Annotated in this window: 204 protein-coding genes, 3 tRNA genes and 19 pseudogenes (2 of these 226 running past the window's edge); 107 read left to right on the top strand and 119 right to left on the bottom strand. The window is 37.9% G+C overall.

What is annotated here, in order from left to right:
- The 3 genes from CS889_RS02610 to CS889_RS02595 all read left to right on the top strand — a co-directional run.
- Window positions 1–123, top strand: the final stretch of a protein-coding gene (locus CS889_RS02610) for an HpaA family protein (RefSeq protein WP_089086759.1). 717 nt of this gene lie to the left of the window's left edge; the window shows 123 of its 840 coding nt (coding positions 718–840); the start codon falls outside the window, past its left edge; its stop codon occupies window positions 121–123.
- Window positions 124–215: 92 nt separating this feature from the next.
- Window positions 216–404: a 50S ribosomal protein L28 gene (gene rpmB, locus CS889_RS02605; RefSeq protein WP_001118998.1), complete on the top strand. Its 189-nt coding sequence runs from the start codon at window positions 216–218 to the stop codon at window positions 402–404.
- A 186-nt stretch (window positions 405–590) separates the two neighbouring features.
- Complete coding sequence (locus tag CS889_RS02595; RefSeq protein ID WP_000461999.1) at window positions 591–1,727, top strand: potassium channel family protein; 1,137 nt, start codon at window positions 591–593, stop codon at window positions 1,725–1,727.
- Window positions 1,728–1,966: 239 nt separating this feature from the next.
- Here the strand turns inward: CS889_RS02595 and CS889_RS02590 are convergent.
- The 5 genes and pseudogenes from CS889_RS02590 to hofC all read right to left on the bottom strand — a co-directional run bounded on the left by CS889_RS02590 (window position 1,967) and on the right by hofC (window position 8,774).
- Window positions 1,967–2,514: pseudogene (locus CS889_RS02590) on the bottom strand (hypothetical protein).
- Window positions 2,511–2,932, bottom strand: a pseudogene (locus tag CS889_RS02585) (RipA family octameric membrane protein). Before CS889_RS02585 ends, CS889_RS02590 begins: the two co-directional pseudogenes overlap by 4 nt.
- Before the next feature lie 9 nt (window positions 2,933–2,941).
- The gene (locus CS889_RS02580; protein ID WP_462674952.1) at window positions 2,942–5,503 is read right to left on the bottom strand and encodes a DUF3519 domain-containing protein; all 2,562 of its coding nucleotides are present in this window, start codon (window positions 5,501–5,503) and stop codon (window positions 2,942–2,944) included.
- A gap of 215 nt (window positions 5,504–5,718) precedes the next feature.
- Window positions 5,719–7,116, bottom strand: a complete 1,398-nt coding sequence (gene hofD / locus CS889_RS02565; RefSeq protein WP_089086753.1) for an outer membrane beta-barrel protein HofD — start codon at window positions 7,114–7,116, stop codon at window positions 5,719–5,721.
- A 71-nt stretch (window positions 7,117–7,187) separates the two neighbouring features.
- Entirely contained in the window at window positions 7,188–8,774 is a 1,587-nt protein-coding gene (hofC, locus tag CS889_RS02560) for an outer membrane beta-barrel protein HofC (RefSeq protein ID WP_089086752.1), read from the bottom strand.
- Between the two features lie 286 nt (window positions 8,775–9,060).
- Between hofC and CS889_RS02555 the strand changes: the two genes are divergently transcribed.
- Window positions 9,061–10,005, top strand: coding sequence for a catalase family peroxidase (locus CS889_RS02555; RefSeq protein WP_089086751.1), 945 nt, complete (start codon window positions 9,061–9,063; stop codon window positions 10,003–10,005).
- Between the two features lie 159 nt (window positions 10,006–10,164).
- Here the strand turns inward: CS889_RS02555 and CS889_RS02550 are convergent.
- From CS889_RS02550 to CS889_RS02540, 3 genes and pseudogenes are all read right to left on the bottom strand, one after another.
- Window positions 10,165–10,527: pseudogene (locus tag CS889_RS02550) on the bottom strand (DNA cytosine methyltransferase); the annotation flags it as partial.
- A 147-nt stretch (window positions 10,528–10,674) separates the two neighbouring features.
- Window positions 10,675–11,298 (bottom strand): GIY-YIG nuclease family protein, encoded by a 624-nt coding sequence (locus CS889_RS02545; RefSeq protein ID WP_089086749.1) that lies wholly within the window; start codon window positions 11,296–11,298, stop codon window positions 10,675–10,677.
- Between the two features lie 2 nt (window positions 11,299–11,300).
- Window positions 11,301–11,837: pseudogene (locus CS889_RS02540) on the bottom strand (DNA adenine methylase); the annotation flags it as partial.
- A gap of 54 nt (window positions 11,838–11,891) precedes the next feature.
- On the opposite strand from CS889_RS02540, the gene CS889_RS02535 reads away from it, so the two are divergent.
- The 20 genes and pseudogenes from CS889_RS02535 to CS889_RS02435 all read left to right on the top strand — a co-directional run bounded on the left by CS889_RS02535 (window position 11,892) and on the right by CS889_RS02435 (window position 31,048).
- On the top strand, window positions 11,892–12,692 hold the full coding sequence (locus CS889_RS02535) for an integrase (protein WP_089086748.1): 801 nt from the start codon (window positions 11,892–11,894) through the stop codon (window positions 12,690–12,692).
- Window positions 12,693–12,694: 2 nt separating this feature from the next.
- Window positions 12,695–12,853 (top strand): hypothetical protein, encoded by a 159-nt coding sequence (locus tag CS889_RS02530; protein WP_231899360.1) that lies wholly within the window; start codon window positions 12,695–12,697, stop codon window positions 12,851–12,853.
- A gap of 63 nt (window positions 12,854–12,916) precedes the next feature.
- Window positions 12,917–13,405 carry a hypothetical protein gene (locus CS889_RS02525; protein WP_089086747.1) on the top strand — a complete coding sequence of 163 codons (489 nt, stop codon included), beginning with the start codon at window positions 12,917–12,919 and terminating at the stop codon, window positions 13,403–13,405.
- Window positions 13,393–13,677: a TrbC/VirB2 family protein gene (locus CS889_RS02520; protein WP_000413637.1), complete on the top strand. Its 285-nt coding sequence runs from the start codon at window positions 13,393–13,395 to the stop codon at window positions 13,675–13,677. The genes CS889_RS02525 and CS889_RS02520 overlap by 13 nt, the downstream gene beginning before the upstream one ends.
- 11 nt (window positions 13,678–13,688) lie before the next feature.
- On the top strand, window positions 13,689–13,952 hold the full coding sequence (locus CS889_RS02515) for a hypothetical protein (protein ID WP_001177718.1): 264 nt from the start codon (window positions 13,689–13,691) through the stop codon (window positions 13,950–13,952).
- A gap of 11 nt (window positions 13,953–13,963) precedes the next feature.
- Window positions 13,964–14,200 carry a hypothetical protein gene (locus CS889_RS02510; protein ID WP_001168537.1) on the top strand — a complete coding sequence of 79 codons (237 nt, stop codon included), beginning with the start codon at window positions 13,964–13,966 and terminating at the stop codon, window positions 14,198–14,200.
- A pseudogene (locus CS889_RS02505) lies at window positions 14,200–16,750 on the top strand (VirB4 family type IV secretion/conjugal transfer ATPase). Before CS889_RS02510 ends, CS889_RS02505 begins: the two are co-directional and overlap by 1 nt.
- Window positions 16,747–16,887: a hypothetical protein gene (locus CS889_RS08420; protein WP_000789928.1), complete on the top strand. Its 141-nt coding sequence runs from the start codon at window positions 16,747–16,749 to the stop codon at window positions 16,885–16,887. The pseudogene CS889_RS02505 and the gene CS889_RS08420 overlap by 4 nt, the downstream one beginning before the upstream one ends.
- The gene (locus CS889_RS02495; protein WP_089086746.1) at window positions 16,880–18,016 is read left to right on the top strand and encodes a VirB8/TrbF family protein; all 1,137 of its coding nucleotides are present in this window, start codon (window positions 16,880–16,882) and stop codon (window positions 18,014–18,016) included. Before CS889_RS08420 ends, CS889_RS02495 begins: the two co-directional genes overlap by 8 nt.
- A complete protein-coding gene (locus CS889_RS02490; RefSeq protein WP_000617227.1) occupies window positions 18,013–19,668 on the top strand; it encodes a TrbG/VirB9 family P-type conjugative transfer protein in 1,656 nt (551 codons plus the stop codon). Before CS889_RS02495 ends, CS889_RS02490 begins: the two co-directional genes overlap by 4 nt.
- The gene (locus CS889_RS02485; protein WP_089086745.1) at window positions 19,665–20,870 is read left to right on the top strand and encodes a DNA type IV secretion system protein ComB10; all 1,206 of its coding nucleotides are present in this window, start codon (window positions 19,665–19,667) and stop codon (window positions 20,868–20,870) included. The genes CS889_RS02490 and CS889_RS02485 overlap by 4 nt, the downstream gene beginning before the upstream one ends.
- On the top strand, window positions 20,854–23,076 hold the full coding sequence (locus CS889_RS02480; RefSeq protein WP_089086744.1) for an RGS domain-containing GTPase-activating protein: 2,223 nt from the start codon (window positions 20,854–20,856) through the stop codon (window positions 23,074–23,076). The genes CS889_RS02485 and CS889_RS02480 overlap by 17 nt, the downstream gene beginning before the upstream one ends.
- A gap of 12 nt (window positions 23,077–23,088) precedes the next feature.
- Entirely contained in the window at window positions 23,089–24,051 is a 963-nt protein-coding gene (locus tag CS889_RS02475; RefSeq protein ID WP_089086743.1) for a hypothetical protein, read from the top strand.
- Between the two features lie 16 nt (window positions 24,052–24,067).
- The gene (locus CS889_RS02470; protein ID WP_089086742.1) at window positions 24,068–24,343 is read left to right on the top strand and encodes a hypothetical protein; all 276 of its coding nucleotides are present in this window, start codon (window positions 24,068–24,070) and stop codon (window positions 24,341–24,343) included.
- A 4-nt stretch (window positions 24,344–24,347) separates the two neighbouring features.
- Window positions 24,348–25,232: an ATPase, T2SS/T4P/T4SS family gene (locus tag CS889_RS02465; RefSeq protein WP_089086741.1), complete on the top strand. Its 885-nt coding sequence runs from the start codon at window positions 24,348–24,350 to the stop codon at window positions 25,230–25,232.
- A pseudogene (locus tag CS889_RS02460) lies at window positions 25,202–25,429 on the top strand (replication regulatory RepB family protein); the annotation flags it as partial. The gene CS889_RS02465 and the pseudogene CS889_RS02460, both read left to right, overlap by 31 nt.
- Window positions 25,426–27,669: pseudogene (locus tag CS889_RS02455) on the top strand (type IV secretory system conjugative DNA transfer family protein). The pseudogenes CS889_RS02460 and CS889_RS02455, both read left to right, overlap by 4 nt.
- A gap of 20 nt (window positions 27,670–27,689) precedes the next feature.
- Window positions 27,690–29,750 carry a type IA DNA topoisomerase gene (locus tag CS889_RS02445; protein ID WP_001942503.1) on the top strand — a complete coding sequence of 687 codons (2,061 nt, stop codon included), beginning with the start codon at window positions 27,690–27,692 and terminating at the stop codon, window positions 29,748–29,750.
- A gap of 54 nt (window positions 29,751–29,804) precedes the next feature.
- The gene (locus tag CS889_RS02440) at window positions 29,805–30,275 is read left to right on the top strand and encodes a hypothetical protein (protein WP_000965788.1); all 471 of its coding nucleotides are present in this window, start codon (window positions 29,805–29,807) and stop codon (window positions 30,273–30,275) included.
- Entirely contained in the window at window positions 30,245–31,048 is an 804-nt protein-coding gene (locus tag CS889_RS02435; protein ID WP_089086739.1) for a nucleotidyl transferase AbiEii/AbiGii toxin family protein, read from the top strand. Before CS889_RS02440 ends, CS889_RS02435 begins: the two co-directional genes overlap by 31 nt.
- A gap of 73 nt (window positions 31,049–31,121) precedes the next feature.
- Here CS889_RS02435 and CS889_RS02430 read toward each other — a convergent pair whose 3' ends face one another.
- The 3 genes from CS889_RS02430 to CS889_RS02420 are packed head-to-tail and all read right to left on the bottom strand — an operon-like array spanning window position 31,122 to window position 32,857.
- Window positions 31,122–31,787 (bottom strand): hypothetical protein, encoded by a 666-nt coding sequence (locus CS889_RS02430; protein WP_089086738.1) that lies wholly within the window; start codon window positions 31,785–31,787, stop codon window positions 31,122–31,124.
- Window positions 31,765–32,142: a hypothetical protein gene (locus tag CS889_RS02425; RefSeq protein ID WP_000365707.1), complete on the bottom strand. Its 378-nt coding sequence runs from the start codon at window positions 32,140–32,142 to the stop codon at window positions 31,765–31,767. Before CS889_RS02425 ends, CS889_RS02430 begins: the two co-directional genes overlap by 23 nt.
- Before the next feature lie 46 nt (window positions 32,143–32,188).
- Window positions 32,189–32,857 (bottom strand): ParA family protein, encoded by a 669-nt coding sequence (locus CS889_RS02420; protein ID WP_089086737.1) that lies wholly within the window; start codon window positions 32,855–32,857, stop codon window positions 32,189–32,191.
- Window positions 32,858–33,494: 637 nt separating this feature from the next.
- Between CS889_RS02420 and CS889_RS08290 the strand changes: the two genes are divergently transcribed.
- The 6 genes and pseudogenes from CS889_RS08290 to CS889_RS02390 all read left to right on the top strand — a co-directional run bounded on the left by CS889_RS08290 (window position 33,495) and on the right by CS889_RS02390 (window position 40,733).
- Window positions 33,495–33,659 carry a hypothetical protein gene (locus CS889_RS08290; protein ID WP_000189763.1) on the top strand — a complete coding sequence of 55 codons (165 nt, stop codon included), beginning with the start codon at window positions 33,495–33,497 and terminating at the stop codon, window positions 33,657–33,659.
- Window positions 33,660–34,712, top strand: a complete 1,053-nt coding sequence (locus tag CS889_RS02410) for an ArdC family protein (RefSeq protein ID WP_089086736.1) — start codon at window positions 33,660–33,662, stop codon at window positions 34,710–34,712.
- A pseudogene (locus CS889_RS02405) lies at window positions 34,712–36,758 on the top strand (hypothetical protein). Before CS889_RS02410 ends, CS889_RS02405 begins: the two are co-directional and overlap by 1 nt.
- 9 nt (window positions 36,759–36,767) lie before the next feature.
- Window positions 36,768–38,201, top strand: a complete 1,434-nt coding sequence (locus tag CS889_RS02400) for a hypothetical protein (protein WP_089086735.1) — start codon at window positions 36,768–36,770, stop codon at window positions 38,199–38,201.
- Window positions 38,198–39,460 carry a type IV secretion system protein gene (locus CS889_RS02395; protein ID WP_089086734.1) on the top strand — a complete coding sequence of 421 codons (1,263 nt, stop codon included), beginning with the start codon at window positions 38,198–38,200 and terminating at the stop codon, window positions 39,458–39,460. Before CS889_RS02400 ends, CS889_RS02395 begins: the two co-directional genes overlap by 4 nt.
- Window positions 39,457–40,733: pseudogene (locus tag CS889_RS02390) on the top strand (hypothetical protein). The gene CS889_RS02395 and the pseudogene CS889_RS02390 overlap by 4 nt, the downstream one beginning before the upstream one ends.
- 4 nt (window positions 40,734–40,737) lie before the next feature.
- On the opposite strand, the gene CS889_RS02385 reads toward CS889_RS02390, so the two are convergent.
- A complete protein-coding gene (locus CS889_RS02385) occupies window positions 40,738–41,751 on the bottom strand; it encodes a hypothetical protein (protein ID WP_089086733.1) in 1,014 nt (337 codons plus the stop codon).
- Between the two features lie 220 nt (window positions 41,752–41,971).
- On the opposite strand from CS889_RS02385, the gene CS889_RS02380 reads away from it, so the two are divergent.
- From CS889_RS02380 to CS889_RS02370, 3 genes are all read left to right on the top strand, one after another.
- Window positions 41,972–42,652 (top strand): hypothetical protein, encoded by a 681-nt coding sequence (locus CS889_RS02380; RefSeq protein WP_001153463.1) that lies wholly within the window; start codon window positions 41,972–41,974, stop codon window positions 42,650–42,652.
- A gap of 131 nt (window positions 42,653–42,783) precedes the next feature.
- Complete coding sequence (locus CS889_RS02375; RefSeq protein ID WP_000006537.1) at window positions 42,784–43,035, top strand: hypothetical protein; 252 nt, start codon at window positions 42,784–42,786, stop codon at window positions 43,033–43,035.
- Window positions 43,007–43,810, top strand: a complete 804-nt coding sequence (locus tag CS889_RS02370; RefSeq protein WP_089086732.1) for a nucleotidyl transferase AbiEii/AbiGii toxin family protein — start codon at window positions 43,007–43,009, stop codon at window positions 43,808–43,810. The genes CS889_RS02375 and CS889_RS02370 overlap by 29 nt, the downstream gene beginning before the upstream one ends.
- A gap of 316 nt (window positions 43,811–44,126) precedes the next feature.
- Here the strand turns inward: CS889_RS02370 and CS889_RS02365 are convergent.
- The 7 genes and pseudogenes from CS889_RS02365 to hopJ form a co-directional block, all read right to left on the bottom strand.
- Window positions 44,127–45,194: pseudogene (locus tag CS889_RS02365) on the bottom strand (tyrosine-type recombinase/integrase).
- Window positions 45,195–46,346: 1,152 nt separating this feature from the next.
- Window positions 46,347–48,380, bottom strand: coding sequence for a relaxase/mobilization nuclease domain-containing protein (locus tag CS889_RS02360; RefSeq protein WP_089086730.1), 2,034 nt, complete (start codon window positions 48,378–48,380; stop codon window positions 46,347–46,349).
- 757 nt (window positions 48,381–49,137) lie between these two features.
- A pseudogene (locus tag CS889_RS02355) lies at window positions 49,138–49,535 on the bottom strand (DNA adenine methylase); the annotation flags it as partial.
- Between the two features lie 15 nt (window positions 49,536–49,550).
- The gene (gene typA, locus CS889_RS02350) at window positions 49,551–51,350 is read right to left on the bottom strand and encodes a translational GTPase TypA (RefSeq protein ID WP_000790195.1); all 1,800 of its coding nucleotides are present in this window, start codon (window positions 51,348–51,350) and stop codon (window positions 49,551–49,553) included.
- Window positions 51,351–51,395: 45 nt separating this feature from the next.
- Window positions 51,396–52,244, bottom strand: coding sequence for a glycosyltransferase family 9 protein (locus CS889_RS02345; RefSeq protein WP_089086729.1), 849 nt, complete (start codon window positions 52,242–52,244; stop codon window positions 51,396–51,398).
- Window positions 52,210–53,847, bottom strand: a pseudogene (locus CS889_RS02340) (class I SAM-dependent methyltransferase). The gene CS889_RS02345 and the pseudogene CS889_RS02340 overlap by 35 nt, the downstream one beginning before the upstream one ends.
- An 8-nt stretch (window positions 53,848–53,855) precedes the next feature.
- Window positions 53,856–54,968 carry a Hop family outer membrane protein HopJ/HopK gene (gene hopJ, locus CS889_RS02335; RefSeq protein ID WP_089086728.1) on the bottom strand — a complete coding sequence of 371 codons (1,113 nt, stop codon included), beginning with the start codon at window positions 54,966–54,968 and terminating at the stop codon, window positions 53,856–53,858.
- 117 nt (window positions 54,969–55,085) lie between these two features.
- On the opposite strand from hopJ, the gene gltX reads away from it, so the two are divergent.
- On the top strand, window positions 55,086–56,477 hold the full coding sequence (gltX, locus tag CS889_RS02330) for a glutamate--tRNA ligase (RefSeq protein WP_089086727.1): 1,392 nt from the start codon (window positions 55,086–55,088) through the stop codon (window positions 56,475–56,477).
- A gap of 117 nt (window positions 56,478–56,594) precedes the next feature.
- Here gltX and CS889_RS02325 read toward each other — a convergent pair whose 3' ends face one another.
- The 3 genes from CS889_RS02325 to modA are packed head-to-tail and all read right to left on the bottom strand — an operon-like array spanning window position 56,595 to window position 58,826.
- Complete coding sequence (locus CS889_RS02325) at window positions 56,595–57,392, bottom strand: ATP-binding cassette domain-containing protein (RefSeq protein WP_089086726.1); 798 nt, start codon at window positions 57,390–57,392, stop codon at window positions 56,595–56,597.
- A complete protein-coding gene (modB, locus tag CS889_RS02320; protein WP_000349430.1) occupies window positions 57,389–58,063 on the bottom strand; it encodes a molybdate ABC transporter permease subunit in 675 nt (224 codons plus the stop codon). Before modB ends, CS889_RS02325 begins: the two co-directional genes overlap by 4 nt.
- Window positions 58,064–58,085: 22 nt before the next feature.
- Window positions 58,086–58,826: a molybdate ABC transporter substrate-binding protein gene (modA, locus tag CS889_RS02315; RefSeq protein ID WP_089086725.1), complete on the bottom strand. Its 741-nt coding sequence runs from the start codon at window positions 58,824–58,826 to the stop codon at window positions 58,086–58,088.
- A gap of 225 nt (window positions 58,827–59,051) precedes the next feature.
- Between modA and CS889_RS02310 the strand changes: the two genes are divergently transcribed.
- From CS889_RS02310 to CS889_RS02180, 25 genes and pseudogenes are all read left to right on the top strand, one after another.
- Window positions 59,052–59,612, top strand: a complete 561-nt coding sequence (locus CS889_RS02310) for an outer membrane beta-barrel protein (protein ID WP_000595776.1) — start codon at window positions 59,052–59,054, stop codon at window positions 59,610–59,612.
- A pseudogene (locus tag CS889_RS08415) lies at window positions 59,596–59,778 on the top strand (hypothetical protein). Before CS889_RS02310 ends, CS889_RS08415 begins: the two are co-directional and overlap by 17 nt.
- A 153-nt stretch (window positions 59,779–59,931) precedes the next feature.
- Entirely contained in the window at window positions 59,932–61,182 is a 1,251-nt protein-coding gene (locus CS889_RS02300) for a cation:proton antiporter (protein WP_000431942.1), read from the top strand.
- A gap of 96 nt (window positions 61,183–61,278) precedes the next feature.
- A complete protein-coding gene (locus CS889_RS02295) occupies window positions 61,279–63,015 on the top strand; it encodes a M3 family oligoendopeptidase (RefSeq protein ID WP_089086724.1) in 1,737 nt (578 codons plus the stop codon).
- On the top strand, window positions 63,000–63,488 hold the full coding sequence (locus CS889_RS02290) for a hypothetical protein (protein WP_089086723.1): 489 nt from the start codon (window positions 63,000–63,002) through the stop codon (window positions 63,486–63,488). Before CS889_RS02295 ends, CS889_RS02290 begins: the two co-directional genes overlap by 16 nt.
- An 11-nt stretch (window positions 63,489–63,499) precedes the next feature.
- Window positions 63,500–64,987, top strand: coding sequence for a DUF5644 domain-containing protein (locus tag CS889_RS02285; RefSeq protein ID WP_089086722.1), 1,488 nt, complete (start codon window positions 63,500–63,502; stop codon window positions 64,985–64,987).
- Window position 64,988: 1 nt separating this feature from the next.
- A complete protein-coding gene (locus CS889_RS02280; protein ID WP_001878784.1) occupies window positions 64,989–65,303 on the top strand; it encodes a hypothetical protein in 315 nt (104 codons plus the stop codon).
- Between the two features lie 9 nt (window positions 65,304–65,312).
- A complete protein-coding gene (locus tag CS889_RS02275; protein WP_089086721.1) occupies window positions 65,313–66,080 on the top strand; it encodes a TerB family tellurite resistance protein in 768 nt (255 codons plus the stop codon).
- 24 nt (window positions 66,081–66,104) lie between these two features.
- Window positions 66,105–68,000, top strand: coding sequence for a motility associated factor glycosyltransferase family protein (locus CS889_RS02270; RefSeq protein ID WP_089086720.1), 1,896 nt, complete (start codon window positions 66,105–66,107; stop codon window positions 67,998–68,000).
- Between the two features lie 47 nt (window positions 68,001–68,047).
- Window positions 68,048–71,191 carry a type I restriction endonuclease gene (locus tag CS889_RS02265; protein WP_089086719.1) on the top strand — a complete coding sequence of 1,048 codons (3,144 nt, stop codon included), beginning with the start codon at window positions 68,048–68,050 and terminating at the stop codon, window positions 71,189–71,191.
- Window positions 71,184–72,827: an N-6 DNA methylase gene (locus CS889_RS02260; protein WP_089086718.1), complete on the top strand. Its 1,644-nt coding sequence runs from the start codon at window positions 71,184–71,186 to the stop codon at window positions 72,825–72,827. The genes CS889_RS02265 and CS889_RS02260 overlap by 8 nt, the downstream gene beginning before the upstream one ends.
- The gene (locus CS889_RS02255) at window positions 72,820–73,992 is read left to right on the top strand and encodes a restriction endonuclease subunit S (protein WP_089086717.1); all 1,173 of its coding nucleotides are present in this window, start codon (window positions 72,820–72,822) and stop codon (window positions 73,990–73,992) included. The genes CS889_RS02260 and CS889_RS02255 overlap by 8 nt, the downstream gene beginning before the upstream one ends.
- Window positions 73,993–74,487: 495 nt before the next feature.
- Window positions 74,488–74,565: transfer RNA gene (locus CS889_RS02245), tRNA-Pro, on the top strand.
- A 93-nt stretch (window positions 74,566–74,658) separates the two neighbouring features.
- Window positions 74,659–76,686 carry an RNA degradosome polyphosphate kinase gene (locus CS889_RS02240; protein ID WP_089086716.1) on the top strand — a complete coding sequence of 676 codons (2,028 nt, stop codon included), beginning with the start codon at window positions 74,659–74,661 and terminating at the stop codon, window positions 76,684–76,686.
- Window positions 76,687–76,723: 37 nt separating this feature from the next.
- Window positions 76,724–77,779, top strand: coding sequence for a quinone-dependent dihydroorotate dehydrogenase (locus CS889_RS02235; RefSeq protein WP_089086715.1), 1,056 nt, complete (start codon window positions 76,724–76,726; stop codon window positions 77,777–77,779).
- Window positions 77,776–79,110, top strand: a complete 1,335-nt coding sequence (pqqE, locus tag CS889_RS02230) for a zinc protease PqqE (RefSeq protein WP_089086714.1) — start codon at window positions 77,776–77,778, stop codon at window positions 79,108–79,110. The genes CS889_RS02235 and pqqE overlap by 4 nt, the downstream gene beginning before the upstream one ends.
- A 14-nt stretch (window positions 79,111–79,124) precedes the next feature.
- Window positions 79,125–80,027 (top strand): 4-hydroxy-tetrahydrodipicolinate synthase, encoded by a 903-nt coding sequence (gene dapA / locus CS889_RS02225; protein ID WP_089086713.1) that lies wholly within the window; start codon window positions 79,125–79,127, stop codon window positions 80,025–80,027.
- A complete protein-coding gene (locus CS889_RS02220; protein WP_089086712.1) occupies window positions 80,024–80,812 on the top strand; it encodes an enoyl-ACP reductase in 789 nt (262 codons plus the stop codon). Before dapA ends, CS889_RS02220 begins: the two co-directional genes overlap by 4 nt.
- A gap of 8 nt (window positions 80,813–80,820) precedes the next feature.
- Window positions 80,821–81,429 carry a hypothetical protein gene (locus CS889_RS02215; protein ID WP_099167460.1) on the top strand — a complete coding sequence of 203 codons (609 nt, stop codon included), beginning with the start codon at window positions 80,821–80,823 and terminating at the stop codon, window positions 81,427–81,429.
- Window positions 81,426–81,965 (top strand): CDP-diacylglycerol--glycerol-3-phosphate 3-phosphatidyltransferase, encoded by a 540-nt coding sequence (pgsA, locus tag CS889_RS02210; protein ID WP_000866190.1) that lies wholly within the window; start codon window positions 81,426–81,428, stop codon window positions 81,963–81,965. Before CS889_RS02215 ends, pgsA begins: the two co-directional genes overlap by 4 nt.
- 254 nt (window positions 81,966–82,219) lie before the next feature.
- Window positions 82,220–83,647: an amino acid permease gene (locus CS889_RS02205; RefSeq protein WP_089086710.1), complete on the top strand. Its 1,428-nt coding sequence runs from the start codon at window positions 82,220–82,222 to the stop codon at window positions 83,645–83,647.
- A gap of 44 nt (window positions 83,648–83,691) precedes the next feature.
- The gene (locus tag CS889_RS02200) at window positions 83,692–85,122 is read left to right on the top strand and encodes a Do family serine endopeptidase (RefSeq protein WP_089086709.1); all 1,431 of its coding nucleotides are present in this window, start codon (window positions 83,692–83,694) and stop codon (window positions 85,120–85,122) included.
- A gap of 21 nt (window positions 85,123–85,143) precedes the next feature.
- Window positions 85,144–86,364, top strand: a complete 1,221-nt coding sequence (locus CS889_RS02195) for a bifunctional 2-C-methyl-D-erythritol 4-phosphate cytidylyltransferase/2-C-methyl-D-erythritol 2,4-cyclodiphosphate synthase (protein WP_089086708.1) — start codon at window positions 85,144–85,146, stop codon at window positions 86,362–86,364.
- A gap of 31 nt (window positions 86,365–86,395) precedes the next feature.
- A complete protein-coding gene (locus CS889_RS02190; protein ID WP_089086707.1) occupies window positions 86,396–87,292 on the top strand; it encodes an OriC activity response regulator in 897 nt (298 codons plus the stop codon).
- A 230-nt stretch (window positions 87,293–87,522) separates the two neighbouring features.
- Window positions 87,523–88,389 carry a 5'-3' exonuclease gene (locus tag CS889_RS02180; RefSeq protein ID WP_080387853.1) on the top strand — a complete coding sequence of 289 codons (867 nt, stop codon included), beginning with the start codon at window positions 87,523–87,525 and terminating at the stop codon, window positions 88,387–88,389.
- A gap of 245 nt (window positions 88,390–88,634) precedes the next feature.
- Here CS889_RS02180 and CS889_RS02175 read toward each other — a convergent pair whose 3' ends face one another.
- Window positions 88,635–89,885, bottom strand: coding sequence for a hypothetical protein (locus CS889_RS02175; RefSeq protein ID WP_089086705.1), 1,251 nt, complete (start codon window positions 89,883–89,885; stop codon window positions 88,635–88,637).
- A 167-nt stretch (window positions 89,886–90,052) separates the two neighbouring features.
- On the opposite strand from CS889_RS02175, the gene CS889_RS02170 reads away from it, so the two are divergent.
- The 4 genes from CS889_RS02170 to fur all read left to right on the top strand — a co-directional run bounded on the left by CS889_RS02170 (window position 90,053) and on the right by fur (window position 93,084).
- The gene (locus tag CS889_RS02170; RefSeq protein WP_089086704.1) at window positions 90,053–90,919 is read left to right on the top strand and encodes a DnaJ C-terminal domain-containing protein; all 867 of its coding nucleotides are present in this window, start codon (window positions 90,053–90,055) and stop codon (window positions 90,917–90,919) included.
- Window positions 90,920–90,928: 9 nt separating this feature from the next.
- Complete coding sequence (locus CS889_RS02165) at window positions 90,929–91,300, top strand: heat shock protein transcriptional repressor HspR (protein WP_000272469.1); 372 nt, start codon at window positions 90,929–90,931, stop codon at window positions 91,298–91,300.
- Complete coding sequence (locus tag CS889_RS02160) at window positions 91,297–92,472, top strand: replication-associated recombination protein A (RefSeq protein WP_089086703.1); 1,176 nt, start codon at window positions 91,297–91,299, stop codon at window positions 92,470–92,472. The genes CS889_RS02165 and CS889_RS02160 overlap by 4 nt, the downstream gene beginning before the upstream one ends.
- 159 nt (window positions 92,473–92,631) lie before the next feature.
- A complete protein-coding gene (gene fur / locus CS889_RS02155) occupies window positions 92,632–93,084 on the top strand; it encodes a ferric iron uptake transcriptional regulator (RefSeq protein WP_001253271.1) in 453 nt (150 codons plus the stop codon).
- Window positions 93,085–93,102: 18 nt separating this feature from the next.
- On the opposite strand, the gene CS889_RS02150 is transcribed toward fur, so the two are convergent.
- The 13 genes from CS889_RS02150 to rpsO form a co-directional block, all read right to left on the bottom strand.
- Window positions 93,103–93,606 (bottom strand): DUF2147 domain-containing protein, encoded by a 504-nt coding sequence (locus CS889_RS02150; protein WP_089086702.1) that lies wholly within the window; start codon window positions 93,604–93,606, stop codon window positions 93,103–93,105.
- A complete protein-coding gene (locus tag CS889_RS02145; protein WP_089086701.1) occupies window positions 93,603–94,139 on the bottom strand; it encodes a NanQ anomerase/TabA/YiaL family protein in 537 nt (178 codons plus the stop codon). The genes CS889_RS02150 and CS889_RS02145 overlap by 4 nt, the downstream gene beginning before the upstream one ends.
- Window positions 94,140–94,168: 29 nt before the next feature.
- On the bottom strand, window positions 94,169–95,026 hold the full coding sequence (gene fliY, locus CS889_RS02140; RefSeq protein ID WP_089086700.1) for a flagellar motor switch protein FliY: 858 nt from the start codon (window positions 95,024–95,026) through the stop codon (window positions 94,169–94,171).
- A 3-nt stretch (window positions 95,027–95,029) separates the two neighbouring features.
- On the bottom strand, window positions 95,030–96,094 hold the full coding sequence (gene fliM / locus CS889_RS02135; protein ID WP_000763587.1) for a flagellar motor switch protein FliM: 1,065 nt from the start codon (window positions 96,092–96,094) through the stop codon (window positions 95,030–95,032).
- Entirely contained in the window at window positions 96,087–96,854 is a 768-nt protein-coding gene (locus CS889_RS02130) for an RNA polymerase sigma factor FliA (protein WP_089086699.1), read from the bottom strand. Before CS889_RS02130 ends, fliM begins: the two co-directional genes overlap by 8 nt.
- Window positions 96,832–97,146: a hypothetical protein gene (locus tag CS889_RS02125; RefSeq protein ID WP_000868001.1), complete on the bottom strand. Its 315-nt coding sequence runs from the start codon at window positions 97,144–97,146 to the stop codon at window positions 96,832–96,834. Before CS889_RS02125 ends, CS889_RS02130 begins: the two co-directional genes overlap by 23 nt.
- A 4-nt stretch (window positions 97,147–97,150) precedes the next feature.
- On the bottom strand, window positions 97,151–98,035 hold the full coding sequence (ylxH, locus tag CS889_RS02120; protein ID WP_001064431.1) for a flagellum site-determining protein YlxH: 885 nt from the start codon (window positions 98,033–98,035) through the stop codon (window positions 97,151–97,153).
- Complete coding sequence (gene flhF / locus CS889_RS02115) at window positions 98,032–99,402, bottom strand: flagellar biosynthesis protein FlhF (protein ID WP_172825098.1); 1,371 nt, start codon at window positions 99,400–99,402, stop codon at window positions 98,032–98,034. The genes ylxH and flhF overlap by 4 nt, the downstream gene beginning before the upstream one ends.
- A complete protein-coding gene (gene folK / locus CS889_RS02110; RefSeq protein ID WP_172825097.1) occupies window positions 99,399–99,887 on the bottom strand; it encodes a 2-amino-4-hydroxy-6-hydroxymethyldihydropteridine diphosphokinase in 489 nt (162 codons plus the stop codon). Before folK ends, flhF begins: the two co-directional genes overlap by 4 nt.
- Window positions 99,887–100,960 (bottom strand): aminopeptidase, encoded by a 1,074-nt coding sequence (locus CS889_RS02105; RefSeq protein WP_089086696.1) that lies wholly within the window; start codon window positions 100,958–100,960, stop codon window positions 99,887–99,889. Before CS889_RS02105 ends, folK begins: the two co-directional genes overlap by 1 nt.
- A 13-nt stretch (window positions 100,961–100,973) precedes the next feature.
- Entirely contained in the window at window positions 100,974–101,477 is a 504-nt protein-coding gene (aroQ, locus tag CS889_RS02100; protein ID WP_000699284.1) for a type II 3-dehydroquinate dehydratase, read from the bottom strand.
- 125 nt (window positions 101,478–101,602) lie between these two features.
- A complete protein-coding gene (locus CS889_RS02095; protein ID WP_089086695.1) occupies window positions 101,603–102,892 on the bottom strand; it encodes an O-antigen ligase family protein in 1,290 nt (429 codons plus the stop codon).
- 40 nt (window positions 102,893–102,932) lie between these two features.
- Window positions 102,933–103,205, bottom strand: a complete 273-nt coding sequence (gene rpsO / locus CS889_RS02090; RefSeq protein ID WP_001197108.1) for a 30S ribosomal protein S15 — start codon at window positions 103,203–103,205, stop codon at window positions 102,933–102,935.
- A gap of 135 nt (window positions 103,206–103,340) precedes the next feature.
- Between rpsO and flhA the strand changes: the two genes are divergently transcribed.
- The 3 genes from flhA (at window position 103,341) to CS889_RS08635 (ending at window position 107,229) form a co-directional block, all read left to right on the top strand.
- Window positions 103,341–105,542 carry a flagellar biosynthesis protein FlhA gene (flhA, locus tag CS889_RS02085; protein ID WP_089086694.1) on the top strand — a complete coding sequence of 734 codons (2,202 nt, stop codon included), beginning with the start codon at window positions 103,341–103,343 and terminating at the stop codon, window positions 105,540–105,542.
- Window positions 105,543–105,575: 33 nt separating this feature from the next.
- Window positions 105,576–106,619 carry a 3',5'-cyclic-nucleotide phosphodiesterase gene (locus CS889_RS02080; RefSeq protein WP_172825096.1) on the top strand — a complete coding sequence of 348 codons (1,044 nt, stop codon included), beginning with the start codon at window positions 105,576–105,578 and terminating at the stop codon, window positions 106,617–106,619.
- A 346-nt stretch (window positions 106,620–106,965) separates the two neighbouring features.
- Window positions 106,966–107,229, top strand: coding sequence for a hypothetical protein (locus CS889_RS08635; protein WP_089086692.1), 264 nt, complete (start codon window positions 106,966–106,968; stop codon window positions 107,227–107,229).
- Between the two features lie 191 nt (window positions 107,230–107,420).
- Here CS889_RS08635 and hsrA read toward each other — a convergent pair whose 3' ends face one another.
- The 14 genes from hsrA to CS889_RS02000 form a co-directional block, all read right to left on the bottom strand.
- On the bottom strand, window positions 107,421–108,092 hold the full coding sequence (hsrA, locus tag CS889_RS02065; protein ID WP_001264984.1) for a response regulator-like transcription factor HsrA: 672 nt from the start codon (window positions 108,090–108,092) through the stop codon (window positions 107,421–107,423).
- A gap of 352 nt (window positions 108,093–108,444) precedes the next feature.
- A complete protein-coding gene (locus CS889_RS02060; protein ID WP_089086691.1) occupies window positions 108,445–109,557 on the bottom strand; it encodes a metallophosphoesterase in 1,113 nt (370 codons plus the stop codon).
- A gap of 155 nt (window positions 109,558–109,712) precedes the next feature.
- A complete protein-coding gene (locus CS889_RS02055; RefSeq protein ID WP_000166673.1) occupies window positions 109,713–110,153 on the bottom strand; it encodes a ribosome maturation factor RimP in 441 nt (146 codons plus the stop codon).
- Entirely contained in the window at window positions 110,146–110,481 is a 336-nt protein-coding gene (rbfA, locus tag CS889_RS02050) for a 30S ribosome-binding factor RbfA (protein ID WP_000991163.1), read from the bottom strand. Before rbfA ends, CS889_RS02055 begins: the two co-directional genes overlap by 8 nt.
- Window positions 110,481–113,330, bottom strand: a complete 2,850-nt coding sequence (infB, locus tag CS889_RS02045) for a translation initiation factor IF-2 (protein WP_089086690.1) — start codon at window positions 113,328–113,330, stop codon at window positions 110,481–110,483. The genes rbfA and infB overlap by 1 nt, the downstream gene beginning before the upstream one ends.
- The gene (locus CS889_RS02040; protein ID WP_172825095.1) at window positions 113,327–113,581 is read right to left on the bottom strand and encodes a DUF448 domain-containing protein; all 255 of its coding nucleotides are present in this window, start codon (window positions 113,579–113,581) and stop codon (window positions 113,327–113,329) included. The genes infB and CS889_RS02040 overlap by 4 nt, the downstream gene beginning before the upstream one ends.
- Window positions 113,568–114,449, bottom strand: coding sequence for a homoserine kinase (thrB, locus tag CS889_RS02035; protein ID WP_089086688.1), 882 nt, complete (start codon window positions 114,447–114,449; stop codon window positions 113,568–113,570). The genes CS889_RS02040 and thrB overlap by 14 nt, the downstream gene beginning before the upstream one ends.
- A 53-nt stretch (window positions 114,450–114,502) precedes the next feature.
- The gene (locus tag CS889_RS02030) at window positions 114,503–115,000 is read right to left on the bottom strand and encodes a tRNA threonylcarbamoyladenosine biosynthesis protein TsaB (RefSeq protein ID WP_172825094.1); all 498 of its coding nucleotides are present in this window, start codon (window positions 114,998–115,000) and stop codon (window positions 114,503–114,505) included.
- Window positions 115,001–115,021: 21 nt separating this feature from the next.
- On the bottom strand, window positions 115,022–115,909 hold the full coding sequence (gene lpxC / locus CS889_RS02025) for a UDP-3-O-acyl-N-acetylglucosamine deacetylase (protein WP_089086687.1): 888 nt from the start codon (window positions 115,907–115,909) through the stop codon (window positions 115,022–115,024).
- Window positions 115,906–116,490, bottom strand: coding sequence for a septum site-determining protein MinC (gene minC, locus CS889_RS02020; RefSeq protein WP_001980012.1), 585 nt, complete (start codon window positions 116,488–116,490; stop codon window positions 115,906–115,908). Before minC ends, lpxC begins: the two co-directional genes overlap by 4 nt.
- A gap of 2 nt (window positions 116,491–116,492) precedes the next feature.
- A complete protein-coding gene (locus CS889_RS02015; protein WP_172825093.1) occupies window positions 116,493–117,815 on the bottom strand; it encodes a M23 family metallopeptidase in 1,323 nt (440 codons plus the stop codon).
- Between the two features lie 9 nt (window positions 117,816–117,824).
- Window positions 117,825–118,766: an outer membrane protein gene (locus tag CS889_RS02010; protein WP_089086685.1), complete on the bottom strand. Its 942-nt coding sequence runs from the start codon at window positions 118,764–118,766 to the stop codon at window positions 117,825–117,827.
- An 11-nt stretch (window positions 118,767–118,777) separates the two neighbouring features.
- Window positions 118,778–119,635, bottom strand: coding sequence for an outer membrane beta-barrel protein (locus tag CS889_RS02005; protein ID WP_099167458.1), 858 nt, complete (start codon window positions 119,633–119,635; stop codon window positions 118,778–118,780).
- Entirely contained in the window at window positions 119,625–120,347 is a 723-nt protein-coding gene (locus tag CS889_RS02000) for a hypothetical protein (RefSeq protein WP_000523326.1), read from the bottom strand. Before CS889_RS02000 ends, CS889_RS02005 begins: the two co-directional genes overlap by 11 nt.
- A gap of 148 nt (window positions 120,348–120,495) precedes the next feature.
- Between CS889_RS02000 and panB the strand changes: the two genes are divergently transcribed.
- The 9 genes and pseudogenes from panB to CS889_RS01955 all read left to right on the top strand — a co-directional run bounded on the left by panB (window position 120,496) and on the right by CS889_RS01955 (window position 125,927).
- Complete coding sequence (panB, locus tag CS889_RS01995) at window positions 120,496–121,308, top strand: 3-methyl-2-oxobutanoate hydroxymethyltransferase (RefSeq protein WP_089086683.1); 813 nt, start codon at window positions 120,496–120,498, stop codon at window positions 121,306–121,308.
- Entirely contained in the window at window positions 121,309–122,319 is a 1,011-nt protein-coding gene (gene ruvB, locus CS889_RS01990) for a Holliday junction branch migration DNA helicase RuvB (RefSeq protein ID WP_089086682.1), read from the top strand.
- 67 nt (window positions 122,320–122,386) lie between these two features.
- On the top strand, window positions 122,387–122,839 hold the full coding sequence (tatB, locus tag CS889_RS01985; protein WP_089086681.1) for a Sec-independent protein translocase protein TatB: 453 nt from the start codon (window positions 122,387–122,389) through the stop codon (window positions 122,837–122,839).
- Window positions 122,832–123,581 carry a twin-arginine translocase subunit TatC gene (gene tatC / locus CS889_RS01980; protein ID WP_000461189.1) on the top strand — a complete coding sequence of 250 codons (750 nt, stop codon included), beginning with the start codon at window positions 122,832–122,834 and terminating at the stop codon, window positions 123,579–123,581. Before tatB ends, tatC begins: the two co-directional genes overlap by 8 nt.
- Window positions 123,582–124,619, top strand: a complete 1,038-nt coding sequence (gene queA / locus CS889_RS01975) for a tRNA preQ1(34) S-adenosylmethionine ribosyltransferase-isomerase QueA (RefSeq protein WP_089086680.1) — start codon at window positions 123,582–123,584, stop codon at window positions 124,617–124,619. It abuts the gene before it with no gap.
- A complete protein-coding gene (gene rsmG, locus CS889_RS01970) occupies window positions 124,616–125,152 on the top strand; it encodes a 16S rRNA (guanine(527)-N(7))-methyltransferase RsmG (RefSeq protein WP_089086679.1) in 537 nt (178 codons plus the stop codon). Before queA ends, rsmG begins: the two co-directional genes overlap by 4 nt.
- Window positions 125,146–125,387 (top strand): annotated as a pseudogene (locus CS889_RS01965) (PP0621 family protein). The gene rsmG and the pseudogene CS889_RS01965 overlap by 7 nt, the downstream one beginning before the upstream one ends.
- 2 nt (window positions 125,388–125,389) lie before the next feature.
- Window positions 125,390–125,797, top strand: coding sequence for a hypothetical protein (locus CS889_RS01960; RefSeq protein WP_089086677.1), 408 nt, complete (start codon window positions 125,390–125,392; stop codon window positions 125,795–125,797).
- Window positions 125,798–125,839: 42 nt separating this feature from the next.
- Window positions 125,840–125,927 (top strand) — tRNA-Ser (locus CS889_RS01955).
- A gap of 15 nt (window positions 125,928–125,942) precedes the next feature.
- Here CS889_RS01955 and CS889_RS01950 read toward each other — a convergent pair.
- Window positions 125,943–126,587: an outer membrane protein gene (locus CS889_RS01950; protein WP_000348862.1), complete on the bottom strand. Its 645-nt coding sequence runs from the start codon at window positions 126,585–126,587 to the stop codon at window positions 125,943–125,945.
- 253 nt (window positions 126,588–126,840) lie between these two features.
- On the opposite strand from CS889_RS01950, the gene CS889_RS01945 reads away from it, so the two are divergent.
- From CS889_RS01945 to CS889_RS01910, 8 genes are all read left to right on the top strand, one after another.
- The gene (locus tag CS889_RS01945) at window positions 126,841–127,215 is read left to right on the top strand and encodes a chemotaxis response regulator CheY (RefSeq protein WP_000772146.1); all 375 of its coding nucleotides are present in this window, start codon (window positions 126,841–126,843) and stop codon (window positions 127,213–127,215) included.
- A gap of 12 nt (window positions 127,216–127,227) precedes the next feature.
- Complete coding sequence (gene prmA, locus CS889_RS01940) at window positions 127,228–128,217, top strand: 50S ribosomal protein L11 methyltransferase (protein ID WP_172825148.1); 990 nt, start codon at window positions 127,228–127,230, stop codon at window positions 128,215–128,217.
- An 8-nt stretch (window positions 128,218–128,225) separates the two neighbouring features.
- Entirely contained in the window at window positions 128,226–130,124 is a 1,899-nt protein-coding gene (gene ftsH, locus CS889_RS01935; RefSeq protein WP_000805310.1) for an ATP-dependent zinc metalloprotease FtsH, read from the top strand.
- 2 nt (window positions 130,125–130,126) lie between these two features.
- Entirely contained in the window at window positions 130,127–130,387 is a 261-nt protein-coding gene (locus CS889_RS01930; RefSeq protein ID WP_089086675.1) for a hypothetical protein, read from the top strand.
- Window positions 130,377–131,090: a CDP-diacylglycerol--serine O-phosphatidyltransferase gene (gene pssA / locus CS889_RS01925; protein ID WP_001122212.1), complete on the top strand. Its 714-nt coding sequence runs from the start codon at window positions 130,377–130,379 to the stop codon at window positions 131,088–131,090. The genes CS889_RS01930 and pssA overlap by 11 nt, the downstream gene beginning before the upstream one ends.
- Window positions 131,087–133,312, top strand: a complete 2,226-nt coding sequence (gene copA, locus CS889_RS01920) for a copper-translocating P-type ATPase CopA (RefSeq protein WP_089086674.1) — start codon at window positions 131,087–131,089, stop codon at window positions 133,310–133,312. Before pssA ends, copA begins: the two co-directional genes overlap by 4 nt.
- Entirely contained in the window at window positions 133,313–133,513 is a 201-nt protein-coding gene (copP, locus tag CS889_RS01915) for a copper-binding metallochaperone CopP (protein ID WP_000869069.1), read from the top strand.
- 246 nt (window positions 133,514–133,759) lie between these two features.
- Window positions 133,760–134,578, top strand: coding sequence for a hypothetical protein (locus CS889_RS01910; RefSeq protein ID WP_089086673.1), 819 nt, complete (start codon window positions 133,760–133,762; stop codon window positions 134,576–134,578).
- Window positions 134,579–134,599: 21 nt separating this feature from the next.
- On the opposite strand, the gene csd4 is transcribed toward CS889_RS01910, so the two are convergent.
- Complete coding sequence (gene csd4, locus CS889_RS01905) at window positions 134,600–135,916, bottom strand: DL-carboxypeptidase Csd4 (protein ID WP_089086672.1); 1,317 nt, start codon at window positions 135,914–135,916, stop codon at window positions 134,600–134,602.
- A 135-nt stretch (window positions 135,917–136,051) separates the two neighbouring features.
- Here csd4 and CS889_RS01900 point away from each other — a divergent pair, with 135 nt between their 5' ends.
- The gene (locus CS889_RS01900) at window positions 136,052–136,567 is read left to right on the top strand and encodes a flagellar FLiS export co-chaperone (RefSeq protein ID WP_089086671.1); all 516 of its coding nucleotides are present in this window, start codon (window positions 136,052–136,054) and stop codon (window positions 136,565–136,567) included.
- Between the two features lie 3 nt (window positions 136,568–136,570).
- Here CS889_RS01900 and CS889_RS01895 read toward each other — a convergent pair whose 3' ends face one another.
- The 9 genes and pseudogenes from CS889_RS01895 to pyrB all read right to left on the bottom strand — a co-directional run bounded on the left by CS889_RS01895 (window position 136,571) and on the right by pyrB (window position 145,326).
- The gene (locus CS889_RS01895) at window positions 136,571–137,566 is read right to left on the bottom strand and encodes a HoxN/HupN/NixA family nickel/cobalt transporter (RefSeq protein WP_089086670.1); all 996 of its coding nucleotides are present in this window, start codon (window positions 137,564–137,566) and stop codon (window positions 136,571–136,573) included.
- Window positions 137,567–137,622: 56 nt separating this feature from the next.
- A pseudogene (locus tag CS889_RS01890) lies at window positions 137,623–138,174 on the bottom strand (DUF3226 domain-containing protein); the annotation flags it as partial.
- Window positions 138,175–138,316: 142 nt separating this feature from the next.
- Window positions 138,317–138,430: pseudogene (locus CS889_RS08765) on the bottom strand (DUF3226 domain-containing protein); the annotation flags it as partial.
- Window positions 138,431–138,458: 28 nt separating this feature from the next.
- Window positions 138,459–139,611, bottom strand: a pseudogene (locus CS889_RS08410) (AAA family ATPase).
- A gap of 132 nt (window positions 139,612–139,743) precedes the next feature.
- Entirely contained in the window at window positions 139,744–140,313 is a 570-nt protein-coding gene (locus tag CS889_RS01875) for a restriction endonuclease (protein ID WP_089086669.1), read from the bottom strand.
- Between the two features lie 3 nt (window positions 140,314–140,316).
- Window positions 140,317–140,940, bottom strand: coding sequence for a neuraminyllactose-binding hemagglutinin family protein (locus tag CS889_RS01870; RefSeq protein ID WP_089086668.1), 624 nt, complete (start codon window positions 140,938–140,940; stop codon window positions 140,317–140,319).
- Complete coding sequence (locus CS889_RS01865; protein WP_089086667.1) at window positions 140,934–142,589, bottom strand: ABC transporter ATP-binding protein; 1,656 nt, start codon at window positions 142,587–142,589, stop codon at window positions 140,934–140,936. The genes CS889_RS01870 and CS889_RS01865 overlap by 7 nt, the downstream gene beginning before the upstream one ends.
- 90 nt (window positions 142,590–142,679) lie before the next feature.
- Entirely contained in the window at window positions 142,680–144,119 is a 1,440-nt protein-coding gene (gene hofB / locus CS889_RS01860; protein WP_089086666.1) for an outer membrane beta-barrel protein HofB, read from the bottom strand.
- A gap of 283 nt (window positions 144,120–144,402) precedes the next feature.
- Entirely contained in the window at window positions 144,403–145,326 is a 924-nt protein-coding gene (gene pyrB / locus CS889_RS01855) for an aspartate carbamoyltransferase (RefSeq protein WP_089086665.1), read from the bottom strand.
- Window positions 145,327–145,392: 66 nt separating this feature from the next.
- Between pyrB and CS889_RS01850 the strand changes: the two genes are divergently transcribed.
- The 6 genes and pseudogenes from CS889_RS01850 to CS889_RS01825 all read left to right on the top strand — a co-directional run bounded on the left by CS889_RS01850 (window position 145,393) and on the right by CS889_RS01825 (window position 154,258).
- Entirely contained in the window at window positions 145,393–145,908 is a 516-nt protein-coding gene (locus tag CS889_RS01850; protein ID WP_000523510.1) for a hypothetical protein, read from the top strand.
- Window positions 145,908–146,615, top strand: coding sequence for a 23S rRNA (cytidine-2'-O)-methyltransferase TlyA (gene tlyA, locus CS889_RS01845; protein ID WP_089086664.1), 708 nt, complete (start codon window positions 145,908–145,910; stop codon window positions 146,613–146,615). The genes CS889_RS01850 and tlyA overlap by 1 nt, the downstream gene beginning before the upstream one ends.
- Window positions 146,581–147,423 carry a bifunctional riboflavin kinase/FAD synthetase gene (locus CS889_RS01840; protein WP_089086663.1) on the top strand — a complete coding sequence of 281 codons (843 nt, stop codon included), beginning with the start codon at window positions 146,581–146,583 and terminating at the stop codon, window positions 147,421–147,423. Before tlyA ends, CS889_RS01840 begins: the two co-directional genes overlap by 35 nt.
- A 46-nt stretch (window positions 147,424–147,469) precedes the next feature.
- Entirely contained in the window at window positions 147,470–149,395 is a 1,926-nt protein-coding gene (gene tkt / locus CS889_RS01835) for a transketolase (protein WP_089086662.1), read from the top strand.
- Entirely contained in the window at window positions 149,392–151,728 is a 2,337-nt protein-coding gene (gene addB / locus CS889_RS01830; protein ID WP_089086661.1) for an ATP-dependent deoxyribonuclease AddB, read from the top strand. The genes tkt and addB overlap by 4 nt, the downstream gene beginning before the upstream one ends.
- A pseudogene (locus CS889_RS01825) lies at window positions 151,725–154,258 on the top strand (DNA translocase FtsK). Before addB ends, CS889_RS01825 begins: the two are co-directional and overlap by 4 nt.
- Window positions 154,259–154,627: 369 nt before the next feature.
- Here CS889_RS01825 and CS889_RS01820 read toward each other — a convergent pair.
- Genes CS889_RS01820 through CS889_RS01805 form a run of 4 tightly spaced genes read right to left on the bottom strand, consistent with a single transcriptional unit; the run spans window position 154,628 to window position 156,878 of the window.
- Window positions 154,628–155,857: an RNA-guided endonuclease InsQ/TnpB family protein gene (locus CS889_RS01820; protein WP_024117745.1), complete on the bottom strand. Its 1,230-nt coding sequence runs from the start codon at window positions 155,855–155,857 to the stop codon at window positions 154,628–154,630.
- The gene (locus CS889_RS01815) at window positions 155,844–156,476 is read right to left on the bottom strand and encodes an IS607 family transposase (protein WP_089086659.1); all 633 of its coding nucleotides are present in this window, start codon (window positions 156,474–156,476) and stop codon (window positions 155,844–155,846) included. The genes CS889_RS01820 and CS889_RS01815 overlap by 14 nt, the downstream gene beginning before the upstream one ends.
- Window positions 156,473–156,667 (bottom strand): type II toxin-antitoxin system HicA family toxin, encoded by a 195-nt coding sequence (locus CS889_RS01810; RefSeq protein ID WP_001114660.1) that lies wholly within the window; start codon window positions 156,665–156,667, stop codon window positions 156,473–156,475. The genes CS889_RS01815 and CS889_RS01810 overlap by 4 nt, the downstream gene beginning before the upstream one ends.
- Window positions 156,660–156,878: a type II toxin-antitoxin system HicB family antitoxin gene (locus tag CS889_RS01805; protein ID WP_000906664.1), complete on the bottom strand. Its 219-nt coding sequence runs from the start codon at window positions 156,876–156,878 to the stop codon at window positions 156,660–156,662. Before CS889_RS01805 ends, CS889_RS01810 begins: the two co-directional genes overlap by 8 nt.
- 165 nt (window positions 156,879–157,043) lie before the next feature.
- Here CS889_RS01805 and CS889_RS01800 point away from each other — a divergent pair, with 165 nt between their 5' ends.
- Entirely contained in the window at window positions 157,044–158,324 is a 1,281-nt protein-coding gene (locus CS889_RS01800) for an MFS transporter (RefSeq protein ID WP_089086658.1), read from the top strand.
- A gap of 55 nt (window positions 158,325–158,379) precedes the next feature.
- Complete coding sequence (locus CS889_RS01795; protein WP_001179241.1) at window positions 158,380–159,189, top strand: flagellar hook-basal body protein; 810 nt, start codon at window positions 158,380–158,382, stop codon at window positions 159,187–159,189.
- A gap of 38 nt (window positions 159,190–159,227) precedes the next feature.
- On the opposite strand, the gene CS889_RS08235 is transcribed toward CS889_RS01795, so the two are convergent.
- The 10 genes from CS889_RS08235 to CS889_RS01750 all read right to left on the bottom strand — a co-directional run bounded on the left by CS889_RS08235 (window position 159,228) and on the right by CS889_RS01750 (window position 168,605).
- Entirely contained in the window at window positions 159,228–159,455 is a 228-nt protein-coding gene (locus tag CS889_RS08235; protein WP_157694392.1) for a hypothetical protein, read from the bottom strand.
- Window positions 159,452–159,631 (bottom strand): hypothetical protein, encoded by a 180-nt coding sequence (locus CS889_RS01790; RefSeq protein WP_089086657.1) that lies wholly within the window; start codon window positions 159,629–159,631, stop codon window positions 159,452–159,454. Before CS889_RS01790 ends, CS889_RS08235 begins: the two co-directional genes overlap by 4 nt.
- 82 nt (window positions 159,632–159,713) lie before the next feature.
- Window positions 159,714–159,950 carry a hypothetical protein gene (locus tag CS889_RS01785; RefSeq protein WP_001011849.1) on the bottom strand — a complete coding sequence of 79 codons (237 nt, stop codon included), beginning with the start codon at window positions 159,948–159,950 and terminating at the stop codon, window positions 159,714–159,716.
- A 2-nt stretch (window positions 159,951–159,952) separates the two neighbouring features.
- Entirely contained in the window at window positions 159,953–160,711 is a 759-nt protein-coding gene (locus CS889_RS01780) for a protein NO VEIN domain-containing protein (RefSeq protein ID WP_001052094.1), read from the bottom strand.
- A 14-nt stretch (window positions 160,712–160,725) separates the two neighbouring features.
- On the bottom strand, window positions 160,726–162,516 hold the full coding sequence (lepA, locus tag CS889_RS01775) for a translation elongation factor 4 (protein ID WP_172825146.1): 1,791 nt from the start codon (window positions 162,514–162,516) through the stop codon (window positions 160,726–160,728).
- 14 nt (window positions 162,517–162,530) lie between these two features.
- A complete protein-coding gene (gene dxs, locus CS889_RS01770; RefSeq protein ID WP_172825090.1) occupies window positions 162,531–164,381 on the bottom strand; it encodes a 1-deoxy-D-xylulose-5-phosphate synthase in 1,851 nt (616 codons plus the stop codon).
- 2 nt (window positions 164,382–164,383) lie between these two features.
- On the bottom strand, window positions 164,384–165,160 hold the full coding sequence (fliH, locus tag CS889_RS01765; RefSeq protein ID WP_089086654.1) for a flagellar assembly protein FliH: 777 nt from the start codon (window positions 165,158–165,160) through the stop codon (window positions 164,384–164,386).
- Complete coding sequence (fliG, locus tag CS889_RS01760) at window positions 165,147–166,178, bottom strand: flagellar motor switch protein FliG (RefSeq protein WP_000201859.1); 1,032 nt, start codon at window positions 166,176–166,178, stop codon at window positions 165,147–165,149. The genes fliH and fliG overlap by 14 nt, the downstream gene beginning before the upstream one ends.
- Before the next feature lie 17 nt (window positions 166,179–166,195).
- Window positions 166,196–167,899, bottom strand: coding sequence for a flagellar basal-body MS-ring/collar protein FliF (gene fliF / locus CS889_RS01755; RefSeq protein WP_089086653.1), 1,704 nt, complete (start codon window positions 167,897–167,899; stop codon window positions 166,196–166,198).
- Between the two features lie 43 nt (window positions 167,900–167,942).
- On the bottom strand, window positions 167,943–168,605 hold the full coding sequence (locus CS889_RS01750) for a phosphatase PAP2 family protein (RefSeq protein ID WP_089086652.1): 663 nt from the start codon (window positions 168,603–168,605) through the stop codon (window positions 167,943–167,945).
- A 258-nt stretch (window positions 168,606–168,863) separates the two neighbouring features.
- Between CS889_RS01750 and pyrG the strand changes: the two genes are divergently transcribed.
- The 3 genes from pyrG to CS889_RS01735 are packed head-to-tail and all read left to right on the top strand — an operon-like array spanning window position 168,864 to window position 172,921.
- On the top strand, window positions 168,864–170,480 hold the full coding sequence (gene pyrG / locus CS889_RS01745; RefSeq protein ID WP_000373185.1) for a glutamine hydrolyzing CTP synthase: 1,617 nt from the start codon (window positions 168,864–168,866) through the stop codon (window positions 170,478–170,480).
- A gap of 9 nt (window positions 170,481–170,489) precedes the next feature.
- Window positions 170,490–172,040, top strand: a complete 1,551-nt coding sequence (gene recJ, locus CS889_RS01740; RefSeq protein WP_089086651.1) for a single-stranded-DNA-specific exonuclease RecJ — start codon at window positions 170,490–170,492, stop codon at window positions 172,038–172,040.
- Window positions 172,040–172,921 carry an RluA family pseudouridine synthase gene (locus CS889_RS01735; protein ID WP_089086650.1) on the top strand — a complete coding sequence of 294 codons (882 nt, stop codon included), beginning with the start codon at window positions 172,040–172,042 and terminating at the stop codon, window positions 172,919–172,921. The genes recJ and CS889_RS01735 overlap by 1 nt, the downstream gene beginning before the upstream one ends.
- Before the next feature lie 101 nt (window positions 172,922–173,022).
- Here the strand turns inward: CS889_RS01735 and CS889_RS01730 are convergent, their stop codons facing one another.
- From CS889_RS01730 to CS889_RS01690, 9 genes are all read right to left on the bottom strand, one after another.
- A complete protein-coding gene (locus tag CS889_RS01730) occupies window positions 173,023–173,583 on the bottom strand; it encodes a hypothetical protein (RefSeq protein ID WP_089086649.1) in 561 nt (186 codons plus the stop codon).
- Window positions 173,567–173,905 carry a hypothetical protein gene (locus CS889_RS01725; protein WP_000699880.1) on the bottom strand — a complete coding sequence of 113 codons (339 nt, stop codon included), beginning with the start codon at window positions 173,903–173,905 and terminating at the stop codon, window positions 173,567–173,569. Before CS889_RS01725 ends, CS889_RS01730 begins: the two co-directional genes overlap by 17 nt.
- A gap of 262 nt (window positions 173,906–174,167) precedes the next feature.
- Window positions 174,168–174,341 (bottom strand): sel1 repeat family protein, encoded by a 174-nt coding sequence (locus CS889_RS01720; protein ID WP_231899391.1) that lies wholly within the window; start codon window positions 174,339–174,341, stop codon window positions 174,168–174,170.
- 287 nt (window positions 174,342–174,628) lie between these two features.
- Window positions 174,629–175,033, bottom strand: a complete 405-nt coding sequence (gene ruvX / locus CS889_RS01715; protein WP_089086648.1) for a Holliday junction resolvase RuvX — start codon at window positions 175,031–175,033, stop codon at window positions 174,629–174,631.
- Window positions 175,030–175,830, bottom strand: a complete 801-nt coding sequence (gene dprA / locus CS889_RS01710; protein WP_089086647.1) for a DNA-processing protein DprA — start codon at window positions 175,828–175,830, stop codon at window positions 175,030–175,032. Before dprA ends, ruvX begins: the two co-directional genes overlap by 4 nt.
- A gap of 6 nt (window positions 175,831–175,836) precedes the next feature.
- Window positions 175,837–176,070: a cell division topological specificity factor MinE gene (gene minE, locus CS889_RS01705; RefSeq protein WP_033592300.1), complete on the bottom strand. Its 234-nt coding sequence runs from the start codon at window positions 176,068–176,070 to the stop codon at window positions 175,837–175,839.
- Window positions 176,067–176,873 carry a septum site-determining protein MinD gene (gene minD / locus CS889_RS01700; RefSeq protein ID WP_001019079.1) on the bottom strand — a complete coding sequence of 269 codons (807 nt, stop codon included), beginning with the start codon at window positions 176,871–176,873 and terminating at the stop codon, window positions 176,067–176,069. The genes minE and minD overlap by 4 nt, the downstream gene beginning before the upstream one ends.
- 24 nt (window positions 176,874–176,897) lie before the next feature.
- Window positions 176,898–177,890, bottom strand: a complete 993-nt coding sequence (gene ilvC / locus CS889_RS01695) for a ketol-acid reductoisomerase (protein ID WP_089086646.1) — start codon at window positions 177,888–177,890, stop codon at window positions 176,898–176,900.
- 87 nt (window positions 177,891–177,977) lie between these two features.
- A tRNA-Arg gene (locus CS889_RS01690) sits at window positions 177,978–178,054 on the bottom strand.
- An 84-nt stretch (window positions 178,055–178,138) separates the two neighbouring features.
- On the opposite strand from CS889_RS01690, the pseudogene CS889_RS01685 reads away from it, so the two are divergent.
- Window positions 178,139–178,920: pseudogene (locus CS889_RS01685) on the top strand (NAD+ synthase).
- Window positions 178,917–179,855, top strand: a complete 939-nt coding sequence (locus tag CS889_RS01680) for a tetraacyldisaccharide 4'-kinase (RefSeq protein ID WP_089086644.1) — start codon at window positions 178,917–178,919, stop codon at window positions 179,853–179,855. The pseudogene CS889_RS01685 and the gene CS889_RS01680 overlap by 4 nt, the downstream one beginning before the upstream one ends.
- Here the strand turns inward: CS889_RS01680 and pseH are convergent.
- Genes pseH through flgH form a run of 4 tightly spaced genes read right to left on the bottom strand, consistent with a single transcriptional unit; the run spans window position 179,788 to window position 182,616 of the window.
- Entirely contained in the window at window positions 179,788–180,330 is a 543-nt protein-coding gene (gene pseH / locus CS889_RS01675; protein WP_079341521.1) for a UDP-4-amino-4,6-dideoxy-N-acetyl-beta-L-altrosamine N-acetyltransferase, read from the bottom strand. The two genes, CS889_RS01680 and pseH, sit on opposite strands and share 68 nt — an antisense overlap.
- Window positions 180,327–181,199, bottom strand: coding sequence for a CMP-N-acetylneuraminic acid synthetase (locus CS889_RS08610; RefSeq protein WP_269456830.1), 873 nt, complete (start codon window positions 181,197–181,199; stop codon window positions 180,327–180,329). The genes pseH and CS889_RS08610 overlap by 4 nt, the downstream gene beginning before the upstream one ends.
- Window positions 181,190–181,879 (bottom strand): pseudaminic acid cytidylyltransferase, encoded by a 690-nt coding sequence (gene pseF / locus CS889_RS08605; RefSeq protein ID WP_157694390.1) that lies wholly within the window; start codon window positions 181,877–181,879, stop codon window positions 181,190–181,192. The genes CS889_RS08610 and pseF overlap by 10 nt, the downstream gene beginning before the upstream one ends.
- 23 nt (window positions 181,880–181,902) lie before the next feature.
- Window positions 181,903–182,616 carry a flagellar basal body L-ring protein FlgH gene (gene flgH / locus CS889_RS01665; protein WP_000709973.1) on the bottom strand — a complete coding sequence of 238 codons (714 nt, stop codon included), beginning with the start codon at window positions 182,614–182,616 and terminating at the stop codon, window positions 181,903–181,905.
- Window positions 182,617–182,752: 136 nt separating this feature from the next.
- Here flgH and CS889_RS01660 point away from each other — a divergent pair, with 136 nt between their 5' ends.
- Window positions 182,753–183,490 (top strand): outer membrane protein, encoded by a 738-nt coding sequence (locus tag CS889_RS01660; RefSeq protein WP_001259609.1) that lies wholly within the window; start codon window positions 182,753–182,755, stop codon window positions 183,488–183,490.
- A gap of 7 nt (window positions 183,491–183,497) precedes the next feature.
- On the opposite strand, the gene CS889_RS01655 is transcribed toward CS889_RS01660, so the two are convergent.
- Window positions 183,498–184,040: a phospholipase D-like domain-containing protein gene (locus tag CS889_RS01655; RefSeq protein ID WP_000932507.1), complete on the bottom strand. Its 543-nt coding sequence runs from the start codon at window positions 184,038–184,040 to the stop codon at window positions 183,498–183,500.
- Window positions 184,041–184,184: 144 nt separating this feature from the next.
- Between CS889_RS01655 and chePep the strand changes: the two genes are divergently transcribed.
- The 8 genes from chePep to CS889_RS01610 all read left to right on the top strand — a co-directional run bounded on the left by chePep (window position 184,185) and on the right by CS889_RS01610 (window position 192,711).
- Window positions 184,185–185,741 carry a chemotaxis regulatory protein ChePep gene (chePep, locus tag CS889_RS01650; protein WP_089086643.1) on the top strand — a complete coding sequence of 519 codons (1,557 nt, stop codon included), beginning with the start codon at window positions 184,185–184,187 and terminating at the stop codon, window positions 185,739–185,741.
- Window positions 185,734–186,354: a guanylate kinase gene (gene gmk / locus CS889_RS01645; RefSeq protein WP_001058030.1), complete on the top strand. Its 621-nt coding sequence runs from the start codon at window positions 185,734–185,736 to the stop codon at window positions 186,352–186,354. Before chePep ends, gmk begins: the two co-directional genes overlap by 8 nt.
- A 71-nt stretch (window positions 186,355–186,425) precedes the next feature.
- On the top strand, window positions 186,426–186,671 hold the full coding sequence (gene tatA, locus CS889_RS01640; protein ID WP_000508579.1) for a twin-arginine translocase TatA/TatE family subunit: 246 nt from the start codon (window positions 186,426–186,428) through the stop codon (window positions 186,669–186,671).
- Window positions 186,672–186,673: 2 nt separating this feature from the next.
- Window positions 186,674–188,299 carry an arginine--tRNA ligase gene (gene argS / locus CS889_RS01635; RefSeq protein WP_089086642.1) on the top strand — a complete coding sequence of 542 codons (1,626 nt, stop codon included), beginning with the start codon at window positions 186,674–186,676 and terminating at the stop codon, window positions 188,297–188,299.
- Window positions 188,300–188,575: 276 nt separating this feature from the next.
- A complete protein-coding gene (locus CS889_RS01630; protein WP_089086641.1) occupies window positions 188,576–189,331 on the top strand; it encodes a HugZ family heme oxygenase in 756 nt (251 codons plus the stop codon).
- 574 nt (window positions 189,332–189,905) lie between these two features.
- A complete protein-coding gene (locus CS889_RS01620) occupies window positions 189,906–190,607 on the top strand; it encodes an ATP-binding cassette domain-containing protein (protein ID WP_089086640.1) in 702 nt (233 codons plus the stop codon).
- Entirely contained in the window at window positions 190,607–191,362 is a 756-nt protein-coding gene (locus CS889_RS01615) for an ABC transporter permease (protein WP_089086639.1), read from the top strand. The genes CS889_RS01620 and CS889_RS01615 overlap by 1 nt, the downstream gene beginning before the upstream one ends.
- Window positions 191,363–191,565: 203 nt before the next feature.
- Window positions 191,566–192,711 (top strand): YbfB/YjiJ family MFS transporter, encoded by a 1,146-nt coding sequence (locus CS889_RS01610; RefSeq protein ID WP_001263609.1) that lies wholly within the window; start codon window positions 191,566–191,568, stop codon window positions 192,709–192,711.
- A gap of 5 nt (window positions 192,712–192,716) precedes the next feature.
- Here CS889_RS01610 and CS889_RS01605 read toward each other — a convergent pair whose 3' ends face one another.
- The 17 genes from CS889_RS01605 to rplU all read right to left on the bottom strand — a co-directional run bounded on the left by CS889_RS01605 (window position 192,717) and on the right by rplU (window position 206,955).
- Entirely contained in the window at window positions 192,717–193,682 is a 966-nt protein-coding gene (locus CS889_RS01605) for a CobW family GTP-binding protein (protein ID WP_089086638.1), read from the bottom strand.
- On the bottom strand, window positions 193,682–194,044 hold the full coding sequence (locus CS889_RS01600) for a hypothetical protein (protein ID WP_000337905.1): 363 nt from the start codon (window positions 194,042–194,044) through the stop codon (window positions 193,682–193,684). Before CS889_RS01600 ends, CS889_RS01605 begins: the two co-directional genes overlap by 1 nt.
- 45 nt (window positions 194,045–194,089) lie before the next feature.
- Window positions 194,090–194,971 carry a polysaccharide deacetylase family protein gene (locus CS889_RS01595; RefSeq protein ID WP_001040398.1) on the bottom strand — a complete coding sequence of 294 codons (882 nt, stop codon included), beginning with the start codon at window positions 194,969–194,971 and terminating at the stop codon, window positions 194,090–194,092.
- A 12-nt stretch (window positions 194,972–194,983) separates the two neighbouring features.
- The gene (locus CS889_RS01590; RefSeq protein WP_089086637.1) at window positions 194,984–195,868 is read right to left on the bottom strand and encodes a carbon-nitrogen hydrolase family protein; all 885 of its coding nucleotides are present in this window, start codon (window positions 195,866–195,868) and stop codon (window positions 194,984–194,986) included.
- Window positions 195,869–195,951: 83 nt separating this feature from the next.
- Complete coding sequence (locus CS889_RS01585; RefSeq protein ID WP_089086636.1) at window positions 195,952–196,353, bottom strand: hypothetical protein; 402 nt, start codon at window positions 196,351–196,353, stop codon at window positions 195,952–195,954.
- Window positions 196,354–196,364: 11 nt separating this feature from the next.
- A complete protein-coding gene (locus tag CS889_RS01580) occupies window positions 196,365–196,625 on the bottom strand; it encodes an AtpZ/AtpI family protein (RefSeq protein ID WP_089086635.1) in 261 nt (86 codons plus the stop codon).
- Window positions 196,626–196,629: 4 nt separating this feature from the next.
- Window positions 196,630–197,922: a glutamate-1-semialdehyde 2,1-aminomutase gene (gene hemL / locus CS889_RS01575; protein ID WP_089086634.1), complete on the bottom strand. Its 1,293-nt coding sequence runs from the start codon at window positions 197,920–197,922 to the stop codon at window positions 196,630–196,632.
- A gap of 9 nt (window positions 197,923–197,931) precedes the next feature.
- Window positions 197,932–198,486 carry a YceI family protein gene (locus CS889_RS01570; protein ID WP_000738980.1) on the bottom strand — a complete coding sequence of 185 codons (555 nt, stop codon included), beginning with the start codon at window positions 198,484–198,486 and terminating at the stop codon, window positions 197,932–197,934.
- A gap of 265 nt (window positions 198,487–198,751) precedes the next feature.
- Window positions 198,752–199,747 carry an alginate lyase family protein gene (locus CS889_RS01565; protein WP_033743282.1) on the bottom strand — a complete coding sequence of 332 codons (996 nt, stop codon included), beginning with the start codon at window positions 199,745–199,747 and terminating at the stop codon, window positions 198,752–198,754.
- 195 nt (window positions 199,748–199,942) lie between these two features.
- Window positions 199,943–201,025 (bottom strand): GTPase ObgE, encoded by a 1,083-nt coding sequence (gene obgE / locus CS889_RS01560; protein ID WP_089086633.1) that lies wholly within the window; start codon window positions 201,023–201,025, stop codon window positions 199,943–199,945.
- 19 nt (window positions 201,026–201,044) lie between these two features.
- Window positions 201,045–201,851 carry an ABC transporter ATP-binding protein gene (locus CS889_RS01555; protein ID WP_089086632.1) on the bottom strand — a complete coding sequence of 269 codons (807 nt, stop codon included), beginning with the start codon at window positions 201,849–201,851 and terminating at the stop codon, window positions 201,045–201,047.
- Complete coding sequence (locus CS889_RS01550; protein WP_000599865.1) at window positions 201,848–202,711, bottom strand: ABC transporter ATP-binding protein; 864 nt, start codon at window positions 202,709–202,711, stop codon at window positions 201,848–201,850. Before CS889_RS01550 ends, CS889_RS01555 begins: the two co-directional genes overlap by 4 nt.
- An 11-nt stretch (window positions 202,712–202,722) precedes the next feature.
- Complete coding sequence (locus CS889_RS01545; RefSeq protein ID WP_000443403.1) at window positions 202,723–203,580, bottom strand: ABC transporter permease; 858 nt, start codon at window positions 203,578–203,580, stop codon at window positions 202,723–202,725.
- The gene (locus tag CS889_RS01540) at window positions 203,580–204,584 is read right to left on the bottom strand and encodes an ABC transporter permease (protein ID WP_001931708.1); all 1,005 of its coding nucleotides are present in this window, start codon (window positions 204,582–204,584) and stop codon (window positions 203,580–203,582) included. The genes CS889_RS01545 and CS889_RS01540 overlap by 1 nt, the downstream gene beginning before the upstream one ends.
- Window positions 204,585–204,594: 10 nt before the next feature.
- Window positions 204,595–206,241 carry an ABC transporter substrate-binding protein gene (locus tag CS889_RS01535; RefSeq protein ID WP_089086631.1) on the bottom strand — a complete coding sequence of 549 codons (1,647 nt, stop codon included), beginning with the start codon at window positions 206,239–206,241 and terminating at the stop codon, window positions 204,595–204,597.
- A gap of 118 nt (window positions 206,242–206,359) precedes the next feature.
- Complete coding sequence (rpmA, locus tag CS889_RS01530) at window positions 206,360–206,626, bottom strand: 50S ribosomal protein L27 (protein WP_089086630.1); 267 nt, start codon at window positions 206,624–206,626, stop codon at window positions 206,360–206,362.
- 14 nt (window positions 206,627–206,640) lie between these two features.
- Entirely contained in the window at window positions 206,641–206,955 is a 315-nt protein-coding gene (gene rplU / locus CS889_RS01525; protein ID WP_000119326.1) for a 50S ribosomal protein L21, read from the bottom strand.
- Window positions 206,956–207,197: 242 nt separating this feature from the next.
- Here rplU and flgL point away from each other — a divergent pair, with 242 nt between their 5' ends.
- A complete protein-coding gene (gene flgL, locus CS889_RS01520; RefSeq protein ID WP_089086629.1) occupies window positions 207,198–209,684 on the top strand; it encodes a flagellar hook-associated protein FlgL in 2,487 nt (828 codons plus the stop codon).
- Window positions 209,685–210,008: 324 nt separating this feature from the next.
- Here flgL and CS889_RS01515 read toward each other — a convergent pair whose 3' ends face one another.
- The 13 genes from CS889_RS01515 to CS889_RS01455 all read right to left on the bottom strand — a co-directional run.
- The gene (locus CS889_RS01515) at window positions 210,009–211,028 is read right to left on the bottom strand and encodes an aliphatic amidase (protein ID WP_089086628.1); all 1,020 of its coding nucleotides are present in this window, start codon (window positions 211,026–211,028) and stop codon (window positions 210,009–210,011) included.
- Between the two features lie 126 nt (window positions 211,029–211,154).
- The gene (locus tag CS889_RS01510) at window positions 211,155–212,858 is read right to left on the bottom strand and encodes a bifunctional chorismate-binding protein/class IV aminotransferase (RefSeq protein ID WP_089086627.1); all 1,704 of its coding nucleotides are present in this window, start codon (window positions 212,856–212,858) and stop codon (window positions 211,155–211,157) included.
- Window positions 212,859–213,731: a DUF2156 domain-containing protein gene (locus CS889_RS01505; RefSeq protein ID WP_089086626.1), complete on the bottom strand. Its 873-nt coding sequence runs from the start codon at window positions 213,729–213,731 to the stop codon at window positions 212,859–212,861.
- 12 nt (window positions 213,732–213,743) lie between these two features.
- Complete coding sequence (locus CS889_RS01500) at window positions 213,744–214,034, bottom strand: chorismate mutase (protein ID WP_089086625.1); 291 nt, start codon at window positions 214,032–214,034, stop codon at window positions 213,744–213,746.
- A 4-nt stretch (window positions 214,035–214,038) separates the two neighbouring features.
- On the bottom strand, window positions 214,039–215,256 hold the full coding sequence (lysA, locus tag CS889_RS01495; protein WP_001947466.1) for a diaminopimelate decarboxylase: 1,218 nt from the start codon (window positions 215,254–215,256) through the stop codon (window positions 214,039–214,041).
- Window positions 215,257–215,303: 47 nt separating this feature from the next.
- Window positions 215,304–224,027 carry an immunomodulatory autotransporter protein ImaA gene (imaA, locus tag CS889_RS01490; RefSeq protein ID WP_089086624.1) on the bottom strand — a complete coding sequence of 2,908 codons (8,724 nt, stop codon included), beginning with the start codon at window positions 224,025–224,027 and terminating at the stop codon, window positions 215,304–215,306.
- A gap of 67 nt (window positions 224,028–224,094) precedes the next feature.
- Window positions 224,095–224,568: a DUF4149 domain-containing protein gene (locus tag CS889_RS01485; RefSeq protein WP_089086623.1), complete on the bottom strand. Its 474-nt coding sequence runs from the start codon at window positions 224,566–224,568 to the stop codon at window positions 224,095–224,097.
- Window positions 224,569–224,580: 12 nt separating this feature from the next.
- A complete protein-coding gene (bioV, locus tag CS889_RS01480; protein ID WP_089086622.1) occupies window positions 224,581–225,099 on the bottom strand; it encodes a pimelyl-ACP methyl ester esterase BioV in 519 nt (172 codons plus the stop codon).
- Between the two features lie 2 nt (window positions 225,100–225,101).
- The gene (locus CS889_RS01475; protein ID WP_089086621.1) at window positions 225,102–226,754 is read right to left on the bottom strand and encodes an AAA family ATPase; all 1,653 of its coding nucleotides are present in this window, start codon (window positions 226,752–226,754) and stop codon (window positions 225,102–225,104) included.
- Window positions 226,741–227,997 carry a tRNA (N(6)-L-threonylcarbamoyladenosine(37)-C(2))-methylthiotransferase MtaB gene (mtaB, locus tag CS889_RS01470; protein ID WP_089086620.1) on the bottom strand — a complete coding sequence of 419 codons (1,257 nt, stop codon included), beginning with the start codon at window positions 227,995–227,997 and terminating at the stop codon, window positions 226,741–226,743. The genes CS889_RS01475 and mtaB overlap by 14 nt, the downstream gene beginning before the upstream one ends.
- Complete coding sequence (locus CS889_RS01465) at window positions 227,994–229,565, bottom strand: mechanosensitive ion channel family protein (protein ID WP_001218226.1); 1,572 nt, start codon at window positions 229,563–229,565, stop codon at window positions 227,994–227,996. The genes mtaB and CS889_RS01465 overlap by 4 nt, the downstream gene beginning before the upstream one ends.
- Window positions 229,556–230,587, bottom strand: a complete 1,032-nt coding sequence (gene aroB / locus CS889_RS01460) for a 3-dehydroquinate synthase (protein ID WP_089086619.1) — start codon at window positions 230,585–230,587, stop codon at window positions 229,556–229,558. The genes CS889_RS01465 and aroB overlap by 10 nt, the downstream gene beginning before the upstream one ends.
- 4 nt (window positions 230,588–230,591) lie before the next feature.
- Window positions 230,592–230,686: the final stretch of a COG3400 family protein gene (locus CS889_RS01455; protein WP_025453910.1), read on the bottom strand. The gene runs 1,342 nt beyond the window's last position; only the last 95 of its 1,437 coding nucleotides appear in the window; the start codon falls outside the window, past its right edge; its stop codon occupies window positions 230,592–230,594.

Genomic DNA, 230,686 nt, shown 5'->3' with positions numbered 1-230,686 from the left:
TACGCTTCAATCATGAAAAAAGCCGTAACGGAATTGACGGAAAAAAATATTTCTCAATACAAAGAAGCGATTGATAAAATGAAAGGGTTTAAAACCCCTGTCTCTCAAAAAAAGGGCTTTTAAACAAATAATTTAAAAATTTGTTTTAAAATCAGTCTTTTTAAAGGTTATTTTAAGTATAATGCAAATTTTATTTCAATATTTAAGGATACACAATGGCAAAAAGATGCGCTTTAACTTTCAAAGGGCCTATGATAGGCAATCATGTCAGTCATGCGAACAACAAAAACAAGCGCCGCTTGCTCCCTAACTTGCGATCGATTAAGATCCAATTAGACGACGGCACGACCAAACGCATTAAAGTGGCTGCTTCCACTTTAAGAACCATGCGTAAAGGGGCTTAGTTTTTAGAATTTCTATCCATTTTGATTGTAGGGGTGGTTTTGGTGTTTTTGATAACCTTTTTAAAACTCCCCTTAAATCTAAACTTCTTTTTGAGATTAAAACACAGCCTAAATTAGGTTTAGCGTTTTGATCAAACTTAGAAGCAAATGCTTTCAAAAGAATTTATTTTGATCTAGGAATTGGTTTTGTTTGAAAAGTTGAAATTTTTTAAAATCAAAAAAGACGATGAAAATCAACCAGAAGTCAATTTAAATTCTGAAATCTATGAGCAATTTAAGGTCTTTAGACTCCCGCTTATTTTAATCCAATTGCTCGTGCTTTTAGGCACTCTAGGATACTTCGCCCTAGAAAATTATAGCCTTATGCAAGCTTTCTTTCAAACGACTTACACCATGACAGCTACAGGGTTTGGCGCTTTAAATGAAAGCCAGTTTGGGCCTATAAGTATTTTTTTAACTTCCATTTTAATGTTTTGTGGGACGGGAATTATTGCTTTTAGCGTGGCTATTTTAGTTAGCGTGGTCAATAAAGGCACGCTTACCAGATTGATTAAGGAGAAAGGTATGATTTATAAAATCGCGCGCCTTAAGGATCATTATGTGATTTGTTACCACAATGAATACACCATTGAATTGAGCAAGCAGTTCCGCTCCGCTCAAATCCCCTTTGTGGTCGTGGATAATGACCCTAGTTTTGAAGAAGAAGCCATTAAGCACAAATACCCCTACTATATCATAGGCGATCCGCACACCAATTTAGCCATGCTAAAAACCCACTTGAGCAGCGCTAGGGGCGTTGTGGCGTTGTCTAAGATTTTACCGGTGAATGTGGCGTTAATGGTGAGCGTGCGCTTGTTTGAAAAGGAATTAAAACGCAAACCTTACTACATCATTGCGAGCGCGCACAGCGATGAAGGCTTAGAAAAATTAAAAAAATTGGGGGCTGATATGGTGGTTTCCCCTACAAAGCTTATGGCTCAAAGGGTGAGCGCGATGGCGGTGCGTCCGGATATGGAAAATATCTTAGAGCGTTTTATCAATAAAAAAGACACGCTTTTAGACTTAGAAGAAGTGATTGTCCCTAAAACCAGCTGGCTTGTGTTAAGGAAATTAAAAGAAGCCCATTTTAGAGAGATCGCTAAAGCCTTTGTGATTGGTATCACTCAAAAAGATGGCAAATACATCCCCATGCCCGATGGGGAAACGATTATTGCAAGCGAATCCAAGCTATTGATGGTTGGCACTTCAGAAGGCGTTGCGACCTGTAAGCAACTCATTACTAGCCACCAAAAACCAAAAGAAGTGGATTACATTTCATTGTGATCTCACACAGCCCTTTTTATAAAATAAAAAAGGCTTGGATCTCATCAAATATGGATAATAAAATCTAAAAAATGCTAAAAACATTTTTTACAATCAATAGTAAAGGGCTTGAATTTAGTCAAAAAGGTTTTAATTATCCATGCTTGATGAGAACAGAGCCAAAATTTGAATGGATTTGACGCTTATTTTCTAACGCCCATAAGCCAATAAAAGTTGGTATTTTAACCCATTCAAATCTTTTAGCCCTCTTTACTCAAAGGATTATTGAAATTTTTCAAACCATGTTTTAAGCTATTCTGTGGCTGGTGTCCCATCGTTGCATTTGTAAGCCTTAACGCTTTTTTTGAGTTTCTTGTTCTAAAAGCATTCTCGCCTCTTCTATCAATTGATTTTCTAGCTTTTTAATTTCGCTTTTGATGTTCTCGGTGTTAGCGTTTAAGGTGTTGGTTACTTCTTGCTCGTTAGCGTGCATGCTTGTATTGAAATCATTGAAAAAGCGCTCGTATTCTTTCATTTTTAATTTCAAGCTCTCGCCGGCGTTAGTCAGCCACTCAATGGAATTTCTCAAACTGCTATCAATCTCGTTCGCATTCTTGAAAAAATCCAAACTCAAAAGCACTTCTAAAATCCTAACGATCCCTTTAAGGCTCAGTTCCACTTGCTCAGTGAAAAGATGATTACCTTTTAAAGCGTTCTGTAATTGCTTTAAAAGCTCGTTAGTGATTTCTTTCACTCCAGGCTGCTCGGTTATTTCTAGCGCGCTATTAGGCAAATTAGGGTAATTCATTTTAACACTCCATGATTATCTATAAGAGAGAGAGTAACGCGCACCCCCACAATGAGATAACTCATTAATAAAAAAACATAAAAAGCATACATTAAAAAACATTTTTAACTTTTTATTAAGTTTTTTAATGGTATCCCATTCATCATTAGTTACTTCCATGTTCAAATCCTTTTCTAATTCGCTAACGCTGTCAAATTTCAAACTTTTAGCTTTTTGAAAATCTTTCTGTTTCTTTTGCCACTCATAAACTAAATAACAACCTACCACTAAAAACCAAAGCCACAAATGAGGCTTATTGGTAAAACTCACGCCCAAACACACCATATTAAGACCAGAAAAAAAGTAAAAGCGTTTTGATGCGTTTATCAAGTATCCTTCTCGCTTCTAAGATAATGTCAAATGGTTTCATTTCTTTCATTTTTTTAATTTACTCCTTGACTTTTTCAAGTTTTTGTTTTTTTATCCCTTTCTCGCTTTCTTTTTGCATGTCTTTAACGGCTTGAACTAAGCGGTTTAATACGGGATTGTTTTCATTCGGCTCTCTATTGACCATTAAAAGGTAATGCGTGAAGTCGTAAATGTCAATGTCCTTAAATTCCTTACTATCAGGGTTAAACATGTCTTTGGTAATATCTGCTATTTTAAACTCTTTCAAGCCTTTTTTAATGTTATCACTCTTTAACGCTTCAAATAACGCCTTAGAAGGATCATCAAACCTCGCAAATCGCGCGATCGCACCTCCTAAAATCTCGCTGATATCGCTCGCGCTTTGATCGCTCTTTTCAAACATGTCTAAAGAACTCGTTTTATAGAATTTCTCGCTCAAGTCTTTCAAGCTCTCGCTCGTGCTTGGGTAATTCTTTAAATTGGCAAAACTGCGATCCATAATATCGCTTAAATAAGCGTTTAAACTCACGTTAGGGAAGTTCATGTCGTGGATGAGATTGTGAAAGCTTCCGGCGTTATCTACAAACATTTTTTTAACCTTTTCATAGCTTTTAATGTCGTTAGAAAACTCTTTTTGCCAGCGGTTGAGTAATTCTATCCCTTGCGTTTTAGTCCTTGGCATGTTGAACATTAAAAGCGCTAAATTACTATCGCCCACATTAGGGTGGGTGGCTTTGTCAAAATTAAGGTTTTTAGCGACGATGTTTTTTAAGGAGTAGATGCTATCAGCGTCTAATTTCTTTTCTAATTCTTTCAATTTCGCTTCGTAATGGCTTAAAACCGCTATTGCATGATCGCTCTCGCTGTTAAAGCGTCCTTGATTGCTTGAAGCCGCTAAATTGTTGATCTCGGTGTTGTCTAGGCGCTTGTTTGGCACTCTTACTAACAATTCGTCCGGCGCTAAGTCTATATGATAGTATTCCTTGATCGCTTTGTTGTAAATGTATCTGCTTTTTGGCGTGAAGTTTAGCATGCCTTGGATGCGGTGGTTCCCTGCGATCACTTGCCCATCATGTAGAATGATTGGTAAATCCTCAAAACCTCCGCTCCCAAATATCTTTTTAGGATCAAAATCCTCCGCTATGCTTTTAATCTGTTCTTCGTTCATGTCCGTTCTCTTTTGTGCCCCGCCTGTGGTAAAGCTTGGTTTTAGATCTTTAGCTTTCACGATCGCATAATCCAGATCGTAAATCTCTCGTTCGTTCAACCTCACTCGGCTTTTGGGGATCTGCGCTTGGATTGATGCGGGTATATCTTCTCCTACTTCTATTTTAGTCTGGCTTTCAATATTGCCCGCATTCCCTCGCTCGTGTTCTAATTTCTTTTTTAACGCTTCTTTACGCTTTAATTCTTGCTCTTTAGCTTTTAAAAATTCCTGTTCGCTTTCTTTGGCTTCGCTTTCTAACTTCGCTAACTTTTCGGCGTTGGCTTGCTCTAGTGGGGATAAATTTGTAGGTTTTGGTGTGGTTTCGTTTGAATTTTCTGTTCTTTTTAATAAATCCTCTTGACTATTTAGCGGTTTTGGTGTAGGATTATCTGTAGCACCACCATGGGAACTCAACCCATGGGGCACCTTCGCATTAGCGTTGAGTGAGGTGCTTGAAAATTCTTTATAAACATCATTATTTTTATAACTCCCATTGTTCTTATACATCGTTTTTAAAACTAATTCATTTTTCTTATTGACCGCTTGCTCTACCACTACCGTATAGCCGTTAATTTGTTTAAACGCCGTGATAGCTTCTTGATTGTATTTGTCTATAGTCCTAAGAATGGCATCAGCGTTATTAACGATATATCTATAATTCGCTATATCCTCGTAAGTGATAGGGCTTTCTCCATTTTTAACATTGACAGAATTAACGCCATGCCTTTTGAGTATGTGAGCGATAGCATCATGATCTAAACTCGATCTTATGTTTTCAGGGTGTTTAAAGTTAGCGTCTTTTAAAAGTTCTAATTCTTTGTTAGAGGCTTTTTCTATAATCATTTTTTTGTTGTTTTTGTGCAGGAATTCAACCATTTCAGGGTTTAGGTTATTCACTCCAAAAGTGATAGCGTCTCTCCCGCTTGTAGGGATTTCTGCGTTATTTAATAGCTCTTTGATTTGCTCGTTAGTGAGTTTTTTATTAGAAAAATCAAACGCTTTTTCTTTGATTTCTTCGCTGGCTTGCTTGATTCCGTTAGTAAGCTCTTCAATGATTTTAAGCGTGTTGTTGCTAAATTTAGCGTTTTTGGCGCTCAATTCTAAATTCTTACTAAAATCGCTTATAGAGTGGCTTCTTTCTAACGCTCTTTTTAGGTGATACTTTAAGGCCGCGCCTGCGGTGGCTTCATTCAAGGCTTTGGGGAGTTTAATCCCTAAAATGCGATCGGGCGCGTTGCGGTATAAAGTCCCTAGCGTGAATTTAGTCCACTGGTATTTTAACGCTCCGCTCAAAGTGGTCGCTAACCCTTGGCTCAAGTTTTTCGTAATAGCGGGTTTTAGGCTTTCAGCGATCTTAGCGTCGTTTTTAAAAAGCTTATGAAATCCGCTCGCTATGTCAATGTATTCTTTAGCTTTGGGTGTAGTAAAAACATCGTTTTTAAACTCGTTCAATTTGTTTAAAAACTGCGTAGGTGTGGTGTTTTGTTCTAGTGTATTAAATATTGAATAATAAAATTAAATAAGGCTTTTTGAGTATTGATATTTGATTGGAGTGAAGCCTTTTAATATTTTAAAAAGACTAATCAAAAATATCCATTAAGGATAAAAGGCTAGTACATCCTAAAACCATAAGTGATGTTAAACATGATATGGCTTCGGTCAGAATACACATTGTGCGTTAAAGGTTGCGTGCCAGGCCCATTAGGATCGACTGGAACATACATGCCACAATACCCAATACAATAGCCTTTTTTGGTGATATTGCCATAATATTCTAGTTTTAAATCCATTCTAATATTATACTTATTAGAAAAATAACTCAAAAAGAGCGCGAGACTCCTTTCATCAGCCCTTGGGCTATCCGTCCAACGGCCTAAAATTTTCCAACTAAACCCTCTATATTGTGAGCCTACATATAAAAACCCGTTAATAACATCAGCGCCAACAATATTGTTAATTTCTGCGTCATAAATACTATTCGTCCAAATGTTATACCCCAAAGGGTCCCCATAAATACCTATATCACCATTAGCGTTACCGATATTTTTATAGACGCTACCCCCAAATTGCCACTTGTTATAATAAAAACGGGTGCGGAAAAAATAAGTTTGCCCGCTCTTTCCTAACGGCACTTGTTGGAAGAGGATAATATCGTTTTGATTAGCCGGAGTAGCAAAAATGGGGAAAAACCCCACGAAAGTGCCTACAAAACGAAAGCCCTTATTGTTGAAATTAGGGTTGGTGTCGTAAGTGATATTAATGCCTGGCGCATACATTCTTTGAAAGATCGCATAAAAATAAGGGTTGATTTTTAGATTGTCTTTTTCGTATTTTAAATCAGCCACCATTAGAGCCTTACCGCTTGTATAGTAACGCCCGAAATACCAAAACCAGTCGCTTGACGCTGAAGCCCTAGCGTCTGAATACATCACCCTTAACCTGGTGTCTTTGTATTTGACAAAGCCTTCAACCCCTTGAGTGTAAGAAGTGAACCAATCATACTCTTCAGCATCATAGCGCCCCCCTTTCACGCCAAAACTGAATTTGTCTTTCTTGTAGTTGTAGCTCAAAAAAGCGTTATGCACCATAGCCAAACGAGGTTTTTGCACGTTTAAACCGCTATGCCCTGCATACCAGCCAATGTATTGCCAAAAGATACCCGCACCAAAAGGATCGGTCCTAGAGCCGGGCTGACCATTAGGGATATTATTGCCTTGATAGGCGGTAGAGTCATAGGGAAGTGCTGCCATCATCGCCCCCACTTCCGCCCTCAAGCCCTTGTATAACCCCATGCTCAAATTCAATTCGCCGAGTAAAGAAGTGTAACTACCTGTAGGATAAATGTCTTTGGAGGGCTGGTATCTTTGGTTGTTAAAGCCAAACTTAGTATAGCTGCTCACCTTTCCAACAATACTCATGTTAAATTTATAAGCTTGAAGTTTGGATAAAAAAAGACCAGAAAAAAGCAAAAAAAATAGAGCGTAAAGAAAATATTTCTTAATTTCCAAAACCCTAACTCCCAAAGATATTAAAATAAAAATACAAAAAAAGGCATATCTAAGAGAATAGGGGAACTCCCTTAGAAACTATAACTGATGTGTGTCATCAAATGGCTTCTGTCTTGAGTAATGCTTTTTGCGATACCACCCATGTTTTGAGGGCCTTGCGCGAACGCCGAAGATTCAAACAAACCATTATTCAAGTTGAGCGGCTGACCGTTTGGCCCAAGGAAACCGGTTCCAGGGTTGTAACCCGCACGAATTTGGAACTCTAACCACACGAGTTTGAGACCCGCTTTAACATGCTTGCTGAACTGATAGTCTAGATACATACCAATACCATATTCCAATGCCCTTGGAGCGGTGGTGAAGCGCTGATAAACGCTCCAACTGAACTTACCGTGCTTGCCTCCACCTTTAACATACTCGGTGAACGCGTCAGCGTCGGTAATGTTGTCAATCCCCGCAAACCCTAAGCTATAGATGCCACCGACCCATTGTTCGATACCATCAAGAGCCACAGGGTTACCCCAAGTACCTAAGTTCATGTTAGGGTTACCGATGTTGAGGTAAGCACCACCAACCACAAAGTAGTTGTTAATGTCTATGTGGTGGTGCAAATAGAGCGTCGCACCACCAGGACCTTGCAAGCCACGCCACTTACCATTATCCAAGAACGGATCCCAAGTGTTATAACGAGCGGGCGCGTAACGACCGTATTCAGCGTTATTCCAACGATAGTCATACAACACATAGAAAGTCGTTTTATTCCTAATACCTCTACCGCTAAACTCAGGATTGGTATCATACTCTATTTTAGCACCGGGCAATGTACCTACCATTGGGATGAGATACACATAAGGGTGGATCATCAAATTCTTTGTAGGGCGATAAATAATACCGGCTTTATGAATACCCCAAGGCTTTTCACGATAAATGGGGAACAACCATTGACCATCAGCGATACCACGACCCCAAGAGCTAAAGAGCAAGAATTTCATCTTGTTCGTAAGCTTGAAAGTCCCATAAAAACCTTGGAACAATTGGTAAATCCAATCCATTTGCTCCTGCTCGGTAACGTCAAAGCGCCCCATGACCATATGGACTCTGCTACTATCATAAGTAAGATTCGCTTTATAAACTTCATAGCGCCTTGAACCACCAGGCAAATAGGCGTTAGCCGGATAGTAGTTAGGGAACAAGCCGTTCCACTCACCCATATATTCCCAACCAATACCTCTAGGGTCAATGACACCGCCTGGCCCTTGCTGTTGCCACATTTTAGTCGCATTCATACAAAGACTCAAAGAATCCGTGCCGCAAGAAGTCTTATCCCAATAGCTTGGGGGGGTAAAATCCTTTGCCCACCTATCATACTTAGTGCTATCATAAACTTGTCCGCCCAAAACACCGCCTAAATTCACGGTCCATCCCCTACCTAAATGCACAGACCCCTCTAGCTTACCCGTAAGGTTAACAAAAGTTTCTGTGGGATAGATACCTTTAACAGGGTTAATGGGCGAATGGTTAAAACCCACTTTGGAGAAGTTGATAAAATCCCCATGCACTTCATAAGTAACCGCCCCTAATGAACCCGTAGTGAACAATAGTGGCAAGGTAAAACGCTTTAGCAATGTAGTCGCAACTTTTCGTTTCTTTAATTTCATTCCTCTTCCTTACTTTACCTGAGAATAGATAAATTACTATGTAAAAGTAATTCTAGCATAAAAGAATATAGATTTAGTTTAAAATCAAGCTAGTTTTTCTCAAAATTTACAAAATTTAAATTTTCAAACGCCAGTTTGCTAGTGAAAAAGCTTCTATTTTACATAGTTTTACATAGTCGCTTTAAAAACTATCTGCATTGATAGTATATAATATGATAATATCTTAAAGCTAAAAATGGTTTTTACATCAATACATAGATTAAAAAAATGACAATAAGGAGCAAAAATGAAAAAAATTGGTTTGAGCTTGTGTTTGGTTTTGAGTTTGGGTTTTTTAAAAGCCCATGAAGTGAGCGCTGAAGAGATTGCGGATATTTTCTATAAACTCAACGCCAAAGAGCCTAAAATGAAAATCAACCACACTAAGGGGTTTTGCGCTAAAGGCGTGTTCCTCCCTAATTTGCAAGCAAGAGAGGATTTAGAGGTGCCACTACTCAATGAAAAAGAAATCCCTGCGTCTGTAAGGTATTCTTTAGGGGGTGCGATGATGGACGATAAAAGCAAAGTTAGGGGAATGGCGTTAAAATTGGAAAATCAAAACGCTAGTTGGACAATGGTGATGCTCAACACAGAAATCAATTTTGCCAAAAACCCTGAAGAATTCGCCCAATTTTTTGAGATGAGGATTCCTAAAAATGGCAAGGTAGATGAAGCAAGAATCAAAAAGCTTTATGAAGAAGTCCCCTCTTATAGGAATTTTGCCGCCTATATGAAAACGATAGGGATTAGCTCAAGCGTGGCTAACACGCCTTATTATAGCGTGCATGCGTTCAAGTTTAAAGATAAGGAAGAGAAATTATTGCCTGCGAGGTGGAAATTTGTGCCTAAAGACGGCGTTAAGTATCTTAACCCCCAAGAATTAAAGCAAAAAGATTCAAATTATTTGCTCTCTTCATTCCAACAACACCTTAAAACTAAGCCCATAGAATACCAAATGTATCTGGTGTTTGCGAATCAAAATGATGCCACCAACGACACGACTGCGCTTTGGAAAGGCAAGCATAAGGAATTATTAGTGGGGACTTTGAAAGTTGAAAAATACGAAGGAACGGGTTGCAATAAAGATGTGTATTTCCCAGCTGATCTCCCTAAAGGCGTAGAAGCCCCTACTGATCCCTTGTTTCAAATCAGGAATGAAGTTTATGGGATCACTTTTAGCAGAAGGCAATAAAAAAGATAGGGTGGATCAATATAAGTTGGTTGCAAAAATGCGTTTTTATGGGTTTAGGGAAGTGGAATTTTTGTTTAAAACTTTTAAGCGCACCCACTAAAACACTTCCTCTCTTATTTGAGGCACACCATAATCTAGGGCGTTTAAAATGGCATGCTCTAAAATATAACCTCTCTCTTTAAAAGCGTTACAAATTCGTTGGAACAATTGCCCTTTTTGCATAGACATCAAACCCACCACATTTTCAAAAACAAATATTTTTGGTTTCACTAAATCTAAGAGCCGCAAATATTCTTTAAACAGATTCGCTTTTTCATCCATTTTTCTTTTGCCAAGGGTAGAATAGCTCTGGCATGGTGGTCCGCCTAGCAGAATGTCAATTGGAACGCATGGCAAGTTGTGGCAATGAAGTTGCGCAATATCGCATAAAATGGTTTGCGTCTCTTTATGGTTGGCTTGATAGCTTAAAATGGCGTCTTTGTCTATATCGTTAGCCCATATTAATTCAAAATGGGGATGCACAGAAAAGCCATAGCTCAACCCTCCAGCACCACAAAAAATATCGGCTACTTTATACAAGTTTTATTTCTTCCTTTCATCTAAACCCACACTTTTTTAAATGGAGTAAAACTTAAAACCCTTTTTTGAAATTGGGTTAAGATCATTTATTCAATCTTTTAAAGTTCTGCCAGGTTTGTCAATCGCCTTTCTATGGATGGCCTTTTCTCTGTTTTGAGCTTTTTGAGTGATATTAGCATGCTCATCTTTAATATCGTTTGGCCAATCTTTACCTTGCTCTCGCGCATTCCATTCGGGTAATGCGTCATTATTATTGTTTCTATAATCCATTAGGCAAGCTTGCTCTAAAAGTTTATAGCTGATGCTTGCGTCTTTGATTGCATAAAAACCAAACAAGCCTTTCACTTGAGTTTCAAAATTAGGTTGATAAATCATGTAAAATTCTATTTTAGCCCCTGTGAGTATCGTATGGTAAAGAAAATACCACACGCCAAAACTTCTAATGCTAGGCCTCCCTTTGACTCCTCCATCTTTATAAATATTGAGCGTGCTTTTAATCCCATCATCCGCTTGAGAGCCACCAATTTTTTTAATCTCACCATCCACTACAATTAAATACACTCTAGCCACATTTTGAGTCAAAATATTTTGAGATAAAGATTGATTGTTTTCATCTTTTAAATCCTTAAGATAGTTGAAATTCAACTTTGTGCTGTCTTTCACATATTCTACATCAGCGATTTTAAAGGCAGTTTTGACTCCGCTAATATGCATTTTTACTCCTTGATGATCAATAGCTCATGAGATTGTTTGACATGGTTATTATCGCCTCTTTCTAAGCGGTTTTTACCCATTCTGGTTTCGCCTTGTCCCATAGTGTATTGCCAAGAGGGCTCTAAAATTTTAAAATCCTTATAAGCATTCCTTACCAATTCGCAGTCATTATAGCTTAAAATAAATGGTCCTTTATGCCTTTTTAGCATGTGAGCCAATACTTCATGTTTAAAACCATTATGGTGGATAGGAAAATTACGCATAGGATAAATCCCCTTAAACATTTTAGAATTTTCTAACACATAAGGGGGGTCAAGATAGAAAAAATCATTAGGATAAGCGATCAATACTTCTTCAAAACTAGAGCATTCCACCTTTAAACTAGGGGCGTTAAAATCTTTAATTTTTAAAAGAGCGTTTAGATAGCGTTGTTTATCGGTATAAATTTTACTCATCCACCCCAAAAATCCCGGCCCATAGCTTAAATTAAAGTTAAAGTAATAATCTCTAGCCAAAACTAAAGAGTCTAAAACGCATTCTTACTAGAATGTTAGTTTCTGTCTCTAAGTCTCATAGAAAGGGACTTGAAAACTATGGCAAAGACATTAAAACCTAATTTAGATAAAGATGAGTTAAACACACTTTATAAGGCAAATCTTGCTTATGCTAAAAACACGCATGAGCATTATTTCAAATTTAAAAAAGATTTAGACTACAAACTCTTTAATCCTAGCATTATGCATGGGCAAGGTTCTATAAGCTTTGTAGGCGGACAAGGAGCTAAAAGATTATTAGACATACTCTACAAGCTCGCATTTAATGCTAAGTCTAATAAGATTGCCCTAGATAGACATTACGCCAAAATGTTTTTGCAAGTTGTAGCAAGAACTCTAAGAAAGAATGTCAATATATTAGAAGAGCAAGGTTTTATTGAAGTCATTAAAGGAAAACAAAGATACTTGTATGTGTATCTTAAAGATTACAGAGAATTAGAGAGCTATAACTACATAGGAGCTAATCAAAAGAACAATATCCCATCGCCTTTTTTCTTACAGATTATGCGTTTCTTAGAAAAGTTTGCCAAAGAAATTGAGAGAGTAAAAATTAACAACAAAGAATGTGTTATGCATATTCCTAGCCAAGAGCTTATGCAAAGAGTTAATAATGTTGTTTTAAAATTCACGCCTATTTCTAATCCTAATACCACTTACACTTTATCCTACAAGGATTTAACAAACAAAGACATTCCTTCTAATCTTTGTTTCTATCAAACAGCCATTGTGAAGAAAAATCTCTTAAAGGCTTTAAAAGACAAAGAATGTGTAGGCGAACCTATTAACAACTCACCCAAAGTTTCAAACTACTTTTCAAACTACTTTCAAGAGAGTGTTTAAGAATGACACCAAGCACAACTTTAAGTATTTGTTTCAATAAGAAAAACAGCAAACTGATTTTACAAATTGATTTTTCGCAAATGGATACCGAAACACAAGAAAAGTTTTTAGCGGATTTGTTTAAAAAAGCTTTACAAAAAATCTACAAGCTTATTGGATAACAACAACTGAAACTAAGAATGAATTAACAAGAGAAGAGTTTTCAAATTTACTAAAGGAAAACAATGATTGAACTAATCTTACACAAGAAGTCCATACAAATTGATGAAACATTGCTGAATGTAAAAGAGCATTTAGAAAAGTTTTATTCAAACAAAGAACAAGAGACAATCGCAAAAACCTTAGAGAGCCAAACAGAGCTTACTTGCAGTTATTTATGGGATAAAGATTTTTCATTGCTAGAAAAGCATTTAGAAAATAGATTAGGGCATTTTACTTTTGAGAGTGAGTTTGCCCTACTAAAAGACAAAGAGCCTTTGAATTTAGCTCAAATCAAACAAATCGGTGTTTTAAAGGTTATTACCTATGAAATGACACAAGCCTTAAAAAATCAAATCATTCATTTAACGCAAGTTATCAATGAAGAAAATTTAGAGTTTGATGAAGAACTTGTTATTTATCACTTAGATTTTAAGCTCAATCAAAATACTTACAAAGTGTTAGCGAAATTTTGCGTGATTAAAAAAGAAAGGAACATTGCATGGAAAAATTAAGGCATTTTAGAAAGCTTATCGCCTTTTTAGGTTTTTCACCTCTTTTATTACAAGCGGATATGACTACCTTTTTTAATTCCATTGAACAACAGCTCACTAGCCCTACGGCTAAAGGCATTTTAATGGTTATTTTTTTAGGACTTGCTATTTTTATATGGAAAAACTTAGATAGATGGAAAGAAATTTTAATGACCGTGCTTGCTATTGCAATTGGTGCTGCAATCTTTTTTAAAGCCCCAGCCTTAGCTAACTGGTTTATGAGTATTTTTTAAAAGAAGTCCCCATGCAATTAGTTGGTATTTCAGTTTCTAATCTCAAAGAAATCAGCTCCAAAGAAAAATTTCTTTGGCTCAATGCTAAGAGTTTTTTACTCTCAGGATTTGTGCCTTTTATTATGATGCCTTGGCTAGATATATTGAACTCTTTTGTGCTTTATGTGTGCTTTCTCTTAATTTTTAGCATAGCGGAGTTCTTTGATGAAGATATAAGTGACATTTTAATCGCTCATTCCAAAATTAAAACCAAAGCTAATTCATTTTATGCTTAAAAGGAAAAAATATGCAAAAAGAAGTCTTAGTAGAAAAACCTAATCCATTAACCATTTCTTACAACTTAAAACAAGCTATCTCTAGCTTAAAATCAAGTGTGAATGCGTTAATGAAAAAAGAAGCTCATTTAGATGCCTATATTCTTGTTACTAATATTAGAAATATTGTAGATGAGTTGCATAAAGAAGTTGTTTTAGCTAATCAAAGCAATAAAAACACCCCTAAAAGAAAAAGAAAGTCTTCTTAATGTTAGAAAGTGCCCTTAAATATTGCAAGGAAAAAGCCATAGACCTTTTAGCAGGGTTTGTGCCAAAAACCTATTCTATGGCACAGGAGTGCAATATTTTAGGCTTGTATGATGATACTTTCATTATTACCAAACAAGAAAATCTAGTAGGCATTATATCCTTACAAGGACTAAGCTATTCTAATTTAATGCAAAAAGACTTAGAGGGCTATTTTGATACTAGACAAAATGTTCTCAACACCATTAGTAAAGACATTCAATTAAGAATTGTGGCTAAAAGGCGTAAGGAATTTATCAATCAAAGTCCAAATATTGACAATATTTATGCCAAAGCTATTATCACACAATTTGAAAGCAAGGAAATCTATAAAACAGAGTATTTTTTAGTGTTTGAAACTATCACTTCTAATGTCAAGTCTTTCTTTGAAAAAAAGAAATTGGAAATGACTACTTCAATTAATGAAGAGTTAGAAGAAAGCTCTAAAGAAGATAAACAAGAGAATGAAAATAGCTCCAATGAAACTCATTCAAACACAAGCTCTAAAAAAGACAAGAAAAACAAGTTCAAAAAAAAGATAACCTTTAGCGCCACAAGTAAAAGAGCCTTACTCATTCAAACCATAGAAAGAGTAAAAAACGCTCTTAAAGAATTTAAACCTACTTTACTAAATTCTAAAGAAGTATTAAATTTCTACGCAGAATACATCAATGGCAAATACATCGCCTTTAATCCTAAATTAAAGCGATTAAGCGATAGCTATATTGCATCTAATGTGCATTTTAAGAAAGATTACTTTGTCATTGAATTTCAAAATCAAAACACCTTTTGTGCGTGTGTGGGGATTAAGGCTTATGAGAGCGAAGAAATTTCTTCGCTCCCTATATCTACTCTTTTACACACCCAAATTGAACTAGATTTAATCTTTCATATCCGCTCTTTAGGGCAATTTGAAAGCCTGAATTTTTTAAAAACTAAGAAAAAGCTCACGCTTTCTAAAATAGTAAAAGCTGATATTGATAATTATATAGAATTAGTGCAAGCCAATCGTTTGAGCATGCAAGAGTGTGCTTTAAACTTAGTTATAAGGGCTAAAAGTAAAGCTAAATTAGACAAGTCTTTAAAAGAGATTTTATCCTTGCTTAATAATGCTGGACTAGGCAGTGTTACAGAAACTATAGGGCTAAAACCATCTTAATATCAACCCTAGAATGAGACATCAAACTTCCCAAGTCATAGCATCTTTGATTTTGTTTGAGAAAAATAATACAGGTTTTAGAGCAAATTCTTGGGGGGATATGCCCTTATCTGTGTTTAAGAACCTAGACCATAGCCCTTATTTGTTTAATTTTCATAATCAAGAAGTCAAACATAAGGGCGTGTTAGCCCACAATGTCGCACGAGTAGTGGGACATACCATGATTATAGGAGCAACAGGTGCTGGTAAAACCACACTCATTAGCTATTTGATGATGAGTGCCTTAAAATATTCTAACATTGATATTTTAGCTCTTGATAGACTAAATGGTTTGTATTCCTTTACCAAGTATTTTGATGGGATTTATAATCAAGGCGAAAACTTTCATATTAACCCTTTTTCATTAGAAGATAGTGCAACTAATAGAGCCTTTTTATTGCATTTTTATGCCCAAATGGCAAAAGTGGATAGTTATGATGACCATAAGGATAAAGTAGAAGATAGAACAGCCCTTTTAAATGCTATTGATACGATGTATAGAAATTATAACGATGAAGTCAAACAAGCCAAATTTAGCAACCAAGAATTACCCCTTCCTTTTGATTTAAAAGAGTTTGTCAATGCCATTGTTAAAACCAATACAGACATTTTAGATAGTAGTTTTGAAGACTATTTAAAATCTTCCTTATTTTCTAGCCGAATGGATAGTCTAGATTTTAAAACTCGTATTAGCACCATAAATACCGATAGCATTTTACATAATGATGATGACGCTGGGCTTTTAGCCTACTATGTCTTTCATAAGATGATTGACAGAGCCTTAAAAATCAATCGTGGGTTTTTATGCTTTATTGATGAGTTTAAGTCTTACGCTCAAAATGAAATGATGAATAAAAAAATCAATGAAATCATTACTCAAGCTAGAAAGGCTAATGGGGTGATTGTTCTAGCCTTACAAGACATTAACCAACTAAGCGAAGTGAGAAACGCTCAAAGCTTTATAAAAAATATGGGGCAATTGATTTTGTATCCCCAAAGAAATATTGATACCAAAGATTTAAACGATAAATTTGGCATTAGACTAAGCGATACAGAAAAACATTTTTTAGAAAACACCGCCGTTAATGAATACAAAGTCTTACTCAAAAACATGAATGATGGCTCATCCAACATTATAGATGTGAGCCTAAGTTCTTTGGGTAATTACCTACAAATCTTTAGCTCTAATTCTAGCATGGTAGAACACATTGATAATCTCATTAAGCATTACCCTAAAACTTGGCGAGAAGTCTTTGTGAGTAACAAACACGAAAATTTTGATGACAAAAAACACTTAGAAAAGGTGCTTAAATGAAAAACATCATGCGTTTAGTTTTTGTGATAGTGGCTATGTTTCTATGTGCATGCTCATATAAATTCATAGAAATAAAAAAATCCCCTTGTGCGTTAAAGGACTTAAACAACTCTTTTTTAAGGGGGACACATGTCTAATTTGCAAGAACTTAGAGAGCATTTAAAAGAATTAGAAAATTCCTTTGAAATAGGCTCTTTTACTAAAGAAAATATTAAAGAATACGCTAAATGCTTTTTTATGAGTTTAAGCATGTTTTTAGAAGAACAAGAAAAAAACCAACAAGAAGAGTTTTTAGAACAAGATACCAAAGAAAATCAAGAAGAGCTCATTAAAAGCATTCAAACAAGCATTGCTAAAAACCAAGAGTTAGAAAAAATCTCTTTTGAAAAATGGGAGAATAAAATTCAAGAAAGGGTTTTGCCTAAGTTAAAACGCATTGTTACGCATAAGTTGCAAGAAAGTATCACATCTAGCATAAACACGCAATTAGAGAGTTTTAAAAAAGATGAGTTAGATTTATCTAGCGTGTTTGAAATCCAAAGAAAGAACACTCAAATAGCGTATAGATTAGCTATAGGGGGGCTTATAGGTATCATTGCTTTAAGTATAGCCATTTTCACTATGATGCCCTTAAAAGAAAACACGCCTTATTTTATAGACTTTGCTAATAGCGATAAGCATTTTGCTGTGGTGCAAAGAGCGGATACCAAAGTAGATTATGGCGAGGCATTTTTAAGAAATCTAGTCGGCTCTTACATTACAGCTAGAGAAACTATCAATCATATTGATGACAAAGTCCGCTTGAATGAAACCATAAGAGAGCAAAGCTCTGAAGAAGTGTGGAAAACTTTAGAGCAGTTAGTATCAGGCAAGGGCAGTATCTATTCTAACTCTAATATGGATAGAGAAATTAAAATCATCAATATTTCTATCTATAAGCAAGGCAAACAACAAAATATCGCTGTAGCAGATATTGTAGCTAAGGTCTTTGATAAAGGCTATTTAATCTCTGAAAAACGCTACAGAGTGTCTTTAATCTATCACTTCAAACCCCTTATTCAATTTGATTATAGTTCTATGCCTAAAAACCCTACAGGCTTTATCGTAGATAAATATTCCTTGAGTGAAATCGCAAGCATTAAAGCCCTAGATAAGACTTATAAAAAAGTGGAAAGACCCCATTCTAAAATTGAATACAAAAAACAAAATCCAACTAACCCCCAAAACAACCCAGCTAATATGCCTAATAATAAGGAAGAACAATGATTAGGGCATTTAGGGGAATTAGTTTTACTTTATCACTCTTAGCTCCCTTATTAGCAGAAAATAACATTCAAAATTATAATGAGCCTATGGATTATTCAAAAGGCGATGTTTCCTTACAACCCTTTAATAACCAGACTAACCAAGAAACACAACCTAGCACTAACTACAACACACAGCCTAATTCTATGCAAACACCTATGCCAAATCAAAACCCTTATTCACAACCCACTACACCTATACAAAATAACCAACCAAATAACACACAAACTCAAACAATGCTAAATAACGCCAAGCAATTCACTAATAACGCTCTTAATAACACCAAGCAAACTATCACTAACGCCACTAATTATGTTAATGATAAACTCACCCCAAAACCTAATGATGCGCCTATTAGTGCATTTAGTGCTAATAGCCCTTATGCAAATAAAGAAAACTCCAAACAAACTCAAAAGAGCGATGAAGTTTTAAGCGATGATAATAGCGATGAAGATAATTCTTTAAAACCTATGACAAACTTCAATGCCATCCAAGCCAATTTTTTTGCTAAAAATCGCTCTATCAAAGATAACACCCACTTTATCCACTACACCATAGGCGATACTTTCAATATTCGCCTAAGATATGCTATGACAACCACTTTTATTTTTGATGAGCCAATCGCACAAGTGGTTCTAGGCGATGATATAGGCTTTTCTACTAAAATGCTTGGCGAAGATAAAGAGCATTTAATTTCTAATATCTTACTCATTAAGCCCTTGCAAATTGGCGTAGATAGCAATTTAACTATCATTGGAAAAAGCGGTAAGGTCTATAGCTTTTATATGTTTTCAACCACATATACCAGCTCTAAAAACCCAGCCTTAATGGTGTATATTTCTTCTAAAGAGTATTTTAAAAATTTCACTACCACTAAGAAAGAAATCAACAAAGAAAATAAACCCACTCATAGCACCCAAAACAAAGACATTAAAACAAGCCATAATGTCCCTAAAAAGATAACTAAAAAATCACCAAATATTAAAGAGCAAAACCCACTTACAAAATCTAAAAACCCTACTACCACTAAAATAGCGTTAGCAAATGCTCCCATTTCTTTAAATCGTTTCAAATCCCCTAGCTATCCACCTAGTAACGCTTTAGCTAATTCTAGAAAGGCTTCAGAAAATTTTAAAGTGATTAGCAATCAAACTAAAACTTTCAAAGAGCATAGACACAGCCAAGATGAAATGAAATATGTGGATTACTCCGCCAAAATCAAAGATGATGGCAAATTCATTAAAATTGGGGACAATGTCAATCACATCTATATCAACAAGAAAAAAATGGAATATGGCTATGTCATTATAGACAAGAAAAAACGCAAATGGTATTGCTTATGGATGTGTAAAAAGGTTGTCAAATCCAAATACAAAGATGATTTACCCACTCAAATCTTTAATGATGAGCAATTTACCTATTTTAAATTTAACCGCTCTAATGCTAGAAGTAAATTCCCTGTAGTTTATAAAGTTATAGATGGCTATGATAATCCTGTTAATAGCAGAGTAGTAGGCGATTACTTAATCGCTGAAGATGTCTCAAATCAATGGAATTTAAAGCTTGGTAAAGCCTATCTTTGTATAGAAAAGATAGCAAAGAGGGCAAGATGAAACAATCCTTGCTTAAAAAGATAGGCTTAGGTGTTGGGGGCTTTGTTGTTTTAATGGCATTAGGATTGCTTGCTAATAAAGGCTCAAACAATAACAATAAAGAAGAAATCTTTCAAGTAAGTGAGAGTAAATTCCCTTTAAGTGATTATTTCTTTGAAGAAGTCAAAGAAGAGCCAAAAAAAGCCAAAGAAACACCAGAAGTAACTACCCAAGAGCCTACAACACAAACTAGCCCCAATCCTAGTGTTTCAGCTAATCCTAACATTAAAGATTATAGTCATCTTAACAACAATCTTAATCAGCAAAATAATACTATCACGCATTTACAACAAGTTTTACAAAGCCCCTCTAAAATAAAGCCTAAACCAAAGCATACTAAAGAGCAATTAGAATTTTTAAACACACGCCTTAAACCTTTAGAACCAACTAAACCAGCCACTAAGCCTGAGATGGAATACGGCGTGGATAGTTTTACTAATTTAAAATATAAAGACATCGGCACTAATGAGCATAAGCTTTTAAGAACCATAACCGCTGATAGAATGATACCAGCCTTTTTAATCACGCCTATTAGCTCTCAAATTGCTGGAAAAGTAACCGCCCAAGTAGAGAGCGATATATTTGCTTCTATGGGTAGAGCGGTGCTAATCCCTAAAGGCTCTAAAGTTATAGGCTATTACAATAATAACAATCAAATTGGACAATACCGCCTTAACATTGCTTGGACTAGAATTATCACGCCTCAAGGCATAAACATCATGCTCACTAACGCAAGGGGGGCTGATGTGAAGGGTTATAATGGCTTAGTAGGCAAATACATTAGCCGAAACTTTCAACGCTATGGTATCCCCTTACTCACTAACACGCTCTCTAATGGTCTTTTAATAGGAATTACTTCAGCCTTAGCTAATAGGCAAAATAGAAAGGGTGATGGCAACCCTTTTTTTGGGGATTACTTGCTTATGCAACTCACTAGAAATACAGGCATGGGCATCAATCAAGTTATCAATCAAATGCTAAGGCAATATGGAGCGCAAAACCCCATTATCATCATTAGAGAGGGGAGCAGAGTGTTTATTAGCCCTAATTTAGACATCTTTATCCCTAAACCAAAAGATGGGGAGGTTTTAGCGGAGTTCTTTAAAGAGAAAAAACCCCTAATCAAAACAAAAGAGGAAATTAACAATGAAGAAGAAATCTAATGTGTTTAAAATTTTAATGAGTTTATGTGTAGCACTTTCAAATAGCCATGCTCTTGTCATTCAGACTATGCAAGATTGGAATTTAAGAAAAAATAGCGAATTTAAGGCTTTAGTTGTTGTGGGTAATAAGGTGCAAGAAAATACCATTGCTATGGGTAATTACAAGGTTTCTAAAAACAGAGCTAATCTTTCTATTAGTGTAACTCATATTAAAAAGGGCAATGATTATAAGACCTTACAAAGCCCCCCAAACGCCATTAAAGAAATTAAAAGCAAACTGGTTCTTAAAAAAGGCACAAGGATTGTCTTAGGCGGTGAAAACGATAGTGAGATGTCTAATGCCATAGGGGTGAGTAAAAGTGCGTATGTCTCTAGTAAAAATGGCAAAGGTTTTAGTGGGAGTGGGGCAAGTGGCATGGGATATGCAAGTGGTTATGGAGACACAAGCAATAACGCTGGCTCTAATGGCACAAGTGCAAATGGAGTAAATGGCACTTCTGGTAATAATGGGGCTAAAGGGGAAAATGGAAGTAGTGGAGCAAATGGAGCTAATGGCACAAGTGGTTATCAAGGCGTAGGCTATAACCCATTCCCCCCAATTGCTGGGAGTGGAAATGGCTCTAGTGGGAGTTCTAATAGTGGCTATACCCACTTTATGAATGGAGGCGGAGGTATAGGAGGCATGGGAGGGGGCTTTATTCCTTTCCCTTATTCCCCCGGACTTCAAAATGGTAGTGGTGCTAATGGAATTAATGGCACAAGCGGAGCTAATGGGAGTAATAGTGCTAATGGAGGCACTGCTAGTGCAGATAGCCATTATACCAATGAATTTTGCACCGCTCCTATTAGAAATGGCAATACGATGAATATAGACATTGTGGATAGAAATGGCTCTTGCTTTAAAATGCAAGCTTTTAGAAATGACAATGTCTGTCAATACAACTATGACTTTGAAAATATGAAAGCCATTAAGCAAACACAATTTTATTTTATCAACAGAGAAAACAAAAGTATTAACATTGGGGGTTGTGTGGATTTATATGGGGAGCAATTTGAATTTCCTATGTATGAAGATGCCAATAAATGCAAGCTAGATACCACCACTAATAAAGGCTATGGAAGTGGCATGGCAAGTTTTTTTCAAACAGAAATTTTATTTCGTGGGCTTGATAACTTAATCCATGTAGCTAAACCTTGCACTGATTTTGCAAATGTGCAAGAACAATTAGTTAAATACGATAATAACCCAAGCACTCGCACTGTTCAAAGAGTGATTAATCAATACTATATTAACCCCATTACTAAAGAAAAAGTCTTTATCAGTCATGATGTGGTTAGTCCTTTAAAATTTAGCTACCAAACTTATGCGTGCGGTAAATGGCAGTTTGATAACGCTAAATTAGAGGCTTATCGCCCCACTCAAATTCGTATCTTTGATACGGTGTCTAACCAATACTACAATGTAACAGGCTGTGATTACACTTCTGATATGGGTAAAGTGCCTAAAATTATCCAACCTTATATCAAAATCAATGTAGAAAGTAGCGTTAAAGGCGAAGATGTAGGCGATTTAGACACTATTAGTGGCTCAAATTATGATTTGCCACAATATACCACTTTTGAAATTCAAGAAATGTCTTTAAATAGCAGTCAATGGATAACCACTTCTTATTGTAATGATGGATGGGGGTCTTGGACTAAAACACACAGCTATACAGGCTATTCTCAAGGTAATTTACGCACCCTAGCTAAGTGGGTTACACGATATCAGACTGTCAATCAAGGCACTACGATTGGATATATCCGCCCTAGAAATGAGGGCGATAGTGATGCTGTGTATGACACCTATAAGTATTACTATGTCTCACAAGCTCAAAAAACACTCAAACGCTTTCCATCCACTATCTATGTGAATACCCCTAATTTAAGCGATGAGTATCGCAAAAATTTTGAACTCACTGTATTAAGCCAAAAGCTTAATCTCAATAATGGTGTTAAACAACTCATTAACACACAAGAATTTACCAATTGGCAAGCGACTTATTATCGCCCTAATGGGAATGGCAATCTTTGTATGAGTTATAACTTTAGCCCTGGAAATGCTTGGAAATCTAGCACTAAGGGTAAATATTGCTCATGGGCACAGACGCCTAATGCTAATTACTCATGTGCTTCGCACAACAATTGGGTTGTCCCAAACAATTAAGAAAGGAAAAAAATGAACACTAATTTAAAGAAAGCCTTGTTTTTAACTACTCTTGGTTATTTGCAAGCTAATGAGGGCTTTTTAGCCATTATGCCTGATGAAAATAAACAAGAAGACATTTCTCAAGAACAAAAATTAGAACACAAAATGGAGCAAAAAATTGCTCCACAAAATACCCTTAAAAAGCAACAATCAGCTCCTTTACAAAGTGCTGAGTTGTTACAAAGTCAAGTTAAAAGAGAAGTTAAAGAGCAAAAAAAGTCTCAAAAACACCTAGTAGCTATGCAAACTAAAAATGGCTTTTTCTTAGGCTCAGAAATTGCTATTACAGACACAAGTTTAAAACAAAGTTTAAGCTTTATTTCTAATACTACAGATGATTTACTCACTTATAGCAAGACTTCTAAAAACGCTAATTTTAATATGGGACTATTAATAGGTTATCAACATTATTTTGGAGCTAGTAAAAGGCATGGGATTAAAATCTCAAGCCATTTGTATGGAGGCACACCTAGTGATGTAAGCACAGACATAAAAATTTACAAATCTAAAGTTAGCGCTAATTACACGCCTTTAAATTTTGGCATAGATGTGAAGTATTTGTTTGATTTTTTAAATGTCATTAAAAAGAACCGCCATACACTAGGATTAAGTGTGGGCTTTGGCTGGCGTATGCAATATTATTTTGCAAAAATAGACCCCATAAAAACCAGCCATAGTGAGTTTATCACTAATAAACCTAAAGATATTTTTAATCATGGTTTTTATCCCACTATTGGACTACATTATTACTTAAACCATCATCAATTTGAAGTGAATTATCGCTTTGGAGGAGCAATTAACTATCAGTCAGTTGTGCCTAGCAAAATTGTCGTTCAAAACGGGAATTTTAAGGGCGAGGTCTTGTTTTCTAATTTTCTTACCAAAGCGACTAATTCTAGCTACATAGCGTTCAACTACGCTTATTTATTTTAATTTTAAGGAGCCAATGATGTTAGATGAAATCATGCAAGAAAACGAGTTAGAAATTAACTCCAATAATCAAAACCAAGAGCCAAAGGAAGTAGAAAAAATGCCATTGAATAATATTCAAAAAGCTAAGGAATTAAAAAACAACGCCAATTTAATTGTTCGACGCACTAATGAGTTAGATAAGGCTATCAATAAGCGTGAAAGCTTGCAAAGAGAGTTTGAAAGACGCATTAAGCACTTGGATAACAAGATTGAAACGCTTAGTAACAATATTGAAGAATTAAAAAGAAAGTAATTCTATGGACTTAGACAAACTCAAAGATTATAGGGCTTTAAGAAACGCTATTTTAAGGCTATTGCCTTATTTAGATAGCGGTATTACAGAGCTAATTATGAATAAAGAAAAAGAAATTTGGCTCTATAAGCTTAATGGAGTAAGAGAAAAAGTCTTTGATGAAAATTTAGACAAAGCCTTTATTCTGGGGTTTGGGGAACAATTAGCGAGTTTTAGAGATTTGTTTTTTAATGCTAATTACCCCACCCTTAATACTTCCATTCCTACTTCTAGATACAGAGTGAGCATGAACCACTTTGCTATTAGTGCGGATAATGAATTGAGTTTGAATATTAGAGTGCCAAGTGATAAAAAGTTTGATTTAAAAGCTTTCAAGCTTTCTAGTATCTGTCAATACGATTATGAGTATTTACAAAACTTAATGATTGAGGGCAAAAACTTACTCATTAGTGGAGGCACAGGCAGTGGAAAAACGAGTTTTTTAAACGCTCTAATTGAGTTTATCCCCAAACACACACGAATAGTAAGTGTTGAAGATAGCGAAGAATTAGATTTAAGAGCGTTTGAAAATCATAAATCCTTGTTAGTGGATAAAACTGAAAGCTCTAAATTTACCTATGAAAACGCCTTGAATATGGCAATGAGAATGTCTCCTGATAGGCTTATGGTAGGCGAGATTGACACACGAAATTCCATGCTCTTTTTAAGATTTGGAAACACTGGGCATAAAGGCATGGTTTCTACTTTACATGCAGATAGTGTGCATGGGGTTATAGAGGCGATTGCTTTAAATTTACAAATGAATAAAAGTGGTTTAGATGTCAATGTAGCAAAAAAATTCTTTAAAAGCAGTGTGGATATAACAAACCCTTTTATTTGCAGAATTTAGCATTCTTAGAAGAGATTTTTAAGGTTATGGATACACTTAATAAAAATGTAGAAGAGTGTAAAAAAATCTCTTTGGAATTATTACTTCAAATTTACAAAGAACAAAAAAGCCAAACAGAATTTAACGCCATTTCAAAAATTCTCAACGCTCTTAATGAAAAACAATCTACTACTGAGCCAAAAAAGGACAACGCATGAAAATGCAATTTGTGAAGGCTTTTTGCGTGCTTTTTAGCATTTTACTTATCCCCTTATTTTTTATCTTGGCAAATTATTACACTTTTGATGCCTTAAAGTCGTTGAGACAGGCTTATTTCTTTTCTCAAAGCGTGTTTGTAGGGCTTTATCATGGGGCAAGCATCTTTGATTTAAAATTTGAAGTCTATCTTACTATGCTAATCTCTTTAATGCCCTTTGTGGCTACGATTTATATCAATTTCCCAAAAACCACAGAAACTTCGCATGGCTATGCGAGATGGGCTAATGTTAAAGATATAGAATGCTTTAAAATTTTTAGCAAAGAGGGCTTTTGTAAAGTGGTGCATAGATTAGGGGTGCAATTTGATAATGGCTTTATTCTAGGTAAATTTGGTTTTCCAAAGCTTAGAAATGTGTGCTATGACAAGCCCTTAGGAGCGATGATTGTTGCACCCCCTGGTGCTGGAAAAACTGCATGTGTGGCTTTGCCAAATTTATTGACTTTGCCTAATAGCTGTATTATCACTGATATTAAAGGCGAACTAAGAGATAAGACCGCAGGTTATAGACAAAAATTCTTAAACAATAGAATTTTAATTTTTAATCCTTATGGTGATGATAACACTTGCTATTTCAATCCTTTTGATAAAAGGATTGTTGAAAAGATGACCTTTGCGGAGCAATTAAGGCATGTTAAAGCAGTAGGCGATGGTATTTTTGTAGATGAAGAAGACCATTGGGTATCTAAAGCTAAAGAGCTTTTTGTCTTTTTTGCTCTTTTTCAAGTAGTAACCAAAGGGCATAGCTCTTTTTATGATGTCTCTATCGCACCAGCTAATGATTATGCCCCCTTAATACACCCTAAAAGCCCTTATTACAAGCAACTTTACCAACACGATAAAAAGACAGGCGAAGTTATCTTAGACCCACAAACTAACGCCCCCATGAAAAATCCCCAAGCTAATGTTTTAAAACTCTTTTTAAATCAAGTGGCTGACCAAAAATACATAGATATGAATGATGAAAAAAACTATGACCCAAGAGAACCTGAACCCCCTTATGGAACAAAAGGGGCGTTAGATGAGATTATAAGGACAGATGCTAGGAGTTGGGCAAACACTCCTGATGATGAATTTGGGAGCATTATGTCTTCTTTTAAGCGTTTTATGTATGTCTATAAAGACCCAAAAGTGCGTGAAGCTACTTCTAAAATGAGCTTTGATTATGAAGAATTAAGAACGGGCAATATCAGTATTTACATTGTAATCGCTCAAATTGATATAGGCACACTTTCTTCTTTAATAAGAGCCTTTTTAGAGAGTATTGCTAAAAACCTTATGGTCAAAGAAAGCTCTAAACCTGAAGAGCGTATTTTTATCATTGCTGATGAATTTGTTAGATTTGGTAAGTTGCCTTTCTTGTTAGAAATGCCAGCACTTTGTCGCTCTTATAATGTTGTCCCCTTATTCATCACGCAAGATTATGCGATGATTAGAAAATACTATAGCGATGATGATTTGAAAATCTTAAAAGGCGTGGTGCATTATAACATTGTCTTTAAGATGAATAGTGCTGAAGATGCTGAGATTGTCTCTAAGGAAGTGGGCGAATTTACAAGACAATCTAAAAATTATTCTACCGAAAAAGGTCAATTGGTCTTTGGAGGTAGCTCTTCTTATAGCCATGAGGGTAGAAACTTACTTACAGCCCAAGATATTATGAATATCAATTCAGATGAAGTCATTGTTATTGTTACAGGGGCTAAAGCTACCCCCTTAAAACTCAAAGCTAATTATTAGTTCAAAGATAAAGAGCTTTTAAAAAGAGCTAATTTGCCTATTGATTTAGAAGTAGAGAGACAAAGAGTTGAAGAGCCTATACAACCCACTACAGAGATTGAAACAACCCCTAATCAAAACAAAGCTGACTTAGAACCAAGTAATAAGGGGGAAAAAGTAGAGAATGAGAGCAATGAGAGAAACACTAACGAGAATAATCCCACTACACCACAAGAGCTTGAAAATTCAAACTTAAAAGAAAGCGAGAAAGACAATGAAAGTCCCATTACCTTAGAAAATGCTAATGAAAATATAGAGCAAGGAAATCACAATGAAATTGATGAGATTTTAAAAAAGCCACTGAGTGAAATCAGTATGGAAGAGAAAAGAGCCTTGTTTAAGAAAATGCAACAAGGCGATGAAGAAAGCGAACAAGAAGTTACACAAAGCACCCAAAGTTAAATTTTTAAAGGAGCAATCAAATGAATAACAGCGTCATCATTATTGAAAGTCCTAATAAGGTAGCTAAGATTAGAGAAATCACAGGAGCTAAGGTCTTTGCTACCATAGGGCATTTTATGCAACTTAAAAGCTATGATGAAAGTAATGGCTTTAAGCCGACTTTTGATTATGACCAAGAAAAGAAAAAACATATTTTTGAGATGATAGAGGCGTGTAAAAACAAAAAGGTTTATATCGCCACTGACACTGATAGAGAGGGCTATGCTATAGGCTATATGTTTTATCAAAAAATCAAAAATGTAGCTAGTTCTATTTATAGGGCGGAGTTTTTTGAAATCACACCAAGTGGGATTAACAAGGGCTTACAAAACGCCCTTTTATTTGAAAACACCAATAAGCAAATGTATCAAAGCGCTTTAGCAAGACGAGTTGCAGATATGCTCTTAGGTTTTACGCTATCCCCTTATTTAGGTAAGGCTTTAGGACAAATGAAAGGTAGTAGTGTTGGGCGAGTGCAAACCCCTTGTTTAAAACTCATTGTAGATAGAGACAGAGAGATTGAAAAATTTAAGGCTTTACCTGAAAATGAGAAAGTAAGCTATCAAATTCAAGCTAAGATTAACGATAGTGCTAACAGAGAAGTAACTATCAAGCATTGTGATGAAAAGGGCGAAGAGATTAAATTCAATGATAAAGAAGAGGCTTTAAAACTCTTTGAGAGCTTAAAGGATAATAAAGCTTGTCTTTTAAAGGATTTAAAAAACTCTGTTGTAGAGACTAAACCTAAAAAGCCCTTTATCACTTCTACGCTTTTAGAAAAAGCAAGTTCTATGCTTGGTTTAAGTATTAGCGAAGTGCAATCACTAGCTCAAAATCTCTTTGAGGCTGGACTGATTACTTACATTAGGACAGATGCGGAAAGTTTGAGCGTGGAGTTTTTAGATGAGACAGAGAGCTTTTATGCACCTATTTATAAGGACTTGTATTTAAAAAGAGAATACAAGGCTGGCAAGCAAAGCCAAGCAGAAGCCCATGAAGCAATTCGCATCACACACCCCCATACTACTGAAGATTTAGAAAGCATAGTCTATAATGCTAATATTACTAATCAAGACGCTTTAAAACTCTATCAACTCATTTTTGAAAGGACTATTGAAAGTCAAGGCAAGAATGCCATTTATGACAAGCAAGATTTGCTCTTTAAAATCAAAAACGAGTATTTTAAATGTTCTGTAAAGGGTTTAAAAAGTGCTGGATTTTTAGCAATGTTTTCTAAAAAAGAGCTAGAAAATGATGAAAGTAATGATGATAAAGACAATAAAGAAAAAGAACAAAACGCACAATTTAATCTAAAAATTGATGATGTGTTAAGTCTAAATGACTTAGTTTTAGCCACCATTAAAAGAAATGCCCCAAGTGCTTATAAAGAGGCAGATTTTGTCAAGCTTTTAGAAAATAAAGGCATAGGCAGACCTAGCACTTATGCGAGCTATTTGCCTACGCTTGTAAAAAGAGAATATATCAGCATTAGCCAAGATAAAAAACACATTATTACGCCTACACATAAGGGTAAAAGAGTGGTAGAAGTGTTTGAAAATGCTTATCAATTCATTATTGATTTGACCTATACTAAACAAATGGAAGAAATGCTAGATGAGATTGTAGAAAATAAAAGCTCTTATGTGGATTTTATCAGCAATTTAAATTCTAAATGCCCTAAGATTGAAAAGCTAGAAAGAAATGATGATGAGATAAAACCTAGCAGTGAAGGACAAATCACTTATATAGAAAATATTTTAAGAGATTTGCAATTAAATTTAAGCGAAGAGTTTAAAAACTACAAAGAAGACAACAGAGTGGCTAAGGCGTTTTTAGACCGATACATTAAAGAGCATGAGTTTTTTAAGAAAAACAACAAAAAGGCTAGTAGCTCTAATAATGATGAAAATAGACCCGCTACGCCTAAACAAATTAGCTTTGCTGAGATGTTAGCTAAAAAGCATAATGTCAAGCTCCCCAAAGGATTTAAATATAGTATGAAAGTGTGTGGGGATTTTATCAATGAGTATCATAAGAAGTAGTAAGTGAAATTTTGCTAAACTAGAACCTAATTAAAACTAATGAGGGAGTTTAGCATGCTTTATATTCCACCCACTTCAAAAGAAGTCTATGTTAGCTCTATTGTGGCTTTAAATATCCATAGCCCACAAGGCACAGGAGATTGGCATAGTAGCTATGCTTTAATGGAGAATGCATTTGATGATATAGGGGTTTATATCTATGGTGAAAAACAAGCTCATAATACTAATAAACTACTAGGCAATCTAGGCATTATAGATGGCACAGCAAGGCTCAATAAAATGGGCTATTACCCTAAACATACTCCCACTTATATTGCAGAGCATCCAAGAGCTTGTGTAGATTGTCTCTATGTTTCTGTATTGCAAACTGGAAAGCTAGGGGTTGTTATGCTAGATGAATGGTTTCCTAGTATTGAAGATAAAGAGAGTGTCTATGCTCTTATAGAAGTGATGAAACCCAAATTAAACAAGCAAGAAAGAGAGAATTTGGATAAATGGATAGCAAGAAACCCCATTATAGAGTGAGTTTAAGCGAACAAGCTCTTAATCATGAAAAACTGATGAGAGCCATTGTTAAAAATCTAGCCGACACCCCTATGGTATTAAAAGGCGGAACAGCTTTGTATCTAGGCTATGGCTTAAATCGTTTTTCAGAAGATTTAGACTTTGATTGTCATAAAAAAATCAATCTCTTAGGCAGAGTAAAAAGCGCTATTCCTAATGGCATTATCTTAAATGATATTCATATTAAAAAAGACACTGATAGTGTGGGGCGTTATATGGTGCGTTATGCTACCAAAGACAATAAAGAAGAACAAACTTTAAAATTAGAAATATCTTATAGAGACGCACCAAAAGAGAGCGAAGTCAATGTGATTGAGGGAATGCGAATTGCTAAAATAGAGCGTATTATTGATAACAAACTCTGTGCTTGCTTTGATGGGGAGCATATAAGAACTAAAGCTAGAGATTTATTTGATTTGCATTTTTTAGCCAAGCATTATGAAGAACATTTTAACTTAGATTTAGCAAGTCGCTTAAAAGATTTTAGCAAAGACCCTGACAAATTAGTGAGCGATTATTTAGTAGATGTAAAACTAGATGCTTTATTAAATCAAATTATGGACTTAGAAGAAATAGCCCTAGAATTAGGGGTAATGGCTCAACTAATACATAAAAAACTTGAAAAACAATCTCATTCCCTTAATGCCTTGCAAGAGCAACAAGGCTATAGCAATAATGATAATAGCCTAGACAATTCTAATGAAAACACCTACACACCTAAGCGTAGGCGATAAGTAACCTTATTGAGTGGGTATTTGATAGTTTTTAGTTGTTTTGTCTTGTTAATTTAATTCTATTTAAAACTACTTAAATACCCTTGCTCTCTAAAATCTCTTTAAAACATTGTTGCAATTTTTTAGAAAATGACTCTTTTTCTTTGTCATAGTCTTTTCCTAAGCTGATATAAAGTGCGGTGTCTTTGTCTTTAAAGTCTTTGATTTCTTTTGTAGGTTTATAACTCAAAAATTCTCTAATCTCTTTAGCATAACCTTTTACTAAAACTTGCAATAAGTCAATGTCATAAGAAAATTTATCTTTAAGGACATTTTGAGCGATTTCTATTAAGCACTCATCATAGATTTCTACACTTTCATTAAACACTTCTTCTACATCACTTTCTTTAATACCATTTAAAAATAGATAGTAATTAAAGAGCCTATCTTCTTTTTCTTCATTTAGCCATTCTAAATCATCTTCATATTCTTCTTCATCTATAGGCTTAAAATCACTAGGAATAGTGCTTTCATGATCAATAGGACTAAACTTACACATCAAGCGTGAAATAAGAATTTTAGGGGCATTCTCATTGCTTATCTTAGCAAACACCATATTGGCTAAGATATTAGCTAAGATTAACTTCTCTACTAAACTAGCTTGGCTGATTTCTTGTTCTAGTGTATCCTTAAACTTTAAAGGGGTGTCTTTATAGATTGTCTTATGCGTAAAAAATTCATTCAAGTTCATTGTTTTCATTATTGCCCTTTTCTTTGTTTTGTAATCTTTCTAGTTGCTTTAAAAGCTTTTGCTCTTGGGTGTTTTTTCTGTGTTTTAAATGCCTAATAAGCGCTTCTTCAATAAAAGTGCTTCGTGTCTCTTTAAATGAGCCAAATTCTAGCAAAAATTCATCAAGTTCTTTTATCACACAAGGACTAAAGGCAATGTTAAAGCTCTTTTTCTTATATTCATCTAACAAGCTTTTTTTACGCCCCCTTTTTTTAGGGATTTTTACTTCCTTTGTGCTAGGCTCTTGTTTTAGGGGGGTATCTTGGGCTTGTTCTTCTTGTTCTTCAAACTTCTTTTCTAGCTCATCAATTTGTTGTAAATCCATACTCGTATGCTCCTTATTGTGTTTATTTTTGTGCTTTTTAACTCTTCTAAAACGCATGTCTTTTCTCTTTTTCTAAATGGCTTTTTAATTCGTTGTGAAAATTAACCCACTCATTGATAGCCTTTTTATCGCTGTATTCTATGACCCCTAAGCCTTCGCTTACACTGCACTTATAAACAATGCGCTCACTCAAAGAGCTTTCTAAAAGTGTAATCCTATCGCTAGGGTTATTTTCTTTAATAAACTCTATTAAGGCTTGTCTTTCTTTAAGGGTAGGAATAGTAGGCATTCTATTGATGACAATTAAGGCTCTTAGATTTTCATTAAGCTCTTGGAGTTGCTCAATTCTTTCTAGCATATTAGCTAAGACTTCAGTGTCTAATTGACTAGGAGTTGTTGGCACTAGCACAATATCACTTAAAAGTATAGCTTTTTGGGTTTCTTTGCTGTATTCCCCCTTAGTATCAATAAGGATATTTTCATACTTAGATACCATTTGCTTTAAAGTATCGCTAAAGCCACTACTACGATTAAATAAGCTAAAAGTGGGGCGTTCTTTTTCAGCACGAATTGTAGCAAAAGTTTCCATAGACTTTTGGCTATCTGTATCTAAAACAACCACTTCTTTATTGTCTTTGAGTAATTGCACGGCTAAGTTTAAACAAAGCGTGCTTTTACCACTGCCACCCTTTTCATTAGCAATGCAAATGGTCATGTTATTTTCCTTATTTTAGTTGTTTTAAAAGTATATCACAATTATATAGATTTTGAATTAACTTTAAACAATTTGATTGTTTAAGATTGTTTATATAAACATAGTAAATAATTAAACTTAGTAAGGGATAATAAAACTATGTTATTTAAAGAGTATTTAGTCTTTAATTTAATATTACAATGTTGAAAGAATTTATTCTTATTTAGCTTATATCATTAAACTATTAAGAAATTAAATTATCAATTAAATTTAAAGCATTTTAAGCGAACTTTCTCAAGAAATTCTAAGGTTTAATTTGTCTTTTTCATTTTTAAAAAAAGTTTTTTTAAACATTAAAAAGGAGCAAAAAACTATCATTTTAGCTTAAGATTAGCTTAAATTTTAACTTTTTTTCATTAAATTTTTAGGTTTATTTACTTTTCATTTACTTTTAGATTAAGTTACGCATTTTAGGGGGTTGCATGGTTTGAGCCTAAAAAATGTGTGCGTACACACTTGTGTTTTTTGCTTAAAAATAGCTTAAAAAGTGGCATATGTGTACGCACACACTTTGAAAAAGTAAATAAGTCAAGACCTTGATTTCCTTGTAATTTTAATGGCATTCTAAAAAGATTTTTTAAAAACAAGGACAGAAAAAATGACACAAGATTTTTTAGAACTTAAAGAGGGAAAATACCCTATGAATGAATGGCAAATGATAGAGTTTATGCAAATGGGAGTAGAGCCTAAAAGCGAACAAGAAACAAAAATAGAGTTAGAACATTCCTTAGAAAATGAAGTCAATAAAAACAAGGAGCATTAAATGAAAGCGTGGAATGAAATGGATATTAAAGAGCAAAAAGAGGTTTTTGCTAGGTTTTTAGCGAGCGAAATTGCTAAAAGTTTAGAATCTGGATTAGAGTTTAAGCCAAATAATAGAGCTTATAATGGTAATGCTGGCAATGCCTATAATGGCTTAAATTCTCTTATTTTAGATGCCAAGCAACATGAGAATGGCTATGAGAGTAATGTTTGGGTAGGTTTAGATGATGCCTTAAAACTTGGGGCAAACCCTAAAGAAGTGGAGCATATTAAAAACAACACTAAGAGTAAAAATAATCCTAATGGCTTTTATGATAAGGCAAGTATTGCTTATATTAGAGATTATGAAATGCGCTATGTTAAAGCAAGAGATGAACAGGGTAATTTAATCCCCCTTAAAGACAAAGAGGGCAATCTTAAGCATTATTCTAATGGCGAAGTGATTTATGAGAATGAAAAAGTTCCTCAAAGAGACAAAGAGGGCAATATCAAGTATATGCAAGATGGCAAAACGCCCTTTTACGAATTTAAAAAAGAAAAGATAGACATAGAGCCGACTTTAGAGATTAAAAATCTCTACAATGTCAATGTTTTTCAAACGCTAGACAAAACTAAGCTTAAAGAATTAGACCCTAAAACTTTAAGAACACAATACATTAGCAATACTTTCTCTATGAATAATCAAAATTTGGTGATTTATGATTTATCCAAGCATTTGAATGAAAAGCAGTATAACAAAGTGCTAGATTATGTCAATCAATATGGGGCAACCCATCATGAAAAAAGAAAGCAACACAAAATCTATCAAGAACCACAGCAACAAATTGCACCTAATACAGACAACAATGCCAAAGAAAACAACACTAAAGAGCCAAACAACAATGAAATGAATATGGCAGAGTTTTCTAAAATGCTTGAAATGGCTCAAAACAATCCCCAAATGTCAGCGATGTTGCAACAAACTCTTAATAAAGGAGCAGAGCAACAAAAGTATGACCACTACTTTGCTAATGATGAAGTAGTGCTTACTCAATCTAAAGGCAGGGGCAGATAATGCAAGATTTTATCAATGGATTTTTAAAGGCGTGGAAAGCTTGGAGTGATGATGGAAAGGACGCTTTTTTAGAGAGTTTTTTAGATGAAGTTAAAAATTCTAAAAATGACCCCACCAATTTTTTAGGCATTTTAGAACAAGAAATCAAGTCTTTAAGCCAAGAGGGCTTAAAAGATGACATTTCTTCTATGCTAGAAGTCATTGAGAGCATAAAAAATGAAATCTCTAATACAAAAGACAATGAAAATGTAAGCGATTTTTTTAATGCGTTCCAACAAGAAATCAATGAAGAGCAATCTATCTCTAATGATAATCCAAGCGAGTTTGTAGAAAGTTTAGAAAAAGTGATTGTTGAGACACAAAATGCTAATAAACATGAGATACAAAATTCTAGCGAAAATGAAGTAGAGCTTACAGAAGAAAAAAGCTTTTTAGAAATGAGCGAAGATGAGTATTATGAATACCAACAAGAGCAATACATACAAATGAATGAAAATGATGGCATTGCACGAGTTAGTGCCAAGTTAGAACAACAAGAGCTTGAAAGAGAAGAGGCTGAGCTTGAAAGTAAGGCACTACCAAGATTATGAAGAAAATCAAATTCAAAGAGCTGGAGAAATTAGTATTGCAGAGCATGAAAATAAGCTTGAAAAAGAAGAGCTAGAAAGATACGCCCTAGAGGGCGAAAATAAAGCCCTAGAGCAATATTATGAGAGCCAAAACCCTGATACTCTCTATGAGCAACAAGTTTTTCAAGAGCAAGAAAAAGAGCTTTTAAACCAGCAAGACTTAGAATTAGAGACATTAAGAGATAATAATACCAAGCAAGGTTTGGATAATGAAAGTGCAACGCTTTTAGAGAGTTTGCAAGTTATAAGAGATGAAACAAACGAAGTTATCACTTTTTTAAATCCTAATGAGCTTGAATTGCTAAGACCTACAGGAGAAAATACTACAAGTAAAATCGCTTCTATTGCTTTAGAAGAAAGCAATAAGCTTAATGAAAAAGAGCCTAACACACAAGAACAAGGCGAATACGCACAAAAAGAGCAAGAAAAGAAAACACCTAGCAATAATATAGACCTTAAAGACAAATACGCTAGTTTGCATAGTTTCTTTAAACAAACCGAGCTTGATATTAAGCAAAAACGCATTAAGACTAAGCTTGATTTTAAAGAGAGCTTTTTAAATTACGCTAAAAACCACATGAATGAAGATGAATTGAAAGTCTTATTAGTGGTAAGCCAAAAAGAGCCAACCAAGCTCACTAAAGAGCATATCAATTTGATTAAGGATTGCTTAGAACAAGCGCATGGTAATAATCACATGCAAGATAAGGGCTTGCAATTAAGCGTTAAGTCTATCTTGGGACACCAATTAGAAAAAGAACACCACGAAGTCTTAAAAGATTATTTAGCTAAATCTAAAGATAGCTTAGAGCCTATGGATAATAGAGTGTATGAAGTGATGCGAAAGCATTTAGACAAGCAACAAGCAAAAACACTCAAAAATTTAGATAGCGCCACTCAAAGTGTGGGGGTAAATGCTATTAAAGAGCAAAATAAGGCTAATAAAAATTCAGAGCAACCTAAAAACTCACAAAATGAGCCAAGACAAGAGACTACTAACGCTCAAACTAATAGCACCGCTACACAACAAGAAAACACAAAACAAAACCAAGCTATAGAGCAAAATGGCACTACTCAAGCAAAAGAGCCACAATCTAAGCAAGAGCTAAAGAAAACCTTGCATCCTGATGAACCATGGCTAGATTATGACCCTAAAGCTCACAAATGCTTACAAAAACGCCAAAAAGAAGAAATCCAAGAGAAAGCACAGAGTAATAACAGCGATGAGCCTTGGATAGAGCATGGCAAACGCATGCAAGAAAAAGCCAAAGTGCATTATCAAGCTTGTTTAGAAAGAGAAAAAGCTAAAGAATTAGCTAAAGAGCAAAATAACGCTCAAAAAGAAGTAAAAAAAGAAATGCCAACTATAGATTATGGCTACACACAAAATACGCTCTCTAAGAGCAGAAGGCGTTAGGAAAATCCTATGAGTTATATCCCTAATCTCACTGCCTTGCCTTTGCATGAGATTTTATTAGATAATGGCTATGTTATCAACAAAAATAAGCATAGCAAGAATAACCCTTGCTTAAAGCATGAAAACGAAGAGGGAAGTTTAGTCATCTTTAAAAATCAAAATAAAGATGGCTCAATTAGTTACACCTACAAAGAAACTCATACCGATAAGGTCGGTAATATCATTACTTTTTGTAAGGATAGAAATATCAGCGTTGAAGACTTACTCGCTGGGAAGTTAGAAGGCTATCGCAATAAAAAAGATACTCTACAAGCAAGGGATAACTCTAGCGAAAATAACGAAGAAATTCAAAAAATCATCAATGAGTTTAAAAACCTTAAACCCTATGATTTACAAAACGCTACACTCATTAAAAAGCGTGGCATTGATACAAAGCTATTAGAGCCTTATAAAGAGCATTTAAAAATGGACAATTTTAATAATCTTATCCTTGCTACCTATTTAGCTTTTGAGAATAAAAATCTTAATGTCATACCCATTCATCAGTGTGGGATTAACAAACGCCTAAATACTCCCTTAAGCACAGACAAAGAGGGCAACATAAGAGACAAGCCATTAAAATCTATCGCACAAGGAAGTAAAGGCATAGAAGTCTTGTTCCCTAATAATTTAAGCTTAGTTAAAAATGTCATTGTTACTGAAAATATCTTTGATAGTCTAGCTTATTTAGAGTTACAAGGTTTAGAGCCTAAAGAGAGCGTTTTAATTAGCACCGCAGGGCAATTTAATGCACAAAAATTAGAACTCTTTTTAAAAAGTTTTTTTAAGCAATTAAAAGGGCGACAACAAGGAGCGTATAACCATTATCTAAAACAAGAAGAACAATGGCAAGAATTAGTGAGACAAGGCAGGGCTAGTGATGATTTTAATAGCGTGGTAGTAGAGACTTACACTGACATTATTAAAAATTATCAAAGAGAAAAAAATACTCTTATTTATAACAAGCAAGTTGAAAGAACTAGAGAATACAGAAAGCCTAAGCCTGTTAATAAGCCACAAGATAGTTTTAATGTCATCTTAGCCTTTGATAATGATATTAAGGGTAAAGGATACAAAGAAAAATGCGAGGGTATTTTATATGCTCTTACACAGCAATTCCCCACTATCTATACGCCTTTTTCAAAAGATTGTAATGATGATTTGAAATTAGCACACATTATAGAAAATAAGGCGATTAACATTGACACTATGGCGGAGTTTTTAGAAAGCTCTTTAGAAAAATTAAAAGACAACTACACTTCAACACAAGAAAAGGAAAATATCATGGATAAATTAGAACAAATTGATAGCATTAAGCCCTTTAATGAAAGGCTTAAGGGCATTTTAGAAAATGCTAAAGAAAATTTACAAGCACAAAGTTGTGTTAAAGGGAGGGGGCGATGAATATTTTTGACACCCTTATGGGCATGTTTGTTGAGCCATCTCAAAAAGTAGCCAAAAGTCTTGCTGAACATGTGGGTAGCTTTTTTCATGCACAACTCATTTTAAACACCATTATTACTATTTTATTTATAATATGGGCGTATAAGCGTGTGAAAGAGGGCGATATGTTTGAGTTTAAAACCGCTATGGGAGTGGTTGTATTCATCGTGTTTGTGGGGTTTATCAATTGGGGGATTAGAAATCCTAATGATTTTAACACCTACTTCATTAACACGATATTTTATCCAGCTGAAAAGCTTGCTATACTTATCGCTCAAAGCTTAAATGATGGCTTAGAAATTCCTACCAATGCTAATGCTAGTCCTAGTGAAACCTTTAATATAGGCAATCTAGTTTCAAGTGCTTATGCAATGATAGTTAATCTGTGGGATAATGCTTTTGATGGTATTAGCATGTTTAATTGGCTCACAATGATACCTAAAATAATCATGTTTCTTTTAGTGATTTTAGGGGAATTATTGTTTTTAGGCTTATTGCTTATTATTGTGTTATTAGTTACAGCAGAAATTTTTATGTGGTCAGCATTAGGTTTAATTGTATTGCCTTTAGGTTTAATCCCCCAAACCAAAGGCATGTTATTTAGCTATCTTAAAAAGCTCATTTCCCTTACTCTTTATAAACCTTGTATGATGTTAGTAGCTTTTTTTAATTATGGAATAATCTATAAAGCCAATGCTTTAATCCCCACTAAACACGAAGTCACACAAGGCTTTTATGGCAATGCGGATAAAATGGCAAATGAGGGAAAAATTATTGATGCCTTTGGCAATGTCTTAAAAGGAGATTGGAACTCTTATATAGCCCATAGTTCTATTGTAGGCTTTTTAACCATTATTGTTTTAGGTTCTGTGATTTGTTTCTTTCTAGTCAAACGAGTGCCTGATTTTATCAATAATATCTTTGGCACAAGTGGAGGCGTGGGGGCAGTAACAGAAATGATGCAAAAAATTGGCATGACAATAGGCGGAGCTGTATTTGGGGGTAGTGCAGTTATGGTTGCTAATCAAGTTAAGCAAGCCTATCAGAGTGCTGGGGGCGGACTAGCAGGACTTCAAGCTGGAGCTAAAGCTCTTGGACTTGCTGGACTAAGTGGAGGGGCAAATGCTGTAAATGCAAGAAGTGCTAAAGCTGGTGTGAGACACTTTGTAGCAAGTGTTAAAAGTGGCTTTGGATTTGATAATGATAAAAATAACAAATGAAAGGTTTAAAAATGAAAAAATCAATTTTTAGTGCGCTTTTTAGCGCTCTTTTATGTTGCAAAAGTGTCTTTGCAGAGGGGGAAACTCCTTTGATTGTCAATGACCCAGAAACCCATGTAAGTCAAGCCACTATCATAGGCAAAATGGTAGATAGTATCAAAAGATACGAAGAGATTATTTCTAAGGCTCAAGCTCAAGTCAATCAGTTACAAAAAGTCAATAACATGATAAATACGACTAATTCTTTGATTAGTAGTAGTGCTATCACTTTAGCCAATCCTATGCAAGTTTTACAAAACGCTCAGTATCAACTTCAAAGCATTAGATACAACTATGAGAATTTAAAGCAAAGCATAGAAAATTGGAACACACAAAATTTGCTAAGAAACAAGTATTTATCGCAACAATGCCCTTGGCTTAATGTCAATGCTCTTACTAACAATAAGATTGTCAATCTTAAAAATCTCAATAACCTAATCACCAAAAATGGCGAACAAACCCAAACCGCAAGAGATGTGCAAAATTTAATCCAATCTCTAAGTAGCAGTGGCCATGAAAACATGCAATCACTTGCTGGGGAATTGAGTGGTAGAGCGTGGGGGGAAATGTTGTGTAAAATGGTAAACGATAGTAATTATGAAAGCGAGCAAGCTCTTTTAGCAACAGGCAATAACTCAGAAGAGCAAAAACAAAGATTTTTGCTTAGAGTAAAGAAAAAGGTTAATGATAGTAGGCAGTTAAAAGAGAAACTTGACCCATTTCTAAAAAGACTTGATGTCCTACAAACTGAGTTTGGTGTAACTGACCCTACAGCTAACCATAATAAGCAAGGGATACATTATTGCACAGAAAATAAAGAGACAGGTAAATGCGACCCTATTAAAATGTATTTAGGACAACTCGCTTAGATAACGAATTAGAACAAGAAATCCAAACGCTCACACTTGATTTAACCAAAGCCCCCAATAAAGACGCTCAAAGCCAAGCCTACGCAAATTTCAACCAAAGGATTAAATTACTTACTCTAAAATATTTAAAAGAAATTACCAATCAAATGCTCTTTTTAAATCAAACAATGGCAATGCAAAGCGAGATTATGGCAGATGATTATTTTAGGCAAAATAATGATGGCTTTGGGAAAGAAGAAAACCATATAGACAAACAATTAACGCAAAAAAGAATAAACGAAAGAGAAAGAGCTAGAATATACTTTCAAAACCCTAATGTTAAATTTGACCAATTTGGTTTTCCCATTTTTAGTATATGGGATTAAGGGTTTAGTAATGAGAGACAGAATAAGTATTTTTTTTCCAAACTATTGCTATTTCAGCGGTAGTGTTGTCATAGGACTTTACTTTATTCTTAATACATTCCCAAATCTTATTTCTCCAAGTTTCTGGGACTTTTGCCTTACCAAAAAATCCCCAATCTTTATGAATGGGATATTTAGAACCATCTATTTCCATATTACAGCCCATAACATATTCTTTTTTGATATTGGTTAGCTCTATCATATTTAATAACTCTGTGTTTGACATTAAGGGTTTAATATTATTTGAACTATGGAGCTGATATTTGGGTTTTAACCAAGTAATTTTATAATCGTTTTCGCCACTCATATTAGCCATAGCAGATAAGGTTTGTCTAGTATCATAAGTGCTTTCTTCAAAATCTTTTTTATATTGTCTAATATAACTTCTTTCACCAAAGGCTAATATCTTTCCTTCATCACTATATTCTTTAATGCCAAGTGCTTTATAAGTATTCTCTCTACTTATACCCCCAAAGCGTTCGTGCCAATCATCAATAAAACTTTCAGCTCCATTATCAAAAGCGTTCTCAAGCATGGTTTGAAGTTGCTTTTTATTTGGGAATTCTTTAGAGTGTTCTTTCATTTCAAAAGCCATAAATTTTTGCCTTAAAACTTTAGCTTTTTCTTTAATTTCTTTGATTTTTTTTGCAAGTTCTTCTTTATCTTTAGTGTCTTCTTTATTGATTAAATTAAGGGCTTGTTTATGTTTTTCTTCTTCTACGCATTCAAAAATCTTTTCTCTATATTCTTGCGGAAATTCTTTAGATAAATTCCAACCACTATTCAAGTATTGAGAGCCGTCCACCTTAGCATTACAGCTAGTCAGCGTATCTTCTTTGATATTGTGTAGTTTTACTCGTTTCAATAAGTCTTCATCGCTTAATAAAGGCTTTGCCATTAAGGGAGCAGTAGCACCTAGTAAAACCCCAACTAATAAGCTTGTTTTTAAAGTTTTATTCAAACCATTTAATTTAATCATTTTTCTATTCCTTTTAACTTAACTTGAATTGTAATCATTATAGCATAGAAATTTAAAGAAATACTAATAACAATTAAATATTAAGTTATTTTGTATGTATTTAGTAGAATTTGGTTATTTTAATTACTCACTATATATTATCTTAACAAGCAATAACAATCTTTTATAACTAATTTTGTTTGTGTTATAATTTGGTTTAACAATTATTTTAAGAGACACTATGCAAGATTTACAAGATTTCAAAAACGATATTACGCTCATTCTATCCAAAGACAGACTAGAGACTTATGACAACCTAGAACAATACAAAGAAAATTTAAAGCTCATTAGTCTAATCACACCTAAAATCTCTAATTTAGAGATTTACTTACGCAACGCACTAGATTATTGCCTAACTCAAATTAAAGGGAATGAGTGGGTGTTTGATGAAGTTTCTTTAATCCCCTTAATAGAAGAATTGAAAGACAAGAAAAAAGAAATCACGCATTCTTTGGTCTTGTCTAAAATGTCTTTAGAAGCGGTGATTAAGCTTATCTTTTTTTACAAATTAGAGGGGGTAGCATTAGATTTGAGAGCCTATAGTCTTAAGGCTTATTACAAAGATAATAAGGATACTTTGCTTATTAAGGGTAGAAAACAACATCTTTCTAATTATGCTAAAGCCTATATTGCTTTAAACTTACTATGGACAATTAGAAATCGTGCGTATCATTGGGAAAATTTACTAAAGCTAAGGGCAAACAACCGCCCACGCATTACAACACGCTTTATCAGAGAATTAGAAAAGCCTACAAGTAAAAGTTTCAACTTTAGTATCATGCCTAACAAAATTGTTTCATTTTTAGATGATTTAATCAAAAGTATTGGAAACAAAGACTTGGAAAAACTAAGTAGTCTATAAGCTATAAGAAAGTGGGCTTCGGTCAGCCCTACGAATGTAGGCGTATTATAGCTAAACAATCATTATAAGTCAAACCAAAACCAACACAAAATTTGCTAAACTACAATCAAATCAATTTAGGGAGGATAAAAATGTCATTTGCCCCTATGTTATTAGCTACAATCAATAACTCTATTGGCAATAAAGATAAGCATGTGAGTTTAGAGTATCTTATAGGGCTTTTTATGGATAAAAAAACAACTAATCTAAGCAATACTGACAAGTATATTATAGGCACAATTCAAACAGAGGCACTAGAGCAAGAAATAGAATGGTTTTCACAAGACTATCACATTCCTATGGAGAATATTTTACATGTTCTTTCTATCAATCCCTATCAATGAAAAGAGCCTTAGTTTTATCAAAAACAACTTTCAAGCTCAAATTCAAGCCCTAGAACAATTTTATCCCATTATTAAAAATGCTTTGAATTTAGGGCTTAATCCTAGTAGTATTAAGTTTGGAGGAGGCACAGCTTTGAGCATGTATTACTTCCAGCATAGATTAAGCTTTGATATTGATTTGTTTGTCAATGATGCTCAATGTTTGGGATTTTTTAGCCCTAAATTATGGATAGATAATTGCAGTCATTTTGATAGCACAAGATACATAGACCAACATAATCATATAGGCGTAACGAATAAAGACAACATTAAAATAGATGTTTTAGTGGATTATGCTAGTAATGAGGGATATGTAGATAATTCTAAAAAGATTTTTGCTTTTGATATTTATATAGAAAGTTTAGAAAATATTATCGCTAAAAAGATTACTTTTAGAAAAACTGATAATAAAACAAGAGATATTTTTGATATAGCAGTGGCTTTGCATAATGACAATAATTTATTTGACAAGCTTTTAAGTTCTCAAAAAATAACTAAGCAAGACTTACTAACTCTTCAAAATTCTTTGCAAGAGTTAGATAAAAAGCGTTATAGCATAGAAACAGATATGGTAGAACCCATTTCACACTATAAAGACCTTTCTTTAAATGCTTATGATTTTTTAATAGACAAAATAGACCAAATTAAAACAGCGACTTACTCAAATTCCCATGACAACGCAGATGATTTAGACAATTCCAATGAATACACCCCCACACCTAAGCGTAGACGATAAACAATCTTGTTAAGTAGGTATTTAATGGCTTTAGTTAATCTATCAGTATTTAATAGAATTTAGTTATTTGTATTGTTAATCAAATATATTCTTAATGAGTAACAATAATCTATAATTACATTGTTTTTAGAATATTTTGTAATTTAAGCTAACTCTATAAAATCTCAATGATTTTAACAACCCTTATAAAACTAATCATTTTTAATTAGCAATAAAACATTAAATAGTTAATTAAAATTATCTAATGCTAGATTATTTATCTTAATAAGATTATTTAAACTAATTACACTAAACTACCTAATCAATTTTAACCACCTTACTTCTTGTTCTCTATCAAACTATCAAACACAAGAGCCACTTTCTTGTTATGCTCTTGTGTGGTATGAATATAAATCTTAGTAGAGAGTAAGGAGCTATGCCCTAACGCCCTTGAAGTTAAAACTAAGTCTTGGGTTTCTTGATAAATGAGTGTTGCAAAACTATGCCTAAATAGATGTAAGCCTGTGCCATATTGCTTATAGTGTTTGATTTGAGCTAGTTTAAAGATTAAGGGGATAAAGTTATAAAGCGTTAAAGAATTTTGTGCTTTTTGTTTGTCTTTTTTAAAAAGATATGCCCCATTAAAATATTTTAGTCTATATTCATCACTAAGTCAAGCATTCAAGCTTGGTTCTAACAAACCCTTTTTAATATAAGCTTTTCTCTCTTTTCTACCTTTACCTTGAATTAAAATAGAGTAGTTTTGCTCTTCTACTTGAATGTGTTTTAATTCTATGTTTAACACTTCGCATTTTCTAAGTCCCCCAAGTATTACAATAAGTAGAATACACTTATTGCGTTTTTCAAAGCTTGTAGCTGGCTTATAGTCTAAGAGTGTTTTTAAAAAACTCTTTAAGTCTTTATCGTTTAAATGTCTGGGTAAGCTTTCTTTGGTCTTAGCAAAGGCTAGGTTTTTAAGCGTAAAATCAAAGCCATAACGCCTTTTTCTATCCAAATAATCAAAGAATTGTCTTAAATACATCACATACTTAGCCATAGAGCTGGGTTTTCTATTTTGAGCGAGTTCAAAGAGAAAGTTAATCACTTGCTCTTCGCTAAGCATTCTAAAACTTCTTAATTTGAGATTATCTTTAAAATAGTTAAAGAATAAAAACAAGCCTTGCATCATTATAGTGTGTTTAATGCCTTGATTATAAAGAATATGACAGAGTTGTTTTAATTGCTCTATATTATGACATTTTAAGATTTTAGCTTGTGTGTCTAGGATTAAAGCCATATCCTTCACATCTTGAATGGGCGTGAAGTTTTTAGCCTTAGTGTATAAAAAGGCTTTGAGATTACAAAAGAGTTCTCTCTGAGATTTAGTGAGTTTGTTATGTGGCATATTGCTCCCTTATTAAAATATAAAAAGAAATCTTAAAGAATGAGAGTTTTATGTTTTTTAGTTTGTTAGGTTCTAAAAGCGGTATTTTTAAAAATTTTGCATGGCTCCTTAGAGATTTGAAATTCCGCCTTTAAATCTAAATCTCTAAAAAGTTCCGCTTTTAACTAAGGCATAAAAGCAAAATTTCGCCCCCTTAAAAGTAAATAATCAAATACATAGTTATTTGCATTACTCACTAAATACAAAAATTGAATTTATCAACGATTAAATAGTTTTTGAAAGTAAGCTTTAAGCGCTTTTTAAGGTTAAGAAGTGCGTGTTTATGGGTATTAGATATGAAAGCGGAACTTAAGTTCCGTATAGTTATAAAAATATTAAGGGAAAGAAAGGTTTACCTTTCTTTCCTAACCTATTGAGTAAACATGTTATTAGTAAATATCATGTCATGAGGGGGATTTCTTTTTTTTAAAAAACTTGATTAAATTAGACAACTAGGAACTTGCTAAAGGAAAAAAGAAAAATCAAAAAAAAGAACTTTTGATTAAAAGAGACAAACTGACTGAAAGAGCCATAAGGTTAGTTGTGGCTAGGTTTAGTTTAAGGAAAGTTTTTAATTTCTTTTATTAGTAAAAATAAGAACAAAATCAAAATAAAAGAAAAATAGGAATTACCTATCAATGACATGTTAGTTGTGGAAGGAATGATTAGTCAAGGCTTGTGTTATTTAAGTTAGGTTGTAAGCGGTTTGTTTCATTAGCATTTAGGATTAGAAAGGTTTTTGTTTAGAGTGTGTAGGGTTAAGGTTTGTTTCTAGCTCTTAGTATTAAAAGAGTTAAGTTTGATTTGATAGTAGGTTCAAGGGTTAGGTTTAAACTTGCTTTATGATTATGTTTAAGAAAACTTTAAGGTTTTAAATTTTTGCGTGCTACTTAAGAAAAATTTAAGCTCTACAAGGCGTTTTAAAGCGTTTTAGTTTTTAGGTTAATAGTTTGTCTTATCTTATGGCTTTATTTTGATTGTAGGGCATTTTAGAGTGCTTTATTTGTATATCTGTTTAAATAAGCTAATTTGTGAAAAGAACAAGAATATACCCTTTAATCAAAGGGTATATTCTTTATTAAGAACATTAAAGGCAATCATCGCTTGAGAGCATTATCTATTACGCCCTTTAAAGTTTGTGTTGTCATTTTGTTTTAATCCAACATGAGCTTTAGGGTCATCATCAAGCTCATTAGAGTGCAAGGTGTTAGCTTGTTGTTTAGCTAATTCTTTAGCTTTTTCTTTTTCTAGCATAGCTTGATAGTGTGCTTTAGCTCTAGCTTGTTCTTTTTTACCAAACTCAATCCAAGGCTCATCGTTATTAGGCTCTTTTGTGATAGCTTGAATTTCTTTTTGCTCTAGCTTAGTATCTTTAGCGTGTTCTAGGACTTTTTCAAGGTTTAGGTTGTCATAGTGGGTTAAAAACCTATTAGCTCCTATGATTTCATTACAAGTATAGAGAATATCCTTAGAAATTTTAGAAAATTGTTTAATTTGTTTGAGAAAGCCTTGTTTTTCTTTTGGAGACAATGAAGTTTCTCTATAATGTTTTAAAGATTTCACATAATGTTCTTTGGCTCTTTCAAACTCTTCTTCTTTTTGTTTTAAATCTTGTTCTAAAAAAAGTAATCTCTCTTTGGCTAATAAAAGCATGGTGTTTTGATAGTCTTGTAGTTGCTTACTCACTAGCTCATAAGTGTTATCATTAAGCTTGTAAGTGGGGTCATTTTGCTTAGTTTTAAAGCTCTCTAGCATGAATTGATATTTTCTAGCACTAAAATAAGCGCTTTTAAAAGTTTTGAGAGTGGGGCGTTTATCTTTAGAAAGTTCTAAGGCTTTGGCTAAAAGAATAGGATTAGTTAGAGTGTTGTATTGGGTGTTTTGCTTGGTTTTAACTTCATTTCTTAGCTGGGCTAATAGTAAGTGTGAGTTTTTATCTAAAAGGCGTTTGTCTAGGTGTTCAAGCTTATTTAAAAGCATTTCTTTTTTCTTTAAAACAGAATAGCCCTTAGTCTCTCTTTCAAAGTCTCTGTCTAAACCATTGAGAATAGCAAAATTCTTAAAGGCTGAATGGTTTTGTTTTTTATCTAATTCTTTTTGATAAAAGCCTAAGAGTTCGTATAGCTCGTGTTTGTTAGTGTTTTTTAAGTGTTCGCTTACTGGTTTTCTCTTATCTATCCTGTCAATATCTAGCTGTTCTTTTTCGTCATCGCTTGTGTCTTTGTGATTAAACAGAGCGATTTTAAATTCAGAAATCTTTTGTTTTAAAGGGGTGCTGTGGTTATTTTGAATGTCTAGGGCTTTTGCTTTGTTTTTATATTTGAGTTCTTGTAAATACTCGCTTTGTAAAGCCTTGTTTAAGTCCCACTCATCTTGTGGGGATTTGATTTGTTCTAAGGCTTTTTCTTCTTTTTCCAAGTCTTGTAATTGTTGTTTGATATTGTCTAGCTCTTTAAGTTTTGGCTCATTGACATACAAGTATTCTTCGCTCAATAAGTGGTCATTCAACCTATAAGCAAACTCACTTCTTAATTCATTAAAAAATTCTTTACAATCTTCATGCCCCTTAAAACGCAGTCTTCTTCGTGTGAGCTGATTAGTCTTATTGATAAAACAATGGATATGGGCATGGTCTTGATGAGCGTGTGGCACAAGGGCAAACTTGTATTCAGGCAATCTTATTTTTAAGCTCTCCCAAGTAGAATGTAAAAGCCCTTGCATTGTCTCTTCATCTGGCTTATCTTTGATAGAAAAAACTAAGTGCATAGTCTCGTTATAATCTTTAGTCAAATCAAAGTCATTGAGCCAACTCTCTAAGATGAATTGCTTATCGCATTCTAAAAACATTTCATTGTAAGCTGTTTCGCTATTTTCTAAAGCATAATTTAGGGCATTTTCTAAGTGGGAGCGTTTCATTTGCCCTATGTTTTTAATAAGCACAGGACTAGCTGTTTTTGTGCCAACTAGATTAGATTTAATAAACTTTGAATTAGGGTTAAATTGATTGAACTTAATGAGCAATCTTTTATCTACTTTATCGCTATCACTAAATCTAGGCTTTTGCATATGCTTTAAAATATCATCTAAGAAAGATAAGTCCATAGGGCGACTATCTAGCTTAGTATCTAATATAGCCCTATCTAGCATACAAACCCTTTAAGACTTAACAACATTGCTAAATTTTTATCTAATTCGCACACTTTCAAGCTAAACTTCTTTCCCTTACTAACAAGGCATTTAAAACGCCCAAATTTTATTCAAGCTAACGCTAATTTAAGAGCTAGACTTTTGATTTTAAATCTAGCGATTTTTCAATTCTTTGTAGCATAGCACAAAGAATTGAAATTAGAACTAAATCAAAAAGGTGCAGGATAACACCATGTGTGCGTACACATATGGTTAAAACTTCGTATTCAAGGGACTTGGAGCTAGATTTTTAAAAAATAAGGGTTTTTGCTAATAGAATGAAAACTTTATAGCACAAGCAAAAGAACTTACAGCCTACCAATAAGAACTTGCAAGCTAAATGCTATGAACTGACAAGCAAGTAGTAAGAACTTGTAAGCAACAATTAGGGAACTAAGGGCTACACGATAAAAACTAAAAGCCACAAGTTAGAACCTAATAGCTCACATTAAGCAAAGAACTAAGGGGAAAATAGATTAAGAACTTATCTGCTCTAATGATATGAACTAGGTTGCTTGTATGATTAAGAACTAGGAGCAAAACACCATTAAAACTTACTAGCAACTCATATAAGAACTACCAGCCCATTTCATAAGAACTCACAATCAATATTAAAGGAATGAAATTATTCTTTAAGCTTTTGTTTAAAAAATTTATGCTACATTTTCAATGATTTTTTAATTGACTTAGATTGAAACTTAGAGAACACTTAAAACTTACATTCTTTTTTATAATGGGCTTTTAACTCTTGTTTGATAATGCTGTAAGTTTCTTGCGTAGGTTCTAAAGAAAGCAAGCTGTTATAAAGAGCTTGTTTGTCTTTGAGCAGCGCTTGATAAAAATTCACTAAAATATCAAAAATATCAAAGCCTAACACTTCTAAACCCAACTCTGTCGCGCATGCAATTTCTACGCTCCCCCCACCTATAAAAGGGCTAATAACCCTACGCACACCATTAGGTATACACTCCACTATTAACCCTACAGCTAAAGACTTGCCCCACCATATCTTAAAGGGGCTTTTACATAGCGTTTGTAACGCCCATTATTAGAGCGTAAATTGTGCAAAAAAATGTCTTTTTTACTAGCGTTTTGGTTGAATAAATTGGCATGCATTCCAAAAAATTCTATTTATTTCTTCGCTCTTTTCCTCATGTTGGGGTCTAAAATCTTTTTTCTGATCCTTAAATTCAAGGGGGTAACTTCTAAAATCTCATCTTCTTCAATCCATTCTAACGCCCTTTCTAACACCATAGTCCTAGGCGGGGTGAGTTTGATCGCATCATCGCTCCCGCTCGCTCTCATGTTGGTTAAGTGCTTGGATTTGATAGGATTGACATCTAAATCATTATCCCGGCTGTGTTCGCCAATAACCATGCCCACATAAACCTTCGTTTGGGGGTTGATAAAAAGCGCGCCTCTTTCTTGGATATTGAAAAGGGAAAAAGCGGTCGCTTCGCCATTTTCCATGCTAATGAGCGCCCCATTTTTGCGCGATTCCACGCTCCCGCTAAAAGGGCGGAATTCCAAAAAGCTATGATTCATCACGCCTTCGCCCTTAGTGTCGGTTAAAAACTCGCTCCTGTAACCGATAAGCCCTCTTGCAGGAATTTCAAATTCTAATCTTGTATAGCCATCGCTCATGGGATTCATCGCTTTCATTTCGGCTTTTCTTTTGCCCAATCTCTCAATGATAGCCCCGCTAAAATCTTGGGGCGTGTCAATCACTAAATGCTCAAAAGGCTCGCATTTAACGCCATTTTCTTCTTTAATGATGACTTCAGGGCGTGAAATGCTAAACTCGAATCCTTCACGGCGTAAATTTTCAGCTAAAATAGTGATTTGCAATTCCCCACGCCCGCTCACTTTAAACTTGCCTTCGCCCATTTCTTCGCATTTCATAGCGATATTGGTTTGCATTTCTTTTAAGAGCCTGTCTTTTAATTTATTGGCAGTAACATGCTTTCCTTCTAACCCGGCTAAGGGCGAATCATTGACAGCAAAATACACGCTCATTGTAGGCTCTTCTAAATGCATGGGATCTAAAGGCATGGGGTTAGTGGGATCAACGACGCTATCGCCCACATCCATTGCGTTAAACCCAGCAAGCGCTACAATATCGCCCGCATAAGCGTTTTCAATCTCAGTCCTAGCCAGCCCTAAAAAGCCTATAAGCTTAGTGATACGGCCATTTTCTTTACTCCCATCGCTTTTCATCAACAGCACGCTTTCATTCTTTTTAACCGAGCCATTAAACACTCTAGCGATACCGATTTTGCCTACATAATTGTCATAATCAAGCGTGAAAATTTGCATTTGCAAAGGCTCATCAACGCTCCCGCTAGGGCTTGGCACATGCTCTAAAATCGTTTCAAACAAAGGCTCTAAATTTTTCTTTTCATCGTCTAAACTTTTCATCGCATAGCCGTCTCTAGCAGCAGCATACACCACAGGGAAATCCAATTGCTTATCGCTAGCCCCCATCGCTACGAACAAGTCAAAAACTTCATCCACCACTCTGTCCGGTTCAGCGGCAGGCTTATCAATTTTATTCACCACCACAATAGGGCAAATCCCAAAACTCAAAGCCTTTTTAACCACGAATTTAGTTTGAGGCATGACCCCTTCTTGAGCGTCCACTAAAAGCAACACCCCATCCACCATTTTTAAAACGCGCTCCACTTCGCCCCCAAAATCAGCATGCCCGGGAGTGTCAATGATATTGATTTTAGTGTCTTTGTAATAAATAGCGGTGTTTTTAGACAGGATAGTGATCCCTCTTTCTTTCTCTAAATCGTTGCTATCCATCACCCTTTCATCCACTTTTTCCCTCTCACTAAATGTGCCAGATTGAGAAAGTAAGCCATCTACCAGAGTGGTTTTCCCATGATCAACATGCGCGATTACAGCGATATTTCTAATATTTTTCATGAATGTCCTAACAAGCAAAATTGAAATTAGAAGTATAACACAATATTATAATAGCCCCAAATGGCGGAATTTTTTGGCTAAATCCTGTTCTATGAAATGGCTTTTATGGGCTTTTAGAAAATTCTCATTCCCACTATTAGGTGGCATGAAATCGTCATTATCCCTATAAAAAAAGATAAAATAATTTTTCTTTAAATAGTAAGCCAAATGGATTAAAAACGAATCCCCCCCTATATACAAATCGCTTTCTAAAATCAGGTTTTTAACTTCTTCTAAACTGGTTTTAGCGCGATAATGAGTAACTTCATCTTGTAAAAAAGCGTATCGTTCTTCAAAATCTAAAAGCGTAACACAAAAGGGCTTTAAAAGTTTTAAAACGATTTTTAAATGCTCTAAAGAAATATTCCTATCATTTTCTCTTGTGAAAGGGTTGATCAAAATCTTTTTGGGGTTTTTTAAATTCATGGGATATGGAGGGTTATCAAAAACATGCCCATAAATTTGAGAAAACAACTCCTGGCGGTTTTGATAAACGTTTTTAATTTCTTTATTTGGAGTGGTTATGGGAATGAATTGGGATAAAAGAAAACTTCTAAAATCTTGTTTTTCTAAAATCAAATGTTTGATTTTGTGCTTCTTAAGCGCTTTTAATAACCATAAAAAATCCTTCATCGCCAAAAAAACGCCTTGTTTTTTAAGATCATAAAAAGCGGGGACATTTTCAAAAACAGGAATGATTTCAAAATGTTTTTCGCATTCTAAAAGCTTGGCGATTTTTAAAGTCAAACGAGTGCCTAGGATTTTAAGGGGTTGTTGCTGTTTGAGAGCGATTTCTTTTAAAAGGCTAAGCGTGATGAGGTTATCCCCTAAAGCTAAAAGACAAGCGATGCGCATGGTTTTTCCTGATTGTGAAATGTTTAGGGTCTTTTTTTTCTATCCCTAAATTTTTTAAATAAAATTTTTCATCAAAACCATTGTTAATAAATTGCACAAATAGGGGCAAACATTCCAAATCTTTTCTTAAAATTTTATGCGTTTTAAAAAGCGATTCAAAAATGAATTGCATTAAATCGCTGTTTAACAATTCTTTTAACGCATGAGCGTTGATAGGAAAATTTTCTTTTAAAACAAACATGTTCGCGCTGTTTAAAAAAAGGCGTTGCTTATTGTCATAAAAAAAGACCAGTTTTGAAGAAATGAATTTATACACGATTTTTTCTCTAGCCTGATAAAGGCTTAAGGGAGCGACTTGCTGGCAGTCTTTTAAATCAGCGTTAATGAATTGGCTAGGGGCTTTTAATCCGTCTTTTAAAATATCTGAACCCCTAAAAATAGGAATGGTATTTTTTTCTTGTTTGGGGTGTAATTTTTATTCATTGTTACCTGTAACAATCCCTAAAGCAAAATGAGCGTTATTTTTTAAAGTCATATGAGGAATGGAAAAAAGGTGGTCTAAAATTTTATTTTCTTTATTAGAGCAATGGATATTAAAAATCTTTTTAGGGTTGTTGAAAAAAGAAGAAGGCGAGCGTTTGAACTTGCTATTTTGATAAAAGCATGAGATTTTTTGATCCTTGTTAGGGGTTTTTTTAAGCGTTAAACCCACAGCCTTAGTCATTAGATTTTTAAAAGGTTTGTTAAAATCAATCAGGCTTCTCATTTGAAACTTCAGAGCCACTTCTCGCATTTTACTGAACGCATCAATATTCAAACAACTTTCGGGCAATAATAGCCCTAAATGAGCGTTTTCTTTTAAGCAATTCAAACTCGCCATAAAAAAGAGCGACGCACTATCTAGGCTTTGAGAGAGGTTGAATTGCTGTTTGAAATTTTCTTTTTGGTTTTGATCGTATTTCTTACCCCATGGCGGGTTAGTGAAAATGCAATCAAATTGTGGGGTGTGTTTTAAACTCAAAAAATCTTTTTGCATGATATTAGGGCAATCTAAACGATAACGCTCTTTAATACGCTTTTTAGTCAAAGCGACAGCAAAGGCGTCTGTATCATAGCCATAGATATTTTCAACCTTAAACCCCAGTTTTAAAGCATGCATGATAAAATTCCCGCTCCCCACAGCCGGATCGCAAAAAATCGCTTGGGAGGTATCAAAATCTTTAGGGAGAGTGAAAAGTTGTTCTACTATCCTGTTAGGAGTGTAGTAAATGCCTTCTAAATTTCTGGTGGTATTGGAAAGCTCTTTTTCATAATAAGAACCCAACTTTTCTAAATCAGAGCTATTTTCTAACATTTCTAGGTATTTTAAAATCAATTCTTGATGGTTATGCACGCTTTTTAAGGATTTGTTAGCGTATTTGTTAAGCTTGTTTTTCCCTAAATGGTTGCGGCAAAAATCTAAAAAAGAACTCGTTTTCACATAAATTTTATGATCAATTTCTAGTTTCTCTAAAAGATTGGTTTTGATCCAATTACGCACGCTGCTATGAGAAACATTGATTAAATGAGCGATTTCTTCAATCAAAAGAGCGTTTGAAGGCATTTTCCCCCCTAAAAACTATAAACGTAACTCACGTTAAACATGACAAGGCGTTTGAAAAAGAGAGAGGTATTTAACCCTTTGCCATGCGTTTCATAAAAGGAATTGACCGCTAAAGGGATCTTTAAGCCCATTTCAAAGCCATTGTGCCTATCCACATTCACACGAACCCCAAAATTCAAAGGGATTTGGAAAAAACTCGTGTGCATTTTAGCCTGATAACCCGTCAAGTAGTTGTTGATGAAATCCATTTGACTCACCCACATGCCTAAACCACTCCCTACCCACGAACTCCCCGCTAAAGCAAAACCCGCATAAAACCCCACGCTCGAATGTTTTTGTGCGTTATCAATGAAATTGAAAAGATAATCTATGCCAAGCCCATAGAGGTGGTTATTCATTTTGCCTAAACCATCAAAGCCATTACCCACAAAACCAAAATTAGTGTAACCATAGTCATAGAACAAGTAATAGCGAAACCCTTGATTTTTTTTCTTGGTAAAGAAATGCTTATACCCTACGCTCAAACCTACCCCATACATGCTTGAAACGTTTTTAGAATAAGAGTTAGGATCAAGCGCGTTTAAGGAATTTGAAATTTGAGCGATCTGAGAAGACAAAGAAGAAAGCATGTTGTTTTGAGATTGGGTGAATTGTAATTCTAAATTTTTTAAGTTTTCTACCAATTCTAAAGGGTTAGTGGTGGGTTTTTTCATGTTTTCTAACGCTTGGGCTAATTTAAGGTTAGACGCAACGCCCCCGCTAAGCATCATTATTTTTTCAATGTTTTGAAGCGTGGATTGCAGGTAGTAGGTTTCGGCTTGCTTTTCAGTGGGGGTTAGTTTAGCATTGTTTTTTAAAGCGTTGTTGATGTAGTTAAAGGTGTTGGGCATGTTTGTGATTTCGTTTTTGACTTGATTGAGTTTATTGATTTGATTTTGAGCGTTAGAGATCGTTTGGATGCGTTCTTGATTCAAAAAGGGGTTATTGTGTTCAACGGCATGACTGATGGAATATTCAAAACCCACGCTCGCATACGCCCCATTTTCTTCAGCGATACAATAAGATAAAGATAGAGATAAAAATAATAAAGATAAAGAAGATAAGGTTTTTTGAAATTGCATGGGTGATCCTAATTAAAAATAATCTCAATGATACACTAATTTTAATAGAAAAAAGTGAAACAATTTTTAAGCCATTTTTGAATACAATAAGAACATTTTATTATTAAGGTTAGAATAATGAGTTTGATCGTTACGCGCTTCGCTCCATCGCCCACTGGCTACCTCCACATAGGAGGCTTAAGGACAGCCATTTTCAATTATCTTTTTGCACGAGCCAATCAAGGAAAGTTTTTTTTACGCATTGAAGACACGGATTTGAGTCGTAACTCCATAGAAGCGGCTAACGCCATTGTAGAAGCTTTCAAATGGGTGGGGCTGGAACACGATGGAGAAATCCTCTATCAATCCAAACGCTTTGAAATTTATAAAGAATACATCCAAAAACTCTTAGATGAAGACAAAGCCTATTATTGTTACATGAGTAAAGATGAATTGGACGCTTTGAGAGAAGAACAAAAAGCCAGGAAAGAAACCCCACGCTATGACAATCGTTATCGTGATTTTAAAGGCACGCCTCCTAAAGGCATAGAACCTGTGGTAAGGATCAAAGTCCCCCAAAATGAGGTGATTGTTTTTAATGACGGGGTTAAAGGCGAAGTGAGAGTGAACACTAACGAAATAGACGATTTTATCATCGCCAGGAGCGATGGGACGCCCACTTATAATTTTGTGGTTACTATTGATGACGCTTTAATGGGGATTACTGATGTGATTAGAGGCGATGATCACCTTTCTAACACCCCTAAACAAATCGTTCTCTATAAGGCTTTGAATTTTAAAATCCCTAATTTTTTCCATGTGCCGATGATTTTGAATGAAGAAGGGCAAAAATTAAGCAAACGCCATGGGGCCACTAATGTGATGGACTATCAAGAAATGGGCTATCTTAAGGAAGCTTTAGTGAATTTTTTAGCGCGTTTGGGGTGGAGCTATCAAGATAAAGAGATTTTTAGCATGCAAGAATTATTGGAATGGTTTGACCCTAAAGATTTAAATTCTTCGCCCAGTTGCTTTAGCTGGCACAAGCTTAATTGGCTCAACGCTCATTATTTGAAAAACCAAAGCGCACAGGAATTATTAAAACTTTTAAAACCTTTTAGTTTTAGCGATCTTTCTCATTTAAACCCCGCTCAATTGGATCGCTTGTTGGACGCCCTCAAAGAAAGATCTCAAACCCTAAAAGAATTAGCCCTTAAAATAGATGAGGTTTTAACCGCTCCTATAGAGTATGAAGAAAAGGTTTTTAAAAAACTCAATCAAGCGCTTGTCATGCCTTTGTTAGAAAAATTTAAATTGGCGTTAGATAAAGCTGATTTCAACGATGAAAGCACGCTAGAAAACGCCATGCACCAAATCATTGAAGAAGAAAAGATTAAAGCGGGCCATTTCATGCAGCCTTTAAGATTGGCCCTTTTGGGCAAGGGGGGCGGGATAGGCCTTAAAGAAGCGCTTTTTATTTTAGGCAAAACAGAGAGCGTCAAAAGGATAGAGGCATTTTTGAAAAGCTAAAAAATTGGCTCTGTTTTCATGGAACGCTGATAATAAAAGGGCTTGATTTTAGCGGCTGTGATAAGCAACTTTTTTTGAAAAATAAGAGGGTTTCAAGAGAAAAATAAAAAAATATTTCTAAAATTTTTTGCCTTGATTGAAATCAAGCTTAAAAGTTGGGTTCGGACAATCTTTGGGCAAACTGATCGTTTGAGGAATGATCTCATAATGGCAATAATTTTCATCTTCAAAGAGAGGTTTTACCAATAAGCGGTTTGAAAAAAGCCGATTTTCTTGATTAGGATTGATAACGCCATTGTTTAAAAAGAGGAAAGTTCGCGCGAGTTTGGTTATTTCGTTTGGGTTATGACTGACTAATAACACGCTTAAATTTTCACGCTTGATAAAATCAAGCAAGCCTTGTTGCACCTCGTTTTTTAAGGCGTTATCTAGGGCGTTTAAAGGCTCATCTAAAAGCAATAAATTCTTGGCTGCGATTAAAGCTCTTGCTAAAGCGACTCGTTGGGCTTGCCCGCCAGAGAGTTTGGGAATTTTTTGCTGGCTTAGGTTTTCTAAACGCATTAAGCGTAACACTTCGTGGATTTTATTTTTATCTTTAGGGTGAGCAAAGGCGATGTTTTGATACACGTTTAAATGAGGGAATAGGGCGTAATCTTGAAACACAAAGCCGATTTTTCGTTGTTGTGGTTTTAAAAAAATCTTTTTTTGAGTGTCTAGCCACACTGAATGATTGGCTTCAATATAGCCACTACTCACCGCTTCAAGCCCTGCTAAAATGCGTAAAATCGTGCTTTTACCCGCACCCGATTCTCCTAATAAAGCGACAACTTCTGCTTCTTTAATTTCTAAGTCTATATTCAAATCAAACGCGCCCCTAGATCCTAAAAGGCGTTTTTTAAACCGCGCTTTTATCATAAAAACGAGCTTTGTTTTTTATTCAAAAATAGGGTAACAAACAAGAGGCTAAAACTGATAAGCGTGAGCGTTAAGGCGTATTGATGGGCTTTAGAATAATTGAGCGCTTCAGCTTCGTTAAAGATCGCAATGCTAGCCACTCTTGTTTCCCCTAATATATCACCCCCAAGCATCATCACCACGCCAAATTCGCCTATAGTGTGCGTAAAAGTTGTGATGATAGCCATCAATAAACTGGGTTTGATGTTAGGGAGTAGGACGAAAAAAAGGGTGTAGTATTCCCCTTTACCCAAGCTATAACTGGCTTCTTTTAAAGAAGTTGGCAAGGAAATTAACGCGCTTTTAATAGGGCTTACCATAAAGGGCAAGGAAAAAATCACGCTCCCTAAAATAAGCCCTTGGAAACTAAAAACGAGTTTCACATTGAATACATCTTGTAAAAACGCTCCCAAAAAAGAAGAAGGCGAAAAGATTAAAAGGAGATAAAACCCTAGCACGCTTGGGGGTAAAACTAAAGGCATATACACAAGCGTTTCTGTTAAGCTCGTTAAAAGATTGCGTTTAAGGCTTAAAAAATAGCCCAAAAAAATCCCTATAGGGAGTAAAATAAGGGTGGTAATCAAAGCTAAAGAAAAGCTCAAACGCATGGTAATCAAAAACTCATGATCCATTATCCGCCTTTTTTAATGCGTTTCAATCCATGATATAGCCGTATTCTTTAAAGATAGCTCTAGCTTTAGGGCTGAATAAAAAATCTTTAAAAACTTTGGCTAAAGGGTTATTAGCCCCATTTTTAGTGATGATCAAGGCTTGTTCAATAGGGTTATAAAGGGCTTTATCAATGATGAAATAAGAGAGGTTTTTATCTTTTTTATCCATCAAGGATAACGCTCCAAAGCCTATTTGAGCGTTTTTAGTAGCGACGAATTGATGGGCTTGAGAAATAGAAGCGCCATAAATGATTTTAGATTTAAGACTGGGAGTGAGTTTTAAACGATCTAAGACTTCCATGCTGGCTTTTCCATAAGGGGCTAGTTTAGGATTAGCCATAGCGATATATTTAATTTTAGGGTCTTTAAGAATTTCTAAAGAATCCATTTTTAGATTTTCACTCCATAAAACCAACACGCCTTTAGCATAGACTTCTTCTTTAAAAGGGGTTATTTTTTCATCATAAAGCTTTTTAGGTCTAGTCATATCCGCTGAAATGAATAAATCAAAAGGGGCGTTTTGAGCGATTTGAGCGTAGAGTTTGCCTGAAGAATTAAAGCTAATCTTAACAGCGTCTTTGGGGTGTTCTTTTTGAAATTCTTTAACAAGGGCTTTTAAAGCGCGCGTGAGATTAGCAGCAGCAGCGATTTTTAAATCCTGCGCTAATAGAGCGTTTGAGAAAAATACGATTAACAAGGCAAACGCTTTGAAAGCATTTTTCATAAAACTCCCTTTTATTTAAATGATTAAAGTTATTGATTATACCTATTTGTATCTTAAAAATTTGTATCTTAAAAGTTTGAGACGGTTTGTTGGTGGGCGTATCCCACTTATCAGTATTTAACCAAGATTTTCACTCTAAAACCCTCATCTTTGATAAAAAATTAAATCTTTTAGAAAAATAACCGATCTTAGGGTGTAACTTTAATTCAACAAGAAGGATTTATTATGATTAAAAGAATTGCTTGTATTTTAAGCTTGAGTGCGAGTTTAGCGTTAGCTGGCGAAGTGAATGGGTTTTTCATGGGTGCGGGTTATCAACAAGGTCGTTATGGTCCTTATAACAGCAATTACTCTGATTGGCGTCATGGCAATGACCTTTATGGTTTGAATTTCAAATTAGGTTTTGTAGGCTTTGCCAATAAATGGTTTGGGGCTAGGGTGTATGGCTTTTTAGATTGGTTTAACACTTCAGGGACTGAACACACCAAAACCAATTTGCTCACCTATGGTGGCGGTGGCGATTTGATCGTCAATCTCATTCCTTTGGATAAATTCGCTCTAGGTCTCATTGGTGGCGTTCAATTAGCCGGAAACACTTGGATGTTCCCTTATGATGTCAATCAAACCAGATTCCAGTTCTTATGGAATTTAGGCGGAAGAATGCGCGTTGGGGATCGCAGTGCGTTTGAAGCGGGCGTGAAATTCCCTATGGTTAATCAGGGCAGCAAAGATGTAGGGCTTATCCGCTACTATTCTTGGTATGTGGATTATGTCTTCACTTTCTAATTTATTCTTTCATTCGCTCTTTCTCATCAAATCAAACCCTAGCCGACTCTTAAAAGGTTGGGGTTAAAAAATCTTTTTCATAAATAGAAAGTTTGTTTTAGTGCAGTATAATCTTGGCGTTTCAATTTTTATTTTACTCAATAGGGTGTTTGGTGTTGGCGTTTGAAAGCGGATTTAGTAAGATTTAAATAATAAATTACTTATACATATTTGATAGATATTATTTAATTTAATAGTGTTGTTTAATGGATTAATTTTAAGAGGATGGTCTCGCTTTTATTTCTTTAGAGCGAATCGATCCTACTGGGGAAAGGTTTTTATGGAAAATAGCACGCTTTATATTGTTATTGCCGGCTTATGGCTTGCTGTAGGCTTTGGAATCTTTTTAAAGAAATTAGACATGCCCGTTATTATTGGTTACATTTGCACAGGAACGGTCTTAGCGGCTTTTTTTAAAATTAATGATTTTAATTTGTTGTCTGATATTGGTGAATTTGGTATCGTCTTTTTAATGTTTATGATAGGCATTGAGTTTAATTTTGACAAGCTCAAGTCCATCAAACAAGAAGTGCTGGTTTTTGGGCTTTTACAAGTCATTTTGTGCGCTTTAATCGCTTTTTTAGTGGGGTATTTTGTTCTGGGTCTTTCGCCCATTTTTTCCCTTGTTTTAGGCATGGGGCTTTCGCTCTCTTCAACCGCCATTGTGTTGAAATTCTTTGAAGATTCCAAACAGCTTAGCACGCCTATGGGAAAGAGCGCGGTGGGGATTTTGATTTTCCAAGATATTGCAGCCATTCCCATGCTTTTAATTTTGACCATTCTAGGCAGTAAGGATTCTCATGTCAATTTGCTCATTCTTAAAACCCTTATTTCAGCAGGGATTATTCTAGTTCTTTTATTGTTGCCTGGAAAAAAAGGGGCTAATCTCATCTTAGAGCAAGCGAAAGACACGCGCTTGCCTGAAATTTTTATAGGCACGATTTTAGTGATTGTTTGCAGCGCGGCGGGGTTGAGCCATTTTTTTGGGTTTTCTATGTCTTTGGGGGCGTTCATTGTGGGCATGGCGATTTCTAAATCGCGCTATAAAATCAATGTCCAAGAAGAATTCGCGCAATTAAAAAACCTCTTTTTGGCCCTTTTTTTCATTACGATAGGGATGCAAATTAATGTGAGTTTCTTCATGGAGAAATTCTTTGTCGTCATCTTTTTACTCATTTTAGTGATGAGTTTTAAGACTTTTATCATTTATGCGCTTTTGCGTTTTTTTAGAGACGCTAAAACCGCCATAAAAACCGCCCTTTCTTTAGCACAAATCGGGGAGTTTTCCTTTGTTATCTTTTTAAATTCAGGCTCGCACCAGCTCTTTAATTTACAAGAAAAAAAAGGGATTCTTGGTTTTTTGCACCAAAAGAATATCTTAAATATCGCTCAAAATGACATCCATCAACTCCTTATCCTTATGGTCGTCTTTTCCATGTTAGCAACCCCTTTTATTTTAAAATACCTGGAATCTATCGCTCAATTTATTTTGCACCAAAAGAGCCAAGAAAATGAGCCGGCTAAAAAATAATGGCGCAAAAACCAAATGATAAGTTTGCTTGTATTGTCAGTGTTATGTTAAAATACAAGCGTATTGAACTCAAACTATTAAATAAAGGGGGCTTTTATGAAAGAGCAAGAATGGGATTTAAGCGCTTTATTTGAAAATAAAGAAAGCGCAGAAGAATTTTTAAAAACCTTACAAACAGAAGCACAAGAATTTGAGAGCGCTTATCAAAATAACCTTAAGGATTTAGACGCCACAGGATTTGCCGACGCTCTTAAACATTACGAAAATTTGTTAGAAAAAATTTCTAGAGCGATGACTTACGCTCAATTACTCTTTGCCAAGAACACCAAAGAAGCGAAGTTTTATTCGCAATGCGAAATGGCTTGCGCGAATATCCAACAACACCTTTTATTCTTTGAAATTGAATTTAAGAATTTGGACGCCAAAAAACAACTCGCTTTCATTAAAAAATGCAAAGATCATGCTTTTTATCTAAACAATCTCATAGAAAAGAAAAAGCACACCTTGAATTTAGATGAAGAAAAGATCGCCCTAGCCCTTTCACCTGTGGGAGTGGGCGCGTTTAGCCGTCTTTTTGATGAACATTTTTCTTCTTTAAAAATCCCTTTTGAAGAAAAAACTTTAAGCGAAGAAGAAATTTTAGCCCTCTTGCACAACCCCAAACGCAAGATCCGTAAAAAATCTCAAAAAGCTTTCAGCAAAGCGTTAGAAAAATCCCGCCCTTTACTCACTTACATTTTAAACATGGTGCGTAAGGATTTGCTCATTGAAACCAAACTGAGAAAATACGACAAAAAAGAGAGTTTCCGCCACATTGACAACCAAATCTCGCAAGAGAGCGTGGATAGCATGATAGAAATCGTGAACGCTAACTTTTCCTTAGTGCATCGTTACTATCATAAAAAAGCGCAAATTTTAGGGCATAAACTCAAAGATTACGATCGCTACGCCCCTTTAAACAATGAGAGCATCACTATGACTTACTCTCAAGCTCTAGAAGAAGTGCTTAAAACCCTTAAAGCCTTTAGCCCTGAATTTCACAAAATCGCTTCTAAAGCGATCAAAGAAGGGTGGGTGGATTCACACCCCAAAGACTTTAAGCAAGGTGGGGCTTTTAGCCATGGCACGGTGCCTAGCGCTCACCCCTATGTGCTGTTAAACTACACAGGGAATCGCCGAGACGCTTTCACTATCGCCCATGAATTTGGGCATATGATCCACCAAGAATTATCCAAAAAACAAGGCGTATTGAACATGGATACGCCCTTAACCACCGCAGAAACCGCTTCTGTCTTTTCTGAAATGCTGTTTTTTGAGCATTTGAAAAAGGGTTTGAAATCTGATGAGCTTCTTTTCATGCTGGCCGGCAAGTTAGAGGATATTTTTTCTACGCTTTTTAGGCAAGTGGTGATGACTAATTTTGAAAGAAGAATCCACGAAATGGATGAAGAATTAGACACCAAAGATTTTGATCGAATCTGGTTTGAAGAAAATCAAAGAATGTTTGAAAAAAGCGTGAAACTCACTAAAAACTACCATTTATGGTGGAGCTATATCCCCCATTTTATCCATTCGCCTTTTTATTGCTACGCTTATAGTTACGGACAGCTTTTGACTTTAGCGCTTTATGGGCTTTATAAAAAAAGCGACGCTAAAGAATTTGTTAAAACTTACACGGAATTTTTGAGCTTAGGAGGGTCAAAAAGCCCTAAAGAATTAGTGTCCATGTTTGGCTTTGACATTGATAGCAAGGAATTTTGGGAAATTGGCATGCAAGAGGTGCGTCATTTATTAGAAGAATTTGAAAGGTTGCTCGCATGCGAAGAGAATTAAGGCTTTTAAACAACAAGCATTGCATTGAATACTTGCAATTTCTGTCAAAAAACCATTTGAGTTTCAACCTTTTGTGCGAAAGGGATGCGATTGATTTTTCCCCCAAGCTCCCTAAAGAAATCCATGAAAAATTCGGCGCGTTAGTGCTGTTTGTTTTAGCCGGATACACCTTAGAGAGTTTAATGATTGACGCGCAAAGCGTGCAGTTTGAGGCCGGGTTTGGCCCTAACAATATTGGTAGCGTGGTTCAAGTGGAACTTCCTGGCATCATTCAAATCCTTATCAAAGAAAAAAATGAAAATATCGTTTTATTCAATCGTTGCGATTCGCTTGAATTGTTCCAAAAAGAAGAGCCGCTCATGCAAGAGCCAAAGAAAGACGAACGAGAGTCTAAAGAATGGTTGGATTCTAAAGAGGCTCTTTTTTCCAATTCCAAAAACCGCGCGATTTTAGAAAATCTACACAAAAGCTAAAGGATTGATTAATGAGCGTTTTGAAATTGCATGTAAAAGTCTTTCGTTTTGAAACCAATAAAGATTACAATCCAGCTTATGAGTCTTATTTTTTAGAATACCAAGAAGATCAATACCTTTTGGATCTTTTAAAGCAACTCAAAGGCGTGAGCTATAATGAAAACATCGCGCTTAAAATCAACCAAATTGCGGTGTTTGAAGACGCTAAAATAAGCGATTTGGTGGCGTTTTTTTCTAAAGAATGGGTGTTAGATCCCCTATCCAAACGATACGCTTTAAAAGATTTAATGATTGATGAAAAGGAAGTTTTAAAAAATTATGAAGACTTTTTCAAACAAGTCCCCTATATCACCAAAGGCGAAAAAGAAGAATTAGAAAAGTTTATCCAAATCAATTTTATCAACCCCCAAACCAACCCTAAATATCTGGGCGATGGCTTTTTCTTGTATGTTAAATGGCTGATGAAGCGCTACCCCACAGAGCGGGATCGGTTGTTAGAGATGATTTCTCAGCCTGAAAGCGGTGTGATGAATTTTTTAAGCGTGGCGCATTATCTCTATAAAAACGATGATAATATTGACCATGAAATCTATGAATTGCAAGAAATGCTCACTAACTCCAAAATCAAGCCATGGAAAGATTTTTCTAAAAACCTTTTAAGCCTTTTTCAATACCATTCTAACCCCCCAAAAACGCCCAACCCCCCTAAAACTTGTGCGCTCTTTAACGCTTATGCGAAGCATTTAAACGCCCAAGCGCTTCTCAAAAGTGCTAAGTTCTATTTAGAAAAAATGGGGCAAAAAGTCATTGATCTGCCTTTTTGTTATGATGGGGGCTATTATGGGAAGATCATCAGCACGCATGATTTTCTCACGGTTTGTGCGTATAATCTGGCTCTAGCCAAAGCTAATGGCGTTTCGCTCATTTTTTGCGAAGAAGATGCGTATTTGAATATCTTGCATGCTAAAGAAGTTTTAGACAACAACCCTGAAATCATCGACTCTGTCAATGAAAAATTGAAAAAATACCAACTCGTTTATGAAAAAGATATTGAGATAGCCTACCTCAATGAGTGGGTTAATGAATTTTTGGCATGGGAATTGAAAAGCCCGTTTGATCAATTTTTAGGGGCTGAATTTTCTCGTATTAAACGAAGCGATCATTTTTTCCATAAAATCCACTTAAAAAGCCCTAATTTTTTAGAGTCTTTTCAAAATTACGCCCCCCTTTTAGAAGTCAATGAGACAAATGGCTTGCTCCAGTGTGCGCATTTACGCTATTTGGGGATTGATTTGGGGGCAGATTTTTTAATCGCGCATTCTTTAGGGCTTTTTCACGCTTTTGAAAATTTAAGCTTAAAAGCTTCAAAAATTTATAAAAGAGATAATGACAACACCCCCACTTTATTACTGCCTCAAATCGCGCTGATGGCTATGGGGGAAAAAGATAAGCAAGCTCTAGGGCTTGATACGCATTATCATAAAGTTACTTTCATTTAAAATGAACGCTTTTTTAAAACTCGCTTTTGCTTCTTTCATGGGAGGGCTTTGGTATGCTTTCAATGGCGAAGGCTCTGAGGTTGTCGCCATAGGGATTTTTGTGTTGATTTTGTTTGTCTTTTTTATCCGCCCTGTGAGTTTCCAAGACCCAGAAAAACGAGAAGAATACATAGAACGGCTTAAAAAAAACCATGAGAGGAAAATGATCTTACAAGACAAGCAAAAAGAAGAGCAAATGCGCCTTTATCAAGCCAAAAAAGAGCGAGAGAGCAGGCAAAAACAAGATCTTAAAGAACAAATGAAAAAATACTCATAAAGGAAAAAAATGGAAATCATTTTATTGATTATCGCAGCGGTTGTGTTGTTTTATTTTTACAACACCCTCAAAGAATACTTGAAAAATCCCCTAAACCCTAAAACCAAAACCGAAGAATACGACTTGAAAAATGACCCCTATTTGTTAGCACAATCTAGCCCCCTAGACAAATTCAAGCAAACCCAAATGGGCGCGTATATGCGTCTTTTAAAATGTTTAGACATTCAAAAAAACGCTTTGGATAACGCCTTAAGGACGCTTTTTATCCATGAATTAGAGCAACCCTTAAACAGCGAACAACGAGATTTAGCTAAAGAGCTTCTCAATGAGCCTGTGGATAAAAAAGAAAATTTTGAATCCTTATGCCAAGAAATCGCCGATCACACGCATGGGGAATACACCAAACGCCTGAAATTAGTGGAATTTCTTATGTTATTAGCCTATGCTGATGGGATACTAGATAGCAAGGAAAAAGAATTGTTTTTAGATGTGGGGGCGTTTTTGCAGATAGACAATCAGGATTTTAACGAGCTTTATGATAATTTTGAACGCTTCAATGCAATAGAAATCCCTATGTCTTTAGAAGAAGCAAAAAATCTTTTTGAAATCCAAACTACCACCACCAAGCAAGATTTAGAAAAAAAAGCTTTGGATTTAAGCGCCCCCTATTACCATAAAATGAACGACAACAAACGCTACAGCGAACAAGATTTTATCTCGTTGAAAAAAATCGCCCTCGCTTCCCAACTTTTAGAAAATGATTTAAAAGACTCATAGAGGTGTGATGAAAAAGGCCATTACATGCCCTTTTTAAAAGCCCTAGAATCTTTTGATGTGCCCTATTTAGAAAAAGAAATTTCAAAGCGTTTTAGGGATAATTTAGTTTTTTTCAAATCCTATCACCCCAATCTGTTTAACGCCCTCAATACGCCTTTTAAAAATTACCAATTGCTTTTTGAAAAAAACCATCTTAATCTCTTACACACGCCCACGAACGCTTTAAGCTACCCTAAACATCAAATGATAGAAACCGCTTTCAGCATGGCTTCTAACCCCTTGAATAATCCTAGATGGTCATTAGACAATAACCACCTCTCTTTACATTATTTAAGATCTCAAAACAACCACAAACTCCCCCTAACCCTTAAAGCCACGCATGCGATCTCAAACTTTTTAGACAATTATCAAACGCCTTGCTCTTTAAAGAAATTCTTACCCCCTACCATGATTTATGGCGTTTTAGACGGCTTGTTTTTGGCTATTTTACAGGCTCAAAATTACCGCTTCCATTCGCTTTATTTGTTTGAAGAAAATTTAGATTTGTTTAAAATCAGTTGCTATTTTGCACGTTATGAAGATTTGATTAAAAAAGGGGCCAAACTCTTTATTCAAGGGTTTTTTAACCCTAATGAATTGAAAATGGATTTTTTGAAACGCCCTGTTACGCATTCTTTTTTAAAACTAGAAATCATGCCCTATAAAAGCGCTTTCAATATGCGCATGCGAGAAAACATTCAAAGCTATTACAAACAAGCCTTAAGGGGTTGGGGGAGTTTTGAAGACGAATTGCTAGGGTTAAAGAACACGATTAAAAACTTACCCCTATACCAAACCCTAAAAACCAAACCCAAAAAGATCAACGCCCCCATTTGCGTGGTGGGCAATGGGCCAAGCCTGGATTTATTGTTAGATTTTTTAAAAGAAAATGAAGATCATTTCATCATTTTTTCATGCGGAACCGCCTTAAAGCCTTTAAAAGCGCATGGCGTTAAAGTGGATTTTCAAATAGAAGTGGAGCGCATAGACTATCTTAAGGAAGTTTTAGAAAACGCCCCCCTAGAAGACACCCCCTTAATGGGGGCTAACATGCTCAATCCTAACGCTTTTAATTTAGCCAAAGAAGCGTTGATGTTTATGCGTGGAGGGAGTGCTTGCGCGTATATAAGCCCTTTAAGTATAGAATACGCAGCGCCTTTTGTGGGCAATGCCGGGGTGGCTTTAGCGGGTTTGATGAGCGATGAAATCTATTTGTGCGCTTTAGATTGCGCTTATATTAAAGGGTTTAAAAAGCACGCTAAAAATTCCTATTATGGAGATGAAAAAGAGATTGACACCTCATCTTTAATCAGCATAGAGGGCAATTTTAAAGGCTATGAAACTTTTAGCGACTCGCTCTTTTTGCTCTCTAAAGAAAGGATTGAAGAAGCCCTTCATTATTACCAACCTAAAAAAGTCTATAATTTAAGCTATGGGGCGAAAATCAAGCATGCTGTTAGCCTCAATTACTCTCAAGTGAAATTGAAACAAACCAACAAACAAGACGCTACCGCCCGCATTAAAAGCATGTTTAATCCTCCCAATAACCATGCTAGTGATTTAAACAATTTACAAAAAAATCTGATGAGTTTTAAAGAGGATTTTTTAAAATATTTAAACACGCCTTGTAAAACCAAGCAAGAAATATTTGAATGGGTGGATAATTTGAACGGGTTTTGCCAAACAGCCAGCGCTAAAACCCCCACTATAGGTATTTTATTTGAAGGGAGTGTGGCTCATATCTTACAAAGCGTTTTAATCGTTTCATTGCATCTTAAAGAAAATGAGCTTACAAATTTTATCAACCACTCTCAAAACACCTTAAAACAATTCCTTAAAAAAGCTTGTTTGTTATTGCAAAGGCAACTCAAACAACCATGATTTTTATTTTTACACTATAATAACAACCTTAAATCAAAGGGGTGTGCATGCCATACAATGAAATCACAAGGGTTCAAGTCCCTGCATTAATGCATTTAGCTAAGCTGGGCTATAACTTTATTTCTCAAAAAAATAAGCCTAACCTAGACACCGCCACCAATATTTTAACCGATAGTTTCACTCAAGCGTTTGAGCGATTAAACCCTAACCCCACTAAAAACGCAAAAGATGCGCTTGCTGAAATGAAAAAACGCTTGAATTACGATGATTTAGGCAAAAGCTTTTATGAATACTTACTCAAAAGCGAGCATCAAATCATAGACTTTGATAACCCTAACAACAATCTTTATGAAATGATGGCTGAATTAACCTATAAATCCCTAAGAACTGACATCACCCTTTTCATTAACGGCTTGCCTTTGGTGAATATAGAAGTTAAGCAGCCTTACGCCAAAAAAGGCATTAAAGAAGAAAGAGATCGCCATATCCAACGCTACGAAAACCCCGAAAACAAAGTTTTTTATAATCTCGCGCAAATCTGGCTTTTTAGCGATAACTTGCCCTATGATGAAAATAACCCCAATCAAGGCGTGTTTTATAGCGCTTCTTATTCGCCCATTTTCCAGCGCTTTGTTGAAGCCAATAAGCTAGATATTACCCCCCCCCCCGAAAATGAACAAAATTATCAAAACCATCAAAACCACAGATCGCTTGAAGAAATTCAAAAACGCGTCTTAAAAGAATTTAACCTTAAAGACACCGACACCCAAGAAACCCCCAAAGAAACCCCCACAAACCCCTTTTTAACTTCGTTTTGCTCTCACAAACGGCTTTGCTTTATCCTAAAATACGGCATTAGCTTCTTAAAAGAAAAATCAGAGTTTAAAAAACACGTTTGGCGTTACGCACAGATGTTTGCGAGCTTGAACGTTTTAAAAGAATTGCAAAAGCATTATGAAACGAACCCAAAAGACCCCCTAAAAGGCATCATTTGGCACACGCAAGGCAGCGGTAAAACCGCCTTAACCTACCATTTAACCAAACTCATCAGAGACTTTTTTAGCCGATCCAACCTAAACAAAAAGACTAAATTTTATTTTATTGTGGACAGGTTGGATTTATTGGAGCAAGCCAAAAACGAGTTTTCAAAAAGAGGCCTTTGTGTGCATGAGGCAGAAAATAAAGAGGATTTGAGCCAAAAATTAAAAAACTCTAGAGTGTTTGAAGGCCCTCAAGGGAATGATGAAATCATCGTTGTGAATATCCAAAAATTCAAAGCCCCTAATGAAGAAAAAGCCCCCAATGAAGACCATTCTAGCACTCCTAAAGAAATTATTTCTAAAACAGAATTACAAGAAGCAACAAAAGATAGCCACGATTTACAAAGGGTGTTTATCATAGATGAAGCCCACAGGAGCTATGACCCTAAAGGTTGCTTTTACGCTAATTTGATAGAATGCGACAAGACAGCGGTAAAAATCGCCCTCACAGGCACGCCCCTATTAGAAGACAACGCACAAGATAAAGCCACTAAAAAAACTTTTGGCAACTACTTGCACACCTATTCTTATGCAGAATCCATTAAAGACAGACACACCCTAAAACTCCAATTAGAAATCATTGAAAAGAGTTATAAAGAAAAATTACAAGCAATCTATCGCCTTTTACAAGAAAGTATCACTATTGAAGACATAGAGGTTAAAAAAGAAACGATTTTTAATCATGAAAGATACATTAAAGAAATGCTCTCTTATATCATCAGAGATTTATTGAATTTCAGGCGTGCAAATAATAATGAAAATTTAAAGGCTATGGTGGTTTGTTTTTCAAGCGTTCAAGCCAAGTTAGCTAATTGGCTTTTTCATGAAGTCCAAGAAAGAGTCTTACAAGAAAACCCTAACCTAAGAATTTTAAAAAAACTCCAATCCAGCCTGATTTTACATGACGAACAAGAAGTCAAAGAAAAGATTTGTTCTTTCAAACATGAAGATACGGATATAGTCTTTGTGTTTAACATGCTTTTAACCGGCTTTGATTTACCCAATCTCAAACGCCTTTATATCCACAGAGAATTAAAAGATCACAATTTGCTCCAAGCCCTAGCCAGAGTGAATCGCCCCTATAACAACATGTCTTTTGGCTACCTTATAGATTTTGTAGGGATTAAAGAAAATTACGACAAAACGACTGATGATTATTTGAAAGAGTTAAACCAATTCAATCAAGGCGATTCTAATATCAAAGATAATCTCAAAGACATGTTTGCGGATCGCAATATTTTAGAAAAAGACATTAAAAACGCCTATGATGATCTTTTTAATTACCCCATTGATGATGTAGAGGACATGACTAGCGCCATTGTTGGTATCAGCGAAATGAACGAGCTTTTAAAAGTCTCACACGCCATTAACACGCTCAAAGAGCGCTACAATTTAATCCGCACTTCTAGCGATGAAAAAATCCTTTCCTTAAAAGAAAAAATTGATATTGAAAAGATCAGCAAAATCTCTTCAATGCTCAGTAAAAAAGCCAAACAACTCCATGCGTTAAAAAATATCAATGAGCCTAAAAACCCAAACGATTTAATCGTTTTAGAAGACCTCATCGCTCTTTTAGACTTTAAAATAGAGTTTAAGGAAAGAAAAGAATTACGCTTCAAAGAAAAAGAAGAGATTAGCGCTAAATACAAGCAAGCTAAAGAGATGTTAGAAAAAATCCCGGACAAACAAGATAAAGAAGTTCAAAAGATTTCTAAAGATCTTTCAAAACTGATCCAAGAACCCCTAACCAATGATAATTTTGATGGAATTTCTCATTCTTATAGCGTGATCATTTCACAACTCCAACAACATAAGGAGCAAACCGCCAACCTATTAAACAAATACAATAATGATCGAGCTTATGTGATCACGCATAAGCGACTTCACAATCGCCTCATGGAAGAAAACATTTCTAAGGGAATTTTCACGCTTTTAAGCGTGCTCAAAAAAGCTCTTGATGCGCGTATTTTTAAGCGTCAAGAAATCTTAAACGAAGAAACCACTCTAAAAACTGCCATAAAAGTAGAATTAAGGGACGCTTTCAAAGAAAACCCCTCCTTAAAAGATTTACAAAAAGAAGAAAAATTTATCTCTCAAACCCTTTTTAACGAACTCACGCAAAACCACCATCAAGGAAATTTGAATGCCTAATAACGCTTTATTACAAATCAAACAAGACACCCTAAGCCTCATTGATGATTTAAAAGTCATTTGCACGAGTTTTGGTTTAGGGAATGACGGCAACGGATACAAGATCATCACGCAATGCTTTTTGTATAAATTCTTATGCGATAAGTTTGAATTCTTTTTTGAATCAAAATTCCCCAATAAAACGATACGAGATTACAAAGACTTTAACGAGGAAGAAAAAGAAGATTTTTTCCTTAAATTAGACGATAACAAACTCCCTAAACTCGCTTATGATGAGCTTTTAAGCTATCTTTTTGAAAAACATTTTAACGATAACGATTTACACCTAAAGCTAGATGCTATTTTTAATCGCATTTCTAGCAATAATGCCGAGCTTTTTAACACCAAAAGCACGGATAAAACCACTATCGCCTTATTTGAAAGCGTCTCACAATACATTAATGAAGAGTCTAAAAGGGCTAATTTTACAAGAGCTTTATTAGACAAACTCAAAAATTTTAATTTCAAACAAGCTTTTTTAAACCTACAAAACCAACAAGGCTATGACTTTTTCGCCCCCATTTTTGAATACTTAATCAAAGATTACAATAATAACAGCAGAGGGACATACGCCGAATACTACACCCCTTTAAGCATCGCTAGCATCATCGCTAAGCTTTTAGTGATTAAACCCACTCAAAGCGTCAAAATCTATGATCCAAGCGCCGGCACAGGCACGCTTTTAATGGCGCTAGCCCACCAAATAGGCACCGATTCTTGCACCCTTTATGCCCAAGACATTTCGCAAAAATCCTTAAAAATGCTCAAACTCAACCTGATTTTAAACGACTTGACCCACTCTTTAAGATACGCCATTGAGGGAAACACCTTGATTAACCCCTACCATTCTAAAGAATGTCATGGGAAAATGGATTTCATCGTGAGTAACCCCCCTTTCAAGCTGGATTTTTCCAACGAGCATGCCGAGATTTCACAAAACAAAAACGATTTTTTCTTAGGCGTGCCTAATATCCCTAAAAACGATAAAAGCAAAAAGCCCAAAAAAATGCCCATTTACACGCTCTTTTTCCAGCATTGCCTGAACATGCTTAGCCATAAAGGTAAGGGGGCTATAATCGTGCCAACCGGATTCATCAGCGCTAAAAGCGGGGTAGAAAATAAGATTGTCCGGCATTTAGTGGATGAAAGGCTCGTTTATGGGGTGATTTGCATGCCCAGTCAGGTTTTTGCCAACACCAGCACTAACGTGAGCATCATCTTTTTTCAAAAAACGCCAAGCGCAAAGGAAGTGATTTTGATTGACGCTTCCAAACTCGGCGAAGAATACACCGAAAACAAAAACAAAAAAACGCGCTTAAGACCAAGCGATATGGATTTGATTTTAGAAACCTTTCAAAATAAAACCCAAAAATCGGATTTTTGCGCTCTGGTTTCTTTTGATGAAATTACAGAAAAAAATTATTCTCTAAACCCCGGGCAGTATTTCACTATAGAAGACACGAGCGAAACAATCAGCCAAGAAGAGTTTGAAAACTTGATGCAACAGTATTCAAGCGAACTAGCGAGCCTTTTTAATGAAAGCCAAAACTTGCAACAAGAGATTTTAGAAACTTTAAAAGGGGTTAGGTTTGAGTGAGTGGCAAACATTTTGTTTAAAAGATTTAGTAAAAATATTTGGAGGCTCTACCCCACCTACCAATAACCCTAAAAATTATGGAAACAAAATTCGTTGGATAACAGCTAAAGATTTATCCACTTTACAAGGGCGCTACATTAAAAAAGGCAGCCGCAGCATTTCACGCTTGGGATTTAAATCATGCTCTACTTTCTTATTACCTAAACATGCTATTTTATTTTCCGTAAGAGCTCCCATAGGTTATACCGCTATTATTTCTAAAAGAAGTTGCACAGATAGAGGTCTTATGGGGCTAGTCCCTAATAAAAAAATCTATTTTGAATTTTTATACTACTTACTCAAATACCATAAGGATAACATCTCTAACATGGGAGTTGGCACTACTTTTAAAGGTATTTCAAAGCCAGCTTTAGGTCTATTCCAAGTTAAGATACCCCCCACTTATTACGAACAACAAAAAATCGCCCGCACGCTTTCTATTTTAGATCAAAAAATAGAAAACAACCATAAAATCAATGAGCTTTTACATAAAATCCTAGAGCTTCTTTATGAGCAATACTTCGTCCGTTTTGATTTTTTAGATGAAAACAACAAACCCTATCAAACTAGCGGCGGGAAAATGAAATTTTCTAAAGAATTAAACCGCCTTATCCCTAACGATTTTGAAGTCAAAACGCTAGGGGAATTAACCCAATTAAAAGTAGGAAACAAAAACGCTAATCACTCATCTAATCAAGGAAAATATCCATTTTTTACTTGCTCAAATAATCCTTTAAAATGCGAAACATATCAATTTGAAGGAAAACATATTATTATTTCTGGGAATGGAAATTTTTATGTTACACACTATGATGGGAAATTTGATGCCTATCAAAGAACATATGTTGTAAATCCAAATAATCCAAATCATTATGTTTTAATATATCTATTTGTAAAATCATATACAAATTACTTAAAATTACAATCTCGTGGCTCTATTATTAAATTTATTACAAAATCAGATATTGAAAATATTAAAATCGTATTACCAAATTTAAAAATCTATACCAAATGGAACAATGTATTAAAAATGATTGAGAACAACATGCAAACAACCCAAACCCTAACCGCGCTCAGAGACTTTCTACTCCCCCTACTCTTAAAACAACAAGTCAAACCAAAATAAAAAATTTTAGAACAAAACTTTTTTAAGGGGTAAAAACCCTTTAGTTACAAGAAAGAGAAGTTTTGTCATCAAAAGAAATTTTTTAAAGAAAAAGAAGTTTCAAAAATTAAAAGTTTGAGTCAAATCCGCTAGTAACCATAGATTTGACCCTAGCACTCTTGCGCCAGAGCCAAAATTTTAGTATAATGGCGTTGCGGACACCATTAAAACTATGATTACTAATAGTAATTTCATGTTAGGTTATCTCCTTTCGAGGTAACCGCCCACTGTTACCCCCAACCCTAACATACTCCAAATACCGCAACCAAAGAGAAAATCAAGAAATTATTACTTGCGTTCGTTTATTATAGAATAAATCAACCCAAAAAACGCTGAAAAAATTTTAAGCGATCTTTTAGGGTTAAATGAAGTTTTATTCAAAAAATGAAGTTTTACAAAAAAGAGTTTTTAAACAATAACTAAGAAAACTTATATTAAAATACCCCTTTTTGATTGCGGAGTATGGCGCAGCCTGATTAGCGCGCACCCTTGGGGTGGGTGAGGTCGTGGGTTTGAATCCCGCTACTCCGACCATGACTTTTTAAAAAAGCTTCAATGATTATCATTTCATTATATAATCACACCAAACAAACTGATTTTTAAACATGATGATTTAAAGGATTTTTATTGAATCGTTTCTTTAACCGAGAGCTTTCATGGTTAGCTTTTAACACAAGGGTTTTGAACGAAGCCAAAGATGAGAGCTTGCCTTTATTAGAGCGCTTGAAATTTTTAGCCATTTATGACACGAATTTAGACGAATTTTACATGATAAGAGTGGCGGGGCTTAAACAACTCTATGAGCATAAAATCGCCTCTAAAGGCATTGATGGCGCAAGCCCTGAAGAGCAACTAGAAAAAATCAAGCATTATTTAGCGCATGAAATTGAAGAAAGGGAATTAGAATTTCAAAAAATCCAAGCCCTACTCTTTAAAAAAGGGCTTTGCATCACCCCCTATAATGAATTGAATTTAGAGCAAAAAGCTAAGGCTAAAACCTATTTTAAAGAGCAACTTTATGCGTTAGTCTTGCCTTTTAAGTTGGATTCTTCGCACACCTTCCCGCCTTTAGCGAATCTGACTTTCGCGCTTTTTGCCCACATCAAAGACAAAGAAACCCAAAGCGCCTCCTATGCGCTCATCAAACTCCCCTCTTTTATCTTCCGTTTTGTGGAGCTAGAAAAGGGCTTGTTTGCACTGGCTGAAGAAATCGTAGAAGTGCATTTAGAAGAATTGTTTTTAGAGCATGAGATTTTAGACTGCATGGCGTTTAGGGTAACTTGCGATGCGGATATTGCCATCACTGAAGACGAAGCGCATGATTATGCGGATTTGATGAGTAAGAGTTTGAGGAAACGGAATCAAGGCGAAATCGTGCGCTTGCAAACCCAAAAAGGGAGTCAAGAGCTTTTAAAAACCCTTTTAGCGTCTTTAAGGAGTTTTCAAACCCACTCTTACAAAAAGCACAAACTCACCGGCATGCATATCTATAAAAGCGCGATCATGCTCAATTTAGGGGATTTGTGGGAATTAGTCAATCATAGCGACTTTAAAGCGCTCAAATCGCCCAATTTCACGCCCAAAATCCACCCTCATTTCAATGAAAACGATCTTTTCAAATCCATAGAAAAACAGGATCTGTTGCTGTTCCACCCTTATGAAAGTTTTGAGCCTGTGATCGATTTAATAGAGCAAGCCGCTAATGATCCGACCACCCTTTCTATCAAAATGACGCTTTATCGTGTGGGCAAGCATTCCCCCATTGTCAAAGCCTTGATTGAAGCGGCGAGCAAGATTCAAGTGAGCGTTTTAGTGGAATTAAAAGCGCGTTTTGATGAAGAAAGCAATCTGTACTGGGCAAAAGCTTTAGAAAGGGCGGGCGCGTTAGTCGTTTATGGCGTTTTCAAACTCAAAGTGCATGCTAAAATGCTCGTGATCACTAAAAAAACGGACAACCAGTTACGCCATTTCACCCATTTAAGCACGGGCAATTACAACCCTTTGAGCGCTAAAATCTATACCGATGTGAGTTTTTTTAGCGCTAAAAATGAAATCGCTAACGACATTATCAAGCTTTTCCATTCCTTGCTGACTAGCAGTGCCACTAATAGCGCCCTAGAAACGCTTTTCATGGCGCCCAAACAAATCAAGCCTAAAATCATTGAACTCATTCAAAACGAAATGAACCACAAACAAGAAGGCTATATCATCTTAAAAGCCAACGCCCTAGTGGATAGCGAAATCATTGAATGGCTCTATCAAGCCTCTCAAAAAGGGGTTAAAATTGATCTCATTATTAGAGGGATTTGCTGTTTAAAGCCCCAAGTCAAGGGCTTGAGCGAAAATATCAGGGTGTATTCTATCGTGGGGAAATATTTAGAACATGCACGCATTTATTATTTTAAACATGAAAATATTTATTTTTCTAGCGCGGATTTAATGCCCAGGAATTTAGAAAGGCGCGTGGAATTGCTCATTCCCGCCACAAACCCAAAGATCGCCAATAAATTGTTGCATATTTTAGAAATCCAATTAAAAGACACCTTAAAACGCTACGAGTTAAATTCTAAAGGCCGTTACGCTAAAGTTTCAAACCCTAACGATCCTTTAAATTCACAGGATTATTTTGAAAAACAAGCCCTTAAAACCCTTTAAAGGGTTATCGTTCAAATCATAAAAGACAAGGATTTAAATGCTTTATTCATTAGTAAAAAAATATCTTTTTAGCCTAGACGCTGAAATCGCACATGAAAAAGTTTGTCAAATTTTAAGAACGCTTTCTAGATCGAGCTTTTTGTGTAGTTTGATCCATTCTCAATGGGGTTATAAAAACCCAAAGCTTGAAAATGACATTTTAGGCTTAAATTTCTCTAACCCTTTAGGCTTGGCCGCCGGCTTTGATAAAAACGCTTCCATGCTTAGGGCGTTAATTGCTTTTGGGTTTGGCTATTTGGAAGCAGGCACATTGACTAATATCGCGCAAAGCGGGAATGAAAAACCAAGGCTTTTCAGGCACATTGAAGAAGAGTCCTTGCAAAATGCGATGGGGTTTAATAATTACGGGGCGATTTTGGGGGTAAGAGCGTTCAATCGCTTCGCCCCCTATAAAACCCCTATTGGCATCAATTTAGGCAAAAACAAACACATAGAGCAAGCGCATGCCCTAGAAGATTACAAGGCGGTTTTAAATCAATGTTTAAACATTGGCGATTATTACACCTTCAACCTTTCTTCGCCCAACACCCCTAATTTAAGGGATTTACAAAATAAAGCGTTTGTGCATGAGCTTTTTTGCATGGCTAAAGAAATGACTCATAAGCCTTTATTTTTAAAAATCGCCCCGGATTTAGAAACAGATGACATGCTAGAAATCGTCAATAGCGCTATTGAAGCAGGAGCGCATGGGATTATTGCGACTAATACCACGATTGATAAAAGCCTGGTGTTCGCTCCTAAAGAAATGGGGGGCTTGAGCGGGAAATGCTTGACTAAAAAAAGCCGTGAAATTTTCAAAGAATTGGCTAAAGCTTTTTTCAATAAAAGCGTTCTTGTTTCTGTGGGGGGGATTAGCGACGCTAAAGAAGCTTATGAAAGGATTAAAATGGGAGCGAGTCTGTTACAAATTTATAGCGCTTTTATTTACAAAGGGCCAAATTTATGCCAAAATATTCTTAAAGATTTGGTAAAATTACTCCAAAAAGATGGATTTTTGAGCGTCAAAGAGGCTATAGGAGCGGATTTAAGATGAAATATTTTTCTGTTAAAAGACTTTTGGGGCGTTGTTCTGTCTTATTAGTAACCTTAGGAGTGAGCATGCACGCACAATCTTACTTACCCAAACATGAGAGCGTTACCTTAAAAAACGGGTTGCAAGTCGTGAGCGTCCCCTTAGAAAATAAAACCGGGGTTATAGAAGTGGATGTGCTTTATAAAGTCGGCTCTAGAAACGAAGTCATGGGCAAGAGCGGGATCGCTCACATGTTGGAGCATTTGAATTTTAAAAGCACCAAAAACCTTAAAGCCGGCGAATTTGATAAGATCGTTAAGCGTTTTGGGGGCGTGAGTAACGCTTCTACGAGCTTTGATATTACGCGCTATTTCATTAAAACCAGTCAGGCTAACTTGGATAAGTCTTTAGAGTTGTTCGCTGAAACCATGGGTTCTTTGAATTTAAAAGAAGATGAGTTTTTGCCTGAGCGTCAAGTGGTCGCCGAAGAAAGGCGATGGCGCACCGATAATTCCCCTATCGGCATGCTTTATTTCCGCTTTTTTAACACCGCTTATGTCTATCACCCCTACCATTGGACGCCCATTGGTTTTATGGACGATATTCAAAACTGGACTTTAAAAGACATTAAAAAATTCCATTCGCTCTATTATCAGCCTAAAAACGCTATCGTTTTAGTGGTGGGCGATGTCAATTCCCAAAAGGTTTTTGAATTGACTAAAAAGCATTTTGAATCCTTAAAAAACCTTGATGAAAAGGCTATCCCCACTCCTTACATGAAAGAGCCTAAACAAGATGGGGCAAGAACGGCAGTCGTGCATAAAGATGGGGTCCATTTAGAATGGGTAGCGTTAGGGTATAAAGTACCTGCTTTCAAGCATAAAGATCAAGTCGCTTTAGATGCGTTAAGCAAGCTTTTAGGCGAAGGTAAAAGCTCGTGGTTACAGAGCGAATTGGTGGATAAAAAGCACCTGGCTTCTCAAGCCTTCTCGCACAACATGCAATTACAAGATGAAAGCGTGTTTTTATTCATCGCTGGGGGTAATCCTAATATCAAAGCCGAAGCCTTACAAAAAGAAATCGTAGCACTTTTAGAAAAGCTTAAAAAAGGCGAAATCACTCAAGCGGAATTAGACAAAATCAAAATCAATCAAAAAGCTGATTTTATTTCTAATTTAGAAAGTTCTAGCGATGTGGCGGGGCTTTTTGCAGACTATCTAGTGCAAAACGATCTTCAAGGCTTGACCGATTATCAGCAACAATTTTTGGATTTGAAAGTGAGCGATTTGGTACGTGTGGCTAATGAATATTTTAAAGACGCCCAATCAACCACCGTGTTTTTGAAACCTTAAAAGAGCCTTATAACATGCAATTTCATTCATCTAGCGCGTTAATTACGCCTTTTAAAAAAGATTTGAGCGTTGATGAGGTCGCTTATGAAACCTTGATCAAGCGCCAAATTTTTCAAGGCATGGACGCATGCGTGCCTGTTGGCACGACAGGAGAATCCGCCACGCTCACCCACAAAGAGCATATGCGTTGCATTGAAATCGCCATAGAGACTTGCAAAAGCACTAAAACGCCTTCCAATTCACGCATGAAAGTGTTAGCCGGCGTGGGCAGTAACGCCACGAGCGAGTCCCTTTCTTTAGCAAAGTTCGCTCAAAAAATCGGTGCGGATGCGATTTTATGCGTAAGCCCTTATTATAACCGCCCCACCCAGCAAGGCTTGTTTGAACATTATAAAACTATCGCTCAATCGGTAGAAATCCCTATCATGCTTTATGATGTGCCAAGCCGAACGGGCGTGTCTATTGAAGTTCCAACCGCCCTCAAACTCTTTAGGGAAGTCCCTAACATTAAAGCCATTAAGGAAGCCTCTGGCTCTTTGAAAAGAGTAACAGAATTGCATTACTATGAAAAAGATTTTAAAATTTTTAGCGGGGAAGATTCGCTCAACCACTCTATCATGTTTTCAGGGGGGTGTGGCGTGATTTCAGTGACCGGTAATTTAATGCCCAATTTGATTTCACAAATGGTCAATTGCACGCTCAAATTTGAATACCAACAAGCCCTAGAAATCCAAAATAAGCTTTTTGATTTGCATCAAGCCCTTTTTGTGGAAACAAACCCTATCCCTATTAAAATGGCCATGCATTTAGCCGGATTGATTGAAAACCCAAGTTACAGACTGCCTTTAGTAGCCCCAAGCAAAGAAACGATCAAACTTTTAGAAAAAACTTTACAACAATATGAGGTAATTGCATGAATGGTTCCAATCACATGAAAAATAAAACCCTAGTGATTAGCGGCGCGACTAGAGGGATTGGCAAGGCGATATTGTATCGTTTCGCTCAAAGCGGCGTGAATATCGCTTTCACTTACAATAAAAATGTTGAAGAAGCGAATAAAATTATAGAAGATGTGGAGCAAAAATATTCCATTAAAGCCAAAGCCTACCCCCTTAATGTTTTAGAGCCTGAGCAATACACAGAGCTTTTTAAGCAAATTGACGCTGATTTTGACAGAGTGGATTTTTTTATTTCTAACGCTATTATTTATGGGCGCTCTGTCGTGGGGGGATTCGCGCCTTTCATGCGGTTAAAACCTAAGGGGTTAAACAACATTTACACAGCCACCGTGTTAGCGTTTGTCGTAGGGGCTCAAGAAGCGGCAAAACGCATGCAAAAAATAGGCGGTGGGGCGATCGTGAGCTTAAGTTCTACCGGGAATCTGGTCTATATGCCTAATTACGCCGGGCATGGCAATTCCAAAAACGCCGTAGAAACCATGGTCAAATACGCTGCCGTTGATTTAGGCGGATTTAACATTAGAGTGAATGCGGTTAGTGGCGGGCCTATTGATACGGACGCTCTAAAAGCCTTCCCTGATTATGTGGAGATTAAAGAAAAAGTAGAAGAGCAATCGCCCCTAAAGCGCATGGGTAATCCTAACGATCTAGCCGGGGCGGCTTATTTTTTATGCGATGAGACCCAAAGCGGTTGGCTTACAGGGCAAACGATCGTTGTGGATGGTGGGACCACTTTTAAATAAAGATTTTTTTGAAAAACATTATCCACATCCACCAAAACAAAGAGTTGCGATTCGTTAAAAAATGTTTGTTGGGCTATTTTTTCGCCCCTTTGTGTGGGGCTATCCTTTTGGTTTTTTCTATCGCTTTAAGCGGTGCGAAACCGCTCCAAGTTTCTAATCTCTTTAATAGTCAATCGGCTTATATCGTGTTATTGTCTCTTTTTTTGTGCGCGCTTGGGTTTATTGCCGGAGCGATTGGTTTTTACAGGCTTTCTAAAATCACGTGCCATTTAGGGTTTTTTGAAAATTTTACTTTCAGTTTTTTGGCGGTGATTTTATGCGCTCTTTTAAGCTATCTTGTCCCTAACGCCAGTAACGCCCTTTCACTAATCGGTAATGGCGTTTCTATTTTTTATCTGCACAAACTCTATAGAGAATTGAGCCTTTACACGCAAGAAAGGTTTTTTTTAAGCGGGTTTAGATTGTTGCTTTTTAGTTTCATGCTGGCTCTTTTAGGGGTTTTAGCGCATGCCTTAGGCGTTATTTTTTTAGGGGTGGCTGTGATTTTAATGTGTGTGGCGCTCAGTTTTTTAGGGCGTGCGTTCTTGAATTTTTCACAAGTCTTTTTGAAAGCATGAAAGTTTTAAAACTCCTGCCTAATTTTTTAACGATTTTACGCATTGTCTTATCCTTATTTTTATTATTTTTATTGTTAAACACGCACACTTATTTTAGTTTTTTAACCCCCTTTCACATCAACATGATCTCTTCATTGGTTTTTTTGTTTGCCGCGCTCACGGATTTATTGGACGGCTATATCGCTAGAAGCTATAAAGCCAAATCGCGCTTTGGGGAAATCTTTGACCCTTTAGCGGATAAAATCCTTATTTTGAGCGCGTTTTTAGGGCTAGTTTATTTGGATCGTGTGAATGCGTGGGTCCCGTTTGTGATTTTAGGGCGTGAATTTTTTATTTCAGGGCTTAGGGTTTTAGCCGCTAATGAAAAAAAGGATATTCCTGTCAATGCGTTAGGCAAGTATAAAACCGTGTCTCAAGTCGTGGCGATTGGCGCTTTATTAGCCAATTTAACTTACTCTTATGTGCTTGTGGCTATAGCGGTTTTTTTAACCCTTTATTCAGGGATAGATTACACGATTAAATATTATAAATCTTAAGTTTTAGATTGATTTTATAATACTGATAATAAAAAACACAAAAGAATTGATGCCAACCAAGCGATAGCTTTTTAAAAAAACGAGTTTAATAAAGTAACCAAAATCCCATTTTTTAAAAATTAAAAATATTAAAATTTAATAAAGCTTATCTAATTTGATTAAAACAAATCCTTATTTTTATTTAAAAAAAATCTTTTTATTTTATTTTTGTTATAATTCAAGCTATTTTTATTTTCAATCTAAGGAGGTGTCGCATGGAACATCAAAATACCACGCAAAAACAAGGCGAGCTTAAAAGAGACATGAAAATGCGCCATCTCTTGATGATTGCCTTTGGAGGAGCGATCGGCACAGGGCTTTTTGTAGGCACTGGAGGTAATATTGCGAGCGCTGGCCCTTTAGGGACCTTGATCGCTTATTGTTTTGGAGGGCTTGTGGTCTATTGCATCATGCTCTCTTTAGGCGAGTTGGCTAGCGTTTATCCCACTACGGGAAGTTTTGGGGATTATGCGGCTAAATTCATAGGCCCTGGCACGGGCTATATGGTTTTTTGGATGTATTGGCTTGGCTGGGTGATCACGGTTGCGTTAGAATACATCGCTATAGGCATGCTCATGCAACGCTGGTTTGTAAATATTCCCATCCATTATTGGGTCATTTCATGCATTGCGTTGGTTTTTTTATTGAACTTTTTTTCGGTTAAAATTTTTGCCGAGGGCGAGTTTTTCTTTAGCCTGATTAAAGTTTTAGCGGTGATCGCTTTTATAGGGATTGGCGTAATTGGGATTGTTTATCAAATCTATTTGCATGGGTTTAGTTCTATTTTTGATAATTTCCATTTTGGCGATAAGGGGTTTTTCCCTAACGGGAGCGAGGCGGTTTTTAGCGCGATGCTCGCTGTCATTTTTGCATTCACTGGAACAGAAGTCATTGGGGTGGCTGTAGGAGAGACTAAAAACGCTAGCGAAGTGATGCCCAAAGCGATTAAAGCGACTTTGTGGCGGATTGTCTTTTTCTTTTTAGGCTCTGTGTTTGTCATTTCTGTTTTTTTACCCATGAGCGATTCTTCTATCGCGCAAAGCCCCTTTGTGAGCGTTTTAGAACGCATCAACTTGCCCTTTATTGGCATGGGTATCCCTTATGTGGCTGATATAATGAACGCTGTTATCATTACGGCGATGTTTTCTACCGCTAATTCAGGGCTTTATGGAGCGAGCCGCATGATTTATGGGCTGTCCAAACAAAAGATGTTTTTTAAAGTTTTTTCCCAGCTCAACCGACAAGGCACGCCCACTTATGCGATGTTTTTTTCCCTTTCTTTTTCCCTCATAGGGCTTTTAGTCCAAATTTATGCCAAAGAAAATGTCGTGGAAGCCTTGATTAATGTGATCAGTTTCACGGTGATTATCGTGTGGGTTAGCGTGTCCATTTCGCAATATTCTTTCCGCAAGCAATACTTAAAAGCCGGGCATTCTTTAGAGGATTTGCCTTATAAAGCCCCCTTTCTGCCCTTTTTGCAACTCATAGGGATCACTGGGTGTATTATCGGCGTGATTGGTTCGGCTATGGATAAGGATCAACGCATTGGGATGATTTTAACGATTGTTTTTGCTGTTGTGTGTTACATTGGATACTATTTTACACAAAAAGCTAATGAAAATAACAAAAAAGATTTGATATAATCTTTTTTTAATTTTGAAGTTTAGCACATTTTAAGGAAGTAACCATGATGAAAAAAACCCTTTTTATTTCTTTGGCTTTAGCGTTAAGCTTGAATGCGGGCAATATCCAAATCCAAAGCATGCCCAAAGTGAAAGAGCGAATAAGCGTCCCCTCTAAAGAGGATACGATCTATTCTTACCACGATTCTATTAAGGATTCTATTAAAGCGGTGGTGAATATCTCCACTGAAAAGAAGATTAAAAACAACTTTATAGGTGGCGGTGTGTTTAACGACCCCTTTTTCCAACAATTTTTCGGGGATTTGGGCGGTATGATCCCTAAAGAAAGAATGGAAAGGGCTTTAGGCAGCGGCGTCATCATTTCTAAAGATGGCTATATCGTTACGAATAACCATGTGATTGATGGCGCGGATAAGATTAAAGTAACCATTCCAGGGAGCAATAAAGAATATTCCGCCACTTTAGTAGGAACGGATTCTGAAAGCGATTTAGCCGTGATTCGCATCACTAAAGACAATTTACCCACGATCAAGTTCTCTGACTCTAATGATATTTTAGTGGGCGATTTGGTTTTTGCGATTGGTAACCCTTTTGGCGTGGGCGAAAGCGTTACTCAAGGCATTGTTTCAGCGCTCAATAAAAGCGGGATTGGCATCAACAGCTATGAAAATTTCATTCAAACAGACGCTTCCATCAATCCTGGAAATTCTGGCGGTGCTTTAATTGACAGCCGTGGAGGGTTAGTGGGGATCAATACCGCTATCATTTCTAAAACCGGGGGCAACCACGGCATTGGCTTTGCCATCCCTTCTAACATGGTTAAAGATATTGTAACCCAACTCATCAAAACCGGTAAGATTGAAAGAGGTTACTTGGGCGTGGGCTTGCAAGATTTGAGCGGCGATTTGCAAAATTCTTACGACAATAAAGAAGGGGCGGTGGTTATTAGCGTAGAAAAAGACTCTCCGGCCAAAAAAGCAGGGATTTTGGTGTGGGATTTGATCACTGAAGTCAATGGGAAAAAGGTTAAAAACACGAATGAATTAAGAAACCTAATCGGCTCCATGCTACCCAATCAAAGAGTAACCTTAAAAGTCATTAGAGACAAAAAAGAACGCGCCTTCACCCTCACCCTAGCCGAAAGGAAAAACCCTAACAAAAAAGAAACCATTTCTGCTCAAAACGGTACGCAAGGCCAGTTGAACGGGCTTCAAGTAGAAGATTTAACCCAAAAAACCAAAAGGTCTATGCGTTTGAGCGATGACGTTCAAGGGGTTTTAGTCTCTCAAGTGAATGAAAATTCTCCAGCAGAGCAAGCCGGCTTCAGGCAAGGCAACATCATCACAAAAATTGAAGAGATTGAAGTGAAAAGCGTTGCAGATTTTAACCATGCTTTAGAAAAATATAAAGGCAAACCCAAACGATTCTTAGTTTTAGACTTGAACCAAGGTTATAGAATCATTTTGGTGAAATGATAGGGGTGGGTTGTTAATCGCATGTCCTTGATTAGAGTGAATGGGGAAGCTTTTAAACTTTCTTTAGAAAGTTTAGAAGAAGATCCTTTTGAAACTAAAGAAACGCTAGAAACGCTTGTTAAACAAACGAGCGTTGTTTTATTAGCCGCTGGGGAATCTAAGCGTTTTTCTCGCACGATTAAAAAACAATGGCTGCGCTCTCACCACACCCCCTTATGGCTCAGCGTGTATGAAAGCTTTAAAGAAGCCCTAGACTTTAAGGAAGTCATTTTAGTTGTAAGCGGATTGGATTATGTTTATATCCAACGCCATTACCCCAAAATCAAGCTTGTAAAAGGCGGGACATCAAGGCAAGAATCCGTGCGTAACGCTTTGAAAGTAATTGATAGCGCTTACACGCTCACCAGCGATGTGGCTAGGGGTTTAGCGAATATGGAAGCACTTAAAAGTTTGTTTTTAACCCTCCAACAAACGAGCCATTATTGCATCGCTCCTTACTTGCCTTGCTATGACACAGCGATCTATTATAACGAGGCTTTGGATAGAGAAGCGATCAAACTCATTCAAACCCCGCAATTAAGCCACACCAAAACGCTCCAATCAGCCCTAAATCAAGGGGATTTTAAAGATGAAAGCAGCGCGATTTTGCAAGCTTTCCCTAACTCTGTGAGCTATATTGAAGGCAGTAAAAATTTGCACAAACTCACCACAAGCGGCGATTTAAAGTTTTTTACGCCTTTTTTCAACCCAGCAAAAGACACTTTTATCGGCATGGGCTTTGATACGCATGCGTTCATTAAAGATAAGCCTATGGTTTTAGGGGGGGTTGTTTTGGATTGCGAGTTTGGGTTAAAGGCTCATAGCGATGGCGATGCTTTATTGCATGCGGTTATTGATGCGATTTTAGGAGCGATTAAAGGGGGAGATATTGGCGAATGGTTTCCTGATAATGACCCCAAATACAAAAACGCTTCTTCTGAAAAGCTTTTAAAAATCGTGTTGGATTTTTCTCAAAGCATTGGGTTTGAATTGTTTGAAATGGGGGCGACTATCTTTAGCGAAATCCCTAAAATCACTCCTTACAAACCGGCGATTTTAGAGAATTTGAGCCAACTTTTAGGGTTAGAAAAATCTCAAATCAGCTTGAAAGCCACCACAATGGAAAAAATGGGGTTCATTGGCAAACAAGAAGGGCTGTTAGTCCAAGCGCATGTGAGCATGCGTTATAAACAAAAACTTTAAATGTGATAAAATGTGATAAAAGGAAGAATTGATGAAAATCTTAATCATTGAAGACGATTTAGCGCTAGCCAGGAGTATTTCGCATAATTTGCATGATTTAGGGCATTTTTGCGAGATCATCTCTAGCATTTCAGAAGAAAATAAAGAGCCTTATGATGTGATTTTAGTTTCTTCTAAAGTTTGCACTCAAGGGCGTTGCGAACACTTTGTGCGTTATAATTCCAAGCAAATCATTATCATGATGGCTTCGCATGTCAATGAAGATGGCGTGAATAAACCCATTCAAGCGGGAGCGAGAGATTATATTCTAAAACCTTTTAAAATGGATGAATTGTTGCGTAAAATCCAATACCACAAAGCCTACCAAGAAATGACCGCTCGCTTGGGATTTTATGAAAATTACTTAGACTTTATCCATGCGGAATTGCCCCTGCCTAAAGATTTTTCTTACCGGCCGCCTTTCATCATCCACACGCCCTCTCAAGAGCTTGCGAACGCTTATTTATTGCAATACGCTAAAGAAAGGCAAATGGATTTTTCTTTTTTCTCTTTAAAGGATACCACTTGGAAAGAATTATACAAGAATAAAGACAAATTAGAACGCCCTTTTTACATCATGCATTTAGAAGAGCTTAAAAAAGATGAACAATTGAAATTGTTAGAATTGGCCCGTTCATGCCCTATTGTTTTGTCCTATACCCATAAAGAACCCCTAGAATTTCCTAAAATTGTGAGCATTGAATGCGGCAATAAACCCCTATCTTTGTTTAATAACCACACGACTTTCCTTTCCATTCAAGAATATGAAAAAGAAGCGATCAGGCATTTTTCTTCTACTTGCACCGATACAGAATTAGCCAGCAAGCTTGGCATTAGCCGTAAAAGCCTTTGGGAAAAACGCCGGAAGTATAACTTACCGCGCAAATAACAGAAAATCCTTAAGCCCTGTTTTTGTGGGGCGTTTGATCATAAATCATAAATGTAAAAATGCCAAAAGCATTTTTACAATCAAAAGAGCTAAAACAAGCGGTAATCTCTCAAGATTTAGCGTATTTAATAAGAATAGAGCTAATTATCATTAAAATAACTTATTATTTGCTATATATTTACTATAATAGTTTATTTTTCAAAAAGAGAAATTCAACTTAAGGATTAACCATTAGACAAGCGTTTAGCAAAACAAGATCCACGCATTCAAGAACTCTTTTACTAGACATTGATTGCGTTATCCCTAATATTGTTAGGCGTTTGCTCTCTAATAAAACGCTCCCCAAAAGATTCGCCGCTTATAGCTTGCAAGAAGTGGGCGTTATTTTCCTGACCACTCAAATTTTATCTATCATGCGCAAGACTCGTTGCTCTAAAACGCTTTTTTTTATCACTAGGGGCAGAGAGAGTTTCCGCTACCAGCTGTGCGATCATTACAAACAAAAACGCCACCAATTTGATGAAGGTTTTAGATCCCTTTTAAAAGCTCTCAAAATCGCTTTAGTGGAAAAATACCCTCTAAAAAAAGGGGCTAAAATCCAGGGCGAACATTGTTTTGAATATGAAGCCGATGATATTATCTCTTTTTACAAAAAGAAAGACCCCAACAATTATGTGATAGCCAGCATGGATAAGGATATTTTATATTCCAATAGAGGTTCTCATTTCAATCTCAAAACAAACGCTTTTTTTAATGTGAGTCAAAAAGAAGCCCATTTTTTTGCTTATTACCAGTGCGTTGTGGGGGATAAGGGGGATAATATTAAAGGGGTTAAAGGGATTGGCGGCTTCAACTATAAAGATTTTTTAAACGAAGACGCTAAAGAGCATGAATTGTGGGAGCAGATCATTCAAGCGTTCAAAATTAAAGAAGATTTGAGCGATAGCGAAGCCAAAGAAAAGGCTCTATTAAACATGCGTTTAGTCAATATGCACCAGATGACCCACCATGGCGTGATCAAACTATGGGAGCCTGAGTTTAAAAAAGCTTTTTTCCCTAAAAAAACACAAAGACCTGATTTTAAAAGAATTTCTTAAAACAAAAACTTTTAGACCCTTTTAATATTCTTTGATTTTTAGAGAATAGGATTTTTAGCTTTATTTTATAGTTTTTTACATAGTTTTATATGAAACTCATTTTTTAAGGGAATAGGGAGATGTTTTGGAACAACTCTCCCCCCTTAACCCCCTTTAAAAGATCCCCCTAACCCAAGAAGACCGCTTAAGAAATTATCGCTTACTTTTGGCAAGCCCTTTATGATTGATTGTAAAAATGGCATTTTTTAAAACAAAAACTTCCCGAAAAAAACAAAAGAGCTATCTCCAAGGCTTTTTCTCGTGGCTTTAGAATTATAAGCATACACATACCCCCCACCCATATCAAAAGACAAACTCCTATAAGTCCAAACCCTAAAACTGCTCATTAAAGAATATTCTTGGTAATCCCCAAAAGCCACCATCGCGTCTAAACGCACCCTTTTAGTCTTAAGCCCTAAAAAAACATAGCCTGAAATGCTAGAATTAGCAAAATAAATCGCTGGCACACCGGGCGCGTTGATCCCACGGCCATAGAATTTAGTCCTGTCGTTAAAAGTCCATAGATAGCCCTTATTGTTCCTTGCCGGAACGATATAAAAACCCGTTCCAAAATTAAAAATTTGGTATTTAAAAGTTTGATCGATCAAAAACAAGCCGGCATTTTTAGCGCTTGTAGTAATATCAGTGTTGCCGTATTGATACATGCCATGCACCAGAGTGCACGAAGTGAAACCCTTAGCTAAAGAAGCGTCATACTCCAACTTACCCCCCACCTGCACTAAAACATTTTGAGTGGGCAAAGGCAAGCGGGTGTCCGTTAAAATAAAAGGAACGAATGTCAAATTTTTATTTTTGTATTCTGTGCCCAAAACAAACACTTCCCCCCCCACATACAAGCGTTTAGACACGGGATCATAAGACGCTAGAGCGTTTAGGGAAGTGGCGATCCGATTCCCTTGCTCTTTATTGATTTGATGCCCATTATAAAGCATGCTATCCATAAAAATCCCAAAATAACGCATGGAATTTTGCTTAAAAGCCACAGAGACCCCTTGAATATTACCCCCTATCCAATCAAAATCCACAAAATCGGTATTAAAACGCCCTAAAGCGATTTTAAAACGCTGGTTAGCGTATTGAATATACGCATCAGAAACATCGCCAGCGCTCAAATAAGGCTTAACGTTGTTAGGGTTACCAAAAAAATTCCCTAGACTGATGTAAAGGTTAGCCAAACGCTGTTTGTTATAAATATTCCAAGCCCCAATCGCTCCAATACCAAAGGACCACCCATTGCTATAAGAAAAATCCACCCCAAGACGCGCTAAAGCCCCCACATAGCTGTGAGGGTTTTTTTGCACCCCTTGATTATACAATAGCCCCAGATAGCCAAAAGGTTTGACGGCAATTTCTAAAGCTTTCAAAGACAGACCATTACAAAAAAGGATCCCTAACGCTAAATGATAATATCTTTTCTTATTTTTCTTATATTGCATTAAAAACTCATCGTGGATTTAAACCTAGTATTTTAATGAAAATTCCTTTTAATTGCGCTGAAACGGGTTTAAAATCTCAATGACCACTAAACATTATCAATAAACTTGATTGACTAACACTAAAGATTTATGATAGTATTCTAATAAAACTATTTTAAAGGTGATTCATGAGTAAGAGTTTATACCAAACTTTAAACGTGAGCGAAAACGCCAGCCAAGATGAAATCAAAAAATCCTACCGCCGTTTAGCCAGGCAATACCACCCGGATTTGAATAAAACCAAAGAAGCCGAAGAAAAATTCAAAGAAATCAACGCCGCTTATGAAATTTTGAGCGATGAAGAAAAACGCCGCCAATACGATCAATTTGGCGACAACATGTTTGGGGGGCAGAATTTCAGCGATTTTGCCAGAAGCCGTGGTCCTAGTGAAGATTTAGACGATATTTTAAGCTCTATTTTTGGGAAAGGAGGCTTTTCGCAAAGATTTTCTCAAAACTCGCAAGGCTTTTCTGGCTTTAATTTTTCCAGTTTCGCCCCTGAAAATTTAGATGTAACCGCTATTTTAAATGTCTCTGTTTTAGACACCCTTTTAGGCAATAAAAAACAAGTGAGCGTCAATAATGAGACTTTTAGCCTTAAAATCCCTATCGGCGTGGAAGAGGGCGAAAAGATTAGGGTTCGCAACAAAGGGAAAATGGGGCGAACGGGTAGGGGCGATTTGCTCTTACAGATCCATATTGAAGAAGATGAAATTTATAGGCGCGAGAAAGACGATATTATCCAAATCTTTGATTTACCCTTAAAAACGGCTCTTTTTGGAGGGAAGGTTGAAATCGCTACTTGGCATAAAACCTTAACCCTAACCATTCCCCCTAACACCAAAGCCATGCAAAAATTCCGCATCAAAGACAAAGGGATTAAAAACAGAAAAACTTCGCATGTGGGGGATTTGTATTTGCAAGCTCGTTTGATCTTGCCTAAAACCGAAACGCTTTCTAATGAGTTGAAAGCGTTATTAGAAAAAGAATTGTAAGGAGGAATCGTGTACGATTATGATGAACCGCTTTATTTAATCAGCGTTGTGGCTAAAATCTTAGGCGTGCACCCTCAAACCTTGCGCCAATACGAAAAAGAGGGTTTGATAGAGCCTAGCAGGACTGATGGGAAAATGCGCTTGTATTCCCAACGAGACATGGATAAAATCAAAACAATTTTACGCCTTACAAGGGATATGGGGGTTAATTTGGCGGGCGTGGATATTATCTTGCGCTTAAAAGAAAAGCTTGATGAATTAGACAACCTCAATAAAGAATTGCAAGACGCTCTGCAAAAACACTCTAAAAACAACAAAACCCCAACGAAAAATTTAAACACCCCTACGAATTTTTACGAATTGATTTTATTTAAAAAATGAGCCTGACTGCACTTTTAAACCCCACAAGCCTAGAAGATTTTTTAGGCCAAGAGCATTTAATAGGGAAAGACGCCCCCTTATTTAAAGCCTTACAATCCAAACACTTCCCCCATGCCTTTTTCTATGGCCCTCCTGGCGTGGGTAAAACAAGCCTGGCTCAAATCATCGCTCGCTCCCTAGAGCGCCCCATTCTTTTGTTTAATGCGACGGATTTCAAATTAGAGGATTTGCGCCTTAAGCTTAAAAATTACCAAAACACCCTTTTAAAGCCCGTTGTTTTTATTGATGAAACCCACAGATTGAATAAAACCCAACAGGAATTCTTACTCCCCATTATGGAAAAAAATCACGCTTTAATCTTAGGGGCTAGCACGCAAGATCCTAATTACAGCCTAAGCCATGCGATCCGCTCAAGAAGTTTTATTTTTGAATTAACCCCCTTAAACAAGAGCGATTTGGACAGGCTTTGCGCTAAAGCTTTAGCATTACTCAAAAAACAAATAGAGCCTGACGCTAAAACTTATCTTTTGAATAACAGCGCTGGCGATGCCAGAGCGTTATTAAACCTTTTAGATTTGAGCGCTAAAATAGAAAATCCTATCACTTTAAAAACGCTCAAATCCTTACGGCCCCATAGCCTAAATGACGGATCTTATAGCGATGATACGCATTATAACCTCACTAGCGCACTCATTAAATCTTTAAGAGGGAGCGATGAAAACGCTTCCATCTATTATCTGGCGCGCTTGATTGCTGGCGGGGAAAACCCGGAATTTATCGCCAGAAGGCTGGTGATTTTTGCGAGCGAAGATATTGGTAACGCTAACCCAAACGCCCTTAATTTAGCCGCTTCCTGCTTGTTTTCAGTCAAACAAATCGGCTACCCTGAAGCACGCATCATTTTAAGCCAGTGCGTGATTTATCTGTCTTGTTCGCCTAAATCCAACACGGCTTATAGAGCGATCAATCAGGCTTTGGATTGCGTTCAAAAGGGCTTGCTCTACCCTATTCCTAAACACCTGCTGCCTAACGCTAAAGACTATCTTTACCCGCATGATTATAACGGCTATGTCAAACAAGATTATTTAGAAAAACCCCTCAATTTGGTTTCTTCTCAAGGCATAGGGTTTGAAAAAACCCTTTTAGAATGGCTTGATAAAATAAGAAATTGATCTTATAAGTTGCATTAAAATGCGACAATGGTAATAAAAAATCAATATTTTTTGATTGAATTAAAATAATAATGAGTTTTATCTATGGTTTATCGCATTATTATTGTATAATAATATTCTAGTTATAAAAATCATTTTACGGACAAGGGAAATATCAGCATGAGAAGATTAGAAACTTTAGAATCCATTTTAGAGCGCTTGAGGATGTCTATCAAAAAAAACGGACTCAAAAATTCAAAGCAGAGGGAAGAAGTGGTGAGCGTTTTGTATCGCAGCGGCACACACTTAAGCCCTGAAGAAATCACGCACTCTATCCGCCAAAAAGACAAAAACACCAGCATTTCTTCCGTGTATCGCATTTTAAATTTCTTAGAAAAAGAAAATTTTATCTGCGTTTTAGAGACTTCAAAGAGCGGCCGGCGTTATGAAATTGCGGCTAAAGAACACCACGATCACATCATTTGTTTGCATTGCGGTAAAATCATTGAATTCGCAGACCCCGAAATTGAACACCGCCAGAATGAAGTCGTTAAAAAATACCAAGCCAAGCTGATTAGCCATGACATGAAAATGTTTGTGTGGTGCAAAGAATGCCAAGAGAGCGATGATTAAAGATTTAAAGAAGCTAGCTTAAATAGGGCTATCTTTAAGGGTTTTAAGGACTTCGTCCAAGTTAAAACGCTTGAGCTTTAGATTTTTGATTTCTTCATCGCTCAGGCGTTTCCAGGTGAAGGTTTTGCCCACATACCCCCATTTGTCATAGCTTGAAGTGAATTCCAAATCCCCGTTTGAATTTTGAGTGACTCTCACATGGTAGGTCTTGCCGTCATAAAAATTATACGCCTTACCGCCTTTATAAGATCGTTTTCCAACCTTAATCAAATCGCTTAAAAACACCACGCCTTTATCGCTGCGATTCCTTAGCTTTGGGTTAGGATTGAGTTTGTCTTTTTTGGCTTTAGAGCCATCCACATCAGAAATACCATAGGCATAGAACTTCCCATTATGCTCAAAAAACTCCACAAAAGAGCTTTTCATGTATAAAAATTCCTGAGTTTGATAAACTCCAGGCAACTCTACAGCCCTTAAAAAACAACAAAAAACTAACACTACAATAAGACTCACCAATTTCATAATTTTAATTTGATCAATCCTTTAGGCATTTTAACGACCGCTTTAAAAATCGGCTCTTCCCTATATTTTTCAAAAGACTCTCCATAGAATCTCAACGCATGCGCATCGTTTTCCAAAAAAATAGCCAGCATGCCCGCATTCAAACGCAAAAAAGAAGCTTCACTGACCGGCTCATAAACGATCAAATCTCTTTTTTCATTATAAGGGGTTTTAATGACAGCCCTATTTATATCTACCACCTTAGCCCCCTCAACGCCTTTGACAATCAGCTGGAAATCCACATATTGTCGGTGGCTTTCAAAAAAGCCTTTCTCGCCCTCTTTAGCATGCTCTAAACAATAGCTCTGCTCTATGCTAAAGATGCCATGCCCTAAAGGCGCTTGAAATTCTGTATTAATAGCGAGATTTAAAACCCTTTGATTAGCTTCACTACCCTTTTGCATGACATCTTGTAAATACCCATGCAAAATTTCTAATTCTTGCGTTTTTTTAAACAAATGCCCAAGCGAGCTTAATTCCCCAAAAACAGCCATAATTCCTTCCTTCTTTACTTTAAAATGGTTTAATTTTTCAGTTGCTCTAATCGTTCCTTTTTAGTGCCAATATCCGTGATTTGAATGCCAAAATTCCCATCCACGATCACCACTTCGCCCTTAGCGATCACCTTATCATCTACGAGGATTTCTAAAGGGTCATTCACCAATTGATCCAACTCCACCACGCTCCCTATATCCATAGAAACCACATCTTTTAAAATCATCTTTTTTTGCCCGATTCGCACCTTAACGTTCAATTTCACGTCTAAAAGCATGCTGATATTGCGGATTTCTATATTTTCTAAAGACGCGTCGTGGGTTTTAATCTCTTCAGTAGCGCTTTTTGTCGTTTCTTCTTTTTCTTCTTTATGCGTTTTTTCAAATTGGCCCTCAAACGCTGAAGTGATCAATAAAACGATTTGGCTTTCTTTGATGGCTTCCATTTTAAAAGAAAACACCATCGCCTTAGCGTAATCTTCTTTTTTAGGAAGCTCTTTAGCGATTTCAGCGTTCGTGGTGGTGAAATTGAGTTTAGGGAGCAATTCTTGAGACTTCAAGCTTGTAGCGATCGCGCCAAAAATATTAGAAGCCATTTCCTTAAAAGCGTCTAAATCGTCATTATCCATTTCTTCCTTACTCGCCCCCTCACCCCCTAGCATCAAATCGCTCAAAGCGGTAACTAAATCTACCGGAGCCAGTAATTCAATAGGACTTTCATTTTTTTCAATCGCGCTAATCTTAACCCTTGCATAAGGAGTGCTGATTAAACTCGCTTCTTCATTGTTAGAAACTTCTTTTTCTAATCCCACGTTTGGAGCCTTACCCACTAACCCTTCTAAAGTAGAGACAACCTCTTGAATAAAAATTTTAATAAAATCTTGCATTTCTCACTCTTCTTCTATCTTCATAATATCGCCCACTTTGCCTCTGCGTTGTTCTTCTAGCATTTCTAAAATTTCTTTAGTGCGTTCTTTTTCGCTATAAATCACTTCTTTAATTTGAATGGTTTTCCTATACCCTTGAAACCCCACGCTCGCTAAATAACGCTTTTTTTTATGCACATACACGCTCACTTCATCGTTAGCGACTTTATTTAACCGGATAGTATCCCCCACATCTAAATCCAGCATTTCTTTCAAGCTCAATTCCACCGCGCCCAAAAACACCATCATATCCACGCTCACCCCGCTCAATAGCGCTTGCAATTCCTTATTACGGCTCTTTTTGGAGTTCGTCTCTGAAAGCATGAAATCCCTACTCCCCATTTTAGAAAGAATGCTCTCAATGGAAATCACCGGGTAACAAATATTCATCATCCCACGGCTATGCCCAATGATAATCTCTAAAACCACCATGATAGAAATTTCATTTTGAGCGACGATTTGGACCACATTCGCGCTGGATTCTTTAGCGTCAATGGTAGGATACATCTCCACCACAGGCGACCACACTTCTTTTAAAATTTGCATCACCTGGCGTAAAATCGTATCCAATAAATTCAATTCAATATCGCTAAACTCCCTGTTTTGATCATACGCGCTCCCCTTACCCCCTAATAGTCTGTCAATCATAGGGAAAGCGATGCTAGGATTAATCTCTAAAACCCCCGTTCCCCCCATAGGCTTCATGGAAAAGACATTAAAGCTTGTAGGGCTAGGCAAACTCATCAAAAACTCGCCATAAGTCATTTGATCCACGCTATGGAGCTGGATTTCTACAATAGAACGCATGATAGAAGAGACTTGACTGGAAAGATTCCTAGCCATTTTATCATGGATACTCCTAAAAGAGCGCAATTGCTCCTTACTCACACGATTAGGGCGTTTGAAATCATAGAGGGTTACGCTGCGTTGGGGGATAATATCTTTTTTTTGGACATTTTGAATATCCACGTTCTCATCAACGACCTCTAAAAGCGCATCAATTTCTTCTTGGCTTAAAATATCAGCCATGATTCACTCCTAAGGATTGGCGCACCTTTTTAATCACTTCTTTAATGATTTGAGAAATGCGCGATTCAGTGATGCCTAAAATCTCTTTAATCTCGCTCAAATTCAACTCTTCAAAGTAATAAAGCTGGATAAGGATTTGCTCTCGTTCGCTCATTTGATTCAATACTTTTTGGACATGCTCTAACAACTCTTCTGCTTCAATCTTTTGAGTGATTTCATCTTGCTCAATCGCATTGAATTGCTCATCTATAGGCACTAACGCATAAATATCTGAGGCCGTTTTGGCTTCTCTAATCTTTTCAATATTCTCGCCTAAAACTTCCGCTAAATACGCATCGCTAGGCTCTTTCCCATGCTCATTAAGGTATTTGGTGATTTCAATATCAATGCTTTTAATCAACTTCCTGCTAGAGCGAGAAATCACATCTAAAGAACGCAAATAATCTAGCATCGCCCCATTGACGCGCGTTTTAGCATACCCCCAAAAAGAATCGTTTAACGCGCTCTCATAACGCCTGGCTAACTTAATCAACTCTTCAGTGCCAATAGAAACCAGATCGTTAAAATCAATAGAGCTGGGCAAGCGCTCTTTTAAACGAAACGCCATGGCGCGCACGGCCGGTAAATACTGGATAGCGAGCGCGTCTTGATGGTGGTGTTGTTGCTTGTCATAGGCGTTCAAAACCTTTTCTATACTTTTTTCGCTCGCTTCAGTTTTTTGAATTTCTTTGGGCATTCTATTTTCCATCATCAAAATCATAATTTCTAATGTAATTTAAAATACTAGCCACTTCTTTTTCTCTGTTTTTAAACTCATGGTTGAAACGAAGCAAACTCTCTTCAGTGCCTTTTTTGTCAAAAAGACAAATATCTAAATCCGTGCAAGCGATAAAAATAGACGCGAACAATAAGGCGATCAAATACCCCCCAAGCGTGGATAACACCGTCCATAATAGAATGCTCTCTGGCTCATTGAATTTCAACACCGAAAACACTAACCCTAAAAAAAACCCCACCACAACAGAAAAATGGATAAAATTTTGAACTTTCATCAGCCTACCCCAAATACTTTAAAAGCCTTTTAAAAAAGCTTTTTAAACCTTCTTTTGGTATTTCTAAAGTGCCGGTTTCTAGTTTAGAAACTAAAAGGCTCGCTATCTGGTCAATGGATTGCGAAAACAAATCGTTGGGGGCTATTTTCCTCAAAATTTTTCGCTCCCTCACATAGCGTTTCAATAAGGAGCTGTTTTCAATCGCCCCTAAATAGTGCAATTCTAATGAAGCGATATTGTTTTTAGCCACCTTGAATAGCCTTTCATAAGTCGCCCTGCCTTCTTTAGGTTGGGCTACCATGTTAGCGATAAGGAACAATTCGTCTTTATTTTTGGAGTTGATTTTAATGCATGCATACGCATCAGTAATCGCTGATGGATCGGGTGTGGTGACAATCACCACGCAATCGCTCGCATTCAAAAACGCTTGCGTAGTGGCTCCAATCCCAGCGCCCGTATCAATCACAATATAATCTAAAGAGCTTAAAACCCCCTCTTCATCTACGAATCGATCCAAAGCTTCCGCGCCGCTAATGTATTTTAAAATTTCTTCACCGCTATCCCCAGGGATTAAGCAAAGTCCGGGTTCAATCTCACAAATGATTTCTTGCAATTTGGCTTCGCCTTTTAAGGCATGCAAGATATTTTTATGGGTTTTCACCCCAAAAATCACATCTAAATTCGCTAAACCAATATCCGCATCAAACACCCCAACCTTATAACCTTTCTTGTATAAAGAGTAAGCTAAATTAGCGCTAATGTTGGATTTCCCCACGCCCCCCTTACCGCTTGTGATAGCGATGAATTTGGTATTCCCCTTATTATCAAAAAAACTTTTGGGGTTTTTAGCGTTCATAAAATTATCCAAATGGCTCGCTTGATTGTTCATGCTTGTTCCTTATTAGGGTTACTAAAGCCATCTAGCATGCAATCCACTAAATACTCATTAGTAGCCACTTTCAAATCCATAGGCACTTCTTGCCCGACAGAAAGATAACTGATAGGCTTTTGGCTTTCATGCACTAAAGAAAACAAATTCCCTAACCCCCTACTCTCATCTAATTTCGTAAAGATTAAAGTGTCAATCCCTAACACCCCAAAAGAATCATAAATATCTTTCATGTCTTCATACTTAGTGGTAACCGAAAGCACTAAGGACACATCAATATTATAACCCCCATCTATAAACTCTTTCAAACCGGCAATTTTTTCCTTATCGTATTGCGAATGCCCTGTCGTATCCACTAAAATAAAATCGCAGTATTCCAAAGCTTCAATTTCTTTAGCAAAATCCTTAGCGTCAATCACCGCTTCTATACTCATTTTCATTTTATTAGCATACCAACTCAATTGCTCTAAAGCCCCAATGCGATAATTGTCTAAAGTGATAATGCCCACCTTGTATTTTTTAGCCAGCATCCTAGAATAGCGTGCGGCCAATTTAGCTAGAGTCGTCGTTTTCCCCACGCCTGTTGGCCCTACAAGCATTAAAATGCGTTTTTGCCTCAAATTCAAATCTTCAGGGCGGCACAAAATCATTTTGCGCAACACCTCTCTAAAATAACGCTTGATCGTTACGGAATTTTCCCGCATGCGTAAAGGCATCAATTCCAAGCTTAATTGCATGATTTCATCTAAATGGCTGGATTTCATCCCACTTTGTTTGGCTAGTTTGTAAATTTCTGCAAATTCTTGAGGGATATTGACAGAATTGGGGTTTTTCTCATCCCAAAACATGTTTTGAATGAGTTTCAAGCTGTCTCTGATTTTACTTAGTTGCGCATTAATATCTTTAATTTCTTCTTCTTGTTTGACTTCTCTTTTTTCTCTTTCTTTTTTATGGTTGGCTTCATCTTTTAAGACTTGCAACAAGGCGTCCTGTTTATTGGCCTCTAAGGGCGCATCCTCTAATGGAGCGTCTTTTTCTAAAGGGGTCTTATTTTTTGAAAAACTATAGTTGCGCTGACTGGATGAAACCCCGGCGAGTTTGCGCATTTCTTCTACGGTGCTTGAAAGCTGCATGACCACATCTTCTTCATTCAATTCTTCATCATACAAACTTTCTGGAATAAGAGGGGCTTTTTTGTTTTCGCTCTCTTCTTCAACCGCCACAACGATTTCATAAAGCCCAGAAGAAGTGAGCGTTTTTTTACGGATTTCTTGGGTTTTAAACACCAGCGTATCCACCCCATGGTGGCTTTGAGCGATCTTTAAAGCTTCAGCGGCCGTCTCCCCACTATAGGTATAGAATTTCACCACTCCCCTTTTTTAAAAAGGATTTGTTGCAAAGTTAAAGGCACTAACACCGAGTCTCTTTCACTCCATTTAGGGTGAGGTAAAGTCAAATCGTTCTGCCTTAAAATGACTTGATTGAAAGCGATAATATCAATATCCAAAGTTCTTGGAGCGTCTTTAAAATCGCGCTTCCTTGCACGCCCAAAACGCCTTTCTATATAAAACACTAGAGCAAAAAAATGGTGCAAACCTAAAGATGTTTTAAGGATAATCGTAGCGTTGTAGAAATTAGGTTGCTTAGTGTAACCAAAAGGCGGATTGATATAAATCGGCGAAGAAAAAATTTTTCCGATTCTACTATGATTTTTAAAGTATAAAAAACAATTTTTTAATATTTTTAAAGGATTTTTAAGATTAGATCCCAGCCCTAAAACCACCCTGTTAGAAAAATCAAGCCTTTTTTTAAAAAGGCTGGGGAAAAAGCGGCTAGTAAGGATCTCTCGCATCACAAAAGCTCAGCCCTAGAATTTTTAATCACCACTAAATCTTCAATGCGCACCCCAAAAAATCCAGGGATATAAATCCCAGGCTCTACAGAAAACACCATGCCCTCTTCTAAAATGGTTCCACTGCGCGATGAAATATAGGGAAGCTCATGAATGTCTAAGCCAATGCCATGCCCGGTGCTGTGAGTGAAATACTGCCCATAACCATAATCGCTAATCACTCCCCTAGCCAAGCTGTCCGCTTCTTTACCGGTCATGCCCGCTCTAATGCCTGAAATAGCCTTTTCTTGTGCTTCTTTCACAATGTCATAAATCTTTTGACGCTCTTTATCCTTGAAACTCTGCTCCCTTTTGAACACAAAGTCTTTAGGGTCAAAAAAAGCCGTGCGAGTCCTATCCGAGCAATAGCGTTCGTATTTGATCCCCATATCCAAAAGAATGCTATGATCCGCTTTTAAAAAATCCTTCGCGCTAGGCAAGGCATGGGGTTTGCTCGCGTTCGCATTCAAGGCTAAAATAGGCTCAAAACTCAGATCATAAACCCCCTCTTTAGTCAAAAAGTCTTTAACCTTATGTTGCAAATACCGCTCGCTCAAGGACTCTTTTTCATCAAAAATCTTTTTCACATACTCGGCAAAATTTTCAAAAGCTTCAACATTCAGCGCTTGAGATTTTTTGAGGAGTTGGATCTCATGATCGTTTTTAATGATGCGTTTTTGGCGGTGGTAACTAGGCACGCCCTCTAAAATAACCTTATTCCCAACCGCTAAATCCAAACGCTTGTAGGTTTGCAAATTCACTTGATTGGGGTCAAAAAAGAGCTTTTTAACCGAGTGTTTTGCGATCAAATCAATTGCGCTTTGCACTAAATCGCTAGACTCTATCACTTCCGCTAAAACGCCCTTTTTAGGCTGAATGCTTTCTTTAGCTTCTTGGGTGTAACGAGAATCAGTGATGAAGAACGAGCGATCGTCTAATTGCAAAAACAAAGCGTTATCGCAACTGTAAGCGCATTCAAAAAACATCGCATTTTCATTGAGCGTGAAATGGGAGTCTCTTTCTAATCCTCTCATCAGTAACCCCCTTTTATTTTTGATTGTTAATGGGGTTATTAGGGTTGTTTTTTTGGGCTTCTTGGAACGCTTTCATCTCGGCTAAAATATTCACCATCGCCATTAAAGCCATGTTGTAACCAAGCGGGCCAAATCCCATGATCACGCCTCCACAAGCCGCTCCGGTGTAAGAATTTTTCCTGAATTCTTCTCTGGCTTGAATGTTAGTGAGATGCACTTCAATGACAGGTTTGCCCGCTAGCATGATCGCATCCGCAATCGCAATAGAAGTGTGCGAAAACGCTCCAGGGTTAATAATAATCCCTTCATAATCGCTGCCCACGCTCTCTTGGATTTTGTCAATGATTTCGCCCTCAAAATTGGTTTGAAAAAACTCTAATTCCACATCTAAATTGCCTTGTTTCACGAAAGTTTGCATGATTTCATGGATTTGGTCTAAGGTTACCATGCCATAAAGTCTTGGGTCTCTGTGTCCTAACATGTTTAAATTAGGCCCTTGAATCACTAAAATTTTCATTATTTCTCCTTGTTTTAATATGGAATGAAACCGCATTATAGCATAAGTTTTTATCTTACCCCTTAAATCCCCCTAAGAACGCATCGCAAGAAACTACCGCTTGATTAACATCAAACTCTTTGATGCTAAAAAGCGCTTTTATCCTTTTTTAAAAAAACAACCATCATGACCATTCCTACAAAAAAACTTCCCGTAATGAAGAAATCAAAAGGGTCAAACCCAATACCAAAAATGAGGTAAAAAGTGAATGCCGTTAATATAAAGAATGATATTAAAGAGTTTTGCTTGATCCCGCTCCAAAAAATCTTTACAATGACTAACAAGAAAAAAAGCCAGATTAAAAAGCCTATGATCCCCCTAGTGGCTAGAACATGAATGATTTGATTGTCGTATCTTTCATAACAGAGAATCAAATCTTTTGCCCTATAAGACTTTGATAAGGATAAAATCTCTTCTAACCTCTGGCATTTCTCGCTAGCGGCCATACCAAAAAAGGGCCTTAAACGCAAAACCGTTAGGGCTTCTTTCCAGCGCTCCAAACGCCACCCAATACTGCTATCAGCGTCCTTTTTAGCGTAGCGTTTCAAATCCTCTTCAAAGGTTTGATTTTGAACCCTAGATTGCTCTATTGCCCCCCTCTTTTCTAAAGCGTTACTCCCCACATACAAAGCGCTCAAAACAAGACTCATAACCACCATATAACCCAATGGTTTGAGCGATTTTTTGGCGTATAAAATAAAGCAAGACAGGATCAAAAAAGTAGCCACAAAAGCGATTGTCGCGCTCCTTGTAGCGCTTAAAATAACCACTAAAAACCCCACGAAAACAGAAAGGGTGAAAAAAAGTTTCTCTTTTTGATTTTGCGAATAAAGCGCATAAATATAACAGCCTAAGATTGACACGCTCACTAAAACCACATACTCCTTAACCGTGCTAAACCCTTGCGCTCTGGGCATGTTAAAATAAATTTTTTGCACCAATGAGAGCAAGCCGTTGATAAAATTTGCCACAGCCATGCTATAAAAAAGGATTTTTTGATCCAATTTGATTCTTAAACGGCTAGAAAAAAGCAAGCATAACGCCCCGCAAGCGTAAGTTAAAGACATGTTTAGAGCGAATAAATTGTAGCGGAAGGTTTGGCTATCATACATGTTAAACATGTTAGGGAAGATGCTTAAAAATACCCCTAAAAAAGCCAGAGTGAGCCATTTAAAGGGCATGGTTTTTAAATGATTGATTCTAAAGGTTTCTTTTAAAGACGCTTGGAAATAACACCTAAAAAACAAAAAAACCATTAAAACAATCAACAAGACTTGAGTTAAAGGTTTTTTAAACGAAGTGAGAAAAAAAAGGGCAAAAATTAAAGTGAAAACAGAGTCCGCACTGAAAAAGGCTTTCAAACGCTCTTTCAACACAAAATCGCCATGATTTAAAATCCCCTAAAAGCGATAGAAACTATCTGTCTTTAATGCCTAACTTTTCAATCAAAACCACATAACGCGCATGATCGGTGCGTTTGATGTATTTCAACAGATTGCGTCTTTGAGCGACTAATTTTAAAAGCCCTAAACGACTAGAATGATCTTTGGGGTTAGTTTTTAAATGCTCGGTTAAAAGCTTGATCCTTTCATTCAACAACGCCACTTGCACCTCACAAGAACCGGTATCGTTTGCTTTAGTGGCAAACGCCTTAATGATTTCTTGTTTTTTCTCCAGATTCAAAGCCATAACGACCTCCTAATTGGTAATTTAATATAGATCGCATTATAGCGTAAAATAAGCTTTTTTGCACCATACTTTTAAACTTTATATTATAATAAGAGACAAACACACCTACCAAAATTAAGGCATTGATTTTAGATTATGGCAAACGAACGCTCCAAATTAGCTTTTAAAAAGACTTTCCCTGTCTTTAAACGCTTCTTGCAATCCAAAGACTTAGCCCTTGTGGTCTTTGTGATCGCTATTTTAGCGATCATTATCGTGCCGTTACCGCCTTTTGTGTTGGATTTTTTACTCACGATTTCTATCGCGCTATCGGTGTTGATTATTTTAATCGGGCTTTATATTGACAAGCCTACTGATTTTAGCGCTTTCCCCACTTTACTCCTCATTGTAACCTTGTACCGCTTGGCTTTAAATGTCGCCACCACTAGAATGATTTTAACCCAAGGCTATAAAGGGCCTAGCGCGGTGAGCGATATTATCACGGCGTTTGGGGAATTTAGCGTGAGCGGGAATTATGTGATTGGGGCGATTATCTTTAGTATTTTAGTGCTAGTGAATTTATTAGTGGTTACTAATGGCTCTACTAGGGTTACTGAAGTTAGGGCGCGATTCGCTCTAGACGCTATGCCAGGAAAGCAAATGGCGATTGATGCGGATTTAAATTCAGGGCTTATTGATGATAAGGAAGCCAAAAAACGGCGCGCCGCTCTAAGCCAAGAAGCGGATTTTTATGGCGCGATGGATGGCGCGTCTAAATTCGTCAAAGGCGATGCGATCGCTTCTATCATTATCACGCTTATCAATATCATTGGAGGGTTTTTAGTGGGCGTGTTTCAAAGGGATATGAGCCTAAGCTTTAGCGCTAGCACTTTCACTATCCTAACCATTGGCGATGGGCTTGTGGGGCAAATCCCTGCTTTAATCATTGCGACAGCGACCGGTATTGTCGCCACTCGCACCACGCAAAACGAAGAAGAAGACTTCGCTTCTAAGCTCATCACACAACTCACCAATAAAAGCAAAACTTTAGTGATTGTGGGGGCGATTTTATTGCTTTTTGCCACCATTCCTGGACTCCCTACCTTTTCTTTAGCGTTTGTAGGAACCCTCTTTTTATTCATCGCATGGCTGATTAGTAGGGAGGGAAAAGACGGGTTGCTCACTAAATTAGAAAATTATTTGAGTCAAAAATTCGGCTTGGATTTGAGCGAAAAACCCCACAGCTCCAAAATCAAACCCCACGCCCCCACCACAAGGGCTAAAACCCAAGAAGAGATTAAAAGAGAAGAAGAGCAAGCCATTGATGAAGTGTTAAAAATTGAATTTTTAGAACTGGCTTTAGGCTATCAGCTCATTAGCTTAGCGGACATGAAACAAGGGGGCGATTTGTTAGAAAGGATTAGGGGCATTAGAAAAAAGATAGCGAGCGATTATGGTTTTTTGATGCCTCAAATTAGGATCAGAGATAATTTACAACTCCCCCCAACGCATTATGAAATCAAGCTTAAGGGCATTGTGATTGGTGAGGGCATGGTGATGCCGGATAAGTTTTTAGCCATGAATACCGGTTTTGTGAATAGAGAAATTGAGGGCATTCCCACTAAAGAGCCGGCTTTTGGAATGGACGCTTTATGGATTGACGCTAAAAATAAAGAAGAAGCCATCATTCAAGGCTACACCATCATTGATCCAAGCACCGTTATTGCGACGCACACCAGCGAATTAGTGAAAAAATACGCTGAAGATTTTATCACTAAAGATGAGGTGAAATCCCTTTTAGAGCGCTTGGCTAAAGACTATCCTACGATTGTAGAAGAGAGTAAAAAAATCCCCACCGGCGCGATCCGCTCAGTCTTGCAAGCCTTGTTGCATGAAAAAATCCCCATTAAGGACATGCTCACTATTTTGGAAACGATTACCGATATTGCCCCATTGGTTCAAAACGATGTGAATATCTTAACCGAACAAGTGAGGGCGAGGCTTTCTAGGGTGATCACTAACGCTTTTAAATCTGAAGACGGGCGTTTGAAATTTTTAACCTTTTCTACCGATAGCGAACAATTTTTGCTCAATAAATTGCGAGAAAATGGCGCTTCTAAGAGCTTATTACTCAATGTGGGCGAATTGCAAAAACTCATTGAAGGGGTTTCTGAAGAGGCTATGAAAGTCTTGCAAAAAGGGATCGCTCCGGTGATTTTGATTGTAGAGCCTAATTTAAGAAAAGCCCTTTCTAATCAAATGGAGCAGGCCAGGATTGATGTGGTCGTGCTAAGCCATGCCGAATTAGACCCTAACTCTAATTTTGAAGCTTTAGGCACGATCCACATTAACTTTTAATTTAATTTAATTTATAAAATAAAAAGGAAAATGATGCAAGTTTATCACCTTTCACACATTGATTTAGACGGCTATGCATGCCAGCTTGTTTCAAAACAATTTTTTAAAAATATCCAATACTATAACGCTAATTACGGGCGTGAAGTCTCAGCGAGAATTTATGAAATTCTAAACGCGATCGCTCAATCTAAAGAGAGTGAATTCCTTATTTTGGTTAGCGATTTGAATTTGAATTTAAATGAAGCAGAGTATTTGCAGGATAAAATCCAAGAACACCGCTTGCAAAATAAAAACATTCAAATCCAGCTTTTGGATCACCATATCAGCGGTAAGGAAGTGGCTGAGAGTTTCCATTGGTATTTTTTAGACACGAACCGCTGCGCGACTAAAATCGTGTATGAATTTTTGAAAAAGCATTACGCTCTTTTAGAGCCAAAAAACACAACATGGCTAGAGCCTTTGGTGGAAATGGTCAATTCTGTGGATATTTGGGACACGCAAGGTTATGGCTTTGAATTAGGCAAGGTGTGCATGCGCATGATCACTCAAAGCTCTGAATTGAACCGTTTCATGTTTGATGATGAAAACCGCGATTATAAATTAAAGCTTTTAGAAGAAGTTAAAAACTATTTGTTTTTAGAAAATGCCCCTGTAGCCTATGATAATGATTTGTTCAGGCTTAAAAAAATCGCTCTAGGAGGCGACCCTACTACAGAAACGATGGACAATATCTCTTCAAACGCGCAAACGCATTTGCTCTCTTTAAAAAAGCATGATTGCAGCGTTTATTACCAGGATAAAAAAGGGTTTTTAAGCTATTCTATGGGGGGTATTAGCGTGTTGGCTAACCTTTTTTTAACGCAAAATCCGGATTTTGATTTTTATATGGATGTGAACGCTAAAGGGAATGTGAGCTTAAGGGCGAATGGGAATTGCGATGTGTGCGAACTCAGTCAAATGTGTTTCAATGGGGGCGGGCATAGGAATGCGAGCGGGGGCAAGATTGATGGCTTTAAAGAAAGCTTTAATTATAAGGACATTAAAGAGCAAGTTGAAGAAATTTTCAATAACGCCTAACGCTAAAGTTAGCTGTTTGTAAAAAGCGTTAGTTATAAAAACTAAGAGTTTAAAACTCTTTTTGATAAGGTTTAAAAATTTTCATTCTATCATTTTGTATAAACTCATTCCTTTAAGGGAATAAGGGGTATTTTAAAAACTATTCCCCTATATTCCCCTACAAACCCCCTAACCCCCAAAAGACCGCTTAAAAAACTATCGCTTGGTTAAAATCAAGCCCTTTTAATAATTTGATTGTAAAAAACGCTTTTTTAGTATTTTTAGGTTTTTTAATCCGTAATCGCAACCAATAGTGGTTTAAGTTATCCCTCTATTTTATTGTTTTTGTGTTGCGGGTATTTGGAGCATGTTAGGGTTTGGGGCAATAGCGGGTGGTTATCTTAAAAACGAGATGACCAACTATGAAACGATTAGTCATCATAGTTTTAATGGTTCTCGCAACGCCACTACACTAAAATTTCAGCACAAGCTTAAAATCTTGCCAGCGTTTTCTTTGTGTATTTTTCTTGTGTCCCATAAAAATCCCACAAAAATAAGACTTTGTCAATATCCAATGAAAACAGAGCCAAATCTTATATTTTTGTATTTTGATGGATATTTAAATCCATGAGTTGATATGAATTTATTTGAGTGTTTTTTAACCAAAATACCTCACTAATCCAACTACAGATAAAATAATCATACCACCCAACCAAACATAATATGATATTATTGCTATCGTTATTAAAATATTATCAATGATCTCACACCCACTCCACCCCATGACAACCAATCGCATTTTTTGGCAAAAAATTACGAAGTTTATTCTTCACACGCCGGTTTGGGGTAACAAAAACGATAGCCTCTGCGCCTTACGGTTTCAACCGTGGAAATCCCCAAGGGTTTATCCATTTTTTGGCGGATTTGATTGATAGCCACTTCAATCACATTAGGGGTAACCATTTCAGGCTCTTCCCAAATAGCGTCTAAAAGCTGTTCTTTGGAGACGATTTGATCCCTATGCCTGGCAAGATGGGTCAGTACTTCAAAGGGCTTCCCTTTAACCTCAACTTCACGCCCCTTGTAAATAATCTTTTCTTCATCAGGGCTAATGGTCAAATCCCCAATTTCAATCACATTAGAGCCCCAAAATCTCAAACGAGCCTCAATCCTTGCGACTAAAGCTTTAATGCTGCGGTAAGGCTTGGCGATATAATCGTCCGCGCCTTGCTCAAACGCATGGACTTCTTCTTCGCTTGTAGGGTTATCAGAAGAAACTAAAACAACAATAGAAGAATGTTTCTCCTTGATTCTAGAAACAAAACTTAAAGCGTTTTTATCGCTAACCATAACTAAGTCGTAATTCCTAATATCCATAAGGTATTCCCCATCCTCTAAACTCTCTGTTACATCAGCCATAAAGCCTTTAACATTTAAGCCCTTTTCAATTTCTCCACCTAAAACAGAATTTTTTTCAATCAGTAGAACGCGCATGGTGTATGGACTCCTGCATTTAAGAGTAATTCGAACACTGATTATATCATAAATTTAAATTAGTTTAAGAAAATTTTAATAAAAGCTTTAGTTAAGATCAAGCTCTTTTGTGTTTGGTTGTTGGTTGTAAAAAATGCCTTTAAGCGTTTTTTATGGATAATTTTTAAAATCATTTGCTAAAAATCACCATTTTATTGTATAATTACAATCCAACCATTCCTTATGGTTTGGTTGGCACCGCTTAAGATTGAAGGGTCACCTCCCCCTCCTTTCCCTTTGTCTTGGCGGTTGCTTTTAACCCCTTGTTTTAATCCTTTTTTGACCGCTTGATTACGATTAAGATTTTGTTTGACTAAGCTTGATTTTTAGGTAAAAGCCTAAGGCATGCGATCTCGCTAGGGGCTAAAAACCTTAAAGGAACGCCCCAATACCCTGCCCCACTGCTCACGTAAATTTGAGTGGTGTCGCTGTGCTTGTATAAACCATATAAATAAGTTTGCGCTAACTTGACTAAAAGGCTAAAGGGAAAGATTTGCCCTGCATGGGTATGCCCTGAAAGCACTAGATCTATAGAGTGGCTTTCTTTGACGCTTCTAATTTGTTTAGGCTGGTGGGCTAAAAGGATCGTGGGCTTACTACTATCACGCTTTTTTAACGCTTCATCAATATTGGGGGCAAAATTTTGACGCTTTCGTGCGAAATAATCATACACACCGCACAAATTGATCCCCCCTAAATGCACGCATTCATTCCCTAAAATCGTCATATCAAGCGTGTTAAGAAACGATAAAATCGGCTCTATGCCATGATAATACTCATGGTTTCCTGGCACATAAAAAGTGCCATGCGTGCTTTTAAGGTTGTTTAAAGGCAGTAAAAAGGATTTGACTTTTTCAATGTTTTCATCCACTAAATCCCCCCCAATCAGCACCATATCCACTTTTTGCTGATTGACTTCTTCTACAATGTAATTGACAAAATCTTTTTGCAACAAACTCCCCACATGCATGTCTGTGAGTAAAATAACCTTTAATTCCTTGTCTAGCTTATCCAAATAAATAGGGGTTTCTTTGATTTTAGGGCGGGCCAACCCTTCATAAAACCCGCGCCAAAAATACCCTAACAACGCCAGATAAAACCCTATTCTTAAAAAGTTTTTTAAACCTTTACGCCTTGAAGGTAAGAAATCTATTTTTTCTATGGAGTAAGAAAACCCGTAAAAACTTAAAGAAAAAATAAACACAATAAAGGACACAAACGAACACGCTGAAGTCAAAACAAACAAATGGCTAGGCATGGTATTTCTATAAAAAGCAAAAGCCGCCTCGCCTGCGCTCAAAAGGATGAAAAGCCCCAAATAAGCGTATTGAGAGATTTTCTTTAAGGTTAAAAACGATTTTAACATCCTAAAAGAACTATAATTCAAAAGACATAAAACCAATAAAAACGCTATGGAAATCAGCATATCACCCTTTTTATAGTCATAATGTTTAGCTATATTAGCATATTAACGCTAATACCCCCTTAGGGCTAATATCCTATTTAACGTCTCATCATTCTCAGTAGTTTTTTCAACTTATTCTTATAACTAATACCATTTTCAACATTCAAAAAATAATCTCACCACTCAAAAAGCGTTTTAACCTTTTTTAAATCCTTATACTCCACATTTTTAATAGCGTGATCCTCTAATTCAAAATCCGCGCTCAAATCGTTAGCGTCTTTAAGGACAGCCTGAAAGCTTTCTTTATTGATGAGTTTGACTTCCACTTTTTCGCCTAAAGAAAGCTTGAAGTGTTTAGGGGTTTTAAGCGTTCTTTCTAACCCCATAGAGCTCACTTCTAAAGTATAAGCGTCTTGAATAAAATCGCACACATCTAATAGGGGCGAAATCACCTCACTCACTTGTTGGCAAATATCCAAGCTAACCGCCCCATTAGGGTTTTTAAGGCTCACCCTTAAAACATGCTGCTCGTTTTCTTTAACCAAGCTCACATCATAAAGCAAGTATCCCAAACTTTCAATCACGCCCTCTATTTTCTCTTCTATTCTTTTAGTCATTATCTTTCCCTTTAGCGATTTCATTGAATATGGCGTCTAGGCGGAGCTGCTTTTCTAAACTATTGTCTAAAACAAAACTGAGTTTTGGGCATTTAAACCACCCGCTCGCTTGCAAAACAAATTGCCTGATCAAGCCCTCAGCTTTTTTTAGTTTAGAAAGGATTTTATGATCTGATGAAAGCACAAACACGTAAGCGTGGTGCTTCCCTTTAGAGCATTCCACCTTAGTAACGCTTAAAGAATTCAACTCGCCATCATTCAAGCTCGCTAAAGCTTCTTGTAATAATTCTAAAAGATTGGATTCTAAGCGTTCTTTATGGGCGTTCATTAGAGGGTTCTTTTTTTATGGATTTCTTTATAGGTTTCAAACACATCGCCCACTTTAATCTCATTATAATTTTCTAGCATGATCCCGCACTCATATCCCTTAGAAACTTCTTTCACATCGTCTTTAAAGCGTTTCAAAGAAAGGATTTCGCCGGTATGAATCACCACGCCATCCCTAATCAAACGCGCCTTAATGCCACGAGCGATCACCCCATCGCTCACCACACAACCGGCTATCGTGCCTACTTTAGGGATATTAAAGGTTTCCCTCACTTCCGCTTGTCCGGTATGCTCTTCTTCAATAATAGGACTCATCAAGCCTAATAACAGCGAACGCATTTCTTCAATCAAGGCATAAATCACCGTGTAAGTTTTAATGCTCACATTGTATTCTTTAGCCTTATTTTTCACATTACCGGTGGGGCGGATATTAAAGCCTAAAATCACGGCATGCTCACTGCTAGAAACTAGGCTCAAATCATTCTCAGTAATGCCCCCCACCCCTGAGTGGATCACTTGGATCGCCACTTCTTCGTTATTAAGCTCTAACAAGCTGTTTTTAATGGCTTCTAGGCTTCCTTGCGTATCCGCTTTAATGACTACAGGAATGTTTTTTAATTCCTTATTAGCGACCATTTCTGAAAGCTCATCAAAAGACACTTTAGTGCTTTTACTCAAGGCTTTTTGGCGTAAATAAGTCGCCCTCTTTTGAGCCTGCAAACGCGCGATGGAATCGTTTTCTACCCCTATTAAAACAGATCCCGCAGGCGGCACTTCGCTCAAGCCTGTGATGAGAGCCACCATAGAGGGTTTTAAATTTTGAATGCTCTTGCCTTGATCGTCAGTCATGGTTCTTACTTTACCAAACGCCGTTTCGGCAAAAAAACTATCCCCCACGCTCAAAGTCCCGCTTTGGACAATCACCGTGGCTACTGCCCCACGCCCTTTTTCCACGCTCCCTTCTAAAACAACCGCTCTAGCGCTGCCCTCTTCTATGGCTTTTAATTCCATAATATCCGCTTGAATGAGAATGGTTTCTAATAAATTGTCAATGCCATCGCCCGTTTTAGCCGAAACAGGGATGAACTCATGCTCTCCGCCCCAATCCACAGGATTATAACCAAGCTCAGCGCATTCGGCTTTGAGTTTGTCCGGATTCACGTTAGGCTTATCCATTTTATTCATCGCAAAAATCACAGGCACATTAGCCGCCTTCGCATGCTCTAAAGCTTCAATAGTCTGTTGCTTCACGCCATCATCAGCCGCTATCACAATCACTGCAATATCTGTAACTTGAGCCCCACGATTACGCATCTGGCTAAAGGCTTCATGCCCTGGGGTGTCAATGAAAGACACCCATTTGTTATTCTTTTCTACCATGTAAGCGCCAATGTGCTGAGTGATCCCCCCAGCTTCAGTGTGAGCGACTCTTTTATCACGGATTTTATCCAGTAGTGAAGTTTTACCATGATCCACATGCCCCATGATAGTCACCACAGGCGGGCGCTCTTTTTTCACGCCCTCTAACACCTCTTCTACTTCAAATTCTTCTAAGGTGTTTTGAACAGAAATTTCTAAATGAAACTCTTCGGCTAAAATCTCTATGCTATCCTTATCCAAAAAGTCGTTTTTAGTTACCATAAGCCCTAAATTGAAGAGGGTTTTAATCACATCGGCTAAATTCAAATTCGCTTTTTGCGCGAATTCATAGACGCGCACTTCTTCAGGGATTGCAATCGCGCTTTGGATCACTTTTTGGCTGTTATCGTTACGGAATGCACGCTTTTTCTTGGATTGTCGTTTAATCCCGCCTTCATTCATCCAAGGGTTTTTCCTTTGGACGCGCACCCTGTCGTTGATATTTTGGCGCGCTTCTTTTTCTTCTTCTTCCTTATTGAGGTTATCTTGTTCATGCAAATCAAACAATAAGATTTCATCGGTTTCATCATCATAAATATCATTGCCCTTAAAATCCCTTACATCGCTAAAATCAATTTTATGGGATTTGTTGTTTTTGGCGGTGGGGGTGGCTTTGGGCTTACTCGGTTTTTTAGTTTTTTTAGTCTCTTGCTTGTCTTTTTCTTGCCATTCTTTTTTAATGTCTTCAAAAATAGCCGCCGCACTTTGAGTGGGTTTTTTGCTTTCTGTTACGCTGTTTTCAGTTTCATTTTCATTTTCATCGTTGCGTTTAATCACCCTAAAACCCGTGCGTCTTTTAATGTTTTCATGGCGTTTGATCTCTTGCTCTAGCTTTTTAACTTCGCTGATTTCTTTTTTAGCGTTGCTAACATTACTAGCGCTGTTAGCGTTGTTAGTGGTATTGGTGTTGCTTTGGGTGAGCTTGTTTAGGGCTTCTCGGCTTTTTTGAATTTCTTGGAGCTTTTGCTTGGCTTTTTCTATTTGAGAGTGGCTAACCGCTTTAGGGGTGTTTTCTACAAGGGGTATTTGGTTTTCAAAAGTGTTGACAATCTCTATTCCTTTCTTTTTGATAATAGGTGCAGGAGCTTCTTTTTTCTTTTCTTTAGTTTTTTTGGGCTTTGGCTGGCTTTTTGTTTCTTCTTTTTTAGGCGTTTTGGAAGCCTTTTTAGCAAGTGGCTTAGGCGTTGCGACTGTATTCAAATCATCTTTATTGTCTTGTTCAAGATTTTTAGCGGGTTGATTGGCTTGTATTTGTTCTTTAATGCCCTCCACAATGTATTTGTATAGCTTACCGGCTTGCTCTGGGGTCATTTTAGAATTTGTTTTAAGCTCTAAACCAATGTCTTTGGCTTGCTCGATTATATTTTTGAGCTCTTTTTGGGTCTTACCAAGCTCAATTACAAATTTTTTTAAATCAACCATCTCGCTCATGCTATGCTTCTCTCCTTAATCCAAGTAATGATATTTTTGGTATCTTTTGGGGCGTTCTTTATTTTTAAAACCGCTTTCAACAACTTTTTTTCTCCATTTTTCAAACAATTTTCACACACATAAAAACTACGACCCTTCCCGTCAAACTCCACAATTTGATTTTCAAAACTTTTCAAACGCAACAAACCCTTTTGAGGTTGGCGCATTCTGCACGCCACGCACATGCGGATTTTAATTTCAGTCTTTCTCAATAAGGACTCCATCATTATCAAAATCTAAAACCGCTACCCTAAATTTAGGGAATTTCTTGCTCAAAACCTGCTTTAATTTAGGGGCGTCTTCTTCATAACACATGTTAAAAAACGACGAACCACTCCCTGAAAGCGTGCTCATTAAGGCGTTATTTTCTAAAGCGAGCTTTTGGATCGCAAACAACACGGGATAAGTTTGCATGCGCTTATATTGATGCATCCTGTCTTTAGCACAACAACGCAATAAATCCCACTTCCCTTGCGCAATCGCCATGGTCATCAAGCTCGCATGCGAAAGGTTAAACACGCTTTCTTGCACGCTGTAACGCTTGGGCAAGAGATGGCGCGATTGCTTGGTAGAAATGGCCCTATTAGGGATCACCATCACCGCTTTTAAAAAAGAAGGGATTTTGGTTTTTAAACTTATCACTTTCTTTTTTTCCACAAACGCTGCATTATACCCCCCAAACACCGCCGGAGTGATATTATCCGGGTGGTCTTCATAAATTAAAGCGGTATTAAGAATATTTTCTCTATCAAAAGGAAACCCTAAAAACGCAAACGCTGAAGCAACCGCCCCCACAATCATCGCTGAGCTAGACCCCATGCCCCTTGTAATAGGGACTTTATTATGCAATAAAAATTTAAACGAGCCGTCATTCCCATGCTTTTTTAAAATCTCATAAAACACTTTAGTGAAAATATTGTTGGTTAAAAACTTAGGAATCCCCTCACCCTCCCCAACCAATTTCACCGCATGGATATTACTAGGCTCAATAAAAAAACGATTGCGTAAATTCAAACTCAAACCCAAGCAATCAAAACCGGGACCTAAATTCGCACTCGTTGCAGGAACACTCACTACCAAATTTTAAACCCCTATTTTTGATACCCTTTCATTTTTAAAACTAGCATTATACACTAAATAGGAGGCAAAATGTAAAACGGCGTGTTCAATTGGGTGAATTTATCTTTCTCTAAAAAGGGGGGCAACATGAAACCTTTTGGCGCAATTTTCAAATCTTTAAAATCGGTCAGGCTTTCCCTTTCTTTTGAAACAAAGTATTTATTGGCATACGCCAAAATGGGTGTGTTGTCGTTAAAATCAAAGCCTGTGGTTGAATAAAGTTCAAAGCCATGAATTAAAGCCAAAGTGTGTAAGAAAACATGCGTGAGTTTTAAACTAGTGAAACTGCCTGGCCCTTTAGCGTAATAAACCCCTTTAATCGCCGGTAAATTAGAGTAGATCGTGGGGTAAATGGTGGGGTTTTTAAAATCTTCAAATAATTGTGAAAAAACTCCCACTAAAGCTTCGCTTGTTTTTAGTTTGGAAGTGTAAGAAGCGTATAAAAAATTGTTTTGATACACCCCAAGCAAGACTCTCTCGCCTAAAGAGATAAGCGCTAAATCCAATTCCAAAAAATAAACCCTAATTTAGGATTAAGCGAAAGCCTTTTGCAACGCAAATTCTTTGGCTGGATCTGAAGCGATCAAAACTTCATAATTTTTAGCGTCTGCTAAAATGGCTTTAACCAACATGGAATTGAGCTTATGGCTGCCTGAAAAAGAAGTGTATTTGCCCATCACAGGCATGCCTAAGACCATTAGATCCCCTATAGCGTCTAAAATCTTGTGGCACACGAATTCCTTCTCGCACCTCAAACCCTCTTTATTCAAAATGCTGTTTTCATCCAGCACGATGCAATTATTCAAGCTCCCCCCTTTAGCCAAACCAATGGATCGCAAGTAATTCACTTCTTGCAAAAACCCAAAGGTACGAGCTTTAGCGACTTGCTCTTTGTAAGCGGTTTTACTAAAGACGAAATGATGAGTCTGCTTAGCGATAACCGGATGGTTAAAATCAATCGTGAAATTCAAAGAAAGCTGGCTGTCTGGCTCAATTTTAACAAACTTATCGCCCTCTCTAACCTCAACGACCTGCTTGATTTCCATCACCTTTTTAGGAGCGTCTAATTCCTTAATCCCTGCTTCATCTAAAAGCATGCAATAAGTCAAAGCACTCCCATCCATGATAGGGATTTCTTCGTTATCCACAGAGATTTTAAGATTGTCAATGCCATACGCATGGACAGCTGAAAGCAAATGCTCAATCGTAGAAATCCTAGCGTTATCTTTACCCAACACGGTTGCCATTTTGGTATCCACGATGTTTTCAGGTTTTAAGGGGAGCTTCACGCCCAAATCAGAGCGGTAAAAAACAATGCCTTGATTTTCTTCTAACGGCTCTAAAACAAGCTTCACAGGAACACCCTTGTGTAAGCCTATCCCTACTAATTCTACAGAGTGGTTAATGGTTGTTTGTTTCATAATACTTCCTTTATGTCTAGTATATCGTCATTTTTAGTGATTATTTTAATATTTTTATTTACCAAAAGCCGTTCAACCTCTTTTAGAGACAAAATTTGATTTTGAAAAACGATTTGAGCGCTCTTGACTTCTTTTAAGATCAAATACTCTCCAAAACACGCAATCGCCCCTTCGCAAACCCCATAAACTGACACAGAACCTTCTGAAATGATCTTCGCCCCATTGTGGATATTACCCAAAAAAATAAGGTGGTTAGCGCTATAAATCTCTTCCCCGCTCCTGATATTACGCTCATAAATCGTTGTCTTGGGTTCTATCGCATTAGGGTTATTTTGCTTTAAAAGGTTAGCGTCTTTTTCTGTGGTTTTGATATAACGCCCGTTTAAAGCACGATTCGTTTCTAAAAATAAAAGCTGGTGTTTGTGCAAAACGGCTTTGACTTCTGGTTCAATATCGTATTTAAATATAATAAGAAAATATTGCAAAAGGGCATGGTTTTTTTCTAAAAATTCCATGACTGCTTCAGGCTCTTGCTTTTCAATTTCAAACGCATGCACGTTTTTTTGATTGGTTTTTAACATGACTATCCTTTCATTAAAAGCCGTTTGGCTTGCTCTATGGGGGTGGTGATATTGGTTTTTATCCATTGCTCATTAAGCCATTCATTGGGCCGGACAAAAACCCCTTGCAAAAGCATCCCTAAATGCAACCCGCTCCCTAATTTCAAACCACTACTCCCTACGCTTTCATCATCTTTTAAATAAGCTAAAAAAACGCACAAACCCAGCCCATAGCAATTGATCAAACTATTACCATAAAAATCTAATTCCCCCTTAAAAACCCTCTTTACCGATGGATCAAACGCTAAAGATAAATCCTTACTGGGTATCAAATCCACCCCTAAATGCAAGAATTTAAACCACACCTGATTGTCCTTTAAAAACCGCCGATTTTCTAAAAAATTGCTTGTCATTTTAAAAGGCCCATTCAAGGGTTTTAGCGCTTGAAAATGGGAAAAATCCTTATAAAAATCCCCTTGATCTAAAGCGATCTTTTGGATTTTTTCTAAATCTTTTAAGCACGTGTTGGAAAACATTTCTAATAAAGTTTGCTCAGTGTGATTTTGAAATTTTTCTTGCTTTGCAATCTTATCTTTTAAGGCGTTTAAGTCTATATCCCTTTCCCTCAAACGATGGGTTTTTCGCTTGAACAATAAAGGGGTGGTATTAGAGTTATAAGCTTTATCTTTAGCGACAATGAACGCCTTAAAATCCTTATTCTCATAAGACCAAGGCACTAGAGCGATAAAAACATTACGCTGCTTGAATTCTAAAAACCTGAACGCCTTAAAATCCTTTTTTTTGACGCGCACAAACGCTTGAGACAAATTCTTATCCAAAGCTTCAAAGATGACTATCGCACTCCCTCCATAAGCGATGCTTGGGGAACGAGATAAAATCGTGATTGAGGGTTTTATCGTATCAATGCACACTTCTTGTTTGAAAGACGCCTTATTGCCATTGAAAAAATTAGCATAGCTCCAATCATTAGCTTGAATTTCATACAAAAGGCACTTGTCTTCTAACCCCATGATTTCAGGCTTGATCAAAGGCACTTCTAAAGACTTGGGTTTATCCAATACCAGACTTTCTTTTTCATATAAGATCAAATTGTCTTTTGTGGTTACTTTTATCTCATAGCGTTTGATGCCCTTTGGGGCTACTATTTTAACCTTAATAGGTTTTTTCAAATCCCAAAAAAGCGCTTCATTGTTGTCGTTAAGCGCATTTTCTTCGCTCTTTAAACTAAAACTTAAAGCTCTGGGTTTTGTGATAAAGGCGTTAAAAATCAAATAACCCCCCAAAATTAAAACGACTAACGCTAAAATTTTAAACCCTAACCCCAAGATCAAGCCTCAAAAAATGAACGCATAATTCACTAATAAAAAACTGGATCGTTTGAACTGGTTGTTAGCTGAAATCAACAATCGTTCATCATTTTCTTTATTTTGATAAACCGCTCCCTCTTCTACTCCCATCCTCAAATAGCTAATCGGTAATTTGGTGCCAATCTCTAAGCGGTGTTTCCTATAAAGCGTTAAACTCACGCCCACATTAAAAGTGTAATCCACTTCAATCAAAGATTTCCATAAAAAATTAGGGCTTGAATAGCCCCCCACCACCAAATTCCTCCCGTTTTGATTAGGCTTGTCTTGATAAAGCATAAGCCCTATCCCAAAACCCGCATAAACGCCTAAAAAGTGCTTTTTAGTCTTAAAATCTAAAGGCATGTCAAACAATAAATCGGTATTCATAGCCCCTAAAACATAAAAAAACGAGCCTACAGACTGCTTGAGCGCGTTCTCTTTTAACGCCCCTCCCCCAATCAACAAATCCCCATAAAATCGTGTCCCAAAATAAGGCACGAAGTATTTTTGATACCCAAATTTAACGCTAATCATAGAAACAGGAGCGTTAATATTGATATTGTTTTTAAACGCGCTAGGGGCATTTGCACCATATCGGTCTAACATCTCCCCTTGATAAGACAAGTTAAGTTCCCCATAAGCATACCCACCCCCTAAAAACACCCCACTCTTATCATCGGCTATGGAAAAAGATTTGAGCAACTTTTTTCTTTTCTTTGAAGAAATCTTTGGGTAAGTTCGCTCTAAATATTCTTCTTCAAACTTATCCTTATCCATCTCTTTGGGTGAAACCCCTTTTTCGGTAAGCTGTTGCTTTAAATTGTTTATTTTTTCGTCTAATTGTTGGTTTTCTTCTTCTAAATTGTCATAATCTGTCGCTTGAAGTCCTATAATGAACGCCAGATAAACTAACCAGTATTTGAGTCTCAACCCTTGAGCCTTTACAATAAATAGTTGTAACTAATATAATAAATATTAGTGCTTTTAAAATAATATAAAAAGGTTTGCGAAGTTTCTTTTAAGGGAGGCATTTTTAGGGCTAATTCAAAGCGGTGTTTGAGGTTGAGCGTCATGCTCACCCCTAAATTTAACACCAACCCAAAGGCGTTAGGCTGTGAATACCCTTTAATCTCTTTTAAATTTTGATACATCCCATTCCACCCCACTCCAACGCCTCCAAATATCCCTAACGCAAACCTTTTTTCTTTGTCAATAGGCTTATCCATCAATAGATCAATATTCAAGCTTGCAGTTTGATAAGAAGCCAAAGAATCGCTTTTAAACCCTTTCATCGCCCCCCCTAAATATTCCCCATAAAAGCGTAAGGCGCTAATCCCGTTAGCGAAATACTTTTGATACCCGCTCCTTAAGCCATACAACAAAGGAGAAGCCTGAATATTGCTTAAAAGTTCAAACTTCTCATAAGGATTAGCGTTAATCCCTATATCGCCAAGGATTACACCTATAAAAAAACCGCTCTTATTTTTAGCCATTTGTTGGAATAAGATGGATTCATTCTTTTCATGCAATTCCCCTTTGAGCATGTAAAGCTGGCGTTTTTTCTTATGGATCTCTTCAAGCAGGCTTTTTTCGTCAATCTTTTTTGCAATCCCCTTTTCTTCTTTAAACTCTAGCGTTTGGGCGCGTTTTTCTTCCAAAAGAATGGGAGCGTCTTTAGGGGTGTTTTCTTCAGTCATGTTCGTTTCAGTCATGTTTTCTTTGGCGATATTCTCTTCAGCGTGCAAGCTTAAAATAAAACCAAAGCATAAAATGAGATTTCTTATTTTTTTAGAACACATATTGATACCCAATGCTTGCTATAGCTCCCCACCAAGTCTCTTTTGAAGAATTAGATTGCAAAAAAGGGAAATTATTCAAAATTTTAAATTCAAATTCAATGCGGTTTTTTTCTAATACCGTTAGAGCCAATCCTGCGTTAAAAGACATCCCCCATTCCGCCGTATAATTCACCCCATGCGCCACAACCCCCAAGCCTAAACCCATATACCCTCCCATATAAAGGTATTTCCCCACAAAAGGCAAAGGAAAGTCTAATAAAAAATCCCCATTCAGCATGACCGATTGAAACCCCACGCTCCCAAAGCCCGCTTTTTTAGGAGCCCCTCCATAATATTGAATATAGATACGCCTGCCAATAATATTGGGCTTAACCAAGCGTGCAAAAAACGACGGCCTGAAGGTTTGATAGCCAAAACGCAAGCCATAGGCAAACAGATAATTTAAAATATTCCCGGTGATACTGGAGCTATTGGTTTTGACCATGATTTCATGGTTATAAAAAAACCCGGTATTGATCCCTAAAATAAGCCCGCTTTTAGCGTTCGCCCTCTTTAAATCTCTGATTAATTCTTCAACTTCTTTGTCTTCATAGGCTTTATAATACTTGATATATTTGTAGTATTTGGGGTCTAGGGTGTCATAATCAAGCGCGCTCAATCCTGCACAAAATCCCATTAAAGACCATAAAATAGCTCGTTTTTTAAGACCCAAAATCGCCAAATCCCTTGAATTGTTTGTTAAAAGCTTCTTCCAATTATACTAAAATAATTAAAATGACCGGTTAAAACGGAGTAAAATTTTTACCCACCCCAATAAAGTCATGCTACAATGCCACTATATTTAACACTTAGGATTTTTAATGAGCATGCAAACCGCCCCAATTAAAAAAATCACCCTTAGTCACCTCCAAGCTAAAAAAAATCAAGAAAAAATCATCGCCATTACCGCTTATGATGCGCTATTCGCTCAAATATTTGATCCGCTAGTGGATGTGATTTTAGTGGGCGATAGTTTGAATATGAGTTTTTTCAATCAAAACGACACTTTAAGCGCGAGTGTGAAAATGATGCTCTATCACACTAAAGCCGTATGCGCGGGCGCTAAGACTCCTTTTATCATCACAGACATGCCTTTTGGAAGCTATAAAGATGAAAAAACAGCCCTAAAAAACGCCATTAGAGTTTATAAAGAAACCCAAGCGAGCGCGATCAAACTAGAGGGGGGGAAAGAAAAAGCGAAACTGGTTAAAACGCTCACTAATGAGGGTATTATTGTGGTAGGGCATATTGGCTTGATGCCCCAATTCGTGCGTCTTGATGGAGGCTATAAGATTAAGGGCAAAAATGAAGAGCAACAAAAAAAGCTTTTAGAAGACGCGTTGAGTTTAGAAGAAGCTGGAGTGGGTTTATTGGTTTTAGAGGGCATAACCACCCCTATCGCTCAAACGATCACGCAAAAAATCAAAATCCCCACGATCGGCATAGGGAGCGGCAAGGATTGCGATGGGCAGATTTTAGTGTGGAGCGATATGTTAGGCTTTTTTGATAGTTTTAAGCCTAAATTCGTGCGAGAATACCTTAAAGGGAAAGAATTGATTCAAAATGCGATTCGACAATACGCTGATGATGTGAAAAAGGGAAACTTCCCTAACGAGTTAGAAAGTTATCATTAAATGAAAGAACGGATAGTCAATTTAGAAACTTTGGATTTTGAAACCTCTCAAGAAGTGAGTTTGCGCCCTAATCTTTGGGAAGATTTTATCGGTCAAGAAAAGATTAAAAGCAACTTGCAAATTTCTATTTGCGCGGCTAAAAAACGCCAAGAGAGTTTGGATCACATGCTCTTTTTTGGCCCGCCCGGTTTGGGTAAAACTTCAATCAGCCATATCATCGCTAAAGAAATGGAAACCAATATCAAAATCACCGCCGCTCCCATGATAGAAAAAAGCGGTGATTTAGCCGCCATTTTGACTAACTTGCAAGCTAAAGACATTCTTTTTATTGATGAAATCCACCGGCTTAGCCCGGCGATTGAAGAGGTTTTATACCCGGCGATGGAAGATTTCAGGCTGGATATTATCATAGGCTCAGGCCCAGCCGCTCAAACCATTAAGATTGATTTACCTCCCTTCACCCTCATTGGCGCTACCACTAGAGCCGGAATGCTCTCTAACCCCTTAAGAGACAGATTTGGCATGAGTTTTAGGATGCAATTTTATAGCCCTAGCGAACTAGCCCTTATCATCAAAAAAGCCGCCGTTAAACTCAACCAGGACATCAAAGAAGAAAGCGCTGATGAAATCGCTAAAAGGAGTAGAGGCACGCCAAGGATCGCTTTAAGGCTTTTAAAAAGGGTGCGCGATTTTGCGCTCGTTAAAAATTCAAGCTTAATGGATTTAAACATCACTTTACATGCCTTGAATGAATTGGGCGTGAATGAATTGGGCTTTGATGAAGCGGATTTGGCGTATTTATCTTTGTTAGCCAACGCTCAAGGAAGGCCGGTGGGTTTGAACACGATTGCGGCGTCTATGAGAGAAGATGAAGGCACGATTGAAGATGTGATTGAGCCTTTTTTGCTCGCTAATGGTTATTTAGAGCGCACGGCTAAAGGCAGAATCGCCACGCCTAAAACCCACGCGCTTTTAAAAATCTCTACTTTAAACCCCCAAACTTTATTTTAATCTTGTTTAGAAAGAAAATTACACTACAATAACGATAAAATTTTAAAGGGTGTGAAAGTAGATCATTATGTTTGGCATGGGCTTTTTTGAAATCCTTGTGGTGTTGATTGTAGCGATTATTTTTTTAGGGCCAGAAAAATTCCCTCAGGCTGTCGTGGATGTGGTGAAATTTTTTCGCGCGGTTAAAAAAACGCTCAATGACGCCAAGGACACTTTAGATAAAGAAATCAATATTGAAGAAATCAAAAAAGAAACCCTAGAGTATCAAAAACTCTTTGAAAATAAAGTGGAGAGTCTTAAAGGCGTTAAGATTGAAGAATTAGAAGACGCTAAAATAACTGCAGAAAATGAGATTAAAAGCATTCAGGATTTGATGCAAGATTACAAACAAAGCCTAGAAAACAACGCACCCCCTAACCACTCCAATAAAGAAATTTCAAGCGATGAACCTCTTAAAGAAGTCCAATCAACAACCGATAACAACGCCAAAGAACACGACAAAGAAAAAGAGCATGTTTGAAGATTTAAAACCGCATTTACAGGAATTAAGAAAGCGTTTGATGGTTTCTGTGGGAACGATTTTAGTGGCGTTTTTGGGGTGTTTTCATTTTTGGAAAAATATTTTTGAATTTGTTAAAAATTCTTATAAAGGCACGCTCATTCAGCTCTCCCCTATTGAAGGGGTCATGGTGGCGGTTAAAATCAGTTTTTCAGCCGCTATCGTCATTTCCATGCCCATTATTTTTTGGCAATTGTGGCTTTTTATCGCTCCAGGGCTTTATAAAAATGAAAAAAAAGTGATTTTGCCTTTTGTGTTTTTTGGGAGCGGCATGTTTTTAATTGGGGCGGCGTTTTCTTATTATGTGGTGTTTCCTTTCATTATTGAATACTTGGCCACTTTTGGGAGCGATGTGTTTGCGGCTAATATTTCTGCGTCCAGTTACGTGAGCTTTTTCACACGCTTGATTTTAGGCTTTGGCGTGGCGTTTGAACTGCCTGTTTTAGCGTATTTTTTAGCCAAAGTGGGCTTGATTACCGATGCGAGCTTGAAAGCGTATTTCAAATACGCTATTGTAGTGATTTTTATTGTAGCAGCCATTATCACTCCCCCTGATGTGGTGAGTCAAATCTTTATGGCGTTACCCTTAGTGGGGCTTTATGGGCTTTCTATTTTAATCGCCAAAATGGTCAATCCGGCTCCTAAAGACGACGAAAGCGATCACGAAAATGACGCCAAAGAGCATACAAAGAGCGAGTCGTAGTTGAAAGAATTTGATTTAGAAAGCTATGATTATCATTTGCCTAAGGAATTGATCGCAAACTACCCCGTTTTGCCCAAAGAAAAGGCTAAATTGCTCGTTTATGAAAGGCGTTCGCAAACAATCACGCACACCACTTTTGAGCATGTTTTAGATTTTTTCCCTAAAAACGCCCTTGTGGTGTTGAACGACACTAAAGTGATGAAAGCCAGGCTTTTTGGATCTAAGCATGCCTTTTTGCCATCAAAAACGACTGAAGTGTTTTTCCACCGCTTTTTTAAAAGCAATACTGCCCTGACTCAAATCAAGGGCAAGATCAAAGCGGGGGATAAGATTTTTTTTGATGCAAATTATTACGCTGAAATTTTGGAATTGCTTCATAACGGCCAGCGCTTGATCGCTTTTTATAACAATCAAACCCCCTTAAATCAAGAAAATATCTTAAAACTTTTAGAGCAATACGGGCATATGCCCTTACCCCCTTATATTAAAAGAGCCGATGAGAGTTTGGATGCGCATGAATACCAGAGCGTGTTCGCTAAACACATTGGCGCGGTGGCTGCCCCTACGGCGTCATTGCATTTTTCTCAAAACGCCTTAGAAAAATTATTGAAAGATTTCAAGCACGCTTTTTTGACCTTGCATGTGGGGGCTGGGACTTTTCTTAGCGTAGAAACTAAGGACATTAGAGAGCATCAAATCCATACAGAAGTTTTGCATATTCCTAAAAAGAGCCAAGAAATTTTGCAAGAATCCCAAGAGATTTTATGCATCGGCACGACCGCTTTAAGGAGTGTGGAATACTTTAAGCGTTTAAAAAACCCTAATCAAGAGGCGTTTGAATGCGATATATTCTTGCATCTTGCTAATCCTATTCAGCATGTCAATTATTTGCTCACTAATTTCCATTTGCCCAAATCAAGCCTTTTAATGCTTGTAAGCGCGATGATAGGCTTAGAAAAAACCAAAGAAATCTACAAAATAGCCATAGAAAAGAAGTATCGTTTTTATTCTTATGGCGATGGGATGCTGATTTTATGAACCCCTTATTGCAAGATTACGCACGCATCCTTTTAGAATGGAATCAAACGCACAACTTGAGCGGTGCGAGGAATTTAAGCGAGTTAGAACCCCAGATCACAGACGCTCTAAAGCCCTTAGAATTTGTCAAAGATTTTAAAAGCTGCTTGGATATTGGGAGCGGGGCGGGACTTCCTGCTATCCCTTTAGCCCTTGAAAAACCTGAAGTGCAATTCATTCTTTTAGAGCCAAGGATAAAAAGAGCGGCTTTTTTAAACTACCTTAAAAGCGTTTTGCCTTTAAAAAACATTGAAATCATTAAAAAGCGTTTAGAAGATTATCAAAATCTTTTACAAGTGGATTTAATCACTTCTAGAGCGGTCGCTAGCTCTTCTTTTTTGATAGAAAAAAGCCAACGATTCCTAAAAGATAAGGGGTATTTTTTATTCTATAAAGGCGAGCAGTTAAAGAATGAAATCGCTTGTAAAACCACTGAATGCTTTATGCATCAAAAGCGCATTTATTTTTACAAATCAAAGGAAAGTTTATGTTAAGAATTTTAATCCCCCTACTCATTATTGTGTGGGTTTTATGGCGTTTGTTTTTGAGGCAAAAACCCCACAAAAACGACCACAGAGACAACCACTCTTACACGCAACAAACCCCAAAGAATTAGAAGATCACATGATTGTATGCTCTAAATGCCAAACCTATGTCTCTAGCAAAGACGCTATTTATAGCGGAGCGGTAGCCTATTGCAGTGAAACCTGTTTGAAGAATAAGAGGTAAACATGCTTATTTTAGGACACCCTTTAATCCCTAGCGATCGTTTTGTTTTCATTAAAAACACCGATGGCATTCATTCCGGCGCCAATAACGATATAGTGTGTTTTGAAGCAAACCCAAAAAATTTGGAATTAGCCCAATACTGCTGTGAAAATGGCGTCCATTTTAGCGTGATCTTTTTATCGCACAAGATAGAGACGGACTTGTTTTTTTTATTCAACGCTTTCAAACCGCTCTATTGTATTTTTAAGGATATTAAGCAAGCCATACTCGCCCAACAACACGCCACTAATTACTTATTAGATAGCAAAATCTTGTTTTCTATGGATTTAAACGATACAGAGTCGTGGGAAATTTGCGCTAAAAATCAAATAGATGGCGTCATTTCTAAAGATTCACTCCTTTTAAAATAAGCCCTTTTTAAACAAATCTTAGTTATAATAAGCCCTTTTTAAGGGGAGATGTCCGAGTGGTTGAAGGAGCACGCCTGGAACGCGTGTAAGGTGCAAGCCTTCGAGGGTTCGAATCCCTCTCTCTCCGCCATTTTAAAAATGCCACTTAAAAATGCCACGAGTGCGAAACAAAAAACAAAAAACTCCTTTCAAACAAGCTGCGCCTTTCAGGCGTTAAAAAGATTTTCATGCCAATTTCCACATCCACCTTATGATACAAAACAATCGTGCGAAACTGCACCCCAAATTTCCCGATAGCCCTAAAATAAGTGTTGTGAAAATTGAAATCTTTCAATGAATCCCAAGTATTCACCACCAAATCTTTGACCTTATTATTGAGTATCCATGTGTTAGCCGCTAGTTGCAAGCCAAAGAAAAAAGCCCAGCGGTTGATAGGGTTTTTAGCGTAAGCGACCATAAAATCCCCTCCCACCCCATAAGTGAACATGTTCGCTTGCAAAGTGGAATCGTTATTGAAAAGCACATTACCATAATCTATAAAGAAATAGTACCTAGAATACGCCCAGTCGTTTTTAGGATTCACTTCATAGCCTTGAAGGATTGAAGCCCCTTGTAAAAGCTTGTTGGTGTTTAAAGGGCGCATAAACACCGTGCCTATTTGATAAGAAGAAGACATGTAACTCAAATTTTCAGCATTTAAAATATTTAAAAAACTCATACTCAGTATTAAAATTCTTAAATAATGCACTTGCTTGTAAAATCCTTGTCTTTCTTTTTTCAAACCATCCAATGACCCTTTATCACGCTCAAAAGTTAGGGGTGTCTTATTATTTTTGAACTATTATGATAGCAAACAAACTGAATTTTTTTACAAATGAGAACGCTCATTGAACGCTCCATTTAGTCAATGATTATTGTCGGTCAAGGTAATTTTAATCAAAACATGCTATTATTTGGAACGATTTATTATTATAAGGCGTTTAGGACGCTTTGGCTGTTTAAAAAGAGCCTAATTTAAATGCAATCTTAAAAGGAGAAGTGCTTTGAAACTACTGGTAGTAGATGATAGCTCAACTATGAGAAGAATTATTAAAAATACACTTTCACGCTTAGGCTATGAAGACGTTTTAGAAGCTGAGCATGGGGTGGAAGCTTGGGAAAAACTAGACGCTAATGCGGACACTAAGGTGCTTATTACGGATTGGAACATGCCTGAAATGAACGGGTTGGATCTCGTTAAAAAGGTGCGTGCAGATAACCGATTTAAAGAAATCCCTATCATTATGATCACCACAGAGGGCGGTAAAGCTGAGGTCATTACGGCTTTAAAAGCGGGCGTGAATAACTACATTGTGAAACCTTTTACCCCCCAAGTTTTGAAAGAAAAATTAGAGGTTGTTTTAGGGACGAACGATTGAGTGTTAGAATCAATGTATTATGAGTTTTTCTTTATCTTCCCTAAGGAGCGAGAGCTTTTTGAGAGCTTTCTTTTAGACACCACACACCTAGCCTTAGAAGAATCAAGCTTAGAAAATTTAAAAGCGTTTGACGATAAAGAAACCATTGAATTTATAAGCCAATCCAGTTGGCGTTATTTCGCCACTCATGACTCCTTAAAGAAAGATTTAAAAGAAAATTTAAAAGAAAAACCCCCGCATCTCAAGAATTTCGTTATTTTACGCTCTGAAAAAAATTTGAGCGATTCGCTTTTTCCGGCGTTAAAAGCGTTTTGTTTGAATTTAAAGCAAAACTTGCAAAGCGAGTTTGATTTTTTCTACCTTTCGCGCAATTTGGCTTCAAAAGACTGGCTAGAAGCCTACAAACAAGCTGTTTTACCGGTGCGATGCGCCAAATTTTACATACACCCTAGCTGGCACCAAAAACCAAGCCATACCGCTATAGACGATTGCATAATGATCGATCCGGCTTTGGCCTTTGGATCAGGCCATCATGAAAGCACTTCTATGTGTTTGGAATTGCTCTCTGATCTTGATTTAAAGCACAAAAACGCTTTAGATGTGGGTTGTGGGAGCGGGATTTTAAGCATCGCCTTAAAAAAACAAGGCGTTAGCGCTTTAGTAGCTTGCGATACGGATAGTTTAGCCGTTGAAGAAACCCTAAAAAATTTTAGCTTAAATCAAATACCCCTATTAGCGCAAGATAAAGTCATTTATGGATCTACGCAAAAAATTGAAGGGCGTTTTGATATCATTGTGGCGAACCTTGTCGCTGATGTGATTAAGAGTTTGTATAGTGAATTTGTGCGGCTTTGTAACCACACTCTTATTTTATCAGGGATTTTAGAAACCCATTTAAACTCTGTTTTACAGATCTATTATAATGGATTTGAGGTTTTAGAGCAACGACAGCGTAACGAATGGGTCGCTCTAAAATTGCTTAAAAAACAATCAATAAATTAAGGATTATAATGAAACCAACGAACGAACCTAAAAAACCTTTTTTTCAAAGTCCCATTGTCCTTGCGGTTCTTGGAGGGATTTTACTCATTTTTTTTCTACGCTCTTTCAATTCTGATGGCAGTTTTTCGGACAATTTCTTAGCTTCTAGCACTAAAAATGTGAGCTACCATGAAATCAAACAGCTCATCAGCAATAATGAAGTGGAAAATGTGAGTATCGGTCAAACTTTGATCAAAGCCAGCCACAAAGAGGGCAACAATCGTGTGATTTATATCGCTAAACGAGTGCCTGATCTAACCTTAGTGCCTTTGTTAGACGAGAAAAAAATCAATTATTCTGGTTTTAGCGAGTCTAACTTTTTTACCGACATGTTAGGGTGGCTCATGCCTATTTTAGTGATTTTAGGGCTATGGATGTTTATGGCAAACCGCATGCAAAAAAATATGGGTGGGGGTATTTTTGGCATGGGGAGTGCGAAAAAACTCATTAACGCTGAAAAACCCAATGTGCGTTTTAATGACATGGCAGGCAATGAAGAAGCCAAAGAAGAGGTGGTAGAAATCGTGGATTTCTTAAAATACCCCGAACGATACGCCAATTTAGGGGCTAAAATCCCTAAAGGCGTGCTGTTAGTAGGGCCTCCAGGAACCGGTAAAACCCTTTTAGCAAAGGCGGTGGCTGGCGAAGCGCATGTGCCGTTTTTCTCTATGGGAGGGAGCAGTTTCATTGAAATGTTTGTGGGCTTAGGGGCAAGCAGGGTTAGGGATCTGTTTGAAACCGCTAAAAAACAAGCCCCTAGCATCATTTTTATTGATGAAATTGATGCCATAGGCAAGAGCAGAGCGGCTGGAGGCATGATAAGTGGGAATGATGAAAGAGAGCAAACCCTAAACCAGCTCTTAGCCGAAATGGATGGTTTTGGGAGCGAAAACGCGCCTGTGATTGTCTTAGCCGCAACGAACCGCCCTGAAATCTTGGATCCGGCTTTAATGCGTCCAGGGCGCTTTGACAGGCAGGTTTTAGTGGATAAGCCTGATTTTAATGGCAGGGTAGAAATCTTAAAAGTGCATATTAAAGGCGTGAAACTCGCTAATGATGTGAATTTGCAAGAAGTCGCCAAACTCACCGCAGGGCTTGCGGGGGCGGATTTAGCGAATATCATCAATGAAGCCGCGCTTTTAGCGGGACGAAACAACCAAAAAGAAGTCAAACAACAGCATTTAAAAGAAGCGGTTGAAAGAGGGATTGCAGGGCTAGAAAAGAAAAGCAGGCGTATCAGTCCTAAAGAAAAGAAAATCGTCGCCTACCACGAAAGCGGGCATGCCGTGATTTCTGAAATGACTAAAGGGAGCGCTAGGGTGAATAAAGTCTCTATCATTCCAAGGGGCATGGCGGCTTTAGGCTACACCCTTAACACGCCTGAAGAAAACAAATACTTGATGCAAAAGCATGAACTCATCGCTGAAATTGATGTGCTTTTAGGCGGGAGGGCGGCTGAAGAAGTCTTTTTGGAAGAAATTTCTACCGGTGCGAGCAACGATTTAGAAAGAGCGACTGATATTATTAAAGGCATGGTGAGTTACTACGGCATGAGCAGTGTCAGCGGGCTTATGGTGTTAGAAAAGCAACGGAACGCCTTTTTAGGAGGCGGTTATGGGAGCAGTAGGGAATTTAGCGAAAAAACCGCAGAAGAAATGGATCTTTTCATTAAAAACCTGCTAGAAGAACGCTATCAGCATGTCAAACAAACCTTAAGCGACTACAGAGAGGCGATTGAAATCATGGTCAAAGAATTGTTTGACAAAGAAGTCATTACAGGCGAAAGGGTGCGTGAAATCATCAGCGAATACGAAGTCGCCAACAATTTAGAAAGCCGTTTGATCCCTTTAGAAGAGCAAGCGAGTTAAAAGTGCGATCTTGCAAACAGATTTTTGATAAGGGTTTAAAGCCCTATTATAAACATTCTGTTTGCTTAAAGCCTTTTTTTAGGTTTTGTTTTCTCAAAATTCATGCTTTTAAACAGCGTTATAGAGCGTTTGCTTTAACGCCTCTTTCTTATATGTTTTTTAACGCTTGTAAAATTTTTGTTCCCATAATTGATTTTAAAATCGTTTTTATTCCTACTCTAAAACACCAAGCCAAGTTAAAAAGAATCTCTAATGCCTATTAACCCTCTCTATCTTTTCCCCAATCTTTTCACCGCTAGCAGTATTTTTTTAGGCATGATGAGTATTTTTTACGCTTCCAGTTATCAATTTGTCATGGCGTGTTGGTTAGTGGTAGCGAGCCTTATTTTAGACGGGCTTGATGGGCGTGTCGCAAGGCTTACCAATACCACTAGCAAATTTGGTATTGAATTTGACTCTTTAGCTGATGTGGTCGCTTTTGGAGTCGCCCCAAGCCTTATCACTTACTTTTATGTGGGGTATAATTTTGGGCGTATAGGCATGGCGGTGAGCGCGTTGTTTGTGATTTTTGGAGCGATACGATTAGCGCGATTCAATATCAGCACCAACACAAGCGATCCCTATTCTTTCATCGGTATCCCCATTCCTGCGGCGGCGGTATTGGTGGTGCTTTGCGTGTTATTAGATAATAAATACCATTTTTTAGAAGGCAATACGGAAAAGTTATTTTTAGGCTTTATTGTCTTATTAGGGGTGCTTATGGTGAGCAATATCCGCTACCCTAATTTTAAAAAAGTCAAGTGGAATCTCAAGCTTTTCATCTTAGTGTTGATTTTTTTATCGTTAGTGTTTGTGCGCCCTTTAGAGGCTTTGAGCGTGTTTATGGGGCTGTATTTGATTTATGGCATCATTCGGTGGATCTTTTTAATGGTAAAAATTATTTTTAATAAAAATAAAAGCGCATGAAAGAATCTTTTTACATAGAGGGAATGACTTGCACGGCGTGTTCTAGTGGGATTGAACGCTCTTTGGGGCGTAAAAGTTTTGTGAAAAAAATAGAAGTGAGCCTTTTAAATAAGAGCGCTAACATTGAATTTAACGAAAACGAAACCAATTTAGACGAGATTTTTAAACTCATTGAAAAATTGGGCTATAGCCCTAAAAAAACCCTCACAAAAGAAAAAAAAGAATTTTTTAGCCCTAATGTTAAATTAGCGTTGGCGGTTATTTTCACGCTTTTTGTGGTGTATCTTTCTATGGGGGCGATGCTCAGTCCTAGCCTTTTACCTGAACGCTTGCTTACGATTAACAACCATAGTAATTTTTTAAACGCTTGCTTACAGCTTATAGGCACGCTCATTGTCATGCATTGGGGGAGGGATTTTTACATTCAAGGGTTTAAAGCCTTATGGCACAGACAGCCTAACATGAGTAGCCTTATCGCCATAGGCACAAGCGCCGCTTTAATCTCAAGCCTGTGGCAATTGTATTTCGTTTATACGAATCAGTGGTCTTATGGGCATTATTATTTTGAAAGCGTGTGCGTGATTTTAATGTTTGTGATGGTGGGCAAACGCATTGAAAACGTTTCTAAAGATAAAGCTTTAGACGCCATGCAAGCCTTGATGAAAAACGCCCCAAAAACCGCCCTTAAAATGCAAAATAACCAACAGATTGAGGTTTTAGTGGATAGCATTGTGGTGGGGGATATTCTAAAAGTCCTCCCTGGAAGCGCGATTGCGGTGGATGGCGAAATCATAGAGGGCGAAGGGGAATTAGATGAGAGCATGTTAAGCGGCGAAGCGTTGCCGGTTTATAAAAAAGTCGGCGATAAAGTCTTTTCAGGGACGCTCAATAGCAACACGAGTTTTTTAATGAAAGCCACTCAAGATAACAAAAACAGCACTTTGTCTCAAATTATAGAAATGATCCATAACGCCCAAAGCTCAAAGGCAGAGATTTCTCGCTTAGCGGATAAGGTTTCAAGCGTGTTTGTGCCAAGCGTGATCGCTATCGCTATTTTAGCGTTTGTGGTGTGGCTCATCATCGCGCCTAAGCCTGATTTTTGGTGGAATTTTGGCACCGCTTTAGAAGTGTTTGTATCGGTTTTAGTGATTTCTTGCCCTTGCGCTTTAGGATTGGCTACGCCTATGAGTATTTTAGTGGCGAACCAAAAAGCGAGTTCTTTAGGCTTATTTTTTAAAGACGCTAAAAGTTTAGAAAAAGCAAGGCTAGTTAATACGATTGTTTTTGATAAAACCGGCACGCTCACTAACGGCAAGCCTGTCGTTAAAAGCGTCCATTCTAACATAGAATTATTAGAGCTATTGAGTTTGGCGAGCAGCATTGAAAAGAGCAGCGAACATGTCATTGCTAAAGGGATTGTAGAATACGCCAAAGAGCATGACGCCCCCTTAAAAGAAATAAGCGAAGTTAAAGTGAAAACGGGCTTTGGCATTAGCGCTAAAGTAGATTATCAAGGCGCTAAAGAAATCATCAAAGTGGGTAACAGCGAATTTTTTAACCCTATTAACACGCTAGAAATTCAAGAAAACGGGATTTTAGTGTTTGTGGGTAGAGCGATTAATGAAAAAGAAGACGAGCTTTTAGGGGCGTTTGTTTTAGAAGATTTGCCCAAAAAAGGCGTGAAAGAGCATGTCGCTCAAATCAAAAATTTAGGCATTAACACTTTTCTTTTGAGTGGGGACAATAGGGAAAATGTCAAAAAATGCGCGCTTGAATTAGGGATAGATGGTTATATCAGCAACGCTAAACCACAAGACAAGCTCAACAAGATTAAAGAGCTTAAGGAAAAAGGGCAGATCGTTATGATGGTGGGCGATGGCTTGAATGACGCCCCTAGCCTTGCTATGAGCGATGTGGCGGTGGTGATGGCTAAAGGGAGCGATGTGAGCGTGCAAGCGGCGGATATTGTGAGCTTTAATAACGACATCAAATCGGTTTATAGCGCGATTAAATTGAGCCAGGCGACCATTAAAAATATCAAAGAAAATTTGTTTTGGGCTTTTTGTTATAATAGCGTGTTTATCCCTTTAGCTTGTGGGGTTCTTTATAAGGCTAATATCATGTTAAGCCCAGCGATTGCGGGTTTAGCGATGAGCTTAAGCTCTGTGAGTGTGGTCTTAAACTCCCAAAGGCTAAGGAATTTTAAAATTAAGGATCATTGAATGAAAGTAACTTTTCAAGTGCCAAGCATTACTTGTAACCATTGCGTGGATAAAATTGAAAAATTTGTGGGCGAAATTGAAGGCGTGAGCTTTATTGATGCGAGCGTGGAAAAAAAGAGCGTGGTTGTAGAATTTGACGCTCCAGCGACACAGGATTTGATTAAGGAAGCTTTATTAGATGCAGGGCAAGAAGTGGTGTGATATAGAAGTGGTGTGATATAGAAGTGGTGTGATATAGAAGTGGTGTGATATAGAGTTAGCGGATTAATGTTAAAAGTGGTTTAGTATAAAAATAATCCAAATACCACAACATGCAAAAGGGTTGTTGTCTTTTAATGCGTGGGTTTGTTTGGGTGTTTTTGCAACCGCTAGAAAAAGGGAGGAGTTTTAGGTAATAACACTCGTAATCTAAAATCAAAAAGAAGCTATCAAATACAAAGGATAAGCATGGGTATCAAAGAAAAAGAAATTGAGCTTGAAACCTTAAAACGAGAAATTGCGCAAGCGGAAGCGAGTTTGGAGCAGGATTTCATTAAGCGCATGGTGGATAAGACCAACGAGAAAGTGGAAGATCTGTTTTTTGGGAATAAGCCCGAGTTTTACCGGTTTGTTTTCACGGAGCAAAACAATTATTTGAGAGAAAAGCTAACGGACAAAGTGAGTAAAGCCATGGATTTGAGCGATGAAATCCAAAGAGACAAAACAGAAAACGAATCTTTAGAAAATGGCGCGAAATTCAAAAAGAGGTTTGTGTTTGAATTGCAAAATGATTTAATATTTTTGAGAACAACAAGGAATACCTATAGCGCTAAAACCGAGCATGAAAATTTTCAAGAAAGATTGTTAGCGGCTAAAGATACTTTTAGATTGATCAAAGCAAATGATTTTAAAACTAAAATTTACCCCTATCAAATCATCCTACGCTTAAAAACAAAACACATCATTGTTTTTAGATGGTTGAAAAAAGAAATCATCAAACGCTTTGTTAAAAAAGATCTTTTCACCGAGACCCTATCCATAAAAATAATGGATAAAAAAGGGCGAAAATACGCCTTAATCGCAAACTATAACCATGCAAGCGATATTATTGAGCTAATGCTTGATGATAAAACCTACACCACCACCCTCTACTATCAAAAACCGCTTTTTGACCTGATTAAAAATTCTAATTTTAATTTGACAATCAAAGACAACACACTAGAAATAAATCAAGCTAAAAACGCCTATTCGTTTAAAGCGAAAAATACCAAAACCCTTGAATATTAAAAGGCAATGAATTTACCATTCCTACACAAATTTCACTAAGATCATCCCGCTAAACGCGTTGTTTTTGTAAAATTCTATGCGATAGATCCTTTCTTGCTTGTCCAGTGAAAAGTGTTTTTGAAAATCTTTAAGCCTAATCGTATAGCCCGTTTCATTAGGCTTACTTTCATTAGAAACGCTAAAACCAATCACATTCGCGCGGATATTATCCATAGCATGGATATAAAAACTCTCCTTCACTTCAACCACGCTCCCTATCTTAACCATTTGATCCTTATTGTCAATTTGCATTTTCACTTCTTCTAAAGAATGATCAAACTCTATGTAAAAGGGCGACAATCGTGTCATGAGCTTGTTGCCGTATTTTAAAAACACTTCTTGTTTGTTTTTGACTAGCCCTACAATGTAAGCGTTGCTCTCTATGGGGATTTGTGGGATTTTAGTGTTATTAGGTAAAGGGAAATGATTGAGTTTAGGGCGTAAGTTAAAAAGGGGCATTTTAGGCAGAGAGCTGATTTTTGCCCACAAGCTTTTATCGTTGATTAGGGCATGCACGCTGTTAGGGTTAAGCTCAAAATCGCGCTTAAAAGGGATATTGAGCTGATTGAGTAAGCCCTCAATGGCTTGCAAATGGTAAAACACTCTTGACTCTAGTGGGAGTTCTTTGCTGGCTTCATTGGCAAAAGCGCTCTTTTTTTGGTTGATCGCATAAAAAGTTAGGGCTTTTTGCATTTCTGTATCGCCTTGCGCGGTGTACGTGTTTTTTAAATGGTATTTTTCAATGGGGTGCAATAAATGGGCGTTAATATTCTCAATCGTATTGTTAGCAAAAGCAAGCAAATTAGGGAATTTCGCCCCCTTAACCTCATCTTGATCAATGATAAAGCAATTCCCCCAGCGTTTAGGATTGAGCATCGCATCAATATAAACAGGGCGATAATACCCACCGCCATCATGCAAATGCAAGACAGCATCCACGCTAGGCTTTGCAATCAAGGATTTGATTTCTTGGATAGTGGGGTATTCAGGGTCATTCTTGTCTAAAGCGGCAAATTTGCGGTTCATATCCCCATACAAGCCCCTATGATTTCTTAACATGGAAGGCTTATTCAATACGGGAACCACTTCCACCAAGCCTTTTAAAACGCTATAGTGCATTAAAAACAAATTAGTCGCATTAAACCCTCCAGGCTCATCGCCTTGAATCCCTGCTAAAAGCAACAAATGGGGGGCTTTGTCTTTATCCTCTACATTTTTAGGGGCTTTTTCTATCGTTTCTATCGCATGCAAAAACACCCAAGAATACAAGCCCCACACTAAAAGCCATATTTTTTTCATCCAATCTCTCTACTCTTTGAAACTAAAAGATCGCTAATTATACCTAAAAACCTTTTTAAGGGTGTTTTTTAAAGTTTCTATGAAAAAGGAACGAAAAATGCTTGTGGATGATCAATTCTATTTAAAAGGTTTTTTATGGATATTTTAAAAACTCTTCAAAAGCATTTGGGCGATGTTGAAACAAGCGATTTTAAAACCAATGCGATAGAAAAATCCCAACAAATCGCTAAATTCAGTAGGGACATGAAAAATATAAACGAGAGCGTTGGGGCGTTGCAAGTCTTGCAAATCGCTTGTAAAAAACTCCTGAATAAGAGCATGGGTTTGGAAGATAAAGACGCTTTGCAAGCTTCTATCATTAAACAAGAATTGCGAGAAATTGTAGAAAATTGCCAGTTTTTAGCCTCCCCTTTGTTTGACACTCAGCTCAACATTGCCATTAACGATGAGGTTTTTTCCATGATTGTGGATAATCCTTTGAATTTATTGGAAAATGTAAGCGGGTTTCAAGCTTATTTGGAAGAAAAATTAAACGAAATTAAGGAATTATTAGGTTATTTGAGCGAAAGCCTTTCAAATCCTAAAGCCTTTACGCCAAGTTTTTCAAATAAAAACCTTAAAGATTTGTTGAGCGATAACTTGAGGGCTTAAAATCTAGCTCTCTAATTTAGAAAATTTGATTTTCCATAAAAAGAATGAGCCTAAAAACGCTATTACGAATAAGCCCACCAAGTAATAGCCCAAGTCTGTAAATTCCAAGCTTTGTAAGGCGCTTAAAAGGCGGTTTTCAAATTTTAAATGGAGTTTCTCGCTAACGACTTGAAAAAGCTCAATCAACCCGATAAAAAGCGCGATAAACACGCTCAAGGCGGTGATGGAGATATTGTAGTAGATTTTTCTTAAAGGGGTTTTGAACGCCCAATCATACGCCTTGAGCATGAACGCCCCATCTAAAGTGTCAAACAAACTCATGCCAGCGGCAAAAAGAATGGGTAAAGAAAGCATGCCCACCACACTCACTTTAATCGCGCTGCTAGAGAGAGCCAAAAGCGCGATTTCACTAGCGGTATCAAAACCTAGCCCAAAAAGAAAACCCACAGGATAAATGTGCCACGACTTGGAAACGAAATTAAACAAGGGTTTAAAAAAGCGGTTGAGTAAGCCCCTACTCGTTAAGAGCCGTTCGATCTCTTCGTTTTGTTGCCGGCTCAAGCTTTCATTAGAATGCGATTTTTTGAAGATTTTTAATAGATCTATTAAAATAATCGCATTCAATAGCCCTATAATGAGCAAGAAAAGCCCAGAAACTAAAGTCCCCACTACCCCCCCTATTTCTTCTAGCATCGGTGTATGCTCTTTAGCCCAAGCGATCGCAAACGCGCTGATGATGGTCATTAAAATCACCACGCTTGAATGCCCCATAGAAAAGTAAAACCCCACACCATAGGCGTTTTTGCCTTGTTGGGTGAGCTTTCTAATGGTGTTGTCTATGCAAGCGATGTGATCCGCATCAAACGCATGCTTTGCCCCTAGCATGTAAGCCATAGACGCCGCCGCATAAAACGAAGCGTTATTAGCCATAAAGAGCAACGCCAAACCCAATACATGCAAGAACACAATCGCTAAAAAATAAGGAAACCACAATTTCACCGCGCACCTTTTGTAAAAATAATATTTTTTGAGTGATTGTAATATATTTTGTTAAATTAGAAAAGATTTGTTTTTTGTTTATTTTCTGCAAATTGCCCTAAAAAATTTTTAAGGGGAATGAGAGATTTTGAGTTAAAATCAATCACTTCTTTTAGTTTTTCATATTCTTCTTTGTGTTTTTCCTTTATTTTACCTTCATCATCAATAACAATGTTTTCTTCATTCTTCTTGTTATTTGTATCCCACTTGTATTGGAAAAATTTTTGTAGTTCAAACACTTCTAAATAGGCATACAGCATATTTTTTCTTATGTTTGTAATCGGTTTATAATGTTCTTTACTTTTAATACATTCTAAGTATCCTTCAAAGCATTTAAGAAATTCATCGTGTTTAGCAATTTCTAATAATAGGGCTTCTAAATCGCCATCATCTTGATTGTTAGGGAATAAAAAGATTTGTTCTTCTGAAATAGTTTGTTTCGTTTTTGATACGACTGTTAAAATCTCTTTTTTATTACTCTTATAGTTATCCGCATCAAAAATGATAAGTGTTTTATCGTATTTTTCAATTTCAAGCAATCGTTTAGATAGGTTATCTTTTCCTTTTATATATAGTTTGTTTCGTTTTTGATACGACTGTTAAAATCTCTTTTTTATTACTCTTATAGTTATCCGCATCAAAAATGATAAGTGTTTTATCGTATTTTTCAATTTCAAGCAATCGTTTAGATAGGTTATCTTTTCCTTTTATATTTTGCACCTTAAAATTTTTGATTGGAAGATCTTCTAGAAAATACAGATAAACTTCTAAAAACACCTTATCGCTTGGACCTTCTACAAAAATCAGTATTTCTTTATCTGCCATTGAATGATCCTAATTTTAGCATGATGCTTTAGCCAAAAAGATTCTCTTCATTTTCAAAATAATATTCTAAATTTTCTCCATAATAAGGCTCTGCAACGATTGAACCATTGTATTGTTCTAAGCAAAACAACTTAGTTTGATGCACAAAATCCTTTTCTCTAATAACTTGATCTAAAATTTCTATAAATTCTTGGTTGTGGGTAGTCATAAACACTTGCAAATTACCATCTTTATTATTATTGATAAAATCAATAATATTTTTTAACAATAATCTCATGCGAGAAAAGTGTAAGCCATTCTCCACTTCATCAATATAAATCGTTTTTGCGTTATCAGCCATAAAAGCACTTACAATATACAAATATTTAATCAAACCATCACCAAATACAGATAATGGGATTTTTTCTTTGATATTTTTCACTTTTAATTTGAGTTGGTTGTTGGCACTAAATCTGATGGCTTGAATACTTTTATCAAATTGATTAAGCCTTTCATTTAATTCTTTTTCTAATTGGTTTTCATCAAGAATCTTACGCATTGCTTGAATGATATTAGGATCCATAATTATGGATAGCATTAGGGTTCATAATATCTCGCTTTCGTGCAACATCGCTAGGCGTTATGATAGCAGTGCTTTCAAAGGGTAGAAGTTCTTGCAATTGACTGGGTTCAAAATTCTTAAATTGCCTGTTGTAGCCTGACTGATTAGGAATTGGTGGGAAATTAGGAATTTTAGTAATATTTAAATGATCGTTATAGATTTCTTTATTGTTTTTCTTAAGAGTGAAATTAAGCCGAGAGAATTCTTGAGCATGCTCTACTGTGGGTATTATTTGCGACTCTATTACCTTTTGTTTTTCATTGGCTATGAATTTTATTTGTAAGTCTAAGGTTTGATTGTTGTCTAAAGTTGTAACAATTTGTATTTTTTTCTCAGTGTCTAAACCATAAAACATCAAGTTTTTTGATTCTGTTGTTAAAGGCTCTTTGCGTATATTGTCATAAATTTCTAATACATTAGTGCATGGGTGCATGGATTTACCTACCAAATAATACAATGCTTCTAACAAATTGGATTTGCCCGCATTGTTTTGGCCGGTGATAATATTAAGTTTGGTAAAACCATCAATTTGAGTGTTCCTAAAATTCTTAAAATTTTTAATGCGAACAGACTGAATCATTGAACCCCTTTATCCAAACAAAAATTGATGCTAAATTTTCATATTATAGTGCATGCGATTACGACAAAATTTAATAGGAAATAAATAAGAAATCATAAAAATAAAAGCATTATATAAATTATCCTATTTGGATTAGTTTTTCCCACCCAAAAATTTGACCCATTCGTCTCTATCAATCAAAATCACTTCATTAGCTTGAGCCAGTTTTTGAGCGGCTTGCGTGAAGTAGCTATTGGTGATCACGCAGGCTTTTTCGCAAGCGTAGTAAGCTTTAGAAGAGACCACCTCTTGAATGGCTTTGGGCGAAACTTTATGCGAGTAGCGTTTGGCTTGAACCGCCCATTTGACGCCATCTTTTTCTATAATCAAATCCGCTCCATAATCGCCGCTTTTTTGAGTGATTGTGACTGCAAAACCCTTGGAAGTGAAAAAGATTTTGGAATATTCTTCAAATTCAAAGCCGTTCATGGCGTCTATTTTTTGCAAAATGCGTTTGAGTTGGCGCTTCTTATACGAAGAAATAACGCCTTGAAATAACACTAATATTGAAAAAACGCCAAGAAGCGCTAACAATTTTAAAAGCAAATCATTAGCTGAAGTAGCTAATTTCAATTCTAAAGCTTTTTCCAATACAACATGCCAAATTAAATAAATCCCTACCGAAAACAAAACAACAAAAATGAAAAATAAAATCTTTTTCATGCCCTAAAGCCATGCCGCATTTTCTATAGCGTTCAAACGCTTTTCTAAACCCTCCATAAGAGAATAGTAAGCCTTATTAAGGGCCTTGATTAAAGCGTTATAATAGGATTTGTCTTCTTGGGGAAAAAGAGAGGGGTTATCGCCCAAACGATTAGCGTAATAAACAGGCACGCTGAAAGCGGTGGGGATTAAAAGGGTGTCAAACGGGCAAGCGGTTTGCGGGACGCATTCTAAAATCAAACTCGCTTGAAGGTTTAAAAACCGCATGACAGATTTAGGGTCAGCGTTAGGCTCAATAGTCTTTTTAAGCCTTTCTTTAATGGCTTTTAAATCCTTAGGATTCTCTTCAAAAGAAAAAAAAACATTGCCTGAAATATTGAAAGTGAGAGCGCTTTTATCTTTTAAAAAATAAGCGATTTGTTGGGCAATCGCTTTTTTAAATTCCTTTTGGTAAAAGGGCGGCACAAAACGGGCGTTAAAAAAGATTTTAGGGGGGGTTAAAGTGGAAGCGGTTTTTAAAGGGCTGTTTTTGGGGTAATCTTTATATTTTAAATGCAGAGTCGTTTTGTTGAAAAACTGACACCCTAGTAAAATAAAAGCGACACCAACGCTTAAAACCCTTAGCATTCTACCAAACGCCCATGCTCTAATTTCACATGCTTAGTGGCTAATTTAAGCGTGCTTGGGTTGTGCGAGATGAGAATGATCAAGCGGTTTTGTTTCAATTCCAAAATGCTTTGCTTAACGCTCTCTTCTGTGTGATTGTCTAAAGCCGAAGTGGCTTCATCAAAGATTAAAACTTGAGCGTCTTTATACAAAGCTCTTGCAATGGCGATCCTTTGGCGTTGCCCGCCGCTAAGGTTAGCGCCAAATTCATCTAAAACGCTTTCTATCCCATGAGGCATTTTTTCCACAAAATCTAAGGCTTGGGCTTTTTTTAGGCATTCTTTGATTTTTATTTCATCAATTTCTAAACCATACGCCACATTTTCAGCCACGCTCCCGTTAAAAATAAACACCCTTTGAGTGACAACGCTAATCTTTTCCCTCAAGGATTTTTGAGTGATGCTTTCTATTTTTTGATCATTGATGAAAATTTCGCCCCTACTTGGCTCATAAAGGCGTAAGATTAAATTCACTAATGAGCTTTTGCCGCTCCCGCTTTCGCCTTTTAGAGCGATGATTTCATTTTGCTGGAATTTCAAACTAATATCGCTTAAAACATAACGCTCTTGATCTTCTAGCGCATAAGCCAGCCATACCTCTTTAAATTCTATGGTGTGTATGGCGTTATCTAGTGTCAATTCCCCATCAATAATGGCCGGCTCTCTTTCTAAAATCTCATGGATCCTATCGCTAGCGACTAAGGCTTCTTGAAAATTAGAAACAATCCTAGTTAGGCGTTTGATCGGCGTATAAAGCATAAAAAGGGCCGTGATGAAAGAAAAAAACGCCCCCACGCTAATATGACCCTTAATGACTTCATTCCCCCCTAAATAGATCACTAACGCTATAGCGATAGAGCCTAAAAACTCCATTAAAGGCGAAGAAATTTCAGCCACGGCGATGTTTTTGATACCGATTTTAAAAAACGCTTCATTTTCTTTCACAAAAGCCTTATGCTCTAATTTTTCGCCATTAGAGATTTTAATCGCTTCCACGTTGTTAAAAACTTCACTCAAACGAGCGGTGATTTTGGCGTTACTCTCTTGGTGGGCTTTAGCGAGTTTTTTAACCTTACGAATGATTTTACTGATAGGAATGGCGGCTAGCGGCATGATCACTAGCCCCACTAGCGCTAATTTAGGGCTTTGATAGATCACCACCCCCACTAATCCCACAATCGTTAGCCCTTCTCTTAGGCTCTCTGAAAGGTAATTGGACAAACTCGCCCTAATCAAACCTATATCATTGGTGATTCTTGCGATCAATTCGCCTTTTTTAGTCCTGTTAAAAAAATCCATTTCCATTTTGAGAAGGCTTTCTAACATAGTGTTGCGTATTTTTTTGACAATATCAAGCCCAATAAAGTTAGTGAAATAAGTGCCTAAATACATGCCCCCACTCTTACCCAAATACGCCAAAATCACTAAAAAAGGCAAGATTTTGAGCATGTGAGTGTCTTTATTGATAAAAATTTCATCTAAAGTGGGCTTGACCAAATAAGTCCCCCAAGCCGTGCTTAAAGCCACCACTAAAGAAGAAAATAAAACCACTGTAAAACTTTTATAATGCTCTTTAAGATATTTAGAATAACGCCTGAAAAAGAGTTTCAAATGCTTAACCTTTGGATTTGATTGAACTCTTATTATAGTGTTTTTATTAGGGGATTTTTAACGCTTTAATAAACAGCTTAAAGCGATTGATTAGAATTTAGCGCTAAGGGTTGTCATCAAATGGCTTCTGTCTGAATAAAGCGCTTTAGAGCCGGGCGTGGGCCTGTAACTCCCTACCGTAAAGCCTGAATGCGTCATCACGCCCAAATATTCTAATTTCACGCTCGCTGTCAAACTCTTACTGATCTTATAGCCCACATTAACAGTCGCGCTCGCTTCATTGGCTAAAGTGCCGCTAGTCCAACGCCACAAAGTCCCCCACAGCCATTTTTTATGCACGCCCCCACCAAAAACCCAGCCAGAGACGGCATCAGCGGTTACCACATGGCTTAAGGCTTGCCCTATATCATAAACGCTATTGGTCCAAAAATCAATGCCTAAAGGGTTTCCTGTCGTGCCTATGTAAGCGTTTGCGTTTTTCCATACTTTATAAAACGCTCCCCCGAAATTAAATTCATTGTAATCAAATCGTTGCCTAATGAGCAGGCTTTGCCCGGCAGTACCCGCTTTCACAGCGTAACGATAAGTATCCCTTTTAAGGGGGGCATGGACAGGGAGCAAAATATAAGCCTTCGTTTCGGATCTAAAGCCCACGCCATTGAAATTAGGGTTACTATCATAGCCTACAGCCACCCCAGGGCTATAATAAGTCCCGGGCGAAAATTGGAAAAAAGGGCTGACGCTAACCCCTTTCCTTTCGTAAGTGTAATCCACTAAATGGATACCATAATTTAGAGTGCGCCCGTTTTTAATCACGGTTCTTGGAGAATAAAAATCATAAATCCACTCCCCATAAGCGAACGCCCTACCCCATGAGCTAAACCACCATAATTTATGACTCCCCTCATTTTTATCCTTGATTTTAGCGCTGATTTCAAAACCTTGCGTGTAAGAGCTCATATAAGGAGCATTGGATTGATAACGCCCTCCTTTAGCCGTAAAAATATCCTTATAGCGGTATTCTAAAAAAGCGTTATTCATCAAGTAATTACGGCGGATCTTATTGGCTCTAGCGTTCCCGCACGCTATAGAATCAATCACCTTGCCATCAGAACCAAGCGCGCACTCATGGATACTCGTGCCATCAAGCAAGGCCCTTTTACCCCCTAAATAGCCATCCCAATAACCGATGTAATTATAAATAACCGATCCGCCTTGATTGAATTTCGTGCTGTCATAAGCAATCCCACCGATTGTGCCGCCGACTTTTCCCTCTAAAACATGCCCTTGATCTTTAAGGCTTTTGGATAAAAAATCCGCATAAATATTGCCCTGACCCACAGCGGTTACAAAAGTCTCTGTAGGATAAATCCCCCTAGCTATGTCAATCTTTTTCTTATTAAAGCCAACCTTAGAAAAGGACTCCGCCAAAACTTCAATTTTATAATCAAACGCTTGCACAGAAGCGTTCAAACTCAAAACGTATAACCCACAAAAAACTTTATTCTTTAAAGGCGCGCTATTTTTCATTTTTTCCCTTTTAATAGCCAATACATCTTAAAGACTATACAATTCTTAACTGATCTAAAAAACAAAGAAGCATAATCAAGCTATTTATTTACTTTTAATTAACTCAACTATTTTAGATTATAACGAAATTTTTTTAGTTTCATCATAGAATGAGATAGAGTAAATCAAAATTTAATCAAAGTGGGATTTTTGCACCGTTTTACAACCAAACCCACTTTTTTAATATGAAAGTTCTTATATTGATTTTAAACAATGCTAAAAGCCTTTTTTAAGTTTTTTAAACTTAATTTATTAATAAAAACTCCAACACCGCCATGCGCATTGCCACGCCATTTTTGACTTGCTCTAAAACTTTAGATCGCTTGTCTTCTAACACCGTGCTTTCTATATCAATATCCCTATGCACCGGGCCTGGGTGTAAAATAATGACCTCTTTATTTTTAGCGTGATCATCTAGGCGTTTTTGGGTGATGCAATAAGCGTTGCCATAATCTTTCAAGCTCGCAAAAATGGGCGCGTTGTGCCGTTCGGTTTGGGTCCTCAAGCTCATTAAAATGTCAGCAAATCCTATCGCTTCTTCAATGTTATGCGTCGTTTTTAAAGGAGTGATAGGGAGCATGGAGCTTGGAGCGCACAGCATGATCTCAAGCCCTAGCCTTTGGAGTAATTTAATGTTGCTATTAGCCACTCTGGAATTTTTCACATCGCCTATAAAAGCGATTTTCTTCCCCTTTAGATTTTCCAAACTGCCAAAATGCCGATAAAGGGTGAGCAAGTCTAATAAGGCTTGGGTAGGGTGAGCGCTTGTGCCGCTTCCTGCGTTAATCAAGGGGCATTGTGAAAATTCAGCCAATTTAAAAGGCGCGCTTGAAAAAGCATGCCGTGTGATGATAGCGTCAGGCTGCATGGCATGGATATTTTTAAAAGTGTCTATTAGGGTTTCACCCTTTGAAGTGGAGCTCGTTTGCATGTTTAATTTCACTATTTTTGCCCCTAACCTCAAGCTTGCGATTTCAAAACTAGACACCGTTCTGGTGGAATTTTCAAAAAATAAAGCCACGATGATTTTATTTTGCATTTTTTCTCTTGTCTCTAAAGACACGGCGTTAAAATCGTTCGCATAAACGCTCGCTTTTTTTAATAAAAGCTTGATTTCATCTAGGCTTAAATCGCTAGTTTGGAGCAAGTGTCGGCATTTTTTTGGCATAAAACCCCCTTTTAGTTATAATATGGATTTTATTTTAGCTAAAAATGGCATGGGTTTTAGCAAGGAATGGGCTTGAAAAATCTCTCAATACTTCTGGTGTTTTTATTCTTTTGTTTGGGGTGTGTGAGCAATTTTAATGAAGACACTTACACGCTAGACTTAGTTTTAGAAAAAAAGATCCAAGCCAGCAGGAAAGGCGAAATCACCCAAGATAATGTGCCTATCATCACGGCTATCGCTACGCATTTAAACGATGTGGATAGCGGCACTTACTACGATCATGAGTATTTTTTAGTGGAGATTTTCACGCAAAATAACGACTGGATAGATGATGGCTATATTTCTTATGAACTTTTTGGCACAAAACCTACAGGCTCAGAGCCTTTATGGGTGCGAGAAATCACAAAAGATGAATTTGATGGCATTTTAGAAACCACGAACAGGTGGAGTCGAGCCTTTTTGCTCGCTTTTGACAAATTGGATTATTTAGCGGTGCAAGAAGCCAAACTAGAGCTTGATGCCTATAGTTTAGGCAAAATTGTTTTTAATTTCGCTTATCAAGTCCCCTTACCTCAATTTTAATGCGCCTAGATTACGCCCTATTCAACCAGCATTTAGCAAATAGCAGAGAAAAAGCTAAGGCGTTGGTTTTAAAAAAACAGGTTTTAGTCAATAAAATGGTGGTTTCTAAACCCTCTTTTATCATTAAAGAGGGTGATCAAATTGAACTCATCGCTCCCAATCTATTCGTTAGCAGGGCTGGGGAAAAATTAGGGGCTTTTTTAGAAAATCACTTTATAGATTTTAAAGAAAAGGTTGTTTTAGACGTGGGAGCGAGTAAGGGGGGCTTTAGTCAAGTGGCTCTTTTAAAAGGGGCTAAAAAGGTGCTTTGCGTGGATGTGGGGAAAATGCAATTAGATGAAAGTTTGAAAAACGACCAGCGCATAGAATGTTACGAAGAATGCGATATTAGAGGGTTTAAAACGCCAGAAAAAATTGATTTAGCGCTTTGTGATGTGAGCTTTATTTCTTTATATTGTATTTTAGAAGCGATTGTGCCTTTAAGCGGTGAATTTCTAGCACTTTTCAAACCGCAATTTGAAGTGGGCAGAGCCACAAAACGCAATAAAAAGGGGGTGGTGATGGATAAAGAAGCCATTTTGAACGCTTTAGAAAACTTTAAAAACCATTTAAAAACAAAGGATTTTCAAATCTTAACGATCCAAGAAAGCTTAGTGAAAGGGAAAAACGGGAATGTTGAATTTTTTATCCATTTCAAGCGAGCCTGAGATTAAAAGCCTAGCTATCGGTAAATTTGATGGCTTGCATTTAGGGCATCAAGCCCTTTTTAAGGAATTAAAAGATCCCAAAGCCCTTTTAATCATAGAAAAAAAGCATTACACTAAGGGCTATTTAACCCCCCTAAAATACCGCGCCAAACTCGTTAAGATGCCTTTATTTTTTGTGTATTTAGAAGAAATTTCACAATTAAACGCCCTAGATTTTTTAGAGCTTTTAAAAAAGAAATTCCCCAACTTAGAACGCCTAGTCGTAGGCTATGATTTCAGGTTTGGGCATGGGAGACAAAATGACGCTTTATTTTTAAAAGAGCGTTTTGAAAAAACCATTATTGTGCCTGAAGTGAAAGTCCAAAACATTAGCGTGCATTCTAAGATGATCAAACTAGCCCTAAGTCATGGCGACTTATCTTTGGCTAATAAGCTCTTAGGCAGGCCTTATGAAGTGTGCGGGGAAGTCATTAGCGATCAAGGTTTAGGGCATAAAGAATTAGCACCGACTTTAAATATCAAAACCAAAGATTTTATCCTCCCTAGCTTTGGGGTGTATGCGAGTTTGGTGAAAGTAAAAGATCAGATTTATCAAAAAAGCGTGAGTTTTATAGGCAATCGCTTAAGCACGGATCACAATTTCGCCATAGAATGCCATGTTCTTGATACTATCATAGAAAACCCGCCCAAAGAAATCGCTTTGCGTTGGGTTCAAAAAATACGAGATAACAAGCGTTTTAATTCTTTAAAAGAGCTTAAAAATCAGATCCAACAAGACATCTTAATGGCCAAAGAGATTTTGAGATAATTTGTGTTAAAATGGCTTCTAAAAACCTTAAAAATGGAAAAATTTGATGCGATTGAGTAACGCTGATTTAGAACGATTAAAAAGCATGGCCAACACGCTTCGCTTTTTGTGCGCGGACATGATAGATAAGGCTAATAGCGGGCATCCGGGCGTGTGCTTAGGGCTAGCTGATGTGATGGTGGTTTTAAGTTTGCACCTTAATCTAAACCCCACCAACCCTAAATGGCTCAATAGGGACAGGTTGGTTTTTAGCGGAGGGCATGCGAGCGCGTTAGCGTATAGTTTGTTGCATTTGTGGGGCTTTGATTTGAGTTTAGATGATTTAAAGCGTTTCAGGCAATTACACTCTAAAACCCCAGGACACCCTGAATTACACCACACCGAAGGCATTGAGATTACGACAGGCCCTTTGGGGCAAGGTTTTGCTAACGCTGTGGGCTTTAGCATGGCGAGCCAATACGCTCAAACCCTTTTAGATAAAGAAGCCATTTCTCATAAAGTCTATTGTTTGTGTGGGGATGGGGATTTGCAAGAAGGCATTAGTTATGAGAGCGCTTCTTTGGCCGGGCACCTTCGCCTTGATAACCTCATCGTGATTTATGACAGCAACCAGATCAGCATTGAAGGCGCTATTAACATTAGTTTCAGCGAACAGGTTAAAACGCGTTTTTTAGCGCAAAATTGGGAAGTGCTAGAATGCGATGGGCATGACTATCAAGCCATTAATGACGCTTTAGAAGAAGCCAAAAAATCCCATAAACCCACGCTTTTGATCGCTCATACGATCATTGGTAAGGGGGCTATTGGCCTAGAGGGGAGTGAAAAAACGCATGGCTCGCCTTTAAGTAAAGAAGTGTTGAAACAATCCAAAGAAAACGCTCAAATCAATCCTGATGAAAGCTTTATAATCAGCCCAAAAAACAAAATGCATTTTGAAGAAGTGAAAGTTAGGGGCGTTAGTTTAGAAGCCTTGTGGGAAAAATCCTTAATCCCTAAAACAAAAGAAAAAATCCATGCGTTAAAGAATTTTGATTTTAACGCCATTAATTACCCCGCCTTTAAAAAGGGTGAATCTCTAGCCACGAGAGTGAGTAACGGCATGATTTTAAACGCTATCGCTAAAGAATGCGAGGGCTTTTTGGGAGGGAGCGCGGATTTAGCCCCGTCTAATAACACGCATTTGAAACATTCTGGCGATTTCCCTTTAGGGCAAAACCTGCATTTTGGGATCAGAGAGCATGCCATGGGGGCTATCACTAACGCTTTAGCGGCGTATGGCTTGTTTTTGCCTTTTTGCGCGACCTTTTTTGTGTTTAGCGATTATTTAATGCCTAGCATGCGTTTGAGCGCTTTAATGAAACTAAAAGCCCTTTTTATCTTCACGCATGACAGCATTGGGGTGGGCGAAGACGGGGCGACGCACCAGCCCATAGAGCAATTGAGCCATTTACGCGCTTTGCCTAATTTCTATGCTTTCAGGCCTAGCGATGCTTTTGAAAATAAGGCTTGCATGCAAGTGGCGTTAAGTTTGAACGCCCCTAGCGCTCTTATTTTATCGCGCCAGAATTTGCCTGTGCTTGATGAGGTTTCTAAAGAGCAGGTTTTAAAAGGGGCGTATGTTAAACACCACTCTAAAGATCCCATTATCACGCTCGTTGCGAGCGGGAGCGAGGTCTCTTTGGCTTTAGAGAGCGCTAAGATTTTAGAGCGAGAAAATATCCCCACTCAAGTGGTGAGCGCGCCATGCTTTGACTTGTTGGTAGAGCAAGATGAAAGCTATTTTAAAGAACTCTTTAAGGGTAAAGTCTTAGTGGTTGAAGCGAGCCGTGCGATAGAGTGGTATCGTTTTGCGGATAAAATCGTTGGCATGGATTCTTTTGGGAGTTCGGCAAAGGGCGATAAACTCTTTGAAAAATTTGGCTTTAGCGTTGAAAACGTTACCATTCAAGCTAAAAGGTTGCTCAACGCATGAACTTAGAAAAACTTTTTTTAGAAAAAGCCCCCTTGTTTGTTTTTAGCTCCACTAGGCGTTTAAAGCATTTCTATTTAGAGCAAGGCGAAGGGTTTTTGCCTAGTGCGATGAGCATGGGGAGTTTTTTTGAACAGGCTTTTTACATCCCCAATCAAAAGAAAATCCCTAAAAGCACACGCCAAATTTTAATGATAGACACCATTAAAGCCATCGCTAAGGAAAAAAAATCCGTGCTTGAAGGGCTTTTGCTTTTTGAGAACAGCTTTTTAGGGTATTTGGAAAGCACTTCTTTTTTGTTTGATTTGTTTGATGAGTTAAGCTCTGCTTGTATCAAACTCAATGAACTTTCTTTTAAAGACATTTACTTGGATTATGAAAAGCATTTAGAAGTCTTAGAAATGATTTATGATCGCTATGTTAAAAAGCTAGAAGAATTAGGCTTTTACGACAAAATCATGCAAAAAAAGCCCACGATTTTAAAAGAATTTTTTGAGCATTTTTCCTCCATTGAATGGCATTTAGACGGCTTTATGAGCGTTTTTGAAAGGCAATGCCTATTAGAAGTGGCCGAATTAGTGCCTATCACTTTACACTTATCTTGCGATAAATACAACCAAAAATTCTTGGAATTTTTAAATCTCAAATTAGAAACAGATTGCGATTATTCCATTGATTTTAAAACCCAAAAGATCCTTTCTCAAACTTTTAATGATCAAAAAATAGAGCCAAAGCTTTATGCTAACTCCAGTTATTTAAAACAAGGCGCTTTAGTTTTACAAACCACAGAAGAATATTTGCAAGAAAATAACGACCCTAATAAAATGGCGATCATCACGCCTAATGCGGATTTTTTACCTTTTTTAAAGCTCTTAGACAAAAACAACAATTTGAATTTTGCGATGGGTTTAGGGGCTAAAAACAGCCCTTATTATACAGAGCTTGTCAAAATCTTAGAAGATTTAGAAACAAGCGATCTTGATTTAAGCGGATCTGCTCTATTAGATTTAGAAAATATTACCCTTGCGCTTTTAGAACAACAAAGCTCTAAAGAAAAAGCGCCATTAAAAGAAGCGCATTCTCAAATCATGCACCAGTATCATCTTTTAAAAGACACGCTTAAAAACTACAGCCTTAAGGATTTATTGCATTTGTATTTGCAAGAATTTGAAACCAATTTCCGCTTAGACGATTCTAGTGGGGGCAAAATACGAGTCATGGACACTTTAGAGACAAGGGGCATGCAATTTGATAAAGTGGTTATTGTGGATTTCAATGAAACCTGTGTGCCAAGCCTTAAAGATTGCGATTTGTTTTTAAACTCCGCTTTAAGAAAATCGCTCAACCTCCCCACTTTATTGGATAAGAAAAATTTGCAAAAGCACTATTACTACCAGCTCTTTAAAAACTCTAAAGAAGTGGCGCTTTCTTATATAGAGAGCGAAACCTCAAAAGTTTCTAACATGCTTTTAGAATTGGATTTGCATATAGAGCCTATCAAAGACGCTTACACGCTTTTTGAAACAAGCCCTATTAAAGAGTATCAAGAAGAAGAAATCAAAGCCGCTATCCCTAAAGATTTTAGCTTTAGCGCTAGCTCATTAAACGCTTTTTTAACTTGCAAGCGCCGTTTTTACTACCACTACATGAAGCACTTTAAAGAAAGCCCTAAAGACGAAAGCAATAGCGCTGTGGGCAGTTTGATCCATGAACTCTTAAAAGAAGCTTATGAAAAAGATAAAACCCCCCATTTATTAGAAGAAAGGCTCATTTGGCTATTGGAAACAAGAGAAAACATTACCCCTAAAGAGCGTTTAGACACTCTTGTAGCGCTCAAAAAAATTCAGGCTTTTTATAAAAAAGAGCGAGAACGCTTTAACGCAAAAATCAAAATCCTTGATCTTGAAAAAGGCTTTGAAACGATCATTCAAGGCGTTATTTTTAAAGGGCGCATAGACAGGATTGACAAAACGGCTGACAATGAAATTATTTTATTGGATTACAAATTCAAGAACGATTTGAAATTAGACAACATGAGTAAAACACAAAGAGGAAGCTTAAGCCCCATAGAAATCGCTCAAATCAGCACGGATTATCAAATGGCCATCTATGCGTTTGCCCTTAAAAATCTAGGCTACAAAGAGCCTATAAAAGCCTTTTTCTATGATTTGAAGAAGGGCGAGTTGCTAGAAGAAGACGAGCTTATTTTACAGGCTAAAATGGATCATTTGGAATTTTCTCTTATCCCCAAGCTCAAACAAGAAATTGATTTTGAAAAAACTTTAGAGGTTAAAGATTGTGAGTATTGCTCTTTTAAAGACATGTGCAGCCGATGAAATCTAAAAAACTTTACTTGGTTTTAATCATAGGGGTTTTATTAGCGTTTTTAACCCTATCTTCATGGCTAGGTAATAGCGGTTTAGTGGGGCGTTTTGGGGTGTGGTTTGCCGCAATCAATAAAAAATATTTTGGGTATCTTTCATTGATTAATTTACCCTATTTGGCGTGGGTTTTATTCCTTTTATACAGGGCTAAAAACCCTTTTACAGAAATCGTTTTAGAAAAAACTTTAGGGCATCTATTAGGCATTTTATCTTTGCTCTTTTTGCAATCTAGCCTATTGAATCAAGGGGAAATCGGCAACAGCGCGCGTTTGTTTTTACGCCCTTTTATAGGGGATTTTGGGCTTTATGCGCTGATAACGCTCATGCTAGTCATCTCTTATTTGATTTTATTCAAACTGCCCCCTAAAAGCGTTTTTTATCCTTATATGAACAAAACACAAAACCTTTTAAAAGAGATTTACAAACAATGCTTACAGGCCTTTAGCCCTAATTTTAGCCTGAAAAAAGAGGGTTTTGAAAACACCCCATCAGACTCTCAAAAAAAAGAAACCAACAACGACAAAGAAAAAGAAAATCTCAAAGAAAACCCTATTGATGAAAACCACAAACCCCCTAACGAAGAATCGTTTCTAGCGATCCCTACCCCTTATAACACGACCTTAAATAATTCAGAGCCGCAAGAAGGCTTAGTCCAAATTTCCCCACACCCCCCTACCCATTACACCATTTACCCTAAAAGAAACCGATTTGATGATTTGACTAACCCCACTTTAAAAGAACCTAAGCAAGAAACTAAAGAAAAAGAACCCACGCTAAAAAAAGAAACGCCCACCACACTCAAACCTATCATGCCCATATCCGCACCCAACACAGAAAATGACAACAAAACAGAAAACCACAAAACCCTAACCACCCCATAAAAGAAGATGATTTACAAGAAAACGCACAAGAAGAAAATATAGAAGAAAAAGAAAATCTAAAAGAAGAAAAAAGAGAAACACAAAACGCTCCAAACTTTAGCCCACTAACCCCCACCAGCACTAAAAAACCCATTATGGTTAAAGAATTGAGCGAAAATAAAGAAATATTAGACGGATTGGATTATGGCGAAGTACAAAAACCCAAAGATTATGAGCTTCCCACAACGCAATTATTGAATGCGGTTTGCTTGAAAGAAACTTCTTTAGACGAAAACGAGATTGACCAAAAAATCCAGGATTTATTGAGCAAGCTGCGCACCTTTAAAATTGATGGCGATATTATCCGCACTTATTCAGGCCCTATTGTAACCACTTTTGAATTCCGCCCAGCCCCTAGCGTTAAGGTGAGCCGTATTTTAGGCTTGAGCGATGATTTAGCAATGACTTTATGCGCTGAATCCATCCGCATTCAAGCCCCTATCAAGGGTAAGGATGTTGTCGGTATTGAGATCCCTAACAGCCAAAGCCAGATTATTTATTTAAGAGAAATTCTAGAGAGCGAATTGTTTCAAAAATCCAGCTCGCCTCTAACCCTAGCTTTAGGCAAAGACATTGTGGGTAACCCTTTCATCACGGATTTAAAAAAGCTCCCCCACTTGCTCATCGCCGGCACGACAGGGAGCGGTAAGAGCGTGGGCGTGAATGCGATGATTTTATCCTTACTTTATAAAAACCCCCCTGAACAGCTCAAATTAGTGATGATCGATCCCAAAATGGTGGAATTTAGCATTTATGCGGATATCCCTCATTTGCTCACGCCCATTATCACTGATCCTAAAAAAGCTATTGGGGCTTTACAAAGCGTGGCTAAAGAAATGGAGCGCCGGTATTCTTTAATGAGCGAATACAAGGTTAAAACCATTGATTCTTATAATGAACAAGCTAAAAGTAACGGCGTTGAAGCGTTCCCCTATTTGATTGTGGTGATTGATGAATTAGCGGATTTGATGATGACAGGGGGCAAAGAAGCGGAGTTTCCTATCGCTAGAATCGCTCAAATGGGGCGAGCGAGCGGCTTGCACCTCATTGTAGCGACCCAACGCCCAAGCGTGGATGTCGTAACCGGCTTGATTAAAACCAATTTGCCTTCAAGGGTGAGTTTTAGGGTAGGCACTAAGATTGATTCTAAAGTGATTTTAGACACCGATGGGGCGCAAAGCTTGCTAGGAAGGGGCGATATGCTCTTTACCCCCCCAGGAACAAACGGGTTAGTGCGCTTGCATGCCCCCTTTGCCACTGAAGATGAAATCAAAAAAATCGTGGATTTTATTAAAGCCCAAAAAGAAGTACAATACGATAAAGATTTCTTGCTAGAAGAATCGCGCATGCCTTTAGACACCCCTAACTATCAAGGCGATGACATTCTAGAAAGGGCTAAAGCGGTGATTTTAGAAAAAAAGATCACTTCTACGAGTTTTTTACAACGGCAATTAAAAATCGGCTACAACCAAGCCGCCACCATTACTGACGAATTAGAAGCTCAAGGCTTTCTATCCCCAAGAAACGCCAAAGGCAACAGAGAGATTTTGCAAAATTTTTAGGACTTGTTTTTATTGAATGTTGGTAATAAAAATATTGTTTTTAATTTTTAAATTTTTTTAAACTTTATTTAATAGTTTTATTTTAAAACTCATTTTCTTAAGGGGATAGGGGCTATTTTGAAATCATTCTCCCCTAAAAACCCCAACTAAATCCCCTAAAAAACCGCTTTAAAAAGTTACCGCCCGCTTTTAGCAAGCCCTTTATTATTGGATTGTAAAAAATGCCTTTGCGTATTTTTTAGATTTTATCACCAACGCTTCATTAAAAACAAAAACTTTTCTCAATAACACAAACACCATGTCTAAAAAACTCTTTAATCTTATTAAAAGTATTTAAAAAGTTATTTTTTGTAAATTTTCCCATCGTGTTTAAAACGCCAACGAGATTTTTACTGGAGTAAACACTACTCCGCTATCCCTTAGAGTTTTCACTGCATCAGGGAATACTTTTCTTAAAATGCCAATTGCACCGTTAATATCGGCGTTTAGGGATTTGCCTATGCTAGATTTAAATAGCCCTCGTTTAACTCTTTTACCTAAATATTGCTCGTGGTGCTGCATGGGTTCGTTAGCCAAGTGGTCGCACTTGCTCGTAAATCTCTCTTCTGTTGTATGCAAAGTTATCCCAACCAAAGCACACTTGTAGGCTAGTTTTTCAATAAAGGATTCATAAGGGATATTAGTAAAGTTCTGATTGGTTCTCTTACCTAGCTTTAGCTCTTGTTTCCAGCCATCATTTTTACCGATGACAATTGTAGAAATGCCCTTTTTTAAGCAATGCCCCACCACATAGGCGCTCGCCTTGTGCATAAAATCATTGACTTTACACTCCCTCCATAGAGCTAATTTGCCTAAGCGTTTTGTCCAAAAGCGCTTATTTGAAGTCTTGGCTTTGGCTTGATAATGGGCTTTGAGTTTGTTAAACCACTGATTGACAGACTTCACCCCTCCGCCTTTGATAATAAAAGGACTACTTTGATTATCTATTGCAGTTACGAAGTTGTTCAAGCCTAGATCAATACCCATAATGCCAATGCCATGAGTTTGTGGGAGTTTGTGCGTGGTTTGCTCATAGACAACTTCCACGATAAAACAAGTGGTTTTAGGGATTAAGCGCACTTGCTTTAGCCTAGAAGTTTGAGGGTTTATTTTAGTGATAAGTCTTTTTAAATTAGCTTTTTTTGGGAATTTAATTTTTGTCATGCGTCCTTTCGTAAAGCTAGTTTGCTGGTTTGTTAAAACCCCTATAGATACGCCATCTTTTGGTTTGAATTTAGGGATTTTTGGACGCGCTAGAAAGCTAGAAGGCTTGAGTTTGTAAGCTTTAAGGGCTTTTAAATAGCTTTTCCAATTTTGAGATAAAAGCATTAATACCTGTTGCGCGCTTTGGGCAGGCAAAGCTTTGTAATCTCTTTGGCTTTCTTTGACAAAGCGATTGATTAAATCGTAGGCTGTAGGCAACTTAAAACCTGCAAAGTAATGCTCTCTTAAAATAAAATTAGCGTAGTTGTAAAGGTTTTTAGACAGATGGCAAAAGTCCTTAATGCGTTTAAAAATGGGGTGCGTGGGTCTAATAATATGGCGTTCAGTCAAGGTCATCTGTTTCCCCATTAAGAGATTTTAGCAAGGCTGGATTAACCTTACTCTCTAAAAGCAACTTTTTAGCAATGCGGCGCTTAGAATACATCTTCATAGAAAAAGAATGGATTGTTTGCATGATGTCCTCAAACAGTTCTTGCTCTAAACTGATTGATTCACACTGATTGATAATAACGATTTTAGTGCCATAATCGCTAAATAGCTTTTCTACTAACTCATAGCTCAATCTAGCTAATCGGTCTTTATAGGAAATATAAACCGCCTTAATTTTAAACGCCATTACCGCATTAAGAAGATCCATAAAACCCTTTCTGTCCAAAGACATGCCGCTTTTAATATCAGAATAGATACTATCTACAGATATTCCTTTAGCATTTATAAAAGAGATACAGTTTTCTATTTGATTTTGCAAGTCTTGTTTCTGCTTTTGAGTGCTTACCCTAGCATAAACTACATTCAGCCTACCATCTTCAATTCCTGCTAAAGAATAGACATCAGAATCGTTGTATATATAGTAACCATTGGGTTCTTGTTTAACTCGTATCTTCCCACTTTTAACATACTTCCAAAGAGTAACACGGGATATTTTTAAGATCTTTAAGACTTCTTTAGATTTCATTTAAGGATATTTTCCATGATTTCTTTCACTATTTTAGGGTGCAAGATTTCGCCAGAATGAAAAGGCAAAACCTGCCTGATTTTATCTTTCACATAAATTCTATGGCTGCCTTTTTGCCTAGAGAAAACAAATCCATTCTGCAATAATAGCTTCTCTGCTTCTTTAGCTGTGAGTCGTGGCAATTCAGGCAAAAGCTATCTCAATGGGTGCTATTACAGAATTTTTCTTAGAAAGAAAAGCTAACTCATCGGCTTCTAAATCTCCCAAATAAAGCTCTATGGCTTCTTTAATGTTTCTTAGGGCTTCTTCATAACTTTTCCCTTGTGATACACAGCCTTTTAGAAAGGGGACAAAAGCAAAATACCCATTCTCATCTTTTTCTATGACAGCGTTTATAAGCATGGCACTACCTTTGAGTGAATTTCTTATGATTATACACATAATATATTTTAAACAAAATTAAATTGAAAGTTTAATAATAATCCTTTAACCTATTAATCAAATATTATCTGTAGTTTCCCTAACTCCTAGTAAAATTACCTAAAAATTTCATGTTCAAGGATAGCCATGAACCCCCAGATCCAACCAACCACCAAAAAACCCTTAAAATCCCTTTTAGCCGCTAGTTCAGGTAATTTAGTGGAATGGTATGATTTTTACGCTTATGCGTTCCTTGCTCCTTATTTTGCTAAGGAATTTACCCACACCAATGACCCCACTTTAGCGCTCATCTCAGCTTTTTTGGTTTTCATGCTAGGGTTTTTCATGCGCCCTTTGGGGAGTTTGTTTTTTGGTAAATTAGGGGATAAAAAGGGGCGTAAAACTTCCATGGTGTATTCCATTATCCTTATGGCGCTAGGCTCTTTCATGCTCGCATTGCTCCCCACTAAAGAAATCGTAGGGGAATGGGCGTTCTTGTTTTTATTATTAGCCAGACTTTTACAGGGCTTTAGCGTGGGAGGCGAATATGGCGTGGTCGCTACTTACCTCTCTGAATTAGGCAAGAATGGTAAAAAAGGTTTTTATGGCTCTTTTCAATATGTAACTTTAGTTGGAGGGCAACTCTTAGCTATTTTTTCGCTCTTTATCGTTGAAAACATTTACACGCATGAGCAAATCAGCGCGTTCGCTTGGCGTTATTTATTCGCTTTAGGGGGTATATTAGCCCTACTTTCGCTCTTTTTAAGAAATATCATGGAAGAAACTATGGATAGCAAAACAACTTCCAAAACCACTATTAAAGAAGAAAGAGGCAGTTTAAAGGAATTGCTCCACCATAAAAAAGCCTTAATGATAGTCTTTGGGCTAACTATGGGAGGGAGTTTGTGCTTTTATACTTTTACGGTGTATTTAAAGATCTTTTTAACCAACAGCTCATCATTCAGCCCTAAAGAAAGCAGTTTCATCATGCTTTTAGCGCTCTCTTATTTCATCTTCTTACAGCCCTTATGCGGGATGCTTGCGGATAAAATCAAACGCACCCAAATGCTGATGGTTTTTGCTATCACAGGGCTTATTGTAACACCTGTTGTCTTTTATGGTATCAAGCATGCCACTGGCGTGTATGAAGCCCTATTTTATGAAATACTCGCATTGAGCAGCATGAGTTTTTACACTTGCATTGCCGGGGTTATTAAGGCGGAATTATTCCCTGAACATGTGCGAGCGCTTGGCGTGGGTTTAGCCTATGCGATCGCCAATGCGCTTTTTGGAGGGAGCGCGAGTTATGTAGCGTTAGAGTTCAAACAACATGGTTTTGAAGCGGGGTTTGTGGGCTATGTCATGGTTAGTATTGTTATCTTTATGGTTATGGTTATCATATTCCCTAAAAAAACCTATTTGGAGTAAATCTTAGTTTTTATTTGATTTTTGCTATAATTTTTTCTTTTAAAAGGATTATTGCATGCAAAATGGGTATTATGCGGCCACAGGAGCAATGGCTACACAATTTAACCGCTTGGATTTAACCTCTAACAATTTAGCCAACCTAAACACCAACGGCTTTAAGAGAGATGACGCGATTACAGGCGATTTTTTAAGGCTTTACCAACAATACCGAGAGCAACTGCCCTTAGAAGATCAAACCAAAGCGAGTGCGAAGTATCTCAACCGCAATCTCAATCGTGTGCCTATTTTATCAGAAATCTATACGGATAGGAGTCTTGGCGCGTTTGAAGGGACGAATAACCCCCTAGATTTTGCCCTAACAAGCCCTAACCTCTATTTTGCGATACAAACTAACGAGGGCGTCGCCTATACTAGAGACGGGCATTTTAGCGTTGATAAAGACGGCTTTTTAGTTACTCTTAATGGCTTTAAGGTGCTTTCACGCTCTGGCTTGAACGAAAAAGGAGGGATCATGCTCATGCCTAACGCTGAAATTGAAGTGGATCAAAATGGCGGAATCACTTTTAGGGATAATGAAGCCCAAATTCAAGCGGGCGCGTTGGCTTTAGTGAGTTTTAGCGAACCTAAAAACCTTAAAAAAATAGGGCAAAACCTTTATACCTATCAGGGCGAAGGCGTCCATCAAGTCTCTGACTCTGGCGCGTTAAGGCAATCCATGTTAGAAAAAAGCAATGTCAATGCGGTGCGTGAAATGAGCGCTTTGATTGAAATCAACCGCTTTTTGGACATGTATTCTAAAGTGCTAAAAACCCATCAAGATGACATGAACGCTGAAGCGATCAATAAACTCGCCACAAAAGCTTAAGAGCGAATGGTTTAGGATTGTTTTTGGCTTGCGAGTCTTCAAAAATTTCTTTTGCCTCTTTGACTTGTGAAAATTTCCATGCATGCGTGTGTTTGCATGTTTATTTTTTCTTTTTTATTGTTCAATTCGTTGTGGCTTTTGTGTTTTAAACTCGTTTGTGATAGGGTATTCCCATTAAGGTTTGAGACGCTATTGCCGTCTCTGTGATGGTTAGGGAGTGTTCCAATGGCCTCTAATTCCCTTAATGTTTTTATCGCCCCAATCAAATTTTTTTATTACCCACTTGATTATCAGCGTTCATTTTAGGATTGAGCCATTTTAAAAGCTTGTAAAAATTTTCTTTGGTTTTTGCTTCCACTAAGTTAGGGTTTAAGGGCAAGTCATTCTTTAAAGCGCTTGTATAGGCGGTGTGTGAACGAGAGCTTTTGTTTTTAAAGTCCAATTTGATTTTATCTTTTTAACATAACCAACACTATATGATTAAAGAGATCTTTTTTCTTGTTTGTGAATGTAATTTTATATTTTTATTCCAACGCCAAGTCAATCAAAATTTGCCAATTCTCTTTATAGTGTTGGAGTTGCGACAAGCTCTTTGTGTTGCCCCATTCTTGCGTGTCTTCAATAGGGATAATATAGCATTCGCTCGTACGAGTGTCTATCCCTAAAATTAAATCGCAATCTTTTTTGGTGTATTTGTAAGTGCGTTTGGGGGCATTCCTATCAATTTGAACCCCACTCCTATAGCCCCCTGTAAAATTCAAAGTTATTTTATTTGCCCTATTAAGTGGTATTCTAAAATGCTTTTTTGCTTCCTCTCGCATGCCTTAAACTCTAAATGCTTTAAAGGGTTAGCGACAGATAAAAGATAGGGTTTTTCACTCAAATTCAATACCACTACAAGCACATAATCATGGCTATACGCTTGCGCTTGCTCGTATTCTTTTTGGGTCAATCTCAATGTTCCTTGTTTTTCTCTAATCCCCTTAACTTCCACTAAAAACGCTTGCTTGTTGGTTTGAATATAGAAGTCATACCCATCGCCAAAAAGACGCATGTCTTTTAAATGCCCATGAGAGAATGTTTTGATGTTCTTATAGTGGTTTAAGAAATACAATTCGGCTTCTAAACCTGTTTCTTGCATGCTTTTATAGCGGGTTTTAAGGTAAGCGTTAGGGGTAACGCCTAAATCTTTGATTCCGTATTGTTCCTGCAAAAACCATTTCACAATATGGCTAAAACCCTTAACGCTTTCATTTCCAAACAAACTATCAATCCATAATTTTCTATGGATATAGGCATCGCCTTTTTGCCACCAGCCTTTGCGTTTATTAGGAAAAAAATAATCAAATAAATCCATGCGATTTTTGATAACGCCAGTCGTTTCAGCCAAGCCGATTTGGACGCAATATTCAAAAAAAGCATTTTTAGTAGAAAAACCAAATTCTTTAATAAAGTCATTATCAAATTTTGCCAAAGCATAGCCTATGAGATTTAAAATTTCATAGTTCTTGTGTTTTGCCATAGAAGCTAAACGCCCTAATCAATCTTTAATATCGCTAAAAACGCTTCTTGGGGAAGTTCCACCTTACCGATAGCCTTCATGCGTTTTTTACCCTCTTTTTGCTTTTCTAAGAGTTTTCTTTTTCGTGTAATATCGCCCCCATAGCACTTAGCCGTTACATTCTTACCGACAGATTTAATCGTCTCTCTGGCGATGATTTTATTCCCCACGCTCGCTTGGATAGCGACTTCAAAAAGCTGTCTTGGGATAAGCTCTTTCATCGTTTCCACTAAAGCTCGCCCCTTTTCATACGCCTTATTCTTATCTATAATGATAGAAAGCGCATCCACCACATCGCCTGCCACCCTCATGTCTAATTTCACTAAATGAGCCTCTCTGTTTTCTATAGGCTCATAATCAAAGCTCGCATACCCTTTCGTGCAAGATTTGAGCTTGTCATAAAAATCCATCACAATTTCATTGCTGGGCAAGGAATAAGTGAGCATGACACGAGACTGGTTTAAATATTCCATTTTTTCTTGAATGCCTCTTTTATTGTTCAATAACTGCATTAAATTACCCAAAAATTCACTCGGCGTGATAATCGTCGCCCTCACAAAAGGCTCTTTGATGCAAGCGATATGATTTTCAGGGGGCAATTCGCTAGGGTTTTGGACGTATTTGATGCTATTATCGGTTAAATGCACTTCATACACCACCGTGGGAGCGGTAGCGATTAAGTTAAGGCCAAATTCCCTTTCCAGCCTTTCTTTGATCACTTCCATGTGCAATAGCCCTAAAAAGCCCACCCTAAAACCAAAGCCAAGCACCACGGAGCTTTCAGGCTCAAAATTCAAAGCGCAATCGTTAAGCTGGAGTTTCAATAGCGCCTCTCTTAAATCTTCAAACCGGTCCGTTTCTATAGGGTAAAGCCCCGCAAACACAAAGGGTTTAGCCGGCATAAAGCCTTCAATGGGTTTAGGGGTAGGGTTTTTAGCGTCTGTGAGCGTGTCGCCCACCGCAATATCAGTAACGCTTTTTAGCCCCAAACTCACAATACCAATCTCGCCGCATTCTAAACTTTTGGTGGGGATTTTTTTCAAAGGGTTAGGGTAGTATAGCCCTAAAACGCCATGTTTTTTACCCGTCCCCATCACTAAAATTTCTTGCTCTGTGTTGATGCTCCCATCCATGATCCGCACTAACGCTAGCGCCCCTAAATAATTGTCAAACCATGAATCATAAATGAGCGCTTTTAAGGGGTTATTAGGATCACCGCTAGGGGCAGGAATGGTCGTAATGATCTTTTCTAACAAATCTTTAATGCCAAGCTTAGCTTTAGCACTCACTTCATTAACGTTAGAGCAATCAATCCCTATCGTGTCTTCTATATCCTGTTTGACTTCCAAAACATTCGCATTAGGCAAATCAATTTTATTGATCACCGGTAAAATTTCTAAATTGTTATCTAAAGCGATATAAGTGTTTGCAATGGTTTGCGCTTCCACGCCTTGAGTGGCATCCACCACCAATAACGCCCCTTCGCACGAACACAAAGAGCGAGACACTTCATAGCTAAAATCCACATGCCCTGGGGTGTCAATGAGGTTTAAAACGTAATCCTCCCCCTTAAAAGTGTAATTTAAGCGCACGCTTTGAGCCTTAATTGTAATGCCCCTTTCTTTTTCAATATCCATAGTGTCCATCACTTGGCTCTTCATTTCTCTGTTACTGATAGCGTTGCATTCAAAAATCAAACAATCCGCTAAAGTGCTTTTACCATGGTCAATGTGAGCGATAATGGAAAAATTGCGGATATTTTTCATTGGCACTTTTGATTTCATCTCTCTTGTCCTAAATCTTTTAAAATAGCGTCAGTCAAACTCTCTGTGTCTAAGCCTAAGGATTTTTCCACTAAAGCGGTGTTCCCATGCATGATAAATTCATCAGTGATTTCAAAGCTTTTAACAGGCTTTAAAATATTTTGTTCGCTCAAAAATTCTAAAATCGCGCTAGCCACCCCCCCAAGCTTGTAATTATCGCTAAAAACATAGAGTTTTTGATAAGGGGCAATAATCGCGCTTAAATTTTGATCTAAAGGTTTAAGGAATCTCAAATCCAAAAGCGCGCACTCTATGTTTTTTTCTTTTAAAGCCAGTTGGACTAAATGTGCCCTCCCCACGCCATTACCATAGCCTATGAGTAAAATTTCGCCCTCTTTTTTCAACAATTCGCTTCGCCCCAAAACAAAACCGCTAGGTTCAAAAACCCCCTCTTTTAACGCAAACGACCCCCTAGGGTAGCGGAATGCGCAAGGGCTTGAATCATGCTCATTGGCAAAATACACGGCGTTTTTTAAAGTCTCATTGTCTCGTGGGGCAAAAATGACCATGTTAGGGATAGAGCGCAAATAAGACACGTCTAAAAGCCCTTGGTGCGTTTCGCCATCTTCGCCCACAATCCCAGCCCTATCAATGGCCAATTTAATCGGCAAGCTAGAAATGCAAGCGTCATGCACGATGGAATCATAAGCCCTCTGTAAAAAAGTAGAATAGATACTCACAAAAGGTTTAAACCCCTCTTTAGCCATAGCGCTGCTAGAAGTTAAGGCGTGTTGTTCAGCGATAGCGACATCAAAAAAGCGCAAAGGGTAAGCGTCAATGAGCTTGTCTAATCCTGTGCCGCTAGGCATCGCAGCGGTTACGCCTACGATTTTTTCATCTTTTTTAGCTAATTCTAAAAGGGTGTTAGAATACGCTTCAGTGGGCGATAAAGTCGCGCTTTTGGATTTTTTAGACAAGCCGGTATCCAAATCAAAAGGCCCCACCCCATGCCATTTTTCATAGCGCCCTTCAGCGATTTTATAGCCTTTGCCTTTTAAGGTTTGTGCATGGATTAGCACCGGTTCTTTAAGTTCTTTGGCTAATTTCAAGGTCTCAATAATCGCGCCCAAATCATGCCCGTTAATAGGCCCTATATAATTAATGCCCAATTCTTCAAAAAACACGCCCGGGGTGATGAGCTTAAAAGATTCTTCAAAACGGCTCACTAAGTAATTCACGCTTTCAGGTAAGGTGCTTAAGATTTTTTTAACTTTAGAGCGGAAAGACTGATAAAACGGACCTTTCATCAGCTGGCTAAGGGCTTTGGATAAAGCGCCAATAGGCGTGCTGATACTCATTTCATTATCGTTCAAAATCATGATCATGGGGTATTTCCTATCGCCCAGTTCGTTTAAGGCTTCATAAAAAATCCCTGCGCTAATACTCCCATCGCCTAATAAAGCGATAGGCATGCCTAATGCTTGTTTCAAACAAAAAGCTTTAGCCACCCCCACGCCTATAGAAACCGAAGTGGAGCTATGACCGGCAATGAAATAATCGTATGCGCTCTCGCTAGGTTTAGTAAAGCCGCTCAAACCTTTAAATTGCCTTAAAGTGCTAAAGCTTTCAAAGCGCCCGGTTAAGAGCTTGTGAGCGTAAGCTTGGTGCGAAGTGTCAAAAATGAAAGGGTTTTTTTGGCAATCAAATAAGGCATGCATGCCCACAATCAGCTCCACAGCCCCTAAAGAAGAGCTTAAATGCCCCCCATTAGCGCTCACCACTTCTAAAATACGATTCCTTAGCGTCTGACACACCAACTCCAAGCCTGCAATATCATTAGGGTTTAAATCAAAAGTTTTATTTTGCAAAATCACACCTTAAAATTTTCCAACACGCTTTCTTTGAGCGTTTTAAAGCGCTCCATTAAATTCCCATCAAGGCTCCCGTTAGAGCTAGTGATCATAACGCCTCCTTTAGAAATAGCTTCATTGCTCTCCAATTTGATTTTGGAAGCGTTTTGCAAACGCTCGTTTAAATAAGGGTAATCCAAGGGATTGACTTTTAAATGAATATCCGTTGCGTCTAAAACATTTTTTAAAAGCTCTTCAGCTAAAGCGAGGGCCACTTTCTGGCTGTTGTCTTCCACTTCCTTAAGGATCACTTCTTTAGCTATATCTATCGCAATCGCGCTCAATTCCTTTTCTAAAGCCATTAAATGATCTTGTGATTTTTTCATTTTTTCATCTAAAGCGGTGATCGCATGCAAAAGCTGGTTTTTTTCTTCATTCACGCTGTGAGTGAGTTCGTTACGCATTTTTTCTTCGCCCTCTTTAAAGCCGATTTTATAGCCATCGTTTTTAGCGTTTTCAATCAAAACTTTACTCTCTTCTTGGGCTTTTTCAAATTGCATTTGCAATTTCACTAAATGGCTTGAAAGCTCATCGGTTTTTTTCAATAAGCAATCAATCAAATCGTTTTCTATCGCTTTTTTTTCCAAAGGCTCTTGCGGGTTAGGCGTTTCTAAAGACGCGTTATTAGGATTAGTTTTAGGAGGTAAATTTGCCATGCTCTTAAATTCGTATTTTTGAATGTCATGCTTATTCAAATGATCTTTTTGGATCAAGTTTTTACGGCTATTCAATGACATCTTCCTCTTCACCGGTTTGGATCACGCCTTTTTCTTGCAAGCTCTGCACGATTTCAATGATCTTTCTTTGGGCCACATCCACGTCTTTGATTTTGACCGCCCCTAAATACTGCATTTCTTCTACAAATTGCTCTGCAGCCCTACTGCTCATGTTGTTTAAGAATTTATCGGTTAAATCTTGGGTAGAAGTTTTTAAGGCTAAAGACAAGTCTTTTTTATCCGCCACTTTCAAAATCTCTCTGATAGCGAAATTGTCTAGTTTGGCTATATCTTCAAAAGTGAACATCATTTCTTTAATCGCGCCGGCGAGTTTGTTATCCACGCTTTCAATGCGAGCGAGCGTGGTTTTAGCGCTCTTTTGTCCCAAGCGGTTAAAGATTTCAGCCACCGCTCTCAAACCGCCCACTTCAATTTTATAGCTAGTGAGCGATTCTAGTTTGTTTTCTAACACCGTGGAAACCCTTTTAACCACTTGGGGCGATATTTCGCCTAAATTCGCCATTCTAATAGAAATCTCGGCTTTCATTTCATCAGGGAAATAGCTCAAAGTTTCAGCCGCATTAGGGGCTTCCATGTGGGCTAAAATCAAGGCAATGGTTTGAGGGTGTTCGTTAATGATGAAATCAGCGAGTTGTTGGGGCTTGATTTTGCCTAAATAAGCGAAATTTTTTTGCGTTTGCAAGCTTTTAGTGAGTTTGTCCATCACTTTTCTGGCTTCTTCGCTCCCTAAAGTCCTGGTTAAAAGCTCTCTAGCGTATTCTAAACCGCCGGTATTGATGTATTGGTTAGACTGAAAGATCGCAAAAAATTCCTCTAAAACCGCCGCGCCGATTTGCTTGTCTGTGCCGTTTAATTGCACGATTTGCTTAGAAATCTCTGTAATGGAGTCAATGTCTAAATGCCTTAAAATCTCACCTGTGGTGTCTTCGCCCACTTGAATGAGTAAAATGGCGATTTTTTCACTCATGGAGAGTTCGTCTAATTGAGCCTTTTGTTTGGGGGTGAGTTTGGTTGCCATTTTTAACCTTTTATCTTTTAACCTTTCGCGCTGTCTGAAGAAATTTCATCTTTGATTAAGAGCTTAAAAAGCGTGGCGATTTCATCAGGGCGCTCTTTAAGGGTTCCTCTAATCTTTTCTAAAATAATTTCATATCTTACTTCTTCTTCGCTAAAGCTTGCATTAAGCCCTAATTGATCTTCTACTTTTTTCCTCAAATCGCCGAGTTTGTTCAATTCATCTTCTTCTTCATCCATTTCTTCAAACATGGATTTCACTTCCTTATCTTCATCAGGCACCACTTCTAGCATGCGTTCGCTGAAAGGCACAATCACTTTTTTATAGAAAATAAATAGCACTATAAACACTAAAATATACTTGATTAAAGGCGTGAATGAGCCTAAGATTTTTTGAGTTTTGTGCATGATTTTTTCGCTCAAAGTAGCGTTATCAAGCAGGGGTGCCATAGGGTTAAACTCAAAATTACTCACCGCCACATCATCGCCTCTATTTTGGTTATAGCCAATGGCCTGTTTCACTAAAGCGTTGATTTTTTTAAGCGATTCATCGCTCAAAGGCTCGTATTCTAAAGCGTTTGCCCCGTCTTTAAACGCAATCTTATACTTGCCATCCACCACAACCGCCGCATTCAAACGCACTAAGGTGCCAAACTCGCCCTTGATCTCGCTAATGGTTTTACCCACTTCATAATTGGTCGTGTTTTGAGACTTTTCGTATTTTTCTGGCTCTTTATTGTCCTTCAATCCTTGCACAGGCCCGATATTGCTCACAACTCCCGGCACACCGCCGACTTGTTTTTTAGAAGCGCCTTCTTTTTTTTCTTCTAAATTTTGCTCGCTCCTTACGACATTATTGGGATCAAAAGTCTCTTTGGTGCTTTTCTTTTGGCTGAAATCAAACTCCGCATTGACCCTTGCGACCACCTTGTTTTTACCCCCCACAATAGGGGCTAAAATATTGACGATCTTATTTTCTAAAATGTTTTCAAAATTTTGTTTGTAGCGCAATTGCTCTAAGGCTAATTCTTTGGAGTTTTCTAGTATATCGCCCTCGCCTATTGATTCGCCATTTTCATTCACGATTTTCACGTTTTCTATCGTGAGTTTAGGCACAGCTGCAGCGATTAAATTTTTAATCCCTAAAATTTGAGTGGGTGAAAGCTTCATGTCAGGCTTAAGCTTGAGCATCACCGAAGCGCTAGGAGGGACTTCTTTAGCCACAAACACGCTGTCTTTAGGGATTGCAATATGCACATTGGCTTTAAGAATGGGGTTTAAACTTTCAATCGTGCGCGACAATTCCCCCTCAATGGCGCGAACGAGTTTGATATTCTGATCAAAATCAGTCGCCCCAAAGTCTTTAGTGTCAAAGATTTCAAAGCCCACTTTGCTCGTTTTAGGAATCCCTTGAGAAGCCAGAGTGATCCTTTCTTCATACACTTTATCTTTAGGGACAAGAATGGTGTCATCTTTTAAGACTTTATAAGGGATTTGGTTTTGCTGGAGGTGTTGTAAGATTAAGGCGTTATCGCTAGAATCCAATCTTTCAAATAAAACCCCATAACCCCCTTGCGCGTAGTCTTTTTCTTTAAAAGGATAGAGCAATAAAAACACGAGCAAGGCGGTGATCAAAACCCCCGCTGCGATCAGAGCGATTTTTTGCTTTTTATTGAGCTTGATGAAAAAATCAACAATCCGTTGCAATAATACCTTTAAATCCAATATTAAAACCTTGATAAAATTTTCATTCTTTTAAGCCGTTCGCTTAGATCTTTTGGAACACGCTCAAATAAATCCCTATGGAAAAACAAGCCCCTAACGCCCCTAAACAAAACCCTCCTAAAACACTGCTAAAAGACACCCCTAAAACAATGAGCGCTAAGCCTATTAAAAGAATCAAACCAAGCAAACTATAAGAGAGGATGTTTTGAAATATTTGATGCGCAATGAAATGGGGTATCAATAAGATAAGCAACCCGTAAAATAGCGTCAAAGAGAGCGCAATAGCGCTAGGGAAATTAACGCTGTGCGAAAGCCATTGAAAAGAATGCAAAAAAAGGTGCTTTAAAGATTTTAAAAGGGCTTCAAACAAGATCACGCTTAGCACAAACCACACCCCAAGTGCTAAATTTCTACGATAAAGGCTTAAAAACACCCCCACCAACAAGCTCAAAGGCAACACGAATTGAGAAGAGCCTAAAAAAACAACGCATCGGAGCGTTTGATCTAAAATAGGGCTAGAAGAATTTGAACGCATCAAGCTAAAAATCGCATGGTCCATTGAATTAGCGTAATCAAAAAAAACCAAGCCAGCAATAAGGATAAAAAGCGCACTAAAAACGCCCCCTAAAAGAAAAAGGGTTTTAACTGGTAATAAGAAAAATGGTTTGGGCTGTGTGGAAACATTTTTGAAAGAATTTTCAGCCATTATTTAAAACCCTTTTAGTCAGTTCATTCAAAACGGATATTGTACGCCAACGAACTTTGAAATTGCTCTTAAAAGTTTTAAGACAATGAAGTTTAAACGCATAAAAGCTTTTTATTTTAATCAAACCTAACTAATAAGAAACTGAAATTGTTTTTTTTTTTTTTTGAAACCGCTTTAATTTTTGCCCTCTTTTAAAGCTTTTTAACCCTTTTTAGACTACAATTTTAAGAAGTAAAAATCAAAGGAACGCAATAACTTATGGATAGAGCCAAATTTATATTCGTTACAGGGGGCGTGTTAAGCTCTCTAGGGAAAGGGATTTCATCTTCTTCAATCGCTACGCTTTTACAGCATTGCAATTACCAGGTTTCCATTTTGAAGATTGATCCTTATATTAATATTGATCCAGGCACCATGAGCCCTTTAGAGCATGGGGAAGTGTTTGTAACTAGCGATGGCGCTGAAACGGATTTAGATATCGGGCATTATGAACGCTTTTTGAACAGGAATTTAACGAGGTTGAATAATTTCACTACCGGGCAGATTTTTTCAAGCGTGATAGAAAACGAAAGGAAAGGGGAGTATTTAGGCAAAACCATTCAAATCGTCCCCCATGTAACCGATGAAATCAAAAGGCGCATTAAAAGCGCGGCTAAGGGGTTGGATTTTTTAATCGTGGAAGTGGGTGGAACCGTGGGCGATATGGAGGGCATGTTTTATTTGGAAGCGATCCGCCAGCTTAAACTGGAATTAGGGAATGAAAAAGTCATCAATGTGCATGTAACCTTGATCCCCTATATCCAAACCACTAACGAATTAAAAACCAAACCCACGCAACACTCCGTCCAGGAATTAAGGCGCCTTGGCGTAACCCCTCAAATCATTTTGGCGCGATCGCCTAAGCCTTTGGATAAAGAATTGAAAAAAAAGATCGCTTTGAGTTGCGATGTGGAGCAAGACAGCGTGATTGTGGCCACAGACACTAAAAGCATTTACGCATGCCCCATTCTTTTCTTGCAAGAAGGCATTTTAACCCCCATTGCCAGACGCTTTAATTTGAATAAGTTGCACCCCAAAATGGCGGCTTGGAACACTTTAGTAGAAAAAATCATCGCTCCTAAACACAAGGTCAAAATTGGTTTTGTGGGCAAGTATTTAAGCTTAAAAGAATCTTATAAATCCTTGATTGAAGCCCTAATCCATGCAGGGGCGCATTTGGATACGCAAGTCAATATTGAATGGCTGGATAGCGAGAATTTTAATGAAAAGACTGATTTAGAGGGCGTTGATGCGATTTTAGTGCCGGGGGGCTTTGGAGAAAGGGGGATTGAGGGCAAAATTTGCGCCATTCAAAGGGCTAGGTTAGAAAAACTCCCCTTTTTAGGGATTTGTTTGGGCATGCAATTAGCGATCGTTGAATTTTGTCGCAATGTTTTAGGTTTAAAAGGGGCTAACTCTACGGAGTTTAACCAACGCTGCGAATACCCTGTGGTGTATTTGATTGAAGATTTTATGGATCAAAACCACCAAAAACAGGTGCGCACCTATAATTCGCCTTTAGGAGGCACCATGCGATTAGGCGAATACGAATGCGAAATCATGCCTAACAGCTTGCTAGAAAAAGCCTATAAAAAGCCTAATATTAAAGAAAGACACCGCCATCGTTATGAAATCAACCCCAAATACCGCCAAGAGTGGGAAAATAAGGGCTTGAAAGTGGTGGGTTTTGGGGCGAATCATTTGATTGAAGCGATTGAATTAGAAGATCACCCGTTCTTTGTGGGGGTGCAATTCCACCCGGAATTCACCTCCAGATTGCAAAGCCCTAACCCTATTATTTTGGATTTCATTAAGAGCGCTCTTCATAAATCCTAATCTAAAAGAATGAAACAAAAGCTTAAAGCTCAAATCAAAGAGCGAGTGGCTTCTATCGCCTATAATGAAAAAGGGTTTCCTAGCCCCTTTTTATTTAAAGACTTGAAAAAAGCCGCGCTCAAAATCATAGAAGCCATGCGCGCAAACACAGAAATTTTAGTGGTGGGCGATTATGACGCTGACGGCGTGATTAGCTCTGCTATCATGGCAAAATTCTTTGAAAGTCTGAATTACAAGCATGTCCGCATTGCAATCCCTAATCGCTTCATGGATGGCTATGGGATTTCTAAAAAATTTTTAGAAAAACACCACGCCCCTTTAATCATCACGGTGGATAACGGGATCAACGCCTTTGAGGCCGCTCAATTTTGCAAGGAAAAAAATTACACCCTAATCATCACCGATCACCATTGCTTACACCATGATAAAATTCCAGACGCTTATGCGGTAATCAACCCCAAGCGACCGGATTGTGATTTTATCCAAAAGGAAGTGTGCGGGGCGTTGGTGGCGTTTTATTTGTGCTATGGAATCCACCAACTTTTAGGAAAAGAAAAAAGCCATTCTAGTGAATTGTTGTGTTTAGCGGGCGTGGCGACTATTGCTGATATGATGCCTTTGACTTTTTTTAACCGCTTTTTAGTTTCTAAAGCCTTGTATTTTTTGCAAAAAGAATCCTTAGGGGCGATGGGGTTTTTACGCCAAAGAGAAGTTTTTAGAAAACGCTCTTTAAAAGCGAGCGATATTTCTTTTAATATCGCCCCTTTAATCAACTCCGCAGGGCGCATGCAAGACGCTAAAATGGCTTTAGATTTTTTAAGCGCGAATAATTTTCAAGATGGTTGTTCTTTGTATGAACGCTTGAAAGCATGCAATTTGAAGCGCAAAATGATCCAACAGCAGGTTTTTGAAGAAGCCTTTAAGCATGCGATGGTTGGAGAAAAAATCATCGTCGCTTTTAAGGATAATTGGCATGAAGGCGTGCTTGGGATCGTGGCTTCAAAATTAGTGGAAGCCACCCAAAAGCCAAGCCTGGTTTTTACCTTTAAAGAAGGGGTGTATAAAGGGAGCGCTCGCAGCTCTCCAAATATTGACTTGATTGACGCTTTGAATGGGGTTTCTTCTTTACTGCTCGGCTATGGGGGGCATAGGCAAGCGTGCGGGTTGAGCGTTGGAAAAAACAATATCGTCTCGCTCTTTGAAACTTTAGAAAATTTTGATTTTAAAGTCTTGCCTTTTTATGAAAAAGAACCCCCTTTAACGCTCAATCTAAAAGACATTGACAGAGAGCTTTTAGAGATTATAGAGATGGGCGAACCTTATGGACAAGAAAACCCTGAACCCTTATTCCAAGCAAAAAATTTAGAAGTCATAGAAGAAAGAATCATTAAAGAAAGCCACCAGGTTTTGCGTTTTAAGGATAAAGAATGCGTCAAAGAGGCTATTTATTTTAGCGCTGAGCGGTTTTTGAAAGCGGGCGAAAGGGTGAGCGTGCTTTTTAGCGTGGAATTAGATGAGTGTTCTAATGAGCCTAAAATGTTTGTTAAAAGTTTGTTGTAGTGCCTTTTGTTGAAGAAGAATTTGAAATTTTAAAACCCACCAAAGCCTTGTTTTTGGTGCGCGATGTTTTAAAATGCTCTTTAAAAGAAGCCCAACGGCACCTTGACAAACAACGCCTAAAACAAAACCAACAAGCCGTGCGTAAATCCCAAATGATTCAAGGGGTCGTTAGTTTGATTTATTTCAAGCCTAATGAAAAGCAAGAAAGACTTGTTTTTGAGGCTAAGGATTTTGGCGCATTTGACAAACCCACTCAAATCTATACCCACCCTAAAGGCTATTTTTACCATGAAAGCTTATTAGATTGTATCCAATCTCATTTTGGCAAAAACGCCCACCCAGCCCACAGACTGGACTATGAAACGAGCGGGTTAGTTTTGGCGGGCAAAACCTCACAGAGCGCTAAGGATTTAAAAGCGCTTTTCATGCAAAAAAAAGTGAAAAAAACTTATTTAGCGCTAGCGCATGGGTTAATGGATAAAAGTATCATCATAAATAAGCCCATTCTAACGCCACAAAACATTCAAAAAGATTTGCGCATTCGATCTCAAATTTCTCCTTTAGGCAAGCCTTCAATTACCCTTGTTGAGCCTTTAAGCTATAACCCTTTTTTGGATATAAGCTTGCTTAAAATAACCCCGCTCACCGGGCGCACGCACCAGATCCGCTTGCATTTAAGCAGTATAAATCACAGGATCGTGGGCGAGGGGCTTTATGGGGTGGCAGATGAAAACGCCAGAGAATACCTTCAATTGAAGCGTGAAAATAACGCCCCAACCCTCATGCTCCATGCCACTAGTTTAGAATTTGAATTTAAAGGAGCGATCTATCAAATCGCTTCCCCCATGCCCAAACGCTTCATGCCCTTTTTAAAAGATTGACCCCCCCTTTATTGATTATCCCCTGATTACTTTTATTGGTTATTTTCTTGACTATTTTCTTTTGGGGGAGGTTTTGATTAAGATTTTCTATACGCCTTTTTTCAATTCCCCTTATTATTTCTAGCTTTCAATTCCTCTTGTTTTTTGAGAATCATTTCTTCAGTAATACTAGAAAGCTTGTCTTTGTGGTTTTCATCATTAGAATCTTCTTTGTGGTGGGACTCTTCTTGTTTTTTTGAAATAATTTCTTCAGCGATGCTAGAGAGTTTTTCAAAATTTTTAGCGTCTTTGCGATTGGAGCGGTTTTTTAAATTCTCTCTGATTTGCCTTTTTCTTTGGATTAACGCAAACATTTTTTGGCTGAATTGGTAGCATTTGCACGCGCTTATAACAATCACGCCCCACTTGATTAGTAAAGCGATTAAAAGCCAAATAAAAGAGCTAGAAGTGTCCAATAAAAACTGGCGCACATCGCTATACACCCAAATATCCACTAAAATAACCAACAGAGTGATCAAAATAGAAAACGCAATGCTTTTAAACCTAAAAAGCCACGCCACTATCACAAACCCTCTCGTATGCCTGTGGGCTAACAGCCAGCGCTCATTCTTTTCGCTAAAAAAATTCATCAAACCAGAAATTACGCTATTTTTCTTGTTCATTGTCGCCCTTTTCCCAAACTTCTTTAAAATGCTTGGTGGTTTTTTCTTGTTTTTCTTTCAATTCTTTAGCGTGGATTTGCTCTAACAACCTTTTTTCTTCAGCTTCAAACATGATTTTTAATTCTTCTTCATTAAAATCGCTCAATTGCATGCCCTCTTTTGCCAAGCGTTTTTCTACGATTTTAACCGCTTGCTCCCTGATTTTTTGAGATTTTTCTTTAAAAAGCGCTCGTTTGGTTTTTTGAAACGCTTCATTAGAATTTTTGTGGATCGTTTGTTTGCAAAAATCTAAAAAATCCTTGACTTGATGCATAATTTTCATGGTTATCCGTTTTTAAAGAGTTTTTAAGACCAATGACCCCTAAAAGAATACCAAAAAAAGATTAAAACTCTCTAGTAAAATATTTTCTTAAAAGAATAAGGGGCATTTTGGCGATGTTCTAACCCCCTAAAATAGGGCTTTTGCGGGATAGTTTCTAGGTGAGGCTATCGCATGTTTTTTGTCCCTTATTTTTCTTTGAGCGCCTCACATGCCTCTTGATCTCCTAATTTGCAGGCTTTAGAGATATATTGATCGGCTTTTGTTAAGTTTTTTCTACGCCTTTTCCATCATCATATAGATCCCCTAAAGCACCACACCCCCCACCATTATTCAAACCACACGCTTTTTCAAAATATTTTTTAGCTTGAATGTAATCTTTCGCTTCACTACTCTTTACACCCAAATTGAAAAGCTCTTCAGGGTTTGGCTCTGCCAATTAACCCCCCCCCAATAAACACACAACACAAACACAAAGCCCTAAAAATCGCTTTTTTGAAACTTTTCAGCATGACGCTCTCCCTTTTATTAAAAAATTCAGACTTTATTATTATAATCAAATATTGATGACTAAAACCTTTTAATTTTCATAAATGGGGTTTTAGTTGTTTTGTTTTACAATAAAAATTATAAGGAGATAGGAATATTTTGCGTTTAATCCCCCTAACCCAAAAAGAGCGCTTGTAAAAAATACCTTTGAGCATTTTTTATACTAGAATTTTATCCCTAGCGCTTTTTTAAAACCTGCTGGCAATAGCGCTCTAAAATCCTACAAGCGCTCAAAGAGTCTAACCGGCCGTCTTTGGTAGCGAGCCGCTTGTTTTTCCTACCCAAATGCTCTAAATTGTCATAAGCTTCTACGCTAGAATTATCTTCATTGATAAAAACGATTTCGCCCTTAAAATCTACAAGCTTGATAAAATGCTCAATGCGGGCGTGGGTGTCCGCATAGCTTTCATTGGGCTTGCCCACCACCAGCACCTGAACATTTTTTTCCCTCAATAAATCGCTCAAATCCCTAGAGGCCTGATTCCTGTTGTGGCGTAAAATCGCTTCTAAAGGCAAGATAACGCCGTTTAAAAGCGCAGCGATGCCAATGCGTTTTAACCCCACATCGCATGCCAAAATCATGCTAACACCACGAGATGATTGATACGCTTAATCTTACCCAACAGCTCGTATTCTAAAAGCTTATCCCCAAATTTGAGATACGCCTCTTCATAGCTAGGGTTTTTCGCACAATATTCTAAAAATTCATCTTTCATTTCAGGCATTTCTTTTAAATGGTGGTCTTTTAAAAGGGTGTTTATAAAATTTTGAATATTAAATATCCCTTGAGCCTGCCCTTTTTCTAAAAGCTCATTAGTGCCGTCGCTCTCGTTCAAGCGTTGGGGTAAAACAAACAAGGGTTTTTGGTATTTTTGGGCTAATCTCGCGCTGCTCATAGAGCCGCTTTTTAAATCCGCTTGGGGGATAATCACCGCATCGCTTAAAGCGATCACTAGGCGGTTTCTCGCTAAAAAAGAGCCTTTAACGGGCATGAAGTCTTTTTCATATTCGCTTAAAATCAGGCCGTTTTGCGCGATTTCTTGGATCACTTTATGATTGTTCGTAGGATAGATGAAATCCAAACTGCAAGGCGAAAGCATGATCGTTTTTGGCAAGGCGTTTTCTTGAGCGATAATATCCACGCCTAACGCTCCCCCGCTCACAATAACCGCGCCATTTTTAGCAAGCTCTCTGGCTAGAGTGATCGTGTGTTGCTTGCTATAAGGGGTGGGTCTTCTTGTGCCTATGATAGCCACTTTTAAAGGCGCTTCTAAAAGCTTGGTATCGCCCACACAATAGAGTTTTTTAGGGGGGTCTTTGAGAATGTCAAAGGCTTTAGGGATATTTTCTAGCGCACTGTATTGGAAATGGCTTTTCATTTTAAACTATTTAGGCAGTATAATCTCCACTTCAATCGTTTCCACGCTCTGGTTGCTATCAAGGGTTTTGAAATGGATGTCTGAAGATTTAGTGTATTTTTGGATAACGGCAATGATTTCTTTACGCATTTCTTCCATGTAGGGTAAATTTAAGGTGCGCTCTTTGGCTAAAATCAATTTCAATCGGTTTGTTGCGGTAGCCGCGCTCCCTTTGTTTTTAAAAAAATCAAACAAACTCATGAAAATATCCCTTTTAACGCGCTAAAAAAGCCTCTTTTAGCCTTAAATTCCACGTATTCCACTTCCTCGCCTAAAATCCTTCTAGTGATGCGTTGGTAAGCCTTCGCGCTCTCGCAGTCCGTGCGAATCACCGGCTCGCCCTTGTTGGTCGCTGAAATAATATGGCTGTCTTCAGGAATGATCCCAATTAAAGGCAAGCATAAGATCTTAAGCACTTCTTCTATAGAAATCATCTCGCCATTTGCCACTAATTCAGGTTTTAAGCGATTGATTATCAAATGCTTATGCACTTCTTCGCCCCTTTTGGCCCGATTAGACTTCGCGTCAATAATGCCAATCACTCTGTCGCTATCCCTTAAGGAACTCACTTCCGGCGTTACCACCACTAACGCCATGTCCGCATGCAAAATCGCATGCTCAAAACCGCTTTCAATCCCAGCCGGTGAGTCAATCAAAATATAGTCAAAATCCACCCTTAAAGCGTTGATTAAAATCGCTACTTTTTCCTTATCTAAAATATTTTTATCCTTACTTTGTGAGGCCGCTAAAAAAGAAAGGTTTTTAGTCTTTTTATCCGTGATCAAAGCCTGCGAAAGGTTGCAATTTTTTTCCATCACATCCACCACATCATAAACAATGCGATTTTCTAAGCCTAAAATCATATCCAAGTTCCTAAGGCCTATGTCAAAATCAACCGCTACGACTTTTTTACCGCTCTCAGCCAAGCCAATCGCTAAATTAGCCGTGGTGGTGCTTTTACCCACGCCCCCCTTACCTGAAGTGATAGTAACTACTATTGCCATATTTATTCCTTTTATTTTAATGATTTATTTTTTATGATTGAATGGGGTGCGTAAAATTTCCCCAATTTGTTCTATTTTAGTCTCTTTAAGGGCTTTCCTCTCTGTGTTTAACCTGGGGTAATTCAAGCTCTTTTCCAGTAAAAAATCCTTAGCGAATGCGCCGTTTTGAATCTTTTTTAAGATTTTTTGCATGCGTTTTTCTAACAGATTTCCCATAGGCTCTCTAGCTTTAATCGCCCCAAATTCAGCGGTGTTAGAAATGTGTTTTCTTAAACCCTCTACCCCCTTATAATGCAATAAATCCGCCACTAATTTCACTTCATGCACGCATTCAAAATAGGCTAATTCTTCAGGGTATCCTGCCTTAAGTAAAGTTTCAAACCCCATTCTTACAATCGCTTCTAACCCCCCGCACAAGACCGCTTGCTCGCCGAATAAATCGCTCTCGCATTCTTCTTTAAAACTCGTTTCTAAAACCCCCATTCTCCCCCCACCCATCGCTTTGGCGTAACTTAAAGCCACGGCTTTAGCGTTATTTTTTGAGCTTTCTTGCTCTATGGCGATTAGATGGTATAAGCCCCTATTTTTAAGGTATTCTTCTCTTAAAGCGCTCCCTGGCCCTTTTGGTGCGACTAAAATCGCGCCCACGCCTTTTGGAAGAATGACTTGATTGAAATGCACGCTAAAACCATGAGCAAAGCCCACAATCTGCCCCTCTTTTAAAAAAGGGATCACTTCTTTTTCTAGCACTTCCTTATGCAATTCATCCGGAAGTAACGCCATGATCACGTCAGATTGTTGGACTAATTCCTTGACTCCTAGCACCTCAAAGCCCTCTTTTTTTGCTTTTGAAACGCTCAAACTCCCTTGATACAAGCCAATATGCACCTTTACTTTAGAGTCCCTCAAATTGAGTGCTTGGGCTTCTCCTTGAGCGCCATAACCAATAATGCCCACTTGTAAGGATTGGATAACGCCTAAATCAATGTCTTTATCATAATAAACGGGTAATGCCAAAATCAAATCTCCTAGCGTGTTTAAGCAAGTATTTATTTTACCATAATGGGAGCGATAATGTTTAAAAACATACAGAATATTAAGAAATGGTGTGCTCGGAGGGATTCAAACCCCCGACCTACAGGACCGCAACCTGTTGCTCTATTCAGCTGAGCTACGAGCACTTTTAAAGAAGTGAAACGATGATTATAGCAAGAAAATCTAATTTTTCACTTAAACGGTGCGTTTTTTCTATTATAATTTAAAGCATGCAAAAAGATTACCAAAAACTCATCGTTTATTTATGCGATTTTTTAGAAAAAGAAGTTCAAAAAAAAGGCTTTAAAAAAGTCGTTTATGGGCTGAGTGGGGGGCTAGATAGCGCGGTCGTTGGGGTGCTGTGCCAAAAGGTTTTTAAAGAAAACGCCCATGCCCTTTTAATGCCCTCTTCAGTTTCCATGCCAGAAAGTAAAACAGACGCCCTAAATTTGTGCGAAACATTTTCTATCCCTTATACAGAATATTCTATCGCACCCTATGATGCCATCTTTGGCTCTCATTTTAAAGACGCGAGCCTTACTAGAAAGGGGAATTTTTGCTCACGATTACGCATGGCTTTTTTATACGATTATTCTTTAAAAAGCGATTCTTTAGTCATTGGCACGAGCAATAAAAGCGAAAGAATGCTAGGCTATGGCACTTTATTTGGGGATTTGGCGTGCGCGATTAACCCGATTGGGGAATTATTTAAAACCGAAATTTATGAACTCGCTTGCCATTTGAATATCCCTAAAAAGATTTTAGATAAGCCCCTAGCGCGGATTTATTTGTGGGGCAAAGCGATGAAAAGGATTTAGGCTATCCTTATAGCGTGATCGATCCTTTATTAAAAGATATTGAAGCGTTATTCCAAACAAAGCCCATCCATTTAGAAACGCTCATTCAATTAGGCTATGATGAAATTTTAGTGAAAAACATCATAAGCCGTATCCAAAAAAACGCCTTTAAATTGGAATTACCCACTATCGCCAAACGATTTAACCCTGAATGAAAAGCGATAAACCCTTTTTAGAACGCTATTTTTATGACCCCACTCTTTTACAAAAGGGGTTGATTTTCGCGCTCTATCCTTTTTCTTTAATCTATCAATGCATTGCCACCCTTAAACGAAAAACCGCTAAAAAGCATGATTTTAAAATCCCCATTATCAGTATAGGCAATCTCATCGCTGGAGGAAGCGGTAAAACGCCCTTTATTTTAGAAATCGCTCCAAGATACCAAGAAGTGGCGGTTGTTTCTAGAGGGTATCAACGGGATTCTAAAGGCTTGGTGGTGGTGAGCGTTAAAGGAAACATTTTAGTTCCTCAAAAAACAGCGGGCGATGAAGCCTATCTTTTAGCCTTAAATCTAAAACAAGCGAGCGTGATTGTGAGCGAAAAAAGAGAGCTAGGCGTTTTAAAAGCCCTTGAATTAGGATCAAAAATCGTGTTTTTAGACGATGGCTTTAGGTTTAATTTCCACCAATTCAATGCGCTTTTAAAACCCAAAGTCCCCCCCTACTACCCTTTTTGTTTGCCTAGCGGGTTGTATAGAGAAAGTATTGAAAGCTATAAAGAAGCCCATTTAGTCATTACAGAAGATAAGGATTATAAAAGAATCACCTCTATCGCCCACCCCACCAAACGCATGCTTTTAGTAACGGCTATCGCTAATCCTAGCAGACTTGATGCGTTTTTACCCAAAGAAGTGGTTAAAAAATTGTATTTTAGAGACCATGCCCCTTTTGATTTGGAACTTTTAGAAAAAGAGTTTTATCAAAATAACGCTACTTCCTTATTGGTTACTTCAAAAGATTTAGTCAAATTACAAGATTGCAAATTGCCTTTAAGCGTGCTGGATTTAAAACTAGAAATTTGCCCTAAAGTTTTAGAGGAGATTGATCGTTATATCCTTTCTTATCCTTGTAATACAAAAGAACATCTATAAACTCCTTATCTTTAGAGATAAAGCCTTTCAAACGCCCTTCTAACTCATAATGGTTTTTTTCATAAAAAGCGATCGCTTTGAAATTGTTTTCCATCACTTCTAGGTGTAAAGAATGTAATTGGAACTCTTCAAAAGCGATGCGTTCTAAAGCTTTTAAAATAGTCCCCCCCTTATTTTTCAAAAAAGGGTTTTTATAAATCCCCAAATACCCATGCTTATGAAAAAAATTGATTTTAGTGATAGAGCCAACCCCCAAATAAACGCCCTCTTCTTTAAACAAAAAATAGCGGTGGCTAGGCGAATTTTTTAAATCTTCTATGAATTGCAAATGCGTTTTTAAGGAAATATTAGCGCTATACATCCATAAGGCAGTGTTTGGGTGGTTACGAAACTCTAAAACCAACAATTTTTCTTCATCGTTTAATTGGGTAAAATCAATCGCTTGGATATTTTTATAAGAATAATTTTTTTTCAAATTTCTAAAAACTCCCTCAATGCACCCTCTAGCTCACTCCCAAAGGTCAGGGTTTTTGCCCAGGCTTGATTTTTTTGAATTCGCAATTTTTCAAAATCTTTAGCCAGAGTTTTTAAACTCGTTTGCTTGAATATGCCTGAATTCTCAAATTCTTGGCTTTGAACGATCTGATTAGAAGCAATGGGAAGGATAAGAGAGGGCGTTTGAGAAAGGGCTAATTCATAGAGGGTTTGACCCGAAGCGCTAATGGCATAAGCGCAAAATTTCATCAAAGAACTGAACTCTAAAGGGCTTAAAGGGCTGTAATAGCGCGTGTTTTTTGGAGGATTTTTAGGGATATAAGGTGAAATGATATGCAAATGCATGCCCTTATTTTCTAAAATTTTGACTATCTCTTTGAGCGTTTTTTGCTCGCTCCCCCCTAGAGTGATCAGCACTTCTTTGTTTTCTGTATTGATAGGGCGCTCATAAATAAAACGAGCATCAACAGGGTAAAACCCCACCCCCAAATAATACTGATAATCTTTTGATAAATGATGGTAGTGTTTTAAGGCGTTCAGCGTGAAATTCATGATCTTGGTGTTTTTAGGGTAAAACCCCTTAGCATGCTCTTCATCTTCTATCACCATAAGGCTTTTAGCTTTTTCTTTTAAAAGGTAAAAATCTTTTGAATTTAAACAATAGCTGTCTGTAATCAAAAAATCATTACCGCCAACGCCCTCTAAAAAAGCGCCTATATCGTTTTGCTTGTGTAAATAAAAGCTCACTTCAACCCCTAATTTTTCTATAAAAGAAAGGATTTTTTCACAACGCCTCACATGCCCTAAACCGCTTGTTACAAACGCATCGCACAAAATCTTTACTGGCATGCGTTTTTCAAACGGCTGTATTTGAGCTTGGCTAATTCTAAATCTTCTAAAGTGTCAATGTCTTGGACTTCTAAGGGCGATAATTCTAAAGCGATAGAATTTGGGCTAAAAATAGGCCGCATTTCTTTGAAGGCTTGAGCCTTCCCCATATAAAGCAACCCTGCGTCATGATAGAGCGTTTTTAAATCTTGCGTGCGCGTGTTTGAATGCTCTTTAAAAGCCATTTGAATGCCGTTTTCAAGGCTAAAAGAACGATAGGGCGAAGCGCTAAAGGGAGAGCATGTGAAAACATAATCCGTATTTTGATTTTGTTTTAAAGTTTCACAAGCGTTTTGTAAATGCTTTTCTTGTAAAAATACTGAAGCGCCATACAAACAACACGCAATATCTTCATCTTTTAATTCTAATTCTTTCATGTGATAAGCCATCACCTCTAAAGTCGTGGCTCTGTCGTCCGCTAAATTTTTAGGGCGTAAATTCAAAAAACTCGCCCCATAATTTTTGGCTAAATTCACATACTCCATGCTATCGCTAGAGATAAACACCTTTTCAAAGAGCTTGGAATTTAGCGCTGTTTCAATAGGATAAGCGAGCATGGGTTTATTGAAAAAATCAATAATATTTTTATTCTTAACCCTTTTACTGGAACTTCTGGCTAAAACAATAGCGATCGCTCTCATGCTAGGCTTTCAAACGCTCTTTATTAATAAGGCATTTGGGTTTCCATCGCATCAGCGGCGAATTTCTTTTTATTGGAATCGCTCAAATGCCCTAAATTCGTGTATTCAATCTTAGCGTCAGCTAAAAACTTGGATTGGATAGTGTTATTCCTTTCAATATCATAAGGGCGGATCACCCCGCTCACCTTAAGGATTTGCTTTTCCCCATCCACTAGCACTTCCTTATTCCCATAGATGAAATAATTCCCATTTTCTAGCACCTTAATGATTCGAGCGCTCAACACGATCTCTAAATCTTCGCTCTTTTTTTGCGAGCCACCGCCTTTAAAATTCGTGTTATTGCTGGATTTGGTGAAATTGTAATTATTCTTATCGTCTAAATACTCCGCTTCTTTTTTCTTTCTTTCATCTAGCCCGTTATAAGTGAGTCTTGGGGGCGTGGAGTTACCCCCTGAAGCGCTTTTATAATCTTTAGAGCTAGAATAATTCGCACTCGCTTTTTCAGAGACAATGATTGTGATCAAATCGTTAGGCTTCATCGCCCTCCTGTCCGCAAACAAGGGGCGCTCACCCTGCCCAAACAAACTCCCCAACTTGTTCAATTCAGGGATAAATTCTTTAGAGGGGGTTTCTTCTACATAATTAGGAGGGTTAAAATCAATGTTTGGCTCATTGGCTGATGCCATGCTGAATATAACGCCAAACGCAACAGCCCCTAAATAAAGCGCTTTTTTCATCCACTAGCCTTACTTTTGAGTTATTTTAAGCCTTGAATTATACTCTCTTATAAAGAATAAATGCTTAATTTTGAGTAAGTTGTTGTAAAATTTAGATCTCTATATAAAATAAAAACTTACTTGCAGGAGATAAAATTTGAGAACCTTGTTAAAAATGCTGGTTGGTGTGAGCTTACTAACACACGCTTTAATGGCTACAGAAGAAAGCGCTGCCCCCTCTTGGACAAAAAATTTGTATATGGGATTCAATTACCAAACAGGTTCTATCAATTTAATGACTGATATTCACGAAGTTAGAGAAGTGACTAGCTATCAAACCGGTTACACCAATGTAATGACTAGCATTAATAGCGTTAAAAAACTCACTAACATGGGTTCTAATGGGATTGGCTTAGTCATGGGCTATAACCACTTTTTCCATCCGGATAAAGTCTTGGGTTTGCGCTATTTTGCTTTTTTAGATTGGCAAGGCTATGGCATGAGATACCCTAAAGGCTATTATGGGGGCAACAACATGATCACTTATGGCGTGGGCGTGGATGCGATATGGAATTTCTTCCAAGGGAGTTTTTATCAAGATGATATTGGCGTGGATATTGGCGTTTTTGGGGGGATTGCGATTGCTGGGAATAGCTGGTATATTGGCAATAAAGGGCAGGAATTATTAGGCATCACTAATAGCAGTAGGGTTGATAACACCTCTTTTCAATTCCTCTTTAACTTTGGTTTCAAAGCTTTATTCGTAGATGAACATGAATTTGAAATCGGGTTTAAATTCCCCACTCTTAACAACAAATACTACACCACCGACGCGCTTAGGGTTCAAATGCGTAGGGTTTTTGCCTTTTATGTGGGGTATAATTACCACTTCTAAAGGGCTCTTAAAACCCAACGCAACCTTCTAGCATCTTTTGATAATAACTCTTGGCTTTGAGGATCGTCTCTGTGTCATCGGTTTTTAGAAGCACTTCATAATTGTTTTCAAAAGCGTTTTTGCTCCAATTCGCTGAGCCTAAAAACACGATTTTATCATCAATGATCGCCACTTTTTGGTGCATGATGCCGTAATAATTCCCGTTTTTAGCCTTAAGCCCTTTCAATAAGCACACTTTCGTGTTAGGGTATTTGTCTAAATAACCAATAGTGGATTGCTTGTTATTGTGATTGCTTTCATAATCATAAATGATTTGCACCTTAATCCCCCTACTCGCTACGCTTTTAATGGCTCTTGCAATATCTTTGTGCGTGAAACTATAAATAGCGATTTTCACGCTCTCTCTAGCGCTGCTAATCCCAGAAATTAAAGAATTGAGAGCGTCTCTTTGCTCATAAGGTAAGACAAATAAGCTGTTTTTAGCTTGCAAAACCCCTAAACAGCTCACTAACACGCCCACGCCAACGATTTTTTTAAACTTGTTTAACATCAAATGATCCTTATCAATAACGCGATAAAAATAACCAACCCAGTGGATTTTTGATTGTATTTTTGATTATAATAAAAAATTTAAAAAAAGCGATGAAAATTGATAGGCTTAAAAAGCGTTTCTTGTAAATAAGGAGTCCCTAAAATGAAAATGATTCTATTCAACCAAAACCCCATGATTGAAAAGCTGCTTGAGAGTGTTTCTAAGAAATTAGAATTATCCATAGAAAATTTTAACCACTATCAAGAGTTATCCGCACGCCTTAAAGAAGATCCAGAATGGCTTTTGATAGCCGATGATGAATGTTTGGAAAAACTAGATCAAGTGGATTGGCTGGAGTTAAAAGAAACCATCTCTCAAAATAAAAACAGCGTGTGCATGTATAAAAAGGGCAATGAAGCGCAGCCTTTTTTAGAGGGCTTTGAGATGAAAATCAAAAAACCTTTTTTACCCACTGAAATGTTGAAAATCCTTCAAAAAAAGCTTGGCTCTAACGCAAGCGAGCTAGAGCCTAGCCAGAATTCAGACCCAACTCAAGAAATTTTAGAAACCAATTGGGATGAGTTGGAAAATCTAGGCGATTTAGAAGCCCTAGCCAAAGAAGAGCCTAACAACGAAGAGCAATTGCTCCCCACTTTAAACGAGCAAGAAGGAGAAACTCCTAAAGAAGAAGCGCAAGAAGAGGTTAAAAAAGAAGAAGTTAAAGAAATGCAAGAAGAAATTAAAGAAAAAGAAAAACAAGAAGTTGCAGAAAGCCCCCAAGATGAAGAAAAGCCTAAAGATGATGAAACGCAAGGAAGCGTTGAAACCCCCAAAGATAAAGAAGTTTCTAAAGAATTAGAAACGCAAGAACAAGTAGAAACCCCTAAAGAAGAAACGCAAGAACAAGAGCCAATCAAAGAAGAAACGCAAGAAAATAAGGAGGAAAAACAAGAGAAAACACAAGATTCCCCAAGCGCGCAAGAATTAGAAGCCATGCAAGAATTAGTCAAAGAAATCCAAGAAAATTCTAACGACCAAGAGAATAAAAAGGAAACCCAAGAAAACCAAGAAAACACAGAAACACCGCAAGATATAGAAACGCAGGAATTAGAAATTCCTAAAGAAGAAGAAACGCAAGAAGTCGCAGAAAAAACACAAGCGCAAGGATTAGAAAAAGAAGAAATTGCAGAAACGCCCCAAGAATTAGAAGTCCAAGATGAAAAACTCCAAGAAAACGAAACCCTCAAAGATGAAAAACTCCAAGAAAACGAAACCCTCAAAGATGAAAAACTCCAAGAAAACGAAACCCTCAAAGATGAAAACATGCAAGAAAACGCGCAAAATTTACAAGAAAAAGAAACGCAAGAATTAGAAACCCCACAAGCCCAAGACGAAACACTCCAAGAAGACCATTACGAAAGCATTGAAGACATTCCTGAGCCGGTGATGGCTAAAGCGATGGGGGAAGAATTGCCCTTTTTGAATGAAGCCGTTGCAAAAACCCCCAACAATGAGAATGACACAGAAACCCCTAAAGAGAGCGTTATAAAAACCCCACAAGAAAAAGAAGAAAGCGATAAAACTTCCAGCCCTCTAGAATTGCGCTTAAACTTACAAGATTTATTAAAAAGCCTGAATCAAGAGTCCTTTAAAAGCCTTTTAGAAAACAAAACCTTAAGCATTAAAATCACTTTAGAGGATAAAAAACCTAATGAATAACGATTTTAATTTACTCATCCTTTCAGGCCCTAGCGGAGCGGGTAAAAGCACCCTTACAAAGTATTTGCAAGAAAAAATCCCAAAAACCCATTTTTCCCTTTCCACCACCACCAGAAAACCCAGAGAGGGCGAAGTTGATGGCTTGCATTATAACTTTGTCAGCGAAGAAGAATTCAAACAAGGCATAGAAAAAGGGCAGTTTTTAGAATGGGCGATCGTGCATAACCACTACTATGGCACTTCTAAAATCCCTGTAGAAAAAGCCTTAAAAGAGGGCAAAATCGTCATTTTTGATATTGACGTGCAAGGGCATGAGATCCTTAAAAAGCATTACCCTAACGCATGCTCAGTCTTTATTAGCACCAAAAACCAAGAGATTTTAAAAGAGCGCTTGCTTTTAAGGGGAACGGATTCTAAAGAGACGATAGAAAAACGCTTGATCAACGCTTATAAAGAAATGCAGTGCTTGGAAAGCTTTGATTACCTCATCATCAATGAAGATTTAGAAAAATCCAAAGAAATCATCTTAAGTATCGCTAAAACTTTAGTCCATCGCTTAAAAGCGTTTAATTTTGAAAAAATCTGTAAGGCTTGGAAAAACGAATCCTTGTGAAACCTATCAATTATTTTTTAAAAAAGCTATAATTCAAACAAAAACCAACCAATAAGATTAAGGAGTAAAGTATGGGCGGATTCACAAGCATATGGCATTGGGTCATTGTTTTATTAGTGATTGTGTTGTTATTTGGGGCTAAAAAGATCCCAGAGTTGGCTAAAGGTTTAGGCAGTGGGATTAAGAATTTCAAAAAAGCCGTGAAAGACGATGAAGAAGAGGCTAAAAACGAGCCAAAAACCCTAGACGCTCAAGCAACGCAAGCCAAAGCGCATGAGAGTAGCGAGATTAAAAGCACGCAAAAACAAGAAAGTTAAGCATGCACACTCTCATTAAGGGCGTTTTAGAAGAGGTTTTAGAAGCTGAAGTCATTATTGAATACCCTAAAGACAGAGAGCATGGGCATTACGCTACGCCGATCGCCTTTAATCTCGCCAAAGTTTTTAAAAAATCGCCCTTAGCCATCGCTGAAGAATTAGCCCTTAAAATCAGCTCGCATGAAAAAACTCAAGGGTTTTTTGACCGCGTAGTGGCTTGTAAGGGCTATATCAATTTCACGCTTTCTTTAGACTTTTTGGAGCGTTTCACCCAAAAAGCTTTGGAATTGAAAGAAAAATTTGGCTCTCAAGTTAAAAGCGAACGTTCTCAAAAAATCTTTTTAGAATTTGTGAGCGCTAACCCCACAGGGCCTTTACACATAGGGCATGCTAGGGGTGCGGTGTTTGGCGATAGTTTGGCTAAAATCGCTCGCTTTTTAGGGCATGAGGTTTTGTGCGAATATTATGTCAATGACATGGGATCTCAAATCCGCTTGTTAGGGATTTCTGTATGGCTCGCTTACAGAGAGCATGTTTTAAAAGAGAGCGTAACTTATCCGGAAGTTTTTTACAAGGGCGAATACATCATTGAAATCGCCAAAAAGGCGAGTAACGATTTAGAGCCAAGCCTTTTTAAAGAAAACGAAGAAACTATCATTGAAGTTTTAAGCGGCTACGCTAAGGATTTAATGCTTTTAGAAATTAAGGGTAATTTAGACGCTTTAGGCATTCATTTTGATTCTTATGCGAGCGAAAGAGAAATTTTTAAACGTAAAGATGCGGTGTTTGACCGATTAGAAAAAGCGAACGCCCTTTATGAAAAGGATTCTAAAATCTGGCTCAAATCTTCACTCTATCAAGATGAAAGCGATCGGGTGCTGATTAAAGAAGATAAAAGCTACACTTATTTAGCCGGCGATATTGTCTATCATGATGAAAAATTCCAACAAAATTACACCAAATACATCAACATTTGGGGGGCAGATCACCACGGCTATATCGCTAGAGTGAAAGCCAGCCTTGAGTTTTTGGGCTATGATTCTAGCAAGCTTGAAGTTTTGCTCGCTCAAATGGTGCGCTTGCTCAAAGATAACGAGCCTTACAAGATGAGTAAAAGAGCGGGTAATTTTATTTTGATTAAAGATGTGATTGATGATGTGGGTAAAGACGCTTTGAGGTTTATTTTTTTGAGCAAACGGCTTGACACCCATTTAGAATTTGATGTCAATACTTTAAAAAAGCAGGACAGCTCAAACCCTATTTATTATATCCATTACGCTAATTCGCGCATCCACACCATGCTAGAAAAATCGCCTTTCTCTAAAGAAGAAATCTTGAAAACCCCTTTAAAAAATTTAAACGCCGAAGAAAAATACCTGCTTTTTAGCGCTTTAAGCTTGCCTAAGGCGGTTGAATCTTCTTTTGAAGAATACGGCTTGCAAAAAATGTGCGAATACGCAAAAACTCTCGCCTCAGAATTCCACCGCTTCTATAACGCTGGCAAAATCTTAGACACCCCTAAAGCGAAAGAGCTTTTAAAAATTTGTTTAATGGTGAGCTTGAGTTTAACTAACGCTTTCAAGCTTTTAGGCATAGAAATCAAAACCAAAATTTCCGCTAAAGATTGAATCTAGATCCGTTTTAATGGAATTTAAAAAATGCTTTAAGTATTTTTTACAATTAAAATTATAAAAGAGCTTGATTTTAATCAAGTGATAGTTTTTTAAAAAAAGGTGGTCTTCTTGGGTTAGGGGGTTTTTAAGGGGGTTAAAGGGGATATTGTCGCAAAATGCCCCCTATCCCCTTAAGGAAAATTTTAAAATAAAGCGCTCAAAAGATTAAGCTCAAAATTAGTTTTTTTGATTATAATATTCTCATTATTTTTAAAAAATAAGGAGAATATTTTGCTTAATCGTATTATAGAACACATGAACGCTAATCATGTAGAAGACATGAAGGGCTTGTTGAAAAAATTCGGGCAAGTCCATCACGCTGAAAATGTCGCCTTTAAAAACGTGGATCCACAAGGCATTGTGATTGGTTATAACAACAACCAAACTTTAAGGATTGAATTCAACCACGAAGTTAAAGACCCTAAAGACTACAAAAACGCTATCATTGAATTGTGTCAAAGCGTGGAAAAAACCCATGATTTAAAAGGCGTGGAAGAAGAAGTTAAAGCCTTTAGAAAAGACTTTGATTCCGTTTGTTTAGCGACCTTACACCCTAATGGGCATGTGGTATGCTCTTATGCGCCTTTAATGACAGATGGCAAACAATACTACATTTATGTGAGCGAAGTGGCTGAGCATTTTGCGGGCCTTAAAAACAACCCCCACAATGTGGAAGTGATGTTTTTAGAAGACGAGAGCAAGGCTAAATCAGCTATTTTGAGAAAACGCTTGCGTTATAAAACCAATGCGAGGTTTATTGAAAGAGGGGCGGAGTTTGACAAAGCGTTTGATTCTTTCATTGAAAAAACCGGCGGTGCTGGGGGCATTAAAACCATTCGTGCCATGCAAGATTTCCATTTGATCGCATTGGATTTCAAAGAAGGGCGTTTTGTGAAAGGCTTTGGTCAGGCTTATGATATTTTAGGCGATAAAATCGCTTATGTTGGGGATAAAGGCAACCCGCACAATTTCGCTCATAAGAAATAAATTTTCATTTAAAACCATTTAGGAATATTTCCCAAACGCCTTGGTGCTTGGGATAAATGGTGTCATAAAAATCTGATTAACGCTCTTTATTTTCTACCACTCTTTGATGTTGTAGGGTTAGCTTTTTTATAAAGCAAGCAAAAAATTCGCTTTATTAATGCAATCAAAACACTTATTTGCAAAGCTCTTATTTTCTATTTCTAGAAAGGTTTTCCTAATCGCTCGCTCCTCTTTGAAAAAGCGTTGGAGTTTTATATGCTAAAACACCCATAAAGCCAATAGCGGGCAAAAAACACATTTATGAGAAAGTTTTGACAATAAGGGATTAAAAACTCCGTTTCTCTAGCTTTCTTGAGATCGTTGATTTCTTATTCAAAGCCTTGATTTTTTCCATTTTTTAGAGCTAAAACGCTTTTTAAAATCTCACTCGTTTGAATCGTGTCTGTCAGTAACGCTTTTAGCTTGTTTTAACAAAGATCAGTTATTTTTTTAGCAATACTGCACTCAATAAAACCATCATTTGAATATAATAACCCTAAATAGGATTTTAAATCATTTCTAATAGGGGGATTTTATGATTTCTAACATCAGCATACACCCAAAAACCATGTTTAAAAACGCTTTAAATATACAAGATTTTTCATTTAAAAGTCATACTAGTACAGCCATTATTGGCACAAATGGTTCTGGAAAATCAACGCTTATCAACACTATTCTAGGCATTAGATCAGACTATAATTTTAAAGCACAAAACAATAATATTCCATACCACGACAATGTTATACCACAACGCAAGCAATTGGGAGTTGTCTCTAACCTATTCAACTACCCACCTGGATTAAACGCAAATGACCTTTTTAAATTCTATCAATTTTTTCACAAAAACTGCACTCCAAATCTATTTGAAAAAAATCTTTTGAATAAAACCTACGAACACCTAAGCGATGGACAAAAACAGCGCTTAAAGATTGACTTAGCTCTTAGCCACCACCCCCAATTAATTATTATGGATGAACCAGAAACTAGTTTAGAGCAAAACGCTCTTATAAAACTATCAAATCTCATAAACTTGCGTAATACCCAGCAACTTACAAGTATCATCGCCACTCATGATCCTATTGTCTTAGATAGTTGCGAATGGGTATTGTTCCTTAAGAATGGCAACATTACTCAATACAAACCTTTAAATTCTATATTAAAATCTGTAGCTAAAACTTTTAACTTTAAAGAAAAACCAACCACAAAAGACTTATTAGTATTACTAAAGGATATTTAATGGGAGAAATTCTATCTATCCTAAAACTTGAAATCAAATCTTATCTCACCAATACAAGTGCACTATTTTGGACTTTTATTTATCCTATTTTAATGCTCCTATTACTAATTTTTGTTTTTTCAAAAAATACCACTGAAATTTTTTACTTTAATAACATTATAGGTTTAATGGGACTTCTTATTATTTCTAGCGCGATCTTTGGTCTCACACAAGCTATAACAAGCTCTAGATCGCATAATATATTCTTGTTCTACATGCTATCACCAGCAACTTTCAAACAAATAACTCTAGCATTAATCGCTTCAAGACTAATCGTTGTAATCCTATATGCTTTTATCTTTATTATTCTCTCTTTTTATGCGCTCAATATCATCACTATTCTCAATTTTAAAGCGCTTATTTTGGGGTTTGTTAGTGTTTTTTCAAGCGCATTGTTTTGTTTTTGCTTGGCAATTTTTGTAGCTAGAATTTTTCAAAACGAACAAAGCATCTTAGGATTTTGTAATATCATCAATCTCTATGCGCTAATGTCTTGTAATGTTTTTGTTCCTTTAGAATACCTACCTAATATTGGTCAATTATTTATCAAAACATCTATTTTTTACTACCTTAATCAACTTCTAATCAAAGCTTTTCAAGGGATTGATACTATACTGGTTTTAGCAACTTCAACATTTTTCATCATTGGTGGCATTATTTTATTTTTACTAAGCGCTAATCGCATGTTACTAACACCAAAAGAACGCATGCGTTAAATCCTTAATCCTACCATTTATCAATTGTTTAATTTTTTTTGCTCAATCGTGGGATAGCTCTTTAATGATACGAGCGCCCACTAAATAGCATGAACGCTCCTTGAATTTATTCTCATCTCGCTCCCATTATGCGCTATCAATTAACAAGTTTCAATATAATAATACAAAATCTTTTTATAACTTGTCATTTGTTAAGGATCAAAATGCGCGTGTTTGTTTGCTTTTTAGGGGTTTTTGTGTCTAACGGCTTGGCTCGTTTTGGCTATGTGGTTTTAATCCCCCTACTCATTTTATCAGGGAGTTTAACCCCACACCAAAGCTTCCAATTAGGGATTGCGGTATTAATGGGCTATGTTTTTGGGAGTTTTTTAATCCAATTTTTAAGCCCGTTAATGTCATTAGAAAGCATCGCTAAAATCAGTTTTGGCTTAATCGCTTTGAGTTTTTTAGTCTGTTATTTTGATAGCATCCCTTTCTTTTGGCTTTGGATCTGGCGTTTTATCGCCGGTGTGGCTAGCAGCGCGTTAATGATTTTAGTCGCTCCTCTCTCTTTACCCTATGTCAAAGAACATAAAAAAGCCTTAGTGGGGGGGCTTATTTTTAGCGCTGTAGGCATTGGATCTGTCTTTAGCGGGTTCGTTCTGCCTTGGATTAGCTCTTATAACATCAAATGGGCATGGATTTTTTTAGGGGGCAGTTGTTTGATAGCTTTCATCCTTTCCTTGGTTGGGTTAAAAACCCGTTCTTTAAGGAAAAAATCCGTTAAAAAAGAAGAAAGCGCGTTTAAAATCCCCTTTCATTTGTGGTTATTGCTCATTTCTTGCGCGCTCAATGCGATTGGTTTTTTACCGCACACGCTTTTTTGGGTGGATTATTTGATCCGTCATTTAAATATCTCCCCCACTATCGCTGGGACTTCATGGGCGTTTTTTGGTTTTGGCGCTACGCTTGGCTCTTTAATCAGCGGCCCCATGGCTCAAAAGCTAGGGGCCAAAGAAGCCAATATCTTTATCCTCATTTTAAAATCCATCGCATGCTTTTTACCCATTTTTTTCCACCAAATCTCTTTACTCAATTTAAGCATCTTTATAATGGGAGCGGCCACGACCGCTAATATCAATTTATTCAGCATGATGGCTTTAAAAATTGCAGGCGCGAAGCATTTCGCTCAAGCGTCTTCTTGGGTGGTGTTTTCTTTTGGCATTTTCCAAGCACTTTTCTCGTATCTTTTCACGATCTTTTTAGGGGATTTGGGCTATGTTTTGATTTTTGTTATTTGTGGGGTGTGTTTGGTTTTAAGCTTCATCGTTCTTTTCCCCATTAAAATGCAAACAGCTATCCATAAATAGAAAAATTATGGGGTTTCAAAACCCTTGATGCCGAGAAAATCCTTAAAACCCTTTAAGGAATTTAAGATTTTTTCACGCTCTAAATGGTGCACAATAAAAACGAGGTTAGAGCCGTTTTGATCCTTTAAAATATGTTTAGGCGGGTAAATGATATGCATCACGCCGTTAATGCTCACTAAAAGATCGCTTCCAATATCAATAATCCCCTTTATGCGTAAAATCTGCGTGCCGTATTGATACAACAACAAACTCAGCCAAATCCCAAACGCGCTCCATTCCATCGCACCTTCAAAACTAACGCTTAAAGTCTCAAAGCCTTGCGAGTGCGAATCTTTTGGCATTCTTGGCATAAAATTTCGCGCCCTATTTTTGCGTGAAAAAAAGCTTTCGTAATCTATATTTTTCTTGTCAAAAATTTCTGCGCTAGGGTTAAGGGATTGTATCCGCTCTTTTAGTTTTATTAGATCCACGCTGTCGTTTTGCAAATCCGTTTTGGTCAATAAAACGCCATCAGCAAAAACGATTTGCTCTTTAGCTTCGTTGTTTGTTAAATGCGTTTTAGCGTTCAATGCATCCACGCAAGCCATCACGCTTTGAATCTCAAAATGCGCCCCTAAAAAAACATCGCTCAAAATCGTCCATAAAATCGGTGCCGGGTTGGCTAAACCGGTGGTTTCAATGATGACGCGCTTTAGAATTTCGCCGCGCCATTCATAGTTATTGAGCGTGGCTTTTAGAGACTCCACTAAATCTAAGCGTTTGTTGCAACACACGCACCCTGCGTTAAGATAGAGCATTTTTTCACCGCAATATTGAACGCTTAAGATACGTTGATCCAAAGCGGCTTGCCCGATTTCATTGATGATAAGGGCAACGCCTTGGTGATCTATTTGGTTTAAATATTCGCTTAAAAAACTCGTTTTACCGCTGCCTAAAAAACCTGTGATGAGCGTGATAGGGATTTTAGGCATCAGTGAGTGGCGTGTGGGTTTTGATTTAAAAACGCTAACAGATTAGAATCTAGTGCGTCCATTTCTTTTTTGGCTAAGTTTTGCGCCTTACCCCATAAATCGCCTAAATCATTCACGATCACGCTCTGCCCTTTTTTATCACACAGCACAAACTTCGCGCCTTGCCAATCATCAATTTTTAGCCCATAAAACGCCAGAATTTGATTGAGCAACCCCACCCGTTTGAGCCTCGCTCTTTTGCGTTCTCTGGCGTTTTCATTCGCGCTAATAACCGCATTTGGCCCTCTCAAATTTTCATCGCTCCCGTAATTTTCATCGGTCCAATGAAAAGAGCTGATAAGTTCCCCGCATAAAACGCACATCTTAATCTCCCAAATCAAACGCCAAAAATCTTTTTGGCGTTATCGCTATTTTTTTCTAGGGTTTCGTTTTAAGAAATCGTCAGCGATTTCATTGAATGTTACCCAACGCACGCCCTCGTGCTGGTTGATATGCTCAATGATTTTTTCATGCATGAGCAACACTTGCGGGCGTCCGCTCACATCAGGGTGGATTGTCATGCTAAATACTGCATAATCCATCTCACGATAAACCCAATCAAATTGATCGATCCACATTTGCCCTATATCGCGCGGGCTTACAAAACCAAAGCTATTGGGGGATTTTTTGATAAACATCATCGGCGGTAAATCGTCCAAATACCAATTCGCAGGGATTTCCACTAAATTTGTTTCCACCCCACGGATTAAAGGCTTCATCCAATCCTTGGCCTCCAAACTATAATCAATCTTGCTCCAACTATCCCCCACGCGCACGAAATAGGGCGTGAAATCATTGTGCATGAGCGAGTGGTCGTATTTGAAGCCGTGTTTTAAAAGCAATTCATTAGTGATATTAGAAAACTCCCACCACGGTGCCACATAGCCTGTGGGGGCTTTGCCGGTGAGATCTTTAATCAACTCAACGCTTTTTAACAAAACATCTTCTTCTTGCTTGGCCGTCATAGCGATAGGGTTTTCGTGCGAATACCCATGTGCACCCACTTCATGCCCTGCATCCACGATCATTTTCATTTGCTCTGGAAAAGTTTCAATAGAATGCCCTGGTGCGAACCAAGTCGCCGGGAGATGGTATTTTTTAAACAATTTCAAAAGCCGTGGGATCCCCACTTCCCCCGCAAAAAGCCCACGCGAAATATCATCAGGCGAATCCTCCCCACCATAGCTCCCCAGCCAACCAGCCACCGCATCAATATCCACGCCATAAGCCACTAAAATTTCTTTTGCCATAATCGCTCCTTTTTAAGTGAGTTTTCCAAACCCCTTTTTGGTGAGTTTGGTGTCAAAATCTTGTAAATAAGGGATTTTTTGGCGTTGCAGTGCCACTTCGTTTAAATCCATTTCGGCGATAATGACCTCATTAAGCTTGGTGGCTTGCGCGATGATTTTCCCATTGGGCGCGATGATTCTTGAATCGCCTGCAAATTCTAGCGTTTGTTTTAATTTGGCGTTAGTTTCTTCCCCACTATGATTGCACGCGCACACAAAACAGCCATTTTCTAACGCTCTAGCTTTGCTCAACAAATCCCAATTATAAGCTCTAGCTTTGCCAAACGCACTAGGATAGATTAAAACCTCAGCCCCTTGTAACGCAAGCAGGTTCGCACCCACGCCAAAGCCGATTTCATAGCAAATTTGCAAACCCACTTTCGCACTAAAATCCCCAAAATCCAGCGTAAAAACCTCGTATTTTTTACCCCTTTTGAAGCGAGACTTCTCATCGCCCCACAAATAGATCTTGCGGTGTTTGCCAACGATTTTTCCTTTTGGTGGAATGATATAAGCACTATCGTAAAGTTTTTTATTATTTTTTTCAATGCTGCATGCCACGATATGCGTATCGCTAGATTTTGCAAAACCGCTTAACGCTCTTAAAGTCTCGTTTTTTAGGGTTTCCTCTCCATGCTCTATCGCTTTAAAATCCAACCCAAAATCCGCATCCTTATCTTTCACACAATAACCGCTATCAAACAATTCCGGTAAAACGATGAGATTCGCGCCTTTGTCGTGGGCTTCTTTGGCCAGATTGAGCGCTAATTGCAGGTTTTCATTTAAGGCGTAGGGTTTGGATTGCATTTGAATCACAGCGGTTTTTAGGATTCTTTTAGCGGGATTTTTTGTTTTCAAGATCCACTCCCATTTTTGTTTTTATTGTATAGGATTAAAAATTAAAAGAGGGTTAAAGGGGTTAAAATCCATGCGAGTTTGTGTCAAAACTTACCATTATTGTTTAAGAATCGTAATAACGCGCTAGAGAGCGAGCTCACAAACACGCCGATAAGAAAGATTAGCCCGTTAAAAAGATGCGAAAATAAAAGCACTCCTAAAATGCCTAATAAAACCCCATACCCCCCTAAACGCCACACATTGAAAGACATTTCCAAACCCAGGGCGAATTTTTGGAATTTTTGCTTTTCTTCTTTTTCTCCATTTTGTTTCCTTAAATCCAAACGCTTTTTAACGCCGTAATACGAAGACAACGCCACGATAAAAAACCCTAAAAACCCCCCTTCAAAATTCAAAACCCCTTGAAATGCTTGGAAAAAATAAACGATAATCGCACTAACTATATTGATAAAAAGCAAAATAAGCAAGCATTGGATTTGGCACATGGGCTTTTGATTTACTTGGTTCTATGCGTGTATTTAGGGTCTTTGGCCAGTTCTTCATAGTCTTTTTGTATGTTTTTATAAGCTTTATAGACATTGAGAAAGCTCGCTAACACGCCCCAAATAACCCCAAGCCAAAAAAGCCACGAAATGTGAGTGAGTTTTTTAAGCCCATAGCCTATAGCCACGCCCATAAGGATCGCTACCACCATAGACAACCCTAAGCTCAAATAATTCGCCCCCTCTATAAACTTGTAATACTTTGGCTTTTTCAAAAATTCACACGCCCTTTATGATTTCATCAAAACTCTCATCGGCTTTTGCAATCGCTAAATCAATCATCTCTTCAGTCATAGGCTCACAAATAAAGCCGGTTTCAAAGCTTGAACATGCCAAATACACGCCTTTAAAGAGCATTTTTTGATGGAATTTCGCAAACATTTCGGTATCGCTTTTTAAAGCGTCATCAAAATCACGCACCGCATTTTCGTTAAAGAAAAAGCCAAACATGCTCCCCATGTTGAGCGTCTCTAAAGCGATGTTATAGTTTTGAGCGCTCTTTTGTAAGCCTTGAGTCAAACGAACGGCTAAAGCGTTTAAGCGAGTATAAAGGGTTTTGTCTCTTTTGATTTTATAAAGCGTGCTCAACCCTGCGCACACCGCTAGGGGGTTACCGCTTAAAGTGCCTGCTTGATACACGCCTCCAATGGGTGAAAGCAAGTCCATAATTTCCGCACGCCCTCCAAAACACGCCAAAGGAAGCCCCGCGCCTATCACTTTACCAAAGGTTACCAAATCCGGCACGACGCCATAAAATTCTTGCGAACCGCTCAAACTCGCTCTAAACCCGCTCATCACTTCATCTAAAATCAGCACCGCTTGGTATTTTTCACACAAAGCCTTTAAACCCAATAAAAACTCTTTTTGAGCCGGCACTAACCCCATATTCCCGGCAATGGGTTCAATGATAACACAACCCACATCGCCTTTTTTAAAGCATTCTTCTGTGGAGTTCAAGTCGTTATAGCGAGCCACTAAAGTGTGTTTGCTAAAATCATTTGGCACGCCTAAAGAAGAAGGAGATCCAAAAGTGGCACACCCGCTACCCGCTTTCACTAATAAGGAGTCGCTATGCCCATGGTAGCACCCTTCAAATTTGATCAAATCGTCTTTTTGGCTATAAGCTCTAGCGAGTCGTATCGCGCTCATGGTCGCTTCCGTGCCACTATTGACTAAACGCACCTTATCTAAGCCTTCATAACAAGAAATGATCTCCTTAGCTAAAGTGGTTTCTAACTCTGTGGGAGCGCCAAAAGAAGTGCCTTTTTTTAAGACGTTAATAATATTTTCTTCAATCTCTTCGTTCGCATGCCCAAAAATCAAAGGCCCCCAACTTTGCACAAAATCTATATAATGATTGTTATCCACATCATAAAGATACGCCCCTTTACCTTTTAAAATAAAGGGTGGAGTGCCTTTAACGCTCTTAAACGCCCTCACAGGCGAATTGACCCCCCCAGCGATCACCTGCTTGGCTTCATTAAAATCATTAATGCTGTGCAACAACTCCATGAGTTTAAATTATCCCTTGATCATGCTTTCAAATTGGATTTCCACTTGCGACCAAGTCAAGCCCTCATGAAAACTTTCGCATCGTTTAGCCAAGCTCGCTAATTCGTTTTTCAAGCCAAAATTCAATAAATCCAAAACCCCTTTAACCACGAGCTTATCATCAGCAATCGTGTATTGCATAGGCACTTTCACCAGCTTTTCATTCATCCTCACATAAGCCGTAAGAGAACCTGCATGATCGCCTTCTATCACATTTCTAAAAGTTACTTTAATGTTAGTGTTTTTAAAAAGAGCGAAAAAAGCTTCCTTAACGTTTTTGTTTTTAGTGTCATCGCCCAAATTGACTTTCAAGCTATCCATGCTCGCGCTCGCCCCTTCTAAAAGGGTTTTCAAACTATCTTGAGATTTGCCTAGTTTATAAGTGATGCTTTCAAAACTCCCGCTCACCGGCGTTTTAGCCTTAGTTTTAAAGGCTGTCCATGTCGTTTTAGCTGAAGATAGATCCAGATTCACCGCTTGCAAAAACCCTGCTAGTAAAACCGATACCAAAACCATTTTTTTCATTCATTATCCTTTAATGTGATCTTATCAATAACGCCTATTATTTTAGTGTAAATACGCATGCTTACAACTAAAATGATTCATTTTGATAATCATTTGCACTCTAAATACGACTTAAAGATACAATTGCGTTTATTTTAAACTCTTTTTGTAAATAATGCTGACTGAACCAAACATTCTCAATCAGTAAAAAAAATATTTTTATTGGAGCACATGACTTAAGAAAAGAGAACAACCTCTACGCTATGATCTTGAATACAGAACCAATTCATGGCGATCGGAGTTTCAGCCTGAAGCCATCTTCATGCAAATCGCCTTGCTCTAAAAGCTCATCCGCGCTAGGGCTAGAATAATGTTTGGCTAAAATAATGAAATAGGCGTTGTTATGCACCCCAATGAGGTTAGGCTGGAAATAGGGGAAAGTTTCAGGGTTTAGAATCCATGTTGCGGCTTTGTTATACGCCACAGAGAGCCTTTGCCCAGCTCCACTACCCCACAAATCATACCCGTTCTCAAAAAGCAATTCGCCTGATATAGTTATCGCAAGAAGTGCAAAATTGGTATAAGCTATCCCCTTAATGCCCTTTGTAGGGCCGCCATGATAATCGCTCGTATCACTCCTAGTGATCGCGCTAGCAATAACCCCATTCCCATCTATGGCTTTAAATATCCAATCCTGCCACCGATTAGCGCTGTTTTGCAAAAGGGCATGATCATCTAGCGCTAACGCAGAGCTCACATCAAAGAGAATCCCCCACGCCCCATGGTTAGTGTTAAGAGCTGATTGAGAATACTGACGCATCCGCCTAATGAAATCTTCATATTCTGGGCTAGGAAATTCTTTTTTGACAAACCAATAAGCCATGTTCATATAAGGCATGTAAAAATTGATATTGTCCTCGCTTTGATAAGTATCCACGCTTTGAAGCTCATTAGCCCAAGCGTTTAAAATCTCTATAGCTTTTAAGCCGTATGGTTTGTTTTGACTCACTAAATAGCCTAGCGCTAAATCATAGGAAACCATAGCGGATTTTTTAAAACTCTTGGTGCAGGCATCAGGCTCTCTAACCCCAGTAGCAGTGTAGTGTTTTGATGCGTTAAGTTGCGCGCATGGCTGTATTGTTTGGGAGAGCTTTTTATCAAGGTGGAGCTTTTTGGGCAAATCTATAGATTTAAAATCCCTAAAAAAGTAATCTTGCTCAGCGTAAGCTTGAACGCAAACGCAAACACATATGAACAACAAGAATAAAACAAATCTTTTCATCTCTCGCCTTTGCTTGAATTGATTAAAAAATAGCGTTTTATGGCAACGCTTTTAACAACAGAAATTTCACGCCATTACATTATGCGTGTGTCTTTGCGCATCTTATGAAACACCCTCTATAATCCCCACCCCACACGCTATAATTTAGGGGAGTGTATCTAGCTTGATTAAACTATTTTCAAATACAACAGGGCTTCATTGTAACGCTTTCAACAACACAAATTTAAGCGCATGCGTGTTAAGAGTGCTAACTGCTGAAAGGGGCAAGACAAAGAGCGCTGATTGTTCATTGGGGTTGTTTTCAAAATCGCTAGTTAAATTGGGGTGCAAAAACCCTAAATACGGCTCTAAATCAAACGCGTTTAATTTTTGCGCTCCTAAGTTTAAAAAGGCGCAAAAATCCTTAGTCATCTCATCAATGTTTTCTACAACATCGCATTTATTGAGCAACACCCCAAAAGGCTTGTTGGCCAGAGTGGGTGAAAATTTCTCTAACTCCAATCTCAAGCGTTTGTATTGCTCTTTAATACCCAAATCCAACCTAGAAGCGTCTAAAACAAAGGCTAAAACTTTGGTGCGTTCAATGTGCTTTAAAAAGCTAATCCCTAAGCCTTTTCCCTCGCTAGCCCCTTCAATAATGCCAGGAATATCCGCCATTAAAAATTCGCTTTTTTCATCCACGCTCACAACCCCTAAGTTAGGCACTAGAGTCGTAAATTCATAGTTAGCGATTTTAGGCTTAGCGTTAGAGATGGTGGAAATGAGCGTGGATTTACCCGCATTAGGGAAGCCCACTAACCCTATATCAGCGATGAGCTTTAATTCCAAACGCACGCATTTTTCAACCCCCTCCAAGCCTTTTTGCGCGTAAGTGGGTTGCTGTTTAGTCGCGCTTTTAAAATGCACATTCCCTAACCCCCCCTTGCCTCCTTTTAAGGCTAACACCCTTTCTTTAGGCGTGATCAAATCAAGCCACAACTTGTCACCTACAAAAACCTGCGTTCCTGGCGGCACGACAATGATCTTGTCTTCGCCCTTTTTGCCTGCGCAATTCCGTGTGCCTCCTGGAGCCCCGTTTTTAGCCTTATGGTGTTTAGTGCCTCTAAAACTCGCTAAAGTGTCGGTATTGTTATCCACTTCAAAATACACATCGCCTCCATCGCCTCCATCGCCTCCGTCAGGGCCTCCTTTGATGACAAATTTTTCTCGCCTAAAACTCACCATTCCAGGCCCCCCCTTACCCGAAGCGATGATGATTTCCACACTATCTACAAACACAGCTTAAATACCCTTTCTTTTATTCAGCAAATCTTTGCATGGATTTTTCCAAATGCGGCACCGCATTGAGTAATTTCTGCGTATAAGGGTGCTTTGGAGCGCTTATCACGCTATCCACATCCCCCGTTTCTACGATTTGCCCTTGATTCATTACGATGATTTTATCGCTTATATGCTCCACCACCCCTAAATCATGGCTGATAAAAATATAAGTCAGCCCCATTTCTTTTTGCAAATCCAAGAGCAAATTCAACACTTGCGCTTGAATGGACACGTCTAACGCAGACACAGGCTCATCGCAAATCACCACGCTAGGATGCAAAATGAGCGCCCTAGCAATGCCGATTCGTTGCCTTTGACCGCCTGAAAATTGGTGAGGGTAACGATCGATCCATTCTAATTTCAAGCCCACCTTTTGCATGATCTCTAGCACTTTTGTTTTGATTTCTTTTTTTGAAAAATGAGAATTTAACAGCAAGGGTTCAGCGATGATCTCGCCCACTTTCCACCTTGGGTTCAGGCTAGAATAAGGGTCTTGGAAAATCATTTGCACCTTTTTGCGGTAATCAAACCAATCCTGTTTGCTAAAATGCAAATGGCGCTTGCCATTGAAATAAATCGCCCCGCTATCTTGCCTTTCAATCCCGGCTAAAATTTTGGCTGTCGTGCTTTTCCCACAACCGCTCTCCCCCACGATGCTTAAAACTTCATTTTGTTCCACTTCAAAACTGATCCCATTGAGCGCATGGATCACTCTTTTAGGCTTGAATAACCCCCTGTCTATCGCATAGGTTTTTTTCAATTCTTTAACTTCTAAGAGCTTCATCGTAACTCCTTTTGAAAACTCAAATAATCCACATTTTCATCCACGGTTTCTAAGCGTTTTTTGCGGTATTCTTTGCCCGGTTTAGGGATCGCATTTAAAAGAGCTTTGGTATAGGGGTGTCTTGGGTCAGCAAAAAGCTCTTTGGCGCTCGCTTGCTCCACCACATGCCCTTTATACATCACCACCACTTCATCAGCGATTTGCGCCACCACGCCTAAATCATGGGTGATAAACAAAATAGAAGTGCCTTTTTTTTGTTGCAATTCTTTCATCAATTCCAAGATTTGCGCTTGAATGGTTACATCTAACGCCGTCGTCGGCTCATCAGCGATCAAGATTTCAGGCTCACACACCATAGCCATAGCGATCATCACCCTTTGGCGCTGCCCTCCGCTGAGATTGAAAGGGTATTCATGGTATTTATCCCCGGCATGGGGAATGCCCACGCGCTCTAATTCATAGACCACCCTTTCTAAGCGTTCTTTTTTATTAAGGCTTGGGTGGTGGATTTTTAGCACTTCATTGATTTGAAACCCCACCGTGTAGGAAGGGTTTAGGCTCGTCATAGGCTCTTGAAAGATCATGCCAATTTTCTTGCCCCTGATTTCTTTTTGCATCTGCTTTTCTTTGAGTTGCAACAAATCCTGCCCTAAAAATTGAATGCTCCCCCCTACAATTTTCCCGGGCTTTTCAATCAACCCTAAAATAGAAAGCGAAGTGATACTCTTCCCGCTCCCGCTCTCCCCTACAATGCAGAGCGTTTGAGACTTTTTCAAGCCAAAACTCACGCCATCCACCGCTTTATTCACGCCCTTATCGGTGAAAAAATAAGTTTTTAGATCTTTAACTTCTAAAATCATGCAAGCTCCTTTTAAGAGGCGCGTTTAGGATCTAAAGCGTCCATGATGCCATCGCCTACCAGATTAAAACTCATGACCGTTAAAAAAATCATCACCCCAGGGAAAACAAGCATCCACGGAGCGGTAGCGATGTATTGCATGGAATTCATCAGCATCGCCCCCCATTCAGGCTTTGGAGGTTGCGCCCCAAGACCTAAAAAGCTCAGCGCGGCCGCTTCTAAAACCGTGGAAGCAAACCCCATTGTAACTTGCACGATCAAAGGGATAATGCAATTAGGAAAAATCACCTTACACATCAAACGAAGGTGCGAAGAGCCATTGATTTTAGAAGCGATCACGTATTCTTTTTCTTTTTCGCTTAACACAGAACTGCGCACCAATCGTGCAAACCCAGGGATCCCTACAAACCCAATAGCGAGCATGGCGTTAGTGAGTGAGGGCCCTAACACCGCGACCACAATCACGATCAATAAGATAGAGGGCAAAGCGAACATGATGTCCATGATACGCATGATAACCGCATCCGTTTTCCCCCCAAAATACCCCGCTATCAGCCCTAGTATCGTGCCAAAAAAGACCGCAATCCCCATAGACACAATCCCTATGGTTAAAGAAATCCTAGCCCCATAGATCAAGCGGCTCAAAATATCGCGCCCCAAATCATCGGTGCCTAAAAGGTATTTAGCATTCCCCCCATGCTCCCATATAGGTTTTAAAAGGCGATCTTGCGCGTTTTGCACATAAGGATCATAAGGGGCTAAAAGGGGCGCAAAAACAGCACAAACCACCAATAAAAGCACAATCCATGCCCCAACGACCGCCGCCTTATTTTTTTTGAATTGTTGGATAAATTCTCTAAAAGACTCCATTATGACAACCTTATTCTAGGATCAATAAAAGCGTATAAAACATCTACTAAAAGGTTAGCCCCAATATACATCATGGCAATAATCAAAGACATGGACTGGATAATGGGGAAATCGCGCTGGTTGAGCGCATTGACGATCCACTTGCCAATCCCAGGCCATGAGAAAACCGTTTCAGTTATCATGCTCCCCCCTAAAAGCCCGGCCAACATCAAGCCTGCGATAGTCGTTACAGGGATTAAGGCGTTACGCAAAGTGTGCACAAAAATCACCCTAAAGGAGCTGCACCCCTTAGCTTTAGCGGTGCGCACGTAATCTTCTTTAGACACTTCTGCCATGCTTGCGCGAGTCATCCTGGCAATAACAGCGGTAGAAACCGTGGCTAACACAATGCTAGGCAAAATCAAGTGCCTAATCGTATCCACAAACGCCCCATAATCTCCTGCGATCAGGCTGTCTATCAAATAAAGACCTGTAGGGCCATCTAAGTAATACACATCGCTCAAACGCCCAAAAACAGGCAACCACCCCAATTGCACGCTAAAGATATAAATCAGCATGAGCCCTAGCCAAAACACGGGCATAGAAATCCCGGCTAAAGCGAAAGTCATGCTAGAATAATCAAACACGCTATAGCGTTTGATCGCAGCTAACACGCCAACGCTAATACCCAAAACAAGAGCCATAAACAAAGCGATCAAAGCCAATTCCACCGTAGCCGGGAAGCGTTGCCAAAACTCATGCATCACAGGCTCACCAGTCATGATAGAAGTGCCAAAATTGCCATGCAACACGTTATTGATAAAGAAAAAATACTGCTCTATCAAGGGCTTATTCAAGCCAAATTGCTCCCTTAAAGCGTCAATAGCGGCTTGATTGGCCTTTTCGCCTAAAATCACTAACGCCGGATCTCCTGGCACTAAATGCACCATCATAAACACGATAATGCTCACTCCAAACAGCGTGGGGATCGCCCACAAAATACGCTTAATGATAAAACTCAGCATACAACCTCTTTTATTTTTCTAAATACACCTTAAAGAAGCGATTCACGCTCACTCCGGTCGTTTTATAGCCTTTGACTTTAGACAAGTGCGGCACCACTGAATAAGGATAAGCTAAAGGCACATAGGGCACGTCTTTATGGATAATTTCTTGAGCCTTTAAATAAAGGGCTTCCCTCTCTTTTTGATCCGAAACCCGTTTAGCCTTTATGAGCAGATCGGAAAAGGCGTCGCTCTTATAAAAGGAACCATTTTGAGTGGGTATGGCTGAAGCGGCTTGCTTGCTCCATAAGGTGTATAAGAAATTATCCGGATCCGCAATGTCTGCCATCCAGCCTGCAAACGCCATTTCATGCTCGCCTAATCCCGTTCTTTTCAAATAAGCCCCCCACTCATACACTTCAATTTTCACATCAATGCCAATTTTAGCCAGGCTCGCTTGTATGAACACCGCTCCTTTTGGGTTACGAGTGGAAGTGGTAAAAATAGTGGTTTTAAAGCCGTTAGGATACCCCGCTTCTTTCAGTAACTCTTTAGCCTTTTTCAAATCGTATTCATAGGGTTTGATATTATAGTTATAACCCCATATGGTGGGCGGGAAAGGATTGACCATTTTTTGGGCAAAGCCTTCATAAATCACCTTAATATAATCATCAACATTGATGGCATGATTGATAGCCAAACGCACCAAAGGGTTGTTAAAATACTTTTTTTGCGTGTTCAATGAAAGCCAATTGGCAATTAACCCAGGGCTTCTATCCACCACGATATTAGGAAGTTTTTCTAATTGCTCCACTTCATTGAGATTAGGCCCAGTCATGAGCATGATTTCGCCGGTTCTTAACGCTAAAGCACGAGTGGAAGAATTAGGAATGGTGCGCACCACCACCTTATCCAAATAAGCTTTAGGCCCCCAATAATCTTGATTTTTTAAAAGGATGATTTTTTCATCTTTATTCCACAAAAAGAATTTGAAAGGCCCTGTCCCAATAGGTTTTTTAGCCAACTCGTCTTTTTTATTATTTTGAGCCAAGTAATCAGCGTAATCCTTACTCAAAATACTCAAAAAGTCCATGCCCAAATTCGCTAAAAACGGGGCTTCTGGCCCATTAAGCGTGAATCTAATGGTATAGTCATCTAAAGCTTCAATGCTCTTAATAATATGAGACATGCCCATGCCTTCCCAATACTTATAGTTTTTAGCCCCCGGGCTATAGTATCGTTTAGCCTTATCCATTTGGCGTTCAAACGAAAACAGCACGTCTTTAGCGCTAAACTCTACTTTTTTATTCCAATACTTCGTTTGGTGGAAATAAACCCCTTTGCGTAAATGAAAGGTATATACAAGACCATCTGGGGATATTTCCCAACTCGTCGCTAACGCTGGTTCAACTTCTGTCGTGCCGTATTTGAATTGCACGAGCGTGTCATAAATATTGCCCGTCGCCACATAGCTTTCGCCATCAGTTACTAAGGCCGGATCCATGCTCGAGCCATCAGCGCCTCTTGCAAAAACTAAAACGCCTCCAAAACGCTTTTGTTCTTCAACAGAAACATTTTCTTTAGATGGATTAAGAGTGGCGTTTTCTGAAGCTTTTAAAAAAACCCCAAACAATAATAAAACAGAAAGGGATAAACCCTTGATAAAAACGCTATTCATAAACTAGTCTCCACAACACATATTCTACAAAGAGTAGAGATCTAAATTATAAATATTTTATGGTGTTTATAGGCGTTTAACAAACACCCAAAGGTTTAATTAACCTTTAAAGGTTACCCTACTCCCCAAAATTCCCACTAATTACAGAAACTTTTTTGCGGCTTCTGTCTTTATGCTCAAACTTCACAACGCCATCTATGAGCGCGTATAAGGTATGGTCTTTCCCCATGCCCACATTATTACCGGGATGGATTTTAGTGCCTCTTTGGCGTACGACAATATTCCCTGCTCTCACAAATTCTGAGCCAAATTTTTTCACGCCTAAGCGTCTTCCTGCAGAATCTCTGTTATTCTGCGTACTCCCTTGACCTTTCTTGTGTGCCATTGTTTAATACTCCTTTATGCTACAATTTTAGTGATTCTCACACGAGTGAAATCTCTTCTAAAACCACGCTTGGTTTTGCTGTCTTTTCGGCGGCGTTTTTTGAAAGTGATGACTTTTTTGCCGCGCCCTTCATTGATCACTTCCGCTTCAATTTTAGCCCCATTCACAAAGGGTTTCCCACAAGAGAGTTTGCCCTCTTTAGATACGGCTAACACTTCCACTAATTCCACTAAAGCCTTAGGCTCTTTATTCATTTTATCCAATAAAACAATATCGCCTTCAACGACTTTATATTGCTTACCGCCATGCTTGAATATTGCGTATGACATTTCTATTCCTTAAAAATTGAACGCTCTTTTTAAAATAAGTGCTTATTATAGTGAGTATTTGCTAAAATTTAACTTTAAATTGAGTTTAAATTCATATTAAAAGAATTTTTTTACTCAAAAACACCCCATTTAACCCGCCATTATTCCTCCGCATTGCCCCACTCAAACCACTCACAATTGTTATTAAGCTTATTTTGGAATACTTTTAGCTTGTTTATTAAAAAACCAATAAGGATTTGATCATGCGCGTTACCTTTGGCTCAAAATACAACCAAATGAATCACTACCAAAACGCTTTACAAAATAAAATCAATGACGCTAACACGCAGATCGCTTCAGGGCTAAAAATCCGTTATGGTTATCAAAACAGCGACATTAACAACCAGAATTTAAAATTCCAATACGAAGAAAACACCTTAGATCAAGGCATTGATGTGGCTCAAAACGCTTACGCTTCAACGCTCAATACCGACAAAGCCTTGCAAGAATTTTCTAAAACGATGGAGGCGTTTAAAACCAAACTCATCCAATCCGCTAACGATGTGCATTCAGAGACTTCTCGCGCCGCTATCGCTAACGATTTAGAACGCTTAAAAGAGCATATGATGAATGTCGCTAACACCTCTATAGGGGGGGAATTTTTATTTGGGGGCAGTAAGGTGGATAGACCTCCCATTGATAGTAATGGGAAATACCATGGCAATGGCGAAGATTTAAACGCGCTTATTAGCTCTGATAACCTTGTGCCTTATAATATCAGCGGGCAAGATTTGTTTTTAGGCGCGGATAAAGACAAACACAAGCTCATTACCACCAACATTAAATTACTCAATCAAAACAAGCTCCATCCTGATGTGATGGATGCTTTAGAACATTCTTCATTGCCTGAAGAAGTTTTTATTAAACCCAGCGATACCTTGCGAGAACTCATCGGCGATAACGATAAAGACCCCACTAATGATCCTAAAGAGTTTTTTTATTTGCAAGGCGTTAGGCCTGATGGCTCTAGTTTTAAAGAAAAATTCGCACTAGATAAAGCCTATCAAAACCAAGAAAGCGCGACTAAAGTGAGCGATTTGTTGGATAAAATCGGTCATGCTTACGGGAACACTTCGCAAAATAAAGTCGTGGATGTGAGTTTGAACAATTGGGGGCAAATTGAGATCAAAAACCTAACCCCCGGCAGTGAAAATTTGGATTTTCATTTGATTTCTAGCGATGGGGATTTTGATGATTTAGACGCCTTGCGTTCGAGCGCTAAAAGGGTTACTGAATATGTCAAAAGCGCGTTTGTAACGGATAGGAGTTTGAGTCAAGTTAAAGCGGTGCCTAACATGTATAATCCCAAGGTGCTTGAAATCCCTAGCGTGTTTGTGACTAAAGACAATGTTTTAGCCAACAAAAACACTAAATTGAGCGAGATTTTTGGCGATAAGGTGGAAACTTTAAAAATCAACGCCAGCCGTTTGGGCGATGAAAGCACTATTAAAATCCCAAACCTCCCTATTAATTTGGATATTCCCATTCTTTTAGATGTGAAAAACTCTACGATTAAAGATTTGAAAGACGCGATTAAAGAACGCTTCAATAATGAAGTAGATGTGGAAATTGAAACGAACGGGCGTTTGAGGATCATTGACAATTCTTCTAAAGAATCGCCTATTTCTTTTGCCTTAAGCACCCTGGATCAAAAAGGGCTAGAAGTGGCCGGTATCCCTACTAATAACGCGAGCGAATACCAAAAAACCTACTTCAATAAAGAAGGGGCGAAATTAGAAAGCAATGTCGCTCAAACCGCTCAAAATGGCGCGGCTAATGGCTCTACTAAACTGAGTGAAGTCTCTAATGGGAGTTTAGAAAATAGCGTTTTTAACATGAAATTAAACGATGTGAATGGTTCGTTTTTAGAAGTGCAAATGAATTTGGATCCTAATGGGGCTTTTTTGAGTTTGCCTAATGGCGTTAAAATCCCGCTTTATGACCCCACAACCGCTGATATTCAAGCGTCTAAACCCAATGAAGTCACTTACAGGCAGCTCATGGATGCGATGAGTATCGCGCTCAATTACAGCAACACTGATCCTGCAATCTACCAACAAATCAGCGATAACCCCACTTCAAAAGAAAGCAAGGAGCAATTTATTGGATTGTTAAAACAAGCTAAAGACAACCTTTCTATTAATTTGAATGAAGAGGGTAAAGTCATTATCCAAGACAACATGCATTCAAACACCAAAATGCAGTTCATGCTTTTTGATAAAGACGCGAATGATTTTTCTCAAAACGCCTTGCACAGCGACAAACCAAGCCTTAAATTAAACGCTAATAACGCTCTAATTATTGACAAGCCAAGCGTGAATTTTTTTGATCAATTAGAAAATACCATCACTTCTGTAAGAAAAGGGATTTATCGCCCGGACGCTTTAGGGGATACTTATTCTAGCGACATGCGTAATTTAGGCATTCAAAACGGCATCACCCTTATAGATCACTTGAGCGATCACATAGAAAAAATGATCGCTAAAAACGGCGCTCATGGCAAGGCGTTTGAAAACATCATCAGGCGTAATGAAGTTTTAAAAACGCAAGTTCAAAGCATTCGTGGGGAAACGACCGGCACGGATATGGCAGAAACTTATAACAAATTTTCCAATCTCACTAACAACTATAACGCTGTTTTAGCTTCCACGAACAAAATCAATAATCTGTCTTTAACGAAGTATTTATAGTCTTTTGGTGGTTTTTAAGCGTTTTATTGAAGAGAAAAATAAATTAAAGGCTTTGTTCTATTAAGCATAAACAAGCCTTATAATGGGATTTTGGTTATTTTGCTTTAAGCTCATTCTCTTAAGGGGATAGGGGGTATTTTGAATACCTCCTCTACAGCTCCCAACTAAATCCCCTAACCCCAAAAGAACGCATTACAAGAAAATATCACCCAACTAGCGTCAAGCTTTTTTATATCTATATTGTAAAAAACGCTTTTTAGCATTTTTTAAATTTTTACCCTCTTATCGCTTTAAGGCATCTACAAAAACCCCTCCTTTTGCCCTTTATTTCGTGGGCAAATCGCCTACAGGACAAGCGGCCACACCCACGCTTGGGCGAGTGATTTTTTCTACATTTTCTTGAGCTTTTTTGGGGTCATTAACCCAAGTTTTATAGAACTCAAAAGGGCATTCCGCCACACCCTTATCCCCATCGCCACTAGCAAAAACCCCACTATAACCTCTGTGTAAGAGTTTGAAGAGTTGGTTTTGGCTTTGGTCGTATTTCCTCGCATCACGGATTTGTTGCACGGAAAGCTGAGCGTATTGAATACCATTTTCTTCTTCCCCGCATTCGCCCAGAGTATGCCCGTCAAAACCAATAATGCTAGAATGCCCGAAATAGGAATACACCCCATCAAAGCCGGTCGCATTCGCTACCGCTACATAACATTGATTAGCCCACGCCATGGCTTTCACTATCGCAATTTGTTGCTCCTTAGCCGGATACATGTAGCCTTGACAGCGCACAATAAGCTCTGCCCCACGCATCGCACAATCACGCCAAATTTCAGGGTAGTTCCCATCATCGCAGATAATCAAAGAAACTTTCAAGCCCTTAGGCCCATCAACCACATAGGTTTTATCCCCAGGATACCAGCATTCAATAGGGCACCAAGGCAAGATTTTGCGGTATTTTTGCACGATCTCACCCTTATCATTGACAAGAATCAAAGTGTTATAGGGATTCTTTTTAGCCTGCTCATGTTTTTCCCCTGTCAAAGAGAACACTCCCCAAACCTTGTTTTTCTTACAAGCCTCAGCAAGGATTGCGGTTTCTTCCCCAGGAACGCTTGCGGCTGTGTCAAACATTTCTTGTCTGTCATACATGATCCCATGCGTGCTGTATTCAGGGAAAATAATCAGATCCAACCCAGGCAAACCCTGTTTGACCCCACCAATCACCTTAGCGATATTGCGACAATTTTCCAACACCTGTTCTTTAGTGTGGAGTCTAGGCATCTTATAATTGACTACCGCTACGCCCACAGTATCGGGGCTGCTACTAATATCTCCATGTCTCATGTTATGTTCCTTATTTTTTTTGATGAGAGTTCCTAAAAACCCTCTATTGGATTTATAAAATACTTGTATAAATGGATTTATAATGAATGTGAAAAATTTAATCATTATAATTATTATGGGTGAGTTTTAACTTTTTTGCTCCATTGGGTAACCTATTATTCCCACCTCCACTAAACCATATAAAGCATTAATGCAATAGATCTTAGCCGCTCTTTGCAAGTCTTGTAATTTTAAAGGGGCATGCTCAACAAGCCCTTTTTTTAACAACCCCACAACGCCCGTCCCGGTTAATGCGCCCGTGCTGAAATAAGGGGTTAAAAGCCTGTTGTGGATTTCTAAAATAAGGTTGCTCCTAGCACCCTCAGTGAGTTCTAGATCCTGGTTATAAAAGATTTCATCAAACATAACGCCTTTTTTAATGAGCGCTCGAGCCTTTTGATAAAAAGGGGCGTAAGTGGTTTTGTGGTATAAAAAATCATTGTGTTTGTCAATGGGGGCTTCACTCAAACGGATTTCTAGGCTTTTTAAAGGCTCTAGGGGCTTATATTCTTTAATGAGCTTGCCCTTTTTGTTCAATAAAACCCTTAAAACCCCTTCTTTTTCTAATTCAAAGTCCAAAAGATTTTCATCGCATTTGAAATTAAAGTATTGAGCGCTATGCATTAAGCGTTCTTTATGGGCGTTTTTATTGTTAATCTCTAATTTTTGATCCTTTTTGATAACTTTCATCGTCTCTATAATCTCAAATTCTATTTTAGGCATCACAAAAAAGCTTTTTAAAAAGCTCTCTTCATATTCCTTTGAAGCTTTACTTTTATAAGTTACCCCACTCCCTACCCCCAAATGCAAAAAATCTTCGCGTGCTCTTTTTTCTAAAGTGCGGATAGGCACGCTAAAAAGGGCTTTTTTTTCTTCAATCATGCCTATCGCCCCGCAATACACCCCCCTAGGGCGTTTTTCTAAATCTTCAATGATTTGCATGGTTTTTATTTTAGGGCATCCGGTAACCGAGCCGCAAGGGAACAACGCCTTAAAAATCTCAAACAAGCTTGTTTTTAGGGGCAATTGAGCTTCAATCTCGCTTATCATTTGATACACGCTCGGCAAGCTGATGATTTCAAACAATTGATTGACTTTCACGCTATTTTTTAAGGCTAAGCGACTCAAATCGTTACGCAATAAATCCACGATCATCACATTTTCGCTTCTGTTTTTGTCATCATTTTGCAAAAACAATCGGTTTTTTTCGTCTATCAAGGGGTTGTTTGAGCGAGCGATCGTGCCTTTCATGGGTTTTGTGATAATCTTAATCGCTGTGTCTAAAAACTCTAATTCAAAAAACAATTCCGGCGAAAAGCTTAAAACGCTCCCAAACTCATTTTCTATCAAAGCCTTAAAAGGCGTGTTTTGGTTGTGTACCACTTCCTCAAAAACGCGCTTTGGTTTGGCTTTAGTGTTTAACAATAAATCCATTGTCAAATTCACTTGATAGGTATCGCCGTTTTTGAGATGCTCTTTAACGGCTTTAAACTGCTTGAAATAAGTTTTTTGATCTAAAGGGCTGTGGATTTTAGGGTAAAACGCATGCTCTTTTAAAGGCTCTAAAGAATATTTTTTTCTTTCTAAAAATTGTTCAAAATACAAAAAAGGGGTTTGGCTTTGAAAATTTTCATCTAAAAACGCTAAGCGCGCTTCATACAAAAGATACCCCACAAAATACCCCTTCCCCCTATTTTGAGAGATAAAATCTAAGGCGTTTTTAAGCTCGTTGAAATTAGTGGCTGTGAGTTTTTTAACGCTTTTTTGATATTTAAAATCCCCAAAAATCATTTAATCTCTAGCAACGGCTTCGTATTTGTCTATCAAAAACACCGGGTTATAGCTCATCTTAGACCTTCTTAAGCCCTCTAATCCTAGATCTTCTTCTCTGTTAGCGTAAGTTAAATGGCTAAATTCATTCAAAAGCAATTGTTGGTTGATGATTTGATACGCGCCTGCAATATCTGTGCGGGCTTTTTCAATGTGGATGAGCGCGCTCTCTTCGTTTAAAACTTCCCCAAAACTAAACGAGACTATTTCCCCATTAACCCTAATAAGCCCCCCCTTTAAATCCAAGCTTTCATAATTTTCTAAAACGCTTTGAATGCCCTTATTTTCGTTGATTAACCCTATATCATCGGTCTGGCTTTCTAAAAACCACGCTTTAGAGGCTTCTAAAACTTCCTTTCTGTTTTGAGGAGAAATTTTTTCATAAACAAAATTCGCATGATTGGTTAAAAACTGGTTTAAGTGGTTTTTTTTCTTATGGTATTTTTTCCCTTTGAGCGCGATCAGTTCTTCAATAGAATAAACATAATCGCTCCTGTCTCGGTTGTAAGTGAAATCAAACACCCCTACAAAATTGTCTTTTAAATCGTCTCTTTGCTCTAAAGTCAGGGAGTGGAATCTTAAATTTTTTTCTAATTTCAAAAGCTCTTCCACGCATTCATGCGGCCTCTTACCGATAGGATAGAAATAAAAGGGTTTTTGGTTTTCATAAGTGGTTTGAATGACCAAACAATCCCTAATCACAGCCACTTGAATGAGCCTTGCGTGCTGCCATAAGAAACAATTGGTAAAACTCACATCTGATAAAACGATTTTTTGAGTTTGTAAAAACCTTGAAAACAGGTCCTTATGTTCTAGGGTAATTTCTTCAAACATGGCAACTCTCTTTTATTTTTTTAACTCTTTTAGGGCGTTTTCTTGAAAATTTCTAGAAATCTTAAAAACCTCTGCATAAAAACCCGTAAGAATTTCTCCATTCAAATGCTTGAAACCCCTTTGGCTGAGTCGTTTTAAAATTTCTCGCTCTCTTTTAGGGCAATAAATGGGGCTTTCTTGTTTGATAAGAGCGATTTTTAAAGCGATTCCTAAGCGTTTGTCTAAAAGATCGCTCAATTCATTATCCAACGCATCAATTTCAGCCCTTAAATTTTCTAAAAGACTATCCAAATTCTTTTGCATCTGATCAAACCCCTTTTAAGCCTTCTTCTTCTAGCCGCCATAAATCTTCTAAAGCCTCTCTTTTTCTAATCACTCTGATTTTGTGATCTTCTAGGGCTAATTCTAAGAGTTTGGGGCGCGAATTGTATTGACTGGCCATGCTAGAGCCATAAGCCCCAACCTTTTCTATGGCTAATTTATCGCCTGGCTCTAATTCTGGCAAATTGGCGTCTTTTAAAAAAGTGTCGCTGCTCTCACACACAGGCCCTACCACATCGCAAGGCGAGATCTCACGCCCCCCACAAGGCGTTATGACCCTTATGGCATGCTTAGCATGATACAAACTGGGGCGTAAAAAATCATTCATGCCCGCATCTACGATTACAAAGCGCTTGTTTTGAGCCTTTTTTTCATACAAAACCTGCGTGATCAATTCCCCACTCTCAGCCACGATCGAGCGGCCCGGCTCACAAATAATGGTCAAATCCAAGCCTTGAAGCGCGTTTAAAATCCCTTGCGCGTAATCATAAAGCTTAATCGTTTCTTCATTTTCATAGCTCACGCCAATCCCTCCACCCACATCAAAAAAGCACAAATCAATCCCTAAAGCGATCAAAGATTTAGCGATTTTAGCCACCTTTTGACTCGCTTCTATAATCGGATCTAAATCTAAGAGCTGCGATCCGATATGAAAATGCACGCTAACAGGCTCTAAAAACGCGCTTTTTTTAGCCCAAAGAAACATTTCTAAAGCTTCTTTTTCTCCCACGCCGAACTTATTTTCTTTCAAACCGGTAGAAATATAGGGGTGCGTTTTAGCGTCAATGTTAGGGTTGATTCTAATGGAAATCCTAGCCTTTATCCCTAAAGATTGAGCGATTGTTTCAATCGTTTTTAATTCCATAAAACTTTCCACATTCAAAAATAAAATGTTGAGTTTTAGGGCTTGCTCTATTTCAAATTCGCTCTTACCCACCCCGCTAAACACGATTTTATAAGGCTTGATCCCGGCTTTTAAAGCCCTTTGTATCTCGCCTATGGAAACGCAATCTGCTCCACTCCCTAAATGCGCCAATAAAGAGAGGATACTCAAATTAGAATTCGCCTTTAAAGCGTAGCAAATCAAAGATTTACGCCCCTTAAACGCTTCTTTATAATTCAAAAAAGCCTGTTTGATCTTGCCAAAATCATAGAGGTAAAAAGGGGTTTTATAAGTTTGAAACAGCTCTTCATAATTAAACATGGAAAAACCTAACCATAAAATTTGAACGAAGCATTATAGCAAAAAAGCTAAAACGCCACTCGCATGCCCACATTCCCAGTGATATTAAGATCTTGGTATTGCAAGCCCATTTTAAGCCCCACCCCCGCATTCACATACATCAAACGCCACAAATGCATTTCGCCTCCTGTGATCACGCTCGCAAAAGTGTTAAAAATTTCCCCCTTGCGGTACAATAAAGTGTTTTCACCCACAAAACGCACCATATTGTCGCCTTTAGCTTTGATCAAAAGATCCCTGCCCAACCTCGCTGTTACAAAATAATAGGAATTTTTGCCAAAATATTTACGGCTCTCTAACCCCATGTTGAGCGTTAAAACCGATTCGTTAGAGGGGTTTGAATGCATGACGAATTGTTGGTAAGCTGGATTTTGCATTTTGCCTTTCATCTCGCTCAAGCCTATGAAATGATAGCTCAAGCCCACTTGAGGTTTTAGCACCACGCTTTTTTGTTTGAACATGAAATCATAGCCGTAATTCCCATTCACGCTCGTTGTCCAGGTGTTGTAGTTGTAGCGTTGGTTCAACACAGAGAGCAAAGAATTAGAAGAATTGATACTAGTTGCATTGCCTCCATAAGTTTCATTCGCGCTCAAAGTGAATTCGTTTCTTTTTAAAAAAGCCCTAGCATACATCCCCACATCCACATTATTAGCCAAAGAATGCATGATGTTCCCGTTAAAACCGCTATACCCATAAGCCACATAACCCCCAAGGATCATGTTTCTAACCAACCGGTCATAGCCCACATTCAAGCCATAAAGCGTGCCATTGCCCCCAGAAATAAAGCTCGCTCCCCCAATCCCTTGAACCCAAAGGTTATTTTGGTGTTTGCTGAGTTGAGAGTGTTTGACAAAAACCTCGCTAGGGTTAGGATCGCTAAAACGCTTGTTTTTAAGCTCTAACAAGCGATCAGAAAAATCGGACTCTCCCTCTCTAGCCCTAAAATCAGAGAGTTTTGTCAAACGGCTGGTTTGTTGGGTGTAACTCGCCAATTCTAAAAGGTTGGTAGCGTTGTCTCTAAAATTAGGGTTAGAAATCAAGCTTGCGGTGTTTTGAAGATCTTTTGTTGCGTCTAAGATTTCATTCAAAGAGTGGTTTTCTAAATAAATCGGCGCAAAAAGCGGGTTTTCTTTGGTTTTTATCATCAATGTTGAAAGCCACTTGATAGCGTTATTCCCCCCTATCGCTTCAATTTGATTGAGCGCGCTTTGCCCTTGAATGCCCACAATGTAATCCTGTAAGGTGGGGGGGGTAAAATCCATCGCTTTATTGCCATAAGACATTTTAATCTGGTCATGAAGAACAGAAAGGCTTAAAATGTTGTTTTGAGAGGCGTTGTTTGAGTTAGGCAACGCTACGCTCAATAATAACCCCTTATCTTGCAATAAAACCCGTTGGCCCAAATAAGTCAATACGCCGTTTTTTTCCTCTATGTGGTTTCCGTTGATGTTGATTAAGGTATAGAGCTTCAAATACGATTGCAAGCTATCGGGGTTGATATTGTAATTGATGTAACGGCCGCTTTTTAATAAAGTGTAAGTCGTGTTATTGGCCATGCTGTTATTGACATTTATAAAAGGCGTTTGGGTAGTGTTGAGATTAATGATCCCCCCTACTTGAATGAGCGGATTTACAGGCGTTTGAATATTTTCTAAATTAAAATGAATCGCCCCAAAATTATTCAACGCCCCCCCTACTTCTAGTCCATAAATCCCGGTGCTTAAAGAAGCGTTTGAAGCGATCACTAAATTTTGAAGCACCTCTATTTTTTGCGTGGCGTTGTTGTTAAATGTGCCTTGAATGTTTAAGTTATTCGTTACAAAGCTGGCGTTTTTCTCTAACACCGCTTGGTTGGAAATCGTAAGGTTGTTGGCTTGGAATTGAGCGTTATTGTAAAGATACAGGTTTTTAACGTTTGCAGAGCCTTTAATCTTTGAAAAATCAACCACCCCGTTAGCGTAAATATTGCCTGAAAAATTGAAATCATTCGCCGTAACCATCAAGCTCTCATCGTTATTATTCAAGGCGATTGGCGCGTTATTTGACGCGTTATTAGAAGAAGCGTTATTTTGAGTGCTAAGCGCACAAGGGTTTGTGGCACTAGCTGTCGTTGGAGTGCCTTGTTGCGCGCAACTGACGTTGATAAACAGATTGCCTTGAGATACGGAAACATTGTTATTAGCGGCATTAATCTTAAAGCCGTTGCTGGCATCAAGCGTGGTGATGCTAATGTTAGAAACTTGATCGGACAACAAATTAAGCGTTCCAGAATGGTTAGTGAAAGCGATGTGGTTGTTTCCGGCAAAAATAAGCGAATTTCCTGCGTTGAAAGAAAGCGTGCCTCCATTGGCGTTAGAGAAAGTGGAATTTTGCACAAAAACATTGCCTTGCGCGTTGAAACTGAAATCCCCTTTTTGCCACACTTGACTCAAGCCATAGGGAGCGAAAAGCCCCTTGTTACCAAGATTAGGGATCAAATTCCCCAAACCTTGTTCATAAATAGGCCCTAAGCCTTTAGCCGCTAGGACTTTGTCTAAAACGCTTTTAATCTGCTGGTTTTGCAACAAGCTTTCTAAAGAATTGAGCGTGTCTTGGCCTAAAAATTCGCCAATCATTTGCTTGCCTAAAGCGGCTACATCGTTTTGTAAAGCCTCGCTCGGCTTGACAATATCTTGCAGCATCACGCTTATGACTTGCCCTATATCGTTAGCGGAAATAAAGCCAGTGATCTGATTGAACAACCCTTTTTTACTCAATAAATCATTGATGGACATGCTGCCTATAAGCTTTTCAGGGTTTTGCAAATCAATGCCCCCTAGTCCGGCTAATCCCCCCACTAGCCCGGTCCAAAAGCCTAATTTTTGTCTGATCAAATCCTTAATCGCCGTGTTCAAACCGCTATCGTTCATGAGGTTATCAAAATTATTCTGCCCCAAAAGCTGGCTTAGGGTTTGATTTTTTTGCTCAGGCGTTAAATACCCCCCAATCACGCTATTACTCCCTAGCGTATTTACTATCAAATTCCCTAATCCCCCGGCTTTATTGATGGATTGCATCGCCACTTCGCCCAAAATATTAGCGAGCCCGGCTTGATTGAAAACCTTATTAATACCCTCTTGACCCAGCATGCTAAAAATCCCATCGGTTTGCGAGCTTACGATATTGGCTTGGTTGAGAATGAGCGAAGTTTGGCTGTTAAAAGTTACGCTAGCACTCCCCCCAGTCCCCCATGCGTTCCCGCTCCCTAAAGTGCCGGTAAGATAAATTTCTTTAGCGTTAAAAGTCGTGTCAATATAGCCCAAATCAGCCGAGCTGGACTCCAAAAGCTGACCCAAATAAGTGCCTCTGAATTTTTGGCACACAATATCGGTGTAATCGCAAGGCTTTTGATAGCCCAAGCCCCCAAAAACCACCGCGCTATTGGTGTCTGTTTGCCCTATTTTAGTCGCTCCTACAATCAAAGCGCCGTTATTGAAATTTTGCACGACCGAATTATTCGCATTATCAATCAACTCGTTAATGTTTTTCCAATCGCTAGGCGTGATGAGTTTGGTAAGCTGGTTTAGCACATTAGAGTTCAAATCGTTCAAACTTGAAAGAGAAAAATCATTCCCTAAAATCTTTTTAATTTCAGGGTAGAGTTTGAGCGCCATTTGCCCTAACGCCTTGATATTATTGAAATTATAGCCCTTGTTATAGATGTGTAACGCGCTAATAGGGTTGCCTTGAGCGTTATAGGTTTGCGAGATGATAGAAGATTCAGAGGTTAGATTGTTATTTTTCGTGGTGTTATTACTACCACTGGCTTGATAGGATTGGTTGGGGTTGTAATAGCCTTTCACGCTGCTCGTGAGATAAAACACGCCTTGTGCGTCATCGCTATAAGAATACACGCCATTAGCGTTGTTATAAACTTTTTGGTAGTTAAAGATTTCAGAGCCAATGTTATAGAGCGTGTTTTTAATACCCGGGATTTGAGAGAGCGTAACACTCAGTTGGTTATTTTTAAAGCTCTCGGTGATTTTTAGGGCGTTATTGAGAGGGTTAGTGAAACTATAAGTTTGGTTTTTAGCATCATAAATCCCATCATTGATGCGCATGCCAAAGAAGTTGATACGCTCATACCAATTACCATTCATGTCCGCTTGAATGATGTTATACACACGATTTTTATTACCATTCAGATCGCTTAGTAAATCAATGTTAGCGATATTCAAGATCCCTTGATCGCTAAAAACAAGCTGGCTGTTTTTCAAATTCAGCACGCTACTGTTGTTAGGGTTTAAGAGGTTGCCTCCCAAACTCAAGGGCGCTTTAATGTCAAGGGCTTGATGGAAAATAATGGGGCTTTGAGAAAAAGCGTTATCATAGAAATTAAACGCCGTGTTAGAGGTGATAGCGCTAGAGCCTTGAAAATCTAAAGAAGAGTTATTGCTTAAATTAAACTGCCCTCCTAAAGAGACCGCCCCCTTAAACACGATAGAGGAATTATTCAAACTCGTAGTAATATTCGCTGAATTGAAATTAACCGCTCCGTTAAAATTAAGGTGAGAGCCATTACTCGCAATCAAGCTCGCATAATCGTTGATCGTGGCGTTGTTGGAAACATTGATAGTGCTTTGGTTGAGGTTGAGCGAGCTGGTGTCGTTCAAATTCAAATCGCCTTGAAGATCCAAGGTTGAATGGTTGCTCGCATTGATAGAGGCGTTTTGAGAAAGATTGATCGCATTGGCTTTAATGCTGCTTGTCCCCACTGAAACGCTTAAATTGGAATTGTCAAACAACACGCTTTTAGCTTGCATTTGATACAAACCAGAGCTTAAATTAGAGCTGTTAGTGAAACTGATCGCATTAACGGCATTGAATTTAAAAACAGACTGCGTTTGCCCCACATAGCCTCTAAAAGAGCTGTTAGAAAAATCCAGATTCAAAGCGTTGAAACTAAAATTAGGGTTGCCTTTATTTTGCGCGGTATCGTCTATAAAATAGGAGTTTTGAGCCTGAATGTTCGCACTGTTAGAGATAAAATTCATAGAAGAGCTTTGCGTGCCAGCGGCACGGTTATACAAAGTCGCGTTCGTTAAAAGAATGCCTTGAAGCCCGTTAAAATTAAGGCTCGCGCCCCCACCGCTAGAAATGCGATTCCCGCTTTCAATGCTGCCGGTGATGTAAATCTTTTGCGCTTCATAATGCCCTGTGATAAAACCTATGCATTGCAAATTCCAGCAATGCCCGCTCGCATCATTGCTCCCTACCCCCTTATTGTCCCCAAAGCGAATGATGGTGTTAGATTGCGGCGCATCGCTTACGCTCGTCCATATATTTTTAGCCCCAAAAACGATCGCGCTGTTTTGCCCGGTGAACGTTTGAGAAAATTCCGCTTTAGTGAATAGAGTTTTCCCGCTCGCATAAAAGTCAATGCTGTTGTCGTAATAATAAATGGTGTTGTTTGGATTCCCTAAATTATTGTTATAGCTGTTAGGCATGTAGGTCATAAAACCGAGAGCGTTTTGATAATATAAATGATCCGATTTTTCCATATCCACATAATCAAACACCATGCCAACGCCCAAACGCCGGATAGAAATGCTGTTGGGTGAAAAAACCTCTTGGAAATTGTAGGTTTGGTTATTGAAAGAATACACCACATCATAAATACCATTACCCGCGCTAGAGACGAGTTTTTCACTGCTAGCCCCATGCCCTTGGTAGTTGATGAGCTGCCACAGATTTTTACTGAAAGCGTCGTTGTATTCAATTTCTTTAGAAGAACTTACAAGGGTGATAGGGTTGCCATTTGTGATAGCCTGATCAATATTGATAACCGAATGAACGCTAAAAGCAATCGTCCCATCGCCAAAAGACAAAGGAGCGTTCAAGTTTTTTAAAGTGATGTTATTGAGAGTAACCTGCCCTTTCACGCTCGTGTTCGTAGGGCTGTTAAATACCACGTTATCAAAAGTTGCATTCCCTGCAATATTAACAGAGCCGGTATTATTAAAATTAGCAGTATTTTGAGAGCCATTAGTAGAGTTCCCAAAAACAGCGTTCCCAGCGATTTGCAAATTTGAATTAGCGTTAGTGAAATCCCCCACAAACGAAGTGGTCGCGCTAGAATTATTGAAATTAAAAGAAGCGCTATTGTTAAAGTTGGCGTTATTGAACGAAGCGTTTTTTGCGCTAATCTCAAACGAACCGCTATTGAACTGGTTGTTATTTGAAAAATTCAAGCTATCGCCGCTGAATTGGTAACTTCCTCCATTAAAGTTGGTGTTTTCAAAAGTCGCTTGCCCCGCATTGAAAATGAATTTCCCGTCTTTGGCTTGGTTAGTGAAAGTTGCGCCATACACGGAAAGTTTGCCATTAGCGTTTAGACCATTCAAATTCTGCGAACTATCCATGTTTTGCGTGGAAAAAGTCATGGAGCTTGAATAAATCCCGGCGTTATGTTGCGTGATAGTAGCGTTAGCGATATTGATACTATCTACCCCATTAAAGACCAGATTGGCTGCCCCACCGGTGCCTATACGATTGCCAGAACGCAGATTCGCTGTGATATACACATGATAAGCGCTATAAACACCATTAGTTGTGCCTGTGCATTGGTAATAGGGCCAAGGCCCGCAATGCCCATTAAGAGCGCTCCCTGAAGTGTCCCCAAAAGACACCGTGCCGCTAGAAGAAACGCTATTTCCAGTCCATGTTGCGTTATACCCAATCACCAGATTGCTACCACTCGCACTAAAGGTCTGTTTAAACGAGTTAGTGTAGCTCCCCCATATTTGAACGCTCGGCAAGTAATAAGTCCCGCTCTCTGTAAAATTTTGGGATTTGGGGATGTAATATTTATGATCATACCAAGGCATGTCAGAATTGATATAATTTGAAGCGGATAAGTCAAATTTGGAGCCGCTAATGACAGGGGGTGGCGTGTAAGTCCCGCTCTCTAAAGCCTGGATAATAATGGAATTGTGGCTGAAAGTTTCTTGCAGTTTGTAGATAGTATCCCCTATTTTATAGCCCACTTGATAGACTTGTGGGGAGTCTTTAGTGGGTGCAGAGGGCGAAGAGTCAGCGGGTTTAGGTGTCGTAGCGTTTTCGCTCAAAAGCTGTCCGGTAACCCCATCATAAGTGATCATATCCCACAAGCCTTGAGCGAAACTTTGCGGCTTTGAAGGGCTTTCAGTTGTTTTTAAGGCGTTTGTTAGGCTATTGAGCGCATGGTTTAAAAGATGATTATAAGTGATCCCACCGCTAGAATTTAAAATCGTTACGCTCTTTTCACTCCCTAAACTTGTAAGGTTAAAAGTCGCCCCTTGAGCGAGAGTGATTTTAGAACTCCCAAAATCAAGGGTTGAGCCATTTTTCAAATCATTCTTACCGCTTAAAGTAACGCCACCACTAATGGTCATGTTGTTTGTATCAACAGAAGTGTTGAACGAAGTGTTATTAAAGCTCGCATCTTTTTCTATAGTGATTTTACCGGTATTGTTAAAAGTGGCGTTATCAAACGAAGCGTTTTGGATTGTTAGTTGCTGGTTTGAATTGTTAAAGGCTTGCTGGAAAATTACAGAACCCTTAAGAGTGGTAGCGCTGCCGCTAAAAGAGCTGTTTTCAAACAGAATTTGGGGGTGCTGAGCGCTGTTAGTTGGATTACTTTGGTTGTTAAAAGTAAAAGTCCCCCCATTAAAGGAGCTGTTTTGAAAGGTGGCTTGATTGTCAAAAGTATAGGAAGCGTTACTAAACGAAGCACCATTAAAAGAGCTTGTGCCTTTAAAAGTGAAGCTACCACTACTAAAGGCGGTATTATTAGTAGCGTTAAACTCTTTATTGAAAGTGAATACCCCCCCATTCCATTTCGCCCCGCTAAAAGTGGCGTTTTCTTCAAAAGTGAAACTACCGCTTGCGTTACTAAAAGTCGTGTTAGTAGCGTTAGTCGTCCCTTTAAAAGAATAGCTAGGCCCAGAAGTGGAGCAATTAGCCCCACTGCCAATTTTAGCTAAAGAACTGCAAGTATCCCCACTTAAAGAAACCGAATTAATGGTAATGGCGCTGTTAGCGTTGCCTATATTCACTTGCGAAGTTTTATACGCGTTGATATTGGAATTGATATTGACCTTATTAGCGTTCAAGTTTAAAGTGGCTGTACCGGTGTGCGTGCCAGCTCCCGATCCCACACGATTGCCCACTTCCACGCTGTTATTCACATTGATAATCCCAGCGCTAAAAGTAACATTAGTATGCCCATTAGGATACCAAGAAGTGAAGCTATTCCCACTATTCGCACCTAGATTAAAAGTAGCGTTACTGCCTAATTCAATGTTTAAATTCCCCCCATTATATTCCCCTCCGGTGTAGTTATACAGACCGCTTAAAAAATAAGTGCCGTTATCATTTTTTAAATTGGCTGTGATGTCTTGGTTGTTTTGAGAGTGGTAGTAGTTAGCCGCATTGCCCCCTGCCCAAGTTTTTGTGATGAGTTGGTTTCCTGTGAATTGTTGGGTTTTTTCCTCCCATTTATCGCAACTCCATAAAGCATACCATGGATGATGCACGCATACCTTTTGGCTTTTTTCCCCCCAACTAAGCCCCAAAATATCCGTTCCATCCGCATACGCCCCACTAGCAAACCCGCCAATCAGTAAAGGCATAAGCCATAAAGGACGCTTTAAGATTGTTTTTTGATGCGATCGTTTTATCTTTTTTGGTTTCTTTTTAAATTGTTTCATTTAAACGCTACCTTCTCATTTCCTAGATGGTAGCCAAAAACTCTCTCATTTGATTAAATCAAAGGGACTAAAGCGTATTTTTCCCGAACAAACGCAAGAAAAACAAAGCGCACACCAACACAAGCAATTCCTTAAACAGCCATTCGCTTTGAGCGTGCGAGCGGGCAAATTCAGCGCTTTGAAGCGCAACTTCGCCCACTTTTTGAGCGTTTAAAATATAAGGCGTGTAATAAAAAACAAAGAGCAAACACAACGCCCCTATTGCCACGCCAAGAATCAAATACACTAACGATCTTTTAGAGTAGATAAACGAAATGATTTCATAAAGTAACACCACAAAACCGATCGCGCCTAAAAAGAAATTGAAACGAACAATGATTTGCGACATGAGTTTCCCGCTCTCAAACAAAGTCAAATTAAATTCAGGCAAAATGCTTGGGGCTTTGAAAACAATGGGTGCGACCATCATCCCTAAAGTGATCAAAGAGCCACCTAAAATGCCTAAAAGAAGCAAATACACCCCCAAACTAAATTTTTTCATCTTCCACCTTTTTTAAGATTTTTGCAACAAATGGTTATAGTCTTTAAACTGCCACACTTGAACTAAGGGCATAAAAAATTCTAAAAGGGCTTGAATGTCAGTGATTCTATCTTTTAAACCGATAAACACTTCAATCTTCACGCCCTTTTCCAATAAAAATCTAATTATAGAGTCACTATACTTGTAATCCAATAAAAATTCCAATTCTTCTAAAGAACCCTCTTTTTTAAAACGCTCCAATTGGGCGTTTAAGCCCACTTCCTTATAAAAGTTATTCATGTAGCCCTTTGGATCTTTTTGAAACGAGAAAAGTTGTAAGCGTTTGAACGCCAAACTCTTATGCGCTAGCATGCACGGCGAAAACAACAATAAGGAATGGATGCGCCGTTGTTGCAAGACTTCATTATAGGCGTATTCTATCGCCTTAATCGCCCCCATAGAAAAGCCTGACACATCATAAGCCCCTTTTAAAAGCCACTCTTCAAACAAAACGCTTTCATTAACAAACCCAAAACCACTAAAAAAACGCATTTTCACCCGTTCAACAAATCATAGAAGTTTGCATGCTCTAAACATTCTTGCTCCAATAGTAGAGCGCTCAACCGCTTACAAGCTGCAATTTGCGGCTTTAAAAACTCCAGTTGCTCTTCATAAAGAACGCTTAAAGACTCTTTTGTGGGGGCTAAAAGAAGCTCGCTAGCCATAAATTCATTCAAAAATTTCGCTTTTTGCAAATCTTGTTTAGACAGACTATAACGCTCCTTATAAAGCAATTCTAAAATAATCGTCCCGCTCAAATACACTTTAATGTAATTTTTAATCTCGCTTTCGCTATGGATTTTATTTTCATTAAAAGCGATAAATTCCCCCAATAAAGGTGCTTTATCAAATTCAATTTCTAGCCAATACGCGCTTAAGGCTTTCGCGCTTTGATACAAAGCGACTAATTCCTTTTGGTTTTCGTCTAAGGTTTGGGGCTTTTTCTTGCCGTAAGCGATCTTGTCTTTCACTTCCAAAATATCGCCATGAGTGATTTCGTTTCGTTGGTGTTTGAGGGCGTTTAAAGCGCTTTCATTGATCAAAGTCGCTAACATCGCCCCGCTAAAACCCACGCAAATTTTAGCGATCTTAAGACAATCTAGCGCGTGTTTTTTGTTTTCTAAAAGCTTTTCTAAAATACTCTGCCTTTCTAGTAAATCCGGTAAAGAAATGAAAATGCGCCGATCAAAACGCTTGCTCCTTAATAGCGCTTCATCCATCACTTCCATTTGGTTGGTCGCTCCTATCACCACCACCTCATCGTTTTGTAAAAACCCATCCATTTCGGTTAAAAGCTGGTTGAGCGTGGCCTCTCTTTCATCGCTCCTATGCCCTCCCCTAGCCTTACCCAAGGCGTCAATTTCATCAATGAAAATAATAGAGGGGGCATGCCTTTTAGCGTGCATGAAAAGTTCATGCACTTTTTTAGCCCCAGCCCCTACATAAATTTGAGAAAACGCGCTCCCGCTTTCATAAAAAAACGGCACTCTGGCTTCACTCGCTAAGGCTTTAGCGATCATGGTTTTGCCCACTCCAGGAGGCCCAATTAAAAGCACCCCTTTAGGGAGGAAAATCCCTAAATCCTGGTATTTTTTAGGGTTTTTTAAATAATCTATCACTTCTAGTAATTCTTCTTTGACTTCATTCACCCCTGCAATGTCTTCAAAACGCACCCCTAGCGCATCGTATCGTTGGAATGCATTTTCTAATTCGTTTTTGTGCGCGCTTTCTAAACTCATTTTAGTGTCCAATCGTTTGGGCAAGCGCCAAAAGATCCCAAAAAGCATGCTAGAAATGAAAAAAAGCAACGCTAAAAAGATTTTAGAAACCTTGTTTAAACTTTCTCGTTTTTCTATGGGCATGCTCTCTGGGATTTTATAAACCCTTAAAAAGGCTTCTTTGTTGGTTTTATAAAGACCCTTGTTAGCATAAAAATAATTTTCATCTTCAATTAGAGTTTGTTTAGGGTGAGACTGGATCACATAAAAAAAATCCTTACTGGATATGAGCCTAGAAACATCGCTTAAGATTAAAAAAAGCAACAAGCAAAAAGTAAGGATCAAAAACCCTAACGCCAAAACAAGCGAGCGGTTTTTGATGCGTTTAAAGGGAGCGGTGAGGTTTTCTAAAAATTTAGAAAACGGCATGGTTTTCCCTCTCCTTAATTTCATACTCTTTGATTTCTAAAAAACTAGCCCTTAAAGGCTTATCGCTTTTGATTTTAATGGGGTTGAAAAATTGATCTAAGGCTTTAAATTCACCGTCTTTTTGCGCTTCCACTAAGGCTTTTAGGGGCGTGTTGAGCTTGAGTTGCAATTGCCTGAACGCCTTATTTTTATGAAAAATCAAATCTTTGATCGCATTCAAACGCTTTTTAGAAACTTCTAAACTCACGCTATCAGTCATCAAACTAGAGGGGGTGTCTTTTCGTTTGCTGTAAATAAAAGGGTGGATGTGCGTTAAAGGCAAGCTTTCTAAATTTTTAAACGCCTTTTCAAAAATGCTTTCGCTCTCGCCCGGATGCCCCACAATAAAATCCGTGCCGATAGCAAAATTTTTAGAAGCGATTATCTCTAATAATTCCCTATCGCTTTTAGTGCGGTTTCTTCGATTCATTCTCTCTAGCATGAAATCATGGCTGTGCTGTAAAGCGATATGCAAATGTTTTTCCAAAAAATCCTCTTCTAAAAGCTCTAAAAATTCATCGTTGATTTGATTAGGCTCTAAACTCCCAATCCTGATGCGTTTCAATCCGGTAATCTGGCTTAATTTTTTAATCAACCTTGCGATATTGCTTTCTTTATCTTTCCCATAGCTCCCCACGTTAGTGCCGGTTAAAACCACTTCTTGAACCCCTTTAGAGCATAAAAGGCCCACTTGCTCTAAAATTTTCCTCTCTTCAAAGCTCCTAGCCCTCCCTCTCACGCTTGGGATAATGCAATAATTGCAATCAAAATCACAGCCTTCTTGGATCTTGATAAACGCCCTGGTTTTTCCCACAAACTCGCTCACCATCGTGGTGTCTAAATGTTTGTTTTCTAAATTATCATCTATAAAAAAACGCTTTTTTTCTTGTAAAAGCGCGTTAATCTTTTCTTTATTGTCATGCCCAAAAACGCCCTTTAAAAACCCTTTTTCAAAAAGCTCTTTGCCTTGAGTCTTTACCCCGCAGCCAGTAAATAGCACTTCTTTATTTAATCGCGCCATTTTTTTAGCGTAACTCCTTACCGCGCTATCGGCCCCATTGGTTACGGTGCAAGAATTGATTACAATAATATCGGCTTCTTGTTCTTCTAAGGTCGCGCTAAAATCCTTTAAATTCTCACCCATCACTTGCGTGTCAAAAAGATTCGTCCTGCACCCAAAAGTTTTAAAATAGACTTTTTTCATTTTTGTTCCCTTTTATTCCCAAAACCATCGCCTAAAAAATCAGCATCCACTTTAAGCAGCTTGCTAGTGGTATAAGCGATATGGATATTTTCTTCTTTCAAAAAGGCTTCAACAATTTCAGCCACAATCTTGCTCCTTAAAGACATGGTGGCATACGAATTGGTTTGATACCACACCGAGATTTTTATCCCGTTACTTTCAGGCATCAAAAAGCATCGTGGTTTCACGCTCAAACTCCTTAAAGAATACCGGTCGCGCATTTTATTGAGCTGTTTATAGGTAATATCCGTGTATTCTTTAGACAATTCCGTAGCAATATTGAGCGCAATTTTAGACGCTTTTTTAAAATCAGAATCAAATGTAACGCAAAAATCCACGCCATCCCAAACCGTTTTCATCCCAAAATGGCTGTAATTAGCGAACATGGTGGTGAAAATGTAATTGTTAGGCACAAAGATAATTCGGCCCGCTCTCCTGTTATTCGTGTAAGTGGTAAAGGTTACGTCTTCTAAAATCGTAATGTGCAACATAGAAATATCCAACACATCGCCAATAAAAATATCCGTCCCCTTAGCGATACGCACCCTATCGCCCACATGCACGCTCCCCCCAATCAAAATGATAAACCACCCAAGCAAGCTCATGAACAAATCTTTCATCGCAATCGCTAAACCCGCACTCGCAAAGCCTAAAACCGTTACCAAGTAAGTAACGTTTTCCAAATAAGAAAAAAGAAAGATTAAAACGATCACGCTCACATTCACGAAGTTAATGGCTTTATTCACGGTATAGACGCGCTCATTATTTTCAATGTATTTGCTGGAAATGATTTTTAAAATCCACGCAAACACCACGCTCAAAAGGGCCGCTAAAAACACATAAACCAGTTTAAAAAGCTGGTTTTTAACTTGAGATTTAACAATGCTTATAGCTTCATCGCTGTCTTTTTGGAAAATCCCGATCGTGGTTTTTAAAATGTTTTGAGCCCCTTGCAATTCTAAGCGTTTGGCTTGAGTTTGATAAATCTCATCGCTTAGTTTCGCGTTTTTATCCAAAGCATGCCACTGATTTAAAAGCTGGTGTTTTTGATCTAAAAGCTTTAAAACTTCTTCTAAAGCAGTCTGGTTATTTTTAAGACTTTCATGCTTTAAACGCATGCTCTTAATGAAAGAAATGCCATCAATGATCGCAATAGGGTTAGCAATATTAGGGATATTAGGGATATTGGGGCGCTCTATCAAATCCTTAAAAGGATTGACCCCATAGCTTTCAAACATTTTTTGTTGGGATTCTAAAGCCTTTAGGGTATGCTCTAAGGTGCTAATCTTTAATAAATCCTTGCTTTTTTTGTTTTTTAAGCGCCTTAATTCCTGTCTCACGCTCTCTTTTTCGGTATAAATTTGGTTGTAGATCTTATAGTTTTCAAATTTTTTCAACCACACGTTATCGTCTTTGGCGAGTTTTTTATCCACCAAAGCCATTTGTTTTTGTATAGATGATAATTCTTGACTCTTATCCTCTGCTTGCAAAAACAAAAAACAAAAGAATAATAATACCCTTAATGCCATTTTTCTAACACCTTTAAAATCGTTTCTTTAGGGATGTGAGAGGCAACTTCAAACGCTCCAACGCCTTTAGGCAAAATGAATTTTAGGGTTTGGTTCTCGCTTTTTTTGTCTAAAAACAAGCGTTCGTAAAATTTTTGAATATCAGTGATTTGGTAATTGAATACCAGATCAAATTTTTTCAATAAATTTTCTATGCGTTCGTATTCTTTTAGAGTGAGCATGCCTAAAGAAAGGGCTAAATCATTAGCCATGCGCATGCCAATAGCGATCGCTTCGCCATGCAAAAATCGCTCATAATTGGTCTCATTTTCTATCGCATGCCCAAAGGTATGCCCATAGTTCAACCCAGCCCTGATGTTTCGCTCTTTTTCATCTTGTGTAACGACTTGAGCTTTGATACTGACGCTTTGAAAGATTACTTCTTCTAAACAATCTTTTAAATCCTTTGTTTCCAATCTTTCTACCAAGTTTTTATCAAAACACACCGCCATTTTAATGATTTCAGCAACCCCTGCTTGAAATTCCCTTTTTTCAAGGGTTTTTAAAAAAGCTAAATCAATATAAACCGCTTTAGGCTGGTGGAACGATCCGATTAAATTCTTGCCATAAGGCGTGTTAATCCCTGTTTTCCCTCCCACGCTCGCATCCACTTGAGCGAGTAAAGTCGTAGGGATATTAATAAAATCAATCCCCCTAAAATAAATACTGCTCGCAAACCCCACCATATCGCTTATGACTCCCCCACCAAGGGCTATCATTAAAGAATGGCGGTTCAATTGCATTTCAAAGGCGTTGTTTAAAATGCGCTCTAATGAATGGAAATTTTTGTATTTTTCCCCAGATTCTATCACGCACACTCTGACTTCTAAGGCTTTCAAGCGCTCTAATAAATACGATAAATGCAACCCGGATACGATGCTATCGCTAATAATGAGCGCTTTTTGTTTCAATTTTATTTCAGGCAGTTCCCCCAAAAACACTTTATAGCTTTTTCCTTTTAAAGGGATTACAATTTCTTGCATTCTTTCACTCCGCTACAGGGATAAAAATTTGAGGGTGATCATCGTTTAAAAACGCTAATTTTTCCACTTTAGTGGATAAAAACCACAAATAGCGCGTTT

The sequence above is a fragment of the Helicobacter pylori genome (assembly GCF_900120335.1).
Lineage (GTDB): Bacteria > Campylobacterota > Campylobacteria > Campylobacterales > Helicobacteraceae > Helicobacter > Helicobacter pylori_BU.
This window is presented reverse-complemented; position numbering and strand designations above follow the sequence as displayed.

What these genes read in the sequence shown, in the direction of transcription:
- rpmB (WP_001118998.1), top strand. Translation starts at nt 216, where the DNA reads ATGGCAAAAAGATGCGCTTTAACTTTCAAAGGGCCTATGATAGGCAAT.
- hofC (WP_089086752.1), bottom strand. Translation starts at nt 8,774, where the DNA reads ATGAAATTAAAGAAACGAAAAGTTGCGACTACATTGCTAAAGCGTTTT.
- CS889_RS02555 (WP_089086751.1), top strand. Translation starts at nt 9,061, where the DNA reads ATGAAAAAAATTGGTTTGAGCTTGTGTTTGGTTTTGAGTTTGGGTTTT.
- CS889_RS02545 (WP_089086749.1), bottom strand. Translation starts at nt 11,298, where the DNA reads ATGCATATTAGCGGAGTCAAAACTGCCTTTAAAATCGCTGATGTAGAA.
- CS889_RS02535 (WP_089086748.1), top strand. Translation starts at nt 11,892, where the DNA reads ATGGCAAAGACATTAAAACCTAATTTAGATAAAGATGAGTTAAACACA.
- CS889_RS02530 (WP_231899360.1), top strand. Translation starts at nt 12,695, where the DNA reads ATGACACCAAGCACAACTTTAAGTATTTGTTTCAATAAGAAAAACAGC.
- CS889_RS02525 (WP_089086747.1), top strand. Translation starts at nt 12,917, where the DNA reads ATGATTGAACTAATCTTACACAAGAAGTCCATACAAATTGATGAAACA.
- CS889_RS02520 (WP_000413637.1), top strand. Translation starts at nt 13,393, where the DNA reads ATGGAAAAATTAAGGCATTTTAGAAAGCTTATCGCCTTTTTAGGTTTT.
- CS889_RS02515 (WP_001177718.1), top strand. Translation starts at nt 13,689, where the DNA reads ATGCAATTAGTTGGTATTTCAGTTTCTAATCTCAAAGAAATCAGCTCC.
- CS889_RS02510 (WP_001168537.1), top strand. Translation starts at nt 13,964, where the DNA reads ATGCAAAAAGAAGTCTTAGTAGAAAAACCTAATCCATTAACCATTTCT.
- CS889_RS08420 (WP_000789928.1), top strand. Translation starts at nt 16,747, where the DNA reads ATGAAAAACATCATGCGTTTAGTTTTTGTGATAGTGGCTATGTTTCTA.
- CS889_RS02495 (WP_089086746.1), top strand. Translation starts at nt 16,880, where the DNA reads ATGTCTAATTTGCAAGAACTTAGAGAGCATTTAAAAGAATTAGAAAAT.
- CS889_RS02490 (WP_000617227.1), top strand. Translation starts at nt 18,013, where the DNA reads ATGATTAGGGCATTTAGGGGAATTAGTTTTACTTTATCACTCTTAGCT.
- CS889_RS02485 (WP_089086745.1), top strand. Translation starts at nt 19,665, where the DNA reads ATGAAACAATCCTTGCTTAAAAAGATAGGCTTAGGTGTTGGGGGCTTT.
- CS889_RS02480 (WP_089086744.1), top strand. Translation starts at nt 20,854, where the DNA reads ATGAAGAAGAAATCTAATGTGTTTAAAATTTTAATGAGTTTATGTGTA.
- CS889_RS02475 (WP_089086743.1), top strand. Translation starts at nt 23,089, where the DNA reads ATGAACACTAATTTAAAGAAAGCCTTGTTTTTAACTACTCTTGGTTAT.
- CS889_RS02470 (WP_089086742.1), top strand. Translation starts at nt 24,068, where the DNA reads ATGTTAGATGAAATCATGCAAGAAAACGAGTTAGAAATTAACTCCAAT.
- CS889_RS02465 (WP_089086741.1), top strand. Translation starts at nt 24,348, where the DNA reads ATGGACTTAGACAAACTCAAAGATTATAGGGCTTTAAGAAACGCTATT.
- CS889_RS02445 (WP_001942503.1), top strand. Translation starts at nt 27,690, where the DNA reads ATGAATAACAGCGTCATCATTATTGAAAGTCCTAATAAGGTAGCTAAG.
- CS889_RS02440 (WP_000965788.1), top strand. Translation starts at nt 29,805, where the DNA reads ATGCTTTATATTCCACCCACTTCAAAAGAAGTCTATGTTAGCTCTATT.
- CS889_RS02435 (WP_089086739.1), top strand. Translation starts at nt 30,245, where the DNA reads ATGGATAGCAAGAAACCCCATTATAGAGTGAGTTTAAGCGAACAAGCT.
- CS889_RS02430 (WP_089086738.1), bottom strand. Translation starts at nt 31,787, where the DNA reads ATGAAAACAATGAACTTGAATGAATTTTTTACGCATAAGACAATCTAT.
- CS889_RS02425 (WP_000365707.1), bottom strand. Translation starts at nt 32,142, where the DNA reads ATGGATTTACAACAAATTGATGAGCTAGAAAAGAAGTTTGAAGAACAA.
- CS889_RS02420 (WP_089086737.1), bottom strand. Translation starts at nt 32,857, where the DNA reads ATGACCATTTGCATTGCTAATGAAAAGGGTGGCAGTGGTAAAAGCACG.
- CS889_RS08290 (WP_000189763.1), top strand. Translation starts at nt 33,495, where the DNA reads ATGACACAAGATTTTTTAGAACTTAAAGAGGGAAAATACCCTATGAAT.
- CS889_RS02410 (WP_089086736.1), top strand. Translation starts at nt 33,660, where the DNA reads ATGAAAGCGTGGAATGAAATGGATATTAAAGAGCAAAAAGAGGTTTTT.
- CS889_RS02400 (WP_089086735.1), top strand. Translation starts at nt 36,768, where the DNA reads ATGAGTTATATCCCTAATCTCACTGCCTTGCCTTTGCATGAGATTTTA.
- CS889_RS02395 (WP_089086734.1), top strand. Translation starts at nt 38,198, where the DNA reads ATGAATATTTTTGACACCCTTATGGGCATGTTTGTTGAGCCATCTCAA.
- CS889_RS02385 (WP_089086733.1), bottom strand. Translation starts at nt 41,751, where the DNA reads ATGATTAAATTAAATGGTTTGAATAAAACTTTAAAAACAAGCTTATTA.
- CS889_RS02380 (WP_001153463.1), top strand. Translation starts at nt 41,972, where the DNA reads ATGCAAGATTTACAAGATTTCAAAAACGATATTACGCTCATTCTATCC.
- CS889_RS02375 (WP_000006537.1), top strand. Translation starts at nt 42,784, where the DNA reads ATGTCATTTGCCCCTATGTTATTAGCTACAATCAATAACTCTATTGGC.
- CS889_RS02370 (WP_089086732.1), top strand. Translation starts at nt 43,007, where the DNA reads ATGTTCTTTCTATCAATCCCTATCAATGAAAAGAGCCTTAGTTTTATC.
- CS889_RS02360 (WP_089086730.1), bottom strand. Translation starts at nt 48,380, where the DNA reads ATGCTAGATAGGGCTATATTAGATACTAAGCTAGATAGTCGCCCTATG.
- typA (WP_000790195.1), bottom strand. Translation starts at nt 51,350, where the DNA reads ATGAAAAATATTAGAAATATCGCTGTAATCGCGCATGTTGATCATGGG.
- CS889_RS02345 (WP_089086729.1), bottom strand. Translation starts at nt 52,244, where the DNA reads ATGCGCATCGCTTGTCTTTTAGCTTTAGGGGATAACCTCATCACGCTT.
- hopJ (WP_089086728.1), bottom strand. Translation starts at nt 54,968, where the DNA reads ATGCAATTTCAAAAAACCTTATCTTCTTTATCTTTATTATTTTTATCT.
- gltX (WP_089086727.1), top strand. Translation starts at nt 55,086, where the DNA reads ATGAGTTTGATCGTTACGCGCTTCGCTCCATCGCCCACTGGCTACCTC.
- CS889_RS02325 (WP_089086726.1), bottom strand. Translation starts at nt 57,392, where the DNA reads ATGATAAAAGCGCGGTTTAAAAAACGCCTTTTAGGATCTAGGGGCGCG.
- modB (WP_000349430.1), bottom strand. Translation starts at nt 58,063, where the DNA reads ATGGATCATGAGTTTTTGATTACCATGCGTTTGAGCTTTTCTTTAGCT.
- modA (WP_089086725.1), bottom strand. Translation starts at nt 58,826, where the DNA reads ATGAAAAATGCTTTCAAAGCGTTTGCCTTGTTAATCGTATTTTTCTCA.
- CS889_RS02310 (WP_000595776.1), top strand. Translation starts at nt 59,052, where the DNA reads ATGATTAAAAGAATTGCTTGTATTTTAAGCTTGAGTGCGAGTTTAGCG.
- CS889_RS02300 (WP_000431942.1), top strand. Translation starts at nt 59,932, where the DNA reads ATGGAAAATAGCACGCTTTATATTGTTATTGCCGGCTTATGGCTTGCT.
- CS889_RS02295 (WP_089086724.1), top strand. Translation starts at nt 61,279, where the DNA reads ATGAAAGAGCAAGAATGGGATTTAAGCGCTTTATTTGAAAATAAAGAA.
- CS889_RS02290 (WP_089086723.1), top strand. Translation starts at nt 63,000, where the DNA reads ATGCGAAGAGAATTAAGGCTTTTAAACAACAAGCATTGCATTGAATAC.
- CS889_RS02285 (WP_089086722.1), top strand. Translation starts at nt 63,500, where the DNA reads ATGAGCGTTTTGAAATTGCATGTAAAAGTCTTTCGTTTTGAAACCAAT.
- CS889_RS02280 (WP_001878784.1), top strand. Translation starts at nt 64,989, where the DNA reads ATGAACGCTTTTTTAAAACTCGCTTTTGCTTCTTTCATGGGAGGGCTT.
- CS889_RS02275 (WP_089086721.1), top strand. Translation starts at nt 65,313, where the DNA reads ATGGAAATCATTTTATTGATTATCGCAGCGGTTGTGTTGTTTTATTTT.
- CS889_RS02270 (WP_089086720.1), top strand. Translation starts at nt 66,105, where the DNA reads ATGCCCTTTTTAAAAGCCCTAGAATCTTTTGATGTGCCCTATTTAGAA.
- CS889_RS02265 (WP_089086719.1), top strand. Translation starts at nt 68,048, where the DNA reads ATGCCATACAATGAAATCACAAGGGTTCAAGTCCCTGCATTAATGCAT.
- CS889_RS02260 (WP_089086718.1), top strand. Translation starts at nt 71,184, where the DNA reads ATGCCTAATAACGCTTTATTACAAATCAAACAAGACACCCTAAGCCTC.
- CS889_RS02235 (WP_089086715.1), top strand. Translation starts at nt 76,724, where the DNA reads ATGCTTTATTCATTAGTAAAAAAATATCTTTTTAGCCTAGACGCTGAA.
- pqqE (WP_089086714.1), top strand. Translation starts at nt 77,776, where the DNA reads ATGAAATATTTTTCTGTTAAAAGACTTTTGGGGCGTTGTTCTGTCTTA.
- dapA (WP_089086713.1), top strand. Translation starts at nt 79,125, where the DNA reads ATGCAATTTCATTCATCTAGCGCGTTAATTACGCCTTTTAAAAAAGAT.
- CS889_RS02220 (WP_089086712.1), top strand. Translation starts at nt 80,024, where the DNA reads ATGAATGGTTCCAATCACATGAAAAATAAAACCCTAGTGATTAGCGGC.
- pgsA (WP_000866190.1), top strand. Translation starts at nt 81,426, where the DNA reads ATGAAAGTTTTAAAACTCCTGCCTAATTTTTTAACGATTTTACGCATT.
- CS889_RS02205 (WP_089086710.1), top strand. Translation starts at nt 82,220, where the DNA reads ATGGAACATCAAAATACCACGCAAAAACAAGGCGAGCTTAAAAGAGAC.
- CS889_RS02200 (WP_089086709.1), top strand. Translation starts at nt 83,692, where the DNA reads ATGATGAAAAAAACCCTTTTTATTTCTTTGGCTTTAGCGTTAAGCTTG.
- CS889_RS02195 (WP_089086708.1), top strand. Translation starts at nt 85,144, where the DNA reads ATGTCCTTGATTAGAGTGAATGGGGAAGCTTTTAAACTTTCTTTAGAA.
- CS889_RS02190 (WP_089086707.1), top strand. Translation starts at nt 86,396, where the DNA reads ATGAAAATCTTAATCATTGAAGACGATTTAGCGCTAGCCAGGAGTATT.
- CS889_RS02175 (WP_089086705.1), bottom strand. Translation starts at nt 89,885, where the DNA reads ATGCAATATAAGAAAAATAAGAAAAGATATTATCATTTAGCGTTAGGG.
- CS889_RS02170 (WP_089086704.1), top strand. Translation starts at nt 90,053, where the DNA reads ATGAGTAAGAGTTTATACCAAACTTTAAACGTGAGCGAAAACGCCAGC.
- CS889_RS02160 (WP_089086703.1), top strand. Translation starts at nt 91,297, where the DNA reads ATGAGCCTGACTGCACTTTTAAACCCCACAAGCCTAGAAGATTTTTTA.
- fur (WP_001253271.1), top strand. Translation starts at nt 92,632, where the DNA reads ATGAGAAGATTAGAAACTTTAGAATCCATTTTAGAGCGCTTGAGGATG.
- CS889_RS02150 (WP_089086702.1), bottom strand. Translation starts at nt 93,606, where the DNA reads ATGAAATTGGTGAGTCTTATTGTAGTGTTAGTTTTTTGTTGTTTTTTA.
- CS889_RS02145 (WP_089086701.1), bottom strand. Translation starts at nt 94,139, where the DNA reads ATGGCTGTTTTTGGGGAATTAAGCTCGCTTGGGCATTTGTTTAAAAAA.
- fliY (WP_089086700.1), bottom strand. Translation starts at nt 95,026, where the DNA reads ATGCAAGATTTTATTAAAATTTTTATTCAAGAGGTTGTCTCTACTTTA.
- fliM (WP_000763587.1), bottom strand. Translation starts at nt 96,094, where the DNA reads ATGGCTGATATTTTAAGCCAAGAAGAAATTGATGCGCTTTTAGAGGTC.
- CS889_RS02130 (WP_089086699.1), bottom strand. Translation starts at nt 96,854, where the DNA reads ATGATTTTGATGATGGAAAATAGAATGCCCAAAGAAATTCAAAAAACT.
- CS889_RS02125 (WP_000868001.1), bottom strand. Translation starts at nt 97,146, where the DNA reads ATGAAAGTTCAAAATTTTATCCATTTTTCTGTTGTGGTGGGGTTTTTT.
- ylxH (WP_001064431.1), bottom strand. Translation starts at nt 98,035, where the DNA reads ATGAACAATCAAGCGAGCCATTTGGATAATTTTATGAACGCTAAAAAC.
- folK (WP_172825097.1), bottom strand. Translation starts at nt 99,887, where the DNA reads ATGCGAGAGATCCTTACTAGCCGCTTTTTCCCCAGCCTTTTTAAAAAA.
- CS889_RS02105 (WP_089086696.1), bottom strand. Translation starts at nt 100,960, where the DNA reads ATGAGAGGATTAGAAAGAGACTCCCATTTCACGCTCAATGAAAATGCG.
- aroQ (WP_000699284.1), bottom strand. Translation starts at nt 101,477, where the DNA reads ATGAAAATTTTAGTGATTCAAGGGCCTAATTTAAACATGTTAGGACAC.
- rpsO (WP_001197108.1), bottom strand. Translation starts at nt 103,205, where the DNA reads ATGGCTTTGAATCTGGAGAAAAAACAAGAAATCATTAAGGCGTTTGCC.
- flhA (WP_089086694.1), top strand. Translation starts at nt 103,341, where the DNA reads ATGGCAAACGAACGCTCCAAATTAGCTTTTAAAAAGACTTTCCCTGTC.
- CS889_RS02080 (WP_172825096.1), top strand. Translation starts at nt 105,576, where the DNA reads ATGCAAGTTTATCACCTTTCACACATTGATTTAGACGGCTATGCATGC.
- CS889_RS08635 (WP_089086692.1), top strand. Translation starts at nt 106,966, where the DNA reads ATGTTAGGGTTTGGGGCAATAGCGGGTGGTTATCTTAAAAACGAGATG.
- hsrA (WP_001264984.1), bottom strand. Translation starts at nt 108,092, where the DNA reads ATGCGCGTTCTACTGATTGAAAAAAATTCTGTTTTAGGTGGAGAAATT.
- CS889_RS02060 (WP_089086691.1), bottom strand. Translation starts at nt 109,557, where the DNA reads ATGCTGATTTCCATAGCGTTTTTATTGGTTTTATGTCTTTTGAATTAT.
- CS889_RS02055 (WP_000166673.1), bottom strand. Translation starts at nt 110,153, where the DNA reads ATGACTAAAAGAATAGAAGAGAAAATAGAGGGCGTGATTGAAAGTTTG.
- rbfA (WP_000991163.1), bottom strand. Translation starts at nt 110,481, where the DNA reads ATGAACGCCCATAAAGAACGCTTAGAATCCAATCTTTTAGAATTATTA.
- infB (WP_089086690.1), bottom strand. Translation starts at nt 113,330, where the DNA reads ATGAGCGAGATGGTTGATTTAAAAAAATTTGTAATTGAGCTTGGTAAG.
- lpxC (WP_089086687.1), bottom strand. Translation starts at nt 115,909, where the DNA reads ATGAAACAAACAACCATTAACCACTCTGTAGAATTAGTAGGGATAGGC.
- minC (WP_001980012.1), bottom strand. Translation starts at nt 116,490, where the DNA reads ATGTTAAAAACCAATCAAAAAAACGTGCATGCGTTTGAAATTGAAAAG.
- CS889_RS02005 (WP_099167458.1), bottom strand. Translation starts at nt 119,635, where the DNA reads ATGTGTTCTAAAAAAATAAGAAATCTCATTTTATGCTTTGGTTTTATT.
- panB (WP_089086683.1), top strand. Translation starts at nt 120,496, where the DNA reads ATGAGCATGCAAACCGCCCCAATTAAAAAAATCACCCTTAGTCACCTC.
- ruvB (WP_089086682.1), top strand. Translation starts at nt 121,309, where the DNA reads ATGAAAGAACGGATAGTCAATTTAGAAACTTTGGATTTTGAAACCTCT.
- tatB (WP_089086681.1), top strand. Translation starts at nt 122,387, where the DNA reads ATGTTTGGCATGGGCTTTTTTGAAATCCTTGTGGTGTTGATTGTAGCG.
- tatC (WP_000461189.1), top strand. Translation starts at nt 122,832, where the DNA reads ATGTTTGAAGATTTAAAACCGCATTTACAGGAATTAAGAAAGCGTTTG.
- rsmG (WP_089086679.1), top strand. Translation starts at nt 124,616, where the DNA reads ATGAACCCCTTATTGCAAGATTACGCACGCATCCTTTTAGAATGGAAT.
- CS889_RS01960 (WP_089086677.1), top strand. Translation starts at nt 125,390, where the DNA reads ATGCTTATTTTAGGACACCCTTTAATCCCTAGCGATCGTTTTGTTTTC.
- prmA (WP_172825148.1), top strand. Translation starts at nt 127,228, where the DNA reads ATGTATTATGAGTTTTTCTTTATCTTCCCTAAGGAGCGAGAGCTTTTT.
- ftsH (WP_000805310.1), top strand. Translation starts at nt 128,226, where the DNA reads ATGAAACCAACGAACGAACCTAAAAAACCTTTTTTTCAAAGTCCCATT.
- pssA (WP_001122212.1), top strand. Translation starts at nt 130,377, where the DNA reads ATGCCTATTAACCCTCTCTATCTTTTCCCCAATCTTTTCACCGCTAGC.
- copA (WP_089086674.1), top strand. Translation starts at nt 131,087, where the DNA reads ATGAAAGAATCTTTTTACATAGAGGGAATGACTTGCACGGCGTGTTCT.
- copP (WP_000869069.1), top strand. Translation starts at nt 133,313, where the DNA reads ATGAAAGTAACTTTTCAAGTGCCAAGCATTACTTGTAACCATTGCGTG.
- CS889_RS01910 (WP_089086673.1), top strand. Translation starts at nt 133,760, where the DNA reads ATGGGTATCAAAGAAAAAGAAATTGAGCTTGAAACCTTAAAACGAGAA.
- csd4 (WP_089086672.1), bottom strand. Translation starts at nt 135,916, where the DNA reads ATGAAAAAAATATGGCTTTTAGTGTGGGGCTTGTATTCTTGGGTGTTT.
- CS889_RS01900 (WP_089086671.1), top strand. Translation starts at nt 136,052, where the DNA reads ATGGATATTTTAAAAACTCTTCAAAAGCATTTGGGCGATGTTGAAACA.
- CS889_RS01875 (WP_089086669.1), bottom strand. Translation starts at nt 140,313, where the DNA reads ATGAAAAAGATTTTATTTTTCATTTTTGTTGTTTTGTTTTCGGTAGGG.
- CS889_RS01870 (WP_089086668.1), bottom strand. Translation starts at nt 140,940, where the DNA reads ATGCTAAGGGTTTTAAGCGTTGGTGTCGCTTTTATTTTACTAGGGTGT.
- hofB (WP_089086666.1), bottom strand. Translation starts at nt 144,119, where the DNA reads ATGAAAAATAGCGCGCCTTTAAAGAATAAAGTTTTTTGTGGGTTATAC.
- pyrB (WP_089086665.1), bottom strand. Translation starts at nt 145,326, where the DNA reads ATGCCAAAAAAATGCCGACACTTGCTCCAAACTAGCGATTTAAGCCTA.
- CS889_RS01850 (WP_000523510.1), top strand. Translation starts at nt 145,393, where the DNA reads ATGGGCTTGAAAAATCTCTCAATACTTCTGGTGTTTTTATTCTTTTGT.
- tlyA (WP_089086664.1), top strand. Translation starts at nt 145,908, where the DNA reads ATGCGCCTAGATTACGCCCTATTCAACCAGCATTTAGCAAATAGCAGA.
- CS889_RS01840 (WP_089086663.1), top strand. Translation starts at nt 146,581, where the DNA reads ATGTTGAATTTTTTATCCATTTCAAGCGAGCCTGAGATTAAAAGCCTA.
- tkt (WP_089086662.1), top strand. Translation starts at nt 147,470, where the DNA reads ATGCGATTGAGTAACGCTGATTTAGAACGATTAAAAAGCATGGCCAAC.
- addB (WP_089086661.1), top strand. Translation starts at nt 149,392, where the DNA reads ATGAACTTAGAAAAACTTTTTTTAGAAAAAGCCCCCTTGTTTGTTTTT.
- CS889_RS01820 (WP_024117745.1), bottom strand. Translation starts at nt 155,857, where the DNA reads ATGACCTTGACTGAACGCCATATTATTAGACCCACGCACCCCATTTTT.
- CS889_RS01815 (WP_089086659.1), bottom strand. Translation starts at nt 156,476, where the DNA reads ATGAAATCTAAAGAAGTCTTAAAGATCTTAAAAATATCCCGTGTTACT.
- CS889_RS01805 (WP_000906664.1), bottom strand. Translation starts at nt 156,878, where the DNA reads ATGCTTATAAACGCTGTCATAGAAAAAGATGAGAATGGGTATTTTGCT.
- CS889_RS01800 (WP_089086658.1), top strand. Translation starts at nt 157,044, where the DNA reads ATGAACCCCCAGATCCAACCAACCACCAAAAAACCCTTAAAATCCCTT.
- CS889_RS01795 (WP_001179241.1), top strand. Translation starts at nt 158,380, where the DNA reads ATGCAAAATGGGTATTATGCGGCCACAGGAGCAATGGCTACACAATTT.
- CS889_RS01780 (WP_001052094.1), bottom strand. Translation starts at nt 160,711, where the DNA reads ATGGCAAAACACAAGAACTATGAAATTTTAAATCTCATAGGCTATGCT.
- lepA (WP_172825146.1), bottom strand. Translation starts at nt 162,516, where the DNA reads ATGAAAAATATCCGCAATTTTTCCATTATCGCTCACATTGACCATGGT.
- fliH (WP_089086654.1), bottom strand. Translation starts at nt 165,160, where the DNA reads ATGTCATTGAATAGCCGTAAAAACTTGATCCAAAAAGATCATTTGAAT.
- fliG (WP_000201859.1), bottom strand. Translation starts at nt 166,178, where the DNA reads ATGGCAACCAAACTCACCCCCAAACAAAAGGCTCAATTAGACGAACTC.
- CS889_RS01750 (WP_089086652.1), bottom strand. Translation starts at nt 168,605, where the DNA reads ATGGCTGAAAATTCTTTCAAAAATGTTTCCACACAGCCCAAACCATTT.
- pyrG (WP_000373185.1), top strand. Translation starts at nt 168,864, where the DNA reads ATGGATAGAGCCAAATTTATATTCGTTACAGGGGGCGTGTTAAGCTCT.
- recJ (WP_089086651.1), top strand. Translation starts at nt 170,490, where the DNA reads ATGAAACAAAAGCTTAAAGCTCAAATCAAAGAGCGAGTGGCTTCTATC.
- CS889_RS01730 (WP_089086649.1), bottom strand. Translation starts at nt 173,583, where the DNA reads ATGAACAAGAAAAATAGCGTAATTTCTGGTTTGATGAATTTTTTTAGC.
- CS889_RS01725 (WP_000699880.1), bottom strand. Translation starts at nt 173,905, where the DNA reads ATGAAAATTATGCATCAAGTCAAGGATTTTTTAGATTTTTGCAAACAA.
- ruvX (WP_089086648.1), bottom strand. Translation starts at nt 175,033, where the DNA reads ATGATTTTGGCATGCGATGTGGGGTTAAAACGCATTGGCATCGCTGCG.
- dprA (WP_089086647.1), bottom strand. Translation starts at nt 175,830, where the DNA reads ATGAAAAGCCATTTCCAATACAGTGCGCTAGAAAATATCCCTAAAGCC.
- minE (WP_033592300.1), bottom strand. Translation starts at nt 176,070, where the DNA reads ATGAGTTTGTTTGATTTTTTTAAAAACAAAGGGAGCGCGGCTACCGCA.
- minD (WP_001019079.1), bottom strand. Translation starts at nt 176,873, where the DNA reads ATGGCAATAGTAGTTACTATCACTTCAGGTAAGGGGGGCGTGGGTAAA.
- CS889_RS01680 (WP_089086644.1), top strand. Translation starts at nt 178,917, where the DNA reads ATGAAAAGCGATAAACCCTTTTTAGAACGCTATTTTTATGACCCCACT.
- CS889_RS08610 (WP_269456830.1), bottom strand. Translation starts at nt 181,199, where the DNA reads ATGCCAGTAAAGATTTTGTGCGATGCGTTTGTAACAAGCGGTTTAGGG.
- pseF (WP_157694390.1), bottom strand. Translation starts at nt 181,879, where the DNA reads ATGAGAGCGATCGCTATTGTTTTAGCCAGAAGTTCCAGTAAAAGGGTT.
- flgH (WP_000709973.1), bottom strand. Translation starts at nt 182,616, where the DNA reads ATGAAAAAAGCGCTTTATTTAGGGGCTGTTGCGTTTGGCGTTATATTC.
- CS889_RS01655 (WP_000932507.1), bottom strand. Translation starts at nt 184,040, where the DNA reads ATGTTAAACAAGTTTAAAAAAATCGTTGGCGTGGGCGTGTTAGTGAGC.
- chePep (WP_089086643.1), top strand. Translation starts at nt 184,185, where the DNA reads ATGAAAATGATTCTATTCAACCAAAACCCCATGATTGAAAAGCTGCTT.
- gmk (WP_001058030.1), top strand. Translation starts at nt 185,734, where the DNA reads ATGAATAACGATTTTAATTTACTCATCCTTTCAGGCCCTAGCGGAGCG.
- tatA (WP_000508579.1), top strand. Translation starts at nt 186,426, where the DNA reads ATGGGCGGATTCACAAGCATATGGCATTGGGTCATTGTTTTATTAGTG.
- argS (WP_089086642.1), top strand. Translation starts at nt 186,674, where the DNA reads ATGCACACTCTCATTAAGGGCGTTTTAGAAGAGGTTTTAGAAGCTGAA.
- CS889_RS01620 (WP_089086640.1), top strand. Translation starts at nt 189,906, where the DNA reads ATGATTTCTAACATCAGCATACACCCAAAAACCATGTTTAAAAACGCT.
- CS889_RS01615 (WP_089086639.1), top strand. Translation starts at nt 190,607, where the DNA reads ATGGGAGAAATTCTATCTATCCTAAAACTTGAAATCAAATCTTATCTC.
- CS889_RS01610 (WP_001263609.1), top strand. Translation starts at nt 191,566, where the DNA reads ATGCGCGTGTTTGTTTGCTTTTTAGGGGTTTTTGTGTCTAACGGCTTG.
- CS889_RS01605 (WP_089086638.1), bottom strand. Translation starts at nt 193,682, where the DNA reads ATGCCTAAAATCCCTATCACGCTCATCACAGGTTTTTTAGGCAGCGGT.
- CS889_RS01600 (WP_000337905.1), bottom strand. Translation starts at nt 194,044, where the DNA reads ATGTGCGTTTTATGCGGGGAACTTATCAGCTCTTTTCATTGGACCGAT.
- CS889_RS01595 (WP_001040398.1), bottom strand. Translation starts at nt 194,971, where the DNA reads ATGGCAAAAGAAATTTTAGTGGCTTATGGCGTGGATATTGATGCGGTG.
- CS889_RS01585 (WP_089086636.1), bottom strand. Translation starts at nt 196,353, where the DNA reads ATGTGCCAAATCCAATGCTTGCTTATTTTGCTTTTTATCAATATAGTT.
- hemL (WP_089086634.1), bottom strand. Translation starts at nt 197,922, where the DNA reads ATGGAGTTGTTGCACAGCATTAATGATTTTAATGAAGCCAAGCAGGTG.
- CS889_RS01570 (WP_000738980.1), bottom strand. Translation starts at nt 198,486, where the DNA reads ATGAAAAAAATGGTTTTGGTATCGGTTTTACTAGCAGGGTTTTTGCAA.
- CS889_RS01565 (WP_033743282.1), bottom strand. Translation starts at nt 199,747, where the DNA reads ATGAAAAGATTTGTTTTATTCTTGTTGTTCATATGTGTTTGCGTTTGC.
- CS889_RS01555 (WP_089086632.1), bottom strand. Translation starts at nt 201,851, where the DNA reads ATGAAGCTCTTAGAAGTTAAAGAATTGAAAAAAACCTATGCGATAGAC.
- CS889_RS01550 (WP_000599865.1), bottom strand. Translation starts at nt 202,711, where the DNA reads ATGATTTTAGAAGTTAAAGATCTAAAAACTTATTTTTTCACCGATAAG.
- CS889_RS01545 (WP_000443403.1), bottom strand. Translation starts at nt 203,580, where the DNA reads ATGGAGTCTTTTAGAGAATTTATCCAACAATTCAAAAAAAATAAGGCG.
- CS889_RS01540 (WP_001931708.1), bottom strand. Translation starts at nt 204,584, where the DNA reads ATGCTGAGTTTTATCATTAAGCGTATTTTGTGGGCGATCCCCACGCTG.
- CS889_RS01535 (WP_089086631.1), bottom strand. Translation starts at nt 206,241, where the DNA reads ATGAATAGCGTTTTTATCAAGGGTTTATCCCTTTCTGTTTTATTATTG.
- rpmA (WP_089086630.1), bottom strand. Translation starts at nt 206,626, where the DNA reads ATGGCACACAAGAAAGGTCAAGGGAGTACGCAGAATAACAGAGATTCT.
- rplU (WP_000119326.1), bottom strand. Translation starts at nt 206,955, where the DNA reads ATGTCATACGCAATATTCAAGCATGGCGGTAAGCAATATAAAGTCGTT.
- flgL (WP_089086629.1), top strand. Translation starts at nt 207,198, where the DNA reads ATGCGCGTTACCTTTGGCTCAAAATACAACCAAATGAATCACTACCAA.
- CS889_RS01515 (WP_089086628.1), bottom strand. Translation starts at nt 211,028, where the DNA reads ATGAGACATGGAGATATTAGTAGCAGCCCCGATACTGTGGGCGTAGCG.
- CS889_RS01510 (WP_089086627.1), bottom strand. Translation starts at nt 212,858, where the DNA reads ATGATTTTTGGGGATTTTAAATATCAAAAAAGCGTTAAAAAACTCACA.
- CS889_RS01505 (WP_089086626.1), bottom strand. Translation starts at nt 213,731, where the DNA reads ATGTTTGAAGAAATTACCCTAGAACATAAGGACCTGTTTTCAAGGTTT.
- CS889_RS01500 (WP_089086625.1), bottom strand. Translation starts at nt 214,034, where the DNA reads ATGCAAAAGAATTTGGATAGTCTTTTAGAAAATTTAAGGGCTGAAATT.
- lysA (WP_001947466.1), bottom strand. Translation starts at nt 215,256, where the DNA reads ATGTTTAATTATGAAGAGCTGTTTCAAACTTATAAAACCCCTTTTTAC.
- imaA (WP_089086624.1), bottom strand. Translation starts at nt 224,027, where the DNA reads ATGAAACAATTTAAAAAGAAACCAAAAAAGATAAAACGATCGCATCAA.
- CS889_RS01485 (WP_089086623.1), bottom strand. Translation starts at nt 224,568, where the DNA reads ATGAAAAAATTTAGTTTGGGGGTGTATTTGCTTCTTTTAGGCATTTTA.
- bioV (WP_089086622.1), bottom strand. Translation starts at nt 225,099, where the DNA reads ATGCGTTTTTTTAGTGGTTTTGGGTTTGTTAATGAAAGCGTTTTGTTT.
- CS889_RS01475 (WP_089086621.1), bottom strand. Translation starts at nt 226,754, where the DNA reads ATGCCGTTTTCTAAATTTTTAGAAAACCTCACCGCTCCCTTTAAACGC.
- mtaB (WP_089086620.1), bottom strand. Translation starts at nt 227,997, where the DNA reads ATGAAAAAAGTCTATTTTAAAACTTTTGGGTGCAGGACGAATCTTTTT.
- CS889_RS01465 (WP_001218226.1), bottom strand. Translation starts at nt 229,565, where the DNA reads ATGGCATTAAGGGTATTATTATTCTTTTGTTTTTTGTTTTTGCAAGCA.
- aroB (WP_089086619.1), bottom strand. Translation starts at nt 230,587, where the DNA reads ATGCAAGAAATTGTAATCCCTTTAAAAGGAAAAAGCTATAAAGTGTTT.